Genomic DNA, 227,825 nt, shown 5'->3' with positions numbered 1-227,825 from the left:
CGGCGCCGCCGCCGTTGAGCGCGGCCAGTTCGTCGCCGTAGTGCCGCATGAACAGGTCCTCCAGTGAGGGCGGGTTGCTCACCAGGGAGCGCAGGCCCAGGCCGGAGAGCACGCGGATGGCGCCGTCCAGTTCGGTGTTGTCGACGTCGAAGGTGACGGTGCCGCCGTCCACCTCCAGTCCGTGGACTCCGGCCGTGCCGCGGAGCACGGACGGGTCGCCGTCGGTGGTGGCGCGGACGGTGGAGCGCGTCAGGTGGCGCATCTCCTCCAGCGTCCCGGACTCCACGGTCACGCCCTTGCGGATGATCGTGACCGTGTCACAGAGCTTCTCGACCTCCGCCAGGATGTGGCTGGACAGGAGAACGGACCGGCCCTGCGCCTTGGCGTCGCGGACGCACTCGGTGAAGACGGACTCCATCAGCGGGTCCAGCCCGGAGGTGGGCTCGTCCAGGATCAGCAGTTCCGCCTCCGAGGCCAGGGCCGCCACCAGGGCGACCTTCTGCCGGTTGCCCTTGGAGTAGGTGCGGGCCTTCTTGCCCGGGTCGAGCTCGAAGCGGGCCAGCAGCTCCTTCTTCCGGGCGGGGTTGACCGTGCCGTGCAGCCGCCCGAGCAGGTCGATGGCCTGGCCGCCGGTCAGGTTCGGCCACAGGGCCACGTCGCCGGGCACGTAGGCCAGGCGGCGGTGCAGTGCCACGGCGTCGGTCCACGGGTCGCCGCCCAGGACGCGGGCGGTCCCGCCGTCCGCCCTGAGCAGGCCGAGCAGGACGCGGATGGCGGTGGACTTGCCGGCGCCGTTGGGGCCGAGGAAGCCGGCGACCTGGCCGGTCTCGACGGTGAGGTCGAGGCCGTCGAGGGCCTTGAAGCGGCCGAAGTACTTGTCGAGTCCGCGGACGTCGATGGCGGGAGATGGCATGGGATTCCTTCGCGTGACAGGAGGTGGCCGTGCTCTGGCCTCTGGACCGTTCAGCGCGATTCCTCCGGCGGGTCGCTGACGTACAGCAGGTAGGCGTCGAGCATCGTGCGCTCGGTGAGCAGGCCCTCGGTGTAGATCTCCAGTGAGGGGAGGACGAGTTCCCGCTTCCAGCGCCTGAGCAGCTCCCGGAAGTCGGTGTCCGGTCCGCCGCCGTGCAGAGTGAAGAGCATCGTCACCGCACCCATGCCGTTGGCGGCCAGCCAGCGTGCCCGTGCCTTCGGGTCACGGCTGGGGCGGATGGTGCCCGCCTCCTCGCCCTTGGCCAGGTACTCCTCCATGTCCTCGACCATGTGGTCGAACAGGGCGGCGGCCATCGGACCGCCGCTCTGGAGCGAGCGGAGCACGTAGCCGAGCAGGTCGGAGTACTCCTCGGTCTCGGCCATCTGCTGCAGGAAGGTCTGCTGCTCGTGCGCGGTGAGCGCCTCGGTCTTGACCTCGCGGATGGCCTGGCGGACGTACTCGTCGCAGGCTTCGCGCAGGCCGGCCTTGGACCCGAAGTGGTGCAGGACCAGACCGGGGGAGACCCCGGCGCGGTCGGCGATGGCCCGGACGGTGACGTCGAAGCCGCGTTGGCCGAAGTACTCGACGGCCGCGTCGCGGATGCGTGCGCGCGCGGTGAGGTCCTCGTCCCGGTCGGGAGCGCGCCTCGGTGTTGAACCCATGTTCAATAGGTTAAACACTCGTTCAGCTTCTTGACAAGTCGGTCAGCGGGTGCGGCCGTGGGCGGGGTGTCCCCGCGCGGCCGGAGGACCGGCCGGCCGGGTCGTAGACTCGGGGGACGCCCGTCCCGGGCAGACGTCCCGCGGGCCGCCCGCCGGGGCGCGCCCGCCCGAGCAGCGCATGAGGAGTGGTTCGATGGTGCGGGTCGCGGTCGCCCAGTTCGCCCCCGGTCAGGACAAGGCCGAGAACCAGCGGTCGGTCGCGGAGCTCGCCGGCCGGGCCGCGGCCGACGGTGCCGACGTCGTCCTGTGCCCGGAGTACGCGATGTTCACCGCGCCGCGCACCGACCACCGCTACGTCGAGGCGGCCGAGCCCCTGGACGGCCCCTTCGTCTCCGCCGCGGCCGAGACCGCGCGCAAGGAGGGCGTCCACCTCGTCGTCGGGGTGAACGAGGCCGCCGGTCCCACCCACTTCACCAACACCCTGGTGGCCCTGTCTCCGGAGGGCGGGCGGATCGCGCACTACCGCAAGATCCACCTCTACGACGCCTTCGGTGTGCGGGAGTCGGACGTGGTCGCGCCGGGGCCCATCGAGGAGCCGGAGACCTTCACCGTCGACGGTGTCGTGTTCGGCCTGCAAACCTGCTACGACCTGCGCTTTCCCGAGGTGACCCGGCGGATCGCCGACGCCGGAGCCCACGTGGTGCTGCTGGCGGCCCAGTGGGTGCCGGGCCCGCTGAAGGAGGACCACTGGCGTACCCTCGCCCGTGCCCGCGCGGTGGAGAACACCGTGTACGTCGCGGCGGCGGGGCAGGCGGCGCCCTCGGGGGCGGGCAACAGCATGGTGATCGACCCCATGGGCACCCCCGTCGCGGCCCTGGGGGAGCAGGCCTTCGCGGTCGCCGGAGCCGGGGTTTCGGCCGCAAGGGTGGAGGAGGTTCGCGTGACCAATCCGAGCCTGTCGATGCGCCGTTTCGGCGTCGTTCCGCGCACCTAGGTCGAAGGCCCCCTGCCCGCCCCTTGGGGGAGTAACGGACGGCGGACAGCAAGGATCCCTGTGACCTGGGGTCTTCCCAGGCTTCGTTACTTAGGGTTATGATTGCCGTGCACGGAGTGATTTAGATTGGTCCGGGGCCTTCCGGACGCCCGCAGACTTTGATTCACTTGAGAGCCGGTAACTATCGGCCCGCCAGACTGTCCTAAACCACGGGGGGAGCAAGGACATTGCGCGGAACGAGCACGATGTGCCAACCAGACACGCGGTCCGATCACTCGCCGGGCCTTCACGTCTACGAGCCAGGGCTGCTGAGTCGGGCGCAGTGCGAGGGAGACGCCTGCGTCGCCTGCCACACCAAGTGGCCCCGCCCCCGCCGGGTCCTGGGTGTACTGCCGGACGGAGGTCCCGTGTTCGGCTGTGACGAGTGCGCCCGGATCATCGGCGCCGAGTCCCGGATCCCCACCCGCGAGGTGATGGTCGCCGCCCGCTAGGGCGCGTCCGTCGATCGCGCGCCGGCGTGGGGCCAGGGGTACGGTCGCGCTCCGGGTCCAGGGGGAGAATCGGACCCGGAGCGCTTCCGCTGACACGCCCGCTTCCATGGGGAGGAGGGGAAATGAGCGTGTCTATCCCGGATGGTCTCCGGTCGCCGTCACCGCAGCCGACCACGTGCGGTGAGGAGCGACCGTCACCAACGATACTCCGTGTTGTCCACCACCGACCGTCAGTGAGAGACATCCATCCGTTAATTCCCTCGGCCTGGGACTAGCCGTTGGTGGGAAACCCCAGGTTGACGCCGCCTTCGGGCCGCTGTCCCGGGTCGGTCCAGCGCGCGGTGACCGCCTTGGTCCGGGTGTAGAAGTGCACACCCTCCGTGCCGTGCGCGTGCGAGTCGCCGAACAGGGACTGCTTCCACCCGCCGAACGAGTAGTAGGCCATCGGCACCGGGATGGGCACGTTGATGCCCACCATGCCGACCTCGACCTCGTTCTGGAACCGGCGGGCGGCGCCCCCGTCGTTGGTGAAGATCGCGGTGCCGTTCCCGTACGGGTTGTCGTTGATCAGCTTCACCGCCTCGTCGTAGTCGCCGACGCGCAGCACGCTCAGCACCGGCCCGAAGATCTCGTCCCGGTAGCAGGACATCTCGGGCCCGACGTGGTCGAGCAGGGTCGGGCCCAGCCAGAACCCGTCCTCCCCGCCGCCCAGCACCGGGTGCACCCGGCCGTCGATGGCCAGGGTCGCGCCCTCGCGCACGCCCGACTCCAGGTAGGAGGCGACCTTGTCCCGGTGCTCCCGGGTCACCAGCGGCCCCATCTCGCTGCGGTCGTCGTCGCCGGGGCCCACCCGCAGGCGGGAGACGCGCTCGCGGATCTTCTCGACCAGCTCGTCGGCGACCGACTCCACGACCGTGATCGCGGAGATGGCCATGCACCGCTCACCGGCCGAGCCGAACCCGGCCGAGACCGCCGAGTCCGCCGCCAGGTCCAGGTCCGCGTCGGGCAGGACCACCATGTGGTTCTTGGCCCCGCCCAGCGCCTGCACGCGCTTGCCGTGCTCGGCGGCGGTCCGGTAGATGTACTGCGCGATCGGGGTGGAGCCGACGAAGCTCACGGCCGCGACGTCCGGGTGCTCCAGCAGGGCGTCCACCGCGGCCTTGTCGCCGTGGACCACGTTGAACACGCCGTCGGGGAGCCCCGCCTCGGTCCACAGCTCGGCGATGAGCAGCGACGCCGACGGGTCCTTCTCGCTCGGCTTGAGGACGAAGGTGTTGCCGCAGGCGATCGCCACCGGGAACATCCACATCGGGACCATCGCCGGGAAGTTGAACGGCGTGATGCCGGTGACCACGCCGACCGGCTGCAGGATCGAGTAGGAGTCCACACCCGTGGACACGTTCTCGGAGAACCCGCCCTTGAGTAGGTGGGGGATGCCGCAGGCGAAGTCCACGACCTCCAGGCCGCGCGCCACCTCGCCCTGGGCGTCGGAGAACACCTTGCCGTGCTCGGCGCTGACGAGCTCGGCCAGCCGGTCCTTGTTCGCGCTGAGCAGCTCGCGGAACCGGAACAGGATCTGCACCCGCTTGGACAGCGAGGTGTCGCGCCAGCCGGGGAAGGCCTCGCGGGCGGAGGAGACCGCGGCGTCGACCTCCTTGGCCCCGGCCAGGTCCACGGTGCCCGTGACCCGGCCCGACGCCGGGTTGTAGATGTCCCCGCGGCGCTCGGAGCCGCCGTCGAAGAGCGCCCCACCGATCCAGTGGGTGACGTGCTTGCTCATACTTCCTCTTCCTCGGTGTTGTCGCTGGGGCGTGTCGCGCGGATGCGCACCCGGCGCACGCTCTGGGGCGGGGCGCTCAGGCCTGGGCGTCGACCGCGCGCACGGCGTCCAGCAGGACGTCGCGGCCCTCCGCCGCCTCCTGCGCCGACAGGGTCAGCGGCGGGGCCATGCGCAGCACGTTGCCGTGCACGCCGCCCTTGCCGATCAGCAGGCCCCGCTCGCGGGCGGCCTCCAGCACGCGGCCGGCCAGCGCCGACGAGGGCGCGCCGGTCGCGGGGTCGACCATCTCCACGGCGAACATCAGGCCCTTGCCGCGCACGTCCTTCACGCTCGGCAGCTCGGTCAGGGCGCGCAGCCCGTCGGTGATCAGCGTGCCCTGGCGCAGCGCGTTGCCCTGGAGGTCGTGCTCCAGGACGTAGTCGAGGGTGGCCCCGGCCGCGGCCATGGACACGGGGTTGCCGCCGAACGTGGCCACGCCCAGCGCGCCCAGGCGGTCCATGAGGTCGCCGCGCGCCACGACGCCGCCGACCGCGTAGCCGTTGCCGAGTCCCTTGGCGAAGGTCATGGCGTCGGGCACCACGCCGTGGTTGCCGATCCCGAAGAAGCTCGTCCCGGTGCGGCCCCAGCCGGTCTGCACCTCGTCGGCGACGAAGAGGATCCCGTGCTCGTCCAGGACCTCCTTGTAGCGGGCGTAGAGGCCGTCCGGCGGCATCGCGAACCCGCCCACGCCCTGGACCGGCTCGGCGATCAGGCACGCCACGTTGGGCGCGGTGGTGTCCAGGACGTCGCGCAGGTCGGCGACGCAGGCGTCGACGTACTCCTGCTCGGACATCCCGCGGAAGGCCGGGGCGGCGTGGTCGGTGCCGTGCAGGTAGTGCACGTTCAGCGGCGACAGGGAGGAGTTCTTCCACGCCCGGTTGCCGGTCACCGCGACGGTGCCGAACGAGCGGCCGTGGTAGCTGCCGCGCATCGCCAGCACCTCGTCGCTGCCGCGCGCGAAGGTCGCCAGGAGGAGGGCGGTCTCGTTGGCCTCGGTCCCGGAGTTGGTGAAGAAGACCTTCGCGTCCGGGATTCCGGACAGGCGGGCGATCTTCTCGGCCAGCTCGACCTGGTTGCGGATGAGGTACAGCGTGGAGGTGTGTACGACACCCTTGGCGATCTGGCGCTCCACGGCCTCGCGCACCTCGGCCACGTCGTAGCCGAGCATGTTCGTCACGATGCCGGTGAAGAAGTCCAGATAGGTGTGGCCGTCGGCGTCCGTGACGCGCGAACCCTTGCCGCTGACGATCTCCAGCGGGGACTCGTAGTACAGGGGCAGCCAGGAGGGCATGACCGCGCGGTGGCGCGAGAGAAGTTCGGACATGACCCCAGTCTCACCCCGCCCCGTGCGCTTGGCCAGCATCAGTGTGTTGACAACATGGTGGCCGGTTTTACGGTCTGTAAGACCGGTTCGCGGCACGCGGAACCGGTGGTCAGAGCGCCCCTCCCGGTCGCCAACGTGTAAGGCGATTCGTCCCGGAGGCGACATCCCGTCCTAGAATGTGGGGGTGCTACCCACTCTCGCCGAGGTCCTGAGCCTGCCGGCCCTCCAGCGCGCCCGCCCTCGTGTGGTGGTCGGTTCCGAGTACCTGGACGGGGCCGTGCGCTGGGTCCACATCGCCGAGGTCACCGACCTCGCCCACCTGCTGCGCGGAGGCGAGCTGGTGCTGAGCACCGGTATCGCGATGCCCGACGACCCCGACGCGCTGCGCCGCTACATGGACGACCTGGCCGCCGCCGGGGTGAGCGGCATCGCGGTCGAACTCGGCCGCAAGTACCACGCCGAGCTGCCGCCCGCCTTCCTCGACGCCGCCCGGGACGCCCGCGTCCCCGTCATCCAGCTCGACCGCGAGGCCCGGTTCGTCGAGATCACCGAGGCCGTCCACGTCCGGGTGGTCAACCAGCAGCTGGAGGAGCTGCGCGAGTCCGAGAAGCTGCACTCGGTGTTCACCCAGCTGTCCGTCGAGGGCGCCGACACCGCCCAGATCCTGCACGAGGCCGCCCAGCTGTCCGGCTGCCCGGTGGTCCTGGAGAACCTCACCCACCAGGTCCTGGCCTGCGACCTCAACGGTGAGGATCCGGGCACGCTGCTGACCTCGTGGGAGAGCCGCTCGCGCGCGATCCGCTCCGGCTCCCGCACCGTCCACAACCCCGCCACCGGCTGGCTGGTCACCATGGTCGGCGCGCGCGGACAGGACTGGGGGCGCCTCATCCTCATCGCGGGGGCGGCACCGACCCCGCGCCAGAGCATGCTCATCGAGCGCGCCGCCACGACGCTGGCGCTCGGCCGCCTCCTGGAACGCCACCAGGAGAGCCTGGAGCGCCAGACGCACCGGACCATCATCGCGGGCATCATCGACCGGGCCTACTCCGATCCGGAGGAGGCCCTGGTGCGGGCCCGCGCGGTCGGCGTCCCCCTCAAGGGCCGCGTGCTGGTCGGCCTGGTGCTGCGGCTGCGGGAGAGCGGCACGGGCCTGGCCGCGCAGGCCCGCCTGTCCGACACCGCCGAGGGCGCGGCGCGCGCCTGTCGGGAGCTGCGCCTGCCCGCGCTCGTGGGCTCGCTCGACGACCTGCGCGTGGGCGTCCTGCTGGCGCTGCCGACCAAGCAGCGACTGGACCCCACGCTGCACATGCTCGCCGACCGCGTCCACCAGACGGTCGGCGACGCCGCCGTGCTCGCGGTGGGGTCGTCGGCGGAGGACATCCGGGAGGTGCGGCGCTCCTTCCTGGAGGCCCGCCAGGTCGGCGACGTCGCCATCCGCCAGAGCGACCAGCGGCCCTTCTACCGCCTGCCCGACCTGCACGTGCGCGGCCTGCTGCACCTGTTCCGCGACGACGAGCGGCTGCAGACCTACGTGGAGCGGGAGCTGGGGCCCCTGCTGGACCACGACGCCCGCCACGCAGGGGACCTCACCGACATGCTGCGGTGCTACCTGGGCGCGGGGCGCAACAAGGCGTTGGCGGCGAGCCGGGCGCACCTGTCGCGGCCCGCCTTCTACGAGCGGCTGCGCCGGATCGCCAACATCCTCGACGCCGACCTGGAGTCGGTGGAGACCTGTCTGTCACTGCACGTGGCCCTGCTGTCACTGGACTCGGTCCGGGACGAGCGCTGAGCAGCACGAAGACCCGGGGCGGCATGCGCCCTCCACCCGTCGTCGAACCGTGCAGTAACTTTGATTCCGTTGTCGGTCGTGATCGTGGCGATCCTTTCCGCCCCTGGCCGCACCGCGTATTCTCGGATTCCTTCGGAACCAACGGAGAGCCTCGTGAGTGAGCAGTCGGATCCGGGTCACCCCCGGCGCAACAACGGCGTCGTGCTCGACGACACGGCCAAACGCATCATCGAGGTGCTCCAGGAGGACGGTCGCCGGTCCTACGCCGCCATCGGCAAGACCGTCGGGCTGTCCGAGGCGGCCGTGCGCCAGCGCGTCCAGCGGCTGCTGGAGGCGGGCGTCGTCCAGGTGGTGGGCGTCACCGACCCCATGATGTTGGGATTCAGCCGCCAGGCCATGATCGGCGTGCGCACCAACGGCGACCTCAACGTCGCCGCCGACGCCATCTCCGACATCGCGGGCGTGGAGTACGTCGTCATCACCGCGGGCTCCTTCGACCTCCTGGTCGAGGTGGTGGCCGAGGACGACCCCAAGCTGCTGGACATCCTGGCCGCCATCCGGTCGGTGGACTCGGTGGACACCACCGAGACCTTCCTCTACCTCAAGCTGCGCAAGCAGACCTACGCCTGGGGTACGCGCTGAGAGGGCGTCCGGTCCGGTGGCCGGACGTCACCCGTGGTGCCGGAAGCGGTCCTGTACCTGCGCGCCCACCCGCTCGAAGGAGCGCAGGACCCGCTGGACGGCCAGCCGCTCGGCCTTGTCCGGCCGCAGGACGGCGGACACGTGCCGGGCGGACGGCAGTCCGGTGAGCGCGCGCAGCACCATGCCCCCGCCGGCCGGTGCGGTGGTCGGCGTGGTGAAGCGCGGCAGGACGGCGACCTGGCCGCCCGAGGCCACCAGCGCCTCGATCAGCCGGTTGTCCACCAGCCGCTGGACGACCCGCAACTCCCGGCCGGTCACCTGCTCGATCATCCGCAGGACGGTGTCGAAGGGGTAGCCCTCGGGCACTCCGATCCACTCGCAGTCCACCAGGTCCTCGGGACTGACCGAGGCGCGCTCGGCGAGCGGGTGGTCCGCGGCCATGGCGATGTCCAGGGGTTCGCGCGCCAGCGGCAGGACGGTCAGCCCCTCGGCGCCCGCCGGCCGGACACTCGTGAGGCTGTGCGCGACGACGATGTCGTGGTCCGCGGCCAGGTCGGCGAACTCGACCTCGGCGAGGTCGACGTCGGCGCAGCGGAGCGTGATGGCGGTGTCGGCGAGTTCGCGCAGTACCTCGGGGAAGAGGAACGTCGCCGCGCTCGGCAGCGCGGCGACGGCGACCGTGCCGGTCGGTTCGCCGCGGAAGGCGTCCCAGCGCGCCCGTGCCCGTTCGACGGCCGTGGCGACGGTCGCGCCGCCGTCGGCGAGGACGCGTCCGGCCTCGGTCAGCCGCAGGCCCCGGCCGGACGGCTCGACCAGCTCCGCCCCGAACTCCCGCTGGGCCGTCTTGAGCTGCTGGGAGACCGCCGAGGGGGTCCGGTAGGTCGCCTGCGCCACCGCGGTGACGCTGCCGCGCTCGGCGAGTTCGCGCAACAGCTCCAGATGTCGGATGTCCATGTAGGCAGCCTACAGAGTGGGTGTACGAAGTATTGATTGTGCTTAAGAGAAAATCCTGCTGACCTAGGACACATGCCGATCCGCCACCGTTTGCTCGCCGTGTCCGTCGCACTCATGTGGGGCCTCAACTTCATCGCCATCGACGCCTCGCTCGCGCACTTCCCCCCGTTCTTCCTGGTGGCCCTGCGCTTCGCGCTGATCGCCGTCCCGACGGTGCTGTTCGTGCCGTGGCCGAAGGTGCCGGTGCGCTGGCTGGTCGGGTACGGGCTCGGCTTCGGCACGCTGCAGTTCATGTTCCTGTACTGGGGCATGGCCACCGGGATGCCCGCGGGCCTGGCGTCGCTGGTCCTGCAGGCCTCGGCACCCTTCACCGTGCTGCTCGGCGCGACGTTCCTGCGCGAACGCGTCAGCGGCCGACAGCTGGTCGGCATCGTGGTGGCCGTGTGCGGAATGGCCCTGGTGGGCTGGCAGCGCGCGGAGAACGCCACGGTCGTCCCGTTCCTGCTGACCCTGGCGGGGGCGTTCGGATGGGCGATCGGCAACACCTGCAACCGGCTGGCGAAGCCGACCGACCCGCTGCGCCTGACCCTGTGGATGTCCGTGGTCCCGCCGCTGCCGATGCTCGCCCTGGCGCTCGTGGTCGAGGGGCCCGCGCGGATCGGGGCGTCGCTGACCTCGTTCGCGGACCCCGGCGCGCTCGCCGCCGTGGCCGGCCTGGCCTACACCGTGGTGGTCGGCACCGTGCTCGGATCCGGGGTGTGGACGTGGCTGATGTCGCGCCACCCGGCGGGCGTGGTGGCACCGTTCTCGATGCTGGTCCCCGTGGTCGGGATGACCGCGGCGTGGGTGGTCCTGCGCGAGACCGTGAGCCCGGGCGAGCTGATCGGCGGCGTCCTGGTCGTCGGCGGGGTGCTGCTGGGCAGCACCCGGCGGCGGGCGCCACGGGCTCCGCGGGGCGGCCCGGTGCCGGAGGCCGCGGTCCGCGGGAACGGCGCGGCCGCCCCGGAGAGCGAAGGCGGGCGCCTCCGGCCCCGGGCCGGCCGTGTGGGCTCGGGCCGCGGCGAAGCGCCGGCCCGAGGCGTCGCCTAGGCCGGCCCCGCGCCGCGGAGTGCGAGCCGAAGCCGGAGGTGCACGGGACTCCGGCCCGGCTCAGTGCACGGGTGCGGCCCGCAGTTCGCGGCGCGCGGCCGAGTGGTCGCGGGGGAGGTCCAGGCTCTCCACCGCCAGCAGGCGGTCACCGGCCAGGCAGCGCACGGTGAACGGGCCCTCGCCGGGGGCGCCGCCGACGTCGGTCGTGTCATAGCCCGTCGAGAGGCCGGCGATCCGCAGCGTGTGCCGGTACTGGTCGGACCAGAACAGGGGCACCCAGCCCTGCCCGGCGTAGGGGCCCGGGTCCTCGCCCGCCAGGCGCGCCGCGACGTTCTCGGCCGAGGCGCAGGCGTGGTCGACCGACTCCAGGCGCAGGCGCCCGCCGTACCCCGCGCGGGGGAACGCGGCCACGTCGCCGACCGCGCTGACCGACGGGTCGCGCGTCGCGCGCAGTGCCGCGTCCACTGCGATCCCGCCCGTCCCGGGGTCCTCCTCCAGCCCGGCGTCCGACGCGAGTGCGGTCTCGGGGCGGACCCCGAGCCCGACGACCACCAGGTCCGCCGTCAGCGCGGTGCCGTCGGCCAGGCGGACCACGCGCGCGGCGCCCCCTTCCCCGGGTACCACCTCGACGCACCTGGTGCCGGTGATGACGCGCACTCCGTGCTCCTCGTGCAGGCGTGCGACCGCCGCCGACGTCACGGGCGTGCACACCCGGCCCAGGACCCGGGGGCCGGCCTCGACCACCGTGGCCGTGCAGCCGCGTCCCCGTGCGGCCGCGGCGACCTCCAGCCCGACGAAGCCGCCGCCCACCACGACCAGCCGGACCCCCTCGCGCAGCAGGGGGCCCAGACGCGCGCCGTCGGCCGCCGTGTGGACGGTGTGCACGAGGCCCGGCCGTTCCGCCCACGGCGGGGGGACCACCGGGCGCGAGCCGGTCGCCAGCACCAGGTGCCGGTAGGAGACCGTGTCGCCGCCGTCCACCGTCACCGTCCGCCGGACGCGGTCGACGCCGCTCACCCGTGCGCCGACGCGGACCGCCACGCCCTGTTCGGCGAGCCACGCGGGTGAGTGCATCGACAGCCGCCGTGCCAGGTCCGCCTCGGTACGGGCCGGTTCCGTCCCCGCCGCGCCGGCGAGTTCGTCCTTGGTGAGCGGCGGGCGCTCGTACGGCGGGTGGGGCTCGGCTCCGAGCACCGTCAGCCGGTGGGCCAGGCCCCGCCGGTGCATCGACGCCACCAGGTGGCCCGCGGCCATTCCGCCGCCGACCACCACGACATCGCCTGTGGTCCGCATCGTCGACCTCCTCGTCCCTCCGGCCGACGGCGCCCCGTCGACGCGTCACCTTGACCGGAGTCTTTGTTGAGCATACGCTCAATGAGCAGATACTCAATGAGTGATTACTCAATGAATGTTCCGATCCACAGGAGGCACCGATGGCGACGAGCCGACAGCAGGCGGCCGAGGAGCGGCGCCGCCACATCCGCGAGGTCGCGCTGCAGCTGTTCGCGCGGTACGGGTTCGCGGCGACGACCACCAAGCTCATCGCGAAGGAGGCCGGGGTGGCCGAGGGGCTGCTCTTCCACTACTTCAGGAACAAGGTGGAGCTGCTCCGCGACATCGCCGACTCCCCGGAGCTGGACCGCGCCGCCGTCACCGGCACACTGCACGCCTGCGACCCCGCGTCGCCCGGCGAGGGCGTGCGCGCCTTCGGCACGGCACTGCTGTCCCACCTGCGTGAACGCGCCGACCTCATGGCGGTCCTGGCCGCCGAGGGCCAGCTCGACGGCGAGCTGAACGGTCTGTTCTGGCAGGTGGTCGAGGAGTTCCGCGCGGAGCTGGCCCAGTGGCTCGCCCGTGCCGCCGGGGCCGAGGCCCCCGTGGCGGCCGCCGCCTCGGCCGTGACCTCGTCCCTGTCGTTCTTCTTCCTCGAACACCGCCGCGACGACGACGAGCAGTGGGACCGCCTGGCCGAACAGCACGTGCTCGGCCTGGCCGCACTCGTCGTCCACGGCATCGCCCCCTACACCGGACCGGAGGAGTGAGACCGATGACCGACCGCGAACCGACCTGGCTGCCCGCCGGGTCCAGAGCCGACCTGGCCGCCGAGGGAGCCCTCCTGGTGTCGGGGCCGCGCGGGGCGATCGCCGTCTTCGACACCCCCGACGGGCCGCGCGCCCTCAGCGACACCTGCACGCACGGCCAGGCCTCGCTCTGCGAGGGCTGGGTCGAGGACGGCACCGTCGAGTGCCCCGCCCACCTGGCCCTGTTCTCCCTGACCACCGGCCAGGCCCTCTCCGGGCCCGCGACCGAACCCGCCACCACCTACCGGGTCGAGGTGCGCGGCGACACGGTCGGCGTCCTCCTCGACGCCACCGAGCCGGCCACGGGAAGCGCCGGCTGACCCGCCACCGACCGGACCGACCACACCACGACGAACGGAGCGACCATGACCACCGCACCTCCCGAAGGCCGGTCGGCCGTCCCCCGGGACCTCATCGACCTCGACCTCGGAACGCTGAACCGCGAGGTCTTCGAGTCCGGGCCCCTCCTGCGCACGGAGCTGGCCACCGTCTTCACCCGCAGCTGGCTGTTCCTGGGCCACGAGTCCCGGCTGCGCCGCCCCGGCGACTTCACCACCGCGGTCATGGGCCAGGACCACGTCATCGTGACCAGGAGCAGGGACGGCCGCATCCGTGCCTTCCTCAACGTCTGCCGCCACCGCGGGATGCGCGTGTGCCGGGCCGACTCCGGGTCGGCCACCCGGTTCACCTGCTCCTACCACGGCTGGTCCTACGACGGCACGGGCGCGCTGGTCGAGGTGCCCAACCACGACGACGGCTACGAGGGACGCCTGCCCCTGGACCGCTGGGGCCTGGTCCCGGTCACCCGGGTCGAGTCCTACCGCGGATTCGTCTTCGGCTGCTGGGACGAGGACGCGGCCCCGCTGGCCGAGTACCTCGACGGCTACCGGGGCGTCCTGGACTGGGCCACGGACGGACTCGACGAGCCCGAGCTGGTCGGCCCGATCAAGTGGCGCCTCCAGGGCAACTGGAAACTCGCCGCCGAGCAGTTCGCCAACGACACCTACCACCCGCAGACCGCGCACCTGTCCGCGACGTCCCTGCTCGGCGTCAACATGCCGACCGAGGGCCGCGAACTCGGCAGCCGCTACGGCCACGGCTGGACGATCATCCTCCCGGAGGACCCCAACTACGCGGCCTTCACCTTCGGCCGCGATCCCGACTCGGCGGAGCCCGGGCACCAGGCGCTCATCCACGGCACCGTCTTCCCCAACTTCTCGATGCTCGGCGACCGCGTCCTGCGCGTGTGGCACCCCCGCTCGGTGGACGACATGGAGATCTGGTCCTGGGTGCTGGTCGACGCGAGCTGGTCGCCCGAGCAGCGCCGGCAGGCGATGCGGATGGCCACCCTCACCTTCTCCAGCACCGGCATCGTCGAGACCGACGACAGCGAGAACTGGTCCGAGATCCAGGCGGTCGGCGGCGGCCACGTCACCGGCCGGACCGCGCTCAACTACCAGATGGGGCTGGGGTCCACGACCACGGGAGACCCGGCCGTCCCCGGGTTCACCGGCGAGGTCGGCCACATCCTCAACGACGTCGGCGCGCGGGCCTTCTACCGCCGCTGGCTCGAACTCATGGAGGGCCCCGCGCCGACGCTGCCCCAGACCGCGCCCGCCCCCATGCCCGCCCCGCACGGGCACTGACCCCTCGACGAGGAAGGAAGTGCCGCCATGACGGCCACCCCGACCACCACGATCTCCACGCAGTCCTTCCGGCCCCGGCCGCCCGAGGCGGGTCCCGTGGAACGGCCACGCCCCGTGGACCCCGCCGAGCAGCACGAGATCGAGCAGTTCCTGTACTTCGAGGCCCAGCTCCTCGACGAGGCGCGCTACTCCGACTGGCTGGACCTGCTCGCCGCGGAGGTCTCCTACCGGATGCCCTCCCGGGGCAACCGGCTGCACCGCGACCTGACCACGGAGGCGGGCGGCCCCGGCGACCTCGGGCACTACGACGAGGACCTGGCCTCCCTGCGCCTGCGCGCCGCGCGCGTGCAGCAGACGGTCGCCTGGTCGGACAACCCGCCGCCCAGGGTCGTGCGCGCGGTGACCAACGTCCAGGCCACGCGGCTGCCCGACCGGGGCGAGGGCGCCTTCGCGGTCCGCAGCGTCGTGAACGCCTACCGCAACCGGCTCGCCGACGACATCGACCACTTCACGGGATTCCGGGCCGACGTGCTGCGGCGGGGCCCCGGAGGGCTGGTGCTGGCCGAGCGCACCGTCTACCTGGCCGACAGCGTGATCCTGGCCAAGAACGCGTCGCTGTTCCTGTGAACCGGACCGCCGCCGAGGGCGGCGCGGAGAGAGAGGAGGCGCGGTCATGCCCCTGGCCGTGACCGTTCTGTCGGTGGTGCTGGCCGTCGCCTTCGGTGCCACCGGCGCCGCGAAGGCACTCGGTTCCCGGGCGCTGCTGGACCGGGTCGCCTACCTGCCGGTCGGCGCGGGCGTCCTGCGCGCGGCGGGGCTGGTGGAGGTGGTGTGCGCCGCGGGCCTGGTCGCGGGCGTGTGGCTGCGGCCGCTCGGTCTGGCCGCCGCGGCGGTGCTGGCCGCGCAGTCGGCGCTCGCGGTGACCGTCCACGTGTGGGCCCAGCGGGGCCGCGGAGCCCTGGTCGCGGCCGCGCTCAGGATCCCGGCCGCCTACACGGGCGGGCTCGTCGTCGTGCTGGCCGCCCTGTGGGTGCGGACGTGAAGAGGCGCTCCCACGCGGCTCCGCCCGCGCCCCGGACAGGGGACGCGGGCGGAGCCGGTGCCTTGGCGGGGCCACGGGACGCGGGGTCTACCAGGACCCGGGCGCGCGCCGCCGTGACCGGGCGATGTCCGCCAAGGGGGTCTCATCCGGCCACCGTCCTCCCAGTCCCCACGCCGGTCACCGGATCCCCCGACCCCGCCTCAGCCCAAGGGGGTTGAAGGCGAGCGTCCCCGCTCGCGGGAACCCCAGGGGGTTGAAGGTGAACGGGCGTGCCCGCCTCGACTCCAGGGGGTTGATCGGGCCAGAGCGAGGAACGAGCGGCGGCCCAAAGAAGGCACAGTGAGGGCGCCGACGGGTTCTGGAGTGGCTGGAGGTGGGTCCGTGAGGAACGAGCGGGCACACCGGAAGACGCGAAGAGCCCGTCTAGAAGGCGCCCGAAAACCCCTCGGCGAGGATGTCCAGGCCCTCGTGCAGGAGGTCGTCGCCGATCACCAGCGGCGGCAGCATGCGCACGACGTTGCCGTAGGTGCCCGCGCTGAGCAGCACCAGGCCCTGGGAGTGGCAGTAGGACAGGATCTTCGCCAGCGCCTCGGGGTTCGGTGTCTTGTCCCCGCCCTTGACCAGCTCGATCGCGACCATCGCGCCGCGGCCGCGCACGTCGCCGATGACGTCGTACTCGGCGGCGAGCTCGCGCAGGCGGCCCAGCATCAGCTCGCCGATCTCCCGGGCGCGGCCGACCAGGCCGTCGGACTCGATGGCATCCAGCGCGGCCAATGCGGCCGCGCAGGCCGCGGGGTTGCCTCCGTAGGTACCGCCGAGGCCGCCGCCGTGCACGGCGTCCATCAGTTCGGCGCGGCCGGTCACCGCGGCCAGCGGCAGGCCCCCGGCGATGCCCTTGGCCGTGGTGATCAGGTCCGGGACGATGCCCTCGTGGTCGCAGGCGAACATGTCGCCGGTGCGCGCGAAGCCGGTCTGCACCTCGTCGGCGACGAACACGATGCCGTTCGCGCGGCAGAAGTCGGCGACGGCGGGCAGGAACCCGGCGCCGGGCTCGATGAAGCCGCCCTCGCCCTGGATCGGCTCGATCACCACGGCGGCGACGTTCTCGGGGCCGATCTGCTTGGTGATCTGGTCGATGGCCTGGGCCGCGGCCTCGGGCCCGCAGTTCTCCGGGCCGGTCGCCCAGCGGTAGGGATAGGCCATCGGCACCCGGTAGATCTCCCCGGCGAACGGACCGAAGCCCTGCTTGTAGGGCATGTTCTTCGCGGTCAGGCCCATGGTGAGGTTGGTGCGGCCGTGGTAGGCGTGGTCGAAGACCACGACGGCCTGGCGCCCCGTGGCGCTGCGGGCGATCTTGACCGCGTTCTCCACGGCCTCCGCACCCGAGTTGAGCAGGATCGACCGCTTCTCGTGGTCGCCCGGCGTCACCCGGTTCAGGGCCTCGCACACGTCCACGTAGGCCTCGTAGGGGTTGACCATGAAGCAGGTGTGCGTGAAGCGGCCCATCTGCTCGGCGGCCCGCTCCACGACCCGGGGGTCGGCGTTGCCGACGTTGGTCACCGCGATGCCGGAACCGAAGTCGATGAGGGCGTTGCCGTCGACGTCCTCGACGATGCCGCCGCCGGCGCGCTCGACGTAGACCGGCAGGACGCTGCCCACGCCCTGGGCGACGGCGGACGCGCGGCGCTCCTGGATGGCGCGGCTCTTCGGGCCGGGGATCTCCGTGACGATCCGACGGGACTGGACGACCTCGGTCGTGGCCATGCGGCTGCCTCCTTCTGGGCTGGCTCGGGGTGGGGGGATCGGGTCCGACCCGCACGACACTAGGGCGGCCGGGACGCGGCACACATGGACACGGTGGATAATCGAAACAGGGCCCTGTGCCAATGCGGCAGGGTCCGGGCGACCGCACACGTGGAGGGGAGGCCCGATGCCCCCGACCCTGGGCGCCCTGCTGCGCACCCCCAACCTGCGGCTGTCCCTGCTGACCGGGCACGAACGGCTGGACCAGAGGGTGGAGTGGGTGGCCGTCAGCGAGCTGACCGACCCCACGCCCTACCTCGCGGGCGGAGAACTCGTCCTCACCACCGGCGTGCGCTGGGCCGACGCCGTCCCCGACGCGCGCGAGTACGTCCGCCGCCTGGCCGAGCGCCATGTGGCCGGGCTCGGCTTCGGCGTCGGCGTGGTGCTGGAGGCCACCCCCGAACCATTGCGCGCTGCCGCGGCCGAGTTCGGTCTGGCCCTGGTCGAGGTGGCCCGCGAGACCCCGTTCATCGCGGTCGGCAAGGAGGTCTCGCGGCTTCTGGCCAAGGAGGAGTACGAGGGCCTGACCAGGGCCTTCACCGCGCAGCGGGCGCTGACGCGCGCCGCGCTGTCGGGGGCTTCGGCGATCGTGGACCGCCTGGCGCGCGAACTCGACGGCTGGGTGCTGCTCCTGGCCTCCGACGGCACCGTCCGCCACGCCGCGCCCGCACGGGCGGCCGAGGCCTCCGGCGTCGTGGCCGCGGAATTGGCCCGCCTGCGCGGAGCCGGACCCCGCGCCAGCGTGTCGCTGACCGTGGACGGCACCTACGTCTCGGCCCAGCCCCTGTCCGCCGGACGCCGGGTGCGGGGCTTCATCGCGGTCGGGACCGAGCGCCGGCTCGGCTCCGACGACCGCACCCTGGTGAACGCGGCCGTGTCCCTGCTGTCCCTGGAACTGGAGCGCACCGCGCCGGGCCAGGGCGCCGCGTGGGGCGAGGGCGTCCTGGCGGCACTGGTCACCGGGGCACTGGACCCCCGCGCGCCCGGCGCTGCGGGCCTGCGCCGACTGCTCCCTCCCGAACCCGTCGTGGTGGCGCTGGCCGCCGGTCTCGGTGGCTCCGGTCCGGCCGAGGGGGTGCTCGCCACCGAACACGACGGCCGAGGGCTGCTGCTGGCGCCCGCCGTCACCCCGGACGAAGTGCTGGGGGAGGCCCTGGAGGGGCCGGTCGGGGTGAGCGACGCGGCGGGCTACGGCGACCTGGCCCCCGCCCTGTCCCAGGCCGGGCGCGCCCTGGCCGCGGCCGAGGAGGGCGGCGGCGGGCTGGTGCGGGTGGGGGACCTGCCGGGCGGGCTGCTCGGGCTGGTGGACACCCCGGCGGGCGCCCGGATGGCCGACGACCTGCTCGCGCCGCTGACCGGACAGCGCGCCTCCGTCGAACTGCTCGCCTCCCTGCGCGCCTACCTCGCCGCCTCCGGCCGCTGGGACACCGCGGCCGAGGCGCTGGGGGTCCACCGCCACACCCTGCGCTACCGGATGCGGCGCATCCGCGACCTGCTGCCGGGCGACCTCGACGACCCCGACTACCGGGTCGAACTCTGGATCGCCCTGCGCGTGCGCGGTTGACCGAGGTCACGCAGGGTGAAAGTCGGGACGTTTTCCGGCATTCCAGGGATCTCGCACGGGCCCGTCCGCGACAATGGGCATTGCTAGCTGGGGGTAGTCGCGCGGTTACGCTGTTCGCGTGTCCGTGCGCAAGGCCGGGGGGCGTTGTGAGGTCACTGCGGGACGACGAGGACGAGGCGGGAAGCCCGGGCACCGGTGCGACGGTGGTCGGCGCGGTCGGGATCCGACCGGTCACCCAGGTCGCGCGTTCGGGCGTGGGCAGGGCGTCGCTGCGGTGGAAGCCGCCGATCGACCGCTCCGAGGTCCGGTCCCTGCTGTCCTACCTGCGCGCCTGCCTGAGCCGGGAGGCCGTGCACACGCACGAGGTGCGGGCCGAGCACGTGGACTCCGACACCTGCGCGTGCCTGCCGCCCGGTCCCGAACTGCTGTTCAGCGGAGCACGCGAGACCCTGCCGCTGCACCCGGAGTCGGCTCGGGTCCTGCGCCTGTCGCTGCGCCGGGGGCAGGCGCTGCGCTACGGCTACCCGCTGGTGGCCGTCGGGGAGGGCGCGGACCGGGCGGCCCTGCCGCTGCTCACCGTGGACGTGCGGGTGGTCGACGACCTGGAGGCGGCCACGGGGGCCTACGACCCGGCCGGGACACAGGGTCCGCTGGTCCGGCCGGTGGGCCCGCCCGACGTCAACTGCGCCCTCCTGCGACGGCTCGGCATCACCGACCCCGAGGACCTCTTCGAGCTGCGGACCCGGTTGCGCACCGGCGCCCCGGACACCGCGCGGCGTCCCGCCGCCGTCGCCGAGCTCGCCGCCAAGGTCCGCACCCTGCTCAGCCGACTGGAGATCGAGCGGGTGGACGACATCGACCCGCTCGGCACCCGGGGCCTGCCCCGGGTCATGGACCCGGGCGCGCACAACGTCGCCGTGGTGTTCCGGGCGGGACCCGGCGGCCAGTTCGACACCGACGACCCGGAGCCGGGCGGGGTGGAGGGAATCCTGGCCGACCTCGACCCCGCCGACCGCGACGGGCTCAACCCCGACGAGGTCGGCGGGACCGCGCTGGCGTCCCTGCTCGGCCGGTCGTCCGTGACGGATGCCGCCGTCCTGGGCCCCGCCGTCCCGCCGGAGGACGGCGGGCGGCGCCGACGCGGCCGGGCGGGTCGGAGCGCCGCGCGCGGGGCGGCCGGGCGGGCGCCCGGAGACACCGGCGAGCCGGACGGCGGGCACGGCGGGGATCCGCCCCCCATCTCCGCGACGCGGCTCACCCAGTCCCAGTACGAGGTCGTGCGGTCCGCGATGCGCGAGCAGCTGACGGTGGCGGCGGCCCCGCCCGGCAGCGGCCTGAACGACCTGGTGGACGCCCTGGTGCGCACGGCCGTCGGACACGGCCAGCGGGTCCTGGTCTGCGCGGCCACCGAGGACGACGTCCGGGACGTCCTGGACGGGGCCGCGTCCGCGCCCGCGCACCCCGTGGTCCGGGTCGGCGGTCCCGGGCAGCGCGCCGCCGAGATCCGGCTGCTCGACCGGCTCCTGACCGAGCGCGCGGACCCGCCGGCCGAGGGCGGCCCCGCGCCGGGCGACGCGGAGGAGGCCGCGCGGCACCGGCGCGACCTGGCCGAGGCCTGGAGCCGCGTCGAGGAGGTGTGGCGGACCATGGACACCATGGCCTCCGGCGGCCACGCACTGGCCCGGCTGGCGGTCGAGCGCGTCCACAGCATCGCCCAGGGCTGGGACCCCGACCGGCTCTTCACCCCCGAGCACGGCGGCCCGGAGTACTGGCTCCACCGCGCCGAACGGGCCAGGTCCGGCGGCCTGACGGGCGTGCAGCACCGCACCGCCATCCGCCGCGAGCTGGGCGTGCCGACCGACCCCGACAACCTGGTCCGGCTGTGCGCGGTCGCCCGGATGGAGAGCGAGTGGCGCGCGGCCGTCGACCGGCGCACGAGCTGCGCTCCGCTGGGCCGGCTGACCGCGGAGCTGGCCGAGGCCGGTGACCGGCACCAGCGGGCCGGGGCCGCCTGCCTGAGCGCGGTGACCGAACCCCGGCTGCGCCGGGGGCGGGCCGCCATCGAGAACCGTCTGGAGACGCTGAACTGGCACCACGGGAGCGGGTGGCCGGGTCTGCCCACCCTGCTCGACACCCTGCCGGCCTGGGTGTGCCGCACCGGCCACGCCCGGTCCCTGCCGCCGACCGCCGGACTCTTCGACCTCGTGATCGTGGCGGGGGCCGAGCGCACCCGCGTCGCCGAACTCCTTCCGGTCCTGTACCGGTCCACACGCGCGGTGGTGATCGGCGACCCCGCCCACCCCGGACCCGCGAGCGCGTTGGAACCGGACGAGGAGCGGCGCGCCCTGGCGGCGGCCGGGACCACCGCCGACCAGCTGGAGGACCGCGGCCTCAGGCACGGGTCCGGTTCGGCCCTGCGGGCGGCCTACAAGGCGGCCCCGCCCCTGCTGTGGTTGGACGAGCACCGCGGAGCGTCACCGGAACTGGCCGAGATCGCCTTCCAGCGCTGCTACGGAGGCCGCGTCACGGTCCGCACCGCTCCCGACCTCACGGGGCGGGGCGCCGTCGACTGGCGTGATGTGGCCGGAACCTGCGAGGCCGCGCCGGGCGCCTCCTACATCAACCGGGACGAGGCCTACCGCGTGCTGGTCGTCGTGGACGAGCTGGACGCGGAGGTGCCGCCCGGAACGACCATGGCGGTCGTGGCGCCCACCCAGCCCCAGGTGGCGCTGATCCGGCGGCTGCTGGACAAGCGCGTGCTCCGGCACGACGTGCGGGTGGGCGGCGCAGAGCTGCTGGGCCGCGACGGTGACGCCGTGGACCTGACCGTCCTGTCGCCCATGCTGGCCAAGGGGTCTCCCGCCATCGCCGAACGCCGGGTCCGGCGGATGGGCCATCTGTGGTCCACGGTGTTCACCCGCACCCGGCGGCTGGTGGTGGTCGGCGACCGCGCGTACTGGTCGGGCGACGACGGCCCGCTGGGCGACCTGCTGGCGACCGCGGCGGACGCCGAAGCCGCCGGATCGGATCCGGCCCGCACCGCCCTGGTCGAACGGCTGCGCGAGGTCGGGGTCAGCGTGCTCACCGGGCAGAGGGTCCAGGGATGGGCCGTGGATCTGGTCGTGGGCTTCGGCGCCCGGCGGCTGCTCCTCCTGCTGGACCGTGAATCGCACGGCCGCGGCCTGCGCCACCTGGTCGAACGCGGCGAGTCCCTCAACCGCACCACTGGAGACCCCGTCGTGGTCGTCCCCGCGTGGCGATGCCTGGCCGACCCGGAGAGCCTCGTCAAGGAGATCCTGTCGGCCCACTGACGGTGTTCTCTTTGGGCCTCCGCGTTCTCTTTGGGCCTCCGCTTCGCTTCGGCCCGTGCTCGGGGCGCCGGGAGGCCGGTGTTCTTCGTCGTCGACTTGCCTTGCTCGTTCCTCGCTGCGGCCCCGTCTCCTCCCGCAGAACACCGGCGCGCCCCTCGCGACACCCGTGGGGGTCGGGGTGGGTCGAACGCACTACGTCCACCCCCTCGGAGGGCTCGTAGAGCCGTATGTGCACTTCGGCCCCTGGGGGTGCAGGTGGTGCGCAACCCTCGCGACACCCGTGGGGACACAGCGCCTAGTCTGAACGGTGCGAAGGTTCGGAGTGCGAGGATCGTCCCCCTCCCGGGGGCGGGCCGGACCGGGGAAAGGGGCCGGAGTTGCCTGAGGGGCACACGCTGCACCGCTTGGCGGCGCACTTCGACAAGACCTTCGGCGGCGGGACCGTGCGCGCGTCGAGCCCGCAGGGGCGCTTCACCGAGGGCGCCGCGCGCGTGGACGGCCGGACGCTGGTCGAGAGCGAGGCGCACGGCAAGCACCTGTTCCTGGGATTCGACTCGGGGGAGTGGGTGCGGGTGCACCTGGGGCTGTACGGGGCGTGGACGTTCGGTGACGCCGACGGCGAGCGGCACCTGGGCGCGCCGCGGGCCGAGGGCGCCGGGCGCTCGGAGCTGGCGCGTGACGCGGAGGGCTTCGTGGTGCCCCCGGCGCCGGTCGGCGCGGTCCGGGTCCGGCTCGTCAACGCGACCGGCTGGGCCGATCTGAGGGGCGCCTCGGCCTGCGAGGTCATCACGGGGGAGGAGAAGGAGGCCGTCCAGGACCGCCTGGGACCCGACCCGCTGCGCGGTGACGCCGACCCCGAGCGCGCCTGGCGCGTGGTGAGCCGGTCCCGGACGAGTATCGCGGCGCTGCTGATGCGGCAGGACGTGGTCGCGGGCATCGGCAACATCTACCGTGCGGAGTCGCTGTTCCGCGCCGGACTGGACCCCCTCACACCGGGACGCGACCTCACCCGCGACCAGTGGGAACGGCTGTGGACCGACCTGGCCGGGTTGCTGCGCGACGGTGTCCGCGACGGCTACATCATCACGACCCGCCCCGAAGACCGGCCCGATCCCCGCGCCCGGCCGGTCCCGCGGCCCGACACGCTCTACGTGTGCTACCGGACCGGCGAGCCCTGCCGCGTGTGCGCGTCGCCCGTGTCCGCGCGTGAGCTCGCCGGACGCACGCTGTACTGGTGTCCCGGATGCCAGGGCGGCGCCCCGGGGAACGGCCGCTGACCGCTCCGGCTCCCGCTCGCGCCCGAGGCGGCGCGTGGCGCGTACGTTACAATCCCATGCCGTCTGCTTAACCGGTTCAGCAAAGGAGGCGAAGTGGGGGCATTAATGCGGCGTCCGACCATCATGGACATCGCCAAGGCGGCGGGGGTGTCCAAGGGGGCGGTGTCGTACGCGCTCAACGACCGGCCGGGGGTCTCCAAGACGACCCGCGCCCGCATCCTGGCCATCGCGCACGATCTCGGATGGGCGCCCAGCAGTACCGCGCGGGCACTCTCCCCGGGTGGCCGTGTCGGTGCCCTGGGCCTGGTGGTCGACCGTCCGGCGCGCTCGCTGGGCGTCGAACCGTTCTTCATGCAGCTGGTCTCGGGTATCGAGGCCGAGCTCGCCGTCACCGGTATGGACCTGTTATTGCAGGTCACTGAGGACGCCGAGGCCGAGTTGGCCGTCTACCGCCGGTGGGCGGCCGAACGCCGGGTGGACGGGGTCATCCTGGTGGACCTGCGCGTCGACGACGCCCGGGTCGCCCTGGTGGAGGACCTGGCGCTGCCCGCGGTGGTGCTCGGCGGGCCCGACGGTGCCGGCACCCTGCCGTGCCTGTACAGCGACGACGCCGCCTCGATGCGCGAGGTGGTGCACTATCTGGCGGCTCTCGGACACGAGCGTATCGCACACGTCTCCGGTCCAGGCGGCCTCGTCCACTCGCGGGTGCGCTCGCAGGCCTTCGAGCGCGCGGCGGCCGAGGCCGGTCTGTGCGAGGCGTTCACGATCGAGGCCGACTACACGGGCGAGGCCGGGACGCGTACCACGCGCAGGCTCCTGGCCAGGTCCGATCGTCCTACCGCGCTGGTCTACGACAACGACCTGATGGCGGTGGCCGGTCTGGGTGTGGCCCGGGAGATGGGGGTGGACGTACCCTCCCGGCTGTCCATCGTGGCCTGGGAGGACTCGGTGCTGTGCCAGCTGGTCAGGCCCTCGCTGACCGCGGTTTCGCGCGACGTGCCCTTCTGCGGCGGCGAGGTGGCGCGGATGCTGGCCCTGGCCGTGGCCGCCGAACCCCTGCAACCCCGCGAGGCACCGCGCGGAGAGCTGCATCCGCGGGCCAGTACCGGCCCCCGGAGAGCATGACCAACACCCGTCGCCGCTGTTACAAGGCCATAACAGCGAAGTGTCGGGGATTGACGGCGTTCGTCCGCGCATGTTGTTGTTAACGTCACTTACCCGGTTCAGCAAACGGCCCATCCCGGCACCGTCTGGGAGCGCTCCCAGCTTTGGGGATCCCCCCACGGGCCGTCCGGGTCGAAGGAGGAGTCGAGATGAGATCGCTGCGGCTACCGGCGGCACTCGCGGCACTGGCCCTTGCGGCCACTGCCTGCTCGAGTGGCGGCGGAGAAGAAGACACCGGCTCGGGGTCCTACCCCCGAGAGGAGACGCTGTACACGACGGGCACCGCCTGGGGCCCGCCGACCAGCTGGAACCCCATGATGAAGGGGCAGTACGCGGTCGGCACCATCGGCCTCGCCTACGAGCCGCTGTTCCTCTTCGACTCGGCCGAGGGCGAGTACGTCCACTGGCTCGCCGAGAGCGACGAGTGGACCGCCGACAACGTCCACGAGATCACCCTCCGCGAGGGCATCACCTGGACCGACGGCGAGCCCCTCGTGGCCGAGGACGTCGTGACCACGCTCGAACTCGGGCAGATGGACGGCTCGCCCTACAGCAACGTGTGGGACTACGTCGAGTCCGTCGAGGCCACCGACGACCTGACCGTGGCGGTCACCTTCTCGGAGTCGCGTCCGCAGGAGTGGATGAACTGGGCGTACACCAACCCCATCGTCCCCTCCCACATCTGGTCCGAGATGTCGGAGACCGACGTCATCGAGAACCCGAACGAGAACCCGGTCGCGACCGGCCCCTACGTCTACGAGTCGCACGCCGACGACCGCATGGTCTGGGAGCGCAACGACGACTGGTGGGCGATCGAGGCCCTCGACATGGACATGGACGCCCGCTACATCGTCGACATCGTCAACGCCTCCAACGAGGTGACGATGAACATGCTGACCCAGGGCGAGGTCGACCTGTCGAACAACTTCCTGCCGGGCATCGACCAGGTGCTGGAGGGCGACGAGACGCTGACCAGCTTCTACGACGGTCCCCCGTACATGCAGAGCGCCAACACCGCCTGGCTCGTGGTCAACCACGACCGTGAGCCGATGAACGACGTGAACTTCCGCCAGGCGCTGGCCCGCTCGATCGACATGCAGGCGATCATCGAGGGCCCGTACTCCAACCTGGTCGAGGGCGCCAACCCGACCGGTCTGCTCCCCGCCTGGGACGAGTTCATCGACCACGAGCTGGTCGCCGAGGAGGGCTTCACCTTCGACCAGGACGAGGCCGTCGCGCTCCTGGAGGAGAACGGCTACCTCGACGAGGACGGCGACGGCTTCGTCGAGACGCCCGACGGCGACCCGATCGAGCTGACCCTGCAGGTGCCGTCCGGCTGGACCGACTGGATGGAGTCGGCCCGTCTGATCGCGGAGAACGCCCAGGCCGTCGGCATCAACGTCACCGCCGACTTCCCCGAGTTCGACCTGCTCGTCGACAGCCGCAACTCCGGTGAGTTCGACATGCTCATCAACAACGAGCGCCAGCAGAGCAACACGCCCTGGACCTACTACGACTACCTCTTCCAGCAGCCGGTCCAGGACCAGCAGACCACCGTCAACTTCGGTCGGTACGAGAACGAGGAGGTCTGGAGCCTGGTCGAGGACTTCGCGGCCCTGCCGGTCGACGACGTCGAGGGCCAGGTCGAGCTCAGCTCGCAGATCCAGGAGGTGCAGCTGGCCGAACTGCCGGCCATCCCGCTCTGGTACAACGGCCTCTGGGCGCAGCACAGCACCAACCACTGGACGAACTGGCCCACCGAGGCGGACGACACGCCGAACTACCCGGCCACGCTCTGGAACGGCTGGCTGGAGCTCAGCGCCGTGCAGATGCTCGCCGAGCTGGAACCGGCCGCCGAGTAGCCGCCGGCCGGGGTGCCAGGAGCTCCCACCTCCGCCCCGGCCACTCCCCGCCCCGGCCGGACCGCGACTCCCGTGACGAGCCAGTGAGGCCGTCCAGGATCCGGTCCGGCCGGGGCCGCGTCCCGGCGGGGCGGGTGCCGCCCCCAAGCCGCGGCGCCCGCCCCGCGAGGAGCGCGCGGGGACCCCGCGCCAGGCGCAGCCGCGGCCCGCCCGCGAGCGCGCCGGCGCCGCAGAGGAAACCCACCGCGTCCCGCGCCCCGAACCGATCCCGCGAGGTCCCAGGGCAACGGGGCCCTTGACCGTCCGCCGCCATCACCCTGGAGGAAAGTGTGTGGCGCTACATCGGCCGCAAACTGGCCGTCTACCTGCTGACGTTCGTCGTCGCGGTCACGATCAACTGGATGATCCCCCGGTTCATGCCGGGGGACCCGATCCGGAGCATGCTCTCCCGCGCCTCGATCAGTGACCCCGAGGCACTCGAACGCATGAACGCCTACTACAACGAGCTCTTCGGGCTCGACACACCGCTGTGGCAGCAGTACCTGAGCTTCTGGGCCGGGCTGTTCCGCGGCGACCTGGGCATCAGCATCATGCTGTACCCGGAGCCGGTCACCGACATCATCATGCGTTCGGTCCCGTACACCCTCGCCGTGCTGCTGCCCGCGATCGTGCTGAGCTGGATCGTCGGCAACCGCTTCGGCGCGTTCGCGGCCCGCAGCAAGGTGCTGGACAACACGATCCTGCCGGTGGGCTACGTCCTCACCGCGACGCCGTACATGTGGCTGGCCCTGCTGCTCGCCTGGGCCCTGGGCGTGGTGCTCGGATGGTTCCCCGTCTCCGGCGGCTACAGCTACTCACTGCGCGCCGCGTTCACGTGGGAGTTCGTCTGGGACCTGGTCATGCACTGGTTCCTGCCGTTCCTGTCCATGTTCGTCGTGGCACTCGGCGGCTGGGCGATCGGCATGCGCAACATGATCATCTACGAGTTGGAGGCGGACTACTCCAACTACCTCCAGGCGCTGGGCGCCCCGCGCAAGCTGATCCGCCGCTACGCGTTCCGCAACGCGATGCTGCCGCAGATCACCGGCCTGGCCGTCCAGCTGGGCACGATCATCGCCGGAGCCCTGCTCACCGAGATCGTCTTCAACTACCCCGGTCTGGGCTCACTGATCCTCGACTCCCTGACCAACCGCGACTTCTTCCTGCTCCAGGGGATCTTCCTGTTCGTGGTCGTGGGAGTCCTGATCGCCAACTTCATCATCGACATCGTCTACGTCCTGGTCGACCCGCGCACCAGGGTCCAGATGACGGGAGGAGCGGCATGACCAACGTCGCTGGCGCCTCGGGCGCCGATGGGGCCGCTGCCCCGGAACCCAGCGGGGAGCGCAAGGTCTCCGAGACCCTGCACTTCGCGCGGCGCAACCCCAAGCTCCTCATCGGGTCGAGCATCGTGCTCGCCCTCCTGCTCATCGGGCTCATCGGCCCCTTCTTCGTCGGAGACGACCCCAACGCCTACGTCGGTCCCAAGAGCCAGCCGCCCAACGGCGAGTACTGGCTCGGCACGACGAGCTTCGGCCAGGACATCTGGGCCCAGTTCGTCCACGGCCTGCGCTCCACGTTCCTGATCGGGGTGTTCGGCGGCGGCGTCGCGTTCGTCATCGGTACCGCCGTCGGCTTCGTGGCCGGGTACAAGGGCGGGATCGTCGACGAGATCCTCAACATGATCACCAACGTGGTCCTGGTGCTGCCCGCCATGGTCGTCCTGATCGTGGCCGTGGCCTACCTCGACGCACGCGGCGTGTACGTCCAGGGCCTGTTCATCGGTCTGACGTCGTGGCCGTGGGCCGCCCGCGCCGTGCGCTCCCAGACCCTGTCCCTGGCGACCCGCGACTTCGTCGACCTCGCCCGGCTCAGCGGACGGCGCACCTGGCGCATCATCACCACCGAGGTCGCTCCGAACATGAGCTCCTACCTGGTGATGACCTTCATCCTGCTCTTCGGCAGCGCGATCCTCATCGCGGCCGGCCTGGACTTCATCGGCCTCGGCCCGACCAACGGCGTCTCGCTCGGCCTGATGCTGGAGAGCGCGGTCGCCTGGAGCGCGCTGCAGCTGCAGATCTGGTGGTGGTTCATCCCGCCGGGCCTCGGCATCACCACGCTCGTCGGTTCTCTGTACATCCTCAACGTGGGTCTGGACGAAGTGTTCAACCCCAAGCTGCGGGAGCTGTGATGACCCTGCGCGTCAAGGACCTGAAGGTCTACTACCAAACCCTGCGCGGGGACGTCCACGCCCTCGACGGGGTCAGCTTCGACCTCGCCGACGGCGAGATCATGGGCCTGGCGGGAGAGTCGGGCTGCGGCAAGTCCACGCTGGGCAAGAGCCTGATCCGGCTGGACTCCCGGATGCGCCACGTCGGAGGCTCCATCGAGCTCGACGGCAAGGACCTGCCCATCGCCGACGACGACGCGATGGTGCCCTTCCGCTACCACGAGGTCTCCCTGATCCCGCAGTACGCGATGAGCGCGCTCAACCCGACGCGCAAGATCGGGCGGATGATCAACGAGCTGCTGCGCTCGCGCGGGCTCCGCCCGGCCGACATCGCCGACGAGCTGAACCGTCGGCTGGAGCTGGTCGGTCTGGACCCCGACGTGCTCGACCGGTTCCCGATCGAGCTGTCGGGCGGGATGAAGCAGCGCGTGGTCATGGTGATGTCCACGCTGCTCAACCCGTCCCTGCTGATCGCCGACGAGGCCACGTCGGCCCTGGACGTGTCCACCCAGCGCTCCGTGGCCGAGTCGATGGTGGAGTTCCGCGACCGCGGTTACGTCAAGAGCATGGTGTTCGTGACCCACGACATCTCGCTCGTGTACCAGATGGCCGACACGATCATGGTGATGTACGCGGGACGCATCGCGGAGAAGGCCTCCACGAGCACGATCATCAACAACCCGCAGCACCCCTACACCAAGATGCTGATCTCGGCGCTGCCCGAGGTCGGATCGACGGCGGACCAGACCCGCCTGGAGGGCATCCCCGGCACGCCGCCCGGACTGCTCAATCCGCCGACGGGCTGCCGGTTCAAGGACCGCTGCCCGATGGCCTTCTCCAAGTGCAACGAACAGCCTCCGCTGCTCGAGATCGAACCCGGCCACTGGGCCGCTTGCTGGAAGACGGGGTGAGGCAGACCATGCTGGAACTCGACCGCGTGCACAAGGTGTACCGGGTGGGAGCGTTCGGCGGCGGGCGGCTGCGCGCCGTCCGCGACGTCAGCCTGACGGTGGAGCCGGGCGAGGTCGTCTCGCTCATCGGTGAGAGCGGCAGCGGCAAGAGCACCATCGGCAAGATGGTCCTCGGCCTGTCCAAGCCGACGTCGGGCCGGATCACGGTCGAAGGCACCGACATCACCACCATCAAGGGGTTCGCCGCCCGCAAGGAGTACTACCGGCAGGTCCAGGGCGTCTTCCAGGACCCGTTCAGCTGCTTCAACCCGATCTTCAAGGCCGACCGGGTCTTCGAGATGATCCGCAGCTCCTACTTCCCCGGTGTCTCGGACGCGGACTGGAAGGACAAGGTGCTGGCCGCGGTGGGGACCGTGCGCCTGGACCCGGAGAACGTCCTCAACAAGTACCCGCACCAGCTCAGCGGCGGCCAGCTCCAGCGCCTGCTGATCGCGCGGGCACTGCTGCTGGACATCAAGCTGCTGGTCGCCGACGAGATCATCAGCATGCTGGACGCCTCCACCCGGATCGACGTGCTCAACCTGCTCGGCGACCTCAAGGAGCGCGGACTGGGCATCCTCTTCGTCACCCACGACCTGTCGCTGGGCAACTACGTCAGCGACAAGTCGGTGATCCTGCGCAAGGGCGCCATCGCGGAGATGGGTCCGACGCTGCGGGTGTTCGACAACCCGCTGCACCCGTACAGCCGCCACCTGCTGTCCTGCGTGCCGCAGCTGCACAAGACGTGGGCGGAGGTCGACGCGGAGCTGGCGGCCGACCCGCCCGAGGACGTGACGCTGCCGACGGTCGACGAGGGAGACGACTCTGCTCCCCTCATCGAAGCCGAGGAAGGCCACTTCGTCGGCATCGACCAGGGCTGAGCCCCGCCCCGCCACACCACCCTGACCTGGGAAAGGGAGGGTCCATGACCTCCTGGATCGACCTCACGGAGGGCTGGACCCTCACCGCGCTGCCGCACGAGGGCACGCTGCCCGAGCCGGCCGCGGGCCTCGGGACGGTCGCGGCCACCGTGCCCGGCTGCGTCCACACGGACCTGCTCGCGCACGGCCTCGTCGAGGACCCCTACCGCGACGACAACGAGACCCGGCTCGGCTGGATCGGGCGGACCGACTGGCGGTACACGCGCTCTCTGGCCGGGGAGGCCGCCTCGCTCGCCGGAGCGGACGAGGCGGCCCGGGCCGAGCGGGTCGACCTCGTGTGCGAGGGCCTGGACACCGTGGCCGCGGTGCGTGTGGCGGGGCGCGAGGTGGGGCGGACGGAGAACATGCACCGCTCCTACCGCTTCGACGTCACCGAGGCGCTCGCCCGGGGCGCGGCGGCCGACGGAGCGGACGGGGGGACGCACGGCCCCGAACTCGTCGTGGACTTCGCCTCCCCGTACCGGTACGCGGAGGGCCACAAGGAGCGCATGGGCCCCTACCCGGGTGCCTACGACGAGCCGTACCAGTACGTGCGCAAGATGGCGTGCAACTTCGGCTGGGACTGGGGGCCGACGGTCGTCACGTCCGGGATCTGGCGGCCGATCCGGCTGCACGCCTGGTCCACGGCCCGCCTGGCCGAGGTGCGGCCCCAGGTCGGCGTGGTGTGGCCGGGCACCGGGGGCGGGTCGCCGGCCGGCGTCCGCGGACGCGTGCTCCTGCACGTGGACGTGGAACGCACCGGACCGGGCCGGGACGAGGTCCTGGAGCTGACCGCGGAGGTCGGGGGCGTGCGCGTCACCGCGGAGGCGGCTCCGGGGGAGTGCCGAGCGGTCCTGGAGCTGGAGGTGCCCGACCCCGGGCTCTGGTGGCCGCGCGGTCACGGGGACCAGCCCCTGTACGACCTGGACGTGGAGCTGTCCGCTCGGGGCCGGGTCCTGGACACCTGGAGCCGCCGCATCGGCTTCCGCGACGTCGCGGTGCACAGTGCGCCGGACGCGCACGGTACCGGGTTCGGGATCCGCGTGAACGGGCGGACGATCCTGGTCAAGGGGGCGAACTGGATCCCCGACGACGCCTTCCCCTCCCGGGTGGGCGGCGACCGCTACCGGGAGCGGATCGACCAGGCGTGCGCGGCGGGCGTGAACCTGCTGCGGGTCTGGGGCGGCGGCATCTACGAGTCCGAGGACTTCTACGGGATCTGCTCGGAGCTGGGCGTGCTGGTGTGGCAGGACTTCCTGTTCGCGTGCGCGGCCTACCCGGAGGAGGATCCGCTGGCGGCCGAGGTCGAGGCGGAGGCGCGCGAAGCCGTCGTCCGCCTGGCGCCGCACGCTTCGCTCGCGGTGTGGTGCGGCAACAACGAGAACATCTGGGGACACGAGGACTGGGGCTGGAAGCCGGTCCTGGACGGCCGCCCCTGGGGCGAGGGCTACTACCTGGACGTGCTTCCGCGCGTGGTGGCGGAGCTGGACCCGACGCGGCCGTACTGGCCGGGCAGCCCGTACTCGGACGCGGCGGGCGTGCACCCCAACGACGCCGCCCACGGCACGATGCACCTGTGGGACGTGTGGAACGACCTCGACTACACGCACTACCGCGACCACCGGCCCCGGTTCGCCGCCGAGTTCGGCTACCAGGCGCCGCCGGCCTACGCCACCCTGCGCGCGGCCGTCGGCGACGACCCCCTCACACCGGTCTCGCCCGGAGTACTGCACCACCAGAAGGCGATCGACGGCAACGGCAAGCTCGCCCGGGGACTGGAGGCGCACTTCGGCGACCGCGCCTGGGACTTCGACGACTGGCACTACCTGACGCAGGTCAACCAGGCGCGGGCGATCACCCTGGGCATCGAGCACTTCCGCGCGATGTGGCCCTACTGCACGGGCAGCGTGGTCTGGCAGCTCAACGACTGCTGGCCGGTGACCTCCTGGGCGGCGGTCGACGGCGCCGGTCGGCGCAAGCCGCTCTGGTACGCGCTGCGGCGGGTCCACGCCGACCGGGTGGCCACGGTGCAGCCCGCCGACGGCGGCGCACTGACGGTGGTGCTCGGCAACGACACCGACGAGGAGTGGACGACCGAGCTGACGGTGGCGCGCCGCGCCGCCGCCGACGGAGGCGTTCTCGCGGCCGGGACGCACGCGGTGCGCGTGGCGCCGCGCGGGGCACTGCGGGTCCCGGTCGACGCGGGGGTGGCCAGGGCGGGTGATCCCGCGCGCGAGGTCCTGACCGTCGACGGAGCGGGGGAGCGCGCGTGGTGGTTCTTCGCCCGCGACCGGGACCTGGACTACCGAAAGCCGGAATTCGACGTCGACACGCGGGTGGACGGCGCTGATCTGAGGGTGACCGTCCGGGCCCGTGTGCTCGTGCGGGACCTCGTTCTGAACGTGGACCGGCTGTCGGAGCGGGCCTCGGTGGACAGCGGTCTGGTGACGCTGCTGCCGGGCGAGGAGCACACGTTCGTCGTGCGGGGCGGTGCGGTGCTCGACGCGGACGCGGTGACGGCGCCACCCGTCCTGAGGTGCGTCAACGACACGCTGGCGACCTCCGTGTGAGCGGAGGGTGACAGGACGGTGTCCATCCCGTGCGTCACACGGGTTCCCCGCGCGGCTCGGCGGTATTCCTCAGGACGTGGTGCGTGTTGCCACACTCAGAGCCCTCGCCAAGCGGCTCGTCTGTGATAAGTTCAGTAGTGATTGTTAGTCGTTGAATTTCGCAGTTGGTGTCTTGCCCGCGGAGTTTGTGACCGGCGGGCGGTTTCTCATGGATCGGCTCGCGGCAATTATCGGGCGTGTGAGTATGCGTCCGTGTACACCGAGCTGAAGGAGAAAACATGGCTCAGGGAACTGTGAAGTGGTTCAACGGCGAGAAGGGCTTCGGCTTCATCTCCCCCGACGACGGCGGCCCCGACGCCTTCGTTCACTACAGCGCGATCCAGGGCACGGGCTTCCGTAACCTGGAGGAGAACCAGCGCGTGGAGTTCGATGTCGTCGCCGGCACGCGCGGCCCGCAGGCCGAGAACGTCGTCGCTATCTAAGTAGCCACGTCGTCGGACGCCCCCGGAAGGCACTGCCTTCCGGGGGCGTCCTCGTTGTGTCCCGGCCCGGTTCGGGGCGTCGCTCCGGGCCGGACCGCGCGGGCGCGGACGGGGTCCGCGCCCGCGGGGCGCTCAGCCCCGGAGCAGCTCCTCGGTGCGGCGGCGCACCTCGGGCGTGTCCAGGCCGCGCACGGTCACCGTGGTGCGGCGGCGCAGGACGTCGTCGGCGGTCACCGCCCACTCGTGGTCGCGAGCGAACACGACCTGGGCCCAGATGTCGGGGCCGTCGGGGTGCACGCGCTCGCCCAGCTCCGGCTGTTCGCGGACCAGGGCCGCGATGTCCAGGGCCAGGTTGCCGTAGTGCGAGGCCAGGTGCCGCGCGACCAGCGGGTCCATCCGGGCACCCGGATCGCGGTCGATGATGATGCGCTGGGCCACAGCGTCCGGGCTGGCCAGGCCGGGCAGCGGGACGGTGCGCAGCGGGTCGGCCATGTCCTCGGCCAGCGGCACGGCCGAGACCCGGCGCAGCTCCTCCAGGACGGTGCGTCCGATGTGGCGGTAGGTGGTCCACTTGCCGCCCGCGACCGACAGCATGCCGCCGCGTCCCTGGGTGACCACGGTCTCCCGCTTGGCGGTGCTGCTGGCCCCGGGGCCGCCGGGCAGCACGCGCAGGCCCGCGAAGGAGTAGCTGATGTGGGCCGGGTCGAGGTAGGGCGCGTCGATGCCCAGCGCGGCCTCGCCCAGGATCTGGTCGATGTCGGACTGCACGACGCCGACGTCGGCGGGGTCGCCGGTGAACTCCTCGTCCGTGGTGCCCAGGAGCAGGCGGCCCTCCCACGGGATGGCGAAGGAGACGCGGTACTTGTCGACGGGGATCGTCAGCGCCGCGCGCCACGGCTCCGGGGTCTTGAGGACCAGGTGGGCGCCCTTGGACAGGCGGACGCTGGGTGCGGCGTCCGGGTCCTCCAGACGGCGCAGGCGGTCGACCCAGGGGCCGGTCGCGTTGAGCACCAGGCGCGCGTCGATCCCGAACTCCTGGCCGCCGACGCGGTCGCGCAGGTCGGCTCCGGTGACCCGGCCGCGCGTGCTGCGCAGCCCCACGACCTCGGCGTGGTTGAGCACGACCGCGCCCGCGTCCACCGCCGCGCGTACGCTCATCACGGCCATGCGGCTGTCGTTCATCTGGTGGTCGCTGTAGGCGGCCACCGACTTCAGGCCGTCGGTGCGCAGGCCCGGCGCCAGGCGGTGGGCCTGGGCGGGGGAGAGCAGGCGGCCCATGCCGTCGCCGAACGCCGACAGCGCCGAGTACAGGAACACGCCCGCACCCATCTTGGCGGCGCCGTGGGGGCCGTCCTTGTAGATGGGGACCAGGAACGGCATGGGGTTGACCAGGTGGGGTGCCACGTCGGAGGCGAGCGAGCGGCGCTCCTTGTGGTTCTCCGCGACCAGGCGCACGTTGCCGGTCTGCAGGTAGCGCAGACCGCCGTGGACCAGCTTGGAGGAGGCGCTCGACGTCGCCCCGGCGAAGTCCCCGGAGTCGACCATGGCCACGCGCAGGCCGGCCTGGGTGGCGGTCCAGGCGACGGAGGTGCCGAGGATGCCGCCGCCGATCACGAGGAGGTCGAAGGTGCCTCGCGTGAGCTCGTCGCGCGTGTGGGTGCGCGAGGAGGTGGTGTCGTTCTGGTGGGCTTTGACTGTCATGGCTGGTGCTCCAACCGATCGGAAGGGATGGCGGGGATCCGCGCGGTCACCTGAACGGGCTCCACGTTTCAGGGGGATGTCAACTGCATAATACGACAATGCCGAACGACAGTGAAGATCGACCGTCTCTCTGCTGGTAGAAGTTCAGAAGATCGGTGCTCAGCTCGAGGTTTCCGTCACCCTCTGTGTCTTGAGTTGCGCGAGTGACTACTGTCTGCTTCCGTTGTGCGGCATTGTCGAACTTCGATGGTCCTTGGCGTACGGGGCCGCTCCCCGACCGGACACGACGAGGGGCGCCCGGCGCGGTGTGCCGGGCGCCCCTCGCCTGTGCTGGGACCGCTGTCGGAGATCAGGCCCCGAAGCCGCTGAGCCGCCAGATCCAGGCGCCGATGACGCCGCCGACGATCGGGGCGACGACGGGGATCCAGGCGTAGCCCCAGTCCGAGGGACCCTTGCCGGGGATGGGCAGGACCGCGTGGGCGATGCGCGGGCCCAGGTCGCGGGCCGGGTTGATCGCGTACCCGGTCGGACCGCCGAGGGACAGGCCGATGCCCAGCACCAGCAGGCCGACCAGCAGCGGGGCGATGCCGGTGCTGAACAGGCCGGCCAGGTCGACCTCTCCCTGGGAGATGTGACCGGAGTTGGCACCGATGCCGAGGATGCCCAGGAGCAGCATCGCGGTGCCGATCACCTCGGTGATGAAGTTGGCGACCGGGTGGCGCACGGCGGGAGCGGTGCTGAACACGGCGAGCTTGGCGTCGGCGTCGTCGGTGTGCTTCCAGTGCGCGTAGTAGGCCAGGTAGACCAGGACCGCGCCGGTGAAGGCGCCGGCGATCTGGGCCGCGATGTAGCCGGGCACCAGTGACCACTCGAAGTCGCCGATGCTGGCCAGGCCGATGGTGACCGCGGGGTTGATGTGGGCGCCGCTGGTGGTGCCGGTGACGTAGACGGCCATCGCGACCGCCATACCCCAACCGAACGTGACGACGATCCAGCCCGCGTTCTCGGACTTGGACTTGGCCAGCACGACACCGGCGACGACACCGCCGCCCAGCAGGATCAGGATCGCCGTACCGACGAACTCTGCCAGATAGACCATGGGGACCTCCGCCCCTTGTGGGGCAGCCGGGTCACGGGAGGGCCGGCCGCGTCGGCGAGGGACTGCCGGACACGGGCATAATCGGACCCACCCGTCACATGATGGGGATGGAAGGGGGCACGGACCGTGCCCCGGGACCGCGCCCAGGGGTTCCAGGTGGCACCAGTGCCCCTGGGCGGCGGTTGATGTGGAGGGGACGAGCCCCGGGTTACTGCTCTTCGTCGCGCTCGACCCAGTCCAGGGTCCGGCGCACCGCCTTCTTCCAGTTGTGGTACTCGCGGGCGCGGACGTCGGCGTCCATCTTCGGCGTCCACTCGGCGGCCTTGTGCCAGTTGGCGCGCAGGGTCTCCACGTCGGGCCAGTAGCCCACGGCCAGGCCCGCGGCGTAGGCGGCGCCCAGGCAGGTGGTCTCGGCGACCATCGGGCGCACGACCTCGGCGTCGAGGACGTCGGACAGGATCTGCATCAGCAGGTTGTCGGCGGTCATGCCGCCGTCGACCTTCAGGGAGGTCAGGTCGATCTGGGAGTCGGCGTTCATCGCGTCGACCACCTCGCGGGTCTGCCAGGCCGAGGCCTCCAGGACGGCGCGGGCGATGTGGCCCTTGTTGACGTAGCCCGTCAGGCCGGCGATGACGCCGCGCGCGTCGCTGTCCCAGTGCGGGGCGAAGAGGCCGGAGAAGGCCGGGACGATGTAGCAGCCGCCGTTGTCCTCCACCGTGCGGGCCAGCGTCTCGATCTCCGGCGCGCTGGCGATCAGGCCGAGGTTGTCGCGCAGCCACTGCACGAGCGAGCCGGTGACCGCGATGGAGCCCTCCAGGGCGTACACCGCGGGCTCGTCGCCCAGCTTGTACCCCAGGGTGGTGAGCAGGCCGTTCTCGGAGGTCACGGGCTCCGTGCCGGTGTTCATCACCAGGAAGGTGCCGGTGCCGTAGGTGCCCTTGACGTCGCCCGGGTCGAAGCAGGTCTGGCCGAACAGGGCGGCGTGCTGGTCGCCCAGGGACGAGGCGACGGGAGTGCCCGCGAGGTAGCCGCGGGATTCGCCGTAGACCTCGGAGGAGGAGCGGATCTCGGGCAGGACGGCCGCGGGGATGTCCATGGCCTCCAGCACGCCGGCGTCCCACTCCAGGGTGTGCAGGTTCATCAGCATGGTGCGGCTGGCGTTGGTCACGTCGGTGACGTGGCGGCCGGTCAGCTTCCAGATGATCCAGGTGTCCATGGTGCCGAAGAGGACCTCGCCGCGCTCGGCGCGGCCGCGCAGGCCCTCGACGTTGTCCAGCAGCCACCGGAGCTTGGGGCCGGAGAAGTAGGTCGCCAGCGGCAGGCCGCAGGTCTCGCGGAAGCGGTCCTGGCCCTGGTCGCCGCCGAGCTCGCGGACGAGGTCGCCGGTGCGGGTGTCCTGCCAGACGATGGCGTTGTGGACGGGCTCGCCGGTCTCGCGGTCCCAGACGACGGTGGTCTCGCGCTGGTTGGTGATGCCGATGGCGGCCACCTGGTCCGGCGTGATGTCGCTCTTCTGGAGGGCGTTCTTGACCACGACCTCGACGTTGGCCCAGATCTCCATGGCGTCGTGCTCCACCCAGCCCGGCTGGGGGAAGATCTGGCGGTGCTCGCGTTGGTCGACCGAGACGATGCGCCCGTCACGGTCGAAGAGGATGCAGCGGCTCGACGTGGTTCCCTGGTCGATCGCGGCGACGTACTGCTGACTCATCGGGTGCTCGCCTTCAGGTGGACGGGTCTGGGGTGGGTGGACGGACGGGGAGGGCGCCGCGGCGGTTCGGGGCGCCCTCGTGTGAACGAGGTCGGCTCCGGTGGGCCGCTGACGTGTGAACCCTTCTCAACTCCGCACGATGTACGACATTGACGCACGATTAGGCGCTAGTTTCATCCGTCTTTCCTCCCCATGTCAAGGCCGCGTGACGCAATCGTGTCGCGTGGGTCACTGCGAGGCCGCCCAACACGCTGTCAGAGCCGGGCAGGGCAGGGAAGCGCACCACTCCGGCGAGTGGCGCGTGAGAAATCCGGTGAAGGGTTGTGAAGGGTGCCTTCCGCGCTGCGCGGTGTATGTGCGCAGGTCGGACGGGTGGTGCTCCGGCTCAGTAGGGCGTGACGCCCAGCTCGCGGGAGATGGCGCGCGCGGCGTCGCGCACGTAGGAGACCTGCTCCATGTCGGGCTTGCCCTCGGAGCTGGCCAGGCGTTCCACGGCACCCCGCACGCCGATCGCGCCCACGGTGACCCCGCGCCGGTCGCGGATGGGCGCGGCGATCGACACCTCGCCCTCCACCAGCTCCTCGACCTCCCAGGCCCAGCCGCTGTCGCGTACCTCGACCAGCTGTTGCTCCAGGATGGCGGGGGAGGTGACGGTGTGGCGGGTGAACGTGGTCAGGGTCAGGGCCTCGCCCTCACCGGCGGTCGCGGGGTCCTCGTCCGGTACCGCCAAGGGGTCGAAGGCCATCAGGGCCTTGCCGATGGCGGTCGCGTGCAGCGGCAGGAGCGTGCCCACGTCCAGGGTCTGCGCCGAGGAGTCCGGTCGGAACACGTGGTGCACGATCAGCACCTGCCGTTTGTGCAGGGTGCCGATCCGCACGCTCTCGCCGCTGCGTGAGGCGAGGGTGTCCGCCCAGTTCAGGGCCCGTGTGCGCAGCTCGTTGCCGTCCAGGTAGCGCGTGCCGAGACTCAGCATGCCGCCGCCGAGGCGGTAGTGGCCGGACTCGGGGTCCTGTTCCACGAAGCCCACGTGCTGGAGGGTGCGCAGAATGCCCAGGGCGGTGCCCTTGGGCAGTTCGAGGGACCGGGAGATCTCCGCGAGGCTCAGCCCTCTGGCGCCGCTCGCCAGGAGGCGCAGGATGGCGGCCGCGCGTTCGATGGACTGGATTCTTCCCGGCATTGCGGTGCTACCACTCTCTAGTACGACAATGTCATACGCCGAATGCTACTACGCGTCGTGACGCGCACCACCCCCGGGCGACGTACTCGTTCCTGGGACCGGCACAGTGTAGCCGCGCCTATCGGCCCTGACCTGGTCGGGTGCCGCGGTCACAGCCCTGCGGCGGCCTTGGAGATCCGCTGCGCGGCCTCGGCGACGTCGCCGTCGGTGATGTCCAGGTGGACCACGAGGCGGATGCGCGATCCGCCGCCCAGCGCGGCCACCCCGTGGTCGGCGAAGGCGTCGACGTACTCCCCGGCCCTGCCCTCGGGAGTGTCCACCAGCACCATGTTGGTGGCCGCCGCGGCCGACAGCCCGGGCAGCTCGTCGATCCGGGCGGCCAGCAGCTCCGCGCGCTCGTGGTCGGCCACGACCCGCTCGCGGTGGTGGCGCAGGGCGTACAGCGCCCCGGCCGCGATGATCCCGGCCTGGCGCATCCCGGCGCCGAGCAGTTTGCGGCCCCGGCGGGCCCGCAGAACCGTGTCGGCGTCACCGGCCAGTGCGGAGCCCACGGGCGCGCCCAGCCCCTTGGAGAAGCACACCGAGACCGTGTCGAAGCCCTCGGCGACCCGGGCCGGTGCGGCGTCCAGAGCCGCGGCGGCGTTCCACAACCGGGCGCCGTCCAGGTGGGCACGCATGCCGTGGCGGTGCGCGAACCCCGTCACCCGGCGCTGCTCCGCCAACGGCACCACCCGGCCGGTGAAGGTGTTCTCCAGCCACAGCAGGGAGGGCTCGGCCCGGTGCACGTCGCCCTGTCGGGCGCCGGCGAACCAGGACTCCAACAGCGCGTCGGAGGGTGCCACGCCCTCGGAGAACGCGCGGGGCTGGACCCGTGACAGGACAGCCGAGGCACCCTGCTCGTCGCCGATGAGGTGGTGGTGCTCGTGGGCCCACACCTCGTCGCCGCTGCGCGTGGACACGTAGAGCCCGAGCTGGTTGGCCATGTGCCCGGAGGGGACGTACAGCGCCGCCTCCGTGCCCAGCAGTGCGGCGGTCTCCTCCTCCAGCTCCCGGACGGTCGGGTCCTCGCCGAAGACGTCGTCGCCGACCTCGGCCACGGCCATCGCCCGGCGCATGGCGGGAGTGGGGCGGGTGACGGTGTCCGAGCGCAGGTCGATCATGGCGGGCTCCTTCGCGTGGGGTGCCCAACGAACATAACCGGCGGCGGTCAGTCCCCGGTGACCCGGTCCAGGGCCCGTGAGAGGGAGTGCAGGGCCGCCAGCGCCTCCTGGGCCCCCTCCACGCCCATCTCGGCCACCAGCGCGTCGGCGAACCGGGCGTGGCCGGGGCCGATCCTGCGCACGGCGGCCAGCCCCGCGTCGGTGGGTCTGAGCAGTTTGGCCCGGCTGTGCGCGGGGTTGGGCCGGTACTCGCACAGGCCCTGCTCCACCAGCACGTCGGCGATGCGCTGGACGCTCTGGCGGGAGGTGCCGAACCGGCGGGCGATGGCGGAGACCGGCTGCGGTTCGGACAGGACCGCGCCCAGGACCTGCCACCGCGCGGCCGTCAGCCCGCCCGCGCGGGCCAGTTCCTCGGCCACGGCCAGGATCTGGCCGTTGAGGCGGAAGACGCCCATCGCGGTGCCGCTGAGCAGCGCGGCGTGGTCGGCCGCGGCGGAGGCCGTGCTCACGCCTCCTCCTGCAGGACCATGTACGCCGAGGCGTCGTGCTGGCCGAACAGCCGGTGCCAGGCGTCGACGATACGGGGCTGGTGCAGGTCCAGGCGCAGGAAGATCTCCCGGGCGAACTCCACCGGCGCTGTCGGATTGGCGGTGATGAGGTCGCCGTCGGTCACGGCGAGGTCGTGGCGGTAGCGGTCGGCGCCGGAGTAGCCGGTGGCCTGGAGGTACTCCGGGACCGCACTGGTGTGGTCCCGGTGGTCGAGCAGTCCCTCGCGGGCCAGGCCGGCGGTGGCACCGCAGATGGCGGCGACCGGCACGCCCGCGTCCAGGAAGATCCCGGCGGCGGACGCGAAGGGGGCCAGCGACTCGGGTTCGATGTCCCAGCCGGTGGAGCCCGGCAGGATCAGCATGGCGCTGGCGGTGGGCTTGAGGTCGGCCAGCGTGATGTCGGGCAGCACCGTGAGACCGCCCATCGTGGTGATCGGTGCGCCGCTGAGCCCGACGGTGACGACGTCGTAGCGCCCGGGCTGGCGCTGCCAGTCCCCGGCGCGGATCTGGGACACCGCGTGCCCGATCTCCCAGTCGGCGAGCTCGTCGTAGACGGCGAGGTGGACGGTGGTGGCGGTCTCTGTGCTCATGACAACAGTCTGTCAACACGACAACATGCTGTCAAGATTCTTCGATGGAACGACGGAGCAGTGCGCGGGGGATTCATGATTCCGGAGAGGCGGGAAGCGTGGGGGCATAATGGTCCAAGTGTCGACCCCCGCACCTTTTCGGGCATCACACAATTGCAAATACCCCACGGAGAAAACCTGAGAGGTTGGCCCCCTTGCCGAGTGGAACCGGTCGTCGCTTCTTCGTCGCCATCGGTGTCTCCAGGTACCGGAACCTCCCTGAGGAGCAGCAGTTGAGCAGGGTCGGCGCGGACGTGCGCGCCGTCCGTGACCTGTTCACCGGATTCGACTACGAGCCCGTTCTGGAGGGCATGGGCGGATACGAGAGCGCGAACGACATTCGCGAGAAGATCAGGCGCTGGGTCGCGGATGTGGACCTGAAAGAAGAGGATGTGGTCGTCCTCTATTTCGCCGGTCACGGGTTCGCGCCCGACCGCGACCGGCACTATCTGTGCTGCTGGGACACCATCGAGGGGAACCCGGCCTCGACCGCTCTGGCCACCGAGGACCTGGCGCGCATCCTGTGCGAGGGGCGGCTGCGGCGGCTCCTGGTCGTCCTGGACACCTGCTCCGCCGGAGCGGGCGCCGCCGACGCGGCCGGGATCGCGCTCAACACCCTCGCCTACCGCTTCACGTCTTCGCCGGGGTCGCCGACCTCAAGCAGGTGCGGGCCTTCTTCACCGACCCCGAGATCAGGGCGGCGGCCCGCGACCGGGTCCGTGCGCGGATCGGCCCCGACACGCGACTGGTCGTCGCGCACTCGCTGGGGACCGTGGTCGCCTACGAGGCCCTGTGCGGGTCGTCGGACACCCCGGGACTGGACCTGGTGACCCTGGGGTCGCCGTTGGGGATCGCCGGGCTCATCTTCGACCGCCTCGTGCCCGCGCCGGTCCGCGGCCAGGGGGTCCGGCCCCCGGCGGTGCGCGCGTGGACCAACGTCGCGGACCGGCGCGACGTGGTCGCACTGGTCAAGGAGTTGGAACCGCTCTTCGGCGGGATCGACGACGTGCCCGTGGACAACGGGCCGAAGGCGCACGACGCCGCGCCCTACCTCACGTCCGAGGAGGTCGGCCGGGCGGACCGACCGTCGTGATCGGGCCCCGGGGAGGGATCTCCCCGGGGCCCGACGTGCGAGAACGCCTGTGGCGCGGGGGTTGCGGGTGACGCGGGTCTCAGCGAAGTAACAGATGCGAACGCGCGGCTTCACAGAAGCTCACAAATGGTATTACCATTGCCGGTGTTCGTTTCCAGCGTGGGTCAGAGCCGTGAACGCGGCGGCCACCGCTCCACCGTCCACCGGAAGGCTCCGTCGTGGAGAACTTCGAGCCCGTCTACAGCACGGGTCCCCTCCTCGGGATCGCGGCGGGCGCCATCGCGCTCCTGCTCCTGTTGATCATCCGCTTCCGACTGCACGCGTTCGTCGCGCTCGTCCTGGTCAGCGTGCTGACCGCACTCGCCACCGGCATCCCGGTCTCCGGGGTGGTGCCCACCCTCCTGGACGGCTTCGGCGGCACCCTCGCCAACGTCGCCCTCCTGGTCGGCCTGGGCGTCATGATCGGGCGCCTGCTGGAGATCACCGGTGGCGCCGCCGTCCTGGCGAGTGCCCTGATCAGGCTCTTCGGCGAGAAGCGGGCACCGCTGGCCCTCGGTGTGGCCTCGCTGCTCTTCGGCTTCCCGATCTTTTTCGACGTCGGCCTCATCGTCATGCTGCCGATCGTCTTCAGCGTGGCCCGCCGCGTGGGCGGGTCCGTGCTCATGTACGCCCTGCCCACGGCCGGCGCGTTCGCGGTCATGCACGCCTTCGTCCCGCCGCACCCCGGGCCGGTCACCGCCGCCGTGGAGATCGGCGCCGACATGGGCCTGACCCTCCTGGTCGGCCTGGTCCTGGCCATCCCGACCTGGTACCTCTCCAGCTACCTGTTCGGCCTGTGGGCGGGCCGGCGGTTCGAGCTCCCCGTGCCCGACGACATCCTGGCCGACGGCACGGTCGAGCACGAGAACCCGCCGCACCTGGGCACCGTTCTCGGTCTCCTGCTGCTGCCGATGCTGCTGATCTTCGGCAACACCGGTACCTCCACCCTCGTCGCCACCGGTGCCGTCGCCGAGGACGCCCTGTGGGTGCAGATCCTCATGCTGCTGGGCCAGACGCCCATCGCCCTGCTCGTCACGCTGCTCGCCGCGATGGTCGTGCTGAGCAGCGGCCGCTTCAGCCGCGCGCGTGTGGAGGAGATCGTCGGCGGCGCGCTCGGCCCCGTGTGCGCCATCATCCTCATCACCGGCGCGGGCGGCATGTTCGGCGGCGTCCTGCGCACCAGCGGTATCGGCGAGGCGCTCGCCGGGACCCTGGAGTCGACCGGCCTGCCCGTGATCGTCGCGGCCTTCGTCATCGCCCTGGCCCTGCGCGTGGCCCAGGGGTCGGCGACCGTCGCCCTGACCACCACCGCCGGCCTGGTCGCGCCCGCCGTGCAGGCCAGCGCCGGCCTGTCCTCGATCGACCTGGCGCTGGTCGTCGTGGCCATCGCCTGTGGCGCCACCGCGTTCTCGCACGTGAACGACTCGGGCTTCTGGCTGGTCGGCCGCTTCCTGAACATGGACGTCAAGACCACGCTCAAGACCTGGACCGTCATGGAGACGCTCATCGGCTTCGTCGGCTTCGGCCTGGCCTTCGGCGTCAGCCTGGTCGTCTAGGTCATGACGGCCGCGGGGGAGTCCACCGGTCAGGCGGACGGCGCGTCGTTCGGCGGCGCGTCGTCCTCCAGGGCGGTGGACACCTCCGTGACGATGGAGCGCATCGCGGCCTCCGCGACGTCGGGGAGCCCGTCCCGAATGGCCTGGGCCACCGCCAGGTGCAGGCGCAGCGCCTCCGGGCGCGGCGTGAGCGGCATCAGGTGGTAGGAGGTCCGCCCGACCAGGACCTCCGCGACCACCTGGGCCAGTCCGGCGAACATCTCGTTCCCGGACAGTTCGAGGATGCGGCGGTGGAAGGCGATGTCCAGTTCGAGGAAGGCCTCCAGGTCGCCCGCGCGGCCGGTGGCGGCCATCTGCTCGGCCACCACGGCCAGCCGGGCCCGCTCCTCGGCGTCTCCGTGGCGGGCGGACAGGGCGGCGGCCGCCGGTTCCACGGCGGCCCGCAGTTCGTTGAGGGAGCGCAGCTGGTCCATCCGGCCGTCACCGGCCAGCCGCCAGCGGATCAGCTGGGGGTCGAAGATGTTCCACTCGCGGCGGGGGCGCACGCGGATGCCGGTACGGGGGCGGCTGACCACGAGCCGCATCGACTCCATGACCCGGACGGCCTCGCGTGCCACCGTGCGGGAGACGCCGAAGTCCTGTTCCAGCCCCTGGAGGGTGAAGGTGTGGCCAACGGCGTACTCGTCCCCGGCGATGGCGGGCCCGAGCACCGCCAGCACCCGGTTGTGCAGCGTGCGGTGGTCTGTCGCCATCGTTCCAGTGCTCCTGTCGGCTCCGTCCTCGACCGATTCCGGCCAGTCGTCAGCCTGAAGCCTAGCCCGAAAGATTGATATCACTATTAGTGGTGCCCGTCGCACACAGGCGCTCGGGTCCACGACACGGAGAGACCATGCACTTTGTCTTCATGGGCGTCGCGGGTAGTGGGAAGACGACCGTGGCCCACAGCGTGGCCGGACGGCTCGGCCTGCCCTTCGCCGAGGCCGACGCCTTCCACCCCCGGGCCAGCATCGACAAGATGGCGGCGGGCGTGCCGCTGACCGACGCCGACCGCTGGCCGTGGCTGCGCGAGCTGGCCGCCTGGATCGCCGGGCACGACGCCCGGGGGGAGCACTCGGTGATGGCCTGTTCCGCGCTCCGGCGCGACTACCGCGACGTCCTGCGCGGCGGCGTTCCGGGTGTGCACTTCCTGCACATGGACGGCCCCGAGGACGTGATCCTCGACCGCATCGCCGCGCGCCCGGACCACTTCATGCCGCCCGCACTGCTGCGCTCGCAGTTGGACACCCTGGAACCGTTGCAGCCCGGCGAGGAGGGCGCGGTGTTCGACGTGCGCCAGGACGTGGACACCCTGGTCGAGCGGGCCCTCGGATACGTCGAGCAGCGGCTGGGGCCGGCGTTCGCCTGAGTCCCGGCCGGCGGCGACGCTCCGCATGGTGGAACGATTTCGTTACGTGTGTGCCGTGATGGGCGACTTGTGTGAGGACGGCCGACACGCGACCCTGGTCGGCATGCACGAAACCGTTTCGTCCCCCGCCCCGACCCACGCGGAGGTTCAGACCGACCAGGCCGAGACCGACGCCGCCCGGACCGACGCCGCTCAGGGCGGCACCGCCCAGGACGGTGGTGTCCGGGCGGACAAGCCCGGGAGGGCCGACGCCGCCCGGCGCGCCGCGCTCCGGATGCGGGACGGCCTCGCCTCGCTGCCCCGCGTCGACGCCGGGCGGCTCTTCGCCTCGCGCCGCGCCGGGCAGCGGCCGCCTGCGGACGTGACGCAGACCGCCGGCGTGCTCCTCGCCGCCCTTCCGGTGGGTGCGCTCCAGGCCTACATGGTGTGGTCCGTCCTGGACTCCGGTGTCCCGGACCGCTTCCTGGCGCCCATGTGGACCCTGGTGGTCGGCGCGGCCGTCGTGGGCGCCGCCCTGGCCGGCGCGGCCGTCCCCGTGCGCCGGGCCGTGCCCGCGCCGTGGTGGGCCGCCCGCGTCCTGTCCGGGGTAGCGCTGCTCGGGGCCGCCGCCGCCCTGCGGCTGGCCGCCCAGATGGCCGACACGCCCCTGATGCTGGCCGGCTTCCTCTCGGCCATGCTCGCCATCACGGCCAACATCGCCCTGTGGAGCACCCAGGTGCGCCGCTGGTGCGGGGCGGGTTCCTGAGGGCCTGCGCTTCCGCTCCCGTCGGCGGGCGCGGAACCAACATCGCCCCGCGGACCGCCACCGCGCCGCGTGGCGGGTGGTGGTCTCGGCGCACTCCCTACCGGAGGGGCGGCCGCCCCTCCGGTCCGCCGTCGGAAGCCAGCCGACCGGCGATCTCGACCGCCATGCCGTCCACGTCCTCCCAATCGCGGAAATCCCCTTCGGGCAACAGTTCGCGGCCGGCGGGCAGGCTCCGGATCGCACGTTCGGCCAGAGTCAGCCCCGACGGGTCCACCGCCCCGAAGAACACCCGGTGGCCGACCGGGCCGATGGCGTCGACGAGTTCGGGAAGCTCCTTGGGTTCGCTGGCCTGACGCAGGTCGCCGCCGTCGTCGGTGCGCTGCGCGCTGACCGGTCCGCTGCTGAAGAGCCACACCGGGCGGGAGGCCAGTAGGTCGCGGTTGTCCAGGACGAACTTCTTGGCGGCGGCGTTCCAGTGCGTGAAATAGACACTGCTGCCGACCACGAAGGCGTCGTACTCCGACACGTCCGAGACCGCGCGCACCGGCCGAACGTCGACGGCGTGCCCGTCGCGCGCCAGGCCGGTGCCGATGCGTTCGGCGATCCCGGCCGTGGCGCCGTGTTTGCTCGCATACGCGACGAGAATCCTCATCACTCCACCTCCCGTACCGGGCGGTCCGGCGTACGGTCACGGGCGTCGGCGCCGACCAGCGTGGCGATGAGCCCGGCGAAGGCGACGGCGACCTGGGCCGCCCGCTCCCGCGGCGCCCAGGGCTCCGGCTCACGCCGGGGCGGCCGTCCTGGGCGCGCCGCGCCCGCTCGCCCGGATGCCCACATGCCAGCCCCCCCCGGTGGTGCGTGGCGTCCATCGTCCTGTCCGGACACCGTACGCGGACGGGTCATGCCTGGTGAAGGGACCAAGGGCGACCGTGGAGAGGCCGTGTGTCGCGTCGGGAGGCGCCGAACGGCGCGGCGGGCGGTTCCGGCCGTGTCAGGACCCGCCCGCCCGGGAGTACTCACCCGGTTCCGTGGGCCCTCCTACTCGTCCTCGTCCCCGTCGTCCTCCTCGGCGCCGTCGGCGATGACGTGCAGCCGTGCCAGGTGCTCGCTCTCGTCCTCCCCGTGGCGGGTGACGTACAGTTCGCGCGCCTCGTCGGCGATGTCGGCGGTCTCGTCCTCGAACCCGTAGTCGACGAGGTCGTCGAGCAGGTCCAGTGTGCGGTGGAGGATGTCGCCGTCGTCCTCCTCCTCGTCCTCGGTGGCCGGGACGTGGTCGACGACGGCGGCGAGGGTCGCGGCCCTGGCCTCCTCGACAACGCTCTCGGAACCCGCCGCGGCGGTCAGGCGGATACGGGTGATGGGGTCCTCGTCGGCCACGAGCATGAGCTGCTCGGCCAGCCAGGAGGTCTCCTGGCCTTCCAGGAACGCGGTCAGGTCCGCGTCGTCAAGGGGAGTGGTCATTGCCAGATCATAGGACGCTTCCGGCCCTGGCGCGCAGGGGTGGGAGGGGGTTGGTGTGACGAATGGGAGAGAAATCATCCGATCGCGCCATTCATCCTATGAGCCGATGAAAAGAGGTTTCTGCGCGTGCGCGGAAAGTGACGGGGGTATCGCCTGGCAGGTGGTACGTGATATAGCCGCTCAGTTGGACACCATGTCGGGAAACGCGACCTATGGATCCCGGCACAGAACTGAAACGGTTGTATTAATACCCAGTCGTCTACCTTCACACCGGCGCCGAGTTCGGTCTAGGGTCCACTCAATCGACGAGGGCCACACCCCCGCCCCCCATTGAGGTGGACCATGCTCAGGAAGTCATCCCGAAAGCCGATCGCCCTGCTGGCGGCGGCTACCTCACTCGCGCTGGTGGCGACAGCGTGCGCCGAGAGTACGCGCGAAGGGGGTGGCGGTGCCGACGCCTCCGAACCCTTCGTGTTCGCGGCCGCAGGCAGCATCAGCACCCTGGACCCCTTCCTCACCAGCGATGGTGAGACCTACCGCTACAGCCGTCAGGTCTTCGAGACCCTGCTGCGCCACGAGTCGGGCGGCAGCGAGATCGTCGGCGGACTCGCCGAGGACTGGGAGCAGTCCGAGGACGGAACCGAATGGACGTTCCACCTCCGTGAGAACGTGCAGTTCCACGACGGCGACCCCCTGGACGCCGAAGCCGTCTGCGCGAATTTCGACCGCTGGCACAACCTCACCGGCGGTTACCAGAGTTCCAACAACTCCTACTACTGGCAGTCGGTGTTCGGCGGCTTCGCGGAGAACGAGGACGAGGACATCCCCGACTCGCGGTACGTTTCCTGCGAGGCCCAGGACGAGCTGACCCCGGTCATCACCATCACGGAATACTCCTCGATCTTCCCCGGCGGATTCAGCCTCGCGGCGTTCGGCCTCATGAGCCCGTCCACCCTGGAGGCCATCGCCGACCAGGAGGTCACCGGCGAGGAGGGCAACTTCACGCTCCCCGAGTACAGCCAGGTCGCCGGGACCGTGGCCGGGACCGGGCCCTTCACCGTGGAGGAGTGGGACCAGGACCAGGACGAGGTCACCCTGCAGCGCTTCGACGACTACTGGGGCGAGCCCGCGGGCTTCGAGACCATGATCCTGCGCGCCATCCCCGACGAGACGGCCCGCCGCCAGGCCCTGGAGGCCGGCGACATCCACGGGTACGACCTCGTCGCCCCCGCCGACGTGGAACCGCTGGAGGCCGCCGGCTTCCAGGTGCCCACGCGCGACGTCTTCAACGTCCTGTACATGGCCTACCAGCAGGAGGCGAACGAGGCGCTCGCCGACCTGGAGGTGCGCCAGGCCCTGGCGCACGCCGTCGACCGCCAGCGCATCGTCGACACGATCCTGCCCGCCGGCGGCGAGGTGGCCACGCAGTTCCACCCCGACACCCTCGACGGCTGGTCGCCGGACGTGCAGACCTACGACTACGACCCCGAACTGGCCGAGGAGATGCTCGCCGACGCCGGCCAGGAGGACCTGACGGTCGAGTTCTGCTACCCGTCCGACGTCACCCGCCCCTACATGCCCGCGCCGCGCGACATCTTCGACGTCATCTCCGCGGACCTGGAAGCGGTCGGCGTGACCGTGGAGCCGGTCACCTACGAGTGGGCCGACTACATCCCGCGGACCAACTCCGGCGAGTGCCCGATGTACCTGCTCGGCTGGACCGGTGACTACAACGACGCCTACAACTTCATCGGCACCTGGTTCTCCGGCTACAACAGCGAGTTCGGCTTCCGCGACGAGGACCTGTTCGAGGCCATGGAGGAGGCGAGCGGCAACCCCGACGACGCGGAGCGCACCGCCGCCTACCAGGAGCTGAACAACCAGATCATGGACATCCTGCCGGGGCTGCCCATCTCCAGCTCCCCGCCGTCCATCGCCTTCGCCGAGAACGTCAACCCGCCCGCGGTCAGTCCGCTGACCCAGGAGAACTTCTCCGAAGCCTCCTGGAAGTAGGGCGTTCCACCCCTCAGGGGAGGGCCCGGCCGGTCACCACGCGACGGCCGGGCCCGCACCCTGCACGCGGACCTGCGCGTGCCACCCGGCCCCGGGCCATCCCCGCGGACGCCGGGCCGAACCACCACCCTCCCCGACGCCACCCGCCCCATCCCGGCGGGGTGTCCGCGTCACATCGTTCTCACCACTGACGAAAGGCGGCGAAGGTGCTGCGATTCATCGTCAGGCGAGTTCTCCAGCTGATCCCGACCCTGGTCGGACTCTCGATCCTGCTGTTCGTCTGGCTGCAACGGCTCCCGGGCGGTCCGGAGTACGCCCTCCTCCCCGACGACGCGACCGACCAGCAGCGCGCCTCGCTCCGGCGCTCGCTGGGGCTGGACGAACCGCTCACCGTCCAGTACCTGTCCTTCCTGCGCCGCATCCTCCAGGGAGACCTGGGCACCTCCATCACCACCGGGCGGCCGGTCCTGGAGGAGTTCCTGACCCGCTTCCCCGCCACGTTCGAACTCGCCGTGTCGGCCATGCTCATCGCCGTCGCCGTCGGCCTGCCGCTGGGCTACCTGGCCGCCCGCCGCCGCGGGACCGTACTGGACTTCGCGGCCGTCGGCGGCTCCCTGGTCGGCATCTGCACACCGGTGTTCTTCCTGGCGTTCATCCTCAAGGTCGTCTTCGCCGAACGGCTCGGGATGTTCCCCTCGGCCTTCCGCCTCTCCCCGGGACTGAGCCGCACCAACCTCAGCGGTTTCGCCGTCCTGGACGGCCTGCGCACCGGGGAGTGGGACGTGGTCGCCGACGCGCTCGCCCACCTGGTGCTGCCGGGCCTGGCCCTGGCCTCCATCCCCCTCGCGGTCATCGTCCGCATGACCCGGGCCAGCGTGCTGGAGGTGCTGGAGGAGGACTACGTGCGCACCGCCGACGCCAAGGGCCTGCACCGCAACACCGTGCGCACAAGACACGTCATGCGCAACGCGATGCTGCCGGTGGTGACCGCCATCGGGCTGCTCACCGGCAGCCTCTTCGCCGGGGCGGTCCTCACCGAGAGCGTGTTCGCCTTCCCCGGGATCGGGTCGTTCATCTACGCGGCCACACAGGACCGCGACTACCCCGTGCTCACCGGGTTCATCCTGATCATCGCCACCGTCTACGTGTTCATCAACCTGCTCGTGGACATCTCCTACAGCCTCCTCGACCCGAGAGTGCGGGCCCAGTGATGACGACGCCACCGAGTCCTCAGAACCCCGCCGGCACCGGTACGAAGAGCGGGGACGCGCCCCTGCTGGGCCGCAAGGCCGCCAAGGTCGACCGGCTCGCCGAGCTCATGGGCGAACGCCGCGACGACGGCCACGGCGCCGGGGTCTGGCGCGAGGCCCTCACGCGCATGCGCCGCAGCCCCATGGCGATCTCCGGCGCCGCCATCGTCACGGTGTTCATCCTCGTGGCGCTCTTCTCACCGCTCATCGCCCCCTACAGCCCGACCGCGCAGACGTGGGGCGGGGAGGTCTTCCCCAACCGCAACGTCTTCGTCGGACCACGCGCGGAGAACCTCCTGGGGCTGGACAACCTCGGCCGCGACCAGTTCTCCCGCATGGTGATCGGAGCCAGGCAGACCCTGCTGGTCGGCGTGGTCGCCACCCTCGTCGGGTTCTGCGTCGGCGCCCTGCTGGGCGGTTCGGCGGGCGCCGCGGCGACCCTCGGCGGCACCTGGGGGCGCTGGCTCGACAACGTGGTCATGCGCGTCATCGACATGATGCTGGCGCTGCCCACCCTGCTGCTGGCCGTCACCGTCGCCGCGCTCATCGGCCCCAGCCTGACCACGGTCATGATCGCGGTCGGCGTCGCCCAGATCCCGATCTTCGCCCGCCTGTTGCGCGGCGCCATGATCTCCCAGGGCTCACGCGACTACGTGCTGGCCGCCCAGGCGCTGGGCGTGCGCAAGCGCCGCATCGCCCTGGCGCACATCCTGCCCAACTCCATGGGCCCGGTGATCGTCCAGAGCACCCTCACCCTGGCCACCGCCATCATCGACGCCGCGGCCCTGTCCTACCTGGGCCTGGGCAACCCGGACCCGGCCTTCCCCGAGTGGGGCACGATGCTCGCCGACGCCCAGCGGTTCCTGTCCAGCGCGCCGTCGCTGGCCGTGTACCCCGCGCTGGCCATCATCGTCACCGCCCTGGGCTTCACCCTGCTGGGTGAGGCGATGCGGGAGGCCCTCGACCCGAAGGTGAGGAAATGACCATGAGTTCCAGCACGCCGCTGCTGACGGTGGACGAGCTGTCCGTGGTGTTCCACCGCCGGGGGTCGGACGACGTCCGTGCCGTGGACGGGGTCTCCTTCACCCTGGAGGAGGGGCGGGTCACCGGCCTGGTCGGCGAGTCCGGCTGCGGCAAGAGCGTCACCTCGCTCGCCCTGATGGGACTGCTGCCCTCCCGCGGGCTCACGGTCGGCGGGTCCGCCCGCATGCGGCTGCCCGACGGCGAGACCGACCTGCTCGCCCTGTCCCCGCGCCGGATGCGCGACCTGAGGGGCGCGCAGCTGGCGATGATCTTCCAGGACCCGCTCAGCTCGCTCAACCCCGTCATCCCCATCGGCCTCCAGGTCACCGAGATCCTGCGCCGGCACCGCGGGATGCGGGGCGCCACCGCCCGCCGGGAGGCCGCCGACCTGCTGCACCGGGTGGGCATCCCCGACCCGACGCGGCGGCTCCGGGAGTACCCGCACCAGCTCTCCGGCGGGATGCGCCAGCGCGCCCTCATCGCGATGGCGGTGGCCTGCCGGCCTAAGCTGATGATCGCCGACGAGCCCACCACCGCGCTGGACGTGACCATCCAGGCCCAGATCCTGGAGCTGCTCCGCGACCTGGTCGTCGAAGAGGGCACGGCCCTGCTGATGATCACGCACGACCTGGGCGTGGTGGCGGGCCTGTGCGACGACATCAACGTGCTCTACGCGGGGCGGGCGGTGGAGGCGGCGCCCCGGGGCCCGCTCTTCGCCGAACCCACCCACCCGTACACGGTCGGGCTGCTGGGCTCCGTGCCGCGCCTGGACGCGCCGCGCGGCGAGCCGCTCACGCCCGTGCGGGGGTCGGTCAACGACAACATCGCCTGGACGGACGGGTGCGCGTTCGCGCCCCGGTGCGACCACTACACGATGGAGTGCCTGCAGGGGGCGCCCGAGCTCGTGCACGCGTCCGGGGAGCACACGCACCGGTGCGTGAACCCGCTCGAGCACGCGCGGGCGGCGGCGGACCGCACCGAACTGGAGAGCCCGGCCTCGGTCGGCGACGAGGAGGCACGCGGATGAGCCTGCTGGAGATCAAGGACCTCAAGGTCCACTTCCCGATCAAGCGCGGTGTGGTCTTCGACCGCACGGTCGGGCACGTGCGGGCGGTGGACGGGGTCAGCCTCACCATCGAACGCGGGCAGACCTACGGACTGGTCGGGGAGTCGGGCTGCGGCAAGACCACCCTCGGCCGGGCCGTGCTGCGGCTGGTCGACATCACCGAGGGCCAGGTGTGGTTCGGCGACCGGGACCTGGCGGGCCTGGACACCGAGACGATGCGCCATCAGCGCCGCAACCTGCAGATGGTCTTCCAGGATCCGCTGGGCAGCCTCAACCCGCGCCAGAACATCGGGACCATCCTGTTGGAGGGGCTCCAGGCGCACGGCATCGGCGGCCCGGGGACCGACCAGGACATGAGCCCGAAGGAACGCCGCGCCCGCACGCTCCAGGACCAGCGGGCCCGCGTGGTGGACGCGCTGGAGCGCGTGGGGCTCTCGGCCAAGGCGCTCACCCGCTACCCGCACGAGTTCTCCGGCGGCCAGCGCCAGCGCATCGGGATCGCCCGGGCCCTGGTGCTGCGCCCCGACCTGATCATCTGCGACGAGCCGGTGTCGGCGCTGGACGTGTCGATCCAGGCGCAGGTGCTCAACCTCCTGGAAGGGCTCCAGGAGGAACTCGGCCTCACCTACCTGGTCATCGCGCACGACCTCGCGGTCGTGCGGCACGTCAGCGACGTGGTCGGCGTGATGTACCTGGGCTCGCTCGTGGAGGAGGCCTCCGGGGACGACCTGTACGAGACGCCGATGCACCCCTACACGCGCTCCCTGATGTCGGCCGTGCCGGTCCCGGACCCGAAGGTGGAGGACGCCCGCGAACGCATCCTGCTGGCGGGCGACCTGCCCTCCCCGGCCGCCCCGCCCCCGGGATGCCGCTTCCACACCCGGTGCCCGTGGCGCCAGGAGGAGCGGTGCGACACCGAGCGTCCGGAGCTGCGCACGATCAGGGGGACGCACAAGGTGGCCTGCCACTACGCCGAGCAGATCCTGTCCGGCGAGATCGGCCCGAGGGAGGAGTACGCCGAGCGCATCGTGCACGGCACCGGCACCGCGTGAGGGGACCGGCGGGCCGGACGGCGGGCGGGGACCGCGCCGGATGACATCCGTCATCCCGTGTGCGACCGATTCTCACGGCCGGACGGTGACAGCCGCGGCGGGTATCACGGTCGGCGCGTGGCACCGGCGGCGGGTGCCGGTCGAGGCGGGCCGTTACCGGTGGCTGCACGTCCCCGTGTTCGCCCTGTCGGTCCCCTTCTCCCTGACCTTGGCCTCCGTCACGCTGTGGGGGCTGTTGGCCTCGTCTTTCTGACACTGGGTGACCGTCTCCCGCCTCTGTGTGGGCGGTGGGTCTCATTTCGGTGACCTGTCGCAGGTGTGACTACTGCTCCATGTGGGAATGAGGATAGGTTTTCCCCGTCCCGACCACAGGTGGCCAGGTGCCCCGCTCGCCTCGGCATCACAACAAGCAGGAGTCCCCCTGTGAGCATCTCCTTCGACGCGGGCACCGTCTGTGCCCGCTTCATGACCGGTACCGCCATCGTGGCGACCGCCGTCCTCGGCGGTTCCGCCCTGGCGTCCGCCGCTCCCGCCCCCCTCGCCCCTCCCGGTGACAACGGCACGGTGAAGATCCACTCGCCGAGCACCCCCGAGGAGGACAACCGGAACGTGCCCAAGGTCTGCGACTTCCAGATCGTGGCCTTCGGGTTCGACGCCGTCGAGGAGGTGACCTGGGAGATCGTGGCCCAGGGCGGCGGCAACCCGCACGACGCCGAGCCGGTGCTCGACGGCACCCTCGTCCTGGACGACGAGGGGGAGGGCAGCACCGAACTCCTCGACCTGGAGAACGGCCACTACCACCTGAACTGGACCTTCGAGGGCGAGAACGGCGAGGCCAAGCAGAAGGTCTTCAAGGTCGTGTGCGAGGACGAGGAGCCGGAGCCTTCCGAGGAGCCGTCGGAGCAGCCCTCCGAGGAGCCGTCCGAAGAGCCGTCGGAGCAGCCCTCCGAGGAGCCGACCGAGGAGCCCACCACCGACCCGACGGAGCCGGGCACCGAGCCCTCCGAGGAGCCGTCGGAGCCGACGGACGAGTCCTCCGACCCGGCCGAGACCGATGCTCCCACGGTTCCGGCCGACGAGAGCGGCACCCCCGGCGGCCTCCCCGTGACCGGTTCGGCCCTGGCCGCCCTGGTGGCGGCGGGAGCCGTCGCGGTCGCCGGTGGCGGCGCGGCGGTGTTCTACACCCGTAAGCGTCGCGACACCTCCGCCGACGACGACGGTTCCGCCGAGGGCTAGTCCCCGGGACCCGGCCTGAGGGGGGCGGCGCCGTCCGGCGCCGCCCCCCTTACCGTTCCCGCAGGGCCCGGCACACCCGCAGCAGGCGCTCGCGCAGAACGGCGCCGCGCTCGGCGAAGGCGCTCTGAGCCGCCATGTACTCGGCCTTGCCCTCCGCCGTCTCGATGCGGACCGGCGGATAGCCCCAGTCGGCCAGGTCGTAGGGCGAGGCCCGCATGTCCAGCACGCGGATGTCCTTCGACAGCTCGAAGCAGTCCACCACCAGCTCGGACGGTACGGCCGGGGCGAGCTTGTAGGCCCACTTGTACAGGTCCATGTTGGCGTGCAGGCACCCGGGCTGGTCCAGGTCGGCCTGGGTCTCGCGGGTGGGCCGCAGGGTGTTGCGCGGCCTGGCGGGCTCGGTGAAGAAGCGGTACGCGTCGAAGTGCGAGCACTGGATGCGGTGCGACTCCACCACCCGGTCCGTGCCCTCGTGCCCCAGTCGCAGCGGCACCTGGCCGTGGCGGACCTCCGTGGTCCGGTAGACCATCGCCCACTCGTGCAGGCCGAAACAGCCCAGGTGCGCCGGTCGGGAGGCCACCGACTCCAGCAGCCTCTCGACGAATCCCAGCACCGGCCGCGCGTCGGCGAAGGCCGCCGCGTCCAGCGCGACCGCGCCGTCGGCCTCGGTGTAGAACCGCTCCTCCAGCCGGGCGCGGGCGCCCTCCCCCAGCAGGGCCGTGCCCACACCGGGGTGCCACCTGCGCAGCTGGGACGGTTTGAGGTTGTAGTAGGTGAAGAGGAAGTCCTCCACCGGATGGCGCTCGCCCTCCCGGCGCCGCCTCAGGTGGTCGGCGACCAGTGCGTCCACGCGAGCCTCGTGCCGGCCGGCGCGTTCCCGCCACTCGGTCTCGGCGAGCGCGTTCCTGGTGATCGTCACGGCCCCCAGGGTAGGCGTCGCGCGGCCCCGGCCGGACCCCGTGCCCCGGAGCCGCACCCGGTCCGAGGACAGGGGACGCCCACGCCGGTCAGCGTCAGTTCGACTGCTGGACGGGCAGGTGGCGTCCCAGGTAGCCGATGTAGACGCGGTTGGTCGTGCCGGGCCCCAGGTGCGGATAGAAGTACAGCCGGGGGCAGATCCCGTACTCGATGTCCAGCTTGATGTGCGCGTACATGGGGACGCGTCCGCTCGGCTCCACCTCGGTGGGTACGCGGAACAGCCGCTTCTCGTTGAGCTTGCCCCGGTTGCGCACGTAGTCCGACTCCTGGGAGGCCAGCCGCTTGACCGGGATGACCTGGTAGCCGTCCGGGGTCTCCCGCAGGTAGGAGTGGAAGCCCAGTCCGCTGCCGGGGTTGTCGAACTGGTAGCGGGCGTAGTCGTTCAGGGCCAGCAGCGCCTCCCACGCGCGGGTGACCCACAGGGTCTCCTTGCGGCTGTCCTCCAGCTCGTGCACCGTGTCGTGGTCCTCGATGGTGAAGAACAGGTGCGGCAGGGCGCTGCCGTCGGTGATGCGGTCCAGCAGCTCGCGCACGGTCACCGGCGGGCGCTGCTGCGGGTCGCGGGGGGCAGGGGTGGCGGCCAGCCGGAACAGGCCCTCCTCGCGGATGCGCTCGCGCAGCCAGCGCGCCTCGAATCGCGCGGCGCGCAGCTGTTCGCGGGCCGTCTCGACCTCCTCGGCGAGGTCGGCGGTCTCGGCCAGCAGCTCCTGGCGCTCCTCGGACAGCTCCGCGATCCGCGTGCTCTGGCGTTTGACCTCCTCGCGCAGCCGCTGGGTGAGCTGTTCCTGCGCGTCGCGCTCGTGGACCGAGGCGAGGCCGCCGGCGGCCGTGTCCCCGGAGGGGTGGCGTGCGGAGGGTATGCGGCCGTGGCCGCCGTTGCCGTTCGTGCCGCCGTTGCGGCCCGGAGCGCCGGACGGTCCGCGGTCGGCGCGGCTCAGTGCCCGCAGGCGCAGGTCCGTCGTCTCCTCGGCCAACAGCGCGTCCACCGCGGCCAGCGGAGGGGGCAGGCCCGCCTCCAGCGCGGTCTCGCGCACCCGCCGGGAGAGCGCGGCGCCCACCCAGTTGCGGATGCGGTCGCCTTCGCGTGCGGTGTCGAGCGTCGCGGGGCTCATCCGGGGATGGCGCGGGTGGTCGCTCTCGTCCGCCACGTCCACGCCCGGTAAGAACGTACGGACGCCGCCCGTGGGGATGTCCAGGCCCCGGGGGAGCAGGGCGCCCACGCGCTCGAGGGCGGCGGCGTCGAGTACGTACCCGGCGCACATGCCCGTGGACCGGGCCAGTGCGCCCGCCATCGCCTCGCGCCAGCCGGCGACGGTGACGTCGCGGGGCGTGCCCGTGGCCACCACGGCCAGGCGGCGGTCGGGCGCGCGGATCGCCGACACCAGCGTGTCCACCAGCGCGTCGTCGCGACCGCGCACGATCCGCGGTCCGGCGGGGAGCGGTTGGGCGCCGTCACGCGCGGCGACCTCCTGCAGGAGCATCCGCGCGGCCTCGGGCGGCATCACGTCCAGGCGCGGGTGGTCGGCCGGGGACTCCTCGCGCGGCGCGGGGTCGACCGTCATGTCGATCCACAGGTGCTGTCCGGGGGAGAGCTCGGGGTCGACGACCACCGAGGCGATGGTCCGCCACACGCCGTCCGGCTTGTCGGACTCGGTCGTGAGCCGGAGGAAGGTCAGCCCCTCCTCTGGATTGTCGTGCCGTACGACGAGGGCACGGGAGCGGTTGCTCAGCTCGTAGTGGCCCGAGCGGGTGAAGTCCACGCGGGCGCCCGAGTTGCCGCGCTTGCTCAACCAGCGCGAGAAGACCGCAGACGCCGCGGCGACGAGGTCGCCGTCGTCCTCCGGGACCGAGGCGAGCGTGCGGTACACAAGCGGCAATGAGCACCCCTGGACGTTGTCGGCGGACCGTGGTCGGGCCCGTTTGTGCTGGCCGAACCCTCATCCACCACTCTGGATGAAGGACAGCGCTCACGCCAGTCGGTTGACCCGAACAACCTGTGCGCGTCTTCGGGTGACGCCACCGCCCCGCGGCGGTGACCACGGGGCACGTGACCGGTGACGCCCCCGGTCGGATGCCCCCCGCGTGCCGCAGGCCCTGCGCCAGAGTGGCCAACTCCCGCTCCGAGGTTGGCAATCGTGGACAAAGCGGCCCCCGGCCGCGGGGGCTAGCGTCACTGCCATGACTACGCGCCCGTTCTGGCTGGCCGGCACCGCCGCGACCGGCGACACCGAGATGACCGTCGTCAACCCCTACACGGGGCGGACCGCGGGTACGGTCGCCGTACCCTCCGTCGCCCAGATCGAGGAGGCCGTCGCCGCGGCCCACGCGGTCTCCCCGGAGGCCGCGGCCCTGCCCGCGCACGTGCGGGCCGACGCGCTCGACCACGTCTCCCGGCGCCTGGCCGAACGCGCCGAGGAGATCGCCCAGACCATCACCGCCGAGAGCGGAAAGCCGATCAAGTGGGCGCGGGCCGAGGCGGGCCGCGCGGTCTCGGTCTTCCGGTGGGCGGCCGAGGAGTCCCGACGCGACAGCGGCGAGCTCCAGCGCCTGGACACCGACCCCGGCGGCACCGGTCGCATGGCGCTGGTGCGCCGCGTGCCCCAGGGCCCGGTGCTGGGCATCTCCCCGTTCAACTTCCCGCTCAACCTGGTGGCGCACAAGATCGCCCCGGCCATCGCGGTCGGCGCGCCCATCATCCTCAAGCCCGCGCCCGCGACGCCGATGACCGCCCTGATCCTCGGGGAGATCATCGCGGAGACCGCCCTGCCCGGCGGCATGGTGTCGGTCCTGCCGATGCCCAACGACCGCGCCGCCGCGCTGCTCACCGACGAGCGCCTCCCGGTCATCTCCTTCACCGGCGGCCAGTTCGGGTGGGAGCTCCAGAAGCTCGCCCCGCACAAGCACGTCACCCTGGAGCTGGGCGGCAACGCCGCCGCCGTCGTGCTCGACGACGCCGACCTGTACTGGGCGGCCGGGCGCGTGGCGCTGTTCGGCAACAACCAGGCGGGCCAGGTGTGCATCGGCGTCCAGCGCGTCGTGGTCACCGACGCCGTCCACGACGAGTTCGTCTCCCGCCTGGTGGACGCGGTCGAGGCGCTCGGTGTGGGCGACCCCGCCGACCCCGCCACGGACGTGGGCCCCCTGGTCGACGAGGGCGCGGCCGTTCGCGTGGCCGCGTGGATCGACGAGGCCGTCGCCGCGGGCGCCAAGCTGCGGACCGGCGGTACGCGCGACGGCGTCACCGTGGCGCCCACCGTCCTCACCGACGTGCCCGCCGACGCCAAGGTCGTGCGCGAGGAGGTGTTCGGCCCCGTGCTGGTGGTGCAGCGGGTGTCGGGCACCGACGAGGCCTTCGCCACCGTCAACGACAGTGACTTCGGCCTCCAGGCGGGCGTGTTCACCCGGGACCTGCGGACCGCGTTCCGGGCCCACCGCGAACTGGAGGTCGGCGGCGTGATCATCGGCGACGTGCCGACCTTCCGCGCCGACCAGATGCCCTACGGCGGTGTCGGCAAGTCGGGCGTGGGCAAGGAGGGCGTGCGCGCGGCGATGACCGACCTGACCTACGAGCGGGTCCTGGTGCTCACCGGGATCGACCTGTAGGCCCGGGAGCCGCCGGCCCCTCAGGTGCGCTCCCTCCTCGGGAGCGCACCTGTCCGGTCCTTCAGAACCCCGCCGGCGCCCTCGCGCCGCTCGCTCGGCCGGGCGCGCCCGGCCGAGCGGCCTACAGGCGTTCGGCGTGCTCGAACACGCGATGGGCCGCGGACCCGAGCCGCGGCCCGTACTGCGTGCTCCTGTCGCTCGCGTACTTGAAGCTCACGACCGAGGAGATCGTGCCGCGGCCCGTCCCCGTGTCGAAACCGGAGAACCACGGGCCGCCGCTGGAGCCCTGGGTCATCGTGCAGCCGACGCCGTTGGCGGTCGTGCCGCCGGTGTCGGGCGTGGTCCGGCCCGAGCAGTAGTGCAGGTCACGACCGTCGAACGGGGAGGCGGCCGGGTACCCGAACGTGTACACCTGCACGCCGTCGCGCACGCGCTCCTCGGTCCAGGTGTCGAACGCGATCCGCTGTGCGCCGACGGCCTCCTGCACGGTCCGGCCGTCCCGGGTGTTGAGCACCGCCATGGCGAAGTCGTAGCTGTCGTCGGCCTCGCGGTCCCAGCGCGGCGCGACCAGCAGGTCGCGCGCGGTGTAGCGGCCGTGCGGGGACGCGCCGTCGGCGTAACCGGGCACGAACGTCCAGTTCTTCGCCCATGAGCCGCGGCCGTCCTTGGCGCAGTGCCCGGCGGTGACCAGCGTGCTCCGGTTGTCCGAGTCCACGACCGACGCCGAGCACGTGAAGTCGCGCCCGTCCATCGTGAGGAAGACCTTTCCGGTCGTCCGGGCCACCAGGCCGCCGGCGGTCCAGCGCTCACCGGTGCTGTCGGGGTGCGGTGCCGCCTGCGGCTCGGCCTCGGCGCGCTCCGAGAGCTGGAGGGCGTCCTCCACGAGGTCGACGGCGGCCATGCTGATCGGCTGGGCCGCCGCCATGCGGTCGACCGTCCAGTAGTCGAGTACCGCGCGGCGCTCGGCGTCGGTGACGGCGGCCGCCTGGTGCGACACCCCGTCCGCCCGCGACAGCGCCTCGCGGTCGGGGGCCTCCTCGGTGGAGGACACCGTCCGGGTGAGGGCGGAGGCGGGGGAGGGGAGCCGGTCGGCGGCGGCCGTGCCGCCGAGCAGGACCGCCGCGGCGGCGAGGCACGCCAGGATCTTGGGAGTGGTGGGCACATTCATGCGCCCGATACTTGCATACTTTGAGTAACCCAAAGACTACTTTGGGTTTGTGTCTGTGCTTCGTGGGAACGAGGCGGCCGGACGGCGCGGCGGGAGTCGCGTCGCCCGGCCGCCGTCCAGGGGGCCGGTGCCGGTCGGGGCCGGGGCGGGCCGGGTCAGGCGAGCGGGATCGTGACCTGCGTCGGTGCCTGCGCCGGGGAGGTCACCGTGACACGGTGGCCGATCCGGCTCTCGCTGTCGTAGCGGTAGTCCTTGCTGTCCACCACCACCGCGAGGCGGTGTCCGGCCGGCACGTCCCACACCACAGGCTGGAGGTCCGCGCGCACCGTCACGGGCTCGCCCGGCACGGCGTCGCGCAGGGTGTGGGGGGTGTGCGACACCAGCGATCCGGTGCCGCCGCCGTCGATGGCGTACAGGTACACGAACACCGACTGGTCCGGCGCGGTCGGCGTCAGCGTGAACACCGCCTCGGGCGTGCCCGCCACGCGCGCGCCGTCCGGGAAGCGCGGGCTGGTCCACACGGCGGCCCGGTAGCGGTCGATCAGGGGCAGCGAGACCCCGGTCGGCACGTCGAAGAACTGCTGGAGGGCCCCGGAGAGCAGCACCGTGCCGCTCTGGGCGGTCGTGCCGATGCCGGTGCGGAACCGGTAGCCCCAGTCGGTCGAGGGCTCGGGCTCCATGTTCCCGCTGCTCTGCCAGCGGAACCAGTGGGTGCTCGGGCGGTCCAGGTAGTAGGTCTCGGTGGAGCCGGTCACCGAGGGCCAGTCGGGATGGGTGGTCCAGCCGCCGCGTCCGTTGTTGGGCCGCACGTGGACCGGGTCGTCGGTGGCGACGGCGTTGGCCTCGCCCTTGAGGTGGTGGTCGAACCAGTCGCCCACGGAGGCCCAGATCTCGTTGGGCAGGCCGACCGCGCCGAACGCCTCCTGGGTGGCGTGGTCGCCGGGGGCCAGCATGAGCCGCTTGGGGCCCTCCAGCGCCTCGTAGAAGTCGGTGATCTGTCCGGGAGGGAAGATGCCGTCGTTCCACGCGTTGGCGAGCATGACGGCGGTGCCGTTGGCGTTGATGCTGTCGACCTTGGTGGCCACGGAACGGTCGGGGGCCAGGTCCAGGGCCGGCTGGATGTTCCCGTTCCGGTACTCCCGCTCCATCTCCCGCAGGCTCTCGCCGGGGCGCCCGGTGAGGTTTCCGGCCAGCAGCAGCAGCTCGGCGGCCTGCTCGTTGACGGTGGCCTCGGGGTAGAGGGAGGCGGCCAGGTCGGTCCACCCGCTGAGCGCGGCCACCGCGCGCACGCGGTCGTCCTCGGCGGCGGTCAGCAGGCTGATGCCGCCGCCGTAGGAGATGCCGCCCATGCCGATCCGCTCGGGGTCGGCGTCGGTGTTCTCCAGCGCCCAGTCGATGACGGCACTGGCGTCGGCGCGGTCCTCGGGGCCGGCCACCTCGATCTCGCCGCCGGAGTCGTAGAAGCCGCGGGAGGTGTAGGCGATCACCTGGTAGCCGGACTCGTGGGCGAGCCGGTGGGCGGCGCCGACGTAGATCAGGTTGGGGGTGCCCCAGGCGGAGGGCATGACCAGCAGCGGGTGCGGGCCCTCCACGCCGGTGGGGGTGAATACCTTGGCCTGGAGCTCGGCGCCGCCGTGGCCGGTGATCGTCTCGTGGGTGACCGTGGCGCCGACCGCCGCGGCGGCGGGTGCGGCGGGCAGCAGCACGGCGGTCAGCAGTGCGGCCAGGGCGCCGGCGAGCAGGCGCGCGAGGGTGCGCGCGGGCCCGCGGGCGGGCGGTGGGGTCCGGGGGTCGGGCACGGGCGGAGGAAGGGGCGCGGAGTGCATGCGGCGGGACCTCGGGGGGTGGGGGACGGGGGAGGGAATCCCGAGGGCGTCGCGCCCCGCCGTCGGGAGGTCGGTTGCTTAACTCGCCAGTAACCTACTCACGGGTCAAGTTAAGTGACCGCCGCCGACTTGTAAAGCCCTCCGTGCCCGTCCTGGAGGAACGGTTCCCGGGCGGCCGTCGCCGTCCCGGAGCACCGCCCCGGCCCGCTCCGCGGTTGTCCACAGGCGGTCGGCGGGAGCCGCGCGCGTGCGGAACAATGAGGGCGTGCGAGAAGAACAGCAGCGAACAGTAGTGATCCTCGGCTCCACCGGATCCATCGGGACCCAGGCCGTCGACATCGTCCAGCGCAATCCGGGGCGCTTCCGGGTCGTCGGGCTCGCCGCGGGCGGCGGCCGGGTGGACCTGCTCGCCAAACAGGCGGCCGATCTCGGTGTCGGAACCGTCGCGGTGGCCGACCCCGAACGCGCGGCCGAGCTGGCCGCGGCGCTGTCGGGGCACGGCAGCGACGCCACCGTGCTGGCCGGGGCCGACGGTGTCGCCGAGCTGGCCGGATCCGCGTGCGACGTCGTCCTCAACGGCATCACGGGGGCGCTGGGCCTGGAGTCCACCCTCGCCGCCCTGTGGGCCGGCCGCCGGCTCGCGCTGGCCAACAAGGAGTCCCTCATCATCGGCGGTCCGCTGGTGCGCGATCTGGCCGCACCCGGCCAGATCGTCCCGGTCGACTCCGAGCACTACGCCCTGGCCCAGTGCTTCCCCTACCTGCCCGAGGGTGAGCTGGGCAGCCTCGCCCAGGGCCACGTGCACGCCCGCCGCGACGAGGTGCGCCGCCTGGTCGTCACCGCCAGCGGAGGGCCCTTCCGCGGCCGCACCCGCCGCGACCTGGCCGACGTCGCGCCCGAGGACGCCCTGCGGCACCCCACGTGGAGCATGGGCCCGGTCATCACGGTCAACTCCGCGACCCTGGTCAACAAGGGCCTGGAGGTCATCGAGGCCCACCTTCTGTTCGACATGCCGCTGGACCGCATCGACGTCGTCGTGCACCCGCAGTCCATCGTCCACTCGATGGTGGAGTACGTGGACGGGTCCACCATCGCCAAGGCCAGCCCGCCCAGCATGATGATCCCGATCGCCTACGGCCTGGGCGCTCCCGACCGGGTCCCCGGTGCCGCTCCCGGACTGGACTGGACCACCGCCCAGAACTGGACCTTCGAGCCGCTGGACCACGAGGCCTTCCCCGCGGTCCGGCTGGCGTGCGAGGTCGGAGCGGAGGGCGGGACCGCGCCCGCGGTCTACAACGCCGCCAACGAGGAGGCGGTCGACGCCTTCCTGAAGGGAAACCTCGCGTTCCCGGCCATCATGGACACTGTGGCACGGGTAGTCTCGGATCACCAGCGGGCGGGGCAACGGGGGCCGTCGCCCTCGGAGCTGACCCTCGGCGACGTGTACGCCGCTGACAGCTGGGCCCGGGCCCGCGCACACGAGCTGCTCGCGGGTTAGGTCCCCAACCGGCTTGAGGAGAGATGCATGGTCCTGGCGATGACCGTGATCGGGATCATCCTGTTCGTACTGGGACTGTTGTTCTCGATCGCCTGGCACGAACTCGGTCACCTCTCCACGGCCAAGATGTTCGGCATCAAGTGCACCGAGTACATGGTCGGTTTCGGCAAGACCCTCTGGTCCGTCCGGCGCGGGGAGACCGAGTACGGCGTCAAGCTCGTCCCCCTCGGCGGATTCGTGCGCATGGTCGGCATGCTGCCGCCGGCGCGCAGGACCCCCGACGACGGGGGCCGCAAGCTCTCGCGCTGGCGGGCGATGGCCGAGGACGCCCGTGAGGCCTCCTACGTCGAGCTGGCGCCGGAGGACCAGGACCGCCAGTTCTACCAGCGGGCGCCGTGGAAGCGGCTGATCGTCATGTTCGCCGGCCCGGCGATGAACGTCGTGCTGGCCGCGATCCTGCTCGCCATTCTGTTCATGGGCATCGGCGTCCCGCAGAGCACCACCACCATCGGTGCGGTCAGCGAGTGCGTGGCGCCCGTGGGCAGCTCGGTCAGCGACTGCGAGGGCCTGCCGCCCACCCCGGCGGCGGAGGCCGGCCTGGAGCCGGGCGACGTCATCGTCTCGGTGGACGGGGAGCCCGCGCCCGACTGGAACTCCGCCAACCAGCTGATCCGGCGGTCGCTGGGCAGCACCGAGATCGTCGTCGAGCGCGACGGCGAGCCGCGCGCCTTCGACGTCGACATCATCGAGAACGAGCTGCCCGCGCGCGACGCCGAGGGCGAGATCCTCTACGAGACCGACGCCGACGGCGAACGGGTCTACGACGACGAGGGCTTCGCCGTCTACCGGACCGAGACGGTGGGCTTCCTCGGCATCGTCTTCCTCAACGAGCGGGCGCCGCTCACCCTGGGGGAGTCCGCGGCGGAGATGGGCAGCATGCTCGTCGCCGTCGGCGAGGCCCTCATCAACCTGCCCAGCCGGGTCCCGGAGGTGTTCGCCGCCGCCTTCCTGGGCGAGCAGCGCACGCAGGACTCCCCGGTGGGTATCGTCGGCATCTCCCGCATCGGCGGCGAGATCATGTCGCAGGGGCTGCCGGTCGCCGACACCGCGGCGCTGATGATCCAGATCCTGGCCGGGGTCAACCTCTTCCTGTTCGCCTTCAACATGCTCCCGATCCTGCCGCTGGACGGCGGTCACATGGCGGGTGCGATCTGGGAGTGGATCAAGCGCGGCTGGGCGAGACTGACCAAGCGGCCCGACCCGGGGCCGGTGGACGTGGCACTGCTGACACCGGTCGCCTACGTCGTGGTCGCGTGCTTCCTGGTCTTCAGCGTGGTGCTGCTGATCGCCGACGTGGTCAACCCGGTCAGACTGTTCGGTTGACGGCGGGAAGATCCGACGGGGCGGTGTCGGCGGGCCTGCCGGTCGGCCCCGTAGGTGCAGGTAACCTTGGGATCGCGATCCGGGAACGGTGATGCGGCCCGAGCCGCCGATTCCACCGGTCGGCCGTGCGCACACTCGGACGCGGCACCGCGCGCCGCGCCAGGCGCCCTCTATCGGAAGATTTCAAGTGCCGCCCCTCCCTCCGGGCGGTAGACGAGGTGAATCAAGCGTGTCCATCGATCTCGGCATTCCCACCACTCCGCCGCGCCCTTTGGCGACCCGTCGGCGCTCCCGGCAGATCATGGTGGGAAACGTCCCCGTCGGCGGGGACGCCCCGGTCTCGGTGCAGTCGATGACGACCACCCGTACCTCCGACATCAACGCGACGCTCCAGCAGATCGCCGAACTGACCGCCTCCGGCTGCCAGATCGTCCGGGTGGCCGTGCCCACCAACGACGACGCCGACGCGCTGCCGATCATCGCCAAGAAGTCGCAGATCCCGGTCATCGCCGACATCCACTTCCAGCCCAAGTACGTGTTCGCGGCCATCGAGGCCGGTTGCGCGGCGGTGCGCGTGAACCCGGGCAACATCAAGAAGTTCGACGACAAGGTCGCCGAGATCGCCCGGGCCGCCAAGGACACCGGGACCCCGATCCGCATCGGTGTCAACGCCGGCTCGCTGGACAAGCGCCTGCTCGCCAAGTACGGCAAGGCCACGCCGGAGGCGATGGTGGAGTCGGCGCTGTGGGAGTGCTCGCTGTTCGAGGAGCACGACTTCCGCGACATCAAGATCTCGGTCAAGCACAACGACCCCGTCGTGATGGTCAACGCCTACCGGCAGCTCGCCGAGGCCTGCGACTACCCGCTCCACCTGGGCGTCACCGAGGCGGGCCCGGCCTTCCAGGGCACCATCAAGTCGGCCGTGGCCTTCGGCGCCCTGCTCTCCGAGGGCATCGGCGACACCATCCGCGTCTCCCTGTCGGCCCCGCCGGCCGAGGAGGTCAAGGTGGGCGCCCAGATCCTGGAGTCCCTGGGCCTGCGCGAGCGCGGCCTGGAGATCGTCTCCTGCCCCAGCTGCGGCCGGGCGCAGGTGGACGTCTACACGCTCGCCGAAGAGGTCACCGCGGGTCTGGAGGGCATGGAGGTGCCGCTGCGCGTGGCCGTCATGGGCTGCGTGGTGAACGGCCCGGGCGAGGCGCGCGAGGCCGACCTCGGTGTGGCCTCCGGCAACGGCAAGGGCCAGATCTTCGTCAAGGGCGAGGTCATCAAGACCGTCCCCGAGTCCAAGATCGTGGAGACCCTCATCGAGGAGGCCATGCGCATCGCCGAGCAGATGGGCGAGTCCGGTGTCGAGCCCGGTGAGCCCACCGTGGCCGTGGCCGGCTGATCCACCGACGGCTGCGGACTGTTCTCCGGCCGTCCGGCGCCGCCGAAACCCGTCCCCCTCCACCGAGAGGCGGGGCGGGTTTTCTCATGCTCGCGGCCACGCGGCCACGCGGCCACGCGGTCGCCTTGGCCGCCGCTCCGCCGCTCCGCCGCTCCGCCGCTCCGCCACCACACGACCCCGTCCGGCCGCCCGCCTGCCTGTCAGCGTCCGCCGGGCGGCCCGTCGGGCCCGGGGCGTGCCGCGGACACGGGTGAAACCGCAGGTCACGCGCGCGTGGACACACTGCGTCATGTCACGTGACATGTATCACGCCATCGTGCGTATTGTTGCGCCGTGCCGCACGGATCCGGGGCATTCGTCCAGACAAACGCAATGAATGTGGGTCATGTTACGCGGGTTACGCGGCTAATGTTGCCTAGGGCACGTTCCGGCTGAAACAGGCATGGAACGGATGTCCACCCACCCCCTCTCACCGTTCCAGGGGACCACTGTGTCCTGCCTGGCTTCGGTGTGCCCGCACGCAGGAACGTCGAGGAGTGACACGTGGTCGACCAGCAGACCCCTGTGGGCGCGAACGCGCCCACGAGCCCGGGCGGTGCGCCCGCGCTGAGGGAACGACTGACCAGACGCAAGCCGGTCGAGAAGCTGGTGGCGGAGACCGAGGGCGCCGAGGGCGCCGGACTGCGGCGCCACATGGGCTTCTGGCAGCTCGCCATGATCGGTATCGGAGCCACCCTCGGCACCGGCATCTTCGTGGTCCTGGGCGAGGCGGTGCCGGTCGCGGGCCCCGCCGTCGTCCTGGCCTTCGTGCTCGCCGGAGTGACCGCGCTCTTCTCCGCCCTGGCCTACGCCGAGATGGCCGGGATGATCCCCGCCTCCGGTTCGGCCTACTCCTACGCCTACGCCACCATGGGCGAGTTCATGGCCTGGGTGTGCGGCTGGTGCCTGATGCTCACCTACGGCGTCTCCGTCGCCGCCGTCGGTGTGGGCTGGGGCCAGTACATCAACGAGCTCCTGCACCTGACCACCGGTCTGTCGATGCCCCCGGCGATGCTCGCCGGCCCCCTCGAGGGCGGGCTGATCAACGTCCCCGCCGCCGTCGTGGTCCTGCTGTCGATGTTCGCCCTGCTCGTCGGGGTGCGCGAGAGCAGCCGCGTCAACGCGGTCATGGTCGCCATCAAGATCGCCATCCTGGTCATGTTCGTGGCCATCGCCGTCACCGCCGTCCAGGACGGCAACTTCGCGCCGTTCATGCCGATGGGCATGGCGGGTGTCAGCGCCGCCGGCGCGACCCTGTTCTTCTCCTACATCGGCTTCGACTCGGCCTCCACGGCGAGTGAGGAGGCCAAGAACCCCCAGCGCGACCTCCCGCGCGCGATCATGTTCTCGATGATCCTGGTCACCGCGCTGTACTGCCTGGTGGCCTTCACCGCCGTCGGCGCGCTCAACTGGGCCGACTTCGCCGACGGGGAGACCTCGCTCGCCGGGATCCTCACCGCGGTCACCGGCACCCCCGTGTGGGCGGTCATCTTCGCGGCCGGTGCCGTGCTCGCCCTGGCCAGCGTGGTCCTGGTGGTCCTCTACAGCCAGACGCGCATCCTCTACGCGATGTCGCGCGACGGCCTCATCCCCAAGGCGTTCTCCACGCTGGACGCCAAGGGCACCCCGCGCGCCAACACGATCATCACGTCGGTGCTCATCGCCCTGCTGGCCGCGCTCATCCCGCTCGGCCCGCTCGCCGACGCCACCGCGATCGGCACCCTGTTCGCGTTCGCCCTGGTGAACGTGGCGGTTTTGGTGCTGCGCCGGTCGCGGCCCGACCTCAAGCGCGCGTTCCGCATGCCGGGCTCGCCGGTCACCCCGGTCCTGGGCGTGCTGTCCTGCGCCTACCTGATGTTCAGCATGGCGCTGAGCGTGTGGGTGGCCTTCCTCTCCTGGCTCGCGGTCGGCCTGGTCGTCTACTTCTCCTACAGCATGCGCCGATCGGCCCTGGAGCACGCGGACACCGTCGAGGTCCGCTCCTGACGGCCGTTCCGCGCGCACGGTGAACGCCCCGGAGGGGCCCGAGGGCTCGCCCAGGGTCCCTCCGGTGGCGTCGACGTCGTGTCCTGGAACACAGATCACGCGTCAAAGCGCGCATACGTGCAAGAAAAAGCGGCACTTCGCCACGAAGACGCAACGAACCGATGATCCGATGCACTGAAAAAGCGGACATTCGCCCCTAGAGTGGATGCGGCCGAGCAGCGACCGACGACCGGAGGTGACACGGTGAGCGACCGAGCCCTGCGCGTGGCCCTGGACCAGGGGACCGCCCCCAGCGGTGACACCGCCGCCGCCCTGGCCCGTCTGGCCGACCGGGCCGCGGCCGCGGCCGCCGCCGGAGCCGACCTGCTCGTCGGCCCGGAGATGTCGATGACCGGCTACAACATCGGCGCGGACACCGACCGCCTGGCCGAACCCGCCGACGGGCCCCTGTGCGCCGCGGTCGCCGCCATCGCCGCCGACACCGGGATCGCCATCGTCCACGGCTTCCCCGAGCGCGCCGACGGCACCGTGTACAACACCGTCCAGCTCGTCGGAGCCGACGGCACGCCCCGTGCCGCCTACCGCAAGGCGCACCTGTTCGGCGACCTGGACCGCGGTGCGTTCACGGCCGGGTCCGATCCCGTCGTCCAGGTGGAACTCGGCGGCCTGCGCCTGGGTCTGCTGGTCTGCTACGACGTGGAGTTCCCCGAGCCCGTGCGGGCCCACGCCCTGGCCGGGACCGAGCTGCTCGTCGTGCCCACGGCCCTCATGCGACCCTTCACCGACGTGGCGACCCGCCTCGTGCCGGTCCGCGCCCTGGAGAACCAGATCCACCTGGTCTACGTGAACCGCTGCGACACCGAGGGCGACCTGCGGTACGCGGGGCTGAGCGCCCTGGTCGCGCCGGACGGCACCGACACGCTGCGGGCGGGCCCCGACGAGGAGCTGCTGGTCGGCGACGTCGACCCGGCCGCGCTCGCCCGGGCCCGCCGGGACCAGTCCTATCTGGCCGACCGGCGACCGGAGCTCTACGCCCGGCTGACCGCCTGAGCCGCGCCCGCGCCGCGGCACCACCCGCACCACCCGCACCCACGCTGATCCGCCCGGCCCCCGGCCGGCCAACCGAGCCACCCGCTCGCCCACACCCACGTGAAGGAGGGGTCTGATGACGTCTGCCGTGCCCACGGCCGCCGGTTCCACGCCCGCGCAGGACACACCGCTGAACATGTGCGGACCGGACTTCCCGTTCGCCTACGACGACTACCTGGAGCACCCCGCCGGGATCGGGCAGGTCCCCGCCGGGAGCCACGGGACCGAGGTCGCCGTCATCGGCGGCGGGCTCTCCGGCATCATCACGGCCTACGAGCTGATGAAGATGGGCCTGAAGCCGGTCGTGTACGAGGCGGACCGGATCGGCGGCCGGCTGCGGACCGAGAAGCTCGACCACTGCCCCGACGACGTCGTCGCCGAGATGGGCGCCATGCGCTTCCCGCCGTCGTCCACCTCCTTCTGGCACTACGTCGACCGGGTCGGCCTGGAGACGGTCGCCTTCCCCAACCCGCTCTCCCCGGTCACGCCGAGCACCGTCGTCGACCTCAAGGGAGAGTCCCACTACGCCACCACCCTGGACGACCTGCCCGAGGTCTACCGCGAGGTGGCGCGCGCCTGGGACCGCACCCTGGAGGAGGGCGCCCAGCACACCCGCATGCAGCGGGCCATCCGCGAGCGCGACGTCGCCACGCAGAAGGAGATCTGGAACGAGCTGGTCGCCAAGCTCGACAACCAGACCTTCTACGGCTTCCTGTGCGACTCCCCGGCCTTCGCCTCCTTCCGCCACCGGGAGATCTTCGGCCAGGTCGGCTTCGGGACCGGCGGTTGGGACACCGACTTCCCCAACTCCATCCTGGAGATCCTGCGCGTCACCTACACCGGCGCGGACGACGACCACATGGGCATCGTCGGCGGTGTCCAGCAGCTGCCGCTGCGCCTGTGGGAGGACGCCCCCGACAAGCTCGTGCACTGGGCGCAGGGCACGACCCTGGCCTCGCTGCACGAGGGCGGCCCCCGCCCGGCCGTGACGGCCCTGCGCCGGACCGCGGCCAAGGGCTCCCCGTCGGGCAACATCACGGTCACCGACGCCTCGGGCTCGACCCGCACCTACGCGGCGGCCGTGTTCACCGCGCAGAGCTGGATGCTGCTGTCCAAGATCGACTGCGACGAGGACCTGCTGCCGATCGACCACTGGACGGCGATCGAGCGCACCCACTACATGGAGTCCTCGAAGCTGTTCGTGCCGGTGGACCGCGCGTTCTGGCGGGACCAGGACCCCGAGACCGGCCGCGACGCCATGAGCATGACGCTCACCGACCGCATGACCCGCGGCACCTACCTGCTGGAGGGAGAGGACCCCGACGGGCCGGCCGCGATCTGCATGTCCTACACCTGGTGCGACGACTCGCTGAAGTGGCTGCCGCTGTCGGCCAACGAGCGCCTGGAGGTCATGCTCTCCTCCCTCGGCAAGATCTACCCGAACGTGGACATCCGTTCCCACATCACCGGTGACCCGGTGACGGTCTCGTGGGAGGACGAGCCCTACTTCATGGGCGCGTTCAAGGCCAACCTGCCGGGCCACTACCGGTACCAGCGCCGCCTGTTCACGCACTTCAAGCAGGACGGCCTAGCCGAGCGCCACCGTGGCCTGTTCCTGGCCGGGGACGACGTGTCCTGGACCGCCGGCTGGGCCGAGGGCGCCGTGCAGACCGCCCTCAACGCCGTGTGGGGCGTGGCGAGTCACTTCGGCGGCGGGACCGATCCGGCCAACCCGGGTCCGGGCGACGTCTTCGACGAACTCGCCCCGCTCGCCCTGCCCGAGGACTGAGGCCCCGCCGGGAGCGGACCTCCCCTCGAGTGCCGCCCCGGACCGGAAGCCCGTCGGCCCCGACCGCGCCCCGCGCGGCCGGGGCCGACGCCGTTCCGGAACGCTTTCACTGAGTGAAAGTCGTACTGCGCGAGCCGACCCGCGTCACACAGCATGGTGACCGAGGCCACGGAGCGCGGAACGCGTGACCCCGGCGACCCGACACCGTCGGCGGCGCAGCGGATCCGCGCTCCCCGTGGCCGTCCACCGACGCAGGAGGCCGCGCACATGACGGAGTTCGTTCGCAACCAGTGGTACGTCGCCGCGTACGGGACCGAGGTCGGTCGCGCGTTGTTCGCGCGTACGATCCTCGGCGAACCCATCGTGTTCTACCGCACGGAGGCCGGCGAGGTCGTCGCCCTCGCCGACCGCTGCGTACACCGCCGCTATCCCCTCTCCGAGAGCCGGCTGGAAGGTGACCGCATCATCTGCGGCTACCACGGCTTCACCTACGACACCCAGGGCACGTGCGTGTCCGTGCCGGGCCAGAAACGCGTCCCGCGCACCGCGCGCGTGCCCTCCTATCCCGTGGTCGAACAGGACTCGTTCGTGTGGGTGTGGATCGGCGAGCCCGACCTGGCCCAGGCCACCCCGATTCCGCGCGCACCCTGGCTGGACGACCCGGCCTACACCGTGGTGTGCGGAATGGAGCCGCTCGCCGCGCGCTACGACCTGCTGGTCGACAACCTCCTCGACCTCTCCCACGAGACCTACCTCCACGGCGGCTACATCGGCACCCCCGAGGTGGCCGAGACCCCCATCACCACCGAGGTCGACGAGTCCGAGCGCGTGGTCTACGTCAGCCGCCACATGGCCGACGCCGCCTGTCCGCCCTTCTACGCCGAGTCCACCGGCATCCAGGGCCGCATCACCCGCTGGCAGGACATCGAGTACCGGCCCCCGTGCCTGTACCTCCTGCACAGCCGCATCGCCCCCGTCGGCGTGCTCCCGCACGAGGACGGCACGGACCCCGACGCCTTCCACGTCGAGGTGGTGTACGCCATCACGCCCGAGACCGAGCACAGCACCCACGACTTCTGGGCGGTCGCGCGCGACTTCGCCCTCGGCGACGAGAAGGTCTCGGCCTTCCTGAAGGAGAACAACCGCACCGTCGTCCTGCAGGACGTGGTCGCCCTCGACCTGCTGGAGAAGGTGGTCGAGCAGGAGGCCGACGGCTACCAGGAGCTGTCGGTCAACATCGACACCGGCGGGCTGGCCGCGCGCCGCATGCTCAAGGCCATGGCGGCCGAGGGCCGCGGGCGGGCGCCCTCGGCGCCGACCGCGGCGGCCGGGCGGGTCCGGTCGTGAGCCCCGTCGGCAACCGGCCCATGCTCCGGGGCGACGGCATCGTCCGCATCCACTGGGTGCTGGGCACCGACCAGCTGCGGGCGGTGTGCCACTGCGGGGCGGAGCGGCTCTTCGAGGACCCGGTCGTGCTCTGGACATGGGTGCTCGACCACCCCGACGGGCACGGGCCCGGCACCGGTGACCGGGCGGCGTCCGGGCCCGCCGAGGACGCGGCGGACCCGCGCGAGCCGGTTCCGTCCGGCCGCTGAACAGCCACGGGTGTGCCGTGGACGATGAGAGGCAGAAGATGACCGTGACCACCGGGCCGCGCGTCGAGCTGGAGTTCGACGCCCGGCTGGACCGCAGGGAGGCCGTCGCGGACGGCGTGCTGCGGCTGACCTTCACCCGTGTCGACGGGGGCGCGTTCGACCCCTGGGAACCGGGCGCGCACGTGGACCTGGTCCTGGGCCCCGACCTGGTCCGCCAGTACTCGCTGTGCGGCGACCCGGCCGAACGCGACGTCCTGCGCGTGGCCGTCCTGGACGTGCCCGACGGCCGCGGCGGCTCGCGGTTCGTGCACGAGCGGCTGGCGGAGGGGAGCACCGTCCGCCTGCGCGGACCGCGCAACGCCTTCCCGTTCCTTCCGGCCCCGCGCTACGTGTTCGTGGCCGGCGGCATCGGCATCACGCCGCTGCTGCCCATGGTCCGGGCGGCACACGCCGCCGGAGCCGACTGGCGGCTGGTCTACGGCGGGCGGACCCGGACCGCCATGGCCTTCGGTGCGGACCTGGCCCGGGAGCACGGGGACCGGGTGTCGCTGCTGCCCCAGGACGAGGTCGGGCTGATCGACCTGGACGCCCTGCCCTCCGATCCCGGAGGCGACACCCTGGTCTACTGCTGCGGCCCCGAACCCCTGATCGCGGCCGTGGAGGAGCGGGCCTCCTGCTGGCCACCGGGTACGCTCCGGGTCGAGCGGTTCGCTCCGAGGGAGGCCGGGTCGGGCGGGGGCGCGTTCGACGTGGAGCTCGCCGAGACGGGTGTGACCGTTCGCGTCCCCGGGGACCGGTCCGTGCTGGAGGCCGTCGAGGACGCCGGCGTCCAGGTGCTCTCCTCCTGCCGCGAGGGCACCTGCGGTACCTGTGAGACACCCGTGCTCGACGGTGTGCCCGACCACCGGGACTCGCTGCTCACCGACGAGGAGCGGGAGTCGGGGGAGATGATGATGATCTGCGTGTCCCGTGCGCACACGCCCCGGCTCGTCCTCGAACTCTGAGGGGACGGGTGGGGCGCACGGGCGGTGTGAGGCGGACGGGGGAGGTGCACGTGGCGGACAGCGCGGACGGGGCGCGCCCCGACCACCGCACGGTCACCGCCAAGGTGCTCGCGCTGCTGGGCGCCTTCACCCCCGGCACCCCGGAGCTGACCCTCACCGAGCTGGCCCGCCGGTCCGGGCTGTCCCTGCCCACGGCCCACCGGCGGGCCGCCGAGCTGGTGGAGTGGGGCGCTCTGGAACGCGACGCCGACGGCCGCTACCGGGTCGGGCTGCGCTTGTGGGAGGTGGCGTCGCTGGCTCCGCGCGGCCTGGGACTGCGCGAGGCCGCCATGCCCTTCCTGGAGGACCTGTACGAGGTCACGCGGGAGAACGTGCAGCTCGCGGTCCGGGAGGGCCGGGAGCTGGTGTTCGTGGAGCGCATCGCCGGGCGGCACGCCATCCCCGTCCTCACCCGGGTCGGCGGGCGCTTCGACCTGCACTCGACCGGGGTCGGACTGGTCCTGCTCGCCCACGCACCCGTCGGCGTCCAGGACGCGGTACTGGGCGGCCCGCTGCGCGCCCACACGCCGCTGACCGTGACCGATCCGGTGCGGCTCCGGGCCCGCCTGGCCGAGATCCGCCGCTCCGGGTACGCCGTGAGCGAGGGCCAGGTGACCACCGACGCGCTGTCGGTGGCCGCGCCGGTCCGTGACGCGGGCGGCGACGTCGTGGCGGCCGTGTCGCTGGTGGTGCGGCTGGACGAGGCCCGACCCGCCGCTCTGGCCCCGGTCGTCCAAGCCGCAGCGAGGGGGATCTCGCGCGCCCTCAGCTGCCCACCGGGCCGCCGCTGACCCCGCGATCAGGTCGCCGGGGCGTCCTCGTCAGCGAACGGGCGGTCGCCATCGCTCGCACGACGCCGGCGTGACGGCGGCGACGACGCGAACCCCCGGTGGTGCCCGGTCAGGGCAGGTCGGCGGTTCCGGCGAGGATGGGCTGGTCGACCAGGCGGGACAGGACCAGCGTGCTCTTGGTGCGCACCACGAAGGGCTCGGCGCCGATGCGCTCGATGACCTCCTCCAGGTGGTGCGTGTCGCGGGCCCGCACCTGGACGACGGCGTCGGCCTCGCCGGTGACCGTGCACGCCGAGGTGATCTCCGCGTAGGCGGCCAGCCCGGTGCGGATCTCCCCCGGTGAGGTGCGCGCCCGGCAGTACAGCTCGATGAACGCCTCCGTGGTCCACCCGATGGCCTGCGGCTCGACCACCACGGTGAACCCGCGCACCGCGCCGGACTCCACCAGCCGGTCCACACGCCGCTTGACCGCCGAGGGGCTCAGGCCGACCGAGCCGCCGATCTCGGCGAAGCTCATGCGCGCGTCGGCGCCGAGTATCGCGATGATCCGCTCATCGACGCGATCCAGACGCATACCGACCTTCCGTCCAGTTCCGACCTGACCAGGGCACATGCTACCGGGCGGTGAGAGGACGGCCCTCGTGTCGCCACTGATTGTCACTCTTAGTAGTGATAACTATTCATAGGGAGACCAGTCGGGTATGAGGGAGTCGACGAGTGCGAGCACGAATCTGGGCCACCGCTTCCACCGGAGCGATCCTGGCCTCCCTCGTGGCGGCGCTTCCCGTCCAGGCAGGGGAGGCGGCACCGGCGACGCGGGTCGACCTCAGGGTCCTGGACTGGGGCCCGTGCGCGGACCTCGAACCCGTGGCCGACGAGACGCTGGAGTGCGCGACCCTGACCGTCCCGATGGCCCGCGGGGACCACACCGGGAGCACCGCGGGGCACGACGCGACCGTCGACCTCGCCCTGTCCCGGGTCCCCGCCACCGGGACCGCCGAGCACACGCTGCTGGTCAACCCCGGCGGCCCCGGCAGCGCCGGGCGCATGTGGGCCGCCCACACCCACCGGCGCATGTCCGGGGAACTGCGCGAGGTCTACGACGTCGTCTCCTTCGACCCCCGCGGCGTCGGCGCCTCCACCCCGGCGGTCGCCTGCGACCCCGACCACTTCACACCCGTGCGCCCCGACACCGTCCCCGCCGGTCCGGACGAGGAGAGCGCACTGCTGGACCGGGCCGAGGCGCACGCCCGGGCCTGCGCCGACAACAGCGGCCCCCTCCTGGAGCACATGCGCACCGAGGACACCGCCCACGACATGGACGCCATCCGCGCCGCCCTGGGCGAGGAGCGCATCGACTACCTCGGCTACTCCTACGGCACCTACCTGGGCACGGTGTACTCCGCGCTCTACCCCGAACGCGTGCGCGCCCTGGTCCTCGACAGCGTGGTCGACCCCGACAACCCGTGGTACGAGAGCAACCACGTACAGAGCCGTGCCCTGGACCGGGCCACCGGCACCTTCTTCGACTGGGTCGCCCGCCACGAGGACGCCTACGGCCTCGGCGGCACGCGCGAGGAGGTCGCCGACGCCTACTACGCCCTGCGGCAGCGCCTGGGCGCAGAACCCGCCTCCGGGACCGTGGGACCCACCGAGCTGGAGGGAGTGGTGATCGTCGTCGCCTACAGCGGACGCACCTGGCCGACCGTCGCCTCGGCCCTGTCGTCCCAGGTCAACGACGACGACTCCGGCCCGCTGATCGACCTGCACGAGACCTATGGCGACGACGCCGGCAGCGACAACGGCTACGCCGGATACCTCGCCGTCCAGTGCACCGACTCCCACTGGCCGAAGGACTGGGACACCTGGCGCTCGGACACCGAGGACGTCCACGAGGACGCACCCTTCATGGCATGGCACAACACCTGGTACAACGCGCCCTGCGCGACGTGGTCGGCGCCCTCCGGCGACTGGTTCGGGGTCGGCGACGGCCCCCGCGCGCACCCCGCCTACACCGGCGACGCGCTCGTGGTCCACGCCACCGGCGACGGGGCGACCCCGGTCGAGGGAGCCCACGCCCTGCACCGGCGCCTGCCCGGATCCGCTCTGGTCATCGAGGACGGCGGCCTCACGCACGGCGTCGCGCTGACCGGCAACACCTGCGTGGACGACGCGGTCTCCGCGTACCTGCTCAAGGGCGAGCTGCCCGACCCGGGGCCGGGCGCCGACCTCACCTGCCAGGCCGGACCGGAGCCACAGCCGCGCGAGGCGCAGAGCGCTCCCGCACCCGACCTGCAGCGGTTCGGTCCCTTCGGACTCGACCGCGCCCCGGACTCCGCCGACATGGTCGAATAGTCTGGAACCGGCGCGAACAGGCGCGTGCGGTCGCCGCCGGCGGCCGCCGCGACGTCGGCGGAACGATGGGGGAGATGCGATGCTGCGGACCTCGCCGGTACGGGTCCTGGGAGAGCGAGACCGCGAGGCCGTCCACGCGCTCTTGGACACCGATCCCGTGGGAAACGTCTTCGTCACGTCACGGCTGATGGCGACCGGTATCTCGGCCGGTCCGACCGGCACCGAGGTGTGGGGCCACCTCGACCGGGGGCGCCTGACGGCCCTGTGCTACTCCGGGGCCAACCTGGTCCCGGTCAACGCCGGCCCGGCCGCGATCCGCGGGTTCGCCGACCACGCCCGCTGGCGCGGCCGCCGCTGCTCCTCGATCGTCGGCCCCGTCGAGGCCGTCGCCGAGTTCTGGCGGCAGGTCACCCCGGCGTGGGGGCCGGCCCGGGTGATCCGCGCCAGCCAGCCCGTCCTGGAGATCGACGGTCCGCCCCAGGTCACCGCGGACCCGCTGGTGCGGCGCGTACGGCCCTCGGAGCTCAACGTCCTGGTCCCGGCCTGCGTCGCGATGTTCACCGAGGAGGTCGGCGTGCCGCCGGACTCCGGCGACGGCGGCGCGCTCTACCGCGCGCGGGTGGAGGAGTTGGTGCGCACCGGCCGCGCCTTCGCGCGCATCGAGGGCGGGCGCGTCGTGTTCAAGGCCGAGATCGGCGCCGTCACGCCGCACGCCTGCCAGGTCCAGGGCGTGTGGGTCCACCCCGACCTGCGCGGCCGCGGCCACTCCACCGCGGGGATGGCGGCGGTGGTCGAGTACGCGCTCGCCGAGATCGCCCCCCGCGTGACGCTCTACGTCAACGACTTCAACACCCCCGCGCGCGCCGCGTACCAGAGAGTGGGCTTCCGCCAGGTCGGCGAGGTCATGTCGGTCCTGTTCTGACCGCCGGCCCCGACCCCGGCCTCGCCGCGGGTCGGCGCGCCTACGGGCGGGTGGCCACCGCCGTGTGCGCGCTCAGCGGGAAGGCCAGCCCCGTGCCGCGGTCCGTCAGGTGGCGCAGGCGCGCCGCCGCCTCCGCCACCACCGGATCGAGCTCCGGCGCCGCGGGGCCGCCGATGCCGGGCACGGGGGCGGCGCCCAGGAAGGCCCGGACCCATGCCTCCGGCGAGGGGAAGCGCACGGCGTCGGTGCGCCGGCCGATCCGCACACCGGTGAACCCGGCGTGCTCCAGCAGCGCGCGGAGTTCGCCGGCGTCGGCCAGCCCGAAGATCGCGTCGATGAACGCCACCGGGCCGGTGCTCTCGGCCAGGTGCAGCGCGAGCGCCTCCCGCACGGCCGTGTAGCCCGGGGTACCGGGATCGCACCACACGCTCAGCGCCACCCGTCCCCCCGCCGCCACCACGCGGTGCAGTTCGGCCAGCGCGGCCGGCCGGTCGGGGAAGAACTGCAGTCCCTGCTGGCACAGGGCCACGTCGAAGGAGCGGTCCGGCAGTCCCGTACGCTCGGCCGGCGCGCACACCCACGCGATGGGCTCCTCCCCGGCGCGGGCGACGTCCAGCATGTCGGCGCTGACGTCGACACCGGTGACCGATCCCGTCGGCCCCACCTGCGCCGCGGCGGTCCGTGCCACCACACCGGTCCCGCAGGCGAGGTCGAGCACGGACTCCCCGGTGCGCGGCCGCACCTGCGCCACCAGGTGCCGCGCCCAGGGCGCGAACAGGGCGGGGACGAGGTCGCGCGCGTAGTTCCCGGCGGGCACGTGCGCCCGCTGCCAGCCGCTTCCAGCACCCATGGCCGACTCCTCCCACCGGGCGGCCGTCGTCCTTGCGACCAGTATCCCCGCGGCCCGGCACGGTCGCCAGGGCACGATGGGGACCTCCTCACCGGGTGAGGTCGGCTCTCGGCGGGTCGGCGGGTCGGCGCGTCGAGCACGACGCAGCCCCGGCCGGGTCACCCGGCCGGGGCTGCGTCGCGACGCTACTCCGCGGTCTGGGCGAAGCCCGGCGCGAAGTCCGGGGTGTCGGCGATCAGCGCACGCGTGTACTCGTGCTCGGGCGCCGACATGACCTCGCCAACCGGCCCGTACTCCACGATCCGGCCCTTGTTGAGCACGGCGACGCGATCGGCGATGTTGGACACCAGCGCGATGTTGTGGGTGACGAACAGCAGAGCCATCCCCCCGTCCTGCAGGTTGCGCAGCAGCGCGACGATCTCCGCCTGCACCGACACGTCCAACGCCGAGGTGATCTCGTCGCACACCAGCAGGTCGGGCTTGGTGGCCACCGCGCGGGCGATGCACACCCGCTGGCGCTCACCGCCGCTGAGCTGCTCCGGGAAGCGGTCGGCGTAGGAGGCCGACAGCGCGGCGCGCTCCAGTGCCTCGGCCACCACGGCGTCCGGGTCCTCCGGCCGACCCACCAGGTGCCGGTAGGGGCCCAGGATCTGGTCGCGCACGCGCTTGCGCGGGTTCAGCGCCTCGTACGGGTTCTGGAACACGTACTGCACGCGCCGCCGCTGCTCGGCCGTGCGCCGGTAGCTGCCGGTCGCCAGCTGCGCGCCGTCGAAGACCATGTCCCCGGAGAACTGGCGGTGCAGGCCCACGACCGCCCGGGACAGGGTCGTCTTGCCCGACCCCGACTCGCCGAGCAGCGCCACGCACTCCCCGCGCGACACCGACACGTCGATGTCCTCCAGCACCGTGGTGCGCCCGTATCCGGCCGACAGGCCGTGCACGCGCAGCAGCGGCTCCTCCTCCGGCGCGGCCTCCTCCTCCCGGTGGTCGGTCCGCAGCAGGGGGACGGCCCGCAGCAGCCGGCGCGTGTACTCGTGCCGGGGCGCCGCCATGACCTCGCCGGTGCGACCGCGCTCGACCAGTTCGCCCCGGTACATCACCGCGATCTCGTCGGCCAGGCCGGCGACCACGGCCATGTCGTGGCTGATGTAGACGCCCGCCGTCCCGTAGTCGCGCGTCATCCGGCGGATGGTGTCCAGCACGTGCGACTGCGTGGTCACGTCCAGGCCCGTGGTCGGCTCGTCGAGCACGATCACGTCCGGCCGCCCGATGAAGGCCATGGCGATCGCCACGCGCTGCTGCTGGCCCCCCGACAGCTGGTGGGGGTAGCGCGCCAGGAAGGCGTCGTCGTCGGGCAGGGCGACCTCGCGCAGCACCTCTCTCACCCGGTCGGCCACCTCGTCCGCGGACAGGGAGGTGTCGTGCAGGGCCTCACGCAGCTGCGTGCGCAGTCTGAGCGCGGGGTTGAGCGCGGAGGCGGGCGACTGCGGGATGTAGGCCACCGCACGTCCCCGCAGCGCGCGCACGCCCTGTTCGGACAGCGTCGCCAGGTCGGACCCGGCCACCTCCACGCGGCCGCCGGAGATTTCCGTGGCCCGCTTGCAGTGCGCCAGCAGCGACAGGCCCAGCGTGGTCTTGCCCGACCCGGACTCGCCCACCAGACCGAGGATCTCGCCGCGCCGCACGGTGATGGACACGCCGCTGATGATCTCGACGTCCGAGGGACGCCCGATCACGCTGAGGCCGTCGACCACCAGTGCGGTGGTCTCGTTCGGCGTCTTCTCCTGAGTCACTTCTCGACCCCCCGGTCGATGCCGATCGCGGCCCGCGAGAGCCCGTCCGTGATGAGGTTGGCGCCGATCGTCAGGACCGCGATCGCGGTCACGGGCAACGCCACCGCCCACGGCTGCACGGCCATGCCCTGGCGGTTCTCGTTGATCATCAGGCCCCAGTCGGCCGTCGGCGGCTGCAGGCCCATGCCGAGGAAGCCCAGGACCGCGACCACGCCGATCGAGTAGGTCAGGCGCAGACCCAGCTCCACCAGCAGCGGGCTGGTCACGTTCGGCAGGATCTCCACGGCCATGATCCGCCAGCGCGGCAGGCCGATCGCCTCGGCGGCCTTGACGAAGTCCTGCTCGATGACCTTGCGGGTCGCCTCGCGGATCACCCGGGCCACGCGCGGCAGGTGCGAGACCGCGATGACGGCCACGATCAGCCACACCTTGGGGCCGATGATCGACATCACCAGCAGCGCGGCGATGAGCTGGGGGAAGGCCAGCAGGACGTCGTTGACGCGCATCAGGGCGTTGTCCAGCCACCCGCCCTGGTACCCGGCGACGATGCCGACGACGGTACCCGCGGCCACGCCGATGCCGGCGGCGGAGCCCGCCAGCACCAGCAGGGTCCACCCGCCCCACAGGAAGCGCGTGAGCACGTCCCTGCCGCGGTTGTCGCCGCCGAACAGCACGCCGTCCACGCCCGTCTCGTACGGCTTGGCCACGAACTCCGTCGGCGTGTACGGGGCCACGAAGGGGCCCACCACGGCCACGAGGACGACCAGGGCGGTCAGGCCCACGCCGACCTTGGTCCGGCCGAACCGCCACGCGTTGCGGAACAGGCCGGGGCGGCGCCGGGGCGGCGCGGGGACGGTCTCGGCCGTCTTTGTCGAAGGCGCACTCATCGGTTCGCGACCCTCACCTTCGGGTTGGCCGCCAGACCGATCACGTCGGCGACCAGGTTGACGAGGATGTAGATCCCGGCGATGAGGAGGACGACGGCCTGGATCAGGGGCACGTCGCGGTTCTCGATGGCGTCCATGAGCACCTTGCCGACGCCGGGGAAGTTGAACAGGTACTCGATCGCCACCACGCCGCCGGCCAGCCAGGCCAGTTGCAGGGCGACCACCTGGGCGACCGGGCCGATGGCGTTGGGCGCGGCGTGGCGCCAGAGCACGAGCCGCTCGCTCATGCCCTTGAGCCGCGCCTGCTGCACGTACTCGCTCTCCAGGACCTCGATCATCGTCGCCCGCATCATGCGCACGATCGGCGGGGCCACGGCCAGCGCCAGTGTCAGCACGGGAAGGATCCACTGGTCGGGCCCGCCCTCGCGGGCGTACACCGACGGGAACAGGTCCAGGCCGCCGGGGCCCAGCAGCAGGATCAGCAGGATGCCGACGACGAACTCGGGGATGGACGCCACGATCAGCGTTCCCATCGAGGAGGAGTGGTCGAAGGCCCGGTCCCTGCGCAGCGCGCTGAACGCGCCGACGGCCAGCGCGATGGGCGTGGCCACGAGCGCGGACAGCCCCATCAGGGTCAGCGAGCTCCGGACGGGAGCGGCGAGGTAGTCCGCGACGGGCTGCCGGTTGGAGAACGACGTGCCCAGGTCGCCCTGGGCGATGCCCTGGAGCCAGTGCAGGTACTGCACGGCCACCGGCTCGCCCAGGTTGAGCTGCTCGCGCAGCACGGCCAGGCGCTCGGGCGTCGCGTCGCGCCCGAGGATGAGTTGGGCCGCGTCACCGGGTAGCGCCTGGGTGGCGGCGAAGACCACGAGGGACACCGCCCAGAGCGTCAGGGCGCCGAAGAGGAGCCGGACGACGATGAGTCGAGTCATGGTGAGCTTTCGGTTGCGGTCGGACGGGGGGCGGGTGCCCGGGGCACCCGCCCTGGCGGACGGTGCCGCGCCCTACTGGTCCATCCACACCTGGTGGAAGGCATAGGAACCCAGGGGGTGGCCGGAGACCGCGGGCTCCAGCCCGTGCACCCTCGTCGTGTGGGCGTCGATCAGGTTGACGAAGCCCCAGACGATGTAGCCGCCCTCCTCGTACTCGATCCGCTGCGCCTGCCGGATGATCTCGTTGCGCTCCTCCACGTCGGCGGTGCTGCGGGCCTGGTCGATCAGCTCGACCCACTCCTCGTCCTCGCCCCACATGGTCTCGTTGTAGGGCGCGCCCACGACCGAGCCCTGCGCGGTCTGGGTGATGTAGTTGCGGGCGCTCCAGAAGTCCTGGCCGAAGGTGTAGGGGAAGCCCTCCTCCGGGTTCCAGTAGTCGCTGGGGTTGACCCGGCGCAGGATGACGGTGACCCCGGCCGCGGCGGCCTGCTCCTTGAAGACCTCGGCGGCGGCGACCACGCCGGCGCTGATGTCGCCGGTGACCAGCTCGACCTCCAGGCCGTCGCCGTGACCGGCCTCGTCCAGCAGCCGCCGGGCCTCGTCCAGGTCCTGGTCGCGCTGCTCGAAGTCCTCGGGGTAGGAGGGGTCCATCCGCGCGTACATGTCGTTGCCGATCTGCCCGTAGCCGGACAGCGCCTGGTCGATCATCTGCTGGCGGTCCACGATGAGCCGGAAGGCCTGGCGCACGCGCACGTCGTCGAAGGGGGCCTGGTCCACGCGCATGGTGAACGGCAGCCACATGCCGGTCTCGGACTCCATGATCGACAGCGACGGGTCGCCCTCGATGATCGCGACCTGGGCGTGCGGCACCTGGCTGATGACGTCGACGTTCTGGCTGCTCAGCGCGTTGACGCGGGCGTCGTCCTCGGGGAAGTCGATGATCTCCAGCTCGTCGACGTAGGGCAGGCCCTCCTCGTGGTAGCCCTCGTGCCGCGCCATGAGGCTGTACTGGCCGACCTCGAACTCGGTCAGGCGGAAGGGGCCGCAGCCGACGGGCTCGTCCGGGTCGTAGCCCTCGGGCACCACGCAGTTGTAGTACTCGGCGAGCGCCTCGGGCAGGGTGACCATCGGCTCGGTGCAGTGGATGACCACCGTGCGGTCGTCGACGACCTCCAGGGCCTCGTAGTCGACCCCCTCCAGGTCGCCGGCGCCGCGCCTGGGGTCGTCCGGGTCCAGGATGCGCCGGAGCGAGAAGACGACGGAGTCGGCGGTCACGGGCGACTCGTCGTGGAAGGTCAGCCCCTCCTTGAGGACCAGGGTCCACTCGGTGCCGTCGTCGTTGGACTCCAGGGACTCGGCCAGGTACGGCTCGAGGGTGCCGTCGTTGCTGTAGCGCATCAGCGACGCGTACAGCGCGTAGTTGCGCGCGATGTCGACGTTGTCGGTGGGCTCGTGCGCGTCGAGGGTGTCGCTGGCGCCGCCGCCCGCGACGCCGACGCGCAGGTGGCCGCCGCGCTGGGGTTCACCGTCGCCGGAGCTCGCGGTTTCCTCGTCTCCGCCGCAGGCGGCCAGGACCGGGGTCACGGCCGCTCCCGCGGCTGAGGCCTTCAGGAGGGAACGGCGGCTGGGGACGCCGAGGACGCGAGCGGTGGGGTCTTCGGGCAGGGACGGCACAGGACACCTCGTCTGGACTGGGAACTTCTCGGTGTCGACCCCGGGTGGGGGGCGGCGTCCGTGGGGCACGGCACGTGGGGCCGGAGTCGACTCATCTGATCCTTGTTGCGCCTGATGAGAGCGTCAAATGCGCTCATGTGCTGACAGGCGGTGGTTCCTGCGCATCGATCGGGCCGGGGGAGCGGTCGCGTGGCATGGTGGCGAATCCGGCTGTGGCCTGGTACTTTCCGGCGCCTGGCGCGTGAGCTGAGCGTGCTCGTGTGCGCATCGCGCCCGCGCTCCCAGGGCGGCGCGCACCGCGGTCGGGCCACCGGGGGTTGTGCCCCAATCGATGTCTCCGGGAAGCGAAACCGTGGTGTTTAAGGGCTGATTTATCCGTTTCGCCGGTTTCTGTTACGGGGTTGTAACGGTGAGGTCCCGTGTGACTGCTGTGCGTGTCGGTGTGCGGTGGGTCCGACGGGGCGCGATCGCCCGCCGGCGGCCATATCCGGCCACCGCCGTGAGGACGCGCATTGCCTGCGTGTTACACCTCACATGGGTTCGCCTGGGGTCCGGAGCGTTTCCTTTGTCCTCCTCGGGGAGGACACGTGACGGGGTTTTGTGGCCAATCCCCGGCATGCCGAAGCCGGGTGTGCTGTTCTGGAGCAAGTACGCCCTTGTCTAAGGTGAGTGCAGGCGGCGCGACCCGCGCGCCCGACGCGGGTGATTGGAGTGACCGGATGGCTGAGGCGAGGCAACTCCGCGAGTTCATGCCCGCGGACGCCCCGGACGGCATCACACCGGACGTTTCGGCGATCGATGTCGCCGACGTGACCGGAGGCGTCACGGACCACACCGTGTGGAGCTGCGCGGGCAACCTCACCGCGGTCCGCTCGGTCCGCGCCCGGGTACGCGAGTTCCTCGACCGCATGGGCCACTCCGACGAGGTGCTGGACGACGCTGAGCTGGCGGTCAGCGAACTGGCGACCAACGCGCTGTTGCACTCGCGCTCCGGACAGAGCGGCGGGGTCATGACCCTGTTCATCCGCTCCGACGCCGGACGCCTCCGCGTCGCCGTGGCCGACCAGGGCGAGCGCGAGGGCGAGGGCGGGCACTCACGCGACGACGGCGAGGACTTCGGTCGAGGCAAACTCATCGTCGACAGTTGCGCGACCCGCAGCGGTGACTACTGGAACGAGGCCACGCACGTGGCCTGGTTCGAGATCGACGACCGTTCCTGAACCGGGTCCGGGAGTGGATCCCGGGACCGCTCCCGGACCCGGGGGCGGGCCGAGGGCGTCCCCGAAGCGCGCGACGCCGGCGAGGTCACGGACGGACCGGCCGTTCGGCCCGGTGGTCCCGGCGGCGGCCGGTCAGCACATCCCCTCGGCGCGGGGGTGGGCCACCCGCACCGGCTCGGGCGCGCACCGCACCGTCACCTGGCGCCCCTCCGGCGCCGGGGAACCGGAACCGCACACCACGCACGCCCCCGTCCACAGCGCCAGGGCCACCAGGGCCGCGCGGGTGGGCTCGTCCCCCCGCTCGTCCACCGCCACGACGTCGTCGGCGGTCAGCTCCAGCCGCCCGCGCAGGTCGGTGAAGCGGCTCATGAGGTCGCTGTGCGGGTACAGCGTCGTCAGGATCCCCTCGGGCGTGCGGTCGTAGCCGAGGATGCCGTTGTCGAACAGGCCCCGCGTGGGGTTGTAGCCGTTGCCGTCCGGGCTCGGCTGCAACAGGTCCTCGAAGGGCGTCGTCCCCAGGGCGTCGCCGAAGGCGATCACCTGCCGCACGCGCGAGCGCTCGGCCAGCTCCAGTGCGGTCGTCGCCAGCTCCGCGCTCACCAGCAGCAGCCGGGCGTCGGTCTCGGCGAGCACCGCGCACTGGGTGTCGGGGTCGGACTCCGTGGACAGCGGAAGCGCCCGGCCGCCCACGGCCATCACCGTGTACGTGGCCGTGAACCGGTCCGGCGAGACCGGGGCGAGCACGCCCACGACGTCTCCCAGGCACAGGCCCCGGCGGCTCAGTCCGGCGGCGGCCCGCTCCACCGTCGCGGCGAACGTCAGCGCGTCCACCCGGCGGCCGGCGCCCCGGATCGATCCCCCTCGGGTCGGCCGCAGCCGCAGCCGTTCGCACAGGCCCCCGGTCAGTGATCCGATCGGGTCGTCCCTGCGCGGCAGGTGCCGTCCCGACCGCTCGGTTCCTGAAGTCAGTCCAACCCCCATGCGTACCCCCACCTCGTCCACACGACGGCGGATCCGCTGCTCGGGCTCGTCACGCCCCCTCCACGTGGCGAGCCCGGCAGCGCCGTGCGGAGGCGGGGGCCCTCCCCAGGTTCCACCCCGCGCTCGCACGGTTCCACCGGCCCCGGGACGGGCCCGGGGCTGACGGTCCGACGGGTGCCCGGTGTTCGGCCCGGGCCCGACGGCCGCTCTCGGAACCCCTGCGCCCACCGCCACTCCAATGAACGGAAGGGCCTGAGTTCCATGTCTGGAAGCCTAGCGCGTTCACAACCACATGCACATGCATATTGCGATGCAGATGCATATGTAGATTCTGTCGCCGGACTGACTACACAGCCCGATCCGTGCGGTTCGAGCCGGTCTCTGTGCCTTCGTTCAGCCGGTGTCGCGATGCCGCTCCACCCATGCCGCGATCTGCGTCCGCGAGTGGAATCCCATCTTCCGGTTGATGTTGGCCACGTGCCGCGCCGCGGTCGAGGGCGTGATGAAGAGCGTGCGGGCGATCTCCGGGTTGCTCTTGCCCCGGCTCACCAGCCGTGCGACCTCCAGCTCCCGCTGGGTGAGCCGCGAGCTCGGGGGCTCCGACTCCGGAGCGGCGGGTGCAGCGCCCCCGTCGTGCCCAGCGGTGTTCGCCTGGGGCCCCCGGGGCGTGCGCCGGGTGTCGGCCGTCGTGCCCGCCTCGCGCTCACGCCTGCGCGGCGAGCGCGAGGAAGGGCGGCGGCGTTCCACCGTCACCCGCTCGGCCAGGTCCACGGCGTCCGACAGCGGCATCGCCCGGCCCCGCTCCCACCAGTCGACCAGCCGCCGGCGCCGCCGACGGACCCGCTCCACCTTCACGAACGGCCACGGCGCCTCGTGGGTCACCAGGCCCAGGTCCGACCGTACCTGGGTCGCCGACCCCGCCAGCAGGCACGCCTCCTCGCGCAGCCCCGCACCGAACGCCACCCGCGCGATCGCGACCAGCGTGCGCGCGGCCTCGGCCCGCTGCCCCGTCGAATGACTGAGTACGAGCCCTTCGCTGAGGTAGTCGTAGGCCTGCTCCGTGGAACCCAGCGCGTGCGCCACCCGGCCGATCCCGGCCAGGCACCGCGCCTCCTCGGCCACCGACCCGATGACGCGCTGGGTGTCCAGCGCCTCCCGGTAGCAGCGGTCCGCCGTCATGAGGTCGTCATTGGCCTCCGCGGCCCGCGCCTGGCCCATGAGGGTCACCGCCACGCCCCAGCGGTGGTCCATGCCGCGCAGCAGCGTCAGGGCGGTCGTGTAGTGCTGGTCCGAACTGGGGTAGTCGCCCTGCTGGGCGACCAGCGCCGCCCGGGTGCCCAGCGCGATCGCCTCGCCCCACACGTCCCCGACGTCACGGCACAGCCGCAGGGCCTCCTCGACCCGCACCGCCGCCCGGTCCGGGGTGCGCGAACGCACGCCCACCAGGGCCAGCAGGTTCAGAGCGGTCCGGACGAACACGTCGTCGCCCGACTCGCGGCACAGCCGCAGCCCCTCCTCGCCCATGGACAGCGCCAGGTCGTGATCGCGACGGACCCGGGCCAGCTGGGCGCGCCCGACCAGGGCACGGGCGCGGGAGGGCGCCTTGGCCGCCTCGTCCAGCGCCAGCAGCCGGTCCAGCCAGTGCGCGCCCTCGGAGTAGTTGTGGTGGCTCACCCAGTGGGCGGTCAGGCTCACGCACAGCCGCAGACCCGGCTCGGCGGCGCCCCGCTGGTAGGACCAGCGCAGGAGCGAGCGCAGGGTGTCGTACTCGGCGATCACCCGCTGGCGCCCGGAGTCGCGCTCGGCCCAGGGCATCCCCCGGCTGGACTCCAGCCGCCGGCCCAGGTCCTCGGCCAGGCGCAGCATCCGCGCCATCAGGCGCTCCTGGAACAGCTCCGCCTCACCCGCCTCCGACAACCGCTCCTGGGCGAACCGGCGCACGGCCTCCGGCAGGCGGTAGCGGACCCGGCCCTCGAACTCGCCGGTGACGGTGATCAGGGACCGGTCCAGCAGTGACGTCAGCAGGTCGAGGATGTCGGACTCGGACAGGGCCTCGTCGGAGCAGACCTGCTCGGCCAGCTCCAGGTCCCATCCGCGGAACACCGACAGCCGCCGCAGCAGGAGGCGCTCGGGCTCGGGCAGCGACTCGTAGACGAAGTCCAGCACCAGTGGCAGTACCTCGCTGCGAGAGACGGCCTGGCCGGGGCCGGGCCGCGCCGACGGCGAAGCCAGATGCGAGCCCAGGCCCCGGGCGAGCTCGTCCGGCCCGGTCTCGGGCGCGCTCGCGCCCAGCACCTCGATGGCCAGTGGAACGCCACCCGCCAGGTCGCACACGACGGCGACGTCCTCCAGCTGCTCCTGCGAGGCGGAGAAGCGGGGGTCCCGGGTGCGGGCGCGGTCCAGGAACAGGCGGACCGCCTCACCGTCGGCGGGGTCGGGCGGGGGTGCGTTGCGCGCGGCCATGGGCGGGGACATCGCCGGGACGCGCCACACCGTCCCGCCGGAGAGCCGGACCGGGTCCTCACTCGTCAACAGCACCGACACGTCCGGGCACGAGGCGAGCAGCGACTCACCGACCCCCACGACCTCGTTCGCGACATGGTCGCAGGAGTCCAGTACCAGCAGGAGACGACGGTGCCGCAGCGCCTCGGTCACCGTGGCCGACAGCGGTTGCCCCGGCTCCTCCACCACTCTGACCGCCTGCGCCACACGGGCGTACACCTCCAGCGTCGACCGGGCGTCGGTGAGGTCGGCCATCCACACGCCGTCGGGGAAGGAGGCGGTGGACTGCTCGGCCACCCGCAGCGCCAGCCGGGTCTTGCCGATGCCGTCGGCCCCGCACAGGGTGACGGAGCGGCTGGAGCCGAGCAGGCGGAGCAGGTCGCTCAGATCCCGCTCGCGGCCCACGAAGCCGGTCCCCGGCCGGGGGAGGTTGTGCCGCGCGGGCGCGGTCAAAGGTGCCATGGCCTTCACTTGTAGGGGCTGTCAGGGGAGGAGCCGGAGGCTCTCGGTCGAGGGTGCAAGCCCTCACCGTTCGCGTCGCGCCCGGGGGCGGTGGCGGAAGACGGGTGGAAGGCCCTCACCGGGGGCGGAGGAGGGGTGGTCGGGTCGGGGGAGCAGTGAGGTCGGCAGCAGCGGACGGAGTTTCTGGTTTAGCGCGTGCACGCGCACTGTGCAAGTGCTTCCGGTGCCGCGCACGGTGCTCAGCCAGGGTCACTGGAGGCACTCCAGCCGGTCAACTGTGTCCTTGAGGAAATGGAGAGTTTTCTGAAGATGTTCGCGATATGTCGGGCTGCGGTCGCCTGGCTGATCGTCAGCCGTTCGGCGATCTCACGGTTGGACAGGCCGTGTTCGGCCAGCTCGGCGATCTCGCGTTCCCGGGGCGTCAGGGCTCCGTAGGGTGACTCCTCGGTGACCACCTGCGGGAACGCCAGCGCGCGGTCGCGGACCTGCTCCAGCGGCAGCGAGCGCCAGGCGTTCCAGGCCTCGGCCGCGCGGGCCGATCCCACCCTGCGCTCCACCGCCGACCTGAGCCGGACCGTCTCGCCGGACGGGCGGTCCAGCGACGTCCGCAGGTCCGAGGCCACGCCCGTGAGCGCGGCGGCGCGCTCGGCCTCCTCCTCGGCCAGCGCCAGCTCCGCCAGCGCCTCCAGGGCCCGTGCGACCGCGATCCGCTGCCCGGACGTGAAGCTCACCCGCAGACAGGTCGCGAGCGGTTCACGCGCCGCCAGGACGTCTCCCTCGGCCAGGTGCAGACGCCCCAGGGCCCGAGCGCAGCGGGCCGTGGCCGGCGCGGCGTTCAGCTCCTCGAAGATCGACAGCGCCTCGGCGCACAGCGCACGCGCCCGGGCGAAGTCGCGCTGCTCGGCGGCGATCGAGCCCAGGGCGTGCAGGCAGCGCGCCGAGCCCCAGCGGTCACCGAGCTCCTCGCCCATCGCCATGCTGCGCTCCAGGTACGCGACGGCCTCGTCCGTCCGCCCCGCCCGGCGCGCGAGCTGGGCGAGCACGCCGCGCACGTTCCCCTCGGAGATGGGGTCGTGGACGTCGGCGATCCACTCCTGCGCCCGCTCGGCGTGGGCCCGGGCCTCGTCGGCCGCTCCCGTGCGCAGGGACAGCGACGCCAGAGTGGCCAGCGCGGAGGCGGCGGCCCCCGCCTCACGGCAGGCCCGGGCCGCCTCCAGCGCGCTCAGGGCCAGCGTCGTGGTGGTGGGCGCGGTGTCGATGTCCAGGCGCAGCTCGGCCTGGAGCGCCAGGGCGCGCGTGCGCAGGCTCGGGGGCTGGTCGTCGGGAGCGGTGGCCAGGACCCGGCCCAGGAGGCGGCTGCCCTCGGACGCCAGGTCCCGCACCATCCAGTAGGGGCGCAGCGCCAGGCACACCCGCAGCGCCTCGGCCACGCGGCCGGCGCCCAGCGCCCAGTCGACCACCCGGCCGTAGTTCTCGCGGTGGTGGTCGAGCAGCCGCAGCAGCGACAGGCGCTCCGACCACTCCAACGGCGTCAGCGAGCGTTTGGCGGCGGTCTCCAGTTGCGCGACGCAGAACCGGAGGTAGCGCGACCAGCGCTCGTGCTCCTCCTGGCCCTGGGCGGCCAGGTTCTCGGCCGCGTAGGCGCGCACCGTCTCGGTCAGGCGGTAGTGCGCCGTCCCGTCGATCTCGGCGTCGATGACGATCAGCGACTTGTCCAGGAGGGAGAAGTGCAGGGGAAGGATGTCGGCGGAGGCCACCCCCTCGCCCGAGCACACCTCCTCGGCGGCCTCCAGGTTCCAGGTGGTGAACACCGACAACCGGTGCAGCAGCAGCCGCTCGGGCTCGGTGAGCAGGCCGTGGCTCCACTCCAGGACCGCGCGCAGGGTGCGCTGGCGGGGCGGCAGGTCGCCGGAGCCGTCGCTGGTGAGCAGCTGGAAACGGTCGTCCAGGCGGCGCAGGATCTGCTGGACGCTGAGCACGCGCACGCGCGCCGCGGCCAGTTCGATGGCCAGCGGCATGCCGTCCAGCATCCGGCAGATCTCCGCGACGTAGCCGGAGTTCTCACGGGTCATCTCGAAGCCGGCGCGGGCCGCGTGCGCCCGGGTGACGAAGAGCCGCACCGACTCATAGCGCTGGGTGTCCCGCCGGGGGATGGGGGCCGGGTCGTCGGCGTAGGGGTCGGTGGGTGTGGGGCGCGAGGGCAGGGAGAGCGGCGGCACCCGCCAGATGCTCTCCTCGGGCACGTGCAGCGGTTGGCGGCTGGTCGCCAGGATCCGCACGCGGGGGCAGTCGCGCAGGATCGCCTGGCAGAGTTCGGCCATCGGCCCGACGGCGTGCTCGCAGGTGTCCAGGAACAGCAGGAGGTTCTGCGTGCGCAGGGACGTGATGATGGCGTCCGTCATCGTCCGGGCGTCGTCCTCGACCGCCTGGAGGCTCACGGCGACGGCCCGCAGCGCCTGCTCGTGCGTGGAGGCTTCACTGAGGTCGACGAAACGCGCACCGTCGGGGAACCGGCGGAGCACGCGCTCGGCCAGGTGGAGGGCGAGTCGGGTCTTGCCGATGCCGCCGGTGCCCGTCAGGGTGACAAGTCTGGCGGTGCCGAGCAGACGGCCGAGGTCGACGATGTCGCGCTCGCGTCCGACGAACCGGATGAACTCGCCGGCGGACAGGGGCAGGTTGTGGCGAGGATGAGACATGGCCTCGATTACGTAGGACACCGAATCGGCCCGCGACATGCACGCCCCGGAGGGCGTGGCGACCACGGAGGACAGGCTGTCACCAGTCTGGCACCGACGGGCCGGGTATGTCTCGGGAATGGCCGGTTCCGGTACGGGCGGCACTGATGCGCCCGTACCGGTCGCGCCGTGGCGATACAGCCGTTATCCTGCGGCGGGCCGCCAGTCCGTGGGGTCGGCGGGGGCCTGTTCGCCCGAGCCCATCTCCTTGACCTCGTGCGCGCCGCCGTCCTCGAACGGCGGGAACCAGACGAAGGGGATGCCCTTCTTGGCGGCGTACTGGATCTGCTTGCCGACCTTGGCGGTGGAGTGGAACACCTCGGTGTTGAACCCCCGCTCGCGCAGGAGCGCGCCGGTGCGCAGCGCCTCCGCGCGCCGTTCGGCGCCCGGCACCACGACCATGACGTCGGTCGGGCAGACCCGCCCCTCCTCGATGCGTCCCTCGGCCACCAGCTTGGCGAAGATCCGGGTGAGGCCGATGGAGATGCCCACGCCCGGCAGGCGGCGCCGGATGAACTGTCCGGCCAGGTTCTCGTAACGGCCCCCGGCGCAGATGCTGCCGTAGCCGGGGTCGTCGTCGAAGGACGCCTCGTACACGGTGCCGGTGTAGTAGTCGAGGCCGCGCGCGATGGACAGGTCGGCCACCACGCTGCCCTCGGGCAGGTCCGCGAGCTCGTCCAGGACGAAGGTGAGTTCGTCCAGGCCCTCGGTGAGCAGCTCCGAGGTGACACCGAGCGCGGCGACCCGCTCGGCCACGTCGGCGCCGCGGATCCGGGCCAGCGCCAGGCAGGCGTCGGCCTGCTCCCCGGTGAGCCCGTCCCCGTGCAGGATCTCGCGGACGCCCTCGTCGCCGATCTTGTGGAGCTTGTCCACGGCCCGGATGACGGCCACCGGGTCCTTGACGCCCAGGCCCTCGTAGAAGCCCTGCAGCACCTTGCGGTTGTTGACGTTGAGCGTCCAGGCGGGCAGGTCCAGGCCGCTCAGGACCTGGTGGACGATCCTCGGCAGCTCGGCGTCGAAGTGCAGCGGGACGGAGTCGACGTTGATCACGTCGATGTCGCACTGGGTGAACTCGCGGAAGCGCCCCTCCTGGGGGCGCTCGCCGCGCCACACGCGCTGCGTCTGGTAGCGCTTGAACGGGAAGGTCAGCTCGTTGAAGTGCTGGGCGACGTACCGGGCGAAGGGCACGGTGAGGTCGAAGTGCAGCCCGAGCCTGGCGTCGGAGTCGTCCTTGGCGTCGGCCTGGAGGCGGTGCAGGGTGTAGACCTCCTGGGAGGTCTCGCCCTTGGCCATCAGCACGTCCAGGCTCTCGACGGAGGGGGTCTCCACCGACGCGAAGCCGAAGGACTCGAACCCGGCGCGGATATGGTCCAGCCACCGCTGCTCCACAGCCCGGACCTGAGGGGTCCACTCGGGAAAACCGCTGATGGGGGTGGGGCGGACGACGCGCTGCTCGGACATGTGGGGTTCTCGGCTCCCTCGGGAGAGAAGTCGGATGGGAACGGCCCGTGGGCCGAGCCCATTCTAGGCCGCGCGGGGGGCCGCCGCGCTGACCGCGTTCGGAGACCGGCGGAGCGGGCGACGCCCGGGTGGGCCGCGCGGCGTCTCCGTTGAGGGTGGTAGTCCGGCCCTTCGCGGAGCGCTGTCCCGGACGATGGTGGGCGACGTCCGGGTGGGGTTGCGGCCGGAGGCCGTCGGTTGAGGGTGGTAGTCCGGCCCTTCGCGGAGCGCTGTCCCGGACGATGGTGGGCGACGTCCGGGCGGGGCTGGGCGCGTAGCGTCTCCGTTGAGGGTGGTAGTCCGGGCCCTTCGCGGAGCGCTGTCCCGGACGATGGTGGGCGACGGGTGGGCCGCCACCGGCCCACGTGGACGGTTGTGGGCCGGTGGGGCGCTGGGGCGCCGTCCCGGGCGAGGCCCGGACCGACGCCGAAGAGCGAGGCGTCGGTTCCGGCTGGTCACCCCGTGGGCGTCGCCGAGGCTCCCGCGGGGGGTCGCGTCCTCGTGCCAGGAGTCCGATGGCCCGTGTGTCGGCGGGTGCCTGCCTCCACCGTAGACTCCGCCGCCGGGCCCGGACAGTGATTGGCGCGGCCGAAAGCGGCCGGAAGCGGTCGCGCACAGTGTCGTAAAGTGCCGCTGCGAGGGTACAGATGTGTGCTCGCTCGATCACCCAGGGTTCTCCGGCAGGTCACGCGAGGGAAAATCGGGACCTTCGGTCCCGAATCCGCGCGAATGCGGTCCTTCCCTGCTCATGGTGCCCGTACTCGCCCCGTCACGGAGCGCGGTGACCCCCGTCTCGTCGCCGTCTGGCCGGAAACGCCGCCCAGAAGGTCCTGCCGGTGTTAGGTTCCAGATGCGGCGCCCCGCGGTGGTTCGGACCGGGGGAGAGTGCCGTTCCCCTCAGCACCGGGCAGCCTGAGCCGCACGGCCGGGCCCGGCTCTCCCGCTAGGACACACCGTGAATGAGCCAGCAGGTAGTACGCACACCGTCCACGCCCCCACCGAACTGTCGACCAAGATCATCGTCGCCGGTGGCTTCGGGGTCGGGAAGACCACCTTCGTCGGAACCGTCTCCGAGATCCCCCCGGTGCGTACGGAGGCGGCCGTGACCGCGGCCAGCGCCGGCGTCGACGACCTCTCCCACACCCCCGACAAGACCAGCACCACGGTCGCCATGGACTTCGGGCGGATCTCGCTGGAGACCGACCTGACCCTCTTCCTGTTCGGAACCCCGGGCCAGCAGCGCTTCTGGTTCATGTGGGACGACCTCGTACGGGGTGCGCTCGGGGCCGTCATCCTGGCGGACGTGCGGCGGCTGGAGGACACCTTCCAGGCCCTGGACTACTTCGAGCGCCAGTACCGCCTGCCCTTCGTGGTCGCCATCAACCAGTTCGACCGCGAGCACGCCTACGGCGCCGACGAACTCCGTGACGCGCTCGACCTGGCCCCCGAGGTGCCGGTCGTCTACTGCGACGCCCGCGACAAGCAGTCGGTGGTCGGGGTGCTGGTCACCCTCGTCAAGCACGGCATGGCGATGGAGGCCAGGCAGCGCTCGCGGGGCCAACTCGTCCGGTGATCCGGCGGCGCCGGGACCGGGCCGGGGACCCGAGGGGAACGAAGGGGTTGTGTCCGGCGTTACTCTGGCGTGGTGTTCGGACGAATGGCGGAAAGCGTCCGCCGCCTACTGGGCAAGCCCGGTGCGGTGGACCTGAGGCCTTATACCAAGCTCCTGTCGGCGATCGAGGACAAGGAGGCGGATCTGCGTGAGCTCGACGACTCCGAGCTGACGGATGCCGCCATCGAACTCGGTAACGCCGAGCTTCCCTATGAACGCGACGACCTCGTGTCCTTGTGCGCCGTCGGCCGTGAGGCGGCCCGGCGCGCCCTCGGCGAGCGGCCGTTCGACGTCCAGCTTCTGGGCGTGATGGCGCTGCTGGACGGGCACGTCGCCGAGATGGCCACCGGTGAGGGCAAGACCCTCGCGGGCGCCCTGGCCGCGGCCGGGTTCGCGCTGCGCGGCCAGCGCGTGCACCTGGTCAGCGTCAACGACTACCTCGCCAAGCGCGACGCCGAGTGGATGCGCCCCCTGTACGACCTCCTCGGCGTCACCGTCGGGTGGATCAACGAGGACTCCACGCCGGCGGAGCGCCGCGAGGCCTACACGTGCGACGTCACCTACGCGGCCGTGACCGAGCTGGGCTTCGACGTCCTGCGCGACCGCATGGTCACCGACGTCGACGACCGCGTGGTCCCGCCGCCCAACATCGCCATCGTCGACGAGGCCGACTCCGTGCTCGTGGACGAGGCGCGCGTGCCGCTGGTCCTGGCCGGTGCGGCCGAGAGCCAGGTCGGCGACGTGGAGATGGCCGACATCGTCCGCCACCTCCGGCCGCGCCTGCACTACACGGTCGACACCGAGGGCCGCAACGTCCAGCTCACCGACGACGGCATCGACGCGGTGGAGAAGGCGCTGGGCGGCATCGACCTCTACTCCGAGGACGACACCTCGGTCCTGCCGCAGGTCAACCTCGCCCTGCACGCGCACGCGCTGCTCCAGCGCGACGTCCACTACGTGGTGCGCGACGGCGAGGTCCGGCTCATCAACGAGTCGCGCGGACGCATCGCCCTGCTCCAGCGCTGGCCAGACGGCCTCCAGGCCGCGGTCGAGGCCAAGGAGAAGGTCGAGGTCAGCGAGACCGGCGAGGTGCTGGACTCCATCACCGTCCAGTCGCTGGTCCTGCGCTACCCCAGGCGCGCCGGCATGACCGGTACCGCCATGGCGGTGGCCGAGCAGCTCCGTGAGTTCTACGAGCTCGAGGTCGCGGTCATCCCCTCGAACAAGCCGAACATCCGTGAGGACCACGGCACACGCCTGTACGCCACGCGTGAGGAGAAGGAGGACGCCCTCGTCGCGAAGGTGGCGGAGATCCACGAGACCGGGCGCCCCATCCTCATCGGCACGCAGGACGTCGCCGAGTCCGAACTCCTCGCCCGCCGGCTGGCGGAGGCCGGGCTGGAGTGCGTGGTCCTCAACGCCAAGAACGACGCAGACGAGGCGGCGATCATCGCCGAGGCGGGCACCCACGGGGCCGTGACCGTGTCCACCCAGATGGCGGGCCGGGGCACCGACATCCGCCTGGGCGGCAGCGACATGGCCGACCGCGACCGGGTGGTCGACGAAGGCGGACTGTTCGTCGTGGGCTACGGCCGCTACCCCAGCAGCCGCCTGGACGGGCAGCTGCGCGGCCGTGCGGGACGCCAGGGCGACCCGGGCGACTCCATCTTCTTCGTGAGCATGGACGACGACCTGATCGTCAACAACGCCCCGGAGTCCACGGGGTACACGACCTCCGCCGACGGCGAGATCACCGACGAGGGCTGGCTGGCGATGGTCGACCACGCGCAGCGGGTCGCCGAGGGGCAGCTGTTGGAGGTGCACCGCAACACGTGGCGCTACAACCAGCTCATCGACGTGCAGCGCGACGTGGTCCTGGAACACCGCGAGCTGGTGCTGACGGGCGACCAGGGCGACCGGCACGTGGCCGCGGACCGCGCGGAGCGGCACGCGGAGCTGGTGCAGGAGCTGGACGAGGAGCGGGTGGCCCGGGCGGCGCGCCTGATCACCCTGTTCCACCTGGACCGCGGCTGGACCGACCACAACGCCTTCCTGTCGGAGCTGCGGGAGGGCATCTACCTGCGCTACCTGGGTCGGCGCGACCCGCTGGACGAGTTCAACCGCGAGGCCGTGCCGGTCTTCAAGGGCTTCCTCGACGACGCGCGCACGCGGGCGGCGGAGAGCTTCGAGGAGCTGGAGGTCGTCGACGGTGAGCTCGACGTGAGCACGGTGGGCGTCAAGCGGCCGTCGATGACGTGGACGTACATGGTGCACGACCAGCCGTTCAGCTCGGCCCTCGAAACGTTCGTGGGGCGGCTCAAGGGTTCTCCGTCCAGGAGCTGAATAACCCAAAGGAATCCGCGGCGCGGGTGAGGACCAAAGTCCTCACTCGCGCTTTCCTTTTGTGGGCTAGCATCGTGAAGCGTCGTTCGCATGTGGCCCGGAGAATTCGTGCGGGGGGTATCGGGCGGCGATTTCAATGGAAACTAAGACGGTTGGGACTGGATCCACTGTGGTGCACGAGGTCGGCGCGCAGGAGAAGATCAGTTACGGGCGGAACGACCGCTTCACCGGAGGGCCGGTGGGTGGCGGCCACTTCTGGGTGGACGAGGACGGCCGTCCGGTCGCCAAGATCGGGGGGCCGAAGGAGTGGCGCCCCACCCCGATGATCGACGTCCGGGTCGGGGACGTCTTCACGGTCGGCGGCCAGGCCTGGAGAGTGACCGATATCGTGGATGCGGACGCACCATCGGCTTATCTGCTGGCCACGAGGGTCAGCTGAGCCAAAGCCCCGGGGTTTCTCCCGGGGCTTTTGTGTTGCCTCCGATACGGAGAATTGCAACCCTGTGCAACCTTTCCGATTCCGGTGACTCTCCGTTTTGATTTACGAAGTCTGCGTGTTCGGCACGCCGGGGCGGACGCGCCGGAGGCGTCGGCCGAGGGGCGGCGGGTCCGGGTTCGCGCCCCCTGCCACCCTCGGCAATCGAGACGTTCCGGTTATCTGAACAGGGGTGTTCGCGTTACCGCCCGCTCGTTACCGTCAACGGGACGGGGCGCGCCCCGCCCACGGCTGGGAGGCTGTCGGCCTTCCCGGAGGGTCTCAGGCCGCCGCATCCGTCGCCCGGGTGTCGGTCCCAGGGGCTGTCCCCCGCCCCTGGGCCTGACGGGAGTAGGTTCTCCCGTATGGCTATTCGACACATCGCACTCTTCCGCTGGCGGGACGACGTCGCGCCCGAAGGCGTCACCCGGGTCCAGGAGCACCTCGCCCGGCTCCCCGGTGCCATCCCTGAGCTGCGTGCCTACTCCTTCGGGCCGGACGCCGGCATCAGCGACGGTGCCTTCGACTTCGCCGTGGTGGCCGACGTCGATGACGAGGACGGCTTCGCGGCCTATCGCGACCACCCCGAGCACCAGGCCGCCCTGGGGGTCATCCGCCCCATGCTCGCGGACCGTGCGGCGATCCAGTACACGCTCGGGGACGCCAAGTAGATCTTGTTCCACAAGTCTCTGCGTGCCACTGCTCAACGGGCTTATCCTGTGGGATCAGAGGGCCTGGGGTCTTGCGGTAGAACGCGTTCCAGTATTAGTCTCTGCGTAGTGCCTGGCCCGGTGAGGGCGTCTGGCGGCCCCGCCGCCGGACGCCGACGGTGGCAGGCGAGAGAGAACCGTCGCCCGTTGAAGCCGGATCGCGCCCCGGCTTCGGCGGGCGACGTCGTCGTGGGCGCCGGACCGGCCTCAGCGGAGCAGGCGGGAGAGCTCGTCGAAGGTGGGACAGGGCCAGGGCCGACGACAGCCGTCGCACACCTGCTCGCCTCCTCCGCCCTCCTCCGCGTCCGGGCTGTGCAGTCGGAGCAGTTCGGCGCACACTCCCGCCAGGGCCGAGACCTCCTCGCGTGCGTTCGCGTAGAAGGCCACGTCGTTGATCCGGGCCAGGGCGCTGTCGGAGGCCGGTTCCGGCAGGCCGACCGTGTCGGGTTCCCAGGGGACCGCCCGGGCCGAGCGCTCCTGGATGCCCTGCACGCACCGGAGCAGTCGGGCGTGTTCGGACTGTCGGCCCCGCAGGGGCGTCCGTGGCGCTTGTCGCGTGAACGGCGGCATCGCTGATCTCCCCCAACGGGTGGATACGCAGCTTCGTAGTCACTCAGCGTATACCTATCGTCGCGGAATGTCGCGACACGCGGGGTGTGGCCGCCCGAAACCCGAGAAGCGGGCCGCCCTCAAGGGGAAGGGCGGCCCGCCGGAACCGGTGTGTCTAGCCGCAGCTGCCACCGCAGTTGCACGAGCCGCCGTTCTGGCAGCCGCAGCCGCATCCCGAACCGCAGCCGCAGCCGCTCAGTTCCAGGGGCGTGCTCAGGGGGTGTGTCACAGTCCCTCCTTCAGGGGTCGGCACCGCTCGTGCGCGATCACGCCGACCTCCGCCGAACCGGAGGGGCGCCACGAACGGTTCTCCGACAGGAAGGGTTCCCCCTCCCCGGCTTGGTCAACCCGAGGGCCCGGCCTGACCTTCGCGTGACCCGGCCGCCTCGTGCCGCCATGACATCGACGGGACGGCCCCCACCCCGCGGTCGCACGCCGTCCGGCGGGAGGCGGGCCGCCCGTGCGGGTGCTCCCGAGTATCCGAAGGGCGGCGGTCAGAACAGGTCCTCGGGCGGGGCGGGGGAGTCGGCGGCGTCGGCGTCGTGCACGGCCGAGCGGCCCGAGGCGAACCGGTCCAGGTCCTCGCCCTCCACCAGGCGCGCCATCTCCGGGTCGCGGTGCGCGCGGCGGCCCAGTTCGTCGTCGGGCAGCGGCCGGTGGCCGGCCACCAGGACGAGGTTGCCGAACCTGCGGCCGCGCAGCACGCCGGGCTCCGCGGTCAGCGCCGCGTGCGGCAGCACCGACCTGACCGTCGCCACCTGCCGGCGCGCGTGGGCCAGTGCGTGGCCGTCCCCGATGTTGACCACCAGCAGCCCCGTGGGGCGCAGGACCCGGGCGGCCTCGGCGTAGTACTCCACCGACGTCAGCCGCGCCGGCGTCCGGGCGCCCGCGAACACGTCGCTGACGACCAGGTCCGCGCTGGAGTCGTGCCGGGCGGCGATCCACTCGCGCGCGTCGCCGATCCCCACCCGGAGCTGGGCCCGCCGGTCCCACGGCAGGCGCCGCCGCACCAGCTCGACCAGGGGCGCGTCGACGTCGACCGCGCGTTGGCGCGAGCCGGGACGGGTGTGCGCCACGTAGCGCGCCATCGTCAGGGCACCCGCGCCCAGGTGGAGGGCGTCGATGGGCGCGCGCTCGGGCGCGACCAGGTCGGCGGCGTGCGCGATCCGCCGCATGTAGGAGAAGTCCAGGTAGGTCGGGTCGCTCAGGTCCACGTGCGACTGCGGTGTGCCGTCCACGACCAGGAACCACGACTCGGCGCGGTCGGCGTCGGCGAGCAGCTCCATCCGGGGCGGCCCGTCCGCCTCGGGAGCCTCGTCCCGCTCCCGGGTCCCGCGTCTGCCCATGTTCCCGCCCCCCGTTCGGCTACCGTCACCACGGTAGGACACCGCGGGGGTACCGGGACCTGGGCCGGGGCGGCAGCACGAGGTCGCCCGTGGCGCTAGCCTGGGGAACCCCGGCCTCCCAGTTTGAACGAATGGGGTTTGACGGCGTGCCCGCGTCGCCGGGGCCCGAGTTCCGATCCCCGCGCCCGACGGGCGTGATCACCGAGGAGTGGCCGTGCTACTGCGGATGTCGAACCTGTTCCTGCGCACCCTGCGTGAGGACCCGGCGGACGCCGAGGTGCCGAGCCACAAGCTCCTCGTCCGCGGCGGCTACGTCCGCCGCGCCGCCCCCGGCATCTACTCGTGGCTGCCCCTGGGCAAGATCGTCCTGGAGAACGTCGCCCGCGTGGTGCGCGAGGAGATGGACGCCATGGGCGGCCAGGAGGTCCTCCTGCCCGCCCTGCTGCCCAAGGAGTTCTACGAGGCGACCGGCCGCTGGGACGACTACGGAGACGCCCTCTTCCGGCTCCAGGACCGCAAGGGCGCCGACTACCTCCTCGGCCCCACCCACGAGGAGCTGTTCACGCTCCTGGTCAAGGGCGAGTACTCCTCCTACAAGGACTTCCCGGTCATCCTGTACCAGATCCAGGAGAAGTTCCGCGACGAGGCCCGGCCCCGCGCCGGCGTGCTGCGCGGCCGCGAGTTCCACATGAAGGACTCCTACTCCTTCGACATCGACGACGAGGGCCTCCAGGCCTCCTACGACGCCCACCGCGCCGCCTACACCCGCATCTTCGAGCGGCTCGGCCTGGAGTACGTCATCGTCTCCGCCACCTCCGGCGCCATGGGCGGCTCGGCCTCCGAGGAGTTCCTCGCCGTCGCGGCGACCGGCGAGGACACCTTCGTGCGCAGCACGGAGTCCGACTACGCCGCCAACGTCGAGGCCGTCACCACGCCCGCGCCCGCCCCCCGCCCGCTCGACGGGCTGCCCGAGGCGGTCGTGCACCACACGCCCGGCACCGCGACCATCCAGACGCTGGTGGACTTCCTCAACGGCGCCGGCCTGGGGCGTGACTTCGTGGAGGCCGACACCCTCAAGAACGTCCTGGTCAAGACCCGCGCTCCCGGCTCCGACGAGTGGGAGCTGCTGGCCGTGGGCCTGCCCGGCGACCGCGAGGTGGACTTCAAGCGCCTGGAGGCCGCTCTGGAGCCCGCCGAGGTCGCGCTGCTGGACGAGTCCGACTTCGCGGCCAACCCGTTCCTGGTCAAGGGCTACATCGGCCCCCGAGCGCTGCTCGACAACAAGGTGCGCTACCTCGTCGACCCGCGCGTGGTCACCGGCACCGCCTGGGTGACCGGCGCCGACCGGGACCAGCACCACGTCGTCGACCTCGTGGCCGGCCGCGACTTCACCCCGGACGGCACCATCGACGTCGCCGAGGTCCGCGACGGCGACCCCTCGCCCGACGGCAAGGGCACCCTGTACACGGCGCGCGGCATCGAGATCGGGCACATCTTCCAGCTCGGCCGCAAGTACACCGACGCCTTCCAGGTGGACGCGCTCGGCCCGGACGGCAAGCCGAAGCGGATCACCATGGGCTCGTACGGCATCGGCGTCTCCCGCGCCGTGGCCTCGGTCGTGGAGCAGTCGCACGACGACAAGGGCATCGTGTGGCCGCGCGAGATCGCTCCCGCCGACGTGCACGTGGTCGGCACCGGCAAGGGCGAGCAGATCGAGGAGGCGCTGCGCATCGGCGGCGAGCTGCGCGACCAGGGCCTGCGCGTCCTGGTGGACGACCGCAAGGGCGTGTCGCCCGGCGTGAAGTTCACCGACGCCGAACTGCTCGGCGTGCCCACGAGCGTGATCATCGGCCGCGGTCTCAAGGACGGTCTCGTGGAGCTGCGCGACCGCGCCACCGGCGAGCGCGAGGAGGTCGCCCTGGGCGACGTCGTCGAGCGCGCCGTCGCCGCCTGCCGCGGCTGATCACACGAGCGCGCACGTCGCCCGACGGGTTCCGCGTCGGCGTCCGCTGCGTCTCCTCCGGGGGCGCTCCGGACGCCGTGCGCGGGATGGAGCGCTGGAAGCCTGCCGTACCGGGCTCTGCCATGAGGTGGACGACCCGCTCCGGGAGGGGGTCACCCAGGCGGGGACCGGGGGCGGCCCGTGCCGCGAACCGGGGGAGGAGGGCGGTCGCGCCGAAGGGGACGACCGCCGTCCCGAGCCCGGGGAGGAGGTCCCGCCGAACCCGGCCTCAGGCCTGCTCGAAACCGGGCAGGGCGTCCAGCTCGCCGCCCCACGTCAACGCGCGCACCGTCGTCTCCTGGAGCGCCCGCCCGGCCGTCCAGCGCAGCCCGGCGTCCTCGGAGGCGGTCAGCCACAGGTACGCCCGGGCCGTCGTGCCCTCCAACTCCACCGCGAAGGCGTCCACGTCCTCGTCGCCGTGCCCCTCCGGGAGGGGGTAGGAGGCCAGTGCGGGCGGCGGATCGAGGCCGCGCTCCACCGCCGCCGCGCGCAGCGCGTCCCGCAGCGCCTTGTGCTTGGCCGCCTCGTCCAGGGCGCGCTCACGGCGGCCCTGGGCCTCGGCGGCTCCGCCCAGGTACTCGTACCCGTACACGGCCGCGTGCTCGGCGCGCAGCGCCTCGGCCAGCGCCTGCGGGCCGGCGTCGGCCCCGCCGTCGTTCGCGGGTGTCTCGCTCACGTTGATCCTCTCCGTGCCGGGCCGCGGCCCGCTCAGCGCTCCTCGTCGAGCAGGTGGGCGTGCCCGGCCTCGCACGCGCCGATACCGCAGATCAGTTGCGCGATCCCCGCGTCGGCCACCGCGGCCGCCTGGTCGAGCCGCGCGGCGGTCGCCGACGACTCCAGCACCAACAGGTCGTCCGCCGTCAGGGGCGTGTCCAGCGAAGGGCCCTCCACCGCGGGCGCGGACGCGTCCGCCTCCGGCGTGGGCTCGGCGTCGTCCGGCAGGGTGTCGGCCAGGGCGTCGGCGTGGGCGAGGTGGTGCTCCAACAGGCGCTCCAGCAGTTCCGCCGGCTCCGCGCCGTGCGCGATCGCGGTCTCGTAGCGGGTCACCATCCGCTCCTTCTCGCGCAGCACCGCGCGCACCACGTACTCGTCCGGCGTCACATCGGCCGGATACCACTCGGTTCCGCCGCAGGCCGACAGGCCGACGGCCGCCGCTCCGGCGGCCGCGGCGCCCAGCACCGTGCGGCGGTTGACGCAGCGATGACCCGTGCTCACGCGGTCTCCTCCCGTGCGCGCCCGGACCGGCGCGCGGCACTCACACCAGCGGCCGCCGGCGGCGGCCGCCCACCCATCTTTCCACGGCCCCCGGTGGGAGGCGGCCGCACCGACACCCCCTGCCACACGGCGTTTCCGGTGTGCGGGGGACGGCCGTCGACGCGCCCCGTCGGCCGGCGGCGACCTGGAACGCGCCCAGGTGTGGATACCCTTGCAGCACAGCCGCCGTCGAACGCGACGCGCGCTGGGTCCGCGCCCACAGGGACGCGGACCGATTCGTCGAAGACTACGTACAGAGCTGGACCGCCCCGTGCACGGCCCGTCGGCCGCTGGGGCGGGGTTTCGCCTTTGGAGGGGCAGACACGACATGGGAGCGCAGTCGCGTGACGAGCGCATCGTCGAACTACTGGAGCCGGTACTGGCAGCGGCCGGACTGGACCTGGAGTCCGTCGAGCTGACACCCGCGGGCAAGCGGCGGGTGCTGCGCGTGGTCGTGGACTCCGATGACGGGGTCGACCTGGACACGGTGGGCGAGGTCACGCAGGAAGTCGACGCCGTGCTGGAGGGCTCCGACGTCATGGGCGCACAGCCCTACGTCCTGGAGGTCACCTCCCCGGGCGTGGACCGCCCGCTGACCGAGCCGCGGCACTGGCGACGGTCCCGCGGCCGCCTGGTGACGGTCCCCCTCGCCGAGGGGGGCGAGGTCACCGGTCGTGTCACCGCCGCCGACGACCAGGGAGTGACCCTGGACGTCGAGGGGCGCCCCCGGACCTACACCCACGCCGAACTCGGCAAGGGCAGGGTCCAGGTGGAATTCCGCCGGGCAGCCGACACCGACGCGGCGGACTAGAGGGGGAGCCCCGTGGATATTGACATGAGCGTCCTGCGCAGCCTTGAACGTGAGAAGGACATCTCGGTCGAACTGGTCGCCAAGGCCATCGAGGACGCGCTCCTGATCGCCTACCACCGCGAGGAGGGCGCCGACAAGCGTGCCCGTGTCGAGCTGAACCGCTCGACCGGCCACGTGACCGTGTGGGTGTCCGAGCTCGACGAGGAGGGAGAGGTGGTCGGAGAGTACGACGGCACCCCCTCCGGTTTCGGGCGCATCGCGACCTCCACCGCCAAGCAGGTCATCCTCCAGCGCCTGCGCGACGCCGAGGACGAGCTCACGCTCGGCGAGTTCGCCGGCCGCGAGCACGACATCGTGTCCGGCATCATCCAGCAGGGCAAGGACCCCCGCAACGTGCTGGTGGACCTGGGCCGGATCGAGGCCATCCTGCCGCCGCAGGAACAGGTGCCCACCGAGGAGTACACCCACGGCGAGCGCCTGCGCGCCTACGTCGTCCAGGTCCGCAAGGGCCACCGCGGCCCGTCGGTCACGCTCTCGCGCACCCACCCCAACCTGGTCCGCAAGCTCTTCGAGCTGGAGGTCCCCGAGATCGCCGACGGCACCGTCGAGATCGCGGCGATCGCCCGCGAGGCCGGCCACCGGACCAAGATGGCGGTCCGCTCCAACCGGGGCGGCGTCAACGCCAAGGGCGCCTGCATCGGCCCGCTCGGCAGCCGTGTCCGCAACGTCATGGCCGAACTGCACGGCGAGAAGATCGACATCGTCGACTACTCCGACGACCCCGCCGTGTTCGTCGCCAACGCGCTGTCCCCGGCGCGGGTGAACTCGGTCGAGGTGCTCGACATGGCCGCCCGCGTGGCGCGCGTGATCGTGCCCGACTACCAGCAGTCGCTGGCCATCGGCAAGGAGGGGCAGAACGCCCGCTTGGCCGCCCGGCTCACCGGGTGGCGCATCGACATCCGCTCGGACGCCGACCCCGCCGAGCCAGTCGAGACCGGTGTCCCGGGTGCGGACGACGCACCTTCCGCCGGCTGATCGGACCGTGCCCGTGTCACAACGCGATAGGGTGGCCCAAGACGGTCGTGGCGGTCCCGTGCGCACCTGCGTGGGATGTCGGTCGCGGACAGTCCAGTCCGACCTCGTGCGGTTGGTGGCCGTGGGCTCGGCCATCGTGCCCGACACCCGGGGTCGACACCCCGGGCGCGGTGCCTACCTGCACGACGACCGGCGATGCTTCGAGCTCGCCGTGCGTCGCAGGGCGTGGTCACGCGCCTTCCGGGACCGGGAGAGATCCGGGCGCGCCGCGTGGGACGTCTCACGGGTCGACGCCCTCTTCGAGCCCGCCCCACATGGCGGATCGGGTCGGCTCTCCCGATAGGGTTGGAATGTCTGGGCCGGCCTCCGGGTTGTACTGACCGAGGTCGGCGTACTGTGCTGTGTCGGCACGTGTTAACCGGCCCATTGTTGTGTAGCGATGAGGAAGCAGGTCGAGATTGCGATGAGCGCCTGATGAGTACGCAGCGATGAGTAACTCAAGCTAACGACGGTCCGGCACAGGCCCATGTCCCGGACCGAAGCTGAAGGAGAGCAGTGGCGAAGGTCCGGGTGTACGAACTCGCCAAGGAGTTCGGTGTAGAGAGCAAGGCCGTTCTGGCCAAGCTCAACGAGATGGGCGAATTCGTCCGTTCGGCGTCCTCGACGATAGAGGCGCCGGTCGTGCGACGTCTGCAAGAAGCCTTCAAGGGGTCCGAGAGCAACGGCGGCAAGAAGGGCGGATCGGCTCCCAAGCCGGGTCCGCGCCCCACCGCCCAGGCCCCCAAGCCTGGTCCGGCTCCCAAGCCCGGCCCGGCTCCCAAGCCCGGCCCGAAGCCGGGCCCGGCAGCCAAGCCCGCCGCGCCGACCGAGGCGGCCGCGCCGACCGAGCAGCGTCCCGCCGCGCCCAAGCCGGGTGACAAGCCCGTGCGCGACGAGGCGGGGCCGCGTCCCGGTGGCGCGCCCAAGCCCGCCCCGCAGGGCGGACGTCCCGAGCGCGGCGAGCGGCCCCAGCGCGGCGAGCGCGGTGGCCGTTCCGAGGGCGGCCGTGCCCCGCGTCCGGGCGGTCCCCGTCCCGGTCCGCGTCCCGGCAACAACCCGTTCGCCTCCAACGCCTCCGGCATGGGCTCCAAGCCCGCCGGTCCGCGTCCCGGTGGCGGCGCTCCGCGTCCGGGCCCCCGGCCCGGTCCGCAGGCCGGCGACCAGCGCACGCCCCGTCCCGGTGGCGGCGCTCCGCGTCCGGGCGGCGGTCCCCGTCCGGGGCCGCGGCCCCCGCAGGCCGGCGACCAGCGCACCCCGCGTCCCGGCGGTGCCGCGGGCGCTCCCCGCCCCGGCGGTGGCGCTCCGCGTCCCGGTGGCGGTGCCCCGCGTCCGGGTGGTCCGCGTCCCAGCCCGATGAACATGCCCTCCTCCCGTCCGGCCTCGCCCGCGGGCGGCGGTCGCGGAGGCGGCGGTCGTCCCGGTGCCGGTGGCGGCCGTGGCCGCGGGGGAGCCCCCGCCGGTGCGGGTCCGCGTCCCGGTGGCGGCGGCGGTCGTCCGGGCGGCTTCGGTGGCCGTCCCGGTGGCGGCGGTCGTGGCCGCGGTGGCGGAACGGCCGGTGCGTTCGGTCGTCCGGGCGGTCGTCCCGGGCGTGCGCGCAAGTCCAAGAAGCAGCGGCGTCAGGAGTTCCACGAGCTCTCGGCCCCGTCCTTCGGCGGCGTCAAGATCCCGAGCGGCAACAACCAGGTCATCCGACTGTCCCGCGGCGCCTCGCTGTCGGACTTCGGCGACAAGATCGACGTCAACCCGGCGTCGCTGGTCCAGGTCATGATGCACCTGGGTGAGATGGTCACCGCGACCCAGTCGCTGCCGGACGAGACCCTGCAGCTGCTCGGCGAGGAGCTCAAGTACCGCATCGAGGTCGTCAGTCCCGAGGACGAGGACCGCGAGCTGCTGGAGTCGTTCTCCATCGAGTTCGGTGAGGACGAGGGCGGCGACGCCGAACTGCGTCCGCGCCCGCCGGTGGTCACCGTCATGGGTCACGTCGACCACGGTAAGACCCGACTGCTGGACACGATCCGTAAGACGAACGTGGTCGGTGGCGAGGCCGGCGGCATCACCCAGCACATCGGTGCCTACCAGGTCGCGACCGAGGTCGACGACGAAGAGCGCAAGATCACCTTCATCGACACCCCTGGTCACGAGGCGTTCACCGCCATGCGTGCCCGTGGTGCGAAGGTCACCGACGTCGCGGTTCTGGTCGTGGCGGCCGACGACGGCGTCAAGCCGCAGACGGCCGAGGCCATCGACCACGCCAAGGCGGCCGAGGTGCCGATCGTCGTCGCGGTCAACAAGATCGACGTCGAGGGCGCCGACCCGCAGCGCGTGCGCGCCCAGATGACCGAGTACGGCCTGGTGGCCGAGGAGTACGGCGGCGACGTCCAGTTCGTGGACATCTCCGCTCTCCAGGGCACCAACATCGACGCCCTGCTGGAGTCGATCGTGCTCACGTCCGACGCGGCCCTGGACCTCCAGGCCAACCCGGACATGGACGCGCAGGGTCTGGCCATCGAGGCCTACCTGGACCGCGGCCGCGGTTCCATGGCCACGGTGCTGGTCCAGCGCGGCACGCTCAACGTCGGCGACTCCATCGTCTGCGGTGACGCCTACGGCCGCGTGCGCGCCATGCTCGACGAGCACGGCGAGAACGTCCAGTCGGCTGAGCCGTCCCGTCCGGTCCAGGTCCTGGGTCTGACCAACGTGCCCAGCGCCGGTGACAGCTTCCTGGTCGTCAAGGACGACCGCGTGGCCCGTCAGATCGCCCAGCAGCGTGAGGCGCGCGAGCGCTTCGCCCAGCAGGCGAAGTCGGCCCGCCGGGTCACCCTCGACAACTGGCAGTCCGCCATCAAGGAGGGCGAGCGCTCCGAGCTGCTCCTCCTCATCAAGGGCGACATGTCCGGTTCGGTCGAGGCGCTCGAGGAGTCGCTGCTCAAGATCGACGCCGGTGGCGACGAGGTCAGCATCCGGATCATCGGACGCGGCGTCGGTGCCATCACGCAGAACGACATCAACCTGGCGTCGTCCGCGGACGCGATCATCGTCGGCTTCAACGTGCGACCCGAGGGCAAGAACAGCCAGCTCGCGGACCGCATGGGCGTCGACATCCGGTACTACTCGGTCATCTACCAGGCCATCGACGAGGTCGAGGCCGCGGTCAAGGGCCTCCTCAAGCCCATCTACGAGGAAGTCCAGCTGGGCAGCGCCGAGATCCGCGAGGTCTTCAAGGTGCCCAAGATCGGCAACATCGCCGGTTCGATCGTCCGCAGCGGGCTCATCCGCCGCAACTCCAAGGCCCGGCTCATCCGGGAGGGAGTCGTCATCTCCGAGAACCTCAACGTGGAATCCCTGCGGAGGTTCAAGGACGACGCGACCGAGGTCCGCGAGGGCTTCGAGTGCGGTATCGGGGTCGGTTACAACGACCTGCGCCCCGAGGACGTCATCGAGACCTACGAGATGCGGGAGAAGCCCCGCGACTAGTCCTCGCGGAGTCTGATCCCCCTGGGGCCCCGGCCGTGCGGCCGGGGCCCCGCCTTTGACGGTTCACACACAACCCAGGTGATCACTTGTACGTTGGGGCGCTGACCCTGGACGTCCTTCTCGGAGACGTCCACTCGCTCAAGCAGAAGCGTTCGCTGGTCCGCCCGGTCGTCTCCGAGCTGCGCCGGAAGTTCTCGGTGTCGGTCTCCGAGGTGGGCGAGCACGACCTGTACCGGCGGGCGAAGATCGGCGTCGCGGTGGTCGCGCCGACGGCCGCGTTCGCCCGCGAACAAATGGAGACCTGCGAACGATTCGTCGCGGGCCGCCCCGAACTGGAGCTGCTCTCCGCCAGGCAGCGGCTCTTCAACGAAGAGGAAGACTGACGATGGTTGACGCCGCACGCGCGCGCAAGATCGCCGATCGCATCCAGCGCATCGTCGCCGAAATGCTGGACCGGCGGATCAAGGACCCGCGACTGGGATTCGTCACCGTGACCGACGCCCGGATCACCGCAGACCTGCGGGACGCCACGGTGTACTACACGGTGTTCGGCACCGCGGACGAGAAGTCGGCCTCCGCCGCCGCCCTGGAGAGCGCCAAGGGCGTGATCCGCAGCGAGGTCGGCCGCCAGACCGGTATCCGGCACACACCGAGCCTGACCTTCGTCATCGACGAGGTGCAGGAGAACGCCCAGCACATCGAGGAACTGCTGGTCAAGGCGCGTCAGGCCGACGAGGAGGTGGCCCAGCGGGCCACCGGCGCCTCTCCGGCGGGGGAGGCCGACCCGTACAAGGCCCCCCGCGAGGTCGAGGACGACGAGGACCAGTAGAACCCGGGGCGGCGGCGCGGTCCGCGCCGCCGCCGGCATTCACCCCGAAGGAGACCCATGGCCGAGAGCGGCGTCGTGGTCGTGGACAAGCCCGCCGACTGGACCTCGCACGACGTGGTCGCCAAGACGCGCGGGCTCGCGCGGACCCGGCGGGTCGGCCACGCCGGGACACTGGACCCGATGGCCACGGGTGTCCTGGTGCTGGGGGTGGAGAAGGGCACGAAGCTGCTCGGCCACCTGACGCTCACGGAGAAGGTCTACGAAGCGACCATCCGGCTCGGCCAGGTGACCAGTACCGACGACGCCGAGGGCGAGTCCGGGCCGAGGGTCGACGCCTCCGGGGTGGCCGAGGAGGCCGTGCACGCGGCGGCCGCCGCCCTCACCGGGCGGATCCAGCAGGTCCCACCGCAGGTCAGCGCGATCAAGGTGGACGGCAAGCGTGCCTACAAGTCGGCCCGCGAGGGCAAGGAGGTCGCGCTCAAGGCGCGCGAGGTGACGGTCGCGGAGTTCGCGGTCACCGACGTGCGCCGGGTGGTGGACGAGGGCGGGACGTTCGTGGACGTCGATGCCGCGGTGACCTGCTCCAGCGGGACCTACATCCGCTCGCTCGCCCGCGACATGGGCGCCGACCTGGGCGTCGGCGGCCACCTGACCGCGCTGCGCCGCACGCGGGTGGGGCCCTACGACCTGTCCCAGGCCCGCACACTGGACCAGTTGGCGGAGGAGTTCACGCAGGTCCCGCTCGCCCACGCGGTGGCCGCGGCCTTCCCGGTGCGCACCCTCACCGAGGACGAGACCGGTCGCATCCGGCACGGCAACCGGATCGGGCCGAGTTCGCTGGGCGACGGTCCGGTCGGCCTGTTCGCCCCCGACGGCCGCGTGGTCGCGCTGGGGGAGAACCGCAGCGACCACATGAAGCCGGTCGTGGTCTTCGACCCCGCCTGACCCCGCCCCCCGCTCGGCGGCGAATGAGCAGGACCGGAACCCGGCCGACCGCCGAGCTCCGGGTGTGTCAGATCTTGATCACGGCGGCTCTGCGGGCGCACAGAGCTTTGAGGTCGTCAGGATCGGATGTGAGGGGCCGGTTCTGCGAGCTTCGTTGCGTTCACGCTGAGTAACGTAGCGGGTCGTGTCGGCTCAAGTGCCGCCTTCCGCGCATCACCTGGGACAGTGCTCGACCAGAAATCCGGAGAGAGCGGCCGTGAACTCCTCCGGACGCTCCACCGCGGGCAGGTGGCCGGTGTCGGGCATCTCCAGCAGGCGGGCGTCCGGGATGCCCTCCGCGTACTGGGTGGCCACGTCCTGGACCTGCGGGACGTCCGAGAGCCCCTTGACCACCAGCGTGGGTACGCCGATCTCGTCCAGACGGGTCCCGGCCGACGGGTCCGGCCAGGCCATCTCCGTGGGAGGGCCGCTCCACGTGCGCTGGAAGAGCGCGCGGTACATCATCAGGGCCTTCTCCCAGGCCTCGACCGGCAGGTCCTCGGGGACCCGGTCCGGGCCCACGACCATGAACCGCGCCTGGGCCTCGGCCATCGCCGCCACGTCCGCCGGGTCGGGGTCGGCGTTGCCGGCGCGGTACACCGCCAGGCGCTCCGGCGGGACGGCGCCGGACACGACGCGCTGAGCGGCCTCGACGAAGTCCGGCGGCCACGCCCGCCCCGTCATGCCCGGGCACACGAGGGCGAGCGCGCCGACCCGCTCCGGGGCCACCAGGGCCGCGTCGACCGCGTGCGCCCCGCCCATCGACGACCCCACCAGGGCGGCCGTCCCGATGTCCAGGGCGTCCAGCAGCGCCAGCAGGTCCCGGTAGTGCGCCACCGGTCCCTCCGCGTCGTCCGACTCCCCGTACCCCCGCCAGTCGTAGCGCACCACCCGGTACCGCTCGGCCAGTGCGGCGAACGGGTGGTCCCACATCCGGCGGTCGGCCGCCGCGGCGTGCACGAGCACGACCGCGGGCCCCTCACCCGCCTCCTCGTATCCCAGAACCGTGCGTCCGATATCGATTCTCGCCATGCCGGCACGCTAGCCGCCGTCGGCCCGTCCGGACACCCCGCTCTGCGGAGGGCAGAACGCCGGAGTGGGCCGGGCCACACCCCCCGTGTGTCGGTCCGGGGGCGGCGGGCGTGGCACCCTTGTCTGGGGCCCTGGGGGAGGTTTCCTTCCCCGGAGCCGTGACATCGGCAGCGAACAGGGTTGAGGGGAGCCGGACGTGCGGCGATGGGGCGGACTGGAGGACATTCCCTCCGAGTGGGGGCGGTCCGTGGTGGCTGTCGGAGTCTTCGACGGTGTGCACCGCGGCCACCAGGCCATCCTGGCGACCGCCGTCGAGCGCGGTCGGGCCCTGGGCCTGCCCGTGGTCGTGGTGACCTTCGACCCCCATCCGGAGACGGTCCTGCGCGGGGCGACCCCGCCGGTGCTGACCCCGCTGGACCGGCGGGTGGCGCTGCTGGAGGAGCACGGCGCCGACGCCGTGTGCGTCCTGCCCTTCGACAAGAGCCTGTCGGCGCGTTCGCCGGAGGAATTCGTCCGGTCGGTGCTCATGGACCGCCTGCACGCGGTCGCCGTGGTCGTCGGTGAGGACTTCCGGTTCGGCCACAAGGCCGCCGGCGACGTCGCGGCGCTGGCCGCGTTCGGTCGTGAACTCGGGTTCACCGCGCACGGCACGCCGCTCGTGGCCGACGGGCGGACCATCACCTCGACCCGCGTGCGCGCCCTGCTCGCCGACGGTGACGTGGCGGGGGCCGCCGCCCTGCTGGGCCGGCCGCACCGGGTGGAGGGAGAGGTCGTGCACGGTGCCGCGCGCGGGCGCGAACTGCTCGGCTTCCCCACCGCCAACATGGATCTGGCGCCCGACACCGCCGTGCCCGGTGACGGCGTCTACGCGGGCTGGCTGAGCCGGACCGCGTCCCAGGACGGCCAGGAGTCCCGCTGGCCGGCCGCGATCTCCGTGGGCACCAACCCCACCTTCGACGGCGCCGAGCGCACCGTGGAGGCCTACGCCCTGGACCGCGACGACCTGGAACTGTACGGCGTGCACATGGCCGTGGAGTTCACCCACCGGATCCGCGGCCAGGAGCGCTTCGACAGCATCGACGAGCTCATCGTGGCCATGCACCGCGACGTCGACCGGTGCCGTGAGGTGCTGGTCGGGGACCCCAAGGGCGAGCGGTCGGGCGGCTCGGCGGGGGAGACCGGCTCCATAGTGTGACGCAGCCCCGCCACCTCGTGGTTTGCGGTAGTGTGGACACGTCCACGTGTGCCCTGCGTCAGGACCTCCGTCTCCGGAGGCCGCCGGCGCGGAGAGCGCGCTGCACCGACGCCGTCGGCGACGGTCCGCGCCCACCACACGCGACGGTGACTGTTCGTACGCGCGGTCACCGCGTCTGACCCCGGCTCCGTGTCAGGGGTTCGCCCTGCGTACCGAATCATGAGTGAAGGAGCGTCGTGTCGATCGACACCGCCACCAAAGAGAAGATCATCGCCGAGTACGGCACCTCCGAGGGTGACACCGGCTCCCCCGAGGTCCAGGTCGCGCTGCTCACGCACCGCATCACGGAGCTGACCGAGCACCTGAAGGACCACAAGCACGACCACCACAGCCGCCGTGGCCTGCTCCTGATGGTCGGCCGTCGCCGCCGTCTGCTCAAGTACGTCGCCAAGCAGGACATCACCCGCTACCGCTCGCTCATCGAGCGTCTGGGCCTGCGCCGCTAGGACCGGCGACGGGAGTGGCTTCGGCCGCTCCCGTTTTGTTAGTAAGGTGTGACACGCGTGACGGTCCACGACCGTCACGCGTGCACCACCCACAACTCCACAGTGAACATCCCGCGATCCTCACCCTCGGCAGCAGAGTCGAGGCCGGTCCTCGGTAGTGGTCCCCGGACACCGTCCCAGAGGCGGTTGCCGTGGGCTTCGATCGATGACCGGCCGTCATCAACTCCCTGGTCCGGACGCGGGACGAAGAACACAAGGCCGTGGGCCGCGCATCCGCGCGAACCGCGGCACATCCCACACCTGTACCAGGAGGTCGCCCATGGAGGGCGCTTACTCGGCCGAAGCCGTCATCGACAACGGCAAGTTCGGCACCCGCACCATCCGCTTCGAGACCGGCCGGCTCGCTCAGCAGGCCGCCGGATCGGCCATGGTGTACCTGGACGACGAGACCGTTGTCCTCTCCGCCACGACCGCCTCGAAGCGGCCCAAGGAGAACCTCGACTTCTTCCCCCTGACGGTGGACGTCGAAGAGCGCATGTACGCCGCGGGCCGCATCCCCGGCTCCTTCTTCCGGCGCGAGGGACGTCCCTCCGAGGACGCCATCCTCACCTGCCGCCTGATCGACCGGCCGCTGCGCCCGTCGTTCAAGAAGGGCCTGCGCAACGAGATCCAGGTCGTCGAGACGATCCTGGCCCTGCACCCCGAGCACCTGTACGACGTGGTCGCGATCAACGCGGCCTCGATGTCGACGCAGATCTCCGGGATCCCCTTCTCCGGCCCGATCGGCGGCGTGCGCGTCGCCCTGATCGAGGGCCAGTGGGTGGGCTTCCCCACCCACGGCGAGCTGGAGAACGCCACCTTCGACATGGTGGTCGCCGGCCGCGTCCTCGATGACGGCGACGTCGCCATCATGATGGTCGAGGCCGAGTCCACGCCGCGCACCCTGAAGCTGGTCGCCGAAGGCGCCGTCGGTCCCAACGAGCAGACCGTCGCCGAGGGCCTCGACGCCGCCAAGCCCTTCATCAAGGTGCTGTGCAAGGCCCAGCAGGCCGTCGCCGAGCAGTCCAGCCGCGAGGTGGCCGAGTTCCCGATCTTCCTCGACTACGAGGAGGACGCCTACGCCGCCGTCCAGGCCGCCGTCCGGGAGGACCTGGCCAAGGCTCTGACCATCGCGGACAAGCAGGACCGCGAGGCCGAGCTGGACCGCGTCAAGGCCGCCGCCGGCGAGAAGCTGGCCGAGGACTTCGAGGGCCGCGAGAAGGAGGTCGGCGCCGCCTTCCGCTCGCTGAGCAAGCAGCTCATGCGCGAGCGCGTGCTGCGCGACCAGGTCCGTATCGACGGCCGCGGCCCCAAGGACATCCGTTCGCTGAGCGCCGAGGTCGGCGTTCTGCCGCGGGTGCACGGTTCGGCCCTCTTCGAGCGCGGTGAGACCCAGATCCTGGGCGTCACCACGCTCAACATGCTGCGCATGGAGCAGATGGTTGACACGCTCAACCCTGACAAGACCAAGCGCTACATGCACAACTACAACTTCCCGCCCTACTCCACCGGTGAGACCGGTCGTGTGGGCTCGCCCAAGCGGCGCGAGATCGGGCACGGTGCTCTCGCCGAGCGCGCCCTGCTCCCGGTCCTGCCGTCGCGCGAGGAGTTCCCGTACGCCATCCGGCAGGTGTCCGAGGCGCTGGGCTCCAACGGCTCCACCTCGATGGGCTCGGTCTGCGCGTCCACCATGTCCCTGATGGCGGCCGGCGTGCCCCTCAAGGAGATGGTGTCGGGCATCGCCATGGGTCTGATCAGCGAGGGTGACCAGTTCATCACGCTGACCGACATCCTGGGCGCCGAGGACGCGTTCGGTGACATGGACTTCAAGGTCGCCGGTACCCGTGAGCTCATCACGGCCCTGCAGCTGGACACCAAGCTCGACGGCATCCCCGCCGAGCAGCTGGCGATCGCGCTGCAGCAGGCCCGCGGCGCCCGCCTGGCGATCCTCGACGTCATGCGCGAGGCCATCGAGGCCCCGGCCGAGATGAGCCCGAACGCTCCGCGCATCCTGACGGTCAAGGTTCCGACCGACAAGATCGGCGAGGTCATCGGCCCGAAGGGCAAGATGATCAACTCGATCCAGGACGACACCGGCGCCGACATCTCGATCGAGGACGACGGCACGATCTACATCGGTGCCGTCGACGGCCCGTCCGCCGAGGCCGCGCGGGACACGATCAACCAGATCGCGAACCCGACGATGCCCGAGGTCGGCGACCGCTACCTGGGCACCGTCGTCAAGACGACGACGTTCGGCGCGTTCGTGTCGCTGCTGCCCGGCAAGGACGGCCTGCTGCACATCTCGCAGATCCGCAAGCTGCACGGCGGCAAGCGGATCGAGAACCTCGACGACGTCATCGGCATCGGCGAGAAGATCCAGGTCGAGATCCGCGAGATCGACGACCGCGGCAAGCTGTCGCTGGTGCCCGTCGAGGTCGTGGAGTCCGAGGCGGCCTCCGCCCCGGCCTCCGAGGCCGCCGCCGAGGCCCCGGCCGACGACAAGGGCGACAAGGGCGACGACTCCGGTGACGCCCCGCGCCGCCGTCGCCGCCGCAGCTCGGGCGGGCGTTCCGAGAACACCTGATCCCGCCATGCCTGAGGGGGCGGCCGCACCAGTCGGTGCGGCCGCCCCCGCGGCGTATCCTCGGCTCGACGAGGGGCGGTGTACCGTCCCATGGCCGTCCCTCCCACGCGAAGACGAAGAAGAAGGATTCATGAGCTCTGCCCCCATCGCCGCCGAGCAGGAGCCCGGTACCACTGTGACGCTGCTGGAGCCGGACGGCGGCTCCGGTCTCGTGCGGCGCACCGTGCTCCCCGGCGGTCTGCGCGTGGTCACCGAGGACATCCCGGGCGGCCGCTCCGCGGCCTTCGGCATCTCCGCGACCTCCGGCTCGCGCGACGAGGACTCCGCGCACGCCGGATCGGCACACTTCCTGGAGCACCTGCTGTTCAAGGGGACCCGGACCCGCTCGGCTCTGGAGATCTCCGCGGTGCTGGACGGTGTCGGCGCCGACCACAACGCCTACACCACCAAGGAGCACACCTGCTACTACGCCAAGGTGCTCGACCGGGACCTGCCGCTGGCCATCGACGTCGTCGGTGACATGGTGGCCAACTCGGTGCTCGACGAGGGGGAGGTGGAGACCGAGCGCGGCGTGATCCTGGAGGAGATCGCCATGTACGAGGACGAGCCCGCCGACCTGGTGGACGACGTCTTCGCCGAGCACTTCTTCGGTGACACTCCGCTGGGGCGACCGATCCTGGGCACCATCGACTCCATCCGCGCGCTCCCGCGTGAGCGGATCGCCGAGCAGTACCGGGACGCCTACGTGCCCTCCGAGCTGATCGTGACGGCCGCGGGCAGCCTGGACCACGGCGCGGTCGTGGAGCAGGTCCGGGCGATGTTCGCCGACCAGCTCGCCGCCGCGGGCGACGCCCGTCCGGCCCGGCCGCGTGTCGGCGGCGGTCCGGTGGGGGTCAACGGCGGCACGGTGGTGACCTCCCGCGACACCGAGCAGGCCCACATCATCCTGGGGTCGGAGGGGCTGCCGCGCACGGATCCGCGCTGGCACGCGCTGCGCCTGCTGGGGGCGGCGCTGGGCGGCGGGATGTCCTCGCGCCTGTTCCAGGAGGTGCGCGAGAAGCGCGGCCTGGCCTACGCGGTGCACGCCTACCACACGGCCTACGCGGACACCGGCACGTTCCAGGTCTACGCGGGCTGCCTTCCGGAGAAGGCCGACGAGGTCATCGGCGTGTGCCGTGACGAACTCGCCAAGGTGGCGTCCTCGGGGATCGGCGCCGAGGAGCTGGCCCGCGCCAAGGGCCAGATCCAGGGCACGTGGGTGCTGGGCAGCGAGGGCACCAACGCCCGGATGAGCCGTCTGCTCGCGCACGAGCTGAGCCACCCCCGCCACTTCTCGATCGACGACGACCTGGCGCTGTTCGACGCGGTGACCGAGAAGGACGTCGCCGAGGTGGCCGCCGACCTGCTCACGCGTCCGCGCGCCCTGGCGGTCATCGGCCCGTACGACGAGTCGCGCACCTTCTGACCGGCTCCGGGCACGGCCCCGGGTCCGTTCCGGACGGTCGGAACGGACCCGGCCCGCGCGTCAGGCGGCGACCTGGCGGACGAGGTCGCTCCGGGCCCGGGCGACCCGTGAACGGATCGTGCCCACCGGTGCCCCGACCAGGCGTGCGGCCTCCTCGTAGGTGCACCCCTCGACCTGGGTGAGCACGAACGCCTGGCGCCGTTCCGGGCTGAGCCCGTCCAGCAGGGAGCGCAGCGCCAGGTACTCGTCGAAGCGCTCCCGGGAGGCGGGGACCAGCTCCCAGTCGGTGCCGCCGACGCAGTCCGGTCGGGCGGCGTCGCTGCGGTAGCGGTCGACGACGGTGTTGCGGGCGATGGCCAGCAGCCAGCCGCGGACCGGCGCGCGTCCGGAGTAGCGCCGCAGGCCTCCGAGTACGCGCAGGTAGGTCTCCTGGGTGAGTTCCTCGACCCGGTCCTGCGGCACTCTGCGCGCGATGTAGCGGGTCACGTCGGGTCTGGTCCGCCGGACCAGGTCCTCCAGTGCGGAACGCGACCCGGTGCGAGCGCTGGCCGCGAGGTGTTCGAGGTCGTCGTTGACGTGGGTGACGGGCATGGGCCCTCTTCGGTGCCGAGCACGCGCCGACCCACCCGGGGCGGCCCGTGCGCGTCACCGCGGTCGGCACGGCACGGGTCCCGTCCCGGGCGTCGGTACGCGCGGTGATCAGGGGACGCGAGGGGCGTGCGCGGCCCGGCCGAGCCCGAGGAAGCCCCTCGGCGGGGCCGGGGACACGGGCGATCGGGACGAGACGCCTCAGGCCGTGGCCGGGGGTCCCCTGAGAACCAGGCTGTGGCGCAGGTACGGGGCGGTCGGCCGGGGCGGTGCGGGTGCCGTCGGCCGGACCGCGCGGGGCGGCGCGGGTACCCGGGGCAGGACCACCAGCAGCAGCGGCAGCAGGGCCGCGGCCACCAGCCGCAGATAGGCGAAGAGGGCGGCCTCGCCCTGGCGCAGCCACCAGGCGCACACGGCGGCGGCCGCCAGGTGGAGGAGGAGCATGCCGCCGCTCCCGGAGGCGTCCGCCATCGCCTGGGCGCCGGCCGCCACCGAACCGGGGTCGTGGCCGGCGTGGGCGGTGGAGGAGGTCGTCACGGAGTAGAGCAGGTGCAGCGCGAGCTGGCCCCACAGCATCCAGGCGGTGATCGCGCCCAGGCCGCGCTCGCGTCCGCTCCCCGCCCAGGCGGAGAGGAACACCAGCGCGGCGCCCGCCGCCAGCCCGACCAGGGGGACGCCGTGCCCGGAGGCCGCGGCGTGGCCGCCCGCGGACACGGCGAGGCACACCGAGGTGAAGACCCCGGCGCGCGCCGCTCGCATCGGGGGCCGCTCCGTCATGGACTCATCGTCGCACGGTCATCCCTCCACGAGTGACCGGCCCACGTAGTCGCCCTCCTCACAGCCCGGGGGAATCGCGAAGACGGCCGACCCGACGGCGGTGACCCACTCGTTGAGCAGGTCCAGCTCGTCCAGTCGGCGCTGGATGGGCACGAACTGGCGTACCGGGTCGGCCTGGAAGGACGCGAAGACCAGTCCGGCCTCGCCCGCCCCGCTCAGCGTGTCGCGCAGGTCGTAGTTGTAGCCGCGGCGGAAGATGCGCTGGCCCGGATCGTCGGTGCGTGCCCGCCTGACGTGCGCGAACGCGGGGATGACGGGGAGACCGGACTCGTCGGTGGCGTCCAGGTCGGCGTCGTCGCGCTCGCCCCCGCCGGTGAGCGGCGCGCCGTCGGCCACCCGCCGCCCGATCACCGCCTCGCGTCCGGGGCGGTCCAGCTCGTCCCATGTGTCCAGGTCGGTGGCGATCCGGCGCAGCACCAGGGACGTGCCGCCGTCGAGCCAGGCCGGTCCGCCGGAGCCCCACACCAGGTGCTCGAACTCGTCCGTCCCCGGCCTCGGGTTGATGCTGCCGTCCACCTGCCCCATGAGGTTGCGCATGGTGGTGCCGTCGGGCTCGGAGCCGTGGGCACGGCGGAAGCCGGTCTGTGTCCAGGCCACGCGGGCGAACGCGCGTGCGTCCTTGACCAGCATCCGCGCCGCGTGCGAGACGGTGATCGGATCGTCGGCGCACACCTGGAGCAACAGGTCGGCCTGGCCCCACTCCGGGCGCAGGTCGTCGTGGTCGAACTCGGGCAGGGGGCCCAGCCAGGAGGGGACGGCGTCGGGGTCGACCCGCTCCACGAGCCCCGGACCGAAACCGAAGGTCGTCGTGAGCCGTGCGGGCACGGTGGCGAGCTCGGGTTCCGTGTCGGCCAGGGGCGCCTGCCCGGCGCTCAGGCGGGCGGCGTCGTCGCTGAGCAGCCGCAGGAGGCGTCCCACGCCCTCGGCGTCCACGCCGGACTCCAGGTCCAGGGCGACGAAGCAGGCGTGTGCCTGGGGCGGGGTCTCCACCCCGGCCTGGCGCGGGCCGTGGAAGGCGACCGTCCGTGTGCCGTGGACCGGCGGCGCCGTGTTCGCGGGTGGGGGCTCCTCACCGACCAGCCGGTGGGTGACGGTCGCCCCGGCGGCGCCGATGCCCGCGGCGGCGCCGCCCAGGAGGAGGCCGCGCCGCGAGAACCGGTCCGAGAGCGGTCTGCGCTCGCTCATCAGCCCTCGTCCTCCGTGTACGCGTGGTCGGTGTGCTCGCCCTCCGACTCCTCCTCGCCGCCGCCGTACTCCTCGTTGGCGCCCGCGAACTCCTTGACCTGTGCGGTGAACTCGGCGGTGGAGCCGTCGGCGAACTCCACGGTGACGGTGGACTCGGTACCCGGCTCCAGGTCCTCGCTCAGGTCCATCAGCATGATGTGGTCGCCGCCGGCCTCCAGGGTCCGGGAGCCGCCCGCCGGGATGGCGAAGCCCTCCTCGACCTCGCGCATGGTGGTGTCGGCGCCCTCGGTGACGCCCTCGTGCAGTTCGGTCATGCCCGCGGCCTCGTGCGCGGCGGAGACGATGGTCACGTCGGTGTCGGAACCGTTGCCGATCTCGCCGAACACGGCCGTCATGCCGTCCTCGACGGTGGCGGCCTTGATCCAGGGGTCGGTGATCTCGAAGCCGTCGGCGGCGGTGGCGTCCTCGGCCGCGCCGTCCCCGGCGGCGGCCTGCTCCTGCGGCTGGTCGGCGCCTCCGCAGGCGGACAGGGCCAGGACGAGGGAGAACAGGGCGGCGGCCCCGGCGGTACGGGTCGGGTGCATGGGTGCTCCACGGTCTCGGGCCGCTGGGTGCGCGGCCGTTCCCCCCTCACGTCGGATCGCGGGCCCGTTCGGTTCCCGGCACTCTCCGGGCACAGGAAACCCCCTGCGGTGACGCACCGCAGGGGGTTCCGGGCGATCGTCCTAGCGCTTGCGCCGCCGGATCGAGATCTTCCTGGGCGCGGTGGTGTTGGCCGCGCCGTGCACGGTCACCTCCAGCAGCCCCTCGCCGTAGCTCGCCTCGATGTCGTTCTCGCTGATCTCCTCGGGCAGGCTGATCTCCCGTCGGAAGGTGCCCATGTACCGCTCGGACGAGTAGTACACGACGTCGTCCTCATCGCGCTGGCGCTCCCCGCTGATGGTGAGGACGCCGTGGGACAGGCTGACGGTCACGTCCTGCTCGTAGACACCGGGGATCTCGCACCGGACGACGAGGTCCTCGCCGCGGGCCAGGATGTCCGTGGGCGGGCTCCAGGCGTCGGCGTAGCCGCGCTCGCGCTCACCCGCCTGGCTGGTCTCGATCGAGGACATGGTGTCGGAGATGCGGTTCATCTCGGTGATCATGTCCACCACCCCGTGAAAGGGGTTGCTGAACCTCTTGGGTGTCACGTCCGCCTCCTGTCGGTGTCCGTGGATGCGTGGCTCACGTGGTGTGTTCCCTCCGGGTCAGGACTTCGCGGCGGGCGGCTGCTTGCCCTCGGAGCGGCGCTCCGGTGAGACCAGCTTCGGAATCCGCTCGCGGGACAGCGCCCGCGCCAGTCCCCAGATCATGAACAGCAGGATCAGGGCGAAGGGCAGACCCGTCACCACCGACGCCGCCTGGAGCGCCGCCAGGGCGTTCTCTCCGCCCAGCACCAGCAGGATGAGGGTGACCCCGCCCTCGGCGATCGCCCAGAAGGCCCGCTGCCAGCGGACCGGGTTGGTGTCGCCCCCGTTGGTGAGGGTGTCCACGACCAGCGAGCCGGAGTCGGAGGAGGTGACGAAGAAGATCGTGACCACCAGGATGAGCAGGAGTGAGACCGCGTTGCCCAGGGTCGGCGCGAAGGAGAACATCAGGTCCATCACGCGGAACGCGCGGTCCTCCTCGGCCAGGTCGGCCAGGCCGGCGTTCTCGTACAGCTCGTAGAACAGGCCGGAGCCGCCGAACACGCCGAACCACAGGATGGAGACCACGACCGGGGCGAACAGCGCGCCCAGGACGAACTCACGGATGGTGCGGCCGTAGGAGATCCGGGCGAGGAAGATGCCGACGAAGGGCGCCCACGAGATCCACCAGCCCCAGTAGAAGACGCTCCAGGCGGTGGTCCAGGCGGCGGCCTGCGGGTCGGTCTGCGGACTCGGGAAGGCCAGGCTCCACGGGACCAGGTTGCCCAGGTAGTCGCCCGCGGACGTGGTCATGGTGGAGATCATGAACAGCTTGGGCCCGAACAGGAAGACGACGCCCAGCAGCAGGAACGCCAGCCACAGGTTGATGACCGACAGGCGCCGGATGCCCTTGTCGATCCCGGCCAGCACGCTCAGCAGGGCGATGCTGGTGATGACGATGATGATGATCGACTGGACGGTCGAGTTGGTCGGGATGCCGAACACGTGGTTCAGCCCGCCGTTGATCTGCAGCGTGCCCAGGCCCAGGGACGTCGCCAGGCCGAAGATGGTGCCGAAGACCGCCAGGATGTCGACGATGTTGCCGGGCCAGCCGAAGGCCCGGTCCCCGATCAGCGGGTACAGGGCCGAGGCCGGGCGCAGCGGCAGTCCCTTGCGGAACGCGAAGTAGCCCAGCGACATCCCCAGCGCGATGTAGATCGCCCAGGGGTGGAAGCTCCAGTGGAACAGGCTGAGCGCCAGGGCCTCGTTGGCGGCCTCGGGCAGGGGGCCGTCGTCGGTGGGCATGAAGTCGGAGTTGCGCGGCCACGTCAGGTGGTGGATGGGCTCGGAGACGCCCCAGAACACCAGCCCGATGCCCATGCCCGTGGTGAAGAGCATGGCGAACCAGGCGAGTGTGCTGAACTCGGGGCGTGAGTCGTCGGGCCCGAGCCTGATCCGGCCGTACTTGCCGAGCATCATGAACACGGCCATGCCCAGGAAGAACGTCGTGGACAGGACGTAGAGCCAGCCGAGTTCGCTGCTGATCCAGTCACGGGTAACGGTCGTCGCGTTGAGCAGGGGCTCGGTGGCGACGATGCCTATGACGAGGAACGCGATGATCACGACGCCGGAGACGCCGAAGACCGTCGGATTCGTGTGTTCTCTGATGTAGGTGCGCAGGGATGAGATGGTGGCTCCTTCCCAGCCCGGGTGGGACGGGTACGCCTGCGGCGGTCGGGTGGCCGGGACCTGTCGGAAACAGGGCCCTGAGCCAGGGGTGATGTCCCGTGGATGGTAAGGGCGTGCCCGGTCAACCGCCAAACAACCTCGACAACGAGGACGTTCGTCGCGATTCGGGGCGAAGGGCGGGGGAACGCGTCAGTCGGACGCGGCGATGAGGCCGTCCAGGGTCCGGCCCACGCGGTCGAGCCAGTCCGTGATGACCCGGAGTTCGTCCACCGAGTAGCCCTCGTGCATCCGGGTCATCGCCTCGCGCATTCCGGGCGCGGAGGCGGCGGCGATGGTGTCCGCGCCCTCGACCAGGCGGACGGCGACCTTGCGGCGGTCCTGGGGATGGCGGGTGCGCTCCACGAGGCCGTGTGCCTCCAGTCGGTCGATCACACCGGTCACCGATCCGGTGGACAGACGGAGGCTGTCGGCGATCTCCCCGGGTGTCAGCGTGCCACCGACACGCAACAGCGTGTAGCACTGGAAGTCGGTCGGGTTCATCCCCGAACGGTCGGACATCCGGTGCAGGAGCCGGACGAGTCGCACGGCGAGTTGCTGGCCATCGGTCTGCAGGGCCATGTACAGGTCGGCTCGCGCCCGGTCGTCGTCCAGGCCGCCCGAAGTCCCGTCCGGCCCGGCGGCGGGGGTGGTCGATGCGGCGTCCATGCGGCTCCCAACGGCTCGGCGGCCGGATGGTCGGTTACCTCCGTGAGTCTACGGCCCCGCGGTGGAGCCGATGGTTGACGATGAAGAGGATGGGAACTAAACCGGAAACCGAGATTCTTGCTTTCCAAGCTACCTCGAGATCGAGGAGTCTGCTATCCAGAGTGTGCGAACAGAACAGGACCGGGCGGGATTTCCGGTCAGCCCGGACGCGGCGTCGGTGATCGGCGCCGTCGACGCCGCGTTGAGCGAGTACCTGGACGAGCGGGGCCGCGAAGCCGCCGATCTGGACCCGGACTTCGGCCGGGACCTGGCGGGCGCTCTGCGCGCGTTCACCCTGGGAGGCGGCAAGCGTCTGCGCCCGATGCTGGCCTGGTGGGGGTGGACCGCCGGGGGAGGGGCCCCGCGCGGTCCCACGGCCGAGGCCGCCGTGCGCGCCTGTGCGGCACTGGAGCTCCTCCAGACCTTCGCGCTCGTCCACGACGACGTCATGGACGGCTCACCGCTGCGCCGCGGCGCGGCCTCGGTCCACGAGGCCTTCGCGGCCGAGCACCGGGCCGGGGCCTACACCGGTGAGCTCCGCCGCTACGGCGAGGCCATGGCGGTGCTGACCGGCGACCTCGCGCTGGCCTGGGCCGACGACCTGCTCGACGCCGCACTGGCGGACCTGGCCGAGCACCAGGACGCCCGGCGGGTGTGGAGCCGGGTGCGCACCGAGGTCGTGGCCGGGCAGTTCCTCGACATCCGCGGCCAGGCGCGGCGGGACCGCTCCGAGGCCGGGGCCCTGCGCACCGACCGGCTCAAGACGGCCGCCTACACCGCCGAACGCCCCCTGCACCTGGGCGCCGCGATGGCCGGGGCATCCCAGCCGACCGTGCGCGCCCTGCGGGCCTACGGCCAGGACGTCGGCGTGGCCTTCCAGCTGCGTGACGATCTCAGGGACGCCTACGGCTCCCCCGAGGTGACCGGCAAACAGGCCGGGGAGGACCTGGCACGGGGCAGGAACACGCTGCTGCTGTCGTCGGGGCTGCGCCTGGCCCGCGAGCGCGGCGACGAAGAGGCCGAACACCTCCTGAGCGGCGTCGGCGGGGGGACCGACCCCGCGCTCGCCGCGCGCGTGCTCGACGCCGTGGGCGCCCGGGAACTGGTCCTGCGGCGCTGCCGCGAGCTGTCGGTCCGCGCCATCGGCCACCTGGCCGCCCTCCCGATCGACCCCGACGTCATGAAGGAGCTGCGCCGCCTCGGCGAGGCGGCCGCCCGACCCTGAACACGCCCCTCGGGGCGGGAGAGGACCAAGGATCATGCCGATCCATCGCAACGGGCGGACGCGGGGCGGCCGCCGGCCCGGGGGGCCTCGCGGGCGCGACCCGGTCGTCGTGGTCGGTGCGGGCCTGTCCGGCCTGGCGTGCGCGCTGCACCTGCTGGGCGCCGGACGCGAGGTCGTGGTGGTCGAGAGGGAGGACCACCCGGGCGGCCGGGCCGGGCGCCTGGACCTCGACGGGTACCGGATCGACACCGGACCGACCGTGCTGACCATGCCCGAACTCCTGGACGAGGCCTTCGGCGCGGTCGGCGAGACGGTCGGGGAGCGCCTGGACCTCGTGCCGCTGGCGCCCGCCTACCGGGCGTCCTTCGCCGACGGGTCCACCATCGACGTCCACACCGACCGGGCGGCCATGACCGCCGAGGTCGGGCGGGTGGCCGGGACCCGCGAGGCCGTCGGCTACCTGCGCCTGCGCGAGTGGCTCACCCGCCTGTACCGGGTCGAGATGCGCTCCTTCATCGACGCGCAGTTCGACTCGCCGCTGGACCTGGTGCGGCCCGACCTGCTCCGACTGGCGGCACTGGGCGGCTTCGGCCGGCTGGCCCCGGCCGTGGGGCGCTACGTGCGCGACGAACGGCTGCGCCGGATCTTCTCCTTCCAGTCGCTGTACGCCGGGGTGCCTCCGGACCGGGCCCTGGCCGCCTACGCGGTCATCGCCTACATGGACACCGTCGCCGGCGTCTACTTCCCGCGGGGCGGCATGCGCGCCGTCGGCGACGCCCTGGCCGCCGCCGCGGCCAAGGCCGGCGGCGTCCTGCGCTACGGGGAGTCGGTGACGCGGTTGGAGCGGCGCGGTGACCGGGTCACCGCCGTGGTCACCGACCGGGGAGAGCGGCTGCCCTGCGACCAGGTCGTGCTCACCACCGACCTGCCCGCGGCCCACCGGCTCCTGGGCCACCGGGTCCGCCGACCGGTACCGCACCGCTTCTCCCCCTCGGCGGTGGTCCTGCACCTGGGCACGGACCGCACGTGGGAGTCCCTGGCCCACCACACCATCTCCTTCGGCCGGGCGTGGAAGGGCACCTTCGACGAGATCATCGGTGCGGGGCGCCCCATGAGCGACCCCTCCCTCCTGGTGACCCAGCCCACGGTCACCGACCCCTCCCTGGCCCCGGACGGCCGCCACCTGCTGTACGTGCTCGCGCCCGCGCCCAACCTCGACGCCGGACGGATCGACTGGGACGCCGAGGGTCCGCGCTACCGGGACCGCCTGGTCGCCACGCTCGAGGAACGGGGGCTGACCGGCCTGGACTCCTCGATCCGGACCGAACACCTGGTCACTCCGGCCGACTGGGCGCGGCAGGGGCTCGCGCGCGGGACCCCGTTCTCGCTCGCGCACACCTTCGCCCAGACCGGGCCCTTCCGCCCGGCCAACACCGTGCGCGGAACGGCGAACGCGGTCCTGGCCGGCTGCGGGACCACTCCCGGCGTCGGGGTGCCCACGGTCCTGGTCTCGGGCAAGCTGGCCGCCGCGCGCGTCCTGTCCCGGACCGGAGGAAGCCGATGAGGGGCGCACTCGCCGAACTCGACGCGGCCGGCATCGGCGATGACCGGCTGCGGGCCGACTACCTGCACTGCCGGGCCCTGCACGCCCACCACGGACGGACCTACTACACCGCCACGCGCGTCCTGCCACCCGGGCGCAGACCGGCCGTGCACGCCCTGTACGGCTTCGCGCGGTGGGTGGACGACGTCGTCGACGAACCCGCTCCGGGTACCACCGTCGCCGAACAGCACCGCCGCCTGGACGGCATCGAGTCCGAGCTGGCGCGGGCACTGGCGGGGCGCGGGGCCTGCGAACCGGCGCTGCGGGCACTCGCGGACACGGCCCGGCGCCACCGGCTGCCCGACGACTACTTCACGGCGTTCATGGCCTCGATGCGCATGGACCTGTCCGTCACGCAGTACACGGACCTGGAGCACCTGCGCTCCTACATGTACGGGTCCGCGGCCGTGATCGGACTCCAGGTGCTGCCGGTCCTGGGGACGGTGGTGCCCCACGACGAGGCCGCGCCGCACGCCGCCGCGCTCGGTGAGGCCTTCCAGCTCACCAACTTCCTGCGCGACGTGTCGGAGGACCTGGCGCGCGGGCGCGTCTACCTGCCCGCGGACGTGCTGGCCGACCACGGAGTGGACCGGGGGCTGCTGGAACGCTGCCGGCGCGCCCGCGCGGCCGACCCCCGTGCCCGCCGCGCCGTGGCCGCCCTGGTGGAGGTCAACCAGGAGTTCTACCGCAGGGCGCGCCCCGGGATCGCGATGCTCTCTCCCGTGGCCCGCCCGTGTGTCGCCACCGCCTTCCGGCTCTACCGCGGGATCCTGGACGAGATCCGCGCGGCCGACCACGATGTCTGGAGCACCCGCCACCGGGTCTCCGACGCCCGCAAGGCGGCCGCGGCGGTACCCGCTCTCGCCCGTTCGCTCCTCGCCCGGTCGCTTCCGCGCCCGAGGAACGGCGAACGCGACGACCACTCCAGGAGGAGCCGCACGTGACCACGCCAGATCCGCGGCCCGGCCGGATTCCGCTGCACCGGCTGCCCGCGACCCGCTGGAACGCCCAGGAGCCCACGTGGCGGGGCGCCTCCCCGGCCGTCATCGGCGCCGCGCTCAAGCGGGCGCTGGCCCGGCCCTCGGGCAACTGGTTCGTGCTCGCCGCGAGCGAGCAGGTGCGGGCGGACCGGCCCTTCGGCCGGGTGGTCGCCGGAACGGAACTGGTGGCCTGGCGGACCCCGGACGGGACCGTGCACGCCGGTCCGGGCGCCTGTCCGCACCTGGGCGCACCGCTGTGCCGGGGCGCGGTGGACGAGGGGCGCCTGGTGTGCCGGTGGCACGGGCTCTCCCTGGGCACCGACGGCTTTCCGGGCTGGAGCCCCTATCCGGCCCACGACGACGGGGTGCTCGTGTGGGTGCGCCTGGACCGCGAGGGCGGTGAGGAACCGCTGGCGGAACCGGTCGTGCCCGAGCGGCCCCGGGCCGGTGCCGCCATCGCCGCGGTGGAGAGCCTGGCGGGCCGCTGCGAGCCCGAGGACGTGATCGCCAACCGGCTCGACCCGTGGCACGGGTCCTGGTTCCACCCCTACTCGTTTCTCGGGCTCGAGGTCGTGGAGGTGCCGGAGGGCCCCGACCCCGAGCCCGACCGGATGGTCGTGGACGTGGGATTCAAGGTGGCCGGGCGGTGGGGCGTCCCGGTCCGGGCCGAGTTCGCCTGTCCCGAACCGCGCACCGTGCTCATGCGCATCATCGAGGGCGAGGGGAAGGGCAGCGTGGTCGAGACCCACGCCACGCCCCTGGGCGTGGACCGGGACGGGGTCCCGCGCACGGCGGTCATCGAGGCCACCGTGGCCGTGTCCGACCGCCCGGGCTTCGCGCTGGCCCGCCGCCTGTCCGCGGCCGTGCGACCGCTCGTGCGCACGGCCGCACGGCGGTTGTGGCGGGACGACCTGGCCTACGCGGAGCGCCGCTACCTGCTGCGCGCCTCGGGGCGCTGGCCCGGCTGACGCGCCGCGCGGGCCAGGGCCCGCAGCGGTCGGCTGCGGCCGCGCGTGGGCACACTCCACACGGTGTGGCCCGGCCGCCCCCACCGGGACAGGAGCGTGTTGGCGGCCAGGAAGCCGCTGGTGGCGGCGCGTTCCATGAGGGCCACCGGCAGGTCCACGCGGACGTGGTCGCCGGCCATCGCCAGCAGGGGGTCGGGCGTGCCGACGGTACAGCGGTCGCCGTGGCCGCCCGGTGGGAACAGAGGGCAGTCCGCCCGTCGCTCGTGCCGGGCGTCGACCGCGCGTGCGCCGCGCAGTTCCGGGTAGACGGCGGCGGCCTGTTCCCACAGCGAGGCCCGTTCGGCGTCGGCGTCGCGCCCGGGCGCCAGCGCGTAGGCGTGCAGCTCCACGACCGAGCCGCCCGTGCGGCGCGCCCAGTCGCGGGCCTGGTCCTCGTAGCGCTCCAGCACGCTGATGTTGTCCAGCGCGGGGTACCCGGCCGTGCCCAGGAACGCCGGCCGGTGGGGGCGCACGGGCCGGTCCAGCCAGTAGCGCGAGACCAGGAACGGCGGCGCGCTCGGCAGCCGCTCCACCCGGGCCCGCCAGGCGGCGTCGCCCAGAGACGGGGAGGCCGCCACCAGGGCGCGCAGGCCGACCGGATCGGTGGCGAGTACCACGCCGTCGAACTCCTGGGACTCCCGGCCGCCCCAGGCGAGGCGGAACCGGCGGTCCCGTCCGCGCTCCACCGAGTCGACGGGGGTGCCGGGGCGCACGACCACGCCCTGCCCGGCCAGGTGGGCGACCAACGGGTCCCACAGCGCCTGGGGGAACGGGGAGCGGGGCACGTCGAAGACCAGCCCCTCGGACGAGCCGAGGAAGTACACGTGGAACATGACGGCCAGCTCGGCGGCGGAGAGCCGGTCCGGAGAGGCGAAGAAGCTGCGCGTGAACACCTCGAAGGCCAGGTGCCGGGCGGTCGGGGGGAAGCGCACCGCGTCCAGGAACGCGCTTGCGCTCAGGTGGTCCAGGCGTTCGTAGACGCCGGGGGTGTCCACGTCCAGCAGTTGGAGGGCGGCGGGCACGTTCACCCGCGCCAGGTCGCGCAACGGGAAGCTCGGGCTCACGGCCGCCAGGACGGCGGCGTTCCACGGCGGTGTCGAGGGCAGTCCGGCGAAGCGGTCGCGCGGCCCCTCGCGGTGCACCAGCGGGTAGTCCGCGAGCGGGACCAGTGCGTCCAGGCCCGGATCGGACCGCCGCAGCAGCGCACGCAGGTTGTAGTACTGCCGGAAGAACGCGTGGAAGCCCCGGGTCATGGTGGCCCGTGACCCGTCGGCGAGGTCGGTGTCCCAGCCGCGCAGCCGACCGCCCAGCGAGTCCTCCCGCTCGAACACCACCGCCTCCACCCCCCGCTCGACCAGGGCGCAGGCCGCCGCCAGCCCGGCGATCCCGCCGCCGACCACGGCCGCCCGGGGGGTGCCCCGCGGCCGGCGGCCCGAGGGCGGCGAGGGGTGCACGGCCTCGGCCCGGACGTCCGTCGCCCCGAGGGTGCTCATCCGGTCCGCCCCTCCAGCGGGCGGGCGCCCGCGAACGTGTGCGTGATGCCGTACTGCCAGCCCGGCAGCGGCGCGCTCGCCACGGACACCAGGCCCGCGCGGCGCATCCGGTCGAGCAGGGACGTGCGCCCGTCGAACTCCAGGGCGCTGCGCCACAGGTAGCGGAACAGGTCCGTCCGTCCGGTGAGCGCGCCTCCGGCGGGGATCACCACGCCCCAGCACACGGCCGACCACACCGCGCGCGCCGCGGGGGAGTCGGCCACCGAGTACTCGTGCAGTGCGAGCCGACCGCCGGGCCGCAGCACCGAGCGCACCGAGGCCAGCAGCGCGTCGGGGTCGGGGACGTTGCGGATCAGGTAGGCCGCGAACACGGCGTCGGCGGGACCGCCGAGGTGCTCCTCCACCCACGCGGGGGTGACCTCCTCGGCGCGGGCCCGGTGGAAGGACACCTCCGGCGGCCAGTCCTTGGCGGCGGCCGCCTCGAGCATGCCCCGGGAGGCGTCCACCGCGGCGATCCGCGCCAGCGGCGCCGCGCGCAGCAGGGCGGCGGTGGAGGCCCCGGTCCCGCAGCCCAGGTCCAGCACGCGCAACCCCTTCCCGCGGTCCGGCAGGCGCAGCCGACGCGCGGACACGCGCAGATGGGAGTGGTAGCCGGGGTTGGCCGCCACCAGCCGGTCATAGGATCGGGCGGCGTGGTCGAACTCGTCGGTGACCGCGCCGTGCTTCATCTCGATCGTGGTGCTGGGCATACCTTCCCCGGGGCCGTTGGATGTCGCCCTCCCACGAACCGTCCCGCTACCGGCATGCTGGTCGCATGACCGACTTCGACGTGGCGATCATCGGAGGGGGAGCCGCTGGGCTCACTCTCGCCCACCTGGTGGGGCGGGTCAACGAACGGCGCGGTGTCCCCCTGGACACGGTCCTGATCGAGGCGCCACCGGGTCCGCACACGCCGCCGCCGCGGACCTGGTGCTTCTGGGAACGCGACGGGGGCCCCTGGGACGGGCTGCTGTCCGCGCGCTGGGAGGACCTGTCCGTGGTGGGCGGGGACGGCACGACCATGACCTCGTCGGCGGCTCCCTACGTGTACAAGATGCTCCGTTCGACCGACGTCGAGGAGTACGTACGCGCGCACGCCGGCGCACACGTGGACCAGCGCAGCCTGTTCGTCACCGCCCTGGCGGACGGTCCCGAGCACGCCACGGTGACGGCGTCGGCCCCCGACGGGACCCGCGAGGTCCTCACCGCCCGCTGGGTGTTCGACTCCCGCCCGCCGCCGCGTCCACTCCCGGCCCGCACCAGCCTGCTCCAGCACTTCCGGGGGTGGTTCGTACGCACCCCCGACGACGCCTTCGATCCCGCGGCGGCCGTGCTGATGGACCTGCGCACGCCCCAGCCCCCGCTCGGGGTGTCCTTCGGCTACGTACTCCCGCTCACGCGCCGCACCGCCCTGGTCGAGTACACCGAGTTCGGGCGGACTCCGCTGACCACGCCCGCCTACGAGAGGGCGCTGGCCGACTACTGCGAACGCGTCGGACTGGGCGGGGTGGAGGTGACCGCGGCCGAACAGGGCGTCATCCCGATGACCGACGCCCGGATGCCCACCCGTGCGGGGCGGCGCCTGTTCCGGGTGGGGACGGCCGGGGGCGCGACCCGGCCCGCCACCGGCTACACGTTCAGCGGGGTGGGTCGCCAGGCGCGGGCGGTGGCCGACGCCCTCGCGGCGGGGCGCGTGCCCGTTCCCCCGGTCCCGCACCGCCCGCGCCACCTGGCCATGGACGCGGTCATGCTGCGTGCCCTGGACACCGGGCGGGTGCGCGGGGCGGACTTCTTCACCCGGCTGTTCGCACGGAACCGGCTCGGCGAAGTGCTGGCCTTCCTCGACGGTGACTCGCCCCTGCGCCGTGAGCTGGTGATGGGACTGACCACGCCGGTCGGCGCGATGTCCCTGACCACCGCCGAGCACGCGTGGCACGCCCTGCTCGGACGCCCCGGGGCCCTCCGGCGGGGCTGAGGGCTCTAGCGTTCCGACAGCAGGACCGTCACCGCCGCGCGGAGCGATGTGAGGTGCCCGCTCGCGAGACGGGTCGCGCCGCCGGTCCCCCGCCAGCCGGGCCCGGCGGTGTACACGGCGGTGTCCCCGGCGGAGGCGGCCGCGGTCCTGACGGCCGCGGCCAGGACCGCGGCGTCGGCCTGCGTGGGCGCGTGGGACCACAGCACCAGGGCCCGGGGGCCGAGGCGCCGCAGGGCGCGCAGTGTCGCCTCCACCGGTGTGCAGGGGCCCAGGACCCGGTAGGGGGACCCGGCCTCCCGCAGTGCCGCGGCCAGGGCTTCGATCGGCAGACCGTGCATCTCCCGCGGTGTGCAGGCCAGGAGCACGGGCCGCACCCGCGTCCTCTCGTCCGTCGGGGCCGCGGGCACCCGGCGCAGGGCCGAGGACACGCACCACGACAACAGGTGCTCCACCTCCACGTAGGTGCGGGTCGCCTCCCACTTGCGCCCCATGCCGTACAGCAGGGGCTGCGCCAGGTCCTCCCACGCCCCCACGACGCCGGCCTCGCGCAGGCCCTTCTCCAACAGCGACTCCACGAGGTCGGCGTCCAGGCGCATCGCCGCGCGCGCCAGGCCCTGGAGCGCGGCCGGGGTCCGGCCGACCGGGAGGGTCCGGTCCGCGGGGACCGTGTCGTCGTCGGCGGGGGCGACGTCGCCGGAGACCGACCCGCACCGCGCTTCGAGCGCCTGCCGGGCCGCCTCGGCGGGCGGAAGGCCCTCGCCCACCAGGCGGCACAGGGCGCGCAGCCGGGCGATGTCCTCGGGCCCGTAGCGGCGGTGGCCGCCCGGACTGCGCTCGCGCGGACCGATGCCGTAGCGCCGGTCCCAGCTGCGCAGCGTGGCCGGGGCCACGCCGAGCAGGCGCGCGGCGGCCCCGGGAGCGAGTGCTTCGGACATGGTCCCCAACCGATGCGAAAGCGATGCGGGTTGTGGTGTGCGCCACTGTGGGCAGACTCTAGCTGCAAGGACACCGCGAGGGGGGCGGATCATGGAACTCGACACGAGCCGCAAGCCGGACCGTCGGCTGGACGTCGTCTACCGGGTGGGTTCAGGGGTCATCGCGCTCGTCCTGATCGGTTTCGGTCTGGCGGGCCTGATGGTGCGGTTGCCGCTGTTCGACACGCAGGGTGAGGTGGTGGCCGGCCTGTCCACCAACGGCGCGCTGGGCTTCCTCTCGGTGGCCTTCGGGTCGCTGCTGCTGGGGGCGGCGGTGCTCGGAGGGGTGTTCGCCTCCACCGTGTGCGCGGTCATGGGTGTGGCGTTCGTGGGGAGCGGGCTCGTCAATCTGTACCTGATGAGCGCCGGGCCCAACATCCTGGCCTTCTCGATGCCCAACGTCATCTTCAGCTTCGTCGTGGGGCTGATGCTGATGACGGTCGGGATGTACGGGCGCTTCAGCGGTGGCCTGGAGGAGGGGAACCCGTTCCGTGAACACCGTGCGCGGGGGCCACGGTGGCACGGGGTCCGGGTTCCCTGGGCTCGGGGACGAGCGGCCCGATGAGGGTCCTGGTGATCGGGGCGACCGGCTACATCGGCGGTCGCCTGGTCCCGGAGCTGCTGGCCGCGGGCCACGAGGTGCGTTGTCTGGCCCGCACCCCCGGCAAGCTGCGCGACCATCCGTGGCGCGACCGGGTCGAGGTCTTCCGGGGCGACGTGGTCTCTGGGGAGGGGCTGGCCGACGCCCTGGAAGGAGTCGAGGCCGCCTACTACCTGGTGCATTCCATGGCAAGCGGGCGCGGCTTCGAGGGGAGCGACGCGCGGGCGGCGGCCAACGTCGCCCGCGCGTCGGGTGAGGCGGGCGTGCGGCGCCTGGTCTACCTGGGCGGGCTCGCGCCCCGGGGCGCGGAGCTCTCACCGCACATGGCCTCCCGGGAGGAGGTCGGCCGGATCCTGTCGGAGGGGCCGGTGCCGACCGTGGTCCTGCGGGCCGCCGTCATCATCGGGTCGGGCTCGGCGTCCTTCGAGATGCTGCGGTACCTGACCGAGCGCCTGCCCGCGATGACGACACCGCGCTGGGTGTCCAGCCGGGTCCAGCCGATCGCCGTCCGCGACGTGCTCCGGCTGCTGACCCGTGCGCTGGACCTGCCCGAGGGGACCGCCCGGTCCTTCGACATCGGCGGCCCCGACGTGCTGACCTACGCCGAGATGATCCAGCGCTTCGCCAGGGCGGCGGGCCTGGCGCGCAGGCTGATCCTTCCGGTGCCGGTGCTCTCGCCGGGCCTGTCCAGCCTGTGGGTCGGGCTCATCTCGCCCGTGCCGCCCGCGGTCGCCCGGCCACTGGTGGAATCGCTGCGCAACGACGCGGTCTGCGGCGAGGACGACCTGTCCGTCGCGCTGGACGACCACGACCGGATCGGGTTCGACCAGGCCGTGGAGCTGGCACTGCGCCGCACCGACCAGGCGCGGGTGGACACGCGCTGGTCGTCGGCGTCCTGGCCGACCGCTCCGTCGGACCCGTTGCCCACCGACCCCGACTGGACCGGGGGCAGCCTGTACACCGACCGCCGTGCCCGCTACGTGGACGCCTCGCCGGAGCGCCTGTGGGAGGTCATCGAGGGTATCGGGGGCGAGCGCGGCTGGTACTCGTGGCCGCTGGCGTGGTCGGCACGGGGCTGGATCGATCTGGCGCTGGGCGGGGTCGGCCCGCGCCGGGGGCGGCGTGACCCGCGGCGGCTGAGGACGGGGGACCCGCTGGACTTCTGGCGGGTGGAGGAGATCGTTCCGGGCCGGTTGCTGCGCCTGCGCGCGGAGATGCGGTTGCCCGGGCTCGCGTGGCTGGAACTGGGGGTGGCGCGCGTGCGGGGCCGCACGGTCTACCACCAGCGCGCGCTCTTCCGGCCGCGCGGGCTGTCCGGCCACCTGTACTGGTGGGCGGTCACGCCCTTCCACGGTGTCGTCTTCGGGTCCATGGCGCGCAACATCGCCCGGCGGGCCGGGCGCGAGGACCCGGCGTCGGCGCCCTGAGGCGGTGCCGCCACCGCGGGGGCCGGTGCGCGGACCACGCGAGGGGGCGGTAGCCTGGCGTCGCCAGATAGCTTGGAATCCAAGAATCATGGATTTCGAGCTTAGATCGCGTATCAGGGAGGGCGGCGACGGTGCGGACGCGCACGGCAACGAGGACACGGGGTCCATGGCGGTGGACGGTCCTGGCACTCCTGGTGGCCTTGGTCTGGGTCCTCGGGGCGGGCCCGCTCGGCTCCTTCGTCGGACGCCTGGGGGAAGTGCAGACCAACGACCCCGCGGCCTTCCTGCCGGTCGGAGCGGAGTCCACCGAGGTCGACGCGATCGCCGAGGACTTCGACCGCGCGGAGGGCGTTCCGGCCATCGTCGTCTTCTCCGCCGACCACGACCTGACGGAGCAGGAACTGGCCGCCGTCAGGGAGGTCGCGGAGCGGGTGGACGCGCGGCCCTGGTCCGCCGCACCCGTCGCGGGCCCGTTCCCCGGCACCGAGGACGCCTCCGTGGCCCAGTTCGTGGTCACCATCGGGTCGGAGTACGAGACCGGTGACAGCGTGGACGAGTTGCGCGCCCTGCTGGAGGAGGAGGCGGTTCCCGGACTCACCGCTCAGGTGACCGGACCGGCGGGCTACGCCGCGGACCTGTCCGCGGCCTTCGGCGGCATCGACTCCACCCTGCTGATCGTGGCGGTGGTGGCGGTGCTCGTCATCCTGATCGCCGTCTACCGCTCACCGCTGCTGCCCATCCTGGTGATCCTCGCGTCGCTGCTCGCCCTCGGGCTCTCCGGCGCCCTGGTCTACGCCGCCGCCGACGCGGGCGTGGTCAGCCTCAACGGCCAGAGCCAGGGCATCCTCTTCATCCTGGTCGTGGGCGCCTGCACCGACTACGCCCTCCTGCTGGTGGCCCGCTACCGCGAGGAGCTGTCCGTGCGCGAACACGCTCCGCTGGCCGCGCTGGCCGCGGCGCGTGCGGTGACCGGTCCCGTGCTGGCCTCCGGCGGCACGGTCATCCTGGGACTGCTGTGCCTGCTCGCCGCCGACCTGTCCTCGACCCGCAGCCTCGGCCCGGTCGTGGCCATCGGCGTGGCGGCGGCCATGCTGTCCGCGATGACGTTCCTGCCCGCGGCCCTGGCCCTGTGCGGACGCGCGGTGTTCTGGCCGCTGGCCCCGCACCGCGAGGGCACCGACACGCGCGAGTCCACCGACCTGGTCCTGTCCAGGCACCGGGTGTGGGGCGGTGTGGCCCGTTCCGTCGGACGCCGTCCCCGGGCGTACTGGCTGGCGTGCGCCGCGGTGCTGCTGGCCGCGGCGGCGTTCGCGCCCGGGTTCGACGCGGGCGGCAGCGGGCAGGCCGAGATCTTCCGCACCGAGGTCGAGGCGGTCGACGGACAGGAGGTGCTCACCCGCGGATTCGGCGCCGACTCCTCCGCCGCGCCCACCCTGGTGGTCGCCGACGCCGCCTCCGTGGACGAGGTCGTGGCCGCGGCCGAGGGCCTGCCCGAGGTCACCTCCGCCGCGCCCTTCACGGAGGCCGGCCCGCCCGGAGCCGAGGGTTCGCCGCCCGTGGCGGAACCGGTGCTGGTCGTGGACGGCCGTGTCCTGGTCGAGGTCGTGCTCGCCGCCGAACCCGAGTCGAGCGAGGCGGTGGACGCGGTGCGGACGCTGCGCGCGGAGCTGGACGGGGTCCAGGGCGCCGACGCGCTGGTGGGCGGGGTGACCGCGACCGACCTGGACACGCTGGAGACCGCGCAGCGCGACTTCACCGTCGTGGTCCCGCTCGTGCTGGTGGTGGTGTTCCTGGTCCTGGTGCCCCTGCTGCGCTCGCTCCTGGCGCCCCTGCTGCTCGTGGTGGCCAACGTGCTGTCCTTCGCGGCGACCCTGGGGGTGGGCACGCTCCTGTTCCAGCACGTGCTGGACCTGCCGGGCGCCGATCCCGTGGTGCCGCTGTTCGCGTTCGTGTTCCTGGTCGCCCTCGGCGTCGACTACAGCATCTTCCTGATGTCGCGCGCACGGGAGGAGACCCTCGAACACGGACACCGCCAGGGCCTGCTGCGGGCGCTCACGGTGACGGGCGGGGTCATCACCTCGGCGGGCGTGGTGCTGGCCGCCACCTTCGCCGCCCTGGCGGTCATCCCCCTGCTCTTCCTGTTCCAGCTCGCCTTCCTCGTGGCGTTCGGCGTCCTGGTGGACACGCTGCTGGTGCGCACGCTCCTGGTCCCCGCGCTGTCGCTGGACGCCGGCAGGCGCGTGTGGTGGCCGGGCCGGGCCTACAGGCGGTCCCCGGGCAGTGCGGCGTAGCCGTGGGCCAGCCGCGTCACCACGGGTGAGGAGGGCAGGTGCACCCCGTCCAGCGCGGCCACGGGGCGCAGCCCGGTGGCGGCGTTGGTGATGAAGGCGCCCGACATCCGGGTGGCCGCGGAGGCCGTGAGAGGACGCCGGATCACCGGAATGCCCAGGTCGGAGGCGACGTGGGCGACCAGGCGCGCGGTCACACCGTCCAGCGCGGGGGCGTCCGGCCACACGAGGCCGCCCCCGTCCACGAAGCCGATGTTCCACGTCGGCCCCTCCGACACCAGTCCGTCGGGTGTGGTGAACAGGGCGTCGTCGTAGCCGTCCAGCCGGGCGGCGCGTCGCTCTCGGATCGCGCCGAAGAGCCCGGTGCCCTTGACCTCCGGGGCGTCGCGGCCGAACCGGCGGGTGCCCAGGCGCACGGGCGGCGGCGCGTGCGCGGGATCGGGCGCGGGGCGGGCGGTGACCAGCACGTGCGGCAGGACGCTGGCGTCGGGGCGGGCCAGGTCCATGTGGGGGTCGTAGACCGTCACCCGGATCACCGTGGCGCGGGCGTGTTCGCGGGCGGCGCGACGGGCCAGCTCGCGGACGCGGGGCAGGTCCAGGTCGGCGCCGAAGAGGGTCTCGCAGTCCTGGGTCAGCCGCTGGGTGTGCAGGTCGAGGCCGCGGACCCGCAGGTCGCTCACCAGCATGGTGGTGAAGTGGCCGTAGCCGTACAAAGCGAGGGAGGCGAGTTCCCCGGTGCTGACGGGGCGTCCGTTCAGTTCCATGGCGCCCCCATCATGGCACTTCGGGACCTTGGTCAGGCGTCGTTCTCCATGGCGGTGAAGGCGGTCACGAGCTGCGCCTCGGAAGCGTCCAGGTAGGCGGCCAGTTCGTCGGCGGCCAGGTCCGGGTGGCCTGCGGCCAGGGCGGTGTGGATACGCCGGTTCCAGTCCAGATAGGGGGCGTGGTACTCCTCCGGGTCGTTCATGACGTGGAAGACCAGACGGGTTTCGGCCAGGACCTGGTTCATGAACTCGTTGAGGCGCGGACTGCCCGCGAGCGCGGCCAGGGCCTGGTGGAAGCGCATGTTGGCGGTGCCCATCGCCCACCAGTCGGCGTGGTCCCGGGCGGCCTCGCCCTCCTCGACGGCGGCGCCCACGGCACGGACGGCCTCGGCGTCGGCGCGGTCGGCCCGGCGGACCGCGGGCAGCTCCAGGTGGCGCCGGACGCTGAAGAGGTCCCGCACGTCGGCGCCGGTGGGGCGGCTGACGAACACGCCCCGGTGCATCTGGTGGACCAGCAGGCGCTCGCGGCTCAAGAGGCGGAACGCCTCACGCAGGGTGTTGCGGGAGACCTCGTACTTGCGGCTGAGCCGCTCCTCCGACAGGCGGACACCGGGGGCGAGGGAACCGTTGATGACGAACGACCGGAGCATGTCGGCGACCCGCTCGGCCTGGCTGCTGACCGGTGCCAGGGCGCCGTCCGCCGCGGGGAGCCGGTCGATGTGGTCGTCCGTCGCCGTCAACGTGGGCTCCTTCGAGGCTCGGTGGACCTCCCATGTTACGTACCGGAGTCCGGTGATTTCACGCTCGTCCCCCCTACAGATTCCCCACATATTGAAGTATTGTTCAACAATCCCACGACGGTGTGGGTAGCCGTCGTGCAACCCCCGCTCCGCGCCACAGTTCAGGAGAACCCATGGGCGACATCCCTCCCGCACCCGCCAGGGTGCGGCCCCGACTCGGTCGGGTCACGCTGAGCAGCGGACTGCTCGGCGCCCTGTTCCTCATGGCCACCAGCGCCGTGGGCCCCGGATTCATCACCCAGACCACGACCTTCACCGCGCAGCTCGGCGCCACCTTCGCGTTCGCGATCCTCGTGTCGATCCTGGTCGACATCGCCGTCCAGCTGAACATCTGGCGGGTCATCGGCGTCGCGAACACGCGCGCCCAGGACCTGGCCAACAAGGTCGTGCCCGGCGCCGGCTACCTGCTGGCCGCCCTCATCGTCTTCGGCGGCCTCGTCTTCAACGTCGGCAACCTGGCGGGCACGGGGCTCGGCCTGGACGCCATGACCGGCCTCGACACCCGCTGGGGCGCCGTCCTGTCCGCGCTGCTCGCCGTCGTCATCCTGGGCGTCAAGCGCCTGGGCGCGGCGCTGGACCGGATCCTCGTCGTGCTCGGTGTCGGGATGATCGCCCTGACCCTGTACGTCGCCGTCATCTCCCGGCCGCCGGTCGGCGAGGCACTGCGCCAGTCCGTCCTGCCCGACCAGCTCGGCGCCGACGTCTTCCTGGCCACCGTGACGATCATCGGCGGCACCGTCGGCGGCTACATCACCTACGCGGGCGTGCACCGCCTCGTCGAGCTCGGCAAGGGCGGTCGGGAGAACATCGCCGCCATCACCCAGACCTCCGTCACCGGCATCGTCGTCACCGGCGTGATGCGCGTCCTGCTCTTCCTCGCGGTCCTGGGCGTGGTCGCCGGCGGCGCTTCGCTCCTGGACTCGGCCAACCCGGCCGCCGCTGCCTTCCAGCAGGCCGCGGGCGAGGTCGGGATGCGCCTGTTCGGCGTGATCATGTGGGCCGCCGCGGTCAGCTCCGTCATCGGCGCGTCCTACACCTCGATCTCCTTCGTCTCCACCTTCCACCCCCTTCTGGAGAAGAGGCGCGGGACCCTGGTGACGGTCTTCATCGGAGTCTCCCTGGCCGTCCTGCTCGTCTCCGGGCAGGCGCCGACCACACTCCTCATCCTGGCCGGAGCGCTCAACGGCGTGATCCTGCCGGTCGGCCTCGGCATCATGCTCTACGTCGCCACCCGCCGCTCCCACGACCTGCTGGGCGGCTACCGCTATCCCGTCTGGCTGCTCGTCATCGGTTGGCTGGCCTGGGCGCTCACCGCCTACATGGCCGCCAACTCACTCAGCGGGATCGCCGCCCTCTGGCAGTGATCCTCCCGGTGCGGGACCGTCCCGCCCGGGCGGTCCCGCACGGAGGCGTCCACCGGACCCGCCTTTGTCCACAGCCCCCGATCCCGTCCGATACGCCGGACCTGACCGGGTAGGAGCCCGGTAGGAGCCCGCTCGCAGCCCGGGCACGAACACGAAGGAGCAACGACGTTGCGCATCGACCTCAACTCCGATCTCGGGGAGCATTTCGGCCGCTGGGAACTGGGTGACGACCGGGCCCTGCTGTCCATCGTCACCAGCGCCAACGTCGCCTGCGGCTTCCACGCCGGGGACCCGTCCGTGCTGCGCCGCACCACGGAAGAGGCCGCCGGACTGGGCGTGGCCGTGGGCGCGCACGTGTCCTACCGCGACCTGGCCGGGTTCGGCCGCCGCTTCGTTGACGTGCCGCCGACCGAACTGACGAACGAGGTCCTCTACCAGCTGGGCGCTCTGGCGGCCTTCACCCGGCTGGCGGGCGACCGCGTCCGCTACGTCAAACCGCACGGGGCCCTCTACAACGCGATCGTGCACCACCAGGACCAGGCGGAGGCGGTCGTCACGGCCGTGCGGGAGTTCGACCCGGACCTGCCGGTCCTGGGACTGCCCGGCTCCCGCTTCCTGGAGGTGGCGGAGAAGGCGGGCCTGCGCACCCACCGCGAGGCCTTCGCCGACCGCGCTTACACCCCGGAAGGCACCCTGGTGCCCCGCCACGAGCCGGGAGCGGTCCTGCACGACCCAGAGGCGATCGCCGAGCGCTGCGTCCGCATCGCGCGCGGCGAACCGATCAGCGCCGTCGACGGGACGGAGATCCTGGTCGAGGCCGAGTCCCTGTGCGTGCACGGCGACAGCCCGGGCGCCGTCGACATCGCCAGGTCGGTGGCCGACCGGCTGCGCGCCGAGGGCATCGAGATCACGCCGTTCGCGGAGAAGTATGTGTGACCGTTTGAGAGCGAGCGCGGCGCACGCCCGCCGCGCCGTGCGTCGCGGCCACGGCGCGCGCCGGACACACCCCTGCACGCTCGGAGTCGAGGAGGCCGCGTGCGCGTTCTGACATGCGCCGACACCGGTGTCCTGGTGGAGGTGGCCGACCTGGCCGAGGTCGTGGCGCTGCGCGCCGCCCTGGCCGAACGGCCGCCGCCCGGTGTGACCGACGTGGTTCCGGCCGCCCGCACGGTTCTGCTGCGCGTGGAACCGGGGACCGACACCGACCGGGTCGCCGCGGCCGTCGCCGAGCTGCCCGTCGCCCCGGGGCACCACAGCGGCGCAGGGAAGACCGTCACCATCCCCGTGCACTACGACGGGGCGGACCTCGCCGACATCGCCGAGCTGACCGGCCTGACCCCGCGCGGGGTCGTGGCCGCCCACACAGCGGCCCGCTGGACCGTCGCCTTCTGCGGCTTCGCCCCCGGCTTCGGGTACATGGTCGGCGACGACCCGCGCCTGTGCGTACCCCGGCGCGGCGAGGCGCGCACACGGGTGCCCGCCGGAGCGGTCGCCCTGGCGGGCGAGTTCACCGGCGTGTACCCGCGCAGCTCGCCCGGCGGCTGGCAGCTGCTCGGCCGGAGCGAGGCGCGGATCTGGGACCTGGACCGCGACCCTCCCGGACTGCTGCGCCCGGGCGTGCGAGTGCGGTTCACGGAGGCCCCATGAGCGGGGCGAGCGCACTGGAGGTCGTCGCCGCCGGGCCGATGACCACGGTGCAGGACGCCGGCCGCTTCGGCCACGCCGACCTGGGCGTGGGGCGCTCCGGGGCCGCCGACACCCACTCCTTCGCCCTGGCCAACCGGCTGCTCGCCAACCCTCCGGGGGCGGCGGCGCTGGAGACCACGATGGGCGGGCTGCGGGTACGGGCCCGCGGGCCGGTCACGGTCGCGGTCACCGGCGCCCCGGTCCCCCTGAGCGTGGACGGGCGCGGCGCCGCCACGGACACCGTGCTGCACCTGCCCGACGGGGCCGAGCTGGCCATGGGCCTGCCGGACCGGGGACTGCGCTCCTACCTGGCGGTACGCGGGGGAGTGGACGTGCGCCCGGTGCTGGGCTCGCGCAGCACCGACGTGCTGGCGGGGCTCGGACCGGACCTGCCCGTGCCCGGCGCGGTGCTCCCCGTCGGCCCGCCGCCGCGGGACTTCCCGGTCGTGGACCACGTGTGCACGGCCCCGGTGGGCGGGGACCGGATCACCCTGCGCGTGGCCCTGGGACCCAGACAGGACTGGTTCACCGACGACGCCCTGGCCGCGCTCCTGTCCGGCGACTACGAGGTGACCCCCCGCAGCGACCGGGTGGGGGCCCGGCTGTCGGGCCCGGCCCTGGAGCGCTCCTACGCGGGCGAGCTGCCCAGCGAGGGCATGGTGGCGGGGTCCCTCCAGGTACCGCCCGGCGGTGAGCCGGTGCTGTTCCTGGCCGACCACCCCGTGACCGGCGGATATCCGGTCGTGGCGGTGGTCCGGTCCGCCGACCTGCCCCGGGCGGCCCAGGCACGGCCCGGCACCCGGATCCGTTTCACCGACCGGAACGGCCCGTGACCGTCCACTGGAGGACCTCATGACGAACCCCGCCCGGCTGTCGCCGTCCCGGGCCCGCGCGCTGTTCCGGGAGGGGCTGCGGGCGCCCACCTCCGGGTACAGCGCGGGATACGCGCAGGCCAACCTCATCGCCGTGCCCCGCGAGGCGGCGTTCGACTTCCTGCTGTTCGCCCAGCGCAACCCCAAGCCCTGCCCGGTTCTGGACGTCACGGAGCCGGGGGAGACCAGCGCCTCGGTCTTCGCGGGCGACCTGCGCACCGACCTGCGCACCGACCTGCCCGCCTACCGGGTCTACCGGCACGGCGAGCTGGTGGAGGAGCGCTCGGAGGTGGCCGACCTGTGGCGCGAGGACCTGGTGGCCTTCCTCCTCGGGTGCAGCTTCACGTTCGAGGCGTCGCTGCTGGAGGCGGGGATCCCGGTCCGCCACCTGGAGACGGGGACCAACGCGGCCATGTACGTCACCGACCGGCGGTGCCGTCCGGCCGGGCGGTTCCGGGGCCCGCTCGTGGTGTCGATGAGACCGGTCCCGGCGGACCGGGTCGCCGACGCCGTCCGCGTCACCTCGCGCTACCCGGCGGTGCACGGCGCCCCGGTGCACGTGGGGGACCCGGCCGCCCTCGGGATCACCGACCTGGACGCCCCGGACTACGGGGACCGGGTCGAGGTCCGGCCGGGGGAGATCCCGGTGTTCTGGGCCTGCGGAGTCACCCCGCAGGCCGCCGTGGCGGCCTCGGCGCCGGAGTTCGCGATCGGCCACGCCCCCGGCCACATGGCCATCACCGACATCCGGGACAGCGCCTACCAGGTGCCGTGAGGGGTGCTCGGGCCGCTCGGCGCGGCGGCGCCGCGCGCAACGCCGCGGCCCGACCCGTCGGCGGGGGAGGCACGGGCGGTGGCGGGGCGTCGGCCGGGGACCGGCCGGGTGGCGGTGATCGTGTGTCCGCAGTACCCGCAGGTGGCCGTCGCGGTGCTGCCGTGGCGCACCGGCGGCTGGTCGGGGAGGTAGTCGTGGCCCGCGGGGCTGGGGCACGGGACCGCGCCGTCCATCGCCGTTCTCCGTCGCTCGTCGCCGGGCCCGGAGCCGGGGAACGCTCCGGGACCGGCTGTCCTGGGTGGGTCAGTCGCGTAGAGCCGCGCGGAGGAGGGACCGCAACCGAAGGACGAGGCAGCCATCGGTGTCCGGCTCGTGCGGGGCGACCAGGGCGAGGCCGACCGCGTCCGCGAGCGCCTCGGGGGTGAGGACGGTCGCTTCGGTCTCGCCGGATCCGTCCTGGCGCCCGCTCACGGGAGCGTCTCCGGGGCCTCCAGAGGGGAGCGCCACACGAGGGGATGCCGGTGGAGGTCCGGTCCGGAGTCCCGCGCGAGCCGGGTGAGGTGCCCGCGCGTGGCGCCATAGACGGGGCGGTTCTCCAGGTCGGCGCCGAGGTAGCGGATCCGCACGCGGTGCTCTGCGGCCCACGTGGCCAGTTCGGCCAGGGTGGAGAGTTCACGGATGTCGCAGACGCGGATCACCGGCTCACTCCCGTCCCCAGCACACCGCCGAGCACGGCGCTCAGCACACACGCGGGAAACGCCGACGTGCACGGGCCGGGCGCGTAGCCGCGCACACGGGTCGCCCGACGCGGCCGCCGGGGGAGGGGAACGGGGTGGTCGTTCCTGGCCCGCACCCGATCGGGTGCGCCACGGGGTATTCGCACTGGTCTGGTTCCTCTCGCTGGTGTCGAGCGGCCCGGCGGCCCGTGGCCGCCAGGTCCGGGCCGAGGCTCGTCAATGGCACGCCCCGCCCCTGGAAGCAGCGGTCCGGGCTGAGCCGTTCGGCGGATCTCCGCTGGCCTCGTCGGTGATTGGACGATCGCACGCCGCTGTCCGCCCGGGAAAGAAATTCGAATCAGAGAGAAGGTTCAGGAACCATCATGGATTTTCAGAAACTTCTGAGCTCTTGCCGTACGCTCGACTCATGGTCGATGGCGGTAAGGAAATTCCTGACGTCCGTTTTGGTCGGGCTTTGTCTCATGCGCGTAGATCTCGTGGGCGCACTCAGGAGTGGCTCGCGAACCAGATCGGATGCAGCAAGAGTCACATCAGCAACGTGGAGACCGGCGCAAGGCCACTCCAGCCGGTTGACGTCCGCCAGGCGGATGACTGCCTGGGACAGAGCGGACGTCTGGTGCGCCTGCGTAAGGAGTTGTACGAGCCCGAGGTTCTGGACTGGTTGGATCAGCTCCACCAACTTCAACTAGAGGCCGAGCTGATTCGGGAGTACCAACCCGTCCTGCTGCCCGGGCTGTTGCAGACCAGAGAATATGCTGCGTGCGTGATCCCGGCCGGAGCCCCGTGGTTCACGTCTGATGACGTGAAGAGTCGGGTCGACACCAGAATCAGCAGGTCCGAGAAGATTCTTGGGGCTGATGTACCGCATTGTCATGTGGTGCTCGATGAGATGGTGATGCGGCGGCACGTCGGATCCACCGGAGTGATGGCGGACCAGTGTCGTTGGCTGGTGGAACTGGCGGAATCCGGTCGAGTCCTCTTGCAGTTCTACCCGTGGCGTACGTGGCCGCATGCCGGATTGAACGGCCCACTGGCCCTCATCTCGTCCGCGCACGCACCTGATGTCCTGCATGTGGAGTCGGTGTATCTGGGGCAGACGAGTGACGAAGCTGGTGCGGTACGCCGTTATGGCATGCTGTTTGCCAGGTTGCAGGCTGATGCGTGGTCTCCTGCGGACTCTGTGGAGTTCCTGCGTGGGTTGGAAGAGGAGTACAGGAATGGTGTATGGCCCCGAATGGCATAAGTCCAGCTACAGCGCCGGTTCTGAGAACTGCGTCGAGGTGGCCGAGGGCCGGGTGACCGGTGTTCGCGACACCCAGTACCGGAACCTGGGGCGTCTGGATGTTCCCGCAGGTGAGTGGGCCGCGCTGGTGACCTCTGTCGGCATGGCCGAGTAGGGGTGCCTTGCTGGGCGGGGCGCCTACGCCTTCGGCTCGTCCTGCGGCCGGTAGATGGTGGTGATCCACACCCCCGCCAGCAGGGTCGCCCCGGCTGCGATCAGCGCGATCGCCCACGCCCCCACCGGTGCCATGGCCGTACCGCAGGAACCGGCCAACATGCCGGGCGGCATATCCCCCAGGGAGTACCATCCGATCATTTCCTCGGTGCTGTGAGGGTCCCACCAACCCGCCCCGCACGGCCCGCTGGGGACCAGCCCGAGGGCTCCGCCAGCGGCGATCAGAGCGGCGGCCACCGTGCGGATGATCTGGACAGGGGACAAGACTCTCTCCTCAACGCGGGGGCTTTGCGGGTGAAACCCTCCCACGAGCCCGTTGGCCGTCGCCACTTCGGGAGACCTCCCAGTGGCCGTACACGGTGTACGGACCACCGGCCCCGTCGTCCGGGGCCGGGCACCCGGGGCGACGACCGGCGGGAACGGCCTGCCCCCCGTCCCTCCGCATCCGGTGGGGCCGGATGTGGTCAGGAACCGGTCGGTGGCTCCGTCTGCGCCACGGTCACCACCGTCTTGCCGCGCGCGTGGCCCGCGCCCTGGCGGGCGAGGGCCGCCGCCGTGTCCGCCAGCGCGTAGGTCCGGTCGATGACCGGTCGCACCTGACCGGACTCGATCAGCTCGGCGAGTGCGGCCAGGTCCTCCCGGCTCGTCTTCGCCGCGAAGGGCCGCATCCTCGGTCGGCCGCGCAGGGAGGTGAGCACCACGCGCAGCAGGTAGGGGAGCGGCCCGAGCAGGGGGCCGCCGGGCCTACCGGTGGCGCAGACGTAGACCCCGTCCCGGCGCAGCACCCGGCGGTAGGCCGCCGGGGCGTGACTGCCCACCAGGTCGAAGACGACGTCGTAGCGCTTCCCACTCCGGGTGAAGTCCTCCCGGGTGTAGTCGACGACCTCGTCCGCGCCGATCGACGCCACCAGGTCGGCGCCGGCGCCGCTGCACACGCCGGTCACGTGCGCGCCGAGCGACTTCGCGATCTGGACCGCGAACGTTCCCACACCCCCGGAAGCCCCGTTGACCAGGACCCGGTGGCCCGAGCGGACGCCTCCGGCGTCCCGCAGGCCCTGGAGCGCGGCGACACCGGCGAGCGGGACGGCCGCCGCCCGCGCGAGGTCGAGCCCGGCCGGCGCCGCCGCCACCTCGTCCTCTCCGGCCACGACGAACTCGGCGAAGGCGCCGGCGGTCAGTTCGCCGAACACGGCGGCGCCCCGTCGCCACCGGGTCACCCCCGTGCCCACCGCCTCGACGGTTCCGGCCACGTCCCTGCCCCTGACCGGGTGCTTGGGCCGGGCCGGGCCGAACACGAGCCGGAGCACGTACGGAAGTCCGACGAGCTCGAACCGGTCCGCGGGGTTGACCGACGAGGCGTGGACGCGCACCAGGACCTCGTGCTCCCCTGGTTCCGGACGGTCGACGTCGCGGAGTTCCAGCACGTCGTGGGGCTCGCCGTAGCGGCTCTGCGCGATCGCCTTCATGTGGCTCCATCCAGTTACTTACACCGTAAATACTTACTCTGTAAGCTAGACTGCGTTCCGCTGTCCGTCAAGAGGAGGTCGATGTCCCCGTGCCGATGCCGAAGGACCCGCCCAAGGCGCGCCGCGCGCCGCTGACCCGCGACCGCGTGCTCGACGCCGGCGTCGTCCTGGCCGACGCCGAGGGCATCGGCGCCCTGTCGATGCGCAGGCTCGGGCGCGAACTCGGTGTGGAGGCCATGTCGCTGTACAACCACGTCGACGGCAAGGCCGACCTGCTCGACGGGATGCTCGACCGGGTCGTCGGCGAGATCGAGTTGCCCGAGGGCGACGCGGACTGGCGTGAGCAGGCGCGTCGGCGCGCGGTCTCGGCCCACGAGGCACTGATGCGCCACCCCTGGGCGGCTTCGCTGTGGACGTCGAGCGTCAACCCGGGGCCGGAGCGGATGCGCTACATGGACAGCGCGCTGCGATCACTGCGTACGGCGAACTTCACCCCCGGCCTGCTCGACCGGGCCTTCCACACGATCGAGGACCATCTGGTCGGCCACGCGCTGCAGGCGCTGGGCTTCCCCCTGGCCCCGGACCAGATGCAGGAGGTGGGCGAGAGCGTCCTGCGATCCTTCCCCGTCGACACCTATCCCGACCTGGCCGCGCACATCCGCTACCACCTGGAGCCGCACGACCAGGGCGGCGGCTTCGAGTTCGGGCTCGACCTCATCCTCGACGGCCTGGAGCGGCTGCGCGCGTCGGCCTGACGGCGGACCCGTGGGACAGGCCCTTGGCGGTGAGCCCCCGGCAGCGAGGTCCCGGCGCCCGTGGTCGCCGCGCAGCGGCAGCGCGGCCCGATCCGCCAGAAGGGCGCTCGGACCGCGCTCCCCGGTCCCCGTCGCACGCTGCGGCGGGGACCGGACGGCTCAGCTCTCCTGCCGCGGGTCCTCGGGCGGCCTGCGCCGGGACCGGGGCGGTCTCCGGTCCGGAGAGGACAGGTCGCCCCCGGTCTGCTGACCGCTGATCTCGCCGCCCGGCGGCGGAGGCGTCGACGGAGCTTCCGGTCCCGTCCGCGGCGCCTCCGGTGCGCCCTGCGGCTGGTGCCGACCGCGCTTGCGCGAGTACCCGGACTGGCTGGAGTACAGCGACTTGGACGTGCGCGAGGCGTCGTCGGTGCGCGCCATCGCCGACATCCGGTCCAGCTCCTCGGCCTGTGCCGAGAGTTCCGCCGAGGCCGCGCCCGGGGCGCTCGACGGCCGTGGCAGGTCGCCCCGCGCCCGGTCCAGGATCTCGGCGGCGCCGCTCCGGTCACCGCGGCGCAGGGCCTCGCTCGCCTCGCGCTTGGCCGTCTGGGCCCGCTGGAGGGCCTCCTCCGTGCGCACCTCCGGCCGGGGCGAGCGGTCCCGGGCCTCGTCACCGGGCACCACGTTGACGGTGATCGGCAGACTCGCGGTGTAGGTCGTCATCGTGGCCGGGTCCACGTACGTGACGTCGAGCGTGGTCACGGTGACCGTCCCCAGCGACGCCATCCCCGGCACCTCCACGCGCAGCAGCAAACGGCGGGTCTCACCGGAGAAAAAGTCCCCCAGCTCCACCATGAGCGTGCCGTCCGGCAGTCGCGACGACGGCATCTCGCCGACCACCGAGACCTCCTTGACGTGCGGGCCGGGCGGGACCCGCAGGGACGCCGCCTGCGCCGACTTGGCCAGCAGGTACTCCGCCTCCTGGGCGATGAGTCCCCCCGCGGTGTCGGGGTCCTCGGCGAAGAGCGCGCTGCCCGCGCCGCCGTCGGCGACCGCGCCGAGCAGCGCCTCGTCGTAGCCGAGCCCGTAGCCGAGGGTCGTGGTGGTCACGGCGTGCCCGTAGGCGTCGGCGGTGACCTGGCGGAGCAGGTCGTGGTCGGTGACCCCGTGGTTGGCGTGCCCGTCCGAGATCAGCAGCAGGGTGGCGCCCCGGTCGCCGCCCGCCCGGCGGGCCTCCTGGATCCCCCGCAGCAGCCCGGAGGACAGGTCCGTGCCGCCGCCCGGGACCAGGCCCCGGATGCGGCGGCGCACGGCCTCCTTGTCGGCGAGCGGACCGGTGGGGACCTCCACGACGGCCTGGGTGTCGAAGGAGACCAGGCCGAAGTTGTCGGTGGGCGCGAGCCGGTCCACCAGGCCGACCAGAGCGGTGACCGCTCCGGCCAGTCGGCCGCCGCCCATCGAGCCGCTGCGGTCCAGCACGATCTGCAGGGTCGCGGGTGGCCGCTCGGTGTCGGCCTCGCGTTCGGGGGCCGTGATGTCGATCAGGACGGACACGGCGTCGTCGGCGTCGAGGGGGACGACGTCGAAGTCCAGGAGAGCGGACAGGTGCATGTGTGCTCCGCGGGTCGGTGGCGCTTCCAGTCTAGGAAGCTGCACTGACATCCGCCTCCAGGACGCCGTCGCGCATGGTGAGGACCCGCGCGGCCGCGCCCAGGTGATCGGTGTCGTGGGTGACCAGCAGCGTCGCCACACCGAACGCGCGCGTGGCCTCCGCCAGCAGGTCCATGATCCTCGCCCCCCGCTCGTGGTCCAGGGCCGCTGTGGGCTCGTCGACCAGCAGCACGCTCGGCCGTCCGGAGAGCGCGCGGGCGATGTTGACCCGCTGGCGCTCCCCTCCGGAGAGCTGGTGCGGGCGGCGGTGCTCCTTGCCGGAGAGGCCCACCGCCGCCAGGGTCTCCATCGCCGCGCCGCGGGCGGGACCGAGCGGCTGCCCGCGCATGTGCCCCATGACCATCAACTGTTCCACCGCGGTCAGGGAACCGAGCAGGTTCGGCTGCTGGAAGACGATCCCCACCTCGCGCAGCCGCAGCCGGGCCCGATCGCGGGCGGTCAGCCGCAGGGCGTCCACACCGCCCACCGAGACCGTTCCGGAGTCGGGGCCGACCAGGGTCGCGGCCACGGCCAGCAGGCTCGACTTCCCGGACCCGGAGGGGCCGACCACGGCGGCCAGTTCCCCGGGCGCCACCTGGACCGAGACCCGGTCCAGGGCGGTGACGGCGCCCTCGCCGTCGGGGTAGCTCAGGGTCACGTCGTGCAGGGACAGGGTCATCGGACGCCTCCCAGGGCGGTCAACGGATCGACGGAGGTGATGCGCCGGACGGCCAGGGCCGCGCCGAGCATGCCCAGGACGACCATGGCCGCCACCGGAGCCAGCGTGGTGGCGGGGGTCAGGGCGAAGGGCACCACGGAGGCGGCCAGCGCGCCCGCTCCGGCCCCGAGCGCGCCGCCCGCGGCGGCGCCCAGGGACAGCACGACCAGTGCCTGGGCCAGGGCGTCGCGCAGCAGGTAGGCGGTGGACCCGCCCAGAGCCTTGAGGATCGCGACGTCGCCGCCCCGCTGGATGGTCCACACGGTCAGGAAGGCGCCGACCACCAGGGCCGAGATCGCGTACAAAAAGCCCTGCATGGCCGTGAGCGAACCGTTCTCCGAGGAGAACGCGCCGATGGCGGCGAAGCTGTCGGACCGGGACATCGAGACCGTGCCGGCTGCGCCGTCGGCGGCTTCCGCGGCCGCGTCGGAGGCGACACCGGCGGCGATCACGTTCGCGATCGGCGCGTCGGGGCCCCGGGCGTGCCGGACGCGCGGGTCCAGGTCCCGCCAGGTGGCGAGGTCGACCCACACCACGGGGGTGTGGTTGAAGTACTCGGTGCCGGAGACGTGCTCCACGGTGAGGTCCCGACCGGCGACGGTGAGCGTGTCCCCCGGGGCCAGCCCGTAGTCCGCGGCGGTTCGGTCGCCGACCACCACGTGGTCCGGGGAGCTCGGTTCCTTCGGTGCGAGCCGGGTGCCGGAGGGGAGCCCGAACAGGGCGACGGAACCGCCGCCGCCGGAGGCGAGCTCGAAACGGCTCTGGGTGATGCCGACCGGCTCCGCCCACTCGATCCCCTCGGTGCCGGTCCAGGTGCCGAGCTGCTCCGAGGTGACGGCGCTGTCGGCGTAGGACTCCTCGGCGCCGCCGAAGGCGACGCGGTCGGCGGGCAGGTGCCGGATGGCCGAGGTGGACTGGTCGGCCAGCCCCGCCGTCAGCCCTGACAGCAGGACGATCAGCAGGGTGATGAGGACGACGACCGAACCCATCAGTGCGAACCGGCCCTTGGCGAAGCGGATGTCGCGCAGTGCGACGAACACGGTGTCCCTCCCTTCTGTGGTGGCGTTCGGATGAGGGTTCCCAGCTTTGTTCGGGAGGGCGCTCTCCGGCATCGGGGAGAAGGCGGGTCCGTCGGGGCGGTGGGGTGGAGGCCGGACTCCATCGAACGATGGATGCCGGAGCGGGGGCGGGCGTCGTACGCTGCGGGGATGGGGGCGATGAGGGGGAGGGCGCCTGAGTTTCCCGGGGTACCGACGGTGTTGCGCGGCCACCGTGTGCAGCCGGGGACTTCCGCCTTGGCCTAGCTCGTCTGTCTTCTCCGACCAGCCACACCATCGCGGCCGGCGGGGTAGTGGTCCACGAACACCGCACCGCCCCGAATGGTGCTACGGGGGCGGGTCCTCGCAGGGTTCGTGCAGTTTGACTGGTTGTCATTGTGAGACCAGTTGGTGACCGCGTCCGGACACATCAATCTCGCCTGGTTCAGGGGCGATACGGTACGTGATGCCCCGAGGATGAATCGGGGCATGGCTGGTTATTCCTATCCGAAAGGACCCATGCGTATCCCCGGAAGGCGTATGGCCGCTGTGCTCAGCTTGAACGTGGGCTCTCCATGCCGCACCGACAATGCCAACGTGTACTTCTCCATGGACAGCAGCGGCCTGACCTGCCACGGGACCGGTCATGCCGTGGGACGCCAGCACGGTTCCGTGTCCTCCCCGAAGTTGAGTGACACTGACTCCCGGCTGGGTTGCCTGATCACCCCCACTCGGACTATCCCGGGCTGGGTGGGCACAACCACGACCTGGTCAACGCGACCTACTAGGAGGACTCCATGAATCGCATCACGACTGCCTCCCTGGGGGTCGCCGCCGCGCTGGTCGTTTCCGTTCCCTTCACGCTCGCAGTGACGACGTCAGAGGAATCCCCGCGGGAACCCATGCCGCTCATGGCTGCGACCTCCGACATCAAACCCAACTCCTCGGTCCGGGACTGGGTCACCTACGCCGACCATGTCGTGCAAGTCCGGGTGGCCGAGGAAGAACACCTCCCCGCTGATCCGGTCGCGATCGAACGCGGTGAGGGCGCGATGGGGCGGCGGGTGACGTTGGACGTGCAGCGGGTGTTGTGGTCGTCCGAGGATGCCCCTCGCCCCGCGCCTGACTCCTACGAGATCGGCACGTGGGGTTCGTCCTTCACCGACGGCAACATCGACGACCCCGTCCCCACGGCAGCCCAAGGCCACGCCCGCGTGGAGGTCGGACATACCTACATCAAGGCCATCTTCTGGGAGGCCGAGCGCTGCTCGGAAGGTGATGGGCGCCAGCCCGCGATGTGGCTGACCCTGGGGGGTGGAGCGACGATCCCCGCGGACAACGGAGTGATCGGCAACGGCGAGTTCGAGGGACGGGTGATGGACGCCGACGAGCGGGGGCGCTCTGCCCGGTTCGCTGACGAGGGCCCCAACCCCACGGTGCAGGGCCGGATGATGGGGCAGAACGTGGGACAACTGGCCCAGGCTCTGAGGACGGCGGATCCCGACCCCAACCCGGGTGACTACGACCTTCCCCCAGCCCCCTGCGAATAGCCAGCTCCTCCTGCCCCGACGAGGGCCGGGGTTCTCTCCCACGACGACACCGCCCCATCCCGCCCCGACGGCTGTGCGCGGTCGGGGCTTTCTCACTCACGAGACTCAAGACGGAAGGCGACCACACCGCACTCCTTGTGATGATGGGCTTCTGAACACATCACCGACGAATGACCGGGTTCGCGACCTTGTCGACGCCATCACCTACAACGCGAAGACCGCCCCGACCCCAGGGGATCGGGCCGACCAGGTCCCCTGATACTCCAGCTGTAGACCGTGATCTTCATGTCTGGGATGTGGCGCGTTGACGGTAGAACCGGTGTGCTGGCGCTGGACCCCGACGGTGTGGGCCCCATCAGCAGACCCGAGCACCCGAGACGGCGAGTCCGGGCCCGCACTTCGTGTTCCGTTCGGGCGAACGTTATGGCTGTGGACTCTGGCGGTGCATGGATGGCCGATCGAGTCTCTCGATGTACATGATCCGGTCGTCCACGATGTCCAGGTTCAGCAGGCCTTTCCCGGGCGAGCGAGGCACACGACGCATGCAGACCCGCCACGGTGTCCCTCCCTTCTGTGGTGGCGTTCGGATGAGGGTTCCCAGCTTTGTTCGGGAGGGCGCTCTCCGGCATCGGGGAGAAGTCGGGTCCGTCGGGGCGGTGGGGTGGAGGCCGGACTCCATCGAACGATGGATGCCGGAGCGGGGGCGGGCGTCGTACGCTGCGGGGATGGGGGCGATGAGGGGGAGGGCGCCTGAGTTTCCCGGGGTGCCGACGGTGTTGCGCGTGCTGCGCCTGCTGCTGCACGCGTGCTTCCTTCTGCTGCTGTGCGTGGCCACTGCGCGGTTCGTGCTGACCGCGACGGGCCCGGGGGCCGCCCAGCCGCTGTGGGCGCAGTGGACGGTGCCGGCCGCGGCGCTCCTGCTCGGTGCCGTGTACGGCGTGGGGGCCCTGTCCGCACGACGCGATGTCCACCGCGTCCGCTCCCTGGTGTGGCTGGCCGCGGTCACGGCGCTGTGGGCGCTGCTGTCCTGGGCCAGCGCCGACTTCGTCTGGCTGGCCTTCCCGCTGTTCTTCCTGCACCTGCACCTGCTGCGGGGTGTGCATGCGGTCGTCGCGGTCGGCGTCGTCACCGGTGCGGTCGTGCTGGGGCAGGTCCTGCACACCGGGGAGGCCACCGTGGGCCTGGTGCTGGGCCCCGTCCTGGGTGCGGTGTTCGCCGTGGCGATCGCCGCCGGGTACACCGCGCTGAACCGGGAGAGCGAGCGGCGCAGGGAACTCATCGACACCCTCACCCGCACCCGTGACGAACTCGCCGCCTCACAGCGCCGGGCCGGAGTACTCGATGAACGCGAGCGGCTGTCCCGCGAGATCCACGACACCCTCGCCCAGGGCCTGTCCAGCATCGTCCTGTTGCTGCGTGCGGCCGAGAACGCCCTTCCGGACTCTCCCGACCTGGCCCGCACCAGGATCGTCGAGGCACGGGAGAGCGCGTCGGCCAACCTCGCCGAAGCCCGTCGTTTCGTCCGGGACCTGGCACCGCCCTCCCTGGTCGGCGGGGACCTGCCCGGGGCCCTGAGCCGCCTGTGCGCGCGCGTGACCGAGACCGAGGGGATCGACTGCCGGTTCCGGATCGACGGGGGCCCCGTCGAGCTGCCCGCCGGATACGGGGTCGCCCTCCTGCGTGCGGCTCAGGCCAGCCTCGCCAACGTGGTCGCCCACGCCCGGGCCGCCACCGCCGTGGTGACCCTCGGATTCCTCGGGTCCGACGTCACCCTGGACGTGTACGACGACGGCATCGGATTCGACCCCGCCCGTGCCGAACCCCGGGCGGACGGCACCGGCTACGGGATCGCCGCGCTCCGGGAACGGGCGGCCGCCCTGGGCGGGACGCTCGATGTGGAGTCCGCTCCCGGGGCCGGTACCGCCATCGCCCTCCGGCTGCCCCTGACGCGTGAGGAGTCCCAGTGACCGTCGAGCCGCTGCACATCCTGCTGGTGGACGACCACCCCGTGGTACGCCACGGCCTCACGGCGATGTTCGCCGACCGGCCCGGCATGGACGTGGTCGCCGAGGCGGCCGACGGGCGGGAGGCCCTCGACCTGCTCGCCTCCGGGACCAGGGTGGACGTGGTCCTGATGGACCTGCGCATGGGGTCGGGCATGGACGGGGTGAGCGCGATCCGGCGTATCAACGCGCTGCCGTCGCCGCCGCCCGTGCTGGTCCTGACCACCTACGACACCGACGCCGACATCCTGGCCGCGGTGGAGGCGGGGGCCACCGGCTACATGCTCAAGGACGCCCCGCCCGACCAGCTCTGCGAGGCGGTGGCCGCGGCGGCACAGGGGCAGACCGCGCTCGCGCCGGGCGTCGCGGGCCGCCTCATGGAACGCCTGCGCTCGCCGCGGCCCGCGCTGAGCGGCCGGGAACTGGAGATCCTGGGGCTGCTCGCCCGGGGCCTGTCCAACCGGGCGATCTCCCGGGAGCTGTTCATCAGCGAGGCGACGGTCAAGACCCACCTGGTGCACGTGTTCGACAAGCTCGGTGTGGACAACCGGACCGCGGCGATCACCACGGCGCTCCAGCGGGGGCTGATCCGCGTGGAGTAGGCCGGTCCGGCGCCGCCCCCGGAGCGCGCGGGCGCGGTCAGACGGCCCGGAGCCCGAGCCTGTCCAGTTCGAGCGCGGCCAGAACGCGGGTCGCCTCGGGGTCGTCCGCGTGCCAGGCGCCCGCCGGATCGGCGTGGGCGGCGGTCAGGCGGGAGGGCGACACGGCCGTCAGGGCGCGCAGCGCCAGCAGGCGGGACCGGGCCCGCGGGTCCATGGCGCGCATACTCCGCACGGCGGCGGCCTGGCGCACCCAGCGGGCGCGGGCCGGCAGCCACGTGGCGGCGAGCAGGACCAGCGGGATCACCGCCGTGACCAGCGGCAGGTAGAGGGCCAGTTCGGCCACCGACTCCTGGAAGGACGTCCCGGCGGAGGCCAGTGACTCCCCGGCCCCGCCCACACTGGTGAAGGGGGTGGCGAGGGCCTCTCCGGCCAGGGGGACGCGCTGGGCGGCCTCGGCGGCGCCGGCCATGTGCTCGGACACGCCCTCACCCGCGCTCGCGATGAGCTCGCCCGGCCGGTCCAGGCCGGTGATGACCTCGCGCAGCGACAGCGCGGTGGTGATCCACAGGACCGCCCAGGACAGGGCGAGCAGGTCGGACAGCAGTTGGAGGCAGGCGCGGACGGGGCGCTCGGCGTACAGCTTCACGGGGGCTCCGGGGGAGTAGGGGGTCGGTCGGGCGCGGTGGCCGTCGAGAGACCGTTACCCGCCTGGTGCCGCGTCCACCCTGCTTCCGGGTTCTGTTGGAAATAGACTGATCGTGTTGACTTGATGTTTGCTTTCGTATGTTCTGTTGGGAAATGCGGGAACTTCACCGACTCGGAGGGTGATATGCGGGTTCTGGTCACGGGCGGCGCCGGATACATCGGCGGCGTCGTCGCGGCGATGCTCGTGGAGGAGGGCCACACGGTCACGGTGCTGGACGACCTCTCCACAGGGCACGCCGACGCCGTGCACCCGGGTGCGCGCTTCGTCCAGGGCACGGTGCGCGAACGCGCCGCGGAGGTCCTCCGGGAGGGGTTCGACGCGGTCCTGCACTTCGCCGCCAAGTCCGTGGTCCCGGAGTCGGTCGCGCACCCCGGCCTGTACTGGAGCGGCAACGTGGGAACCTCGCTCGCCCTGCTGGAGGCGATGCGGGCCACCGGTACCGGACGCCTGGTGTTCTCCTCCACCGCGGCCGTCTACGGGGAGCCGGAGTCGGTACCGATCACCGAGGACGCCCCGGTGCGCCCGACCAACCCCTACGGTGCCACCAAGGCCGCGATCGACGCGGCACTGGCCGAGCACGCGCGCATGCACGGCACCGCGGCCGTGAGCCTGCGGTACTTCAACGTCGCCGGCGCCTACCAGGGGTTGGGGGAGCGGCACACCGTGGAGACCCATCTGATCCCGAACGTGCTCAAGGTGGCGCTGGGCGAACGGGAATCGGTGTCGGTGTTCGGGGAGGACTACCCCACGCCGGACGGCACCTGCGTGCGCGACTACATCCACGTGGCCGACCTGGCCCGCGCCCACCTGCTCGCCCTGCGACGGGCCCGCGCCGGGCACCACGACGTGCTCAACCTGGGCAACGGCGCCGGGTTCTCGGTGCGCGAGGTGGTGGAGGTGTGCCGTGAGGTGACCGGGCACGCGATTCCGGCGGTGGCCTCGCCCCGTCGTCCCGGCGACCCGGCGGTGCTGGTGGCCTCCTCCGACAGGGCGGGGGCCGCACTGGGCTGGCGCCCGGAGCGCTCGTCCCTGCACGACATCGTCGCCGACGCCTGGGCCTTCCACCGCGACCGCGCCGGAGCCGCCGTCGAGTGACCGCCGCCCCGGCGGGTCCGCACCCGGCCGCGTCCCCGGCGGACCCGCGTCCGCCCGGTCGTCAGAGGGCGGGCACGCCCGTTCGGGGGCTCGCCGCGGGACCGCGGAAGGTGCGCCGGTACGCGCTCGGGGAGACCCCCAGCTCCGCCTGCATGTGCTGGCGCAGGGAGGCGGCCGTGCCGAAGCCCGCGTCGTGGGCGACCCGGTCGACCGGCATCCCGGTCTCCTCCAGGAGCTGGCGGGCCCGGTCCAGCCGCTGCTGGGCGATCCACTGCCCCGGGGAGACCCCCATCTCGTCGCGGAACCGACGGGTGAACGTGCGCACGCTCACCGACTCCCGGGCCGCCATCGAGCGCAGACTCGGCTGGCGGTCCAGGTGCTCCAGCGCCCAGGCGCGGGCGCGCGCGGTGGCCGAGCGCTCGGGCTCGGGCACCGGGCGGCGCACGTACTGGGCCTGGCCGCCGTCGCGGTGCGGCGGCACGACCGTTCCGCGCGCCACGTCGTTGGCGACCGCGGCGCCGTGGTCGGCGCGGATCATGTGCAGGCACAGGTCGATGCCGGAGGCGACCCCGGCGGCCGTGAGCACGCGCCCGTTGTCGGTGTAGAGCACGTCCGGGTCCAGGTCGATGTGCGGATACAGGGCGCGGAAGAACCCGACCGAGCGCCAGTGCGTGGTCACCCGGCAGCCCGTCAGCAGTCCGGCGGCGGCCAGGACGAACGCTCCGGTGCAGATCGAGGCCACCCGGGCGTCCGGGCGGATCCGGTCCAGCGCCGCGGCCAGAAGCGGGTCGATGGGGGTGTGCGGCCGCTCGCCGTAGTCGGCGTCGGCCGCGGGCACGACCACGGTCCGGGCGCCGTCGATCGCCTCGGGGCCGTGCGCGACGTTGAAGGTGAGGTCGGTGTCGGTGCGGACCTCGCCCGGTGCGAGCGCGCACGTGGCGACCTCGTAGAGGGAGGCGCCGGAGGAGTCGCGGGCCTGCCCGAACAGGCGGTGGACGATGCCCGCCTCGATGGGCAGGACCCCGTCCCTGACGAGTACGGCGACGCTGTGGCGTTCGGGATGCGTGAACACGGACATGGCCCGATTCTTGCGCATATTGGCCTTCGGGTCACTATCGGGGCGGCGGCCCGGGCCCGGATGCTGGTCCCATGACGCACCAGACACGCACTCCGCTCCTCCATCGGGCCTGGCCGGTCGCGCTCGTGGCGGGCCTGGCCATCATCGCCGCCGCCGCGTTCGCCGGGATGCCCGGCCTGCTCGTCGACCCGCTGCACACCGAGTACCAGTGGTCGCGTACCTCCATCGGGGCCGCCGCCTCGGTCAACATGGTGGTCTACGGGCTGGTGGCTCCGTTCGCGGCCGCTCTGATGGACCGCTTCGGGCTGCGCCGGGTCGCCGTCGCCGCGCTCCTGGCCGTCATGGCCGGGGCGGGGCTGACCACGGTCATGGACCAGGCCTGGCAGCTGACGCTCTACTGGGGCGTGCTGATCGGCGCGGGAACCGGTTCGCTGGCGATGACCTTCGCCGCCACCGTCGCCCACCGCTGGTTCGTCCGGCGGCGCGGTCTGGTGATCGGGGCGCTGACCGGGTCGAGCGCCTTCGGCCAGCTGGTGTTCCTGCCGGTGCTGGCGTGGGTCACCGACACCCAGGGCTGGCGCCCGGCGGTCGTGACCCTGGCGCTGTCGGCCGGGGTGGTGGCGGTGCTGGTCGTGCTGGTGCTGCGCGACCATCCCGCGGAGGTGGGGTTGGCCCCCTACGGAGCGGTGGAGGCCGTCCCCCGGCCGCGGGCGGAGGAGGGCGCCGCCCTGCGTACCGTGCGCGTGCTCGGCCGGTCGCTGCGCCGTCGCGGGTTCTGGCTGCTCGCGGGGGTGTTCGCGATCTGCGGCGCGACCACGAACGGCATCCTGTGGACGCACTTCGTGCCCGCCGCCCGCGACCACGGCATGGCGGTCACCGTCGCCGCCGCTCTGGTGTCCACGATCGGGGTGTTCTCCCTGCTCGGAACAGTGGTCTCCGGCTGGCTCACGGACCGGTTCGACCCCCGCGTGCTGCTGGTGGCCTTCTTCGGCGGCCGTGCCGTCCTGCTCGCGCTGCTGCCGACCCTCTTCGGTCCGGACGCGGGACCGGCGATGATCGCGTTCGTGGTGGTGTTCGGGCTGCTCGACGTGGCGACCGTTCCGCCGGTGATCCTGCTGTGCCGGCGGATGTTCGGCGCGGACGGCGCGATCGTCTTCGGCTGGGTCAACGCCCTGCACCAGGTCGGGGCCGGGGCCATGGCGGTGTTCGGCGGCCTGGTCCGCGACGTCACCGGGGGCTACGGGCCGCTGTGGGTGCTGGCCGCCGTCCTGTGCGGGGCCGCGGCCCTGCTCGCCCTGCGGGCACCCGGCCGGGCGGGGCCGGAGGGCGCCGCCGAGGCGGCCGTTTCCGGAGGGGAGGGCGCTTTCGCCGGGGAGCCGGGTCCCACCGACCGGAACGGTTCCGCCGAGCGGACGACGGAGGCGGGCCGATGACTCGCAGGGGCACCTCTCCCGCGTTCGCCCTGGTCCTGATGGTCCTCGCCGGAACCGTGGCGTACGTGGGCCTGGCCGGTCTCGACCAGGGACTGCGCGCCGCACGCGGCGAGGGCACGCCGGGCGTGTTCACCGCGACCGCGCTGAGCTGCGTGCGGCACCCCAGCCACGAGTCGTGCGGCTGCGACGGCACCTTCACCGCCGACGACGGTGGTCCGGCGCGTGAGGTGACCCTGCACGCGGCCGGCCGCGACACCTGCGTGGTGGGCGCGGAGATCGCCGCCGTGGACGCCGGGTCGGACACCCGTGTCTACGGACCGGACGGCTCCCGCGAGTGGATCGTCTCCGCGCTCCTGCTCGTGGGCGCCTCGGTCGCGGTCCTCTGGTCCGCGGTCCAGGGCGTCCGGGGCCTGCGGGGCGGTGGGCCGCGCCGCCCCGGCGCCGTGCACGGCGCCGGGAGCCCGCCGGGGTGAGCGACCCGGTCGTTCCGCCGGGGCGAGGCCCGCCCCGGTCCCGTGCCCGGTCCCCGGTCCCGTGCCCGGTCCCCGGTCCCGTGCCCGGGCACGGGACCCTCGCGCCCGTCAGGCCCCGGCCGTCCCGCCGACCGGTGCGTCACCCGGGGCCGGCGGGACACCGCGCGGCTCAGCGGTGGCGGTCCAGGAACTCGCGTACGGCCGCGCCCCACTGCTCGGGCGCCTCCGCGGCGACCAGGTGGCCGCACTCGATCTCGACCAGCTCCGCACCGGGAATCCCGGCGGCCAGCTCACGGGAGAGCGCGGGCGGCGCGAGCCGGTCCAGGGCCGCGGCGACGACCAGGGTCGGCACACCGATCCCGGTGAGCTCGGCGGTGGTGTCGACCTCCTCCACCAGGCGCACCTGCTCCGGGGCGCCCTCGGGAACGAACTCGGCGAGTCCGGCCACCGCGGCCGCCAGCTCCGACGGGCTCAACCGCTCCAGTTCGGGATCGCCCGCGGCCATGAGGGTCAGGAAGCGGGCGACCAGCTCGCGGTCGCCGTCGAGCAGATCCCGCCACACGCGCATCGCCAGCCGCATGCGGTTGTTCATCCGGGCGAACCCGGCCGTGAGGACGAGGCCGCTCACCCGGTCGGGGTGCCGGGTGACGGCGCGCACGGCGATCCCGGTCCCGAGCGAGTAGCCCAGGATCGTGAAGCGCTCCACCCCGGCGTCCACGGCCGTGGCCACCAGGGTGTCGGCCACCGTGTCCAGGTCCAGCGCAACGCCGCTGCGCGGTGTGGCGCCCGAGCCCGGCAGGTCCGGGGCGACCACGGTGTGGGTCCGTGCGAGGTCCGCCATGAGGGGACCGAAGTTCGGTTCCGCGCCGCCGCCTGCGCCGTGGGCGAGCAGCAGACCGGGACCGGAACCCTTGACTGTGTACGTGAAATGTTCGACCATGCGGCGACGTTAGGTACTGACACCGGTGTGAGGGTCAAGTGCGGAGCGAGGGTGAGGTGGGCCACGGCATGCTGATCGGGGAGCTGTCGGAGCGGACCGGTGTGAGCCGCCGACTGCTGCGCTACTACGAGGAGCAGGGACTGCTCGACTCGACCCGCTCGGCCAACGGGTACCGCGTCTACGACCCCGGGGCCGTGCGCACCGTCCGCCACATCCGCGCCATGCTGGACATGGGACTGACCACTCAGGTGATCGCCGCGCTCCTGCCGTGCGCCCGCAGCGGGGAGGACGCCCCGCTCGACCTGGAGATGTGCCCGAGCCTGGTCGGTACGATCCGGCGCCAACTCGCCGACCTGGACGCGCGCATCGACGAACTCCAGCGCCACAAGGGCGCTCTGGCCGCCCACCTCGCCTGACTCCGGGGCTCTCCCCGGAGGGTGCCGCGCGCGGGCCTTCGGCCCAGGACGGTCCGTCCCACCGGGGCTCAGCCGGAGACGCCGCCGCGCTCACGCGAACCGCGTACCCGGACCAGCTGGCTGAGCACCGCCAGGACGGGCAGTTCCACCAGGGGGCCGATCACCAGCGCCACCGCGATCAGCGGCCGGTCGGGGAAGGCGGCGACCGCGATGCCCAGCGCCACCGGGGAGTTGCGGGCCACCGTCGTCATGGTGAGCGCGGCCCGCTGGTCGCCGGGCAGTCGCAGCACGCGCGCGACGAGCACGGCCGCCAGCGGCGCCACCGTGAAGAACACCCCCAGCGGCACCAGCAGCACCGCCAGTTCGCCCAGGTGCGCGGCCACGGTGCGCGCCTGGGAGGCGAACATCGCCAGGACCGCCAGGTAGAGCAGGGGAAGGACCGCCCGCCCGGCGGTGGCGACCACCACCCGCTCCCGCCACCGCGCGCCCCTCCAACGGCCCGCGGCCCACCGGAGGAGGGCGGCCGCCACCAGCGGCACCACCAGCACCAGCAGGACGGCCTCGACCAGCGTCGCGGCGCCCACACCGGCCGCCTCACCGCCGAGGAGCAGCACGTACACGGGCAGCAGGACCAGCTGGAGCACCAGGTTGATCGGCAGCAGCGCCGCCGCGACGCCCATGTGGCCCCGGGCGAGCCCCGTGAACACCAGGTACCAGTCGGTGCAGGGCGTCACCAGCAGCAACAGCAGCCCGATCCGCAGATCCGGCGCGCCGCCCAACAGCCCGGTTCCCAGAGCCCAGGCCAGCAACGGCGTGAAGACGAAGTTGAGGACCAGGCTGGCGGCCACCACGGTCCCCGCGTCCCGGGCCAGACGCACCCGGGCCGCGTCCACCTGCACGAACACCGCCACCAGGAGCAGCACCAGCGCGGGCAGAACCAGCTGCCCGGCGACCGCGCCGACCGGCCACAGCGTCCCGACGGCCAGACCGAGCACGGCGGCCAGCGCCACGAAGACGCTCTGGAGTCTCTCGGCGACGGACACGGTGCTCTCTCGGCGGGGCTCGGCGGTACGTCCCTCCACTCTAGGACGGCCGAGCACGACGCCTCCTACCGCGCTCCCGGTCCCGGTCCCGCACTCGCCGGGCCCGGCGGCTCCTCGGCCGCGATGCCCAGGGTGCGCAGGAACGACACCACCGCGGCGCGCATGTCGACGGCGCCCGGGTCCAGGAGCCACTGCACCTGGAGCCCGTCGGTGAGCGCCACGAGCTGTTGGGCGGCGATCTCCGCCGCCGGCCCCTCGCGCTCCCCGAGCAGGCCGGCCAGCGCCGGGGCCAGGTGGTCGCGCAGGTTCCGGTACCGGCCGACGAAGTACTCGTGCGCGGGGTGGGCGGGATCGGTGGCCTCGGCGGCCAGCGTCGCGTGCAGCGAGACCAGCCCCGGCGCGGCCGCGTTGCGCTCCACCATCCGTACGACGTTGTCCACCAGCTCCCGGTGGCCCAGCCCGGGCGCCGTGAGCAGGGGCGCGTCCACCTCGTCCCGCCGGCTCAGCACGTGCAGGAGCACGGCCTCCCGGCTCGGGAAGTGGTGGAGCACGCCCGCGTGGGTGAGCCCCGCGCGCTCGGCGACGTCGCCCAGGGACACACCCCAGTAGCCGCAGCGCGAGAACAGCTCGGTGGCGGCGTCGATGATCCGGCGCCGGGTGCGCTCACCCTGGGCCGTGTGGTGCCGGTCGCGCTCGTGGTCGGTCACGGGCGGCCTCCTCGGTGCTGGTCGTGCGGCCGCCGGCGGTCCGCGGAACCTCCGGCGGCTCCGAGACTACGGACGCGGCGGCCCGGGAGCCCGCTTTCCGCGCCCGGCCCGCCCCTGTGTCGCGCCCGTGGTCCCCGACCCGGTCAGGACCAGGCCCCCTCCGAGGCGGCGCGCGCGACGTAGTCGGCGAAGTCGCCCGCCGGGCGGCCCAGCGCGCGCTCCACACCGTCGGTCGGCTCGGCGTTGCGGCCGTCCAGGATCTCGGTGAACAGTTCCGTGAGCCCTTCGGCGACCTCGGCGGGCATCCCCGCCCGGACGGACTCGGCCACGAAGTCCGCGGGCGTCACCGTCAGGTAGGACACGGGGTGACCGGCCGCCTCTCCCATCAGGGCCCCGGCCTCGGCGAAGGTCAGCGAGCGCGGACCGGTCATCTCGTACAGCCGTCCCGCGTGCCCGTCCTCGGTGAGGGCCCGTGCGGCGGCCTCCGCCACGTCCGCCAGGTCCACGAAGGGTTCGGGCACGTCGGGGACGGGCAGCGCGACGGTGCCCGCGCGCACCGCGTCGACCAGGATGTACTCGGAGAAGTTCTGCGCGAACATCGCGCAGCGCAGGACGGTCAGGTCCGCGAAGGCGGCGCGCACGGCCTCCTCCGCGCGTCGCGCGCCCTCCTCCCCGCGTCCGGACAGCAGGACCATGCGGGTGGCACCGCGCCCGGCGGCGCGGGCGGCGAACGCCGAGACCGCCTCGGCCGCGCCCGGGAAGGCCAGGTCGGGATGGAAGCACAGGTAGACGCCGTCGACGCCGTCCAGGACCGCGTCCCAGGTCGCGGGGTCGTGCCACTCGAAGGGCGGGGCCCCCGAGCGGGAGCCGACGCGGACGTCGACTCCGCGCTCGGCCAGCCGGTGGGAGACGCGGCGACCGGTCATGCCGGTGCCGCCGGTGACGAGGATGCGTTCGTGTGTCATGTCCTCAGTACAGCGGACCACATTCGGACGGACCATGATCCATTGTCCGGATGGCATAAGAGATCGTCCAGACGTAGGCTGCTTCCATGGACCCCCTCACGCACCTGCTCGACGGCCCGCGGGCCCGGGGCGCCTTCACGTTGCGCATCGTCATGAGCCCGCCCTGGTCGATCGACATCCGGGACGGGGCCGCCCTGGGCCTGGCCGTGGTCACCTCCGGGCGGGTCTGGGTCCGCACCACCGGCGAGGAGGCGGCGCTCGACCCCGGCGACGTCGTCCTCACCCGCGGACCCGACCCCTACGTGCTGTCCGACCGGTCCGGCCGTGCCCCCACGATCACCGTCCACCCCGGTCAGCGCTGTGTCGCCGAGGACGGACAGGAACTGCACGTGAGCATGTCCCACGGCGTGGGGACGTGGGGCAACGACCCCGAGGGCGCGTATTCCCTGGTCATCGGCGCCTACGAGGACGACAGCGAGGTCGGGCGCCTGGCCCTGTCCGCGCTGCCGCCCCTGGCGGTCCTGCGCGCGGGCAGCGTCGACCCGGCCCTGGTCGACCTGCTGATCCGCGGGATCACCACCGACGGGGTCGCCCAGGCGAGCCTGAACGACCGCCTCCTGGACTGCCTGCTGGTCATGTCCGTCCGCGCCTGGCTGGAGGAGCACCCCCGCGCGGAGCCCAGCTGGCTCAGCGCCCGGGGCGACGACGTCGTGGCGCGCGCACTGGAGCTGGTCCACGGGAGCCCCGAGCGGCCTTGGACCCTGGCGTCGCTCGCCCGCGCCTGCGCCGTCTCGCGCTCCACCCTGGCGGACCGCTTCCAGCGGGCGGTGGGCACCCCGCCCATGGCCTACCTGCGCACGTGGCGGCTGACCACCGCCTGCGACCTGCTCTCGGCCCGGCCCGACCTGGGGCTGGAGGCGGTCGCCGGACGGGTCGGCTACGGCAGCGCGTTCGCGTTCAGCTCCGCCTTCAAGGCCCACACCGGGGTCAACCCCTCGGAGTACCGCAGGAACGCGCACAAGCCCGCGCGCCCGGGCCCGGCCGTACCCGCGGTGTAGTCTCACAGCCGCCGCGACCGACGACCGAGGGGACCAGCGTGGGCGACCGTACACAGGCTTTCGACCGGCTCACGGAGAACTACCGGCGCTTCCGACCCGGCTACCCCGCACCCGTGCTCGACCGGCTGCGCGAGTACGTCGCGGCCGGCAGCCGCGCCACCTGGCCCGAACCGTGGCTCCTGCTCGACGTCGGGGCCGGGACGGGCATCTCCACGCGTGCCCTGCGCGATGCCTTCGGACCCGGGCCACGGGTGGTCGGCGTGGAGCCCGGCCACGCGATGCGCGACACGGCCGCGGACGGGGCCGACGGGGTGGAGTTCACCGACGGCCGTGCCGAGGACGTGCCCTTCCCCGACGGCTCGGCCGTGCTCGTGCTCGCCGCGCAGGCCGTCCACTGGTTCGACCGTCCCGCCTTCTACGCGGAGGCGGTCCGCGTGCTCGCCCCCGGCGGGACCGTCGCCGTCCTGAGCAACGACCGCGACTGGACCGCGAGCGCGTTCGCCGACGCGCACGAGAGCCTGCTGGAGCAGTACGGGGACGGCTACCGGCGCGACTACCGCGGCTTCGACACGCTCGGCGAGCTGGCGGCCCGGGAAGGGCTGGCCGAGGCCGCCGAGAGCACCGGCCGATGGGTGCGCGAACTCGACCCGGACGAGTACCTCGGGATGGCCCTGTCCTCCACCAAGACGGCCGCCGTGGTCCGCGCCATCGGCCCGGAGCGCACCCGGGCGGCCCTCACGGGCCTGGTGGCGGAGCACTTCCCCGACGGCGTCGTGCGCATCCCCTACCTCACCCGCCTGTACCTGGCCCGCCGCACCTGACCGCGGGCGCGGGCGGGCGCGTGCCCGGACGCCGACGGCCCCGCGCCGGGACGCGGGGCCGCCGTGGCGCCGGTCAGTCCAGGGTCGCGAACGCCTCGACCTCGACGAGCACGTCGGGCTCGAAGAGGTAGTCGACGCCGATGAGCGACACGGGCGGCAGCGGCCGCGGCATCCCCAGCTCGTCGGTGACGTTCTCGATCCCCGCCATGAAGGCGTCCGCCATGTGGGGGTTCCAGCCCGTGACGAAGAACCGCAGGCGCACGACGTCGGTGAAGTCCGCTCCGGCGCCGGCGAGCCCGCGCGCGGTGTTGCGCAGGGCGTGCTCGACCTGCCCGGTGAGGTCGCCGGTCGCCACGGGGCGGCCCTCGGCGTCGCGCGCGATCTGCCCGGCGACGTGCACCTGGCGGGTGCCGGTGCCGATCGAGACGTGGTGGTAGGGGACGGGCTGGAACATGCCGTCGGGGGTCAGGAGTCGCACGGTCATCGGAGGTCCCTTTCGTGTCGAGTGGGCGGTATCCCATGTCTACTTGGTCGCCTCAGGGAACTTCAATTAACCTAGGTTTCATGCGGGATACCGACCAGGCCGGGACCGGCCACCCCCAGATCACCGCCCCTCAGCGAGAGCTGCTCGACCAGCTGCTCGACAAGTGGTCGCTCCAGGTACTCGAAGAGCTGTGCGGGCGGCCCTCGCGCTTCAACGAGCTGCGCCGCGCGATCCCCGTCGTCACGCAGAAGTCGCTCACGGCGACACTGCGCCGCCTGGAGCGCAACGGCATGGTCGAGCGCGTCGTCACCAGCACGCGGCCCATCGCCGTCGAGTACCGGATCACGCCGCTCGGCACGACACTCCAGGAGCTCATCGACGCCCTCCTGGGGTGGACCGCCGCCAACCTCCCCGACGTCGAACGCGCCAGGGAGCGCTACGACGCCGACCAGGACTGACGGCGCGGCCGACCGGCGGGGCCCGCTTCTGTCCCCGCGAGCCCGTAGCGCGCCGCCCATGATCACGCGACCCTCCCGCTCCTGGCGCGACACCAAGAAGAGCGTGGCCGCCGGGCTCTGGCGCGAATGGTGATCCGCGGGCGGCCCGTCCCGCCGCCCACCGCGGGCTTTGCGGGCCATGTCCCCTGTCATGGGGCTAACGGGAGGCGATCGCGGGAAACCTCCCGCCGATCGGGCCCGGAGCGGGTCCGGCACCATGACGGGGGGAACACACCCATGGCTCAGCTGATCGTCCTCGGAGTGGCCGACCGCGACACCGCGGAGCGGGCTCTGGACATCGCCGCCGACCTCGGCAAGCAGGAACTCCTGCGGTTGGAGGACGCCGCCTACGTCTACAAGGACGACAAGGGGCGTCCGCGCATCCACCAGACCGTGAACATGACCGGCTACGGCGCCCTGGGGGGCGCCTTCTGGGGCACGCTCATCGGCCTGCTCTTCCTCAACCCCCTCCTCGGGCTGGCCGTCGGCGCCGCCTCGGGGGCCGTCGCCGGCAAGCTCACCGACATCGGCATCGACGACGAGATGATCAAGAAGATCGGCGCCGAGCTGGAACAGGAGCGGGCGGCCGTGTTCCTGCTGGCCGACGAGGCCACCAGGGACCGGGCCGTGGAGGCGTTCAAGCCGCTGGCGCCGACGGTCATCCAGACCAACCTGTCCCACGACGACGAGCAGGAACTCATCGACGCCCTGCGCGCCTGAGCCCGAGCCTCGTCGCGCCGCCGCTGCGGGTCGCCCGCACCGGCGGCGCCGCGCGGTCAGAGCCGGACGACACCCGGGCGCGAGCGCAGGCGGCGCAGCATCCGCGCGTCCTGGAACCCGACCGCCCGCGCCGCGGCCTCGACGGTGGCGCCCCGCCCGATGAGGTGCTCGGCGTGCTCGACCCGCAGCACCTGCTGGTAGCGCAGCGGTGTGAGACCGGTCGCCGCCGTGAAGGCGCGGCTGAGCGTGCGCTCGCTGACGCCGACCGAGGCGGCCAGGTCGGCCAGCGGCAGGGCCGACCGGAAACGGGCGTCGATGGTGTCCTGGGCCCGGTGCACGACGTCGACGAGGTGGTCCCGGTGCCGGAGCATGGCGCTGGCCTGGGGCTCGTCGCCGTTGCGGCGCGTGTGGACGACCATGGTGCGCGCGATGGCCGCCGCCGTCGAGGGCCCGTGGCGCATGGTCACCAGGTGCAGGGCGAGATCGATGCCGCTGGCGATCCCGGCCGAGGTCACCACGCCGTCGTCGGACACGTACAGCACGTCCCGTACCACCCGGGCGCGGGGCCGGCGCCGTGCCAGTTCGTCCTGGAGTTCGTGGTGGGTGGTGCAGCGGCGTCCGTCCAGCAGGCCGACGTCGCCGAGGGCGAAGGCACCCGAACACACGCTGGCCACCGTGCCGCCCTCCGCGTGGTGGGCGACCAGGGCGTCGGCGTGGTCGGCACCGAGCACATGGCGTCGGACACGGCCTCCGGCGCGCCAGCCGGGGACGACCACGAGGTCGTCGGGGGTCAGCCCGGGCATGTCCGTCTCGGCCCGCAGCCCCACCCCCTGGGCGGTGGCCACGTCGGCGTGCTCGGCGACGTAGCGGACGCGGTAGGACAGGCCCATGTCCGTGGCGGTGGAGAACACCTGGGCCGGGCCGGCGAGGTCCAACAGGTGCAGGCCCGGCGTCAGCAGGAAGACGACACTGGTCACGATCCGGCCAATCCTACCGTCTGGTCTACCCGGTGATCTCCGCGACCGTGCGCACGTCGGCGAACCGGCCGGAGAGGGCGTAGACCGTGCGGGTGATGACGTCCTCGGGCAGGAGCGTGCCGGGGTCGGCCAGCACCTCGGCCAGCGGGCGGCCCGCGGGGGAGCCGGGGGCCTCGATGGGCTCGGTCGCCGTGGCGTCCACGGCGAAGGTCACCCGAAATCCCAGGTCGGAGGCTACGCGCGCGGTCGTCTCGCAGCACTGTTCGGTGCGCACACCGCAGACGGTGACCTCGTCCACGCCCCAACCGGCGAGGACCTCGGCCAGGTCGGTGCCGGTGAAGGCGTTGTGCACCGTCTTGGTGCGCACGGGTTCGCCCTCGGCCGGGGCCAGACCGTCCATGAACTCGACGAACCCGAGCGCGGGGTCGAACACCGTACCGCTGCCCGGTGCGGTGTGCAGGACCCACGCGACCCGGTCGCCCCGGTCGCGGAAGTGGTCCACGAGGCGCGCGATGGTGGAGGCGATCTTCGGGTCGGAGGAGGCGGTCCAGCTCTCGCGCTGGAGGAAGGACTGCTGGGCGTCGATCACGAGGAGTGCTGCTGTCATGCCCTGATCGTGTCAGCGCCGCCGCGGAGACGGCAGACACGATCCCGACCGGGACCGGACCGATCCGGTCATGCGCACGGGTCCGCGGATCCTCGGGGCGGCCGACCGCGCCGCCTCGCGCGGGGCCCGCCCCGGCTCACACCAGCAGGCGGGCCGCGTCCGTGAGGCCTTCGACCACCACGGTCGCGTGCGCCAGCTCTTCCCCGACCGCGGTGGACGCCACCGCGACCACCGGCATCCCGGCGGCCAGGCCCGCGCGGGCACCACCGGGGGAGTCCTCCACCACCACGCAGGCCGACGGCGCCACGCCCATGCGCTCGGCGCCGAGCAGGTACGGCTCAGGATGCGGCTTGCCCTCGGTGACGTCGTCGGCGGTCACCAGGACTCCGGGTCCGGGGAGCCCCGCAGTGTCGATCCGGGCCGTGGCGATCCTGCGGCTGCCCGACGTCACCACCGCCCAGGGGCGGCCCCGGTCCCTCAGGGCGGCCAGCAGCTCGTGGGCCCCGGGCATGGCCTGGACGGTGTCCCCCAGGGCGGCCTCGTGGCCCTCGATCACCAGGTCCTCGGCCTCCGGGTCCAGGTGCGGCGCCACCAGCGCGACCAGTCCGGCGTTGGTGCGCCCGTGCGAGTGCCGCAGGACCCGCGCGGGATCCAGGTCGCGTTCGCGGGCCCAGGCGAGCAGGCCCTCGCGGACGGCCGTCCCGGAGTCGACCAGCACACCGTCCAGATCGAACAGCACCGTCGCCCGCTCGAAGTCGCCCATCCGCCGCTCCCCTCCCCGACGCGTGATCGGCCCCAGCATGCCAGCCGGGTGCGTGAGGGATGCGGTCGGCCCGCCCGGGATCGGCTCACCCGAGCGCGTCGGCGAAGCGCTCCATCCGCTCGCCGAACCCCTCGGCGTCGCCGAACCACACCGCCACCGCGTCCGCCCCGGCCGCCGCGAGCGCGCGGTAGGACGCGACCGCCCGCCCGAACCCGGCCTCGCCGCCCTCCCACACGATCCTCGTGCCCGCCCGCACCGGCCGGTCGGTGAGCTCGCGCAGCCGGTTGCGGGCCCGCACGAACGCGGGGGCGTCCAACCCCACCCCCTGCCACTCGTCCGCCCGGTCGGCGGCGCGCCGCAGCGCCCGCTCGGACACCCCGCCCACCATCACCGGCACGCGCGTGCGCGGCCTCGGCTCGAACACGCCCCGCTCGTAGGAGTGGAAGCGCCCCTCGAACGGCCCCTCGCCCTCGAACAGGTGCCGCAGCAGCCGCAGCGCCTCGTCCGTGCGGGCGCCGCGGGTGGCGAAGTCCGCGCCCACGGCGGCGAACTCCTCGGCCTGCCAGCCGACCCCCGCCCCCAGGACGAACCGGCCCGCCGACAGCGCGTGCAGCGTCGCCACCTGCTTGGCCAGCACGAACGGATCGCGCATCGGCACCACCAGGACCGACGTCCCCAGCCGCACCCGGCTCGTGCGCGCGGACAGGTGGGCCAGGGTCACCAGCGGTTCGTACACCCCGCCGAACGTGGGGCCGTAGGGCTCGGGCGGCAGCAGGTGGTCGGGCAGCCAGACGGTGTGCGCGCCCAGGGACTCGGCGCGCACACCCAGGTCGACCAGGGCCTCGGGCGGCACGTGCGGCGACTCGTCGGGCAGGACCACCTGGAACCGGGTTCCGGTCATCGGCTCGGTCAACTCGCTCATGCGCCGACGGTAGACCCTGGCACCCGTGTGACGGTCACTCTCCGGGCAGGGAGATCTCCACGAGCAGCGCCCGGTGCGTGGTGCCCTCCACATCCACGGCGGTGAAGTCCTCGATCCCGGCCCGCGTGTCGACCAGGACGTGGTCGAGCGCCACGCGGGGCAGGGGAGGCCCGTTCACGGGCCAGGTCCCCGTCAGGCCGTCGCGGCGAGGGCGCACAGGGCCGTGACCCAGCGGCGCCGGGACGGAGGAGCGGAGGACGGGTGCGCGCCCTAACGGCCCGCGGGGATGGTGACCTCAGCGAACACACCGAGGTGGTCGGTGCCCTCCACCGGTACGACCGCCACGTCGCCGACACCGATCGCGGAGTCGACCAGGACGTGGTCGATCGCCACTCTGGGGATCGGGCCGGACGACGGCCAGGTTCCGGTGAGCCCCTCGCCCCTGACCGACGCCGCGTCGACGTAGCCGGAGGCCAGCACCGCGCGCAGCTCCGCGTGGTCCGGGGTCGCGTTGAAGTCCCCGGCCAGGATCCGCAGGGCCTTCCCGTCCTGCGCCCGAGGCAGTGCGCGCAGCCCCGCGTGCCAGTCGGCCGTGACGTCCGCGTCGACGGGCGGATACGGGTGCACCGCCGTCACCTCCAGCACGCCGTCCCACTCCGGCACCTCCACCCGCGCGGTCGGCATCGCGAACGCCGGCACGCCCTCGCCCGCGTCGCCCAGGTCCGTCAGGGGGTGGACCGCGTGGACGCTGGTCCCCTCCACCGAGGGCGCCGAGTGGTCGACCACGTGCGGCAGCAGGTCGTCCAGACCCTCCGAGGAGAGCCGCGCGAGCATCTGCGGGGTCGACTCCTGGATCGCGAGCACGTCCACGTCCCGTGCGCGCACCGCCGCCACCACGGCCCCGGGGTCGGCGCCGCCGCGCAGCGCGTTCACGGTCAGGATCCGCACGGTCGGCCCGTCGGCCGAGGCGGTGCCGGACGGCACGGCGCGCGGCACGACCGCCGCCGCGAGCACGGCGGCCGCCACCGCCAGGACGGCCAGGGCCGCCCACCGACGCAGCACCGCGGCCGCGATGACGGCCACGAGCGAGGCGGCCAGGACGTAGGGGGTGAAGGCCAGCAGGGGAACGAGCGGATAGCCCCGCTCCAGGCCCGCCGCCCGCAGCAGCGTGAACACCGCGAACCCGGCCGCCACCGACCACACCGCCACCGTCACCACCGCGAACCGGGGACGCGTCCCCGACACCGCCCCGGGCCGTTCGGCCGGTCGGGGATGTGCCCCCGACGCCGCCCCCGGATGCCCGTCCGTCGAACCCGTCGTGTCCACCGCGCCTCCTCCCGTGCGGGCACCCGCCGCCCGCCCCGTCATCCCATGGGACCCGGACCAGGGCCTCCTGGTTCGGCCTGTGTGCCGGCGGGCGCGGCTACCAGTCGCGGGAGGCGTTCTTGAGCAGGTCGTGCACCCTCGTCAGGTGGGGGTGGTCCACCGGGCCGGGCCGCCGGACCAGGTATCCGGTGTTGATCGGCGGGTCCTCCGGCTCCAGCAGCGCCACCAGGCGGCCGTCGGCCAGCTCGGCCTCGCACAGGTAGCGGGGCAGGACCGTCACGCCCGCCCCGTGGACCACCGCCGCCAGCACCCCGCGCAGGTCCGGGACCACGATCGCGGGTTCGTAGGCCAGGCGCACGCCGAACACGTGCCGCCAGTAGCGCCGCACGATGGGCAGGTCCTCGGCGTAGGTCACCAGCGGGACGCCGCACAGGGCCGTGGGCCCCTGCCGTTCGATGCGCTTGACCGCGCCGCGCCTGGCCGCCTCCGGCGCCGCGGCGTCGGCGCACGGTGACCCGATCCGCTCCGCCCAGGCGCCGTTCGCGACCAGCACGAAGTCCTCGTCCATCAGCGGTTCGGCTCGCAGCGCGCGGCCGCGCGGGCGGAGCGAGGACACCACCAGATCGTGACGGCCGGCGCGCAACTCGTCGAGCAGGTCGTCGGCGAGCCCGGAGCGGACCCGCAACCGCACGCCCTCCTCCGCCAGAGGAGCGAGGGCGGGCAGGATCCGCGCGCTGAGCATCTCGGCCGGACCGGCCAGGCGCAGCGGGGCGGGCGGCGCCGCGGGGGCGCCGAAGTCCCAACCGACCGCCACCTCCAGGGCGTCCAGGGGGCCGGCCACGCGGGCGGCGAGGTCGTTGGCGTCCGCGGTGGGGGAGACACCGCGCGGCAGCCGCTCGAACAGGGTGTGTCCGAGCCGCTTCTCCAGGGAACGGATCTGGGTGGTGACGGTCGGCTGGGACAGCCGCAACAGCTGCGCTGCGGCCGTGAACGAACCCGACCGGTGCACCGCCAGGAAGGTCCGCAGCAGTTGGAGGTCGAGCGGTCCGCCCGGATGGGGCTCGGCGGCCGGCGTGGCCGGTGCCACGGACCCATCGAAATACTTATGGCTCACGCTGCTCATCCTATGCGTGGCGCAATGACCACGAGCGCTAGGCTCGGAGAGCGCATACCGCCGTCCAGCCCTGTGACGGACGCCGGCGCCTCCACCGCACGAACAGACGGAGTTCGACACATGCCCGTATCCAGCAAGGAAGTCCACCTCGTCAAGCGTCCGGTCGGCGAACCCGACACCGGCGACTTCGCGGTGGTCGAGACGAAGGTCACCGACCCCGGCCCGGGCCAGGTCCTGGTGCGCAACGACTGGATGTCGGTCGACCCCTACATGCGCGGGCGCATGAACGACGTCAAGTCCTACCTCCCGCCCTTCGGCCTGAACGAGCCGATGCAGGGCGGCGCGGTGGGCACCGTGGTCAAGTCCGGCAGCGACGACCTCCCCGTCGGCACCACGGTCTCCCACTTCCAGGGATGGCGCGAGTACGCGCTGCTGGACGCCGCGTCGGCGCGCCCCGTGGACACCTCGCTCGCCCCGGCCGAGGCCTACCTCGGCGTGCTGGGCATGACCGGCCTGACCGCCTACGCCGGGCTCACCGAGATCGCCCACGTCAAGGAGGGCGACGTCGTGTTCGTCTCCGGTGCGGCCGGCGCGGTCGGCAGCGTCGCCGGACAGATCGCGCGACAGCTCGGCGCGTCCCGCGTCGTCGGCTCGGCCGGCGGCCCGGAGAAGAAGCGCCGCCTGCTGGAGGAGTTCGGCTTCGACGCCGCGATCGACTACCGCGAGGGCGACCTCGAGGGCCAGCTCGCCGAGGCCGCGCCCGACGGCATCGACGTCTACTTCGACAACGTGGGCGGCGACCACCTGCGCGCCGCCATCGACGCCATGCGCAGGAACGGCCGGATCGCCATCTGCGGCATGATCTCGCAGTACAACGCGACCGAGCCCACGCCGGGCCCCGACAACCTCGCGCTCGCCATCGGCAAGCGCCTGACCCTGCGCGGCTTCCTCGTCGGCGACCACGGCCACCTGGCCCCGGAGTACGCCGAGCGCGCCGCCGGCTGGATCGCCGAGGGCCGGCTCCGCTCCGAGGAGACCGTCGTCCCGGGCATCGACAACGCCGTCGGGGCCTTCCTCGACATGATGCGCGGAGCCAACACCGGCAAGATGCTCGTCCGCCTCACCTCCTGAGCCCGCGGGGTTCCGGCCCCGCGCACCCCCCCGCCTCCCACACCCGCTCCGTGACCACGGAAAGGTAGTCATGCAGCACGTCACGCTGAACGACGGCCACACCATGCCCCAACTCGGGTTCGGTGTCTGGCAGGTGCCGGACGACCAGGCCCAGGGCGCGGTGGAGACCGCGCTGGAGGCCGGTTACCGCAGCATCGACACCGCCCGTATCTACGACAACGAGACCGGTGTCGGCCGCGCCGTCGCCGCCGGCGGGATCGACCGCGACGACCTGTTCCTCACCACCAAGCTGTGGAACGGCGACCAGGGCTACGACACCACGCTCAAGGCCTTCGACGCCAGCCTGGAGCGCCTCGGCCTCGACTACGTCGACCTCTACCTCATCCACTGGCCGCTGCCCGCCCGGGACCTGTACGTGGACACGTGGAAGGCGATGGAGCGGATCCGCTCCGAGGGCCGCGCCCGCTCGATCGGTGTCTCCAACTTCACCCGCTCCACCCTGGACCGGCTGGTCGCCGAGACCGAGGTCGTCCCCGTCCTCAACCAGATCGAGCTGCACCCCTACCTCAACCAGGAGGACATGCGTCGTGCCGATGCCGCGCACGGGCTCCTGACCGAGGCCTGGAGCCCGCTCGGCCAGGGCAAGGGCCTGCTGGAGGACCCCGTCCTGACCTCGCTGGGGGACAAGCACGGCAAGTCCGCGGCCCAGGTGGTGCTGCGCTGGCACCTGCAGCTCGGCAACGTCGTCATCCCCAAGTCCGTGACCCCGTCGCGGATCCGGGAGAACATCGACGTGTTCGACTTCGAGCTGGACGCCGAGGACGTCGACGCGATCAGCGCGCTGGACCGCGGCGGCCGGATCGGCCCCGACCCCGACACGTTCGACTACACCGGCTGAGTGTTCGGCCCCGCGTGTCCCCGTACCGGATCCCCGGTGCGGGGACACCCGTCTTCGCGGGCCCCGGCCGGTCCCCGCCGGGCTCGCGGGAGCCCGGCGGGGAGGTTCCCCTGCGGCACTTCGGTCCGTTCGCCGACGGGTCGGGGCAGGTCCCCGAGGGGTCAGGGTCGATGGGGGTCATGGTCCGTGTTGTGCATGTTGTTGCCGATCGTCGCCGTTCTCCGCGGCGATAGAAGGCGTCGAGGCCGTGCCGCTCTGCACATTTCCGTGTGCTCTCCGCGATTCTGGGGAAGGACGCTTCCAGCGTCCGCCAGCCTGTCCCGGGAGACCGTTCCACAGAAAGCAGACGGCATGCTCGAATACCTCGCTCGAACACTGGGTCTTCGGACGAATCCGGTCATTTTCTTCGCTGCCGCGGGGCTGACCCTCTTCTTCGTCCTGTGGTCGGTCCTCTCCACGTCCACGGTCGACCTGGTCTTCGGGGCCACGTCGGGCTGGATCCTGTCCCGCCTGGGATGGTTCTACATCCTGGGCGTGACCACCTTCCTCGTCTTCCTGGTGTGGATCGCGCTCAGCCGCTTCGGCCGGGTCCGGCTGGGGGACCAGCACAGTCGCCCCGAGTACAGCAACGTGGCGTGGTTCTGCATGCTGTTCGCCGCGGGCATCGGCAGCATCCTCATGTTCTGGGGCGTGGCCGAACCCATCAGCCACTTCGCCGAGCCGCCCCAGCAGAACGTCGAGCCGCAGTCGGTCCAGGCCGCCCAACAGGCGATGGGCTTCACGCTCTACCACTTCGGCCTGCACACGTGGACGATCTTCTGTCTGCCGGGACTGGCGTTCGCCTACTTCGTCTACCGCAAGGGGCTGCCCTTCCGGGTGAGCTCGATCTTCCACCCGCTGATCGGCGATCGCATCAACGGCCCCATCGGCCGCACGATCGACGTGATCGCCGTGCTGGGCACGCTCTTCGGCGTCGCGGTCACCATCGGCCTGGGCACCATGCAGATCAACAGCGGCCTCAACGTGCTGTTCGGTGTGGAGGAGAGCCGGCTCAACCAGGTCATCCTCATCGCGGTCGTCACCACCATCGCGGTGATCTCGGTCGTCAGCGGTCTCGACGTCGGCATCAAGTGGCTGTCGCAGATCAACATCGTCCTGGCCGTGGGGCTGCTCGCGTTCGTCTTCCTGGCGGGGTCCTCGCTGTACCTGGCCAGGGGTGTCATCGAGACCACCGGTGTGTACCTGTCGTGGCTCGTCCCGCTGTCGTTCTGGAACGACACCTTCGGCAACACCGGCTGGCAGGGCTCGTGGACGGTGTTCTACTGGGCGTGGACCATCACCTGGTCGCCGTTCGTGGGCATCTTCATCGCGCGCATCTCCAAGGGACGCACCATCCGCGAGTTCGTGCTCGGCGTGCTGGCGCTGCCCACGGCCTTCAGCATCGTCTGGTTCAGCGTGTTCGGGCTCTCGGCCTTCGATATCCAGATGAACCAGGGCGGCGGGCTCGTGCAGGAGGTCGTGGTCGACGAGGACCTCCCCGGGGCGCTCTTCGCCTTCCTGTCGCACTATCCGCTCGCCACCGTGGTGTCGGTGGTCAGCATCGTCATCGTCATCATCTTCTTCACCACCTCCTCGGACTCGGCGTCGCTGGTGGTGGACATGCTGTGTTCGGGCTCGATCACCACGCCCACCCGTCAGCGGGTGTTCTGGGGCGTGACCGAGGGGGTCGTCGCGGCGACCGTGCTGACCGCCACGGGCAGGGACGGGTTGGACGCGCTGTCGGAGACGATCATCGTGTTCGGGCTGCCGTTCTTCGTGATCGCCTTCCTCATGATGCTCGCCCTCGTGCGCTCACTGCGGCAGGAGGAGCTCGCGGGGACGGCCTACCACGGGGCGAGTCACACGGGGCCCACCGACCCGTCGGTCGGTCCGGGTGAGACGGCCGGAACGGACGAGGCGGCGGGCGGTCCGGGCCAGGGGCCCGAGCGCGCCGACTGACCCCGGGAGCGCGGGTGGCCGCCCCTGTCCCCGGGGCGGCCGCCGGTCACCCGACCGGTCCCGCCGCCGCCCCCGGCATGATGGAGCCATGACCACCGACGACGAACGCTTCCTGACCGCGACCGCCGACCGGCTCTCGGCCCTGCCCGGGGTGCGGGCGGTCAGCCTCGGCGGCTCGCGTGCCCAGGGCGCCCACCGGGCCGACGGCCACTGGGACCTGGCCGTCTACCACCGGGGCGCCTTCGACCCCCGGGACCTGCGCGACCTGGACTGGCGGGGCGAGGTGTCGGAGCCCGCGGGCGGGGGCCTCGTCGACGGCGGGGCGCGGCTGCGTGTGGACGGCCGCAGGGTGGACGTGCACTACCGCGACCTGGACGACGTGGAACACCAGGTGGCCGAGGCCGAGCGGGGGCGCTTCGGGATCGAGCCGCTGATGTTCCACCTGGCGGGCGTCCCCACCTACCGCGTGGTCGCCGAACTGGCGCTGGGCCGGGTGCTGGTCGGCGACCTGCCGCGGCCGGAGTACCCCGCGGCGTTGCGCGTCTCCGCGCCCGGCGTCTGGCGCGGCCTGGCCGCGGCCACGCTGTCCCACGCCGAGCACCACCACGCTCCGCACGGCCGGGTCGCGCAGTGCGCCGGACTCGTCGCCCAGGCCGCCGCCCAGACGGCCCACGCCGTCCTCGCCGAACGGGGGGAGTGGGTCACCGACGACACGACACTGCTCGCCCGCGCCGGGCTGACGGAGATCGACCTGGTGGTGGCGGGCATGACCGCCGACCCGCAGGACCTGGTGCTCGGTGTGGCCGAGACCGGCCGGGTCCTCGCCACCGCCTGAGCAACGGGAGTGCGGGCCCCGCCCGCAGGGGCGGGACCCGACCGCGCGGTCCGGGCCCTGCCCGGGGGCTCAGGACAGCGCACCGACCGCGCGGAGCCAGTCGCGGCACCGGGCGGCGGCACCCGGTGAGCCGTCGGTGTGGGTCAGTACCGCCGCCAGCAGCAGCCGCGCCTGCCAGGGCGAGAGATCGCCCGCGTAGACCGCGCCCGCGCGCTCCAGGTCCGCGCCCCCGCCCGCGTACACGCCGCGCACCGGGCCCGCACCGACGCGGCTGGCCACGACCACCGGCGTGCCGGCGTCGAGCAGCTCCAGGCACACGGCCGTCACCTCGGGTGTGGCGTTGCCCGCCCCGAACGCCGCCAGCACGACGCCGCGGGCGCCCGCGGCGACCGCCGCCCGTACCGCCGTGGCGTCCGCCCCCAGGTACTGGGCGATGACGTCCACCCGGGGCAGGGCGGTGTCGGGCGACAGCAGCGCGGGCGCGGCCGAGGCCACGGCGTAGGGCCGCACCCCCGTGTCGTCGACGGCGGCGACGGGGCCCCGTCCCGGCGCGGCGAAACCGTTCAGCCCGAGCGTGTGCACCTTGCGGGTGCCCACGGCGGGCAGCACGGTGTCACCGAAGACCACGCTGACGCCGGTTCCGCGCGCACGCGGGTCGGCGGCCCAGCGCAGCGCCGCGGCCAGGTTGCGCGGGCCGTCGGGTGCCGGATCGTCGAAGGAGCGCTGGGCGCCGGTGAAGGCCACCGGTGCCTCGTGGCGGTGGGTGAGGGCCACGAGGAACGCCGACTCCTCCATGGAGTCGGTCCCGTGGGTCACGACCACGCCGTCCGCGCGGGCGGCGGCCTCGTCGACGGCGCGGGCCAGCGCCATGATGTCGTCCAGGGACGCCGCGGAACTGATGATCCGGTTCACGTCGATCGCCTCGACGCGGACGCCCTCCAGGTCCCAGACCTTGGTCGCGGCGGCGGCGAGCCGTTCGGCGTCCACGCTCACCGCCAGACCCGCCTCACCCGCCGTGGTGGCGATGGTGCCTCCGGTACTCAACAGGACCACGTGTCTCATGGGGCCTCCCTCGCCGCTACGGGCATGTCGGACATCAGGTGCGACCGGTGCCGGAGGTGTCGCCCCGGCACGAACGGGTCAGTGGACCCCAGTCCCTCCCATCATCCACGTCCGGCGCTCCCGCCTCCACGCTCGCGGCCCGTGCGGCGCCGATGCCCGACGTGTCCGTTCTCACCCGGCCCTTGCGTCGGCATGTCCGCCCGCCTGTTCGGAGTCCGAGCCCGGGTCGGATCCGGCCTGGCCCGTGACGCGTGAACGGCGCCAGACCCCCGTGACCAGCAGGGTCAGCACACCGGCGATCAGCCCCCAGAAGGCCGACCCCACCCCGAGCAGCGTGAACCCCGACGCGGTCGCCAGGAAGGTCACCACGGCCGCCTCCCGGGACCGCTCGTCGCCCAGCGCCGAGGCCAGCGAACCCCCGATCGTGCCGAGCAGTCCCAGGCCCGCGATCGCCAGGATCAGCGTCGTCGGCAGCGCGGCCAGGAGCGAGGCGACCGTGGCGCCGAAGACGCCCACGCACAGGTAGAAGATCCCGGCCCACACCCCGGCCGTGAACCGGCGCTCGCGGTCCGGGTGCGCCTGCGCCCCGGTGCAGATCGCCGCCGTGATCGCGGCCAGGTTGAGCCCGTAGCAGCCGAACGGCGCGAGCAGCATGTTGGTCGCCCCGGTCCAGCCCAGCACGGGGGAGATGGGCACCCGGTAGCCGTCGCCCCGCAGCACCGCCACACCGGGCAGGTTCTGCGAGGCCATGGTGACCACGAACAGGGGCACCCCCACGCTCACCATCACCTGCCAGGAGAACTCCGGTGCCACGAACACCGGCCGGGCCAGCGCGGGCGTCACCTCGCCCAGGTCCAGGGTGCCGTTCACGGTCGCCACCGCACCGCCCGCCACCAGCGCCAGCAGGACCGCGTAGCGGGCGAGCCACCGTCGGCACACCAGGTACACCGCGAACATCGCGGCGACGACGGTGAAGTCGCCCTCCATGCTGGTGAACAGGCCCAGGCCGAACTGGAGCAGGACCCCCGCGAGCAGCCCCGCCGCCAGTGGCACCGGCACCCGGTCCATGACCTTCTCGAACCACCCGGTCACACCGCTCAACGTGATCAGCGCAGCCGAGAACAGGAACGCGCCGATCGCCTGCGGCATCGTGACGCCGTCCAGACCGACCGCGAGCAGCGCGGCGCCGGGCGTGGACCAGGCGGTCACCACCGGTGCGCGGTAGCGCAGCGACAGGCCCACGCAGGTGACGGCCATGCCCACGCACAGAGCCAGGACCCACGAGGCGGTCTGTCCGGGTGTCGCCCCGGCGGCCTCGGCGGCTGCGAACACGATCGCGATCGAGCTGGTCGTGCCGACCAGCACGGCGATCAGGCCGGCGGCGACGGCGGGTACGGGGGCCGCGAGACGGACGAAGCGGACGAGGGCTCTCATGACCCCCCATCCTCGCTCCTTCGGCGGGGTGTCCTGTACGCGGGTGACCCGGTCCTGGGATCGTCCCATGTGAAGAGCGACCGACACGTGCCACGTGACCGACACGCGCCCCTTGAGAGATCCAGGGGAGAGGAGAGGGCCGGGCCACCCCGTGCGCTCGGCCGTCATCGGTGTCCGGAGGCGGGAGAGCCCCCGGTTGCTCCGGACCTGCGGCGGTGCCCGGACCGCGTCCGCCCCACCCGTGCCCCGCGGCGGCTCGCACGGGCGCCGGGGTATCCGGCCGTCCCCGTTCCTCCGACGCCCGTCGGGCCCCGGCTAGGAGCCGGCCTTGACGTGCTGGATGACCTCGAACCCCCACAGCTCGCTGCCGGTCGCGGCCGGACCGCCGTGCCCGTGGCCGTGCCCGTGCCCGTGACCCGTGCGGCCCTCCTCCTGGGCCTCCTTCGCGGCCTGCGCGTGGCCGTGCTGGAAGGCCTGGCCGTTGACCCAGTTCTGGAAGTCCTCCTCGGACCGCCACCGGGTGTACACGAGGTACTTGTCGGTGCCCTCGACCGGCCGCAACAGCTGGAACTCCTCGAATCCCGGCTGGTTCTCCACCAGCCCGGCGCGCTTGGCGAAGCGCTCCTCCAGGGTGGCCCCGGCCCCCTCGGGGACGGTCAGGACGTTGAACTTGACGACGCTGCTCACGCGGCACCTCTCACCGTTGTCTTCGAACTCACGCCCAACCTAGGCCAGGCCCGGTCTCCGGTCCCACCCGACCGGCCGGATCCGGACCGGCGGGGGCCGGGCGGGGGCCGAGCGGGGGCGGGTGTCAGCCCAGGGTGACGTTTCCGTCCTCGTCCACCCGCCATCCGGGGTTGTGCGCGATCTCCCACACGACCCCGTTGGGGTCCTTGACGTGTGCGTGGAAGACGCCGCCGAACTCGCCCTCCTGCGGTTCCTTGAGGACGCTCCCTCCCGCGTCGACCATCGCCCGGACGGTGGCCGCCACCCCCGCGCGGTCCTCGACGTTGTGCGCCAGCGTCACCCCTGAGGCCCCGCTCGTGCCGGTGACCCCGGCGTGCCCGCCCAGGTCGCGGTCGAACTTCTCGGCGTCGAACAGGCCCAGCAGCAGGCCGGGGGCGATCTGGAAGAAGATGATCTCCCCGGGTACGTCGAGGAGGGGCTCCCACCCGAGACCGTCCCGGTAGAAGCCGCGGGCGGCGTCCAGATCGGCGGTGGCGAGCGTGACGAAGTGGACCTGTTGCTTCACGAGTTCTCCCGGTCGGTGTCGGTGGGACCCACATCCTGCCCGAGCGCTCCGGCCCGACCGGGGAACCCGCACCCGGCGAGGCGCCCTACAACCCGTGCCTGCGGGCGACCACGCGCAGGACGAGCGACCGGGGCAGGAGCCGGCGCAGCGCGAACACCAGGGGGGCGTTGCTGCCCACCGCGTACAGCGGCCGGGGCCGACGGGCCTCGATCGCGCGCACGACCGTGGTGGCCACGGTCCGGGCGGAGACGCCCTTGGCCTCGTTGGCGTTGAGCGCGGCGAGCATGGTGCGGTACTCGGCGGCGAACGGTGAGTCCTGGCGGATGTACTGTGTGCGGCGCTCGCTGATGCCGGTGTTGATCGAGCCCGGCTCCACGGTCGTCACTCCCACACCGTAGGGAGAGACCTCGCGGCGCAGGGCGTCGGCGAACCCCTTCATCGCGGCCTTGGACGCCACGTAGGAGGAGCGGTAGGCGAGCGGGAAGCTGGCCAGCATGGACCCGATCATCACCACGCGCCCGTACCGGCGGTCGCGCATGCCCGGCAGCAGCAGCTGGGCCAGGCGCACCGCGCCGAACACGTTGGTGCGGAACAGCCGCTCGACGGCCTCGGGCGGCAGCTCCTCCAGGGGGCCGTTCTGGCTCTCGCCGGCATTGTTGACCAGGACGTCCACCGCGCCCGCGGCCTCCGCGCACGCCAGGACCGACGCCTCGTCGGTCAGGTCCAGGGCCAGATACGTCACTCCGGGGACGGGGTCGGCGACCGACTCGGGTCGGCGGCTGGTGCCGTACACGCGGTAGCCGCGGTCGACGAGGGCGGCGGCGACGGCGGCGCCGATGCCCGACGACGCGCCCGTCACGAGCGCGGTCCTGGTGGTCTGGTCCGTCATGGGGCTCTCCTGCCGGGGCGGGGGCTGTACCGGCCGGTAGGGCCGGAGACACCAGTCATACTCCCCGCCCGGTCAGGGTGGAGCCCCGGGTCCGCGTCCCGGGTGCGGACCCGCGGGTCCGCACACTCGTGTTCGGGCACACGGTCCGGGCACCCGGTCCGGGCACACGGCGGGCGCCCGCCCACGCGTGGTGGACGGGCGCCCTGTCCCGGTGCGCGCACCGGGTGTGCGGTGTCGTGGGTCGGAGGGTCAGTTCACGGGCGGGTGGGCGTTGGCCAGCAGCTCCTGGAACTGCGCGGAGAACCAGTGTCCGGCGACGGGGGCGTCCGGCAGGGCGCCGCTCATGTTGAAGTTGTTGCGGGGGTTGCCCTCATAGGTGGGGTCGCACATGCGGTCGAACCCCTTGCCCTCGTCGTTGGGGATCTCCTCGCTGGAGCCGTCGGACTCACCCGGGGGCTTCATCCACACGTAGGCGTCGATGCCCGGTTCGGGAGCGGCCGTGGGCCGCTCGCCCAGCCCGGCACCGGACTGGTTGCACCAGTTGCCGGCCTGGAGGCGGCGGTCGTAGCGCCCGCCGTCCACGTAGGCGTCCACGTCGGTCTCCGGGCCGGGACCGGTGGGCCGGTCGGGCCCGCCCCAGCCGTTGCGGGAGGTGTCGATCAGCATGCCCAGGTTCGGGTCGAACCCGTGGTCGGAGACCATCATGTCGCGCAGGCCCTGGGCGAAGGTCAGCTCGTCGACGTACTGGTTCCAGTCGACCCAGGTGGACTGCCGCACGGGGGTGCCGGCGATGGTCTCGCCGATCGCGAAGTTCTCCTCCTTCAGCGCGGAGTAGTTGGCGGTGTTGGCGATGAAGCCGTGCACGTCGTCGGGGGTGGCACCGGCGGTGTTGGCGGCCTCGGCGAAGATCTCGGCGGAGGCGGCGAGGTTGTCCTCCCAGCCGATCCAGCCGTGGTGGCCGGCGTCGATGTAGTTGTAGACGTTGTCGATCGCGCCGAGCGCGTTCAGGGCGTAGCCCACGCCTTCGACGTAGTTGCCGTTGGCGAGCATCTCGTCGCACTCGGGCGTGGCGGTCTCACGCGGGGAGACGTTGGTGACGAGGTTCGGCAGCGAGTCGATCTCGATCGTGGTGACGATCCGCAGGTCGGCGTAGGCCGGGTCGGCGAGGATCTCGGCGATCGGGTCGATGTACTCGTTCTTGTACCGGTCGATCTCGTCCGGCCCGAGCTCACCGTTGGAGGCCAGCGCGGCGCAGTCGCGGCCGGGCAGGTTGTAGATGACGACCTGGAACACGAACGGCTCGCCGCCGGCCTGGTCGACGGCCTCGTCGAGGTGGTCGCGCAGGCCCATGCTGCCGGTGGTGGGGCTGTCGTTGCCCTCGATGGCGCCGATGCGGTCCATCCACACGCCGGTGGGCTGGTCGGCGATGGCCTCGCCGCCGGGCTCGGATCGGGCGTTCTCGGCCCAGATCGGGTTGTTGTAGACGTCGGCGCCCACGTAGGGGTTGTCGACGCGCTCACCGGGCTCGGGGTCCGGGTCCGGGTCGGGGTCCGGGTCCGGCCCGGGGTCGACGGAGCCCTCGCACACGACGCCGTTGAGCGTGAACTCGGTCGGGGCGTCGTTGCTGCCGGAGTAGGAGGCGTTGAAACCGAAGGAGACCGTTCCGTCCGTGGCGATGGAGGCGTTGTGCCCGCCGTCGGTCACCTCGACCGACTGGCCGTTCTGCGTGTGGCTGCCGTTCCAGATACTGGAGATCTGTTGGTTGCCCGCGTACTCCCAGCCCAGGGTCCACCCGTTGACGGGGTCGCCCAGGTTGGTGATCTCTACGGAGGCGGTGAAGCCGGAACCCCAGTCGTTGACCTGATAGTCGACCTCACAGCCGGTGGCCGCGGAGGCGGCGGAGGGGGTGGCCATGGCCAGGGTCGTGCCGAGGACAAGGGCGGACGCGGCGGCGAGGCCGCGCCGTGTCCGCGCACGGGGATCCGCGGCGCGCGGGATGGTGCTCATCTCTTCTACTTCCTGTTGAAGGGGGGTCAGGAGGAGCGTTCAGAGTGGCTTATGCAGTTGTCTCGATGACAGGGAAGGGATGGTGTCGAATGGTGAATGGTTTGAATGCCCGGGTGGGGCCGGGCCGAAAAGGAAAGGGAGGTTGGGAGCGCTCCCAATCGGCGGTCAGCGGGGGGCATAGGGGATATGGGGATAGTGGACACCGTGGTGTCAGTCGGGCCCGGCATGTGGGGGCCGTCAGCCCGAGGCGCTCAACGAACAGTAACGCCGGTTTTGTTGAGTGTAAATACTAAAGCACGAACTCGTGTCCTCCCCGATGGCGCCCACCAGCGCTCCCGCGTACTTTACTCGCAGGTCAACGGAGGAATTGCGAGTTCTCCGGCAGAGTCGATCGGCCGCCGAGCGGACGGCACCGGGAGCCCCCGCCGCGGCCGCGGCGGCCCGGAACGGCGCCAGCGGACCCGCGTGCTCGACCGCGGGTCCGCCGCCCGGCGCCGGTCGCCGCCGGCCTCGTCGGGACGGCGCACGGGCAGGGTCCGCGGGCGGTCGGGGCCGGGGTGCCGCGCGGCCGCGTTCCCGTCGCTGGTTTGGGTGAGTGTGACGTGGGTAACCAGAGCTTCGGGAGCGCTCCCACTCGGCTCGGCTGCCACAAGCCGAGACGCTTGGAGAACGACATGCACACCAACGACGACACGGCAGGACACTCCCGCCGGGCGGCCCGCGTGCTCGTGCTGGCCTCCGTGCCTCTGCTCGGCCTCACCGCACTGGCCGCACCCGCCTCGGCGCACGGTTCGATCGTCGACCCCGCGAGCCGCAACTACGGTTGCTGGGAGCGCTGGGGCGACGACCACCTGAACCCGGACATGGAGCAGGACGACCCCATGTGCGCTCAGGCGTGGCAGGACAACCCCAACGCCATGTGGAACTGGAACGGGCTCTACCGCAACGAGGTCGGTGGCGACCACCAGGGCCACGTGCCCGACGGCACCCTGTGCAGCGGTGGCAACACCGAGGGCGGCCGCTACGACTCCCTGGACGCCGTCGGCCCCTGGCGGACCACGCCGGTGGACGACGACTTCACGCTCCACCTGTACGACCAGGCCTCGCACGGCGCCGACTACTTCCTGGTGTACGTGACCGAGGAGGGCTTCGATCCCGCCACGGAGCCGCTGGGCTGGGACGACCTGGAACTGGTCGAGACGCCCGGATACCACGCCCCCGCCAACGACATCTACATCGACGTCAGCACCACCGGCCGGACCGGACACCACGTCGTGTTCACCGTGTGGAAGGCGTCCCACATGGACCAGAACTACTACCTGTGCAGTGACGTCGACTTCGGCTGAGTCGCCTTCGGACCGCACACGCCACCCCTGAACGCCGGCCGGGCCCCGCCCCTCCTCCAGGCGGGCGCCCGGCCGGTCAGCCGGGCGCGGCGGCCGACACTTCCACGATCAGTGTGCGCGAACGCACCGGCCTCAGTCGGCGGCGTGGTGCGCGCGCTGGCGGCGCAGCCGCTCGGCGAACTCCTCGGCCATCTCCAACTGGCGTCGCAGGGCCGAGCAGCGCTCGGCGAGGTCGGCCTCGACGGCGTCCAAACGCTCGCTCAGCGCGGCGCGCTCGTCCTCGCCGGTGGTGGCCGAGTTCAGCCGGTCGACGCTCTCCAACAGCTCGCGGGTCTCCTCCAGGCTGAACCCGAGGGGCTTCATCCGCTTGATGAGCTGCAGGCGGTCCACGTCCGACTCGGTGTACAGGCGGAAACCGCCGCGTGAGCGCGCGGAGGGCTCCACCAGGGCGACCTCGCCGTAGTAGCGGATCGTACGCAGGGACAGCCCCGTGCGCTCGGCGACCTCACCGATCCGCATGTGGTGCGCCTCCGGCACGGCGGGCCTCCTTGTGTGGTCGTGAATCCACCTCCACGTTAGACGCGTTCCGGAGCGCCCCGGACCGCGGACGGTTCGCGGGCGCCCGGGCCGGGGCGGGCCCGCTCAGCCGCGCAGGGCCCGGTCCAGCGCGCCGGCGAAGTCGTCGGGGTGGGACTCGAACCCGACGTGGTCACCGGGGAACTCCACCGGGTCGGTCGCGAGCGCCCCGGCCAGGGCCAGGCCGATGTCGTGGATGGTGCGCCCGGCCGACTCCCGGCCCAGGCCGACCACGACGCGCGGCACGCCCGTGCGCAGGGTGGCGGTGTCGGGGACGTAGCGGGAGAGCGGACGCAGGCCGTGGCCGAGGAAGTAGCCGAAGTTCCGGCTCACCCGGGCGAAGGTCTCGGCATCCTCGGCGTCCTCGGCGTCCACGGTGTTCTCCGCGGCAGCGGACTGCGGGGCGGGCCCGGAGTCCTCCTGCGCCGTGCCGTCCGGTGTGTCCTCTCCGGCGGGGCCGGTGCCGGTGTCCAGGTCGTGCAGCCCCAGGAAACGGGCGATTCCGGCCTCGACTCCGTCGCGGACGTAGGTGTCGTAGACCTCCTGGTCCTCGGCCAGGGCCTGGGAGGGGTCGTCCAACAGCAGGACGCACGGCGGCTCGTGCGCGACGACGGTGTCCACGAGGTCGGGCCGCAGAGCGGCGAGCGCGAGGCCGATCTGGGCGCCGCCGCTGGTGCCGAACACCCGGGCCGGTCCGCCGCCGAGCTCGGCCACCAGGCGGGCGGCGTCCTGGGCGTGGACCTCGACGCTCTGGTCGGCGGGCTCTCCGTCCAGGGTGCTGCGGGAGTTGCCGCGCGGGTCGTAGGCGACGGTCGTGTACCGGTCGGCGAGGATCCGGGCCTGTCCGGCCAGGACACCGGCGTCCTGCGGGCCGCCGGGGATCATCAGCAGCAGGGGTCCGCTCCCGCGGACCTCGTAGTGGATGCGGGCGCCGGGGACCTCGAGGGTGCCGGTGGCGGGCTGGGTCATCGCGTGCTCCTGGTGCGGGGTGGGGAGTGGCCTACGGGCGCGGGTGCCGTATCAGCGGTCGGCGAGCACCATCCGGTTGCCCTCGCTGTCGCGGAACTCGGCGAACGTGGTGCCGGGGGCCCACGGCGCGGCCTGGGGCTCGCTCACGATCTCCACGCCCTGGTCCCGCAGGCCCTTGACCGTGCCCGCGATGTCGTCGTCGATGAGCACCAGGACGGGCTCGGGGGAGGGCTCGTCGTTCGCGCGCGGCAGGAAGTGCAGGTGGGACTCGGCGCCGGGGAAGGCGAGTTCGACCCACCGCCATCCGTCCTCGCCCATGGGGGCGTCGATGGCGACGGTGCAGCCGAGCGCGCGGGTGTAGAAGGCGATGGCCCGGTCCTGGTCGAGAACGGGCAGTTCGGCGAACTTGACGCGCATGTCGGGCTCCTCCGGTCGTGGCGGACGGCCAGACGTGGAACTGGACCGTCCAGTACTCTACTTGTGTCAAACTAGACCGTCCAGTACCAATGGGTCAAGCATCCGCGCGGGCCCATGGGACCGGACCGCGGCCACGCCGAGGGAGTGAGAGTGAACGTGCCGGACCAGGCCGGAGGGGCGACCCGCTCGGCGCGCAAGCGCCGGGAGATTCTGACGGCGGCGCAGGGGGTCTTCCTCGAACGCGGCTACCTCGGTACCAACATGGACGAGATCGCCACGCTGTCCGGGGCCTCGAAGCAGACCGTCTACAAGCACTTCGGCAGCAAGGAGGCGCTCTTCGTCGAGATCGTGCAGACCATGACCGCCGAGGCGGGCGACGCCGTGCACCGACCGGCCCCCGAACCCGAACGGCACGAGGACCTGGCCCCCTTCCTGTGCGAGTACGCCCTGCGCCAGCTCAGGGTCGTCCTCACACCCGAACTGATGCGGTTGCGCCGACTGGTGATCGGAGAGGTGAGCCGGTTCCCGGACCTGGCACGCGCCCTGTACGACGGCGGGCCGCGGCGTGCGATGGCGGCGATGTCGGCGCTCTTCGCCCGGCTGTCCGACCGGGGCCTGCTCCGCGTGGCCGACCCGGACGCGGCCGCATCCCACTTCAACTGGCTCGTGATGTCCGCGCCGGTCAACGACGCCATGCTGTTGGGGGACGACGCGATCCCGGGTGAGGCGGAGCTGCGCCGCCACGCCGACGAGGGGGTACGGGTGTTCCTGGCCGCCTACGGCCGCGACCGCGCCTGAGGACCGACGGGCGCTCGGCGGCGCCGGCTGGTCGAGGACGCGTCCGCGCCGGTCGTGCCCGCTCCTGTCCGCCGCCCGAGCGCCTAGGGTGTCGAGGCCGTCGCGCCCCACCAGATGTTGACGTCGGAGTCGACCGCCCAGCGGTCGATGGCGCGCAGCTCCTCCTCGGTGAAGTCCGGTCCGCCGACCGCGGCCAGGTTCTGCTCCAACTGCTCCACGCTGGAGGCGCCGATCAGCGCCGTGGTGACCGTGCGCGGCCCCTGGTCGCGCAGCACCCACGCGATCGCCATCTGCGCGAGGGTCTGGCCGCGCTCGGCGGCGATCCCGTTCAGCGCCCGGGCCCGTTCCAGGATGTTCTCGGAGAGCATGTTCTCGCGCCAGCTGGGCCGTCCCACGCCTGCGCGCGAGTCGCCGGGCACGGAACCGTCCAGGTAGCGGGAGGTCAGCAGGCCCTGGGCCAGGGGGGAGAAGGCGACCACGCCCATCCCCTCGTCGGCGGCCGCCGTCAGCAGGCCGTCCTCGACCCAGCGGTTGAGCATCGAGTACGAGGGCTGGTGGACGACCAGGGGCGTGCCCAGGTCGCGCATGATCGCCGCCGCCCGGCGGGTGGCCTCGGGGGCGTAGGAGGAGATCCCTGCGTACAGGGCGCGGCCGGACACCACGGCGTGGTGCAGGGCCAGCATGGTCTCCTCCAGCGGGGTGTCCGGGTCGGGCCGGTGGCTGTAGAAGATGTCGACGTGGTCCAGCCCCATGCGCGCCAACGAGCGGTCGAGCGAGGAGAGCAGGTACTTGCGCGAACCGCCCTGCTGGTGGGGGCCCGGTCCCATGACCCATCCGGCCTTGGTCGTGATGACCATCTCGTCGCGGTAGGGGCGGAAGTCCAGGTCCAGGATGCGGCCGAAGTTGGTCTCGGACGCGCCCTTGGGCGGGCCGTAGTTGTTGGCCAGGTCGAAGTGGAAGACGCCGAGGTCGAACGCGCGGCGCAGGATCGCGCGCTGTCCCTCCAGGCTCCGGTCGTCGCCGAAGTTCTGCCACAGGCCCAGCGACAGGCGCGGCAGCCGCAGCCCGCTCCTGCCGCACGCCCGGTACTCCAGTGACTCGTACCGGTCCTGCCGTGCCACGTGTGCGTCCATGGTCGCCGTCCCCTCCAGTGCTGCTCACCCGTGCCCGGGGCGCTGCGGCCCCCGGCGATTGTGCCAGAGCACGCGGAGCGCGGGACCGCGCCGGGGTCCGCCGCGACGGATCAGTCCCCCCACACGCGGCGGTCCTGCTTGTCCGCCCGGACATGGACGTGTAGTCCTGTCTGTGCGCGAGCACACGATGGGGGCAGCCATGGGGACCGACCGCGTGCGACATCCGCTGTTCGCCCGCTTCTACACGCGTGTGGGCCGCGCCATGGACGAGGGCGGCCTGGACCGGCACCGGGCCGCCCTGCTCGGGGGCCTGCGCGGCGACGTGGCGGAGGTGGGCTGCGGCCACGGACTGAACTTCCCCCACTACCCCGGTGCGGTCGCCTCGGTGACGGCGATCGAGCCCGAGCCGTACCTGCGCCGGGCCGCCGAGGAACGCGCCGGGCGGACCGGGGTCCCCGTCACGGTCGTCGACGGACTCGCCGACTCCCTGCCCCTGGCCGACGCCTCGGTCGACGCGGTGGTGGCCACGCTCGTGCTGTGCTCGGTCCCCGACCAGACCCGCGCACTGCGCGAGATCCGCCGCGTGCTCCGGCCCGGCGGGCGGCTGTACTTCCTCGAACACGTGCGGGCTCCCACTCCGGGCGTCCGCAGGGCCCAGCGGTTGCTGGACGCCACGGTCGGGCCGCGCCTGCTGGGAGGGTGCCACAGCGGGCGGGACACACTGGCCGCGATCGCATCGGCCGGGTTCACCCTGGGACCAGTCGAACGCTTCCTCTTCCCCCGCGTCCGTACCCCCTCCTCCTTCCACGTGCGCGGCGAGGCACGGCCCTCCTGAGGCGCGCGGGCGCCATGTGTTCCGGTGCTCCCGACCGGGTAGTGGGGGCGCACGGCTGACCGCGCCCCGCAGCGCGCACAGTGTCGGAACCGGACCAGAGGGGGAGGTCATGGGCGAGAACACTCCGGAGAGGCGGCAGGACCCGATCAACCCGGACGAGGCCGACTGGGAGGAGGCGGGGCTGCCCGCGCAGGAGGACACCACCGAGGACTCCGCGCTGCCGACCGATCGTGACGGCCCGGCCGCCCTGGGCGGGACCGCCGACGCGTACACCTCCGAGGGAGGGCGCTCACTGGACGAGGCGTCGGCGCAGGAGGTGCCCGACCACCCCGAGGCCGGCGGCAGCGCCGCGCCGAATGAGCGGGAGGCCGCCGGACGGGGCCGGGAGGAGCGCGGGGCCGCCCACAGCGCGGAGGAGCAGGCCGTGCACGAGCGGACCGGGGAAGGCCCCTGAGGCGTTGTGGCGGCAGCGCCGTGGCGCGTCCGGGAACCGGACGGCCGCGTTCGTGCAGGGGGCGCCGATCCCTCCCGGGCCGCGCCGCCCCGGCAGGTCCGGCGAGGGTGGGGCGTGCGCCACATGCGCCCCCGGGCCCCACATCCGATTTGAATGATCATTCATCTTCGTGCATACTTATTTCCATGTCCAAGGTACTCACCTCTCTGCCCGTCGGTGAACGTGTCGGGATCGCCTTCTCCGGAGGCCTCGACACCTCCGTGGCGGTCGCGTGGATGCGCGAGAAGGGCGCCGTCCCCTGCACCTACACGGCCGACATCGGCCAGTACGACGAACCCGACATCGCCTCGGTGCCCGGTCGCGCCAACGACTACGGCGCGGAGCTCGCCCGGCTGGTCGACGGTCGAGCCGCACTGGTCGAGGAGGGGCTGGCGGCACTGGCCTGCGGGGCGTTCCACATCCGCTCCGGCGGCCGCACCTACTTCAACACCACCCCGCTGGGCCGCGCCGTCACCGGCACCCTGCTCGTGCGCGCGATGCTCGAGGACGGCGTGCAGATCTGGGGCGACGGCTCCACCTTCAAGGGCAACGACATCGAGCGGTTCTACCGCTACGGCCTGCTCGCCAACCCCTCCCTGCGCATCTACAAGCCCTGGCTCGACGCCGACTTCGTGCACGAGCTCGGCGGCCGCAAGGAGATGTCGGAGTGGCTGACCGAGCGCGGCCTGCCCTACCGGGACAGCGCGGAGAAGGCCTACTCCACCGACGCCAACATCTGGGGCGCCACGCACGAGGCCAAGGCCCTGGAGCACCTCGACACCGGCATCGAGATCGTCGACCCCATCATGGGCGTGCGGTTCTGGGACCCCGAGGTGGAGATCCCCACCGAGGACGTCACCATCGGCTTCGAGCAGGGCCGTCCGGTGAGCATCAACGGCAAGAGCTTCGACTCCGCCGTCGACCTGGTCCTGGAGGCCAACACCATCGGCGGGCGCCACGGCCTGGGCATGTCCGACCAGATCGAGAACCGTGTCATTGAGGCCAAGAGCCGGGGCATCTACGAGGCCCCGGGGATGGCCCTGCTGCACACCGCCTACGAGCGGCTCGTCAACGCGGTCCACAACGAGGACACCGTCGCGGCCTACCACAGCGAGGGCCGGCGCCTGGGCAGGCTGATGTACGAGGGCCGCTGGCTGGAGCCCCAGGCCCTGATGGTGCGCGAGTCGCTGCAGCGCTGGGTCGGCACGGCGATCACCGGCGAGGTGACGCTGCGCCTGCGGCGCGGCGAGGACTACTCGATCCTGGACACGACCGGTCCGGCGTTCAGCTACCACCCGGACAAGCTGTCCATGGAGCGGACCGAGGACTCCGCCTTCGGCCCGGTCGACCGCATCGGCCAGCTGACCATGCGCAACCTGGACATCGCCGACTCCCGCGCCAAGCTGGAGGAGTACTCCAGGCTCGGCATGGTGGGCCCCGCCGACGCCCACCCGACGTCGATCGGCGCGGCCCAGGCCGCCTCCACCGGCCTCATCGGTGCGATGCCCGAGGGCGGCGCCGAGGCGATCGCCTCGCGCGGCCAGGGTTCCGACGACGCGGACCTGCTGGACGCCGCCGCGTTCGACGCCGGCAACGACTAGGAGCGGCCACCCGGGCGAGTACTCCCGCCGACGCCCCGTCCGATCCCGGGCGGGGTGTCGGCCGTTCCGGTGCCCAGGGTGCCTCCTTTCTCGGTCCTGCGACACCCACACCGCGACACGGCTCATGACGGGTGGCGTCCACCAGCACGCCCTTGCCGCGACCCGCTCACCCTCGACGCGGGGCCGGCCCGGTGGACTCGCGCCAGATGATCCGGTTCAGGGGTTGCCCCGAGATCTCCGGATCGGTCCCGCGGACCGTGGCGACCAGGCGTTCCATGGCGTCGGCGCCCAACCGCTCCCGGTCGACGTCGACCGTGGTGAGCGCCGGCGACAGGTACGCGCCCACCGGGTTGTTGTCCCACCCCGTCACGCTGAGGTCGGCGGGCACGCGCCAGCCGCGGTCGAGGGCGCCGCGGACCACGCCGGCCGCGACCACGTCGTTGCCCGCGATGACGGCGGTGACCCCGCTGTCGGCCGGCAGCGCGCGCACGGCCTCGCGGCCGGACTCGGGCGACCAGTCCCCGTCGACCACGCCGTGCGACTCCAGGCCGAGGCGCGCGATCGTCGCCAGGTACGTGCGCCTGCGCTCCCTGGCCGAGGCGAAGCCCGGCGATCCGGCCACGTGCAGGAAGCGCCGGTGGCCGGAGTCGGCCAGGCCCCCGACCAGGTCGGCGACGACCGACCCGTCGGCCAGGCCGCCGATGCCGCGCATGTCGTCGTCGAAGTCGGCGGAGACGACCACGGGCGCGCCGCCGGCCGACGGCCGGTCGCCGCCGTGGGCGAGCGGTGCCAGCGCGAGGATGCCCTCCACCTGGCCTGACTCGGCGAGTTCGCGGGTGCGCTCGGTGCGGGCCTCGGGTCCGCCGTCCACGCTCAGCACCTCGACCACGAAGCCCGCCGCGTGGCCGGTGGCGATGGCTCCGGCGAGCATCCGGTCCGGGCTGAAGCTGCCCACGCTGGGCAACAGGATCGCCAGGCGCCCGGTCCGGCGCGTGCGCATCGACCGCGCGATGAGGTTGGGGCGGTAGTCGAGCTCCCTGATCGCGGCGTCCACCCGCTCCCGCGTCGACTCCTTGAGCCCTCCGCTGTGGCGGAGATAGCGCGAGACGGTCTGGTGCGAGACCCCCGCGACGCGGGCGACCTCCTTGAGGGTCGGCCGCCGCTGCGGTGTGTCGGACGTGGCCATCGGACCTGCTTTCGTAGGCGGGGGCACTCTTGACATCAAGTGTGAACGATCACTATGTTAGGCCGCGCCACATATAGTGAACGTTCACTTTTTCGACCTCCAGGGGTGCCCGTGTCCGATCCCAGTCCTCCGGTCCGTGCGGCACTCGTCGGCAGCGGCGGAATCGCCCGCGGCGTCCACCTTCCGGCCCTCGCCGACACGGGCGACCGGGTCGAGGTCATCGCCCTGGTCGATCCCGACGAGGCGCTCATGGCCGAGACCGCCGCCCAGTGGGGCGTTCCCGGCCGCTACACCGACCTCCACGCCATGCTCGCCGCCGAGTCGCCCGACCTCGTCGTCGTGTGCACCCCTCCCTCCGCCCACAAGGACACGGTCATCGCGAGCCTGGACGCCGGCGCCTGGGTGTGGTGCGAGAAGCCGCCAGCCCTGTCCCTCGCGGAGTACGACCAGGTCGCCGGGCACGAGGGCGAGCGCGGCCCCTACGCGAGCTACGTCTTCCAGCACCGGTTCGGGTCCGGCGCCGAACGCCTGCGCCGCCACCTGGCGGAGGGCACGCTCGGCCGCCCGCTCGTGGGCGTGTGCCACACCCTCTGGTACCGCGACGCGGACTACTTCGAGGTCCCCTGGCGCGGCCGGTGGGAGACCGAGGGCGGCGGCCCGAGCATGGGCCACGGCATCCACCAGATGGACCTCATGCTCTCCCTGCTCGGCGACTGGACCGAGGTCACGGCGGTGATGTCCACGTCCGCGCGGGCCACCGAGACCGAGGACGTGTCGATGGCGATCGTGCGCTTCGACTCCGGGGCGACGGTCTCCATGGTCAACAGCCTCCTCTCGCCCAGGGAGACCAGCTACCTGCGCTTCGACTTCGAGCACGCCACGGTCGAACTGGAGCACCTCTACGGCTACGACAACGCGCACTGGCGCTGGACCCCGGCGCCGCACGTCGACGACGCGGACGCGGCGGTCGCCGCCTGGCGGCCGGAGGAGGACGTACCGAGCTCGCACAGGGCTCAGCTCGCGGCCCTGCTCGACGCGATGGAACGCGGCGAGCGGCCCCGCGCCGGCGGGCACGACGGACGGCGCGCGCTCGAACTCGTGACGGGGATGTACCGCTCGGCGATCCTCGGCGGAACGGTTCGGCGCCGGGACCTGACCCCCGGCAGCGGCTTCTACCACGCCATGCACGGGGGCGACCCGCACGCCGCGGCGTCCGCCCTGACCCGAACGGAGACCAGCACCAGTGTCTGACGGACCCACCCTGACCAGGACCGACGACGAGCTCACCGTGACAGCGGGCGGCACCGACATCGCCCGCTACGTCCTACGGCCCGACGCCCCGGCCGTCGAGGCCCCCAAACCCTTCCTCCACCCCCTGCGTACGCTCGGCGGCGCGCCCGTGACCGCCGTGCGGCCGTGGGACCACCGCTGGCACAAGGGCCTGCAGATGACCTGGTCCCATGTCTCCGGGCAGAACTTCTGGGGCGGCCCGACCTACGTGCACGGCCAGGGCTACGTGTGGCTCGACAACGTCGGATCCATCCACCACGAGCGCTTCGAGAGCGTGGAGGAACACGACGGCGAGGTGACCCTGACCGAGCACCTCACCTGGCTGAACTCCGGGGACGAGCGGTGGATCACCGAGGTCCGCACCCACCGGTTCCACTCCGTGGACCAGGGCCGCGGCCTGTGGGCCCTGGACTTCGCGACCGCACTGACCAACGTGCGCGGCAGCGATCTCGAACTGGGCAGCCCCACCACCGCCGGCCGCCCCGCCGCCGGCTACACCGGACTGTTCTGGCGCGGCCCGCGCGCGTGGACCGGTGCCGACGTGGTCAGCTCCGCCGGGCACCGCGGCAACGACATCATGGGCACGCGGGCGGACTGGATCGCCTTCAGCGGACAGCACGACGAGATCGACGGCGGGGCGACCGTGCTCGCCTTCGCCGGCACCACCAGCGGCGCGGTGCCGATCACCTGGTTCGTGCGCTCGGAGCCCTTCCCCGTGTTCAGCCCCTCGCCGTCCTTCGACGAGACGCTCACCCTCGCACCCGGCGGCGTGCTCGCACTCAGCCACCGGCTGGTGTTCGTCGACCGGATGTGCGCCGCAGAGGAGACCAGGGCACTGGCCGAGGAGTACGCGCCATGAGCACACCGCGCTTTCCCGGCGGGACCGCCGTCAGCGGCCTGCGGGTCTACGACTGGGAGGCCGCCGACGGCCTGCACGGCGGCACGCCGCACATGCACACGGCGTCGACGGAGGCCTACGTGGTCTCCGCCGGACGCGGCGAGGTGCACACCCTCACCGGCGAGGGGGCGGCGGTGACGGACCTGTCCGCCGGCACCGTCCTGTGGTTCGGCCCGGGCACCGTGCACCGCCTGGTCAACCACGGCGGCCTGGAACTCACCGTGGTCATGCAGAACGCGGGGCTGCCGGAGGCGGGTGACGCGGTCTTCACCTTCCCGCGCGGGGTGCTCGCCGACCCCGAGGGCTACGACGCCGCGGCCGCGCTCTCCGCGGACGCGTCCGAGGAGGAGCTCGGCCGACAGGCCAGGGCGCGCCGCGACCTCGCCATGGAGGGCTACCTCGAACTCGTCGCGTCGGTCGCGGAGAACGGCCAGGAGGCCCTGCGGGAGTTCCAGCGGAGCGCGGCGCGGGTGGTGCGGCCAAGGGTCGCGGCCTGGCGCCGGATCTGGCACGAGAACGTGGAGCGGGAGCTGGAGCTGACCCGCGACCAGCTCGCGGCCCTGGAACGGGGCGAACCGGGCGCCATGCACGACGCCGCGCTGGTGCGCACCGAACCGCACCCGGGACCGCGGCGCTTCGGCATGTGCGGACGGCTCCGCACCTGGCAACCGAGGGCCACCGGCGCCGAACGGCTCTGACGGAGCCGTGGACGATCCCGGGGCGGCCCTTCGGACGTGGCGTTTCGGAAGCAGGCGCCCACCGGGACGCCGGAGTCAGTCCGTGAGCGGGGTCATCGCGTCGCCGTGGACGTCCACCGCGCTCACCGTGACGGGACCGGCGGGTGGGCCGTCGCCGCGCCGCGGCCCGTCCACGGCCAGGGCGGGGCCCTCCCCGCCGCCGTCGACCGCGCCCGACACCCGCAGGTCGGCGACCTCGCGCGAGGCCGCCGCCAGGTAGTGCCACCGGCCGTCGTCCGCCTGCCACCAGGTACCCGCCACCACCTGGCGGTCGAGGTTGCTGCACTCCCAGCCGCCCCGGCGCTCCCCGGCGGTGATCGTCTCGGTTCCCTCGCCGGTTCTCGCCACCAGGACCGCGCGCGCCAGGCCGCCGCCGTCGTGGGTGCCGTAGCGCACGCACACCCATCGGCCGGTGCCACCACCAGGCAGCTCCTGCTCGGCGAACTCCCACGCCGTCGCCGCGACCACCGACCTGCGCGGGGCGTCGCCCGCGCAGGCCGCCTCACCCCACAGGTCGAAGCCGTGCTCGGGGTCCAGTACCTCGTGCGGTCCCAGGCGGCGGATCTCGGCGGGCGGCGGCGGCATGTACCCCAGGTGGGCGGTGGAGGGCCCACCGAGGTCGATGACGGTGTAGGGCTGTCCGTGCGCGACATCGGGGGCGCGCAGCCGCAGGACCGGACCGGTTCCGCAGTGCTCTCCGGCAGGCAGGGGGCCCGTCACCCCGTGGTCGTCCACCGCCGCCTCCGACCAGCCGTCCTCCGAGGTGCCCAGGGACGCCCACGCCGCCTCGGTGACCCACGGCGGCAGCAGGAAGCGCGTGCCCTCGGCCGTCTCGGACAGGCGCAGTGCCGGCCAGTTCGCCACCCCCTCGGCGGGTTCGGGGAACACCTCCACCTCCGCGTCGTCCCCTTCCCGGGTGTAGCGGGCCGCCCACGGCGCATCGTGCAGCACCACCACCTCGCGTCCGTCCACCCGGCCGGCGAACACCAGCCGCGGGTCGCGCGGCGCCTGCCCGCGGTCGCTCCAGGCGGCCACGGCCTCGTGTACCAGCGCGTCGTCGCCGGTGGCGCCGCCCCTGGCGTGCCAGGCCGTCAGGTCCAGCCGGAAGCTCTCCCGCCACGCCTGCCCGTTCGTCAGCGCCGTGGCCGTCACCGCTGAGGACACCGGACCGCCCTGCGGCTCCTCCGGTGGAGCCGAACCGACCAGGGCCACCGGCCCCAGGGCGAGGGCGAGCCCCGCGGCTCCGGCCGCCAGCAGCAAGGGCCGCCCCGGGGGAGCGCCGCGCCCGCTCACGCGTACCACCGTGGGGTCGGGCGGCCGGAAGCCGTCGGGCACGGCGCCCGCCTCGTCCAGCGCCCGCTCGGGGTCGGCCACCCCCACCGACCGCAGGAGTGCGGCCGCCTCCTCCGGGTCCAGACGTTCGATCCGTAGCAGGGCGAACCCCGCACGGGCGGCCGGACCGAGTCCGTCCAGGGGCGCCAGGGCCCGGGTGAGCGTGCCGAATCCGTCGAGGGGAGTGATGCGCAGACCGGTGCGGCGGGGCGTGCCGCGGGCGCGCAGGGCCCGACGCAGGACCCTGCGGCGGACTCGCGGGTACTCGTGTGCCCGGGGATTGCGCCGCCCCCACGGCAGGGCGGCGGTCACCGACCGGTGTGCCCGTTGCAGCAGGTCGTGGGCGGGCGGACGCCCGGACAGGGTGAGCAGGGCGAGCAGGACCAGGTTCCGGTAGGGGTCGCGGGGGAGCGAGTGCTCCGCTGGACTGGGCATCGATGCTCCTCGGGATCGTTCCGCACGACCCTAGGGAGGCCGGGCGGTCCGTGCCCGGCGAACGGAGATACCCGGGCCTTTGGCCGAAACATCCCCGTGGTGCCGTTCGCGCAGGTTGGGCGGTGGCGAAGGCGGGGCCGCGCAGGCGCCGCGCCGAGGGCACCCCGGTGGCCCGTAGAAGCCGACCGCAAGGGGTTTGATGGCGATCGTGCAGGTGGTGACTTGATAGGCAAGTATCCACTTGCCTATAGTGGACGCATGGCCGACGACGTATTCAAAGCCTTGGCCGACCCCACGCGCCGTACGATCCTCGACGAACTCGCCGAGCGTCCAGGACAGACACTGTTCGAGATCTGCTCGCGGCTGAGCATGAAGCACGAGCTCGCGATGTCGCGCCAGGCGGTCTCGCAGCACCTGGGCGTGCTGGAGGCCGCCGGACTCGTCGAGAGCCGACGGGAGGGGCGCTACAAGTTCCACGACCTGAACACGGCACCGCTGCGGCACATCGCCGAGCGGTGGACCAGGCCCGACGAAGGAGAGACCACACCATGAGGATCCATCTGACCAGCGTCTTCGTCGACGACCAGGACAAGGCCCTGCGCTTCTACACCGACGTGCTGGGTTTCGTGAAGAAGACCGAGGTCCCGCTCGGGGAGGACCGGTGGCTGACCGTGGTCTCCCCGCAGGAACCCGAGGGGACCGAGCTGCTCCTGGAACCGGCCGGGCATCCCGCGGTGAAGCCGTACCGGGAGGCGCTGGTCAGCGACGGCATCCCGGTCACCGCGTTCGCCGTGGACGACGTGCGCGCGGAGTACGACCGGCTGCGCGAGCACGGGGTGCGTTTCACCCAGGAGCCCCTGGAGATGGGGCCGGTCACCACCGCGGTGTTCGACGACACCTGCGGCAACCTGATCCAGATCATGCACCACGCCTAGGGCCGCAGCGGCTCGGCGGTCGACGTGCGGCGGTGCAGGGGGTGGTCGGCCGTCGGCGGGCCGGCGGTCCGCGGACCCTTGCCCGGCGGGCCGGTGGCCGGGGCGGTGCCCTGACCTTGGTCCAGCCCCTCGATGCTGTCGGGGCCGCGGCGCCGCCCGCGGCGCCGACCCGCCGATGCGGGCCGGCGCCGCAGGTCGTGAGGCCGTCAGGCCGTGGGGCCGGGAGCCGGTGTCCCCGCTCAGGCGCGGTCGACCATGAGCTCACCGTCGGTGGCACGCTGACCGCTCAGGCCGCTGCCGTAGTTGGCCTCGACCCGCCAGCGCTCGGAGGCGTCGGGGTAGCGGCTGGTGCAGTTCACGCCGCCGGTGGAGCCCGACATCAGCGAAGAACACGGGCCTGGCTTGGCGTCGGGCAGGCCCAGGCTGTGGCCGAGTTCGTGCGCGGCGATGCGCACCGCGTCGTAGCCCGCGGCGGTGCCCTGGCGGCCCATCCAGACGGTGACCTGTCCGCCGGGGCGCACCGGGCCCAGGTGGGCGCGGGGCCAGCCGTCGTCGGCGATGATGCGGATCTCGGCGCGCCGCCAGGCGGAGGCGGGCTCCAAGCGCACGTTGTCGACGCTGGAGTTCCACACGCGCACGGCCGAGGAGACGGCGGAGGTGTACTCCGCGGCCTGGCTCGCGTCGTAGTACAGGACGGTCTGGCGCAGTGCCTGGGGGTGGTCCGCGGGCGCCGCGGTGGCCGGTGCGGTGCCTACCAGCGTGAGCGCCAGCGCACTCAGGGCGATCAGAAGGGGTGTGAGGATCCGTCTCAACATGGGGGTGTCCCTGGGGGTGAGGGGGTTGATCTCCTTGTGACCCGGTGAGGTCGCCATGATGCTATGTGTAGTGAACTATCCCCACAAGGAGGGCAGAACGCCCAATTGCGGCGTTCCGCCCGGGTTTCGGGGCCCTTCGGTGCTCCGCCTGACCCATCACGGGACCCCACATAACCGAATCCGAACTCGGATTCGTATGAGGGTGGACACCCCGTGAACCCACCGGCGGCCCCGTCTCCCGCGACCACCGCCGACATGTGGACCGGAGGCCCCGAGAATCTGGAGGAGACCCAACGGGATCTGTGCGGTGACGAGGGCGACGAGAAGGAACTCAACGACCCCACCGGCGTGGTGGGGGAGCGGCGCCGGTATCACCGCCTTCGGCTGTGCTCGGGCCGAGGGCACAGGCAGTGAGGGTGCGCGCAGAGCTACCGGTTCCATGGGTGGCTCCGCCCGTGGTGTTGGCCCGTCAACGGCTTTCGGAGCGGCCAGGGGGCGGGTGGTTCTGTCATGTGCGGCGGGCACACTGGGCGCATGGCACATGATGACGATGTGGTGTTCGAAGCCGTACGCGCACGCGTGCTCTCCGGTGAGTACCTGGACCAGCGGTCCGGCCTGCCGGGAGCCGACAGCGGTGGCGGGGTCCGGCGTCGCATCAGCCCGGGACCGAGGCAGACGGTCTACTTCAGAGGCACCCCGGCGTACGACACCGCCCTGGCCGCGGGACAGCTCGCACCGCTGCCGCCGCTGACGCCCGCTCCGGAGGAGGCGGTGCGCGAGTGCGAGGAGCTCCTCGGCCGCCCTCTGCCGCCGCTGTTGCGGCGCTGCTACCTCGAACTCGGTGACGGGGGCTTCGGCCCCGGCTACGGCCTGTTCCCGCTGCGGGATACGGAGTACGGCGGATCCGTCATGGGCGCTGTCAGACAACAGGCGGAGTGGCCCGCGGCTTGGCGGTCGATGGCCGGGTCGCTCCTGTCGCTCTGTGACTGGGGGTGTGGCATCGAGTCGCTGGTCGACTGCCGTCACCCGTCCGGCGGGATGTGGGCCATCGACCCCAACCCGGCGCCCGATGACGACCCGGACGTGATGCTGTTCCCGGAGAGCTTCACCTTCACCGAGTGGATGCGCCGGTGGGTCGACGGCACTCTCCAACAACCGTGTCTGGTCCAGGACGAGGAGACGGGGATCTGGCGCGGCGCCACCGACGCTGAACTCGGGGCTCGGTAGCGCTCGCCCGGCCCCGTGTCGATCGTCGCCGCACGGGTGTCGACGGGTGCTGCCGGCGCTGTTCTCTTCAGGTCACAGCGCCCACCCACCGACCACCTGAGGCTCGTGTAAGTGAACGGGACCTGCCGATCAGGCGCCGCCGGGTGGCGGGAGGAGTTGCTGCCCACACTCGACCTCGAGGAGCCAGAGGTGTCTTGTCCCGACTGCGGTGGTGGCCGCGGTGCCGGGCGGAGCCATTGGTCTTGTCGACCAGCGCGGGGAACGCCTTCGACTCCGCTTGGAGTACGTCGATGACTCCCGTGAACACCGGAGACCCGATGGCCGCGTCGAGTGAGCGTCCACACCGCTCAGCCCTGCCGCGAGGCCGACGCGGCACCTGGCCGGAACGCTGGGTCTCGCACCGCCCGGGCCGTGAGGGGCCGCGCCGGGCTTGGGAACTCGAGGGGCGCGATACTGATCCGGCGGTGTTGACGATGGCGATGTGGTGAGAGCTCGAGGTGTGATGCTTGTGAACAGGAGAGATCCTGAGATTCAAATTCCCATGTGCGGCTACTTTCCGTGAGAGGCAGTTGTTTGGGTACCTGGGGCGTTGGCGTCTTCGAGAATGATGCAGCCGAAGACTTCTTGGATAACCTGTCGTCGATGGATCCCGAAGGCAGGGAGAGGTTTCTGGTATACGTGCTCACCTCTGCTGAGGAAGGCAAGGATAGTACCTCTCGACCGGCTAATCCCTCGGAAGCATTAGCCGCTATTGCACTGGTTGCCATTGAAATCGCGAGAGACTCTGCGTTCTCTGGAGGGGAGGGCCACCCTGGTGTTGAGGATTGGATTTGCATGGAATCGTTGCATGAGATAAGGGGAATCTCCCTTCGTGCTCTGGACTCAATCGAAAGCAACTATGATTGGCACTGGAACAGTTGGATTGACGAGAAAGAGAAAGAAGAGGCACTTGTTGATGTAGTGAAGATGAGAAGAATACTTTCTGCTTTCTGACCTCAACATGGCCGATTCCGGACATGAACCGGGCACGCCTCCCGTTACTCGTGAGCTCCAGGTATCCGTTGAGGTGGCGTTGGGTCCGGTCGGCGCTGTGCCGTCCGGAGGCAGGGTGGTAGGCAACTGAGCGGACCGCCTGGCCGGTGCTGCGGGACATCTATTATGAAGATCTCATTCAGGTTAGGGGTGTCAACTGCCCCTGCCTGTAATGCGCGAGTAAGTCAATCCTTTGTGGGGCGGTGATCACAAGTGAAGGGTATGGATCGATTCTCCAAGGGCGGATGGCACTATTCGTCGATTATGGTGCCTTGGGTTGACCTGGAATCTCTTTTCCCCTGGTTGGGGTGCGAGCCATTCTTGATTGGCGGTGAAGAGAGTGAAGTCATCAAGGAAAGGTTGTTGAGCGAAGGGTTCTTGATCTCCGAGGTGGAGCTTGGGGGCGAAGCATCCGAGAGGGCGTATGCGGGGGCGGTGCTCTCGTCTTTGGGTATTTGGGAGGGCAGTGGGGCAAACTGGGCTTTATTCAATGATCGTTTCTGGGATTTCTACTCCCAGGGTGGAAGTCAAGTTGCTGTGATTGTCAAGGGATTGGATGTTTGGTTTAAGAATAACTTCAGGGAAGCCTTGAGGTGTGTTTATAAGTCGCTCGAGATCATCAATGGCATGTACCCCAGTGGAGAATCAAGTCAAAGGCAAATCGTCGTCTTCTTTGTCGGAGTCTGGTCTGACTGAGTACTGAGGTCCGGTGTGGGTCGGGGGAAGTGGTCAACGGATGAGGGCGCTGGCCTGGTACTTCTCGGTGGAGTTGGAGCACGTGCCGGGTCGGCGGTACCGGGTGCGTTGTGGTGGGTTCTCCTCCTGGGAGGCCGCCCGCGCGGCGCTGCGCAGGGCCCAGGGCGTCGATACAGACGTGACAGGCCCGGTGGTGTGGACGGGTAGGGGGTGGCTCCAACGCTGGTTGGACACTCGGACCTGGCTGCGTCTGCGTACCAGGGTCGGTTGCGCCGAGCACATCGACCGCTACCTCAAGCCCCCTCTGGGCGGTGTGCCGTTGGACGAGCTGCCCCCGACCTTGTGCAGCAGGTGTTCGATGCGATCTCCCAGCGCACCACACCGGGTGGGGACGGGGCCTGGTTCTGGTCCCACCTGGGTCCCACTTTGGACCCACCGGCAGGATGACCCCCTCAGGATCTAGCCATACGAGGCTTTGAGCTGGGGTTCTGTGGCGCACCCGGCAGGAGTGCGCTCATGCTTGGAATGGGAGGAGGTGCTGCTCTCGGGGTTGGAAGGCTGCTGGTTCTCGCCGCCGCCCGCCTCCAGGACGGCCAGCGTGGCGGCTCGGGCCCAGAGGGTGTCGAACGAGGGCAGGTCCTCGGGACGTCCTGGAACGTGGAACTCCATGCTCGGGCCCTTCATGCAGAGGAGAATCGGTTGCGTGGAGAAGCTGCTCCGTAGCTCCGACAGCACGAGTACGGTCTCCGGCCAGGGGCAGAACCCTGTGCCGGAGATCAGCTGGGCATTCACGCTGCCCCATGCTGCCTCTTGGAGGTCACGTGGTCTCGGTGCCCAGGAACCCGACTCCGAACTACGCGGAACTCACCGGAGCCTTCATCACATCCGGCACGAGGCACTCCCCGGTCTCGGGCCTGTCCGTCTCCGGCTGGGGTCGGTGCCTGGATCGGGGACAGCGGGTCCCACAGTGTGCGGCCGCCGCCCGGCACCGGTTCGCGACCACTGAGCGACGCGCTCCGTCCGTCACCGCGGCGGCGCGGGATAGTCTGCTCGGGTGTTCGAGACAACAGCGTGGACGGAGCGCATGCTCCGCCCCATGCGAAGAGCGGGAGCCACCGACGCCCTGCTCCCCGCGGCCCTCGTGGTCCTGTCCTTCGTCCCAGGAATCGCTCAGCAGGGAGTCGACCTCGCGGAGCTGCCGGACGGCCGGCCCTTGGACGGCCTGGGCCTGGCCCTCGTCGGTGCCCAGGCTGCGCCTCTCGCCCTGCGGCGTCGGTTCCCCCTCACCTGCCTGATCGTGGTCGCCGCCGCGTTCACGGCATTCCAACTGCTGCGCTACCCCAACGTTTTCGCCTCCCTCGCACTGATCGTGGCCCTGTACACCGTCGGTACACACCCGCCGCGCCGTCCCGCGCCGGTGGTCGCGGGGGCGATCACCGCCTACGCGCTCGTCTGCTACTCCCTGCACCTCGCGGGCTCCCGTGCCACCGTGGCCGACTATTTCTCCTTCGGCCTCGTCCTGGTCGCGTTCTGCGCCCTCGGCGGGTGGGTGCGCGCCCGCGCCCTGGGCGCCGAGGAGCGCCGCCGCCGCGCGGAGGCGGACGCCGCTGCCGCCGAACGCGCCCGTCTCGCCCGCGACCTGCACGACGTCGTCACCCACCACGTCACCTCGATGGTGGTGCAGGCTGACACGGCAGGTTATCTGCTGGAGCGGTCCGACCGAGTGGGAACCACCCTGACCAGTATCGGGGAGACCGGTCGGCACGCCTTGGATGACCTCAGACACCTGCTCGGCGTCCTGGACAGACGCGAGGACCGAACCGGTCCCTCGCTCGGCGAACTCGCCAGTCTCATCGAGCGCGCCCGCAACGCTGGGCAGAGCGTGGAACTGGTCGAGGACGGCGAGCCCCGACCGATGCGCCCCCAGGAGGAGGAAGCCCTGTACCGCGTCGTGCAGGAGTCCGTCACGAACGCGCTCAAGCACGCGCCGGACAGGCACGTCATCGTCCGCATGGACCACGGGAACGAGGCGGTAGGCGCCCGGATCACCACCGGAGGCGGCGCGCCTGCGGCCGAGGTGGTCGGCTCGCCCCAGTCCAGCCCCGGTGGCGGTCACGGCTTGAGGGGCCTGCGGGAGAGGGTCTGCGCCGTCGGCGGGGAGCTGCACGCAGGTCCGACCGACGATGGGGGATTCACGGTGCACACCAGCATCCCCAGGGGGAAGACATGAACGGTTCGCCCATCCGGGTCGTGGTCTGCGAGGACGACGAGCTGGTGCGCGCCGGGTACGCCGCGGTGCTCGACGCCCAGCCGGACATGGTCGTGGTGGGGCAAGCTGGCGACGGTTCCGAGGCTGTGAGCATCATCCGGGACCTGCGGCCCGACGTCGCGGTGATGGACATCCACATGCCCCGCCTGAATGGCATCGAAGTGACCGCCCGCCTGGCGGAGTCGCAGGACACCCACCCCATTCGTGTTCTGATGGTGACGACCTTCAATCTGGACGAATACGTCTACGATGCGCTGCGGGCCGGCGCGAGCGGGTTCCTGTTGAAGGATGCCCCCTTGCACGAGCTGATCGCGGGAGTGCGCACGGTCGCCCGGGGAGAGGCCTTGCTGGCACCGAGCGTGACCCGGCGGCTCATCGGCGAGTACGCCCTGCGAATCCGCCCCGCCGATCCCGCGCCTCCCGCTGCGCGCCTCGGGCCGCTGACTGAGCGCGAGCACGAGGTACTGCTCCTCATAGCGGAGGGGCTGTCCAACGGGGAGATCGCCGAGCGGATGACGATCGCGCACGAGACCGTCAAGACCCACGTGTCGCGGATCCTCACCAAACTCCGATTGCGCGACCGGGTCCAGGCTGTTGTCTTCGCCTACCGCTCGGGGCTGGTGCGGCAGGGGTGAGTACCGGGTCCCCCTCGAGAGCTACCGAATCGCGCTCGCGCGGGTGATGTGGCCGACGGGGCCCCTACCTAGTCTGGGAACCGGTCAGAGCGCCCTTCGCGCCCCGTGTCCTAGAAAATGGTCCCAACATGCCTCACGACGTCGCATCCGTGTCCACCCCCCGCAGGCCCCGGCGCACGGCTCCGCACTTTGCGCTCCTCCTGCTCCTGTTCGTCGCCCTGGCCGCGTTGCTCCCGGGCGTGACGGGCGCGGTGGGCGCTTCGGTGTGGGCCCTACCTCTCGGCGTCGCGGCGGCGGCCCTCGGTCTGTGGGCATACCGGTTCGCAATTGTCCGGATCGAAGGGAGAAAGCCGCTGGAACTCTCCCGCGAGGGGGCGGCCCGCGGCCTCGGAGGGGGCACATTGGTCGGGGTCGGTGTGTTCACCGTGACCATCATCGCCATCGCCTTCCTCGGAGGCTACCGATTCACCGGCTGGGGGTCGTTTGAGGCGTTCCTGGCCGTGTGCGGACTGATGTGCGCGGTCGCGGTCGCGGAAGAGCTTCTGTTCCGCGGGGTCCTCTTCCGGATCGTGGAAGAGGTTGTTGGGACTTGGGGCGCGCTCGCCATCAGCTCCGTGCTCTTCGGTGGGCTGCACCTGGTGAACCCGAACGCGACCCTGTGGGGCGCGCTGGCCATCGCCTTGGAGGCCGGTCTCATGCTCGGCGCCGCCTACGCGGCCACACGTTCCCTGTGGCTGCCGATCGGTCTGCACCTGGGCTGGAACATGGCGCAGGCCGGGATCTTCGGTACCGCCGTCTCCGGCAGCGAGGAGGCGTTCGCCGGGCTGTTGACCGGGGAGACGAGCGGGCCCACGGCGATCAGTGGGGGCGCGTTCGGCCCCGAGGGCAGTGTTGTCGCCGTACTGTTCTGTGGTGCGGTCACGGTGTATCTGCTGCGCGTGGCCCACCGCAGGGGCCACATCGTTGCCCGGACCGCCCGTCGGGCCTGAGCAGGGTGCCGGTCGGGGCGCACGATGGTCTGGCATGCCGGATGCCGCCGCCCGCACAGCCGCTACCAGCTGACTGTTCCTGGCCTTCGCCGATATCGCTTGTACAGTAGTTCGCTACCGCGAACTCACCGCATGCAATGAGCTCTTGTTCGATACGGTTCTGGCGCCGCCAGGTGTAGATCGTCTCGGCGGGAGATATTGAGGTCCCGAGCGTGTAGTGCCCAACCCCATGGGAACCCGCTGAGATCCGACTCCGATGGTTGGACCACCGGAACGATGCCAGAAGCGCTGACGGCTCGAGCGACATTATTGAGAGCTGGATTCAGGAATGACCGCGCGTCGCTGTACTCACCCGCTGGGCTGGCTACTGGCCAGGTGCGGATCCAAATCGAACGGCGGGGGCCGCTCTTCCTCCTGCGCGTGACCGACGAAGGGCCCCGGCCCGGCGAGGGGGCCACCGTTCCCGCAAGGTCCCTGCGTTCCTCGCTGGCGGGCACTGTGCCGGAGCTGGCCGAGGACGGTTACGGGTTGGCGGTGGTCGACGCGATGGCCTTGCACTGGGACTTCGCCCGGGGCCACGGAGGCGCGTTGACTGTGCGTGCGGCCTTCGACCGAACCGGATGCACCCGTACCCGCCCGGGACATCGCGCTTTTCGCACCATCTTGTCGTACAGCAACTGTTGTTGTCGGGGCCGGGTTCGGTTATCCAGTCCAGCGGGGGCATGAGGGCACCATCCGGCGCAGGCCAGGGACTGGTTCCCACGGATCTCCCGGGCTGCGGGATTGCCGCCGATCATGCTGCACGGGCTCCGCCACGGAGCCGCCTCAATGGCGTTGGCCGCAGGGTCGGATGTGAAGGTGGTCTCCGGGGAGCTGGGGCACGCGACCGTCCACTTCACCCAGGACACGTACCAGACGGTGTTCCCTGACGTGGCGAAAGGGGCCGAGGCGACCGCGTCGCTGCTGCGCGGCGGGCCGGTTTCGGTGCCGTAGTCGGACCGGGGAGCACACCAGGAGCGAGAGAACGGCTCTCACCCCAGGCCAGCAGGCGGGTTCACTCCGGCTGGCCTGGTTTCCTCGTGCCTGAGGGTGGCAATCGATCGGATCAAAGGTCTCCTTGGCCCCGGACCACGGTTGCGCGACGGAGAGCCTGTCGGCTGGGCCCGTCGCGTTCCCTCTCGAACCCGACCAGGCCGAGCTGGCCGGTGTCGGCCACCCATCCGGCGACCTGGTACGGCCCGGAAATCGCCATGTTCAGGGCGAAACCGTGACGTTAGAGTCTGTAGCGCAACGGAGCCCCCACCAACACCGCTACGCCCCGTGGCCGAAGGGAGACCGGTATGTCAGCTTGGAACATCTACCCCGAAGAAGTGTTCGGCGTGCTCTCCGGCGTCTCCGGGCACATCGGTGATGAGGACGGGACGCAAGGGCTGACCGGCCACATGACCTCGCTGGAAACGCACCTGAACGAGGCCAACAGCGCGGCCAACAGCAACCCCATCGGTGTGGCCCTATCAGAGTTCGCCGAGCACTACTTCGCTGAGATCGGCAGCATGATCGGCAAGAGCGCTAGCGCGGTCGAGGGCGCCGGCGAGGCCACCATGCAATACGCCAACGGCAACCTTGAGATGGCCGCGGAAGCCCAGGCGAACGCCGGAGAGGTCCCGTAGCCGCTCTCCCCTCCCCGGGGGGCATGTCCTCGGTACGCGGCGTGATGCGAACCACATCTCGCTATCGGAAAGCCTGGTGGTGCAGTCCTGTCCCCGGCCCGGACGGCGTTCCCGCGAACACTCTCCGCTACGCTGCCATCCCACGTGGCGCACCAGACCATTTCTCCACGAACACGGCATACCTACTGGCCTCGTCCCCGCCCGCCGCTGAAGAGAACGGCCGAACACGGATAGTGGATGCTCAGTGAGTGACCTGATCAACCCAGACGAGATCCCCGTCCCCATCGTGAACACCGTGCTGTTGGAGAGCGCGGCCAGTGGCATCAGGACCGACGGCGAGAACATCGCTGAAGTCGGACAGAGCATCAAGAGCTCATGGGCCGGACTCCAGGAGGTCTACAGCGCACCCGAGGCGCCCACCCTGTATGCGGCGGTCGACCCCGTCGCCGCGACGGGTGGCGATGTCGAGACCGACTTCGGCAAGGCCGCCACCGCGCTGGAGACCTTCGCCGAGACGGCGCGCGAGCTGCGCTCGAAGTTGGTCCAGGCCCGTCAGGACGCTAGGGCCCTGGTCGCGGACATCCAGAGCGACGAAGACTGGGACGACGGCGGCTTCTTCGGCGGCGAGAGCGAGAAGGTGGAGGAGCACAACGCCCTCCTCAACGAGGTGAACTCGCTCCACCAGCAGTACCAGGAGGCCGAACGCGAGTGCGCCAACGCCATCACCACCCTGTTTGGTGGTACCACGTTCATCGCCGCCAACGCCGACGGAACGACCCAACCCGGTGCCGGTGAAGCCGTCCACGGTTTCGAGGAAGCACCCGAGGACGTCGAAACCCCGTGGGGCACCCCACAGGGCAGCGACCACATGTGGCACGTGGATGCGGTCCACGGGGGCTGGGGAGTCCTCAAGGGCAGCGTGGAGGACATGGGAGGCGCGGTCGGCGCCTTCGGCTCCGAAGGCTGGTGGGACGGCGGCTGGTGGAACAACTTCAGCTCGTACTGGGGCGACTCCATCGAGGGGCTCGGAGCCATGACCGGCTTCTACAACCCCCAGACCGGTGAGATGGTGAACAGCCCGGCAGAATGGTGGGACACCGCCAGAGGTGCCTGGGGCGACGCCATCCACGGATTCTTCCCCTGGACCGAGTTGGGCGAGCGTCCCTGGTACGCGATCGGCACCGCGCTGACCAACATCGGCATGATCGCGGGCGGCGCAGCACTGAGCGCCACCGGCCTCGGTGCCGTGGTGGGTGTGCCGATGATCGCCGCCCGCGTTTCGCGCATCCTGGGCGGTGCCGGAACCGGGGACGGCCCGATCAGCAGGGGAATCGACTCGGACGGCTCCTCGAACTCCGGTAGCAACGGATCGGTGCCTTCTGCCAGGTCGGACGGTACCCATCCGGATGCTCCGACCGCGCCGGACCGCATCGAGTCCGAGAGCTCCGATTCCGAAGCCGAAGTCGGCGAGATGAACGACACCCTGCGGGAGTTGGAGTCCTACCAGAACCAGGGGTCGTCGACGGATCCAACTCCTGCGCCGGATCACGGGTCCGGTCAGGCGCCGGACTCCCTTGCCCAAGCCGAGTCGGATGCTCCTGGCGATGGCGCGCCTGAGAGGTCGGACGACTCAGAGATGGCCGACGGGAAAAGTGCGACCCCACAGGGCACCGGGGACCAGGACGGCGACACTCCCGGCCAAAGCGCGGACGAGGGCACACGGCGTGACCCGACCGCCGAGGAGGTAGACGCCGCCTTCACTGAGATCGCGCGGAACAACGAGGATCTCGCCTCCATGGACGGTTCCGACAACGGCCGGACGGCGGAGGCCGACGTTGACGAGCCTTGGATCATCAATGCTCTGGAAGACTCCGGCGCCGACGGACGCGGTGACGGCTCGGACTCGAGCGACAACTCCCCTGTTCTGGTCACGCCGGACGGCATGGAGATGCGTGCCGACCACAACGCGGACAACAACGTCAATGACGGCGTTGACGGCTCCAATCCTGGCAGCAACGACGATTCGATCACCATTCATGAGGACCAGGCGCCGGATCAGACAGGGCGGTCCGACCATGGATCACCTACCGGCGGAACGCCCGGTGGTGGACCGCCTGACCCGCCACGGCCACCGGGTTCCGGCGGACCTGACGGGCCCAACCCTCCAGAGCCCGCCCCACCGGTGGCTGAGAAGCCCACCGGCCCGATGTTGGACAGCCAGGTGGATGGTGTCAGGGGCATCCTCGACTCGGCTGGACTCAACGGGCAGAAGGTCGACGAGATCCTCGCGACTCTCAGGAACGACGGCACCAACTTGGGTCAGCAGGTCGCCGACATTCTCCTGGAAGGGCGTGTCAGTCAGGTTCGGAGGTTCGACGAGTTCGTCTCCGACTTCGCGAATCGGAACATGGTGCCCGCAGCAGGTACGGAACTCCGCTTCATGGACAATCTCCTGCAGAACGGGTACACGCCCGAGAGGCTCGAGTTCGCGGAGAAGAAGGATCAGCAGGCCACTTCGGACAGTTCGCAAAACTTCGACATCGACGCCTTGATCAGAGCAGACGGGTCGTCTGGCCAGTATGCCTACCAGATCAAACGGCTCGACATCACGGACGGGACCATCCGTGAGAGCGCCATCGTTAACAACACTCAGAAGATCGGAAAGCAACTGCGCACACTGCCTCCGGGTATGGATGGCACGAGGACAGTCGGGATCTTGGAGGTGAACGCCCCCATGATCGACATCTCGGAAAAGGCGATGAATCGAATCCTGGCCAACGCGCGTCGCTTCGACACGTCTTTCAGGGTTTACTTCTCGGACGGTGTGATGACCTTCCCTGACGGCGCGCAGGTCTATCCGGCAGTCAACGACGATTAGAGGAATCATGTCCCTGTTGATGAGGTCGCCGAAGGCTACCGCCACGTGGACGTGGGTGGTCGAGCACGACGAGGGTTCGGACGGCTTGGAGGTGGGTTGCACCACGGCGGTGTCAGTGGCGAAGGCCCTCCGAGGTTGTGATCTGCTGTACCTCGACTGCGTTGACGTGGACTGGTTCCAGTACGGTGCCGGGCATACCGGCTACCGATCCCGGATACTTCACTGCAGCGACGTCACAGCCGGTGCCTTGGCGGACAAGGTTCGCGAAGCCCGGCCGATGGGCCGGCCTGAGGCCTACCCGGAGTCGCTACTCCTCATCGGTCCCGGAAACTGGATCACGCCCGAGGGGCGCAAGAGAGGTGAACCCGAACTCCTGGGTGTCTCCATCGATGTCGCGACCGAGGACACGATGGTCGAGCTGAGCGTTTACCACGACATTTGGGCGGAGAACGATTTCTTCGGACGTCCCCATCCCGAGGTCCATGATCGCAACGCCCCTCGCCTGAGGAAGGTGCTGACAGACCTTGAAGCACTACTTGGTGAGACCGAGATCGGGGAACCCACCTACTTCGGCACGGCCATTGATGACGGCGTGGCGGCGCCGCGCGGCGGATCGGTCGGCGGAGGACTCGACGTGACGGACCGTCTCTGATACGAGGACATAGATGACACATGACGTGGTCGCCTTACTCGAGAGGCCACCCACCCTCCGTGGCATGACCAAGGCCCTGGTCCAGGCAGGACCGGAACTGCGCGTGCGCCCCGTCGCGGAGGGCGCGGTCATCCAGCTCCGTGACGGATCCGGACGGGTGGTCGCGGCCGTCCAGGCGGGTCAGCAGCTCGCGTTGTCCGCTGAGGCCGACCGCCTGCTCACGGAAGGGATCGCCGACGATCTACCAGCCCAGCCCTGGTGGGTGGAGGCACGCGGAGCCGAGACAGGGCCGACAGGCAAGGACACCGCAGGGGTGGTCCGCCGATTCGCCGACGCCCTCGTGTCCCGGTTCGGGGGCGTGGTCTGGGAGCCGGAGCCATGTCTGGATCGCGCCGACCGCATCCTGGCCGGCTCCACCGGCCATCCGGCGATCACCCGCGCGACCGACAAGGTCGTGCTGGCCGTTCAGGACCGCCCGTTGGTACCGCTCTCCACATGGCTGGTGGACGCCATCGCCGAACACGGCAGAGCCGGGCGCGGCTTCCAGCTGGTGACTCCGGCGGGTTCGCGGCTCACCCACGCGCTGCGTTCGGTCCTGGGCAACCCGATGGCCCGCTGGGTGGTCCAGGCGCCGGACAGCGGGTACTACGACGGGTTCTCCGGAGTTCCGCTGACATGGCACGAGGTCGCCGGTTTCGTCCGTGACACGACCGCGGCCCCCGAGGACGTGCCACATCCGAGCTTCCTGGAACGGGACAGGGAGTGGGGAACTCAGATCCTGATCGACCTGAAAGTCCTCCACCCTGCCGATGCCGGTCTCCGCTTGGGCCGTTCAGTCGAGTTCCTCTCCGAGACCATGGGAGGTTCTGTGCCGGCCCTGTGGGGAACCGCCGAGCCCGCGACGCTGGCCTGGGACACCCGGGACCTGACCGCGTTGGCCCGCAAACGCGCCCCGGGAAGCTCGTGGTTCCTCTTCACCGGCCCTCCTGATGGCCTACGTACGGGGTCGGTCCGGTCGTTCGCCGGGACCCTGCTGGTCAGCCGTGTACCGGAAGGGGTGAAGGAGAGCATCACGCTCGTGGTCGGATACCAGCCGGGTGAGGAACCGGACCTGTCGGTCCTGTCGACACTGGTCGAGGAGTTCACCGCCCGGGGTGTCCTGCAGACGATGAGTGTGCACCGCCGCACTGGACGGTCGGATCTCGGGTCCGATTCCCGGTGGTCGGGCCCCTCCCTCCCCTTGGGGCTGGGGATCGGTGTGGAGGGGGTGTCCTCGATCGGGTCGGAGCGGGTCCTGTCCGCTCCGGTGCAGGCGCTTACGTTCGGCCCGCGCTTGACCCACTCGGTCTGGTACCGGATCGGTGAGGGTATCGAAGCTGATTCCCAGGAGCGCTTCCGCTCCTTGATGGCTCATCTGCATCCTGGGGGTCCCTCGGCCGCTAGGCAGTGAGACACCAGACGACCACCCTCGCAAGGTGGCGTGTGTGAGCGCCAGGGCATCGGCAGGCGCCGTTGGCGAGTCCGTCGAATGCGGTCGCTGGTCAGCGGGTAGCCAAGCAATAGTTGTCGGCTTCAAAGGCGAAATGGTGATCCGATCTGAGGGGCCGTGTCCAGGGTGCTACACGGCGCCCGTGTCGGATGTGTGGGCGGCTGACAGCCCTGGCGGGCCCCGGGCAGGGATGAGGGCAGGCATGGCGACACACGGCCGTGTGTCGCCCCTGTGCGGTTGTGGGGGCTGATGGGCGGACACGGGGCGTCCCGGGCCGCCCCCGCAGGGTCACGGGATGGCAAAATGCTCCGAGAGGTCCTCGCCCTGATGTACGCGACCTTGCGCCGGGGAGCACACACGGAGCATTTCAGGGCTTCAGGCGGCCCTCGCACCTCGTCTGTTCGACTCGCGCACCCCGTCTGACCTGGGGTTTTGTGGCGCACCCGGCAGGATTCGAACCTGCGGCCATCGGATTAGAAGGCCCGGCGGCGTCCGATGGCACCTCGCGAGGTCCTCAGGGTTTTCCCTGAAGTGTGACCGGACGCTTGGGTCGATCCGCCGGCCGTCGACACAGACCACGGCGCGGATGCCGGTCGAAGGCCCTTCCTCCTGAGTGGAGCGCCGGACGGTTGGAGCGTGTCCTGGGGCCGTGAACCGTGGGCTGCTTTGGGCCACGACGCGGCTGAGCCGCCACTCGCCCCTTCCCAGAGCCGTCCGGCCCGGCAAGGGGCGCTCTGTGGCCGGAAGGACCACGGTTCCTCGTATGTGCTGGTGGCAAGCCATGTGGTGCTAAACGCGAATCATGCGTCCATATGCGGACACAATGGGACTGGGTTCCACTTTCTGGAGCGATGGTGCACGTCGTGAACTCGTGCGCCACGTGGTGTGCTCTCCGTCACGCACCTGGTGTTTCCTTTCGGCTGCTAACTTCTCCTCCGGTTCCAGGGCGCACCGTGGACCGCGTGCACGACACGTGGTTGCCCCACACGGTGTCCGATCCCCCATCCTGGGCCTGGAGAGCGCTTGCCATGTCCCGCGCAGTGCGAGTCGTCGGCTCGGCCGTCCTGTCCACCGTCCTCCTCACACCCCTGCTGACCGCACAGGCCCATGCCTCGGCGGACGACCCGGCCTCGACCGGCTCCCCGTTCGCCGCCGACTCGGGGGAACGAGCGGCGGTCCTGGAAGCGAGCGAGACCGGCGAACCGGTGGAGATCCCCGGTGCCACCACCGAGACGACCCGGCACCTGGCCAACCCTGACGGCAGCTTCACCATGGAGCAGAGCGCCCACCCGGTACGCGTGCGCGACGACGACGGCTGGACCCCGGTGGACACCGACCTCGTAGTGGACGCCCAGGGCGCGGTCCGACCCAGGGCCATCAGCGCCGAGCTCGCCTTCTCCGGCGGAGGGGACCAGGAACTGGCCCGGATCGGGATCGGCTCCAATGCCGTGGAACTGGGCTGGCACGAAGACCTACCGGCTCCCGAACTCGACGGGCCCCAGGCCACCTACCCCGACGTCCTGCCTGACGTCGACCTCGTCCTGACCGCAGGCGTGGACGGGTTCGGACAGGTCCTGGTCGTCCACACCCCCGAAGCCGCCCAGCACCAGGGGCTGGCCGAGCTGGACATGGCGCTGGCCACCGAGGGCGTCACCATGCGCCTGACGGACAACGGCACCCTGCAAGCCGTCGGTGACCAGGGACAGGAAAGCGTGTTCACCGCCGTGGCCCCGGCAATGTGGGACTCGGCGTCCGCCGAGGACCCCGCAGGGGGCGAGGACCCCACAGAGGACGCCACGCTCATGGCCCCCACCGGTGCCCGCAGCGCCCTCGTGGACGTGGATCTGGCCCCCGACAGCATCCGCCTGGTCCCGGACCACGACATGTTCACCGACCCCTCGACCGAGTACCCGGTCTACATCGACCCCTCACTCGCGGTGAACCGGGTCGGGCGCACCTACGTCAACGCCAACTACCCCAGCCAGTCGTACTGGAACTACTCCACGTCCCACGACCCCGGCGTCGGCTACGAGCCCAACGAGGGCAGCACCAAGCGGGCGTTCTGGCGGTTCGGCGTCGACTCGCGCACCCGCGACGCCGACATCATCCGCGCCACCTTCCGCCCCCGGGTGACCCACGCCTACGGGTGCACCGACGCCAGGGTCCAGTTGTGGCGCACCAACGCCATCACCTCCAGCACCACTTGGAACTCGCAGACCTCGTCATCCTTTTGGGACGACAAGCTGGACACCCGAACCATCAACGCGGGCCGCTCCAACTGCCCCGGCGGAACCTCTCCCACCGTGGAGTTCGACGCCACCGACGGCTACCTGTACAGCCGCGACGCCGGTCATGCGACCACGACGGTCGGCCTGCGCGGCAACGAGACCAGGTCCTCCAGCAACTGGGACTGGCGGCGCTTCGAGTCCAACCCGACCCTGCAGGTGGACTACAACAACCCGCCCGAAGTCCCCACCAAGCTGTCGGACTCCCACGGCGGTGAGTGCGCCACCGACCCCGACAACCCGCGCCTGATCAACGAGACGCGCCCGACCTTCACCGCCTACGTCCGCGACCGCGACTCCACCTCGGCCAACCGGCAGAAGGTCAAGACCCGCTTCGCCTGGTGGGTGGACGGTGAACGCCTCGGCGACGTCGATACCGCAATGACCGACATCGCGGTCTGGTCCTCCGGCTCCTACCAGTCGGTGCGCTCCGCCGAACTGCCCGAGGACGTGTTGATCGGCTACCGGGCCAACGCCAACGACGGCACATCCTGGTCGGGCTGGAGCGACTACTGCTACCTGATGGTCAGCACCTCGCGGCCGGAGCAAGGACCTGAGGTCACCTCTACCGACTACCCGGCGGGGGACCAGCTCCACGGCTCCACGGGACGTCCCGGCGAGTTCACCTTCGCCAACAACGGCGTCGAGGGCGCGCAGGAATACGCCTACGGGCTCAACGACGACTCATGTGCTCACCGGGCCACGCCTGAGGAGGCCGGCGGGTCGGTGACCGTCACCCTGACACCACGTCTGGAGGGTCCCAACCGCGTCTACGCACGCACCGTCGACGCCTTCGGCAACTCCTCCGACTGCGTTCTGGTCTACTCCTTCCTCGTGGCGCCGCCCAGCGACCCCGTGGCGCACTTCGCCTTCGACGAGGGCCAGGGCACCACCGCAGCCGACAGCGCCAACCCCGACCAGGGCGCCACACTGTCCGCGGGCGTGGAGTGGGTCCGGGGCCGTGTCGGTACGGTCCAGAACCCCGACACCAACCCCTCGCCTCGGCTGGAGGGCACGGCCGTGCACACCAGCGGCTACACCGACGGAGACCCCGGCCCCTACGACGAGATCACAGCCAACCACTCCGCGGTCGACACCTCCGGCACCTTCTCCGTGTCGGCCTGGGTCAAGCTCGACAGAGCCGACGCCCACCACACCGCCGTGGCCCAGGAAGGGCAGGAACAGAGCGCCTTCCACCTGGGCTACCAGGGCAACACCAACGAATGGGTGTTCAAGATGTCGCCCGAGGACCAGTACTGGGACGGTTCCCAGGACTGGGCCTACGCCACCTCCACCGCACCCGCCCAGGTCGGGGTGTGGACCCACTTGGTGGGCACCCACGACGCCCAGACCGGAGAGATCGTGCTCTACGTCGACGGGGTCGAACAGGACACCGCCACGCACACCGGACCGTGGAACGCCCATGGGCCGCTCACCATGGGCCGCTCTCTGTTCCAGGGCGCCGAGAACTACTTCTGGCCCGGAGCCGTGGACGACGTCAAGGTCTGGGACCGCCTGGTCCTGAACGAGACCGTGTCCGCGACCGACGAAGCTTCCGAGGTGTGGGACCTGGCCAACCACCCCGCCGCCGAGGGCCGATGGGCACTCGACGAGTGGGACGGCACCGCGGTGGCCGACTCCACCGACCACGCTTTGGAGGCGACGCTGCACGCCGACCCCGCCACGGCCTGGAACGCCGCCGACAACGACGTCACCTTCTCACCGGGGGTGCGGCTCAACGGCCTCGACGAGTACGCCGAGGCCCCAGGCCCGGCGGTGCGCACCGACCGCAGCTTCACTGTCTCCACCTGGGTGCGCCTGGACGAGACCGGACAGGGGCTCAACACCTCGGCCGTCACCCAGGCGGGGGAGTTCCAGAGCGGTTTCCATCTCGGCTACCAAGGATCCAACGGTTCCTGGGTGTTCAAGATGGCCCCCCATGACGACGCGCCCACGGAGGGCTCGGCTGGCTGGACCTACGCCTACTCCTCCACCGCGGCCCGCCTGGGTGAGTGGACCCACCTGACCGGGGTCTACGACCACACCACCGGTGAACTGGTCCTCTACGTCAACGGATTCGAGGAGTCCCGGACCGCCGTCGACCACGCCTGGCATGCCAACGGTCCACTCCGCCTCGGCAGCGGCCAACATCGAGGGGCCAACACCTACTTCTGGACCGGCGACCTCGACGACGTCCACACCTACCAGGGTGTGCTCACCGAACCAGCGATCTCCCAGGTCTACAGCGGCCTGTTCCCCACCGCCCAGAACTGACCTCACCCCTGCCCCCGTGATCGTCCTTCACCAGACCGGTGGAGGACAGGAGGAATGCTGTGACCCCGCGCAGTGACACCCCCGCCCGTCCCGGCCCGGTCCGCCGTGGCATCACCTATTCGGTGGCCGTTGTCGTCGCAGCCGGCCTGCTGAACACCCTTCCGGCGTCCGCCACGGCCTACAACCCACGCCCAGAGGTGGAGGAACAGGCCTCTGTGGAGGGTCGCGCCGCCGCCGCGGCCGCTCTGGAAGAGGATGACGCGGTCGCCCGAGCCTCGCTCACCGAACCGGAAGCGGTCTCGTGGCCCGAAGCGTCGAGCACCGATGTCGATCTGGGGCAGGCGAGGGCGCGCACCCTCGGCGCCCAGACCGACACGGAGCTCACGGTCGAGGCCGTCGCCGGTGAGGAGTTCGACGGCTGGGAGGTACCCGAACACTGGCGGGACTGGGCCGCTCGTTCCCAGGGGGAGAGCGAACCGGGCGGGGGGACCGGTCGCGAAGAATCGCCTCCGGACGGCGAGGAAGAACCACCGGCCCCGACCGGGGGCGAGGCCGTACCGAGCCCCGATGGTGAGGAGAGCCCGAAGACTGACGACGAGCCGGACGAATCACCGGAAACGGCGAGCCCCTCCCCGGAGAGCAGCCCGACCGCGCCTCGGGACGAGTTTCGCAGGGAGCCGGTCTCCCCTGAAGACGCTCCACCGGCCCTGGACGCCTCCGCCGAACCCGAACCGGTCGAGTCGGTCCGGGTCGAGGTCATGGACCGCTCCGAGACCGAACAGGCCGGGGTCAACGGCATCCTTCTTCGGCTGACCCGGACCGACGGCTCTCCCACCGTGGCCCCCGTCGAGCTCGGGGTGGACTACTCCGAATTCGCCGCCGCCTTCGGCGGGGACTACGCCTCCCGCCTGGACGTCGTCGAACTGAACGAGTGCGTCCTCGACGACTCCTGCGACGAGGGTGAGGAGGTCTCATTCGACTCCCCCCAGGTCCTGGACAACAACGAACAGGACCAGACACTCAACGCGGTCGTGGCCGCCGCCCCGCAACAGGGCACCCTGGTGGCCCTGAGCGCTGCTCCGGCCGGAGGCAACGGCGACTACGGAGCCACACAGCTCTCGGCCGCCTCGTCCTGGAACGTCAACAACCAGTCCGGGGACTTCTCCTGGTCCTACTCCTTCCCCGCGCCCCCGGCTCCCAGCGACCTGAGCCCCGCCGTGGGATTGGGGTACTCCTCCGGGGGCGTGGACGGGCGCATCGCCACCTCCAACAACCAGACGTCCTGGATCGGCGACGGATTCGCCTACGCTCCAGGTGCGATCGAGCGCCGCTACGCCGCCTGTGTGGATTCCGGGCACGAGACCGGCGACCTGTGCTGGAACACCGACAACGTCACCCTGTCCATGAGCGGGCACTCCGGTGCGCTGGTCAAGCACGAGGACGGCAGCTACCGTCTGTCCAACGACGACGGAACCAGGGTCGAAAGGCTCACCGGGGCCACCAACGGCGCCCACGACGGCGAGTACTGGAAGGTGACCACCCCCGACGGCACCCAGTACTTCTTCGGCCGCAACCGCCTGCCCGGTTGGTCCAGCGGCGACCCGGAGACCGATTCGGCGCAGACCCTGCCGGTCTACGCCCCCGAGCCGGGCCAGCCCTGCTACGACTCCGACTTCGACGACTCCTGGTGCCAGCAGGCCAACAAGTGGAACCTCGACTACGTCGTGGACGTGTACGGCAACGCCATGACGTTCTACTACGACGCCGAGACCAACCACTACGGCCGCAACCTCACCAACACCGCCACCCCCTACGTGCGGGCGGCCAACGTCTCCCGCATCGAGTACGGGCTGCGGGAGGACGACGTCTACGCCACCGCCCCCACCCGGGTGGTCTTCTCCTCCTCCGAGCGGTGCCTGGCCACCGACACCTTCGACTGCGCCGCAGACGAGCGGACCTCGGATAACGCCGAACACTGGCCCGACGTCCCCCTGGACCAGGACTGCGAGTCGGGCGAGTCCTGCACGGGACGGCACTCACCGACCTTCTGGTCCACCAAGAAGCTCGATACCATCACCACCCAGATCCACCAGGACGGCGAGTACGCCGATGTCGATTCCTGGTCCTTCGAGCACTCCTTCCCCGAATCCGGAGACGGCACCGGCCCCACCCTGTGGCTGGACTCCATCGAACACGTGGGCCACGTGGGCGGTACCGAGGCCATGCCCAAGATCAGCTTCGCCGGCACCCAGATGCCCAACCGGGTGGACTCGACCAGCGACGACATCGCGCCGATGCTCAGGTGGCGCGTCACCTCGATCTACACCGAGTCCGGCGGCCAATTCGACATCACCTACTCCGAACCCGAGTGCGAACCCGGCAACACACCCGACCCGCACGCCAACACCAAGCGCTGCTACCCGGTGCAGTGGACACCCGAGGGCGGAGTGGAGCTGACCGACTGGTTCCACAAGTACGTGGTCACCGAGGTCAACGAGGTGGACCTGGTCACCGACCAGCCCACGCTCACCACCAGCTACGACTACGTCGGCACCCCGGCCTGGCGGTACACCGAGGCCGACGGCATGGTCAAGGACAAGTACCGCACCTGGGCCGACTGGCGCGGCTACGACCGCGTCATCGTCCGCACCGGGCACGAGAACGAGGAACGCACCGAGACCGAGTACCTGTACTTCCAGGGCATGGACGGCGACAAACAGCCTTCCGGTGAGCGGTCCGCGGTCATCACCGACTCCCGCGGGGTCGAGCACACCGACCACAAGGAACTCCACGGCACCGTCCGCGAGGTCATCACCCGCGACGGCGAGGGCGGCCAGGACATCTCCAAGGAGATCAGCACTCCCTGGTGGAAGCAGACGGCCAAGGTCACCCACGACTGGGGCGAGCAGACCGCCACCAAGGTCCAGGTCGAGCAGCAGATCAGCCTCACCAGGACCTCGGACGGCGCCTGGCGTGAGACGCGGGTCGACAACACCATCAACGACGACGGGGTCATCACCCAGGTCCGCGACCACGGGGACACAGCCGTGGACGGGGACGAGAAGTGCGTCAACACCACCCACGTCAACAACACCGACGCCTGGATCCTCAACCTCGTCTCCCGCACCGAAACCCTCGCCGTCGACTGCACGGACACCCCCGACCGCCCCGAAGACGTCATCACCGACGAACTGGTCCTCTACGACGGCGCAGAACACGGGGCGACCCCGACCCGGGGCCTGCCCACCAGCACCAGGAAACTCGACTCCTACTCCGACGGCGGCGACCCCGCCTACCAGACGGTCCAGGAAACCGAGTTCGACGCCTACGGCAACACCATCGCCGAGACCGACGCCTCCGGCGGAGTGACCGCAACCGAGTACACCTTCACGGATTCGGGCCTTCCCGAGTCGGTCACCGAGACCAATCCGATGGGCCACACCACGACCACGGTCGTGGACCCGGCCCGGGGCCTGCCCGTGGCCGAGACCGACGCCAACGACCGCACGATGACCATGGCCTACGACCCCCTGGGGCGGCTCTCCGATGTGTGGTTGCCCGACCGGGACCAGGCCACGGACATCCCCACGGCCAAGTTCGAGTACCACGTCCGTCAGGACGCCCCCACCTCGATCGTCTCGCACACCCTGCGGACCCCCACCGAGTACACGACCAGCTACGAGGTCTTCGACGCCTTTCTGCGCCCCCGCCAGACCCAGAGCCCGGCACCCGGTGGCGGACGCCTGATCACCGACACCTTCCACGACACCCGCGGGCAGGTCGTCAAGGAACGCGAGCCCTACTACAACCAGGACACCCCAGAGGACAGCCTGTTCGTCGTCGCCAACGACGCCGACATCCCACGCCAGAGCATCACCGTCTACGACGGCGCGGGCCGCGTCACCGACAACGTGCACGTCGCCTTCGGCGAGGAGCGATGGCGCACCAGCACCGAGCACCAGGGCGACCGCACCCTGGTCACCCCGCCCGACGGAGGCGTGGCCACCACTTCCCTCGTCGATGCCCAGGGCCGTCTGAGCGAGGTACGCACCCACCACGGCGGCACGCCCGAGGGCGCGTTCGACGCGATCGCCTACACCTACGCCAAGAACGACGAGCTGGCCACCGTCACCGATCCCGAGGGCAACGTCTGGGAGCACACCTACGACCTGCGCGGTCGCCTGGTCCAGACCGAAGATCCCGTCTCGGGCACCACCACGATGACCTACAACCAGCTCGACCAGCTGGTGACCTCCACCGACGCGCGCGGTGAGACCGTCGCCTACTCCTATGACGAACTCGGCCGCCAGGTCGGGCTGCACGACGACACTCCTGATGGCCCACTGCGGGCCGAGTGGGTGTACGACACTCTCGCCAAGGGGCACCTGACCTCGTCCACCCGCTATGTGGAGGGCAGCGCCTACACGACGGCGGTGGTGCGCTACGACCAGTTCTACCGGCCCACCACCACGGATGTCCGCATCCCCTCCAGTGAGCCGATGCTGGGCGGACGCTACCGGTTCTCCACCCAGTACAACCTGGATGGTTCGGTGCGGGCGCAGACGATGCCGGCCGCCGGGGGGCTGGGCCGGGAGACGGTCGCCTACTCGCACAACGAGCTCGGTATGCCCACCCGGATGTCGGGGTTCACCGACTACGTCACCGACACCGTCTACAACAAGACCGGTGAACTGCGACAGCTGGCCATGGACATCGACACGTCGGACACCCACGCCACCTGGATGACCCGCGACTACGACCCGGCCACCGGCCGCACGGCCCAGACCACCCTGGTGCCCGAACGCGGCATCACCGGGTCGCTGGTGCACCAGTACTACACCTACGACGACGCGGGCAACGTGCTCAATCTGCGCGACGAGCCCACCGCCGACCACATGCAGTCGGATGTGCAGTGCTTCACCTACGACCACATGCGCCGCATGACCGAGGTGTGGACACCCGACGCCACCGGCGAGCAGGCGTGCGCGGACGAACCGGCGGTGGACGCCCTGGGCGGGGCGGCCCCCTACTGGCACTCCTACGAATACGACCGGCTCGGCAACCGCACCAGTGAGGTGCAGCACGGCCCGGGCGGCGGGGTGACCCGCACCTACACGCACGGGGACGCCACCGGGCTGCGCCCCCAGGTGCTGACGGAGGTGGAGCAGTCCGGGGCCTCGGGGGACCGTCTGGAGCAGTACTCCTACGACGAGGCCGGGAACATGACCGGCCGCACCACCGCCTCCCGGGACCAGGACCTGGAATGGGATGCGGAGGGAAACCTGGCCCGGGTCACCGAGGAGGACGGCTCCGAGACCTCCTACACCTACGACGCCGACGGGCAGCGCCTGATCCGCCGCGACCCGCAGTCGGCGACCCTGTATCTGCCGGGGATGGAGCTGCGCCTGGACAAGGAGTCGTTGCTCAAGGAGGCGACCCGGTTCTACTCCCACGCGGGGGAGACCGTCGCGGTACGCGAGAACGACGGGACCCTGTCCTGGATCCACGCCGACCGGCACGGGACGGGCCAGGTCGCGGTGAACGCCCGCACCGGGGAGGCCGCGCACCGGTACATGACGGTGTTCGGCACCGAGCGGGGGGCCGCCGCGGGCTGGCCTTCGGAGCGAGGGTTCGTCGGCGGCACGGTCGACTCCTCCACCGGGCTGACACAGCTCGGTGCGCGGGCCTACGACTCGTCCCTGGGTCGCTTCATTTCGGTGGACCCGGTCATGGACGTGACCGACCACCAGCAGATGCACGGCTACATCTACGCCAACAATAATCCAGTGACATTCACTGACCCGGACGGGTTGTTCTGGAGGCTCATTGGGAACACGATCAATCTAGCACTCAATATATATGCGAATGCTTTTCAAAGAAACTATGGGATTGATATTACGTCCCATCCAGTTTGGCAAGCCCATGCAAATATGGCGGACAGGCTGATCAGTTCCGGTGGTGGTCGCGGCTCGAATTCAGGTGGCGGCGGGACGACGTACCAGCACCAGCAGTCAGAGGCCTATCGGCAAGCCCAGGCAGAAAAGGAAGAGGCGAAACAGAAGCTTATCTCGGCCGCGACCGGTCTGGCGCAGTTGGTCGCTGACGAGTTGGGGATCACCGCCGGGTTGGAGTGCTTCACCACCGGTGATCTGGGTGCGTGTGGTGAGACCGCTCTGAACGTGGCGACGATGTTCGTGGGCGGGTTGCCGGCCAAGATCGCGGCGAAGTATGGGTTGCGTTGGGGCAAGGCCGCAGAGCTGGGGCGGCGGATCGCTGAACTCGGCGGTGAGTTGGTCGACGGGGTCAGGGGCCTGAACCGGGCGAACCGCAAGCTCGACAACCTGCCGGACTGTAGCGGGAACAGTTTCGTTCCGGGGACCGCAGTGATGATGGCCGACGGATCGACCAAGCCCATCGAGGAGGTCGACGTCGGTGAGAAGGTCTTGGCCACCGACCCCGACACGGGCGAGCAGGCCGCGCGGACGGTGCTGGCAACGATCGTGGGGTCGGGTGCCAAGACCCTGGTGCAGATCACGGTGGATCCGACCACCGAGCGTGAGAACCCCGACGTGGGCACCGCTTCCGAAACGGAAGCCGAGCAGTCGGGTATCCCCGGTCCGGCAGTGGCGGGGGACGCGGTCATCGCAACTGACGAGCACCCGTTCTGGGTTCCCGATATGGAGCAGTGGGTTGACGCGATCGATCTAGCTCCGGAAACGTGGTTGCAGACCTCTTCTGGTACGTGGGTGCAGGTCTCGGCGGTCCAATCCTGGACCCAGCCCGCGACGGTACATAACCTGACCACCCAGGGCATTCACACCTACCACGTGGGGGCGGGGGAGACTCCGGCCCTCGTCCACAATGCAACGCCAGGTCAAAAGTGCGATCTGACGCTGGGTGCTGGGCCGAACGCGCGAGAGGGAGTAGCCCTGGAGAACGGGGACATTGAGGCAGATGGCGTTCGAGATATGATCAATGAATCAGGAAATGCGCATGGCTGCCATACGTGCGGTGCCACGACGCCTGGTACCAAGGGAGGGGACTGGATCCCGGACCACCAGCCGCCGTCTAGTCTCGTCACTCCCGGATCTCCTCAGACGGCGTATCCTCACTGCCTGCCCTGTGCCAGGAGTCAGGGCGGAGTCGTATCACAGCTTTCACAAGGAAAGAGCAAGAAAGAATGGTAGCAAAAGGTCCCGTGGTTTCATTCCTGGCGAAAATTGATCACGGCTGCCTGGTATTGCGAGATGCGAGAAGCGATGATGATGTCAGTGAC

Annotated in this window: 202 protein-coding genes and 1 pseudogene (1 of these 203 cut by a window edge); 118 read left to right on the top strand and 85 right to left on the bottom strand. The window is 71.9% G+C overall.

Annotated elements, in window-relative coordinates; translation table 11 throughout:
- Nucleotides 1-913, bottom strand: the 5' portion of a protein-coding gene (locus M1P99_RS05645) for an ABC transporter ATP-binding protein (protein ID WP_304451617.1). It extends 23 nt beyond the left edge of the window; the window shows 913 of its 936 coding nt (coding positions 1-913); the start codon lies at nucleotides 911-913; the stop codon falls past the left edge of the window.
- Between the two features lie 50 nt (nucleotides 914-963).
- Nucleotides 964-1,635 (bottom strand): TetR/AcrR family transcriptional regulator, encoded by a 672-nt coding sequence (locus M1P99_RS05640; RefSeq protein WP_304451616.1) that lies wholly within the window; start codon nucleotides 1,633-1,635, stop codon nucleotides 964-966.
- A 193-nt stretch (nucleotides 1,636-1,828) separates the two neighbouring features.
- Here M1P99_RS05640 and M1P99_RS05635 point away from each other — a divergent pair, with 193 nt between their 5' ends.
- Nucleotides 1,829-2,629: a carbon-nitrogen hydrolase family protein gene (locus M1P99_RS05635; RefSeq protein WP_304451615.1), complete on the top strand. Its 801-nt coding sequence runs from the start codon at nucleotides 1,829-1,831 to the stop codon at nucleotides 2,627-2,629.
- Between the two features lie 245 nt (nucleotides 2,630-2,874).
- A complete protein-coding gene (locus M1P99_RS05630) occupies nucleotides 2,875-3,120 on the top strand; it encodes a hypothetical protein (RefSeq protein WP_304451614.1) in 246 nt (81 codons plus the stop codon).
- 271 nt (nucleotides 3,121-3,391) lie between these two features.
- Here the strand turns inward: M1P99_RS05630 and M1P99_RS05625 are convergent, their stop codons facing one another.
- Nucleotides 3,392-4,900, bottom strand: a complete 1,509-nt coding sequence (locus tag M1P99_RS05625; protein WP_304451613.1) for a CoA-acylating methylmalonate-semialdehyde dehydrogenase — start codon at nucleotides 4,898-4,900, stop codon at nucleotides 3,392-3,394.
- Between the two features lie 76 nt (nucleotides 4,901-4,976).
- Entirely contained in the window at nucleotides 4,977-6,263 is a 1,287-nt protein-coding gene (locus M1P99_RS05620; RefSeq protein WP_304451612.1) for an aspartate aminotransferase family protein, read from the bottom strand.
- A gap of 184 nt (nucleotides 6,264-6,447) precedes the next feature.
- Between M1P99_RS05620 and M1P99_RS05615 the strand changes: the two genes are divergently transcribed.
- Together M1P99_RS05615 and M1P99_RS05610 are read left to right on the top strand one after the other, a co-directional pair.
- Complete coding sequence (locus tag M1P99_RS05615) at nucleotides 6,448-8,052, top strand: PucR family transcriptional regulator ligand-binding domain-containing protein (protein ID WP_304451611.1); 1,605 nt, start codon at nucleotides 6,448-6,450, stop codon at nucleotides 8,050-8,052.
- A gap of 153 nt (nucleotides 8,053-8,205) precedes the next feature.
- A complete protein-coding gene (locus tag M1P99_RS05610) occupies nucleotides 8,206-8,694 on the top strand; it encodes an Lrp/AsnC family transcriptional regulator (RefSeq protein WP_304451610.1) in 489 nt (162 codons plus the stop codon).
- A 27-nt stretch (nucleotides 8,695-8,721) separates the two neighbouring features.
- Here M1P99_RS05610 and M1P99_RS05605 read toward each other — a convergent pair whose 3' ends face one another.
- Nucleotides 8,722-9,648, bottom strand: a complete 927-nt coding sequence (locus M1P99_RS05605) for a LysR family transcriptional regulator (protein WP_304451609.1) — start codon at nucleotides 9,646-9,648, stop codon at nucleotides 8,722-8,724.
- 72 nt (nucleotides 9,649-9,720) lie between these two features.
- Between M1P99_RS05605 and M1P99_RS05600 the strand changes: the two genes are divergently transcribed.
- Nucleotides 9,721-10,737, top strand: coding sequence for an EamA family transporter (locus M1P99_RS05600; RefSeq protein ID WP_304451608.1), 1,017 nt, complete (start codon nucleotides 9,721-9,723; stop codon nucleotides 10,735-10,737).
- 60 nt (nucleotides 10,738-10,797) lie between these two features.
- On the opposite strand, the gene M1P99_RS05595 is transcribed toward M1P99_RS05600, so the two are convergent.
- Entirely contained in the window at nucleotides 10,798-12,030 is a 1,233-nt protein-coding gene (locus M1P99_RS05595; protein WP_304451607.1) for an NAD(P)/FAD-dependent oxidoreductase, read from the bottom strand.
- A 140-nt stretch (nucleotides 12,031-12,170) separates the two neighbouring features.
- Between M1P99_RS05595 and M1P99_RS05590 the strand changes: the two genes are divergently transcribed.
- The 5 genes from M1P99_RS05590 to M1P99_RS05570 are packed head-to-tail and all read left to right on the top strand — an operon-like array spanning nucleotide 12,171 to nucleotide 15,506.
- Nucleotides 12,171-12,779 carry a TetR/AcrR family transcriptional regulator gene (locus tag M1P99_RS05590; RefSeq protein ID WP_304451606.1) on the top strand — a complete coding sequence of 203 codons (609 nt, stop codon included), beginning with the start codon at nucleotides 12,171-12,173 and terminating at the stop codon, nucleotides 12,777-12,779.
- Nucleotides 12,780-12,784: 5 nt separating this feature from the next.
- A complete protein-coding gene (locus M1P99_RS05585; RefSeq protein ID WP_304451605.1) occupies nucleotides 12,785-13,138 on the top strand; it encodes a non-heme iron oxygenase ferredoxin subunit in 354 nt (117 codons plus the stop codon).
- A 45-nt stretch (nucleotides 13,139-13,183) separates the two neighbouring features.
- Nucleotides 13,184-14,464 carry an aromatic ring-hydroxylating dioxygenase subunit alpha gene (locus M1P99_RS05580; RefSeq protein WP_304451604.1) on the top strand — a complete coding sequence of 427 codons (1,281 nt, stop codon included), beginning with the start codon at nucleotides 13,184-13,186 and terminating at the stop codon, nucleotides 14,462-14,464.
- A gap of 27 nt (nucleotides 14,465-14,491) precedes the next feature.
- Nucleotides 14,492-15,091: an aromatic-ring-hydroxylating dioxygenase subunit beta gene (locus tag M1P99_RS05575; protein ID WP_304451603.1), complete on the top strand. Its 600-nt coding sequence runs from the start codon at nucleotides 14,492-14,494 to the stop codon at nucleotides 15,089-15,091.
- 46 nt (nucleotides 15,092-15,137) lie between these two features.
- Nucleotides 15,138-15,506: a DoxX family protein gene (locus tag M1P99_RS05570; RefSeq protein WP_304451602.1), complete on the top strand. Its 369-nt coding sequence runs from the start codon at nucleotides 15,138-15,140 to the stop codon at nucleotides 15,504-15,506.
- A gap of 423 nt (nucleotides 15,507-15,929) precedes the next feature.
- On the opposite strand, the gene gabT is transcribed toward M1P99_RS05570, so the two are convergent.
- On the bottom strand, nucleotides 15,930-17,270 hold the full coding sequence (gene gabT, locus M1P99_RS05565; RefSeq protein ID WP_304451601.1) for a 4-aminobutyrate--2-oxoglutarate transaminase: 1,341 nt from the start codon (nucleotides 17,268-17,270) through the stop codon (nucleotides 15,930-15,932).
- A gap of 166 nt (nucleotides 17,271-17,436) precedes the next feature.
- On the opposite strand from gabT, the gene M1P99_RS05560 reads away from it, so the two are divergent.
- From M1P99_RS05560 to M1P99_RS05510, 11 genes are all read left to right on the top strand, one after another.
- A complete protein-coding gene (locus tag M1P99_RS05560; protein WP_304451600.1) occupies nucleotides 17,437-18,873 on the top strand; it encodes a PucR family transcriptional regulator in 1,437 nt (478 codons plus the stop codon).
- 146 nt (nucleotides 18,874-19,019) lie between these two features.
- A complete protein-coding gene (locus M1P99_RS05555; protein WP_304451599.1) occupies nucleotides 19,020-22,184 on the top strand; it encodes a DNA helicase in 3,165 nt (1,054 codons plus the stop codon).
- A gap of 377 nt (nucleotides 22,185-22,561) precedes the next feature.
- The gene (locus M1P99_RS05550; protein ID WP_304451598.1) at nucleotides 22,562-23,461 is read left to right on the top strand and encodes an Fpg/Nei family DNA glycosylase; all 900 of its coding nucleotides are present in this window, start codon (nucleotides 22,562-22,564) and stop codon (nucleotides 23,459-23,461) included.
- A gap of 105 nt (nucleotides 23,462-23,566) precedes the next feature.
- A complete protein-coding gene (locus M1P99_RS05545) occupies nucleotides 23,567-24,586 on the top strand; it encodes a LacI family DNA-binding transcriptional regulator (RefSeq protein ID WP_304451597.1) in 1,020 nt (339 codons plus the stop codon).
- Between the two features lie 188 nt (nucleotides 24,587-24,774).
- Complete coding sequence (locus tag M1P99_RS05540) at nucleotides 24,775-26,487, top strand: ABC transporter substrate-binding protein (protein ID WP_304451596.1); 1,713 nt, start codon at nucleotides 24,775-24,777, stop codon at nucleotides 26,485-26,487.
- 329 nt (nucleotides 26,488-26,816) lie between these two features.
- A complete protein-coding gene (locus tag M1P99_RS05535) occupies nucleotides 26,817-27,812 on the top strand; it encodes an ABC transporter permease (RefSeq protein ID WP_304451595.1) in 996 nt (331 codons plus the stop codon).
- Nucleotides 27,809-28,717 carry an ABC transporter permease gene (locus M1P99_RS05530; RefSeq protein ID WP_304451594.1) on the top strand — a complete coding sequence of 303 codons (909 nt, stop codon included), beginning with the start codon at nucleotides 27,809-27,811 and terminating at the stop codon, nucleotides 28,715-28,717. The genes M1P99_RS05535 and M1P99_RS05530 overlap by 4 nt, the downstream gene beginning before the upstream one ends.
- Complete coding sequence (locus M1P99_RS05525) at nucleotides 28,717-29,667, top strand: ABC transporter ATP-binding protein (protein WP_304451593.1); 951 nt, start codon at nucleotides 28,717-28,719, stop codon at nucleotides 29,665-29,667. The genes M1P99_RS05530 and M1P99_RS05525 overlap by 1 nt, the downstream gene beginning before the upstream one ends.
- A gap of 8 nt (nucleotides 29,668-29,675) precedes the next feature.
- Complete coding sequence (locus tag M1P99_RS05520; protein ID WP_304455586.1) at nucleotides 29,676-30,587, top strand: ABC transporter ATP-binding protein; 912 nt, start codon at nucleotides 29,676-29,678, stop codon at nucleotides 30,585-30,587.
- 44 nt (nucleotides 30,588-30,631) lie between these two features.
- Nucleotides 30,632-33,196: a glycoside hydrolase family 2 protein gene (locus M1P99_RS05515; RefSeq protein ID WP_304451592.1), complete on the top strand. Its 2,565-nt coding sequence runs from the start codon at nucleotides 30,632-30,634 to the stop codon at nucleotides 33,194-33,196.
- Nucleotides 33,197-33,474: 278 nt separating this feature from the next.
- Nucleotides 33,475-33,678 carry a cold-shock protein gene (locus tag M1P99_RS05510; RefSeq protein WP_053615475.1) on the top strand — a complete coding sequence of 68 codons (204 nt, stop codon included), beginning with the start codon at nucleotides 33,475-33,477 and terminating at the stop codon, nucleotides 33,676-33,678.
- 132 nt (nucleotides 33,679-33,810) lie between these two features.
- Here the strand turns inward: M1P99_RS05510 and M1P99_RS05505 are convergent, their stop codons facing one another.
- The 7 genes from M1P99_RS05505 to M1P99_RS05475 form a co-directional block, all read right to left on the bottom strand.
- Complete coding sequence (locus M1P99_RS05505) at nucleotides 33,811-35,379, bottom strand: glycerol-3-phosphate dehydrogenase/oxidase (RefSeq protein WP_304451591.1); 1,569 nt, start codon at nucleotides 35,377-35,379, stop codon at nucleotides 33,811-33,813.
- 349 nt (nucleotides 35,380-35,728) lie between these two features.
- On the bottom strand, nucleotides 35,729-36,478 hold the full coding sequence (locus M1P99_RS05500) for an MIP/aquaporin family protein (protein WP_304451590.1): 750 nt from the start codon (nucleotides 36,476-36,478) through the stop codon (nucleotides 35,729-35,731).
- A 208-nt stretch (nucleotides 36,479-36,686) separates the two neighbouring features.
- The gene (gene glpK / locus M1P99_RS05495; protein ID WP_304451589.1) at nucleotides 36,687-38,186 is read right to left on the bottom strand and encodes a glycerol kinase GlpK; all 1,500 of its coding nucleotides are present in this window, start codon (nucleotides 38,184-38,186) and stop codon (nucleotides 36,687-36,689) included.
- 385 nt (nucleotides 38,187-38,571) lie between these two features.
- Nucleotides 38,572-39,363, bottom strand: a complete 792-nt coding sequence (locus M1P99_RS05490; protein ID WP_304451588.1) for an IclR family transcriptional regulator — start codon at nucleotides 39,361-39,363, stop codon at nucleotides 38,572-38,574.
- A 149-nt stretch (nucleotides 39,364-39,512) separates the two neighbouring features.
- Nucleotides 39,513-40,523, bottom strand: a complete 1,011-nt coding sequence (locus M1P99_RS05485; RefSeq protein ID WP_304451587.1) for a low specificity L-threonine aldolase — start codon at nucleotides 40,521-40,523, stop codon at nucleotides 39,513-39,515.
- 47 nt (nucleotides 40,524-40,570) lie between these two features.
- The gene (locus M1P99_RS05480; RefSeq protein WP_304455585.1) at nucleotides 40,571-40,978 is read right to left on the bottom strand and encodes a MarR family winged helix-turn-helix transcriptional regulator; all 408 of its coding nucleotides are present in this window, start codon (nucleotides 40,976-40,978) and stop codon (nucleotides 40,571-40,573) included.
- A 50-nt stretch (nucleotides 40,979-41,028) separates the two neighbouring features.
- Nucleotides 41,029-41,661 carry a type 1 glutamine amidotransferase family protein gene (locus M1P99_RS05475; RefSeq protein WP_304451586.1) on the bottom strand — a complete coding sequence of 211 codons (633 nt, stop codon included), beginning with the start codon at nucleotides 41,659-41,661 and terminating at the stop codon, nucleotides 41,029-41,031.
- A gap of 194 nt (nucleotides 41,662-41,855) precedes the next feature.
- Between M1P99_RS05475 and M1P99_RS05470 the strand changes: the two genes are divergently transcribed.
- The 3 genes from M1P99_RS05470 (at nucleotide 41,856) to M1P99_RS05460 (ending at nucleotide 44,388) form a co-directional block, all read left to right on the top strand.
- Complete coding sequence (locus M1P99_RS05470; RefSeq protein WP_304451585.1) at nucleotides 41,856-42,530, top strand: caspase family protein; 675 nt, start codon at nucleotides 41,856-41,858, stop codon at nucleotides 42,528-42,530.
- On the top strand, nucleotides 42,527-42,793 hold the full coding sequence (locus tag M1P99_RS05465) for a hypothetical protein (RefSeq protein WP_304451584.1): 267 nt from the start codon (nucleotides 42,527-42,529) through the stop codon (nucleotides 42,791-42,793). Before M1P99_RS05470 ends, M1P99_RS05465 begins: the two co-directional genes overlap by 4 nt.
- A 218-nt stretch (nucleotides 42,794-43,011) precedes the next feature.
- The gene (locus M1P99_RS05460; protein ID WP_304451583.1) at nucleotides 43,012-44,388 is read left to right on the top strand and encodes a GntP family permease; all 1,377 of its coding nucleotides are present in this window, start codon (nucleotides 43,012-43,014) and stop codon (nucleotides 44,386-44,388) included.
- 29 nt (nucleotides 44,389-44,417) lie between these two features.
- Here M1P99_RS05460 and M1P99_RS05455 read toward each other — a convergent pair whose 3' ends face one another.
- Nucleotides 44,418-45,140, bottom strand: a complete 723-nt coding sequence (locus M1P99_RS05455) for a FadR/GntR family transcriptional regulator (RefSeq protein WP_304451582.1) — start codon at nucleotides 45,138-45,140, stop codon at nucleotides 44,418-44,420.
- 137 nt (nucleotides 45,141-45,277) lie between these two features.
- Here M1P99_RS05455 and M1P99_RS05450 point away from each other — a divergent pair, with 137 nt between their 5' ends.
- Together M1P99_RS05450 and M1P99_RS05445 are read left to right on the top strand one after the other, a co-directional pair.
- Nucleotides 45,278-45,793, top strand: a complete 516-nt coding sequence (locus M1P99_RS05450; protein WP_304451581.1) for a gluconokinase — start codon at nucleotides 45,278-45,280, stop codon at nucleotides 45,791-45,793.
- Nucleotides 45,794-45,896: 103 nt separating this feature from the next.
- Nucleotides 45,897-46,538, top strand: coding sequence for a hypothetical protein (locus M1P99_RS05445; protein WP_304451580.1), 642 nt, complete (start codon nucleotides 45,897-45,899; stop codon nucleotides 46,536-46,538).
- Nucleotides 46,539-46,635: 97 nt separating this feature from the next.
- On the opposite strand, the gene M1P99_RS05440 is transcribed toward M1P99_RS05445, so the two are convergent.
- The 3 genes from M1P99_RS05440 to M1P99_RS05430 form a co-directional block, all read right to left on the bottom strand.
- The gene (locus M1P99_RS05440; protein WP_304451579.1) at nucleotides 46,636-47,190 is read right to left on the bottom strand and encodes a flavodoxin domain-containing protein; all 555 of its coding nucleotides are present in this window, start codon (nucleotides 47,188-47,190) and stop codon (nucleotides 46,636-46,638) included.
- Nucleotides 47,190-47,375 carry a hypothetical protein gene (locus M1P99_RS05435; protein ID WP_304451578.1) on the bottom strand — a complete coding sequence of 62 codons (186 nt, stop codon included), beginning with the start codon at nucleotides 47,373-47,375 and terminating at the stop codon, nucleotides 47,190-47,192. The genes M1P99_RS05440 and M1P99_RS05435 overlap by 1 nt, the downstream gene beginning before the upstream one ends.
- A 201-nt stretch (nucleotides 47,376-47,576) precedes the next feature.
- On the bottom strand, nucleotides 47,577-47,999 hold the full coding sequence (locus tag M1P99_RS05430) for a hypothetical protein (RefSeq protein ID WP_304451577.1): 423 nt from the start codon (nucleotides 47,997-47,999) through the stop codon (nucleotides 47,577-47,579).
- Nucleotides 48,000-48,341: 342 nt separating this feature from the next.
- Between M1P99_RS05430 and M1P99_RS05425 the strand changes: the two genes are divergently transcribed.
- From M1P99_RS05425 to M1P99_RS05395, 7 genes are all read left to right on the top strand, one after another.
- A complete protein-coding gene (locus M1P99_RS05425; protein WP_304451576.1) occupies nucleotides 48,342-50,012 on the top strand; it encodes an ABC transporter substrate-binding protein in 1,671 nt (556 codons plus the stop codon).
- 206 nt (nucleotides 50,013-50,218) lie between these two features.
- The gene (locus M1P99_RS05420) at nucleotides 50,219-51,223 is read left to right on the top strand and encodes an ABC transporter permease (protein ID WP_304451575.1); all 1,005 of its coding nucleotides are present in this window, start codon (nucleotides 50,219-50,221) and stop codon (nucleotides 51,221-51,223) included.
- Nucleotides 51,223-52,245, top strand: a complete 1,023-nt coding sequence (locus M1P99_RS05415; RefSeq protein WP_304451574.1) for an ABC transporter permease — start codon at nucleotides 51,223-51,225, stop codon at nucleotides 52,243-52,245. Before M1P99_RS05420 ends, M1P99_RS05415 begins: the two co-directional genes overlap by 1 nt.
- 2 nt (nucleotides 52,246-52,247) lie before the next feature.
- Nucleotides 52,248-53,312, top strand: coding sequence for an ABC transporter ATP-binding protein (locus M1P99_RS05410; protein WP_304451573.1), 1,065 nt, complete (start codon nucleotides 52,248-52,250; stop codon nucleotides 53,310-53,312).
- Nucleotides 53,309-54,403, top strand: coding sequence for an ABC transporter ATP-binding protein (locus M1P99_RS05405; RefSeq protein ID WP_304451572.1), 1,095 nt, complete (start codon nucleotides 53,309-53,311; stop codon nucleotides 54,401-54,403). The genes M1P99_RS05410 and M1P99_RS05405 overlap by 4 nt, the downstream gene beginning before the upstream one ends.
- An 85-nt stretch (nucleotides 54,404-54,488) precedes the next feature.
- Nucleotides 54,489-54,656 (top strand): hypothetical protein, encoded by a 168-nt coding sequence (locus tag M1P99_RS05400; protein ID WP_304455851.1) that lies wholly within the window; start codon nucleotides 54,489-54,491, stop codon nucleotides 54,654-54,656.
- A 170-nt stretch (nucleotides 54,657-54,826) separates the two neighbouring features.
- Nucleotides 54,827-55,639 (top strand): LPXTG cell wall anchor domain-containing protein, encoded by an 813-nt coding sequence (locus M1P99_RS05395; RefSeq protein WP_304451571.1) that lies wholly within the window; start codon nucleotides 54,827-54,829, stop codon nucleotides 55,637-55,639.
- A gap of 49 nt (nucleotides 55,640-55,688) precedes the next feature.
- Here the strand turns inward: M1P99_RS05395 and M1P99_RS05390 are convergent, their stop codons facing one another.
- Nucleotides 55,689-56,558, bottom strand: a complete 870-nt coding sequence (locus tag M1P99_RS05390; protein ID WP_304451570.1) for a 3-methyladenine DNA glycosylase — start codon at nucleotides 56,556-56,558, stop codon at nucleotides 55,689-55,691.
- A 94-nt stretch (nucleotides 56,559-56,652) separates the two neighbouring features.
- On the bottom strand, nucleotides 56,653-58,494 hold the full coding sequence (locus M1P99_RS05385) for a hypothetical protein (protein WP_304451569.1): 1,842 nt from the start codon (nucleotides 58,492-58,494) through the stop codon (nucleotides 56,653-56,655).
- 301 nt (nucleotides 58,495-58,795) lie between these two features.
- On the opposite strand from M1P99_RS05385, the gene M1P99_RS05380 reads away from it, so the two are divergent.
- Complete coding sequence (locus M1P99_RS05380) at nucleotides 58,796-60,220, top strand: aldehyde dehydrogenase family protein (protein ID WP_304451568.1); 1,425 nt, start codon at nucleotides 58,796-58,798, stop codon at nucleotides 60,218-60,220.
- Between the two features lie 121 nt (nucleotides 60,221-60,341).
- Here M1P99_RS05380 and M1P99_RS05375 read toward each other — a convergent pair whose 3' ends face one another.
- A complete protein-coding gene (locus M1P99_RS05375) occupies nucleotides 60,342-61,388 on the bottom strand; it encodes a serine protease (protein WP_304451567.1) in 1,047 nt (348 codons plus the stop codon).
- Between the two features lie 155 nt (nucleotides 61,389-61,543).
- Nucleotides 61,544-63,214: a CocE/NonD family hydrolase gene (locus tag M1P99_RS05370; protein ID WP_304451566.1), complete on the bottom strand. Its 1,671-nt coding sequence runs from the start codon at nucleotides 63,212-63,214 to the stop codon at nucleotides 61,544-61,546.
- Between the two features lie 292 nt (nucleotides 63,215-63,506).
- Here M1P99_RS05370 and dxr point away from each other — a divergent pair, with 292 nt between their 5' ends.
- The 10 genes from dxr (at nucleotide 63,507) to M1P99_RS05320 (ending at nucleotide 75,814) form a co-directional block, all read left to right on the top strand.
- A complete protein-coding gene (gene dxr, locus M1P99_RS05365) occupies nucleotides 63,507-64,712 on the top strand; it encodes a 1-deoxy-D-xylulose-5-phosphate reductoisomerase (RefSeq protein ID WP_304455584.1) in 1,206 nt (401 codons plus the stop codon).
- Between the two features lie 27 nt (nucleotides 64,713-64,739).
- Nucleotides 64,740-66,095, top strand: coding sequence for an RIP metalloprotease (locus M1P99_RS05360; RefSeq protein WP_304451565.1), 1,356 nt, complete (start codon nucleotides 64,740-64,742; stop codon nucleotides 66,093-66,095).
- Nucleotides 66,096-66,324: 229 nt separating this feature from the next.
- Nucleotides 66,325-67,482 (top strand): flavodoxin-dependent (E)-4-hydroxy-3-methylbut-2-enyl-diphosphate synthase, encoded by a 1,158-nt coding sequence (ispG, locus tag M1P99_RS05355; RefSeq protein ID WP_304451564.1) that lies wholly within the window; start codon nucleotides 66,325-66,327, stop codon nucleotides 67,480-67,482.
- Nucleotides 67,483-68,025: 543 nt separating this feature from the next.
- On the top strand, nucleotides 68,026-69,507 hold the full coding sequence (locus M1P99_RS05350) for an amino acid permease (protein ID WP_304451563.1): 1,482 nt from the start codon (nucleotides 68,026-68,028) through the stop codon (nucleotides 69,505-69,507).
- 243 nt (nucleotides 69,508-69,750) lie between these two features.
- Nucleotides 69,751-70,557, top strand: a complete 807-nt coding sequence (locus M1P99_RS05345) for a carbon-nitrogen hydrolase family protein (RefSeq protein ID WP_304451562.1) — start codon at nucleotides 69,751-69,753, stop codon at nucleotides 70,555-70,557.
- Between the two features lie 115 nt (nucleotides 70,558-70,672).
- A complete protein-coding gene (locus tag M1P99_RS05340) occupies nucleotides 70,673-72,385 on the top strand; it encodes an NAD(P)/FAD-dependent oxidoreductase (protein ID WP_304451561.1) in 1,713 nt (570 codons plus the stop codon).
- 267 nt (nucleotides 72,386-72,652) lie between these two features.
- Complete coding sequence (locus M1P99_RS05335; protein ID WP_304451560.1) at nucleotides 72,653-73,732, top strand: aromatic ring-hydroxylating dioxygenase subunit alpha; 1,080 nt, start codon at nucleotides 72,653-72,655, stop codon at nucleotides 73,730-73,732.
- Nucleotides 73,729-73,980, top strand: a complete 252-nt coding sequence (locus tag M1P99_RS05330; protein WP_304451559.1) for a hypothetical protein — start codon at nucleotides 73,729-73,731, stop codon at nucleotides 73,978-73,980. Before M1P99_RS05335 ends, M1P99_RS05330 begins: the two co-directional genes overlap by 4 nt.
- A 38-nt stretch (nucleotides 73,981-74,018) precedes the next feature.
- Nucleotides 74,019-74,984, top strand: a complete 966-nt coding sequence (locus M1P99_RS05325) for a PDR/VanB family oxidoreductase (protein ID WP_304451558.1) — start codon at nucleotides 74,019-74,021, stop codon at nucleotides 74,982-74,984.
- Between the two features lie 50 nt (nucleotides 74,985-75,034).
- Nucleotides 75,035-75,814: an IclR family transcriptional regulator gene (locus tag M1P99_RS05320; protein ID WP_304451557.1), complete on the top strand. Its 780-nt coding sequence runs from the start codon at nucleotides 75,035-75,037 to the stop codon at nucleotides 75,812-75,814.
- Nucleotides 75,815-75,923: 109 nt separating this feature from the next.
- Here M1P99_RS05320 and M1P99_RS05315 read toward each other — a convergent pair whose 3' ends face one another.
- Nucleotides 75,924-76,388: an Lrp/AsnC family transcriptional regulator gene (locus M1P99_RS05315; protein WP_304451556.1), complete on the bottom strand. Its 465-nt coding sequence runs from the start codon at nucleotides 76,386-76,388 to the stop codon at nucleotides 75,924-75,926.
- 143 nt (nucleotides 76,389-76,531) lie between these two features.
- On the opposite strand from M1P99_RS05315, the gene M1P99_RS05310 reads away from it, so the two are divergent.
- Nucleotides 76,532-78,169, top strand: coding sequence for an alpha/beta hydrolase (locus M1P99_RS05310; protein ID WP_304451555.1), 1,638 nt, complete (start codon nucleotides 76,532-76,534; stop codon nucleotides 78,167-78,169).
- A 79-nt stretch (nucleotides 78,170-78,248) separates the two neighbouring features.
- Complete coding sequence (locus tag M1P99_RS05305; protein WP_304451554.1) at nucleotides 78,249-79,091, top strand: GNAT family N-acetyltransferase; 843 nt, start codon at nucleotides 78,249-78,251, stop codon at nucleotides 79,089-79,091.
- A 40-nt stretch (nucleotides 79,092-79,131) separates the two neighbouring features.
- Here M1P99_RS05305 and M1P99_RS05300 read toward each other — a convergent pair whose 3' ends face one another.
- The 5 genes from M1P99_RS05300 to M1P99_RS05280 all read right to left on the bottom strand — a co-directional run bounded on the left by M1P99_RS05300 (nucleotide 79,132) and on the right by M1P99_RS05280 (nucleotide 85,227).
- Nucleotides 79,132-79,941 carry a methyltransferase domain-containing protein gene (locus M1P99_RS05300; RefSeq protein ID WP_304451553.1) on the bottom strand — a complete coding sequence of 270 codons (810 nt, stop codon included), beginning with the start codon at nucleotides 79,939-79,941 and terminating at the stop codon, nucleotides 79,132-79,134.
- Nucleotides 79,942-80,126: 185 nt separating this feature from the next.
- Nucleotides 80,127-81,734 carry an ABC transporter ATP-binding protein gene (locus tag M1P99_RS05295; RefSeq protein WP_304451552.1) on the bottom strand — a complete coding sequence of 536 codons (1,608 nt, stop codon included), beginning with the start codon at nucleotides 81,732-81,734 and terminating at the stop codon, nucleotides 80,127-80,129.
- Nucleotides 81,731-82,621, bottom strand: coding sequence for an ABC transporter permease (locus tag M1P99_RS05290; protein WP_304451551.1), 891 nt, complete (start codon nucleotides 82,619-82,621; stop codon nucleotides 81,731-81,733). Before M1P99_RS05290 ends, M1P99_RS05295 begins: the two co-directional genes overlap by 4 nt.
- Nucleotides 82,618-83,553, bottom strand: a complete 936-nt coding sequence (locus M1P99_RS05285) for an ABC transporter permease (protein WP_304451550.1) — start codon at nucleotides 83,551-83,553, stop codon at nucleotides 82,618-82,620. Before M1P99_RS05285 ends, M1P99_RS05290 begins: the two co-directional genes overlap by 4 nt.
- 72 nt (nucleotides 83,554-83,625) lie before the next feature.
- The gene (locus M1P99_RS05280) at nucleotides 83,626-85,227 is read right to left on the bottom strand and encodes an ABC transporter substrate-binding protein (protein ID WP_304451549.1); all 1,602 of its coding nucleotides are present in this window, start codon (nucleotides 85,225-85,227) and stop codon (nucleotides 83,626-83,628) included.
- Nucleotides 85,228-85,946: 719 nt separating this feature from the next.
- Between M1P99_RS05280 and M1P99_RS05275 the strand changes: the two genes are divergently transcribed.
- Nucleotides 85,947-86,447: an ATP-binding protein gene (locus M1P99_RS05275; protein ID WP_304451548.1), complete on the top strand. Its 501-nt coding sequence runs from the start codon at nucleotides 85,947-85,949 to the stop codon at nucleotides 86,445-86,447.
- A gap of 132 nt (nucleotides 86,448-86,579) precedes the next feature.
- Here M1P99_RS05275 and M1P99_RS05270 read toward each other — a convergent pair whose 3' ends face one another.
- From M1P99_RS05270 to hisS, 4 genes are all read right to left on the bottom strand, one after another.
- Entirely contained in the window at nucleotides 86,580-87,428 is an 849-nt protein-coding gene (locus M1P99_RS05270) for an AMP-binding protein (protein WP_304451547.1), read from the bottom strand.
- Between the two features lie 393 nt (nucleotides 87,429-87,821).
- Entirely contained in the window at nucleotides 87,822-90,383 is a 2,562-nt protein-coding gene (locus tag M1P99_RS05265) for a LuxR C-terminal-related transcriptional regulator (protein WP_304455583.1), read from the bottom strand.
- Between the two features lie 248 nt (nucleotides 90,384-90,631).
- A complete protein-coding gene (locus tag M1P99_RS05260) occupies nucleotides 90,632-93,088 on the bottom strand; it encodes a tetratricopeptide repeat protein (RefSeq protein WP_304451546.1) in 2,457 nt (818 codons plus the stop codon).
- A gap of 183 nt (nucleotides 93,089-93,271) precedes the next feature.
- A complete protein-coding gene (gene hisS / locus M1P99_RS05255) occupies nucleotides 93,272-94,588 on the bottom strand; it encodes a histidine--tRNA ligase (RefSeq protein WP_304451545.1) in 1,317 nt (438 codons plus the stop codon).
- A gap of 994 nt (nucleotides 94,589-95,582) precedes the next feature.
- Here hisS and M1P99_RS05250 point away from each other — a divergent pair.
- From M1P99_RS05250 to M1P99_RS05235, 4 genes are all read left to right on the top strand, one after another.
- Nucleotides 95,583-96,200 (top strand): ATP/GTP-binding protein, encoded by a 618-nt coding sequence (locus tag M1P99_RS05250; protein ID WP_304451544.1) that lies wholly within the window; start codon nucleotides 95,583-95,585, stop codon nucleotides 96,198-96,200.
- Nucleotides 96,201-96,284: 84 nt separating this feature from the next.
- Nucleotides 96,285-98,582, top strand: coding sequence for an accessory Sec system translocase SecA2 (secA2, locus tag M1P99_RS05245; RefSeq protein WP_304451543.1), 2,298 nt, complete (start codon nucleotides 96,285-96,287; stop codon nucleotides 98,580-98,582).
- A 169-nt stretch (nucleotides 98,583-98,751) separates the two neighbouring features.
- Entirely contained in the window at nucleotides 98,752-99,021 is a 270-nt protein-coding gene (locus tag M1P99_RS05240; protein WP_304451542.1) for a DUF6406 domain-containing protein, read from the top strand.
- A gap of 401 nt (nucleotides 99,022-99,422) precedes the next feature.
- The gene (locus M1P99_RS05235; RefSeq protein ID WP_304451541.1) at nucleotides 99,423-99,728 is read left to right on the top strand and encodes a Dabb family protein; all 306 of its coding nucleotides are present in this window, start codon (nucleotides 99,423-99,425) and stop codon (nucleotides 99,726-99,728) included.
- A gap of 246 nt (nucleotides 99,729-99,974) precedes the next feature.
- On the opposite strand, the gene M1P99_RS05230 is transcribed toward M1P99_RS05235, so the two are convergent.
- Together M1P99_RS05230 and M1P99_RS05225 are read right to left on the bottom strand one after the other, a co-directional pair.
- On the bottom strand, nucleotides 99,975-100,337 hold the full coding sequence (locus M1P99_RS05230) for a hypothetical protein (RefSeq protein ID WP_304451540.1): 363 nt from the start codon (nucleotides 100,335-100,337) through the stop codon (nucleotides 99,975-99,977).
- Nucleotides 100,338-100,870: 533 nt separating this feature from the next.
- Nucleotides 100,871-101,722, bottom strand: a complete 852-nt coding sequence (locus M1P99_RS05225) for a spermidine synthase (protein ID WP_304451539.1) — start codon at nucleotides 101,720-101,722, stop codon at nucleotides 100,871-100,873.
- 226 nt (nucleotides 101,723-101,948) lie between these two features.
- Between M1P99_RS05225 and M1P99_RS05220 the strand changes: the two genes are divergently transcribed.
- Nucleotides 101,949-103,685 carry a proline--tRNA ligase gene (locus tag M1P99_RS05220; protein WP_304455582.1) on the top strand — a complete coding sequence of 579 codons (1,737 nt, stop codon included), beginning with the start codon at nucleotides 101,949-101,951 and terminating at the stop codon, nucleotides 103,683-103,685.
- 268 nt (nucleotides 103,686-103,953) lie between these two features.
- Here the strand turns inward: M1P99_RS05220 and M1P99_RS05215 are convergent, their stop codons facing one another.
- Together M1P99_RS05215 and M1P99_RS05210 are read right to left on the bottom strand one after the other, a co-directional pair.
- Nucleotides 103,954-104,400: a ferritin-like domain-containing protein gene (locus M1P99_RS05215; protein WP_304451538.1), complete on the bottom strand. Its 447-nt coding sequence runs from the start codon at nucleotides 104,398-104,400 to the stop codon at nucleotides 103,954-103,956.
- Nucleotides 104,401-104,432: 32 nt separating this feature from the next.
- Nucleotides 104,433-104,939, bottom strand: a complete 507-nt coding sequence (locus M1P99_RS05210) for a ferritin-like domain-containing protein (protein WP_304451537.1) — start codon at nucleotides 104,937-104,939, stop codon at nucleotides 104,433-104,435.
- Between the two features lie 367 nt (nucleotides 104,940-105,306).
- Between M1P99_RS05210 and rimP the strand changes: the two genes are divergently transcribed.
- The 7 genes from rimP (at nucleotide 105,307) to truB (ending at nucleotide 112,111) form a co-directional block, all read left to right on the top strand.
- Nucleotides 105,307-105,789: a ribosome maturation factor RimP gene (rimP, locus tag M1P99_RS05205; RefSeq protein WP_304451536.1), complete on the top strand. Its 483-nt coding sequence runs from the start codon at nucleotides 105,307-105,309 to the stop codon at nucleotides 105,787-105,789.
- Between the two features lie 24 nt (nucleotides 105,790-105,813).
- A complete protein-coding gene (gene nusA, locus M1P99_RS05200) occupies nucleotides 105,814-106,824 on the top strand; it encodes a transcription termination factor NusA (RefSeq protein ID WP_304455581.1) in 1,011 nt (336 codons plus the stop codon).
- Nucleotides 106,787-107,167, top strand: a complete 381-nt coding sequence (locus tag M1P99_RS05195; RefSeq protein WP_369696500.1) for a YlxR family protein — start codon at nucleotides 106,787-106,789, stop codon at nucleotides 107,165-107,167. The genes nusA and M1P99_RS05195 overlap by 38 nt, the downstream gene beginning before the upstream one ends.
- 212 nt (nucleotides 107,168-107,379) lie before the next feature.
- On the top strand, nucleotides 107,380-110,337 hold the full coding sequence (infB, locus tag M1P99_RS05190; protein WP_304451534.1) for a translation initiation factor IF-2: 2,958 nt from the start codon (nucleotides 107,380-107,382) through the stop codon (nucleotides 110,335-110,337).
- Nucleotides 110,338-110,423: 86 nt separating this feature from the next.
- Nucleotides 110,424-110,720, top strand: coding sequence for a DUF503 domain-containing protein (locus M1P99_RS05185; protein ID WP_053615414.1), 297 nt, complete (start codon nucleotides 110,424-110,426; stop codon nucleotides 110,718-110,720).
- Between the two features lie 2 nt (nucleotides 110,721-110,722).
- Nucleotides 110,723-111,166 (top strand): 30S ribosome-binding factor RbfA, encoded by a 444-nt coding sequence (gene rbfA / locus M1P99_RS05180; protein ID WP_304451533.1) that lies wholly within the window; start codon nucleotides 110,723-110,725, stop codon nucleotides 111,164-111,166.
- Between the two features lie 57 nt (nucleotides 111,167-111,223).
- A complete protein-coding gene (gene truB / locus M1P99_RS05175; protein ID WP_304451532.1) occupies nucleotides 111,224-112,111 on the top strand; it encodes a tRNA pseudouridine(55) synthase TruB in 888 nt (295 codons plus the stop codon).
- Between the two features lie 213 nt (nucleotides 112,112-112,324).
- Here the strand turns inward: truB and M1P99_RS05170 are convergent, their stop codons facing one another.
- On the bottom strand, nucleotides 112,325-113,182 hold the full coding sequence (locus M1P99_RS05170; RefSeq protein WP_304451531.1) for an alpha/beta fold hydrolase: 858 nt from the start codon (nucleotides 113,180-113,182) through the stop codon (nucleotides 112,325-112,327).
- Nucleotides 113,183-113,378: 196 nt separating this feature from the next.
- Here M1P99_RS05170 and M1P99_RS05165 point away from each other — a divergent pair, with 196 nt between their 5' ends.
- The 4 genes from M1P99_RS05165 (at nucleotide 113,379) to M1P99_RS05150 (ending at nucleotide 118,974) form a co-directional block, all read left to right on the top strand.
- Nucleotides 113,379-114,377, top strand: coding sequence for a bifunctional riboflavin kinase/FAD synthetase (locus M1P99_RS05165; RefSeq protein WP_304451530.1), 999 nt, complete (start codon nucleotides 113,379-113,381; stop codon nucleotides 114,375-114,377).
- A gap of 236 nt (nucleotides 114,378-114,613) precedes the next feature.
- Nucleotides 114,614-114,883 carry a 30S ribosomal protein S15 gene (rpsO, locus tag M1P99_RS05160; RefSeq protein ID WP_304451529.1) on the top strand — a complete coding sequence of 90 codons (270 nt, stop codon included), beginning with the start codon at nucleotides 114,614-114,616 and terminating at the stop codon, nucleotides 114,881-114,883.
- 319 nt (nucleotides 114,884-115,202) lie between these two features.
- On the top strand, nucleotides 115,203-117,509 hold the full coding sequence (locus M1P99_RS05155; RefSeq protein ID WP_304451528.1) for a polyribonucleotide nucleotidyltransferase: 2,307 nt from the start codon (nucleotides 115,203-115,205) through the stop codon (nucleotides 117,507-117,509).
- A 130-nt stretch (nucleotides 117,510-117,639) separates the two neighbouring features.
- The gene (locus tag M1P99_RS05150) at nucleotides 117,640-118,974 is read left to right on the top strand and encodes a pitrilysin family protein (RefSeq protein ID WP_304451527.1); all 1,335 of its coding nucleotides are present in this window, start codon (nucleotides 117,640-117,642) and stop codon (nucleotides 118,972-118,974) included.
- 60 nt (nucleotides 118,975-119,034) lie between these two features.
- Here the strand turns inward: M1P99_RS05150 and M1P99_RS05145 are convergent, their stop codons facing one another.
- From M1P99_RS05145 to M1P99_RS05115, 7 genes are all read right to left on the bottom strand, one after another.
- A complete protein-coding gene (locus M1P99_RS05145; protein ID WP_304451526.1) occupies nucleotides 119,035-119,565 on the bottom strand; it encodes a sigma-70 family RNA polymerase sigma factor in 531 nt (176 codons plus the stop codon).
- A 198-nt stretch (nucleotides 119,566-119,763) separates the two neighbouring features.
- On the bottom strand, nucleotides 119,764-120,339 hold the full coding sequence (locus M1P99_RS05140) for a hypothetical protein (RefSeq protein WP_304451525.1): 576 nt from the start codon (nucleotides 120,337-120,339) through the stop codon (nucleotides 119,764-119,766).
- 18 nt (nucleotides 120,340-120,357) lie between these two features.
- Nucleotides 120,358-121,584, bottom strand: a complete 1,227-nt coding sequence (locus M1P99_RS05135) for a Dyp-type peroxidase (protein ID WP_304451524.1) — start codon at nucleotides 121,582-121,584, stop codon at nucleotides 120,358-120,360.
- Nucleotides 121,584-122,168, bottom strand: coding sequence for a copper chaperone PCu(A)C (locus M1P99_RS05130; RefSeq protein WP_304451523.1), 585 nt, complete (start codon nucleotides 122,166-122,168; stop codon nucleotides 121,584-121,586). Before M1P99_RS05130 ends, M1P99_RS05135 begins: the two co-directional genes overlap by 1 nt.
- A 141-nt stretch (nucleotides 122,169-122,309) precedes the next feature.
- Nucleotides 122,310-122,774, bottom strand: coding sequence for an Hsp20/alpha crystallin family protein (locus M1P99_RS05125; protein WP_304451522.1), 465 nt, complete (start codon nucleotides 122,772-122,774; stop codon nucleotides 122,310-122,312).
- Nucleotides 122,775-122,831: 57 nt separating this feature from the next.
- On the bottom strand, nucleotides 122,832-124,430 hold the full coding sequence (locus tag M1P99_RS05120) for a BCCT family transporter (RefSeq protein ID WP_304455580.1): 1,599 nt from the start codon (nucleotides 124,428-124,430) through the stop codon (nucleotides 122,832-122,834).
- 198 nt (nucleotides 124,431-124,628) lie between these two features.
- Nucleotides 124,629-125,144 carry a MarR family winged helix-turn-helix transcriptional regulator gene (locus M1P99_RS05115; RefSeq protein WP_304451521.1) on the bottom strand — a complete coding sequence of 172 codons (516 nt, stop codon included), beginning with the start codon at nucleotides 125,142-125,144 and terminating at the stop codon, nucleotides 124,629-124,631.
- 163 nt (nucleotides 125,145-125,307) lie between these two features.
- Between M1P99_RS05115 and M1P99_RS05110 the strand changes: the two genes are divergently transcribed.
- Genes M1P99_RS05110 through M1P99_RS05095 form a run of 4 tightly spaced genes read left to right on the top strand, consistent with a single transcriptional unit; the run spans nucleotide 125,308 to nucleotide 129,959 of the window.
- Nucleotides 125,308-126,408, top strand: a complete 1,101-nt coding sequence (locus M1P99_RS05110; RefSeq protein WP_304451520.1) for a polyprenyl synthetase family protein — start codon at nucleotides 125,308-125,310, stop codon at nucleotides 126,406-126,408.
- Nucleotides 126,409-126,442: 34 nt separating this feature from the next.
- Nucleotides 126,443-127,972 (top strand): phytoene desaturase family protein, encoded by a 1,530-nt coding sequence (gene crtI / locus M1P99_RS05105; RefSeq protein WP_304451519.1) that lies wholly within the window; start codon nucleotides 126,443-126,445, stop codon nucleotides 127,970-127,972.
- Nucleotides 127,969-128,955, top strand: a complete 987-nt coding sequence (locus tag M1P99_RS05100) for a phytoene/squalene synthase family protein (protein ID WP_304451518.1) — start codon at nucleotides 127,969-127,971, stop codon at nucleotides 128,953-128,955. Before crtI ends, M1P99_RS05100 begins: the two co-directional genes overlap by 4 nt.
- Nucleotides 128,952-129,959, top strand: a complete 1,008-nt coding sequence (locus M1P99_RS05095; protein WP_304451517.1) for a DUF5914 domain-containing protein — start codon at nucleotides 128,952-128,954, stop codon at nucleotides 129,957-129,959. The genes M1P99_RS05100 and M1P99_RS05095 overlap by 4 nt, the downstream gene beginning before the upstream one ends.
- On the opposite strand, the gene M1P99_RS05090 is transcribed toward M1P99_RS05095, so the two are convergent.
- Together M1P99_RS05090 and M1P99_RS05085 are read right to left on the bottom strand one after the other, a co-directional pair.
- Nucleotides 129,923-131,491 carry an FAD-dependent oxidoreductase gene (locus tag M1P99_RS05090; RefSeq protein WP_304451516.1) on the bottom strand — a complete coding sequence of 523 codons (1,569 nt, stop codon included), beginning with the start codon at nucleotides 131,489-131,491 and terminating at the stop codon, nucleotides 129,923-129,925. The genes M1P99_RS05095 and M1P99_RS05090 overlap by 37 nt on opposite strands.
- Complete coding sequence (locus tag M1P99_RS05085; RefSeq protein ID WP_304451515.1) at nucleotides 131,488-132,240, bottom strand: class I SAM-dependent methyltransferase; 753 nt, start codon at nucleotides 132,238-132,240, stop codon at nucleotides 131,488-131,490. The genes M1P99_RS05090 and M1P99_RS05085 overlap by 4 nt, the downstream gene beginning before the upstream one ends.
- A gap of 65 nt (nucleotides 132,241-132,305) precedes the next feature.
- On the opposite strand from M1P99_RS05085, the gene M1P99_RS05080 reads away from it, so the two are divergent.
- Nucleotides 132,306-133,505, top strand: coding sequence for a lycopene cyclase family protein (locus M1P99_RS05080; protein ID WP_304451514.1), 1,200 nt, complete (start codon nucleotides 132,306-132,308; stop codon nucleotides 133,503-133,505).
- Nucleotides 133,506-133,510: 5 nt separating this feature from the next.
- On the opposite strand, the gene M1P99_RS05075 is transcribed toward M1P99_RS05080, so the two are convergent.
- Complete coding sequence (locus M1P99_RS05075; RefSeq protein WP_304451513.1) at nucleotides 133,511-134,440, bottom strand: MerR family transcriptional regulator; 930 nt, start codon at nucleotides 134,438-134,440, stop codon at nucleotides 133,511-133,513.
- A 91-nt stretch (nucleotides 134,441-134,531) separates the two neighbouring features.
- Here M1P99_RS05075 and M1P99_RS05070 point away from each other — a divergent pair, with 91 nt between their 5' ends.
- The 3 genes from M1P99_RS05070 (at nucleotide 134,532) to M1P99_RS05060 (ending at nucleotide 138,798) form a co-directional block, all read left to right on the top strand.
- On the top strand, nucleotides 134,532-135,044 hold the full coding sequence (locus M1P99_RS05070) for a DUF4383 domain-containing protein (RefSeq protein ID WP_304451512.1): 513 nt from the start codon (nucleotides 134,532-134,534) through the stop codon (nucleotides 135,042-135,044).
- A complete protein-coding gene (locus M1P99_RS05065) occupies nucleotides 135,041-136,507 on the top strand; it encodes an SDR family oxidoreductase (RefSeq protein ID WP_304451511.1) in 1,467 nt (488 codons plus the stop codon). Before M1P99_RS05070 ends, M1P99_RS05065 begins: the two co-directional genes overlap by 4 nt.
- 194 nt (nucleotides 136,508-136,701) lie before the next feature.
- On the top strand, nucleotides 136,702-138,798 hold the full coding sequence (locus M1P99_RS05060; protein WP_369696499.1) for an MMPL family transporter: 2,097 nt from the start codon (nucleotides 136,702-136,704) through the stop codon (nucleotides 138,796-138,798).
- On the opposite strand, the gene M1P99_RS05055 is transcribed toward M1P99_RS05060, so the two are convergent.
- Together M1P99_RS05055 and M1P99_RS05050 are read right to left on the bottom strand one after the other, a co-directional pair.
- Nucleotides 138,768-139,559, bottom strand: coding sequence for an aminotransferase class IV (locus M1P99_RS05055; protein ID WP_304451509.1), 792 nt, complete (start codon nucleotides 139,557-139,559; stop codon nucleotides 138,768-138,770). The genes M1P99_RS05060 and M1P99_RS05055 overlap by 31 nt on opposite strands.
- A 32-nt stretch (nucleotides 139,560-139,591) precedes the next feature.
- Nucleotides 139,592-140,299 (bottom strand): GntR family transcriptional regulator, encoded by a 708-nt coding sequence (locus M1P99_RS05050; RefSeq protein ID WP_304451508.1) that lies wholly within the window; start codon nucleotides 140,297-140,299, stop codon nucleotides 139,592-139,594.
- Between the two features lie 173 nt (nucleotides 140,300-140,472).
- On the opposite strand from M1P99_RS05050, the gene M1P99_RS05045 reads away from it, so the two are divergent.
- The 5 genes from M1P99_RS05045 (at nucleotide 140,473) to M1P99_RS05025 (ending at nucleotide 145,056) form a co-directional block, all read left to right on the top strand.
- Entirely contained in the window at nucleotides 140,473-141,723 is a 1,251-nt protein-coding gene (locus M1P99_RS05045) for an NRAMP family divalent metal transporter (protein WP_304451507.1), read from the top strand.
- Nucleotides 141,724-141,891: 168 nt separating this feature from the next.
- Entirely contained in the window at nucleotides 141,892-142,659 is a 768-nt protein-coding gene (locus M1P99_RS05040; protein ID WP_304451506.1) for a LamB/YcsF family protein, read from the top strand.
- Nucleotides 142,660-142,758: 99 nt separating this feature from the next.
- Entirely contained in the window at nucleotides 142,759-143,370 is a 612-nt protein-coding gene (locus M1P99_RS05035) for an allophanate hydrolase subunit 1 (protein ID WP_304451505.1), read from the top strand.
- Nucleotides 143,367-144,242 carry a biotin-dependent carboxyltransferase family protein gene (locus M1P99_RS05030; RefSeq protein WP_304451504.1) on the top strand — a complete coding sequence of 292 codons (876 nt, stop codon included), beginning with the start codon at nucleotides 143,367-143,369 and terminating at the stop codon, nucleotides 144,240-144,242. Before M1P99_RS05035 ends, M1P99_RS05030 begins: the two co-directional genes overlap by 4 nt.
- A 19-nt stretch (nucleotides 144,243-144,261) precedes the next feature.
- On the top strand, nucleotides 144,262-145,056 hold the full coding sequence (locus tag M1P99_RS05025) for a putative hydro-lyase (RefSeq protein ID WP_304451503.1): 795 nt from the start codon (nucleotides 144,262-144,264) through the stop codon (nucleotides 145,054-145,056).
- Here the strand turns inward: M1P99_RS05025 and M1P99_RS05020 are convergent.
- The 3 genes from M1P99_RS05020 to M1P99_RS05010 all read right to left on the bottom strand — a co-directional run bounded on the left by M1P99_RS05020 (nucleotide 145,041) and on the right by M1P99_RS05010 (nucleotide 145,754).
- The gene (locus M1P99_RS05020) at nucleotides 145,041-145,289 is read right to left on the bottom strand and encodes a hypothetical protein (RefSeq protein WP_304451502.1); all 249 of its coding nucleotides are present in this window, start codon (nucleotides 145,287-145,289) and stop codon (nucleotides 145,041-145,043) included. The genes M1P99_RS05025 and M1P99_RS05020 overlap by 16 nt on opposite strands.
- Nucleotides 145,290-145,359: 70 nt before the next feature.
- Nucleotides 145,360-145,527 (bottom strand): hypothetical protein, encoded by a 168-nt coding sequence (locus tag M1P99_RS05015; protein WP_304451501.1) that lies wholly within the window; start codon nucleotides 145,525-145,527, stop codon nucleotides 145,360-145,362.
- Nucleotides 145,524-145,754, bottom strand: a complete 231-nt coding sequence (locus M1P99_RS05010) for a hypothetical protein (protein WP_304451500.1) — start codon at nucleotides 145,752-145,754, stop codon at nucleotides 145,524-145,526. The genes M1P99_RS05015 and M1P99_RS05010 overlap by 4 nt, the downstream gene beginning before the upstream one ends.
- Before the next feature lie 445 nt (nucleotides 145,755-146,199).
- On the opposite strand from M1P99_RS05010, the gene M1P99_RS05005 reads away from it, so the two are divergent.
- Nucleotides 146,200-147,036 (top strand): helix-turn-helix transcriptional regulator, encoded by an 837-nt coding sequence (locus M1P99_RS05005; RefSeq protein ID WP_304451499.1) that lies wholly within the window; start codon nucleotides 146,200-146,202, stop codon nucleotides 147,034-147,036.
- The gene (locus M1P99_RS05000) at nucleotides 147,011-147,190 is read left to right on the top strand and encodes a DUF397 domain-containing protein (protein WP_304451498.1); all 180 of its coding nucleotides are present in this window, start codon (nucleotides 147,011-147,013) and stop codon (nucleotides 147,188-147,190) included. Before M1P99_RS05005 ends, M1P99_RS05000 begins: the two co-directional genes overlap by 26 nt.
- A gap of 23 nt (nucleotides 147,191-147,213) precedes the next feature.
- Here M1P99_RS05000 and M1P99_RS04995 read toward each other — a convergent pair whose 3' ends face one another.
- Nucleotides 147,214-147,513 (bottom strand): hypothetical protein, encoded by a 300-nt coding sequence (locus M1P99_RS04995; RefSeq protein ID WP_304451497.1) that lies wholly within the window; start codon nucleotides 147,511-147,513, stop codon nucleotides 147,214-147,216.
- 200 nt (nucleotides 147,514-147,713) lie between these two features.
- Nucleotides 147,714-148,715 (bottom strand): NAD(P)-dependent alcohol dehydrogenase, encoded by a 1,002-nt coding sequence (locus M1P99_RS04990; RefSeq protein WP_304451496.1) that lies wholly within the window; start codon nucleotides 148,713-148,715, stop codon nucleotides 147,714-147,716.
- Nucleotides 148,716-148,810: 95 nt separating this feature from the next.
- Here M1P99_RS04990 and M1P99_RS04985 point away from each other — a divergent pair, with 95 nt between their 5' ends.
- The gene (locus M1P99_RS04985) at nucleotides 148,811-149,470 is read left to right on the top strand and encodes a TetR/AcrR family transcriptional regulator (RefSeq protein WP_304455579.1); all 660 of its coding nucleotides are present in this window, start codon (nucleotides 148,811-148,813) and stop codon (nucleotides 149,468-149,470) included.
- A gap of 159 nt (nucleotides 149,471-149,629) precedes the next feature.
- Here M1P99_RS04985 and M1P99_RS04980 read toward each other — a convergent pair whose 3' ends face one another.
- Genes M1P99_RS04980 through M1P99_RS04970 form a run of 3 tightly spaced genes read right to left on the bottom strand, consistent with a single transcriptional unit; the run spans nucleotide 149,630 to nucleotide 152,854 of the window.
- The gene (locus M1P99_RS04980; RefSeq protein WP_304451495.1) at nucleotides 149,630-151,057 is read right to left on the bottom strand and encodes a VWA domain-containing protein; all 1,428 of its coding nucleotides are present in this window, start codon (nucleotides 151,055-151,057) and stop codon (nucleotides 149,630-149,632) included.
- Between the two features lie 31 nt (nucleotides 151,058-151,088).
- Complete coding sequence (locus tag M1P99_RS04975) at nucleotides 151,089-151,775, bottom strand: ABC transporter ATP-binding protein (RefSeq protein ID WP_304451494.1); 687 nt, start codon at nucleotides 151,773-151,775, stop codon at nucleotides 151,089-151,091.
- Nucleotides 151,772-152,854, bottom strand: coding sequence for an ABC transporter permease (locus M1P99_RS04970; RefSeq protein WP_304451493.1), 1,083 nt, complete (start codon nucleotides 152,852-152,854; stop codon nucleotides 151,772-151,774). Before M1P99_RS04970 ends, M1P99_RS04975 begins: the two co-directional genes overlap by 4 nt.
- 794 nt (nucleotides 152,855-153,648) lie before the next feature.
- On the opposite strand from M1P99_RS04970, the gene M1P99_RS04965 reads away from it, so the two are divergent.
- From M1P99_RS04965 to M1P99_RS04955, 3 genes are all read left to right on the top strand, one after another.
- Nucleotides 153,649-154,401 carry a hypothetical protein gene (locus M1P99_RS04965; protein WP_304451492.1) on the top strand — a complete coding sequence of 251 codons (753 nt, stop codon included), beginning with the start codon at nucleotides 153,649-153,651 and terminating at the stop codon, nucleotides 154,399-154,401.
- Nucleotides 154,402-155,135: 734 nt separating this feature from the next.
- The gene (locus M1P99_RS04960) at nucleotides 155,136-156,368 is read left to right on the top strand and encodes a sensor histidine kinase (RefSeq protein ID WP_304451491.1); all 1,233 of its coding nucleotides are present in this window, start codon (nucleotides 155,136-155,138) and stop codon (nucleotides 156,366-156,368) included.
- The gene (locus tag M1P99_RS04955; protein WP_304451490.1) at nucleotides 156,365-157,006 is read left to right on the top strand and encodes a response regulator transcription factor; all 642 of its coding nucleotides are present in this window, start codon (nucleotides 156,365-156,367) and stop codon (nucleotides 157,004-157,006) included. The genes M1P99_RS04960 and M1P99_RS04955 overlap by 4 nt, the downstream gene beginning before the upstream one ends.
- 37 nt (nucleotides 157,007-157,043) lie before the next feature.
- On the opposite strand, the gene M1P99_RS04950 is transcribed toward M1P99_RS04955, so the two are convergent.
- Complete coding sequence (locus tag M1P99_RS04950) at nucleotides 157,044-157,652, bottom strand: hypothetical protein (protein WP_304451489.1); 609 nt, start codon at nucleotides 157,650-157,652, stop codon at nucleotides 157,044-157,046.
- 183 nt (nucleotides 157,653-157,835) lie between these two features.
- Here M1P99_RS04950 and galE point away from each other — a divergent pair, with 183 nt between their 5' ends.
- The gene (gene galE, locus M1P99_RS04945) at nucleotides 157,836-158,807 is read left to right on the top strand and encodes a UDP-glucose 4-epimerase GalE (protein WP_304451488.1); all 972 of its coding nucleotides are present in this window, start codon (nucleotides 157,836-157,838) and stop codon (nucleotides 158,805-158,807) included.
- Between the two features lie 61 nt (nucleotides 158,808-158,868).
- Here the strand turns inward: galE and M1P99_RS04940 are convergent, their stop codons facing one another.
- A complete protein-coding gene (locus M1P99_RS04940) occupies nucleotides 158,869-159,885 on the bottom strand; it encodes a GlxA family transcriptional regulator (RefSeq protein WP_304451487.1) in 1,017 nt (338 codons plus the stop codon).
- 71 nt (nucleotides 159,886-159,956) lie between these two features.
- Between M1P99_RS04940 and M1P99_RS04935 the strand changes: the two genes are divergently transcribed.
- Both M1P99_RS04935 and M1P99_RS04930 read left to right on the top strand, forming a co-directional pair.
- The gene (locus M1P99_RS04935) at nucleotides 159,957-161,318 is read left to right on the top strand and encodes an MFS transporter (protein ID WP_304451486.1); all 1,362 of its coding nucleotides are present in this window, start codon (nucleotides 159,957-159,959) and stop codon (nucleotides 161,316-161,318) included.
- Nucleotides 161,315-161,791, top strand: coding sequence for a hypothetical protein (locus tag M1P99_RS04930; RefSeq protein ID WP_304451485.1), 477 nt, complete (start codon nucleotides 161,315-161,317; stop codon nucleotides 161,789-161,791). Before M1P99_RS04935 ends, M1P99_RS04930 begins: the two co-directional genes overlap by 4 nt.
- A gap of 169 nt (nucleotides 161,792-161,960) precedes the next feature.
- Here M1P99_RS04930 and M1P99_RS04925 read toward each other — a convergent pair whose 3' ends face one another.
- Nucleotides 161,961-162,731, bottom strand: coding sequence for an alpha/beta fold hydrolase (locus M1P99_RS04925; RefSeq protein ID WP_304451484.1), 771 nt, complete (start codon nucleotides 162,729-162,731; stop codon nucleotides 161,961-161,963).
- Between the two features lie 68 nt (nucleotides 162,732-162,799).
- On the opposite strand from M1P99_RS04925, the gene M1P99_RS04920 reads away from it, so the two are divergent.
- Entirely contained in the window at nucleotides 162,800-163,147 is a 348-nt protein-coding gene (locus M1P99_RS04920; RefSeq protein WP_304451483.1) for a MerR family transcriptional regulator, read from the top strand.
- A 68-nt stretch (nucleotides 163,148-163,215) separates the two neighbouring features.
- On the opposite strand, the gene M1P99_RS04915 is transcribed toward M1P99_RS04920, so the two are convergent.
- The 3 genes from M1P99_RS04915 to M1P99_RS04905 form a co-directional block, all read right to left on the bottom strand.
- A complete protein-coding gene (locus M1P99_RS04915; protein ID WP_304451482.1) occupies nucleotides 163,216-164,190 on the bottom strand; it encodes an arsenic resistance protein in 975 nt (324 codons plus the stop codon).
- A gap of 65 nt (nucleotides 164,191-164,255) precedes the next feature.
- Entirely contained in the window at nucleotides 164,256-164,897 is a 642-nt protein-coding gene (locus tag M1P99_RS04910; RefSeq protein WP_304451481.1) for a TetR/AcrR family transcriptional regulator, read from the bottom strand.
- Between the two features lie 143 nt (nucleotides 164,898-165,040).
- Nucleotides 165,041-165,862, bottom strand: coding sequence for an NAD-dependent epimerase/dehydratase family protein (locus M1P99_RS04905; RefSeq protein WP_304451480.1), 822 nt, complete (start codon nucleotides 165,860-165,862; stop codon nucleotides 165,041-165,043).
- Nucleotides 165,863-165,948: 86 nt separating this feature from the next.
- Between M1P99_RS04905 and M1P99_RS04900 the strand changes: the two genes are divergently transcribed.
- Both M1P99_RS04900 and M1P99_RS04895 read left to right on the top strand, forming a co-directional pair.
- The gene (locus M1P99_RS04900) at nucleotides 165,949-166,920 is read left to right on the top strand and encodes an AraC family transcriptional regulator (RefSeq protein WP_304451479.1); all 972 of its coding nucleotides are present in this window, start codon (nucleotides 165,949-165,951) and stop codon (nucleotides 166,918-166,920) included.
- 38 nt (nucleotides 166,921-166,958) lie between these two features.
- Nucleotides 166,959-167,741 (top strand): class I SAM-dependent methyltransferase, encoded by a 783-nt coding sequence (locus M1P99_RS04895; RefSeq protein ID WP_304451478.1) that lies wholly within the window; start codon nucleotides 166,959-166,961, stop codon nucleotides 167,739-167,741.
- A gap of 73 nt (nucleotides 167,742-167,814) precedes the next feature.
- Here M1P99_RS04895 and M1P99_RS04890 read toward each other — a convergent pair whose 3' ends face one another.
- On the bottom strand, nucleotides 167,815-168,225 hold the full coding sequence (locus M1P99_RS04890) for a RidA family protein (RefSeq protein WP_304451477.1): 411 nt from the start codon (nucleotides 168,223-168,225) through the stop codon (nucleotides 167,815-167,817).
- 80 nt (nucleotides 168,226-168,305) lie between these two features.
- Here M1P99_RS04890 and M1P99_RS04885 point away from each other — a divergent pair, with 80 nt between their 5' ends.
- Together M1P99_RS04885 and M1P99_RS04880 are read left to right on the top strand one after the other, a co-directional pair.
- Nucleotides 168,306-168,683, top strand: coding sequence for a helix-turn-helix domain-containing protein (locus M1P99_RS04885; protein ID WP_304451476.1), 378 nt, complete (start codon nucleotides 168,306-168,308; stop codon nucleotides 168,681-168,683).
- 276 nt (nucleotides 168,684-168,959) lie between these two features.
- The gene (locus M1P99_RS04880; protein ID WP_304451475.1) at nucleotides 168,960-169,442 is read left to right on the top strand and encodes a DUF1269 domain-containing protein; all 483 of its coding nucleotides are present in this window, start codon (nucleotides 168,960-168,962) and stop codon (nucleotides 169,440-169,442) included.
- Between the two features lie 56 nt (nucleotides 169,443-169,498).
- On the opposite strand, the gene M1P99_RS04875 is transcribed toward M1P99_RS04880, so the two are convergent.
- From M1P99_RS04875 to M1P99_RS04845, 7 genes are all read right to left on the bottom strand, one after another.
- On the bottom strand, nucleotides 169,499-170,419 hold the full coding sequence (locus M1P99_RS04875; RefSeq protein ID WP_304451474.1) for a GlxA family transcriptional regulator: 921 nt from the start codon (nucleotides 170,417-170,419) through the stop codon (nucleotides 169,499-169,501).
- 25 nt (nucleotides 170,420-170,444) lie between these two features.
- On the bottom strand, nucleotides 170,445-171,026 hold the full coding sequence (locus M1P99_RS04870; protein ID WP_304451473.1) for an isochorismatase family protein: 582 nt from the start codon (nucleotides 171,024-171,026) through the stop codon (nucleotides 170,445-170,447).
- A gap of 136 nt (nucleotides 171,027-171,162) precedes the next feature.
- The gene (locus M1P99_RS04865) at nucleotides 171,163-171,789 is read right to left on the bottom strand and encodes an HAD-IA family hydrolase (RefSeq protein ID WP_304451472.1); all 627 of its coding nucleotides are present in this window, start codon (nucleotides 171,787-171,789) and stop codon (nucleotides 171,163-171,165) included.
- Nucleotides 171,790-171,874: 85 nt separating this feature from the next.
- Nucleotides 171,875-172,711, bottom strand: coding sequence for a TIGR03619 family F420-dependent LLM class oxidoreductase (locus tag M1P99_RS04860; protein ID WP_304451471.1), 837 nt, complete (start codon nucleotides 172,709-172,711; stop codon nucleotides 171,875-171,877).
- 34 nt (nucleotides 172,712-172,745) lie between these two features.
- Nucleotides 172,746-172,889 (bottom strand): hypothetical protein, encoded by a 144-nt coding sequence (locus M1P99_RS04855; RefSeq protein ID WP_304451470.1) that lies wholly within the window; start codon nucleotides 172,887-172,889, stop codon nucleotides 172,746-172,748.
- A gap of 92 nt (nucleotides 172,890-172,981) precedes the next feature.
- Nucleotides 172,982-174,037 carry an endonuclease/exonuclease/phosphatase family protein gene (locus M1P99_RS04850; RefSeq protein ID WP_304451469.1) on the bottom strand — a complete coding sequence of 352 codons (1,056 nt, stop codon included), beginning with the start codon at nucleotides 174,035-174,037 and terminating at the stop codon, nucleotides 172,982-172,984.
- A 97-nt stretch (nucleotides 174,038-174,134) separates the two neighbouring features.
- On the bottom strand, nucleotides 174,135-175,124 hold the full coding sequence (locus tag M1P99_RS04845; protein WP_304455578.1) for a LysR family transcriptional regulator: 990 nt from the start codon (nucleotides 175,122-175,124) through the stop codon (nucleotides 174,135-174,137).
- 147 nt (nucleotides 175,125-175,271) lie between these two features.
- Between M1P99_RS04845 and M1P99_RS04840 the strand changes: the two genes are divergently transcribed.
- From M1P99_RS04840 to M1P99_RS04825, 4 genes are all read left to right on the top strand, one after another.
- Nucleotides 175,272-176,282 (top strand): NADP-dependent oxidoreductase, encoded by a 1,011-nt coding sequence (locus M1P99_RS04840; RefSeq protein ID WP_304451468.1) that lies wholly within the window; start codon nucleotides 175,272-175,274, stop codon nucleotides 176,280-176,282.
- 70 nt (nucleotides 176,283-176,352) lie between these two features.
- Nucleotides 176,353-177,180, top strand: a complete 828-nt coding sequence (locus M1P99_RS04835) for an aldo/keto reductase (protein ID WP_304451467.1) — start codon at nucleotides 176,353-176,355, stop codon at nucleotides 177,178-177,180.
- A gap of 351 nt (nucleotides 177,181-177,531) precedes the next feature.
- Nucleotides 177,532-179,178 (top strand): BCCT family transporter, encoded by a 1,647-nt coding sequence (locus tag M1P99_RS04830; protein WP_304451466.1) that lies wholly within the window; start codon nucleotides 177,532-177,534, stop codon nucleotides 179,176-179,178.
- Between the two features lie 88 nt (nucleotides 179,179-179,266).
- A complete protein-coding gene (locus M1P99_RS04825) occupies nucleotides 179,267-180,013 on the top strand; it encodes a nucleotidyltransferase domain-containing protein (protein WP_304451465.1) in 747 nt (248 codons plus the stop codon).
- Nucleotides 180,014-180,082: 69 nt separating this feature from the next.
- On the opposite strand, the gene M1P99_RS04820 is transcribed toward M1P99_RS04825, so the two are convergent.
- The 6 genes from M1P99_RS04820 to M1P99_RS04795 all read right to left on the bottom strand — a co-directional run bounded on the left by M1P99_RS04820 (nucleotide 180,083) and on the right by M1P99_RS04795 (nucleotide 186,657).
- Nucleotides 180,083-181,075: an asparaginase gene (locus M1P99_RS04820; protein WP_304451464.1), complete on the bottom strand. Its 993-nt coding sequence runs from the start codon at nucleotides 181,073-181,075 to the stop codon at nucleotides 180,083-180,085.
- 171 nt (nucleotides 181,076-181,246) lie between these two features.
- On the bottom strand, nucleotides 181,247-182,509 hold the full coding sequence (locus M1P99_RS04815) for a benzoate/H(+) symporter BenE family transporter (RefSeq protein WP_304451463.1): 1,263 nt from the start codon (nucleotides 182,507-182,509) through the stop codon (nucleotides 181,247-181,249).
- A 315-nt stretch (nucleotides 182,510-182,824) separates the two neighbouring features.
- Nucleotides 182,825-183,196: an antibiotic biosynthesis monooxygenase gene (locus M1P99_RS04810; RefSeq protein ID WP_304451462.1), complete on the bottom strand. Its 372-nt coding sequence runs from the start codon at nucleotides 183,194-183,196 to the stop codon at nucleotides 182,825-182,827.
- A gap of 124 nt (nucleotides 183,197-183,320) precedes the next feature.
- Entirely contained in the window at nucleotides 183,321-183,761 is a 441-nt protein-coding gene (locus M1P99_RS04805) for a VOC family protein (protein WP_304451461.1), read from the bottom strand.
- A gap of 85 nt (nucleotides 183,762-183,846) precedes the next feature.
- Nucleotides 183,847-184,650 carry an SDR family oxidoreductase gene (locus tag M1P99_RS04800; RefSeq protein ID WP_304451460.1) on the bottom strand — a complete coding sequence of 268 codons (804 nt, stop codon included), beginning with the start codon at nucleotides 184,648-184,650 and terminating at the stop codon, nucleotides 183,847-183,849.
- 249 nt (nucleotides 184,651-184,899) lie between these two features.
- A complete protein-coding gene (locus tag M1P99_RS04795) occupies nucleotides 184,900-186,657 on the bottom strand; it encodes a glycoside hydrolase family 6 protein (protein WP_304451459.1) in 1,758 nt (585 codons plus the stop codon).
- 674 nt (nucleotides 186,658-187,331) lie between these two features.
- Between M1P99_RS04795 and M1P99_RS04790 the strand changes: the two genes are divergently transcribed.
- On the top strand, nucleotides 187,332-188,003 hold the full coding sequence (locus tag M1P99_RS04790; protein ID WP_304451458.1) for a lytic polysaccharide monooxygenase: 672 nt from the start codon (nucleotides 187,332-187,334) through the stop codon (nucleotides 188,001-188,003).
- Nucleotides 188,004-188,135: 132 nt separating this feature from the next.
- On the opposite strand, the gene M1P99_RS04785 is transcribed toward M1P99_RS04790, so the two are convergent.
- From M1P99_RS04785 to M1P99_RS04775, 3 genes are all read right to left on the bottom strand, one after another.
- A complete protein-coding gene (locus tag M1P99_RS04785) occupies nucleotides 188,136-188,540 on the bottom strand; it encodes a MerR family transcriptional regulator (protein ID WP_304451457.1) in 405 nt (134 codons plus the stop codon).
- Between the two features lie 105 nt (nucleotides 188,541-188,645).
- On the bottom strand, nucleotides 188,646-189,548 hold the full coding sequence (locus M1P99_RS04780) for an alpha/beta fold hydrolase (protein ID WP_304451456.1): 903 nt from the start codon (nucleotides 189,546-189,548) through the stop codon (nucleotides 188,646-188,648).
- A 51-nt stretch (nucleotides 189,549-189,599) separates the two neighbouring features.
- The gene (locus M1P99_RS04775) at nucleotides 189,600-189,965 is read right to left on the bottom strand and encodes a VOC family protein (RefSeq protein WP_304451455.1); all 366 of its coding nucleotides are present in this window, start codon (nucleotides 189,963-189,965) and stop codon (nucleotides 189,600-189,602) included.
- Nucleotides 189,966-190,115: 150 nt separating this feature from the next.
- On the opposite strand from M1P99_RS04775, the gene M1P99_RS04770 reads away from it, so the two are divergent.
- On the top strand, nucleotides 190,116-190,763 hold the full coding sequence (locus M1P99_RS04770; protein ID WP_304451454.1) for a TetR/AcrR family transcriptional regulator: 648 nt from the start codon (nucleotides 190,116-190,118) through the stop codon (nucleotides 190,761-190,763).
- Between the two features lie 83 nt (nucleotides 190,764-190,846).
- Here M1P99_RS04770 and M1P99_RS04765 read toward each other — a convergent pair whose 3' ends face one another.
- Nucleotides 190,847-191,896, bottom strand: coding sequence for an aldo/keto reductase (locus M1P99_RS04765; protein WP_304451453.1), 1,050 nt, complete (start codon nucleotides 191,894-191,896; stop codon nucleotides 190,847-190,849).
- Nucleotides 191,897-192,110: 214 nt separating this feature from the next.
- On the opposite strand from M1P99_RS04765, the gene M1P99_RS04760 reads away from it, so the two are divergent.
- The 3 genes from M1P99_RS04760 (at nucleotide 192,111) to argG (ending at nucleotide 194,825) form a co-directional block, all read left to right on the top strand.
- Complete coding sequence (locus M1P99_RS04760) at nucleotides 192,111-192,731, top strand: class I SAM-dependent methyltransferase (RefSeq protein WP_304451452.1); 621 nt, start codon at nucleotides 192,111-192,113, stop codon at nucleotides 192,729-192,731.
- Between the two features lie 109 nt (nucleotides 192,732-192,840).
- Complete coding sequence (locus M1P99_RS04755) at nucleotides 192,841-193,185, top strand: hypothetical protein (protein WP_304451451.1); 345 nt, start codon at nucleotides 192,841-192,843, stop codon at nucleotides 193,183-193,185.
- Nucleotides 193,186-193,370: 185 nt separating this feature from the next.
- Nucleotides 193,371-194,825, top strand: coding sequence for an argininosuccinate synthase (gene argG, locus M1P99_RS04750; protein WP_304451450.1), 1,455 nt, complete (start codon nucleotides 193,371-193,373; stop codon nucleotides 194,823-194,825).
- A 166-nt stretch (nucleotides 194,826-194,991) separates the two neighbouring features.
- On the opposite strand, the gene M1P99_RS04745 is transcribed toward argG, so the two are convergent.
- Nucleotides 194,992-196,011, bottom strand: coding sequence for a LacI family DNA-binding transcriptional regulator (locus M1P99_RS04745; protein ID WP_304451449.1), 1,020 nt, complete (start codon nucleotides 196,009-196,011; stop codon nucleotides 194,992-194,994).
- Between the two features lie 111 nt (nucleotides 196,012-196,122).
- On the opposite strand from M1P99_RS04745, the gene M1P99_RS04740 reads away from it, so the two are divergent.
- The 3 genes from M1P99_RS04740 to M1P99_RS04730 are packed head-to-tail and all read left to right on the top strand — an operon-like array spanning nucleotide 196,123 to nucleotide 198,897.
- Complete coding sequence (locus M1P99_RS04740; protein WP_304451448.1) at nucleotides 196,123-197,262, top strand: Gfo/Idh/MocA family protein; 1,140 nt, start codon at nucleotides 196,123-196,125, stop codon at nucleotides 197,260-197,262.
- Complete coding sequence (locus M1P99_RS04735) at nucleotides 197,255-198,160, top strand: PmoA family protein (RefSeq protein WP_304451447.1); 906 nt, start codon at nucleotides 197,255-197,257, stop codon at nucleotides 198,158-198,160. The genes M1P99_RS04740 and M1P99_RS04735 overlap by 8 nt, the downstream gene beginning before the upstream one ends.
- On the top strand, nucleotides 198,157-198,897 hold the full coding sequence (locus M1P99_RS04730) for a cupin domain-containing protein (RefSeq protein WP_304451446.1): 741 nt from the start codon (nucleotides 198,157-198,159) through the stop codon (nucleotides 198,895-198,897). Before M1P99_RS04735 ends, M1P99_RS04730 begins: the two co-directional genes overlap by 4 nt.
- A gap of 75 nt (nucleotides 198,898-198,972) precedes the next feature.
- Here M1P99_RS04730 and M1P99_RS04725 read toward each other — a convergent pair whose 3' ends face one another.
- A complete protein-coding gene (locus tag M1P99_RS04725; protein ID WP_304451445.1) occupies nucleotides 198,973-200,703 on the bottom strand; it encodes a hypothetical protein in 1,731 nt (576 codons plus the stop codon).
- Between the two features lie 258 nt (nucleotides 200,704-200,961).
- Here M1P99_RS04725 and M1P99_RS04720 point away from each other — a divergent pair, with 258 nt between their 5' ends.
- Both M1P99_RS04720 and M1P99_RS04715 read left to right on the top strand, forming a co-directional pair.
- A complete protein-coding gene (locus M1P99_RS04720; protein WP_304451444.1) occupies nucleotides 200,962-201,255 on the top strand; it encodes a helix-turn-helix transcriptional regulator in 294 nt (97 codons plus the stop codon).
- Entirely contained in the window at nucleotides 201,252-201,638 is a 387-nt protein-coding gene (locus M1P99_RS04715; RefSeq protein WP_304451443.1) for a VOC family protein, read from the top strand. Before M1P99_RS04720 ends, M1P99_RS04715 begins: the two co-directional genes overlap by 4 nt.
- A 239-nt stretch (nucleotides 201,639-201,877) precedes the next feature.
- On the opposite strand, the gene M1P99_RS04710 is transcribed toward M1P99_RS04715, so the two are convergent.
- Nucleotides 201,878-202,453 carry a snapalysin family zinc-dependent metalloprotease gene (locus M1P99_RS04710; RefSeq protein WP_304455577.1) on the bottom strand — a complete coding sequence of 192 codons (576 nt, stop codon included), beginning with the start codon at nucleotides 202,451-202,453 and terminating at the stop codon, nucleotides 201,878-201,880.
- A gap of 213 nt (nucleotides 202,454-202,666) precedes the next feature.
- Between M1P99_RS04710 and M1P99_RS04705 the strand changes: the two genes are divergently transcribed.
- From M1P99_RS04705 to M1P99_RS04690, 4 genes are all read left to right on the top strand, one after another.
- A complete protein-coding gene (locus M1P99_RS04705) occupies nucleotides 202,667-202,867 on the top strand; it encodes a hypothetical protein (protein ID WP_304451442.1) in 201 nt (66 codons plus the stop codon).
- A 120-nt stretch (nucleotides 202,868-202,987) separates the two neighbouring features.
- Nucleotides 202,988-203,680 (top strand): SMI1/KNR4 family protein, encoded by a 693-nt coding sequence (locus M1P99_RS04700; RefSeq protein ID WP_304451441.1) that lies wholly within the window; start codon nucleotides 202,988-202,990, stop codon nucleotides 203,678-203,680.
- Between the two features lie 573 nt (nucleotides 203,681-204,253).
- Nucleotides 204,254-204,673, top strand: a complete 420-nt coding sequence (locus tag M1P99_RS04695; RefSeq protein WP_304451440.1) for a DUF4259 domain-containing protein — start codon at nucleotides 204,254-204,256, stop codon at nucleotides 204,671-204,673.
- A 261-nt stretch (nucleotides 204,674-204,934) separates the two neighbouring features.
- Nucleotides 204,935-205,408, top strand: coding sequence for a hypothetical protein (locus tag M1P99_RS04690; protein WP_304451439.1), 474 nt, complete (start codon nucleotides 204,935-204,937; stop codon nucleotides 205,406-205,408).
- Nucleotides 205,409-205,867: 459 nt separating this feature from the next.
- Here M1P99_RS04690 and M1P99_RS04685 read toward each other — a convergent pair whose 3' ends face one another.
- Nucleotides 205,868-206,200, bottom strand: coding sequence for a hypothetical protein (locus M1P99_RS04685; protein WP_304451438.1), 333 nt, complete (start codon nucleotides 206,198-206,200; stop codon nucleotides 205,868-205,870).
- A gap of 304 nt (nucleotides 206,201-206,504) precedes the next feature.
- On the opposite strand from M1P99_RS04685, the gene M1P99_RS04680 reads away from it, so the two are divergent.
- The 10 genes and pseudogenes from M1P99_RS04680 (at nucleotide 206,505) to M1P99_RS04635 (ending at nucleotide 227,736) form a co-directional block, all read left to right on the top strand.
- Nucleotides 206,505-207,638 carry a sensor histidine kinase gene (locus M1P99_RS04680; protein WP_304451437.1) on the top strand — a complete coding sequence of 378 codons (1,134 nt, stop codon included), beginning with the start codon at nucleotides 206,505-206,507 and terminating at the stop codon, nucleotides 207,636-207,638.
- Nucleotides 207,635-208,312, top strand: coding sequence for a response regulator transcription factor (locus M1P99_RS04675; RefSeq protein WP_304451436.1), 678 nt, complete (start codon nucleotides 207,635-207,637; stop codon nucleotides 208,310-208,312). The genes M1P99_RS04680 and M1P99_RS04675 overlap by 4 nt, the downstream gene beginning before the upstream one ends.
- A gap of 128 nt (nucleotides 208,313-208,440) precedes the next feature.
- Nucleotides 208,441-209,301 carry a CPBP family intramembrane glutamic endopeptidase gene (locus tag M1P99_RS04670; protein WP_304451435.1) on the top strand — a complete coding sequence of 287 codons (861 nt, stop codon included), beginning with the start codon at nucleotides 208,441-208,443 and terminating at the stop codon, nucleotides 209,299-209,301.
- A 750-nt stretch (nucleotides 209,302-210,051) separates the two neighbouring features.
- Nucleotides 210,052-210,294 (top strand): annotated as a pseudogene (locus M1P99_RS04665) (site-specific integrase); the annotation flags it as partial.
- A gap of 347 nt (nucleotides 210,295-210,641) precedes the next feature.
- Nucleotides 210,642-210,971, top strand: coding sequence for a DUF6507 family protein (locus M1P99_RS04660; protein WP_304451434.1), 330 nt, complete (start codon nucleotides 210,642-210,644; stop codon nucleotides 210,969-210,971).
- A gap of 244 nt (nucleotides 210,972-211,215) precedes the next feature.
- A complete protein-coding gene (locus M1P99_RS04655; protein ID WP_304451433.1) occupies nucleotides 211,216-213,849 on the top strand; it encodes a hypothetical protein in 2,634 nt (877 codons plus the stop codon).
- Nucleotides 213,850-213,904: 55 nt separating this feature from the next.
- Nucleotides 213,905-214,501 (top strand): hypothetical protein, encoded by a 597-nt coding sequence (locus tag M1P99_RS04650; RefSeq protein ID WP_304451432.1) that lies wholly within the window; start codon nucleotides 213,905-213,907, stop codon nucleotides 214,499-214,501.
- Nucleotides 214,502-214,565: 64 nt separating this feature from the next.
- Nucleotides 214,566-215,951 carry a DUF6177 family protein gene (locus M1P99_RS04645; RefSeq protein WP_304451431.1) on the top strand — a complete coding sequence of 462 codons (1,386 nt, stop codon included), beginning with the start codon at nucleotides 214,566-214,568 and terminating at the stop codon, nucleotides 215,949-215,951.
- Between the two features lie 1,067 nt (nucleotides 215,952-217,018).
- Entirely contained in the window at nucleotides 217,019-220,549 is a 3,531-nt protein-coding gene (locus M1P99_RS04640; RefSeq protein ID WP_304451430.1) for a LamG-like jellyroll fold domain-containing protein, read from the top strand.
- Nucleotides 220,550-220,608: 59 nt separating this feature from the next.
- Nucleotides 220,609-227,736 (top strand): RHS repeat-associated core domain-containing protein, encoded by a 7,128-nt coding sequence (locus M1P99_RS04635; protein ID WP_304451429.1) that lies wholly within the window; start codon nucleotides 220,609-220,611, stop codon nucleotides 227,734-227,736.
- The last annotated feature ends 89 nt before the right edge of the window (nucleotides 227,737-227,825 follow it).

It is taken from the genome of Nocardiopsis sp. YSL2 (assembly GCF_030555055.1).
GTDB lineage: Bacteria > Actinomycetota > Actinomycetes > Streptosporangiales > Streptosporangiaceae > Nocardiopsis.
Note: the sequence above shows the minus strand (reverse complement) of the source record. Positions and strands in the feature narration are given on the sequence as shown.

Excerpts from the sequence above, each read along its gene's own strand:
- M1P99_RS05640 (WP_304451616.1), bottom strand. The coding sequence starts at position 1,635 with ATGGGTTCAACACCGAGGCGCGCTCCCGACCGGGACGAGGACCTCACC.
- M1P99_RS05635 (WP_304451615.1), top strand. The coding sequence starts at position 1,829 with ATGGTGCGGGTCGCGGTCGCCCAGTTCGCCCCCGGTCAGGACAAGGCC.
- M1P99_RS05630 (WP_304451614.1), top strand. The coding sequence starts at position 2,875 with ATGTGCCAACCAGACACGCGGTCCGATCACTCGCCGGGCCTTCACGTC.
- M1P99_RS05625 (WP_304451613.1), bottom strand. The coding sequence starts at position 4,900 with ATGAGCAAGCACGTCACCCACTGGATCGGTGGGGCGCTCTTCGACGGC.
- M1P99_RS05620 (WP_304451612.1), bottom strand. The coding sequence starts at position 6,263 with ATGTCCGAACTTCTCTCGCGCCACCGCGCGGTCATGCCCTCCTGGCTG.
- M1P99_RS05605 (WP_304451609.1), bottom strand. The coding sequence starts at position 9,648 with ATGGACATCCGACATCTGGAGCTGTTGCGCGAACTCGCCGAGCGCGGC.
- M1P99_RS05600 (WP_304451608.1), top strand. The coding sequence starts at position 9,721 with ATGCCGATCCGCCACCGTTTGCTCGCCGTGTCCGTCGCACTCATGTGG.
- M1P99_RS05595 (WP_304451607.1), bottom strand. The coding sequence starts at position 12,030 with ATGCGGACCACAGGCGATGTCGTGGTGGTCGGCGGCGGAATGGCCGCG.
- M1P99_RS05590 (WP_304451606.1), top strand. The coding sequence starts at position 12,171 with ATGGCGACGAGCCGACAGCAGGCGGCCGAGGAGCGGCGCCGCCACATC.
- M1P99_RS05585 (WP_304451605.1), top strand. The coding sequence starts at position 12,785 with ATGACCGACCGCGAACCGACCTGGCTGCCCGCCGGGTCCAGAGCCGAC.
- M1P99_RS05580 (WP_304451604.1), top strand. The coding sequence starts at position 13,184 with ATGACCACCGCACCTCCCGAAGGCCGGTCGGCCGTCCCCCGGGACCTC.
- M1P99_RS05575 (WP_304451603.1), top strand. The coding sequence starts at position 14,492 with ATGACGGCCACCCCGACCACCACGATCTCCACGCAGTCCTTCCGGCCC.
- M1P99_RS05570 (WP_304451602.1), top strand. The coding sequence starts at position 15,138 with ATGCCCCTGGCCGTGACCGTTCTGTCGGTGGTGCTGGCCGTCGCCTTC.
- gabT (WP_304451601.1), bottom strand. The coding sequence starts at position 17,270 with ATGGCCACGACCGAGGTCGTCCAGTCCCGTCGGATCGTCACGGAGATC.
- M1P99_RS05560 (WP_304451600.1), top strand. The coding sequence starts at position 17,437 with ATGCCCCCGACCCTGGGCGCCCTGCTGCGCACCCCCAACCTGCGGCTG.
- M1P99_RS05545 (WP_304451597.1), top strand. The coding sequence starts at position 23,567 with ATGCGGCGTCCGACCATCATGGACATCGCCAAGGCGGCGGGGGTGTCC.
- M1P99_RS05540 (WP_304451596.1), top strand. The coding sequence starts at position 24,775 with ATGAGATCGCTGCGGCTACCGGCGGCACTCGCGGCACTGGCCCTTGCG.
- M1P99_RS05530 (WP_304451594.1), top strand. The coding sequence starts at position 27,809 with ATGACCAACGTCGCTGGCGCCTCGGGCGCCGATGGGGCCGCTGCCCCG.
- M1P99_RS05525 (WP_304451593.1), top strand. The coding sequence starts at position 28,717 with ATGACCCTGCGCGTCAAGGACCTGAAGGTCTACTACCAAACCCTGCGC.
- M1P99_RS05520 (WP_304455586.1), top strand. The coding sequence starts at position 29,676 with ATGCTGGAACTCGACCGCGTGCACAAGGTGTACCGGGTGGGAGCGTTC.
- M1P99_RS05515 (WP_304451592.1), top strand. The coding sequence starts at position 30,632 with ATGACCTCCTGGATCGACCTCACGGAGGGCTGGACCCTCACCGCGCTG.
- M1P99_RS05510 (WP_053615475.1), top strand. The coding sequence starts at position 33,475 with ATGGCTCAGGGAACTGTGAAGTGGTTCAACGGCGAGAAGGGCTTCGGC.
- M1P99_RS05505 (WP_304451591.1), bottom strand. The coding sequence starts at position 35,379 with ATGACAGTCAAAGCCCACCAGAACGACACCACCTCCTCGCGCACCCAC.
- M1P99_RS05500 (WP_304451590.1), bottom strand. The coding sequence starts at position 36,478 with ATGGTCTATCTGGCAGAGTTCGTCGGTACGGCGATCCTGATCCTGCTG.
- glpK (WP_304451589.1), bottom strand. The coding sequence starts at position 38,186 with ATGAGTCAGCAGTACGTCGCCGCGATCGACCAGGGAACCACGTCGAGC.
- M1P99_RS05490 (WP_304451588.1), bottom strand. The coding sequence starts at position 39,363 with ATGCCGGGAAGAATCCAGTCCATCGAACGCGCGGCCGCCATCCTGCGC.
- M1P99_RS05485 (WP_304451587.1), bottom strand. The coding sequence starts at position 40,523 with ATGATCGACCTGCGCTCGGACACCGTCACCCGCCCCACTCCCGCCATG.
- M1P99_RS05480 (WP_304455585.1), bottom strand. The coding sequence starts at position 40,978 with ATGGGCGTCTTCCGCCTCAACGGCCAGATCCTGGCCGTGGCCGAGGAA.
- M1P99_RS05475 (WP_304451586.1), bottom strand. The coding sequence starts at position 41,661 with ATGAGCACAGAGACCGCCACCACCGTCCACCTCGCCGTCTACGACGAG.
- M1P99_RS05455 (WP_304451582.1), bottom strand. The coding sequence starts at position 45,140 with ATGGCGACAGACCACCGCACGCTGCACAACCGGGTGCTGGCGGTGCTC.
- M1P99_RS05450 (WP_304451581.1), top strand. The coding sequence starts at position 45,278 with ATGCACTTTGTCTTCATGGGCGTCGCGGGTAGTGGGAAGACGACCGTG.
- M1P99_RS05445 (WP_304451580.1), top strand. The coding sequence starts at position 45,897 with ATGCACGAAACCGTTTCGTCCCCCGCCCCGACCCACGCGGAGGTTCAG.
- M1P99_RS05440 (WP_304451579.1), bottom strand. The coding sequence starts at position 47,190 with ATGAGGATTCTCGTCGCGTATGCGAGCAAACACGGCGCCACGGCCGGG.
- M1P99_RS05435 (WP_304451578.1), bottom strand. The coding sequence starts at position 47,375 with ATGTGGGCATCCGGGCGAGCGGGCGCGGCGCGCCCAGGACGGCCGCCC.
- M1P99_RS05430 (WP_304451577.1), bottom strand. The coding sequence starts at position 47,999 with ATGACCACTCCCCTTGACGACGCGGACCTGACCGCGTTCCTGGAAGGC.
- M1P99_RS05425 (WP_304451576.1), top strand. The coding sequence starts at position 48,342 with ATGCTCAGGAAGTCATCCCGAAAGCCGATCGCCCTGCTGGCGGCGGCT.
- M1P99_RS05415 (WP_304451574.1), top strand. The coding sequence starts at position 51,223 with ATGACGACGCCACCGAGTCCTCAGAACCCCGCCGGCACCGGTACGAAG.
- M1P99_RS05410 (WP_304451573.1), top strand. The coding sequence starts at position 52,248 with ATGAGTTCCAGCACGCCGCTGCTGACGGTGGACGAGCTGTCCGTGGTG.
- M1P99_RS05405 (WP_304451572.1), top strand. The coding sequence starts at position 53,309 with ATGAGCCTGCTGGAGATCAAGGACCTCAAGGTCCACTTCCCGATCAAG.
- M1P99_RS05380 (WP_304451568.1), top strand. The coding sequence starts at position 58,796 with ATGACTACGCGCCCGTTCTGGCTGGCCGGCACCGCCGCGACCGGCGAC.
- M1P99_RS05375 (WP_304451567.1), bottom strand. The coding sequence starts at position 61,388 with ATGAATGTGCCCACCACTCCCAAGATCCTGGCGTGCCTCGCCGCCGCG.
- M1P99_RS05370 (WP_304451566.1), bottom strand. The coding sequence starts at position 63,214 with ATGCACTCCGCGCCCCTTCCTCCGCCCGTGCCCGACCCCCGGACCCCA.
- M1P99_RS05360 (WP_304451565.1), top strand. The coding sequence starts at position 64,740 with ATGGTCCTGGCGATGACCGTGATCGGGATCATCCTGTTCGTACTGGGA.
- M1P99_RS05340 (WP_304451561.1), top strand. The coding sequence starts at position 70,673 with ATGACGTCTGCCGTGCCCACGGCCGCCGGTTCCACGCCCGCGCAGGAC.
- M1P99_RS05335 (WP_304451560.1), top strand. The coding sequence starts at position 72,653 with ATGACGGAGTTCGTTCGCAACCAGTGGTACGTCGCCGCGTACGGGACC.
- M1P99_RS05325 (WP_304451558.1), top strand. The coding sequence starts at position 74,019 with ATGACCGTGACCACCGGGCCGCGCGTCGAGCTGGAGTTCGACGCCCGG.
- M1P99_RS05315 (WP_304451556.1), bottom strand. The coding sequence starts at position 76,388 with ATGCGTCTGGATCGCGTCGATGAGCGGATCATCGCGATACTCGGCGCC.
- M1P99_RS05305 (WP_304451554.1), top strand. The coding sequence starts at position 78,249 with ATGCTGCGGACCTCGCCGGTACGGGTCCTGGGAGAGCGAGACCGCGAG.
- M1P99_RS05300 (WP_304451553.1), bottom strand. The coding sequence starts at position 79,941 with ATGGGTGCTGGAAGCGGCTGGCAGCGGGCGCACGTGCCCGCCGGGAAC.
- M1P99_RS05290 (WP_304451551.1), bottom strand. The coding sequence starts at position 82,621 with ATGAGTGCGCCTTCGACAAAGACGGCCGAGACCGTCCCCGCGCCGCCC.
- M1P99_RS05285 (WP_304451550.1), bottom strand. The coding sequence starts at position 83,553 with ATGACTCGACTCATCGTCGTCCGGCTCCTCTTCGGCGCCCTGACGCTC.
- M1P99_RS05275 (WP_304451548.1), top strand. The coding sequence starts at position 85,947 with ATGGCTGAGGCGAGGCAACTCCGCGAGTTCATGCCCGCGGACGCCCCG.
- M1P99_RS05270 (WP_304451547.1), bottom strand. The coding sequence starts at position 87,428 with ATGGGGGTTGGACTGACTTCAGGAACCGAGCGGTCGGGACGGCACCTG.
- M1P99_RS05260 (WP_304451546.1), bottom strand. The coding sequence starts at position 93,088 with ATGTCTCATCCTCGCCACAACCTGCCCCTGTCCGCCGGCGAGTTCATC.
- hisS (WP_304451545.1), bottom strand. The coding sequence starts at position 94,588 with ATGTCCGAGCAGCGCGTCGTCCGCCCCACCCCCATCAGCGGTTTTCCC.
- secA2 (WP_304451543.1), top strand. The coding sequence starts at position 96,285 with ATGGCGGAAAGCGTCCGCCGCCTACTGGGCAAGCCCGGTGCGGTGGAC.
- M1P99_RS05235 (WP_304451541.1), top strand. The coding sequence starts at position 99,423 with ATGGCTATTCGACACATCGCACTCTTCCGCTGGCGGGACGACGTCGCG.
- M1P99_RS05230 (WP_304451540.1), bottom strand. The coding sequence starts at position 100,337 with ATGCCGCCGTTCACGCGACAAGCGCCACGGACGCCCCTGCGGGGCCGA.
- M1P99_RS05225 (WP_304451539.1), bottom strand. The coding sequence starts at position 101,722 with ATGGGCAGACGCGGGACCCGGGAGCGGGACGAGGCTCCCGAGGCGGAC.
- M1P99_RS05220 (WP_304455582.1), top strand. The coding sequence starts at position 101,949 with ATGTCGAACCTGTTCCTGCGCACCCTGCGTGAGGACCCGGCGGACGCC.
- rimP (WP_304451536.1), top strand. The coding sequence starts at position 105,307 with ATGGGAGCGCAGTCGCGTGACGAGCGCATCGTCGAACTACTGGAGCCG.
- nusA (WP_304455581.1), top strand. The coding sequence starts at position 105,814 with ATGAGCGTCCTGCGCAGCCTTGAACGTGAGAAGGACATCTCGGTCGAA.
- rbfA (WP_304451533.1), top strand. The coding sequence starts at position 110,723 with ATGGTTGACGCCGCACGCGCGCGCAAGATCGCCGATCGCATCCAGCGC.
- truB (WP_304451532.1), top strand. The coding sequence starts at position 111,224 with ATGGCCGAGAGCGGCGTCGTGGTCGTGGACAAGCCCGCCGACTGGACC.
- M1P99_RS05170 (WP_304451531.1), bottom strand. The coding sequence starts at position 113,182 with ATGGCGAGAATCGATATCGGACGCACGGTTCTGGGATACGAGGAGGCG.
- M1P99_RS05155 (WP_304451528.1), top strand. The coding sequence starts at position 115,203 with ATGGAGGGCGCTTACTCGGCCGAAGCCGTCATCGACAACGGCAAGTTC.
- M1P99_RS05150 (WP_304451527.1), top strand. The coding sequence starts at position 117,640 with ATGAGCTCTGCCCCCATCGCCGCCGAGCAGGAGCCCGGTACCACTGTG.
- M1P99_RS05145 (WP_304451526.1), bottom strand. The coding sequence starts at position 119,565 with ATGCCCGTCACCCACGTCAACGACGACCTCGAACACCTCGCGGCCAGC.
- M1P99_RS05140 (WP_304451525.1), bottom strand. The coding sequence starts at position 120,339 with ATGACGGAGCGGCCCCCGATGCGAGCGGCGCGCGCCGGGGTCTTCACC.
- M1P99_RS05135 (WP_304451524.1), bottom strand. The coding sequence starts at position 121,584 with ATGAGCGAGCGCAGACCGCTCTCGGACCGGTTCTCGCGGCGCGGCCTC.
- M1P99_RS05130 (WP_304451523.1), bottom strand. The coding sequence starts at position 122,168 with ATGCACCCGACCCGTACCGCCGGGGCCGCCGCCCTGTTCTCCCTCGTC.
- M1P99_RS05115 (WP_304451521.1), bottom strand. The coding sequence starts at position 125,144 with ATGGACGCCGCATCGACCACCCCCGCCGCCGGGCCGGACGGGACTTCG.
- crtI (WP_304451519.1), top strand. The coding sequence starts at position 126,443 with ATGCCGATCCATCGCAACGGGCGGACGCGGGGCGGCCGCCGGCCCGGG.
- M1P99_RS05100 (WP_304451518.1), top strand. The coding sequence starts at position 127,969 with ATGAGGGGCGCACTCGCCGAACTCGACGCGGCCGGCATCGGCGATGAC.
- M1P99_RS05090 (WP_304451516.1), bottom strand. The coding sequence starts at position 131,491 with ATGAGCACCCTCGGGGCGACGGACGTCCGGGCCGAGGCCGTGCACCCC.
- M1P99_RS05085 (WP_304451515.1), bottom strand. The coding sequence starts at position 132,240 with ATGCCCAGCACCACGATCGAGATGAAGCACGGCGCGGTCACCGACGAG.
- M1P99_RS05080 (WP_304451514.1), top strand. The coding sequence starts at position 132,306 with ATGACCGACTTCGACGTGGCGATCATCGGAGGGGGAGCCGCTGGGCTC.
- M1P99_RS05075 (WP_304451513.1), bottom strand. The coding sequence starts at position 134,440 with ATGTCCGAAGCACTCGCTCCCGGGGCCGCCGCGCGCCTGCTCGGCGTG.
- M1P99_RS05070 (WP_304451512.1), top strand. The coding sequence starts at position 134,532 with ATGGAACTCGACACGAGCCGCAAGCCGGACCGTCGGCTGGACGTCGTC.
- M1P99_RS05065 (WP_304451511.1), top strand. The coding sequence starts at position 135,041 with ATGAGGGTCCTGGTGATCGGGGCGACCGGCTACATCGGCGGTCGCCTG.
- M1P99_RS05055 (WP_304451509.1), bottom strand. The coding sequence starts at position 139,559 with ATGGAACTGAACGGACGCCCCGTCAGCACCGGGGAACTCGCCTCCCTC.
- M1P99_RS05045 (WP_304451507.1), top strand. The coding sequence starts at position 140,473 with ATGGGCGACATCCCTCCCGCACCCGCCAGGGTGCGGCCCCGACTCGGT.
- M1P99_RS05030 (WP_304451504.1), top strand. The coding sequence starts at position 143,367 with ATGAGCGGGGCGAGCGCACTGGAGGTCGTCGCCGCCGGGCCGATGACC.
- M1P99_RS05025 (WP_304451503.1), top strand. The coding sequence starts at position 144,262 with ATGACGAACCCCGCCCGGCTGTCGCCGTCCCGGGCCCGCGCGCTGTTC.
- M1P99_RS05020 (WP_304451502.1), bottom strand. The coding sequence starts at position 145,289 with ATGGACGGCGCGGTCCCGTGCCCCAGCCCCGCGGGCCACGACTACCTC.
- M1P99_RS05005 (WP_304451499.1), top strand. The coding sequence starts at position 146,200 with ATGGTCGATGGCGGTAAGGAAATTCCTGACGTCCGTTTTGGTCGGGCT.
- M1P99_RS05000 (WP_304451498.1), top strand. The coding sequence starts at position 147,011 with ATGGTGTATGGCCCCGAATGGCATAAGTCCAGCTACAGCGCCGGTTCT.
- M1P99_RS04990 (WP_304451496.1), bottom strand. The coding sequence starts at position 148,715 with ATGAAGGCGATCGCGCAGAGCCGCTACGGCGAGCCCCACGACGTGCTG.
- M1P99_RS04985 (WP_304455579.1), top strand. The coding sequence starts at position 148,811 with ATGCCGAAGGACCCGCCCAAGGCGCGCCGCGCGCCGCTGACCCGCGAC.
- M1P99_RS04980 (WP_304451495.1), bottom strand. The coding sequence starts at position 151,057 with ATGCACCTGTCCGCTCTCCTGGACTTCGACGTCGTCCCCCTCGACGCC.
- M1P99_RS04975 (WP_304451494.1), bottom strand. The coding sequence starts at position 151,775 with ATGACCCTGTCCCTGCACGACGTGACCCTGAGCTACCCCGACGGCGAG.
- M1P99_RS04965 (WP_304451492.1), top strand. The coding sequence starts at position 153,649 with ATGAATCGCATCACGACTGCCTCCCTGGGGGTCGCCGCCGCGCTGGTC.
- M1P99_RS04960 (WP_304451491.1), top strand. The coding sequence starts at position 155,136 with ATGAGGGGGAGGGCGCCTGAGTTTCCCGGGGTGCCGACGGTGTTGCGC.
- galE (WP_304451488.1), top strand. The coding sequence starts at position 157,836 with ATGCGGGTTCTGGTCACGGGCGGCGCCGGATACATCGGCGGCGTCGTC.
- M1P99_RS04940 (WP_304451487.1), bottom strand. The coding sequence starts at position 159,885 with ATGTCCGTGTTCACGCATCCCGAACGCCACAGCGTCGCCGTACTCGTC.
- M1P99_RS04935 (WP_304451486.1), top strand. The coding sequence starts at position 159,957 with ATGACGCACCAGACACGCACTCCGCTCCTCCATCGGGCCTGGCCGGTC.
- M1P99_RS04930 (WP_304451485.1), top strand. The coding sequence starts at position 161,315 with ATGACTCGCAGGGGCACCTCTCCCGCGTTCGCCCTGGTCCTGATGGTC.
- M1P99_RS04925 (WP_304451484.1), bottom strand. The coding sequence starts at position 162,731 with ATGGTCGAACATTTCACGTACACAGTCAAGGGTTCCGGTCCCGGTCTG.
- M1P99_RS04920 (WP_304451483.1), top strand. The coding sequence starts at position 162,800 with ATGCTGATCGGGGAGCTGTCGGAGCGGACCGGTGTGAGCCGCCGACTG.
- M1P99_RS04905 (WP_304451480.1), bottom strand. The coding sequence starts at position 165,862 with ATGACACACGAACGCATCCTCGTCACCGGCGGCACCGGCATGACCGGT.
- M1P99_RS04900 (WP_304451479.1), top strand. The coding sequence starts at position 165,949 with ATGGACCCCCTCACGCACCTGCTCGACGGCCCGCGGGCCCGGGGCGCC.
- M1P99_RS04890 (WP_304451477.1), bottom strand. The coding sequence starts at position 168,225 with ATGACCGTGCGACTCCTGACCCCCGACGGCATGTTCCAGCCCGTCCCC.
- M1P99_RS04885 (WP_304451476.1), top strand. The coding sequence starts at position 168,306 with ATGCGGGATACCGACCAGGCCGGGACCGGCCACCCCCAGATCACCGCC.
- M1P99_RS04880 (WP_304451475.1), top strand. The coding sequence starts at position 168,960 with ATGGCTCAGCTGATCGTCCTCGGAGTGGCCGACCGCGACACCGCGGAG.
- M1P99_RS04870 (WP_304451473.1), bottom strand. The coding sequence starts at position 171,026 with ATGACAGCAGCACTCCTCGTGATCGACGCCCAGCAGTCCTTCCTCCAG.
- M1P99_RS04865 (WP_304451472.1), bottom strand. The coding sequence starts at position 171,789 with ATGGGCGACTTCGAGCGGGCGACGGTGCTGTTCGATCTGGACGGTGTG.
- M1P99_RS04860 (WP_304451471.1), bottom strand. The coding sequence starts at position 172,711 with ATGAGCGAGTTGACCGAGCCGATGACCGGAACCCGGTTCCAGGTGGTC.
- M1P99_RS04840 (WP_304451468.1), top strand. The coding sequence starts at position 175,272 with ATGCCCGTATCCAGCAAGGAAGTCCACCTCGTCAAGCGTCCGGTCGGC.
- M1P99_RS04835 (WP_304451467.1), top strand. The coding sequence starts at position 176,353 with ATGCAGCACGTCACGCTGAACGACGGCCACACCATGCCCCAACTCGGG.
- M1P99_RS04830 (WP_304451466.1), top strand. The coding sequence starts at position 177,532 with ATGCTCGAATACCTCGCTCGAACACTGGGTCTTCGGACGAATCCGGTC.
- M1P99_RS04825 (WP_304451465.1), top strand. The coding sequence starts at position 179,267 with ATGACCACCGACGACGAACGCTTCCTGACCGCGACCGCCGACCGGCTC.
- M1P99_RS04820 (WP_304451464.1), bottom strand. The coding sequence starts at position 181,075 with ATGAGACACGTGGTCCTGTTGAGTACCGGAGGCACCATCGCCACCACG.
- M1P99_RS04815 (WP_304451463.1), bottom strand. The coding sequence starts at position 182,509 with ATGAGAGCCCTCGTCCGCTTCGTCCGTCTCGCGGCCCCCGTACCCGCC.
- M1P99_RS04800 (WP_304451460.1), bottom strand. The coding sequence starts at position 184,650 with ATGACGGACCAGACCACCAGGACCGCGCTCGTGACGGGCGCGTCGTCG.
- M1P99_RS04795 (WP_304451459.1), bottom strand. The coding sequence starts at position 186,657 with ATGAGCACCATCCCGCGCGCCGCGGATCCCCGTGCGCGGACACGGCGC.
- M1P99_RS04790 (WP_304451458.1), top strand. The coding sequence starts at position 187,332 with ATGCACACCAACGACGACACGGCAGGACACTCCCGCCGGGCGGCCCGC.
- M1P99_RS04780 (WP_304451456.1), bottom strand. The coding sequence starts at position 189,548 with ATGACCCAGCCCGCCACCGGCACCCTCGAGGTCCCCGGCGCCCGCATC.
- M1P99_RS04775 (WP_304451455.1), bottom strand. The coding sequence starts at position 189,965 with ATGCGCGTCAAGTTCGCCGAACTGCCCGTTCTCGACCAGGACCGGGCC.
- M1P99_RS04765 (WP_304451453.1), bottom strand. The coding sequence starts at position 191,896 with ATGGACGCACACGTGGCACGGCAGGACCGGTACGAGTCACTGGAGTAC.
- M1P99_RS04755 (WP_304451451.1), top strand. The coding sequence starts at position 192,841 with ATGGGCGAGAACACTCCGGAGAGGCGGCAGGACCCGATCAACCCGGAC.
- argG (WP_304451450.1), top strand. The coding sequence starts at position 193,371 with ATGTCCAAGGTACTCACCTCTCTGCCCGTCGGTGAACGTGTCGGGATC.
- M1P99_RS04745 (WP_304451449.1), bottom strand. The coding sequence starts at position 196,011 with ATGGCCACGTCCGACACACCGCAGCGGCGGCCGACCCTCAAGGAGGTC.
- M1P99_RS04730 (WP_304451446.1), top strand. The coding sequence starts at position 198,157 with ATGAGCACACCGCGCTTTCCCGGCGGGACCGCCGTCAGCGGCCTGCGG.
- M1P99_RS04725 (WP_304451445.1), bottom strand. The coding sequence starts at position 200,703 with ATGCCCAGTCCAGCGGAGCACTCGCTCCCCCGCGACCCCTACCGGAAC.
- M1P99_RS04720 (WP_304451444.1), top strand. The coding sequence starts at position 200,962 with ATGGCCGACGACGTATTCAAAGCCTTGGCCGACCCCACGCGCCGTACG.
- M1P99_RS04715 (WP_304451443.1), top strand. The coding sequence starts at position 201,252 with ATGAGGATCCATCTGACCAGCGTCTTCGTCGACGACCAGGACAAGGCC.
- M1P99_RS04710 (WP_304455577.1), bottom strand. The coding sequence starts at position 202,453 with ATGTTGAGACGGATCCTCACACCCCTTCTGATCGCCCTGAGTGCGCTG.
- M1P99_RS04700 (WP_304451441.1), top strand. The coding sequence starts at position 202,988 with ATGGCACATGATGACGATGTGGTGTTCGAAGCCGTACGCGCACGCGTG.
- M1P99_RS04690 (WP_304451439.1), top strand. The coding sequence starts at position 204,935 with ATGGATCGATTCTCCAAGGGCGGATGGCACTATTCGTCGATTATGGTG.
- M1P99_RS04680 (WP_304451437.1), top strand. The coding sequence starts at position 206,505 with ATGCGAAGAGCGGGAGCCACCGACGCCCTGCTCCCCGCGGCCCTCGTG.
- M1P99_RS04675 (WP_304451436.1), top strand. The coding sequence starts at position 207,635 with ATGAACGGTTCGCCCATCCGGGTCGTGGTCTGCGAGGACGACGAGCTG.
- M1P99_RS04670 (WP_304451435.1), top strand. The coding sequence starts at position 208,441 with ATGCCTCACGACGTCGCATCCGTGTCCACCCCCCGCAGGCCCCGGCGC.
- M1P99_RS04660 (WP_304451434.1), top strand. The coding sequence starts at position 210,642 with ATGTCAGCTTGGAACATCTACCCCGAAGAAGTGTTCGGCGTGCTCTCC.
- M1P99_RS04645 (WP_304451431.1), top strand. The coding sequence starts at position 214,566 with ATGACCAAGGCCCTGGTCCAGGCAGGACCGGAACTGCGCGTGCGCCCC.
- M1P99_RS04640 (WP_304451430.1), top strand. The coding sequence starts at position 217,019 with ATGTCCCGCGCAGTGCGAGTCGTCGGCTCGGCCGTCCTGTCCACCGTC.